This window comes from Citrobacter sp. W9 (genome assembly GCF_026719375.1).
Lineage (GTDB): Bacteria > Pseudomonadota > Gammaproteobacteria > Enterobacterales > Enterobacteriaceae > Citrobacter > Citrobacter werkmanii.
Genome location: NZ_JAPPTE010000001.1, coordinates 749,065 through 979,750 on the forward strand (window position 1 = coordinate 749,065; position 230,686 = coordinate 979,750).

Consider the following 230,686-nt stretch of genomic DNA (forward strand, 5'->3'; position numbering starts at 1 on the left):
TGATTCTTGGCGTGGTAGGAATCATCGGATTTATCGCGTGGTATCTGATGGCGCGAACAGAAAAACAACGGATTCGCGATATCCAACGTGCAAGACGCGGCTGAAAAAACTAAAATCTGCCAACCTGTCTATACGGCGCCGCTGTGGTGGCTGCGCCGTTTTCATGGAAGACGACGCGTTGGGATTTTTTAAGAAATCATCCACATCACATGCTCGCTTAAACGTCCCTGCGTTGGTGCAGGTGGCGGCGCTGGCTATTATCATGATCCGCTGTCTCGATCTGTTGATGATTTTTAATACGCTAGGGTTGCGCGGAACCAGCGAATTTATTCATCGCAGCGTGCAGACCTGGAATTTGACGCTGGTGTTTCTGGGCAGCCTGGCGCTGCTGTTTATTGAAATCTACTGCGCATTTTCGCTGGTGAAAGGACGTAACTGGGCGCGTTGGGTTTATCTGTTGACCCAGATTATCGCCAGCGTTTATCTGTGGGCGGCCTCGTTGGGTTATGGTTATCCGGAACTGTTCAGCATTGCGGGAGAGTCCAGACGTGAGATCCTGCGTACGCTGGTGATGCAAAAGTTGCCGGATATGCTGGTGTTGCTGCTACTGTTTGTTCCCGCGTCCAGTCGGCGGTTCTTCCGTTTGCAGTAAATGTGGTCGGTGTTGTTTGTAGGCCGGATAAGGCGTTTACGCCGCCATCCGGCACCGACGCCGCACAATTGCCTGATGGCGACCCTAACGCGTCTTATCAGGCCTACGAAAGCTCAGGCCTGATATGCATCCCGAATGATTTTACGTATATAATCTCCGCCCTCGATCACGTAAAGGTTTTTGTATGCAGTGCGCACTCTATGACGCCGGTCGCTGTCGTTCCTGTCAGTGGATTGAACAGCCGGTTTCCCACCAACTCACCGCCAAAATGGCCGATTTACGCCAACTGCTTGCTGAACATGCGGTGGCGGAGTGGCGCGCGCCGGTCAGCGGCCCGGAACGCGCTTTTCGCAACAAAGCCAAAATGGTGGTCAGCGGCAGCGTGGAAAAACCACTGCTTGGGATGCTGCATCGTGACGGTACGCCGGAGGATTTGTGTGATTGTCCGCTCTATCCTGCGTCTTTTTCGCCCGTATTTGCCGCGCTCAAACCGTTTATCGCCCGTGCGGGGTTAACGCCCTATAATGTGGTGCGTAAACGCGGGGAGCTTAAATATCTGCTGTTAACGGAAAGCCGGTTTGATGGCGGTATGATGCTGCGCTTTGTCCTGCGTTCAGACGCCAAACTGGCGCAGTTGCGTGCAGCGTTACCGTGGTTGCAGGAACGGTTGCCACAGTTAAAAGTGATCACTGTGAATATTCAACCGGTGCATATGGCGATTATGGAAGGGGAGACAGAAATCTTCCTCACCGAACAACAGGCGCTGGCGGAACGCTTTAATGATGTGCCGCTGTGGATACGTCCGCAGAGCTTTTTCCAGACCAACCCAGTGGTGGCGGGACATTTATATGCCACCGCACGCGACTGGGTGCGCCAGCTTCCGGTTAATCATATGTGGGATCTGTTTTGCGGCGTAGGAGGGTTTGGTCTGCATTGCGCCACGCCGCAGATGAAACTGACAGGTATTGAAATCGCGCCAGAGGCGATTACCTGTGCGAAACAGTCGGCGCAGGAGCTTGGGTTGCAAAATCTGCGTTTTCAGGCGCTGGATTCGACTCAGTTTGCTATCGCCCAGGGCGAAGTACCCGATCTGGTTTTGGTGAACCCACCGCGTCGCGGGATTGGCAAACCGCTGTGCGATTTTCTTTCCCGCATGGCGCCACGTTTTATTGTCTATTCAAGCTGCAATGCGCAAACTATGGCGAAGGATATTCACGAGTTGCCAGGGTATCGCATTGACCGCGTTCAGCTTTTCGACATGTTCCCACATACCGCGCATTACGAAGTGTTAACGCTGCTCAGTCGACACTAACCCCATGCCTGATGGCGCTTCGCTTATCAGGCCTACGAGGAGGGGCATGACTGTAGGCCGGATAAGGCGCTTGCGCCGCATCCGGCAAATACAATATACGAAAAAAAAGCCCGTACTTGCGTACGAGCTCTTCTTAAAATATGGCGGTGAGGGGGGGATTGACTCGCTTTGCTCGCCCTGCGGGCAGATTCCTCACAGGCTCGTCATCTGTCCAGCTGGCTGCGCCAGCAGTCGAACCCCGGTCGGGGCTTCTCATCCCCCCGCAGGCGTGCAATATGCGAAAAAAAAGCCCGTACTTGCGCACGAGCTCTTCTTAAAATATGGCGGTGAGGGGGGGATTCGAACCCCCGATACGTTGCCGTATACACACTTTCCAGGCGTGCTCCTTCAGCCACTCGGACACCTCACCATATTGTATTGCTGCCTGACCGCTTGGGGGGCAACGGGGCGCTACTATAGGGAGTTGCGCTAAAACGGTCAAGCAGAATTTACATGTTCACTGTTGTTTGGTTACGCAGTGTACATATTCCTCCGCCCGGACTGGCGCGGAGGATATAATTAACGCTGAGAGTCCAGTTTTTCGCCGTTGGTCACGACTTCCTGGGCTTTGCTGTAGCTTTCTATCAGCAACTGATACGCCGGGAAGACTTTGGTATACACTTCAGCCCATTCAGCGGCGTCTTCACGGTTCCATGTCCCCTGAATTTCAGAAGCGACGGCAGCGGTATCCATCGGCACGACGCCAGCCTGAACCACGCGTGCCAGGGTAATTTCCTGAGCCATTTTGCTGTAGGTGCCGGAGGCGTCGATTACCGCGAAGACCTTATAACCTTCAGCCACTGCGCTGATGGCCGGGAAAGCCATGCAGACGCTGGTGATCGTACCGGCGATAATCAGCGTCTTACGACCTGTTGCTTTTACCGCTTTAACGAAGTCTTCGTTATCCCAGGCGTTGATTTCGCCTTTACGCGCCACGTATTGGGCGTGGGGCGCATTGGCATGGATCTCAGGGATCAGCGGGCCATTAGGTCCCTGCGGTACAGACGCCGTGGTAATCACCGGCATTTTCGCCAGGGCGGCCATTTTAGCCAGCGCAGCAGCACGCGCACGCAGCTCTGGCATTGGCATATCGCCGACGGTCTGGAAAAGCCCGCTCTGATGGTCGATAAGCAGCATGACGGAATCATTCACATCGATGACCGGACGTGAACCATTAAAGTTTGCAGGACTGGACATATTCTTCTCCTTCGATTCAGATTTGGCCAAAACGGCCGGAGTTAAAATCGCGTACGGCTTCAGCGATTTCTTGTTTCGTGTTCATGACAAACGGGCCGTAACCTACAATTGGCTCGTTCAACGGTTCGCCAGACAGCAGCAGCACGATGGCATCGCTGGTGGCTTCAATGTGCAGCGTTTTCCCCTGCTGGCTTAGCACCACCAGTTGCGCTTCGCTGGCTGGCGTGGTGCCGTTTACGGTGATATTGCCTTTCAATACCACCAGTGCGGTGCTCCATCCTTCAGGCTGAGACAACGCGATCTGATGATTACGTTGCAGTCGCATATCCCAGACGTTCAGCGGTGAAAAGGTATGTGCAGGTCCTTTGGTTTCCTCGTAGCTACCCGCAATAACGCGAACGCTTCCTGCTTCATCAGGCAGAGCAACCGTTGGGATAACATCGCTGGTGATGCTCTGATAACCCGGCGTGGCCATTTTGTCTTTTGCCGGCAGGTTGACCCACAGCTGTACCATTTCCAGTTCGCCGCCCCGACGGGTAAATTCCGGTGAATGGAACTCTTCGTGCAAAATTCCTGCACCTGCGGTCATCCACTGCACGTCGCCGGGACCGATAATGCCGCCGCGACCGGTTGAATCACGATGTTCAACTTCACCGCTGTAAACGATGGTCACCGTTTCAAAACCACGGTGAGGGTGTTCGCCGACGCCGCGCTTTTCGTTACCCGGTGTGAACGTATGCGGACCGGCGTAATCCAGCAGCAGGAATGGACTTAACTGCTCTGCATGAGACTGGTAAGAGAACATTGAGCGAACCGGAAATCCATCGCCAACCCAGTGCGGGCGAGGTGCGGTGTAGACGCCTGTTACTTGTTTCATTTGTGTCTCCTCAGTGGCGTTATCTTGATGTGAATAAGCTTATATTCATGACAGCGAATTGAGTAGTCGCTAAAATGGTCTTCACTGTCTCATTAATAGGACAATAAAATGACAAAGCCAGATCTCAATGATTTTGCCTGGTTTGTACATGTCGTAGAGGAAGGTGGGTTCGCCGCGGCGGGGCGTGCGCTTGATGAACCGAAATCAAAACTGAGCCGACGTATTGCGCAACTTGAAGAGAGGTTGGGGGTTCGACTTATTCAGCGAACCACCCGGCAGTTTAACGTGACTGAAGTCGGACAAACCTTTTACGAGCACTGTAAGGCGATGCTGGTGGAAGCGCAGGCGGCGCAGGATGCCATTGCGGCTTTACAGGTTGAGCCGCGTGGCGTTGTGAAGCTGACTTGTCCGGTCACCTTGTTGCATGTGCATATTGGGCCAATGCTTGCCCGATTTATGGCGCGTTATCCCGATATATCCGTGCAGCTTGAGGCGACGAACCGTCGCGTTGATGTTATCGGTGAAGGTCTGGACGTGGCGATTCGCGTCAGACCTCGTCCATTTGAGGATAGCGACCTGGTGATGCGGGTACTTGCAGACAGGGGACACCGGTTATATGCCAGCCCGCGATTAATTGAACAAATGGGCGCGGTTAACTCCCCGGCGGAATTGACCCGTTGGCCGGGCCTGAGTCTGGCATCGGGTAAACATGTGCATCGCTGGGAGTTATTCGGCCCACAGGGCGCACGGGCGGAGGTGCATTTCACGCCGCGAATGATCACCACTGATATGCTGGCGTTACGTGAAGCCGCGATTGCCGGCGTGGGGGTTGTACAACTTCCGCAACTGATGGTGAAAGAGCAATTAGCGGCGGGTGAACTGGTGGCATTGCTCGACGGTTGGGAGCCCAAGCGGGAAATTATTCACGCAGTCTTTCCGTCTCGTCGGGGATTACTGCCCTCGGTACGCGCCCTGGTGGATTTCTTAACAGAAGAATATGCGCGGATGATTGAGGATTAAATACATATCCTCAGCCAATAAAAAAGGCCGGTTAAACCGACCTTTTATTATCTGGACGCCATCATGGTGGCGTGAAAACAATCAGCGACTACGGAAGACAATGCGGCCTTTGCTCAGGTCGTACGGGGTCAGCTCAACAGTCACTTTGTCGCCCGTCAGGATGCGGATATAGTTTTTGCGCATTTTACCGGAGATGTGTGCAGTAACCACGTGACCGTTTTCTAACTCTACGCGGAACATGGTATTAGGTAACGTATCGAGAACGGTACCCTGCATTTCAATATTGTCTTCTTTGGCCATCTAATCCTCTGGGGTATCACTACCGTAATTTGAACCGGCAAGATAATGCCGAAGTTCTTTTAATAAGTAAAGATTTGTGCGTTTAAAACACAGCAAATCGGGTTTGGCGCATTACTCTGACCACCCACGGCAAAGCTGCACGTAAAGCGCAACGTATAAGGGAACGAGGAGATAAACGATAGGCGTTGCCTGGCGCGAACTGTTCCTTAACGGCGGCGGGGTAATGGGCTAAACCAACTCTGCGGCACAATTATAACACCCCGACAAAAAATGTGCCGAAAACATTCACCCCTGAGGCGAAAATAACGTCCTTGGTATCCAGAAATGGCTCGGTAGCCGCTGCTGACGCAGTCTGCTCAGCTGCTCAAGGTACTCCCGTCGCGGGGTTTCGATGGCGCCCAGGGATGCTGTGTGGCTATTTAACACCTGGCAGTCGATTAATTTTCCGCCCTGACGGATAAATTCCGCGCAAAAAACAAGTAGTGCGGTCTTGGACGCATTTTCCTGACGACTGAACATTGATTCGCCACAAAACAGCGTACCTTGCGCTACGCCATACATGCCGCCGACTAATTCATTTTGTCGCCATACTTCAATTGAGTGCGCATGTCCCAGTTCGTGCAGCCGATGGTAAGCGTCCACCACATCGTGTGTGATCCAGGTGCCTTCTTCCCGATCGTTCGCACAGCCTTCAATCACCTGACCGAACGCGTAGTTGAGCGTCACACGATAAGGCGAATTTTTATGAAAGCGTTTCATGCTGCGACTGAGGTGAAAGTTCTCAGGCCAAAGAATGGCGCGCGGATCGGGTGACCACCAGAGAATAGGGTCACCGGGAGAAAACCACGGGAAAATACCGCGCTGGTAGGCCATCAACAGGCGGGCAGGGCTAAGATCGCCTCCCAGCGCCAGTAAACCGTTAGGCTCGCGTAAAGCGCCTTCCGGTGATGGGAAGGCTATAGAATGGCGGGACAGTTGCACCAGGCGCATGACAGTGAAACTCCACTACGCGAGTTTGATCGTTCAATAATAGCTTACAGACGTTGCTTAAACTGGTAATAACGCCCCTGCCTGGCTAACAGATCTGCGTGATTACCTTGCTCAATAATTTGTCCGTTGTCCATCACTATTATTTGATCAAAACGCGACAATCCGCGCAGACGATGTGTGACCATCAGCACGGTTTTATCCCGCATCACATCGCCAATTAATTCAAGCATTTGGCTTTCTGTTGTGGCATCAAGCCCTTCGGTAGGCTCATCCAGCAGCATCAGCGGGGCATCATGCAGCAAGGCGCGGGCGATAGCCAGACGGCGGAGCTCGCCGCCGGAAAGCTGACGACCGCCTTCGCCCAACCAGGCGTTGAGCCCATCGTCTTCAAGCAGTTTTTCCAGACCGACGCGGCGCAGGATCGCGGATAATGCTTCATCGCCGGCGTGCGGAGCTGCCAGCAGCAGGTTATCGCGAAGCGTAGCGCTAAACAGATGTACGCGCTGTGGCACGACGCTGATGATGTGGCGCAACGTGGCTTCATTCAGGGCTGAAAGCGGTCGATCGTTAATCAGGATTTCGCCACTTTGCGGATCCCATGCGCGGGTCAGCAATTGCAGCAACGTTGACTTTCCGCAGCCGGTGCGACCTAAAATAGCGATGTGCTCACCGGGTTTTGCCAGTAAAGAAAGGGTGTCGAGTGCTTTTTGCGTCTGCCCCGGATAGCTGAATGAGACCTCACGCAGGGTAAGAGTGAGCTGCTCAGAAACCGGAGATTCGGTATCCGGGAAGGTGACTTCTGGCTGCTGTTCGGTCAGTTCGGTGATGCGTAATGCAGAGGCGATAACCTGGCCGAGATGCTGAAACGCGCCGGTGACAGGCGCTAATGCCTCAAACGCAGCCAGCGCACAGAAGACAAACAGCGCGATTAGCGCGCCTGGCTGGGTATTTCCGCCCACGTCGCCTGAGGCCATCCATAACATCATAATCACCGCCAGCGCGCCGATTAACAGCATGATCGCCTGCGACAGTGCCGTTAATTCGGACTGACGTCGCTGCGCTTCATGCCACTGCAATTCGGTGGCTTCCATTTGAGCGCGGTAGCGTTCACTGGCGCCGAAGATAGTTAGTTCAGCCTGGCCCTGCAGCCAGGAGGTTACTTGCTGACGATATTGCCCACGCAAATGCGTCAGGTTTTGCCCGGTACTTTTACCGGCCTGATAAAAGAGTGGGGGCAAAATGAATAAGGTCAGCAGCATAATGCCGCCGAGGGTGACAGCCAGCGTGAAATCGAGAACGCTCAGTCCCAGCGTGACCACCATGATAACGACAAACGCCCCCACCAGCGGAGACAGAACGCGTAAATAAAGATGATCGAGCGTGTCGACATCAGCGACGACGCGGTTAAGTAATTCACCTTGTCTATAGCGGGACAGGCCAGCAGGGGAGAGCGGTAGCAGCTTGCTGAAGGTATAAATACGCAGGTGTTGCAGCACTCGGAACGTGGCGTCGTGACTGACCAGGCGCTCGAAATAACGGCCTGCGGTTCGGGTGATTGCCGCACCACGTACGCCCGCGGCGGGGAGCATATAGTTAAAACTGTAAATTCCAGTGACGCCCACCACCGCAGAAGCAGACAGGAACCAACCTGAGAGCGTCAGCAAGCCAATACTGGCCAGCAGCGTAACGATCGCCAGAACGATGCCCAGCGTTAACATCCATTTGTGACGTTTATACAGCGTCAGATAGGGTAGCAAAGCGCGCATTTAGATATCCTCCTGACGATGAGCCAGTAGTGTTGCAAAAGCACCGTCGGCTGCGCTAAGTTCAGCCCAGCTACCTTGTTCAACGATCTGACCATCCTGCATGACCCAGATAGCGTCCCAGTCGGCAAGATCTTCAAGCTGGTGCGTCACCATCAGCGTGGTCTGGCGGCGCGATGCTGCGTTCAATGCCTGCATCACGCGTTGTTCACTGTGGGCATCAAGGCTGGCTGCGGGTTCGTCCAGCAGAAGCAACTGACACGGATTAAGTAACGCGCGCGCCACGGCCACGCGCTGCGCTTGACCAACAGAAAGTCGGGCCGCCTGATCGCCGACTGGCGTATCTACGCCCTGCGGCAGCAGCGGTAAAAACTCGCTCACCCAGGCGCTGTCGAGTGCGGCCTGAAGCTGTTCTTCACTGGCATCGGGCCGTGCCAGCAGTACGTTTTCGCGTAACGTGGCGGCAGGAAGCTGCGGGTTTTGCCCAACCCACGATAGCTGTTTGCGCCAGGAATCAGGCGACAGGTCGCGTAGTTCAAAACCGTTAATCCGCAGCGACCCTTGATAAGAAAGAAAGCCGGACAGAACATTCAGCAGCGAACTTTTTCCCGAGCCGCTACGTCCTACCACTACCGCACGTTGACCTGCTGCCAGGGTAAAGTTGAGCGGTCCCGCAAGCACTTTGCCTTCCGGCGAGGTGATGACCAGACCAGCAGCCTCAATTGAAACGGCATCTTTCGTCGCCAGCTCAATCTCACCACGCTCAGGGTGCGCCAGCGGGGTTTCCATAAAGGTTTTCAGACTGTCTGCTGCTCCAACGGCTTGCGCTTTGGCGTGATAAAACGTCCCGAGATCGCGCAGGGGTTGGAAAAACTCTGGTGCCAGAATGAGCGCCAGGAAACCGGACGCCAACGTGACGCCCATACCGTAGTGGCCGAAGTCGAGCTCGCCGAGGTAGGAAAAACCGAAGTAAACCGCGACCAGAGCGATAGACAACGACGTAAAGAACTCGAGGACCCCGGATGACAGGAATGCCAGGCGCAGGACTTCCATCGTGCGCTGGCGGAAATCCTGTGATGCTGCGCGAATACTTTCTGTTTCGGCTTCACCGCGGCCAAATATTCTCAGCGTTTCCATACCCCGGAGGCGATCGAGAAAATGACCGCTTAGTCGGGCAAGCGCCTGAAAGTTGCGGCGGTTAGCGTCGGCTGCGCCCATACCGACCATCGCCATAAACAGAGGGATTAGCGGGGCGGTTCCGAGCAGAACAAGAGCGGCTACCCAGTTTGACGGAAAAACGGCCGCCACAATCAACAGGGGAACGCATACGGCCAGCGCCATTTGCGGCAGATAACGCGCATAGTAGTCATGCATATCGTCAATCTGCTCGAGGATCAGGGTCGCCCAGCTCCCGGCTGGTTTACCCTGTATCCAGGCCGGACCCGCCTGTTGCAGGCGATCGAGAACCTGGCGACGAATCTCAAAGCGAATATGTTGCCCGGCGTGAAACCCGACGCGTTCGCGCAACCAGACGACCCATGCGCGCAGGATGAAAACCAAAATCAGCACGATGAAAGGGAGCAGAAGCGCTTCCCGGGGGATATTGCCCATGATCATATGGTCCAGAATTCGGGCCATGAGCCAGGCCTGAGCGACAATTAACAGGCCGCTCACGAATCCCAGCAGGCGTGAAATGTTCAGCCATCGTTGGGATATTACACTTTGCTGTTTTAACCAGCGGGTCAGCTCTTTTTGACGGGTTTTATTCATTGCACGCTTAGCAGGTGAGTTATTGGAATTTTTGGGCAGGACAATGTTACAACGAGGCAAAAATAAAGGCGACTTATAGTCGCCTTTTTTACTTTTGTTACTGATTTGTAAAACTTATTTGCAAGCGTCTGCCAGACCGTCGAGATAACGTTCTGCGTCAAGCGCAGCCATACAACCCGTGCCAGCAGAAGTGATCGCCTGGCGATAAATATGGTCCATCACGTCACCCGCTGCGAAGACGCCTGGAATGCTGGTTTGCGTCGCATTGCCGTGAATACCGGACTGAACTTTGATGTAGCCGTTTTCCAGTTCGAGCTGACCGTCGAAAATGGCGGTATTCGGGCTGTGACCGATGGCGACAAACAATCCCGCAACGTCAAGTGATTCAACGTTGTCAGTATTTTGCGTATCGCGCAGACGCAGTCCGGTTACGCCCATTTGATCGCCAGTCACTTCTTCCAGCGTACGGTGCGTATGCAGCACGATGTTGCCGTTTTCCACTTTATCCATCAACCGCTTGATAAGAATTTTCTCAGCACGGAAGCTGTCGCGACGGTGAATCAAATGTACTTCAGACGCGATATTCGCGAGATACAACGCTTCTTCTACAGCGGTATTGCCACCGCCGATCACCGCAACTTTTTGGTTACGGTAGAAGAAACCGTCGCAGGTGGCGCAAGCGGAAACGCCGCGGCCTTTAAATGCTTCCTCTGAAGGCAAGCCCAGGTAGCGTGCGGACGCGCCAGTGGCGATGATCAATGCGTCACAGGTGTATTCACCGCTGTCGCCGGTCAGACGGAAAGGGCGGTTTTGCAGATCAACTTTGCTGATGTGATCAAAAATGATTTCTGTCTCAAATTTGGTCGCATGTTCGTGCATACGTTCCATCAGCAATGGGCCAGTAAGATCGTGCGGATCGCCAGGCCAGTTTTCCACTTCTGTTGTTGTGGTCAACTGACCACCTTTTTCCATACCGGTAATCAGTACCGGTTGCAGGTTAGCGCGTGCAGCGTAGACCGCAGCGGTATATCCCGCAGGGCCTGAGCCCAGAATAAGAAGTTTACTGTGTTTGGTTGCGCCCATGAGATCCCCATAGTTGTTGGCAGGCAATGAGCAGGATTGTAGGGAATTTACAGGCGTAAAAAAAGAGTATGGCGATTTTGTTAACAATATGTGTAATAGCGGAAACCGATGAACGACAGATTGAGTCGTAATACTATAACGATTTCTACTTAAAATCGGTCAGTTATAAGGTGATAAAATGACGAATTTCCATCACTGCGACTGAATAACTGGCATGTTGTACTAAAAATCGATGTTTTGCTTTGACAATCCCCTGCTGTTTTGCGAAAACATTCAAGGAAGAAAAAAACTGTGTCATGTATGTGCTGCATAATCATGCATGTAGATACCATGTTTACCGTGTTAGCGAAATCTACGCATGGTGTGGACAGATGCCATTCGTGATGTCGATAGCCGCCGACAGGCAACGGTCTTCTCACCATAAACCCAGACATTGCAAGCCGTAAATCCCTCTGGGCTGCGGTTTATTTTGATGGGGAGCGACTCTGAACAGTGATGTTAGTAGAGTCAGGCAGGAGTAGGGAAGGAATACAGAGAGACAATAATAATGGTAGATAGTAAGAAGCGCCCTGGCAAAGATCTCGACCGTATTGATCGTAACATTCTTAATGAGCTGCAAAAGGATGGGCGTATTTCTAACGTCGAGCTTTCTAAACGTGTGGGACTTTCACCGACGCCCTGCCTTGAGCGTGTGCGTCGGTTGGAAAGGCAGGGTTTCATTCAGGGCTATACAGCGCTGTTAAACCCACATTATCTGGATGCATCACTTCTGGTTTTTGTTGAGATAACTCTGAATCGTGGCGCCCCGGATGTGTTTGAACAATTTAACTCTGCAGTACAAAAACTTGAAGAAATTCAAGAGTGTCATTTAGTTTCCGGTGATTTCGACTATTTGCTGAAAACACGCGTACCGGATATGTCAGCATACCGTAAGCTGCTGGGGGAAACCCTGCTGCGTCTGCCTGGCGTAAATGACACACGTACTTATGTAGTAATGGAAGAAGTCAAACAGAGCAATCGTCTGGTAATTAAGACGCGCTAACACGGAACAGGTGCAAAATCGACGCAGTTTGATTACACTCCTGTTAATCCATACAGCAACAGTGCCGGGGCAACCCGGTGCTGTTGTCCGTTTTAGCATCGGGCAGGAAAAGCCTGAAACCTGGAGAGCCGTTTTTGAGCCAGGAATACACTGAAGACAAAGACGTCACATTGACGAAGTTAAGCAGCGGGCGCCGACTTCTGGAAGCGCTACTGATCCTTATTGCCCTTTTTGCCGTCTGGTTGATGGCTGCCTTACTCAGCTTTAACCCTTCGGATCCCAGTTGGTCGCAAACCGCATGGCATGAACCTATCCATAACCTGGGAGGCATTCCCGGTGCATGGCTGGCGGACACGCTGTTCTTTATTTTTGGCGTCATGGCCTACACCATTCCGGTCATTATTGTCGGCGGCTGCTGGTTTGCCTGGCGACACCAGGCCAGCGACGAATACGTCGATTATTTTGCTGTTTCATTGCGCATTATTGGCGTTCTGGCCCTGATCCTCACCTCCTGCGGGCTGGCCGCAATTAACGCCGATGACATCTGGTATTTCGCCTCAGGCGGGGTGATTGGCAGCCTGCTCAGCACTACGCTGCAGCCATTACTGCACAGTAGCGGCGGTACGCTTACGCTTTTGTGCATCTGGGCTGCGGGATTAACGCTGTTTACCGGCTGGTCATGGGTGAGCATTGCGGAAAAACTGGGTGGCTGGTTACTTAATATCCTGACGTTTGCCAGCAACCGTACCCGCCGCGACGATACCTGGGTCGATGACGAAGAATATGAAGATGAAGAAGAGTTTGTCGACGCCGCTGATGGTAAACCCCATGAATCGCGTCGGGCTCGAATTCTGCGCGGTGCGTTAGCGCGCCGTAAACGCCTGGCTGAGAAATTTACCAATCCGCTGGGCCGTCATACTGATGCTGCGCTGTTCTCCGGCAAACGCATGGATGATGAAGACGACATTGAATACAGCGCCCGTGGCGTGGTCGCCGATCCGAACGATGTGCTGTTTTCCGGTAATCGGGCAACATTGCCTGAATACGACGAACTCGATCCACTGCTGAACGGTCATTCGGTGACAGAGCCGGTAGCTGCCGCAGCAGCAGCCACAACGGCATCTCAGGCCTGGAGCGCGCCGGTTGATCCGCTGTTGCAAACGTCGCCAGTTACCAGCACCGTTATGGAACAATCGACGCCAGCCGTTGCCTGGCAATCCGCGCCTGGCCCGCAAACCGGTGGTGCGGTGATTGCGCCTGCGCCTGAAGGTTATCCGCAGTTAGCCGAATATGCTCAGCCTGCGGTGCAGCAGCCGTATGAGCCATGGCAACAGCCGGTTGCACGGGAGAATCCTCAGCCGGAATATTACGCACCGCAAACGTCTGAACCGGTGTATGCGCAACCCGCCGCGCCGCAGCCGCAGGAATTCACCGCGCAGCAAAACTGGCAGCAGGAACCTGTTTATCAGCCGGAGCCTGAGCCGCAACCGGTCTATCAGCAGGAGCCTGGCTTCCAACAACCTTCCGCGTTCCAGCAACCGGTGGTTGAACAACCTTCTGTAGTGGAACCTGAGCCAGTTGTTGAGGAGACGAAACCCTCTCGTCCACCGCTCTACTATTTTGAAGAAGTCGAAGAGAAACGAGCGCGCGAGCGTGAGCAGTTGGCCGCCTGGTATCAGCCTATTCCAGAACCCGCTCAGGAGCCTGAGCGTGTTAAGCCGTCTATGCCATCTATGCCGACGGCTGCCTCCATTCCGCCCGTTGAGTCTGTTGCTGCCGTTGCGCCGCTGGCTGCCGGGGTGAAAAGCGCCGCTTCTGGGGCAAGTGCCGCTGCCGCAGCACCTGTGTTTAGCCTTGCGGGTAGCGGTGCGCCGCGTCCGCAGGTGAAAGAAGGGATTGGCCCGCAACTGCCGCGCCCGAATCGTGTGCGCGTGCCTACTCGTCGGGAGTTAGCATCGTATGGCATAAAACTGCCGTCACAGCGTATGGCTGAAGAGAAAGCTCGCGAAGAGCAGCTTGATACCAATGCGTACAGCGATGATGAAATTGATGCAATGCAGCAGGATGAGCTGGCACGTCAGTTTGCCCAGTCTCAGCAGCACCGTTATGGCGATGATTATCAGGACGATACCCATCAGACTGATGACGAAGATTTGGCCGCAGAAGCGGAACTGGCTCGCCAGTTTGCCTCGTCCCAGCAGCAGCGCTATTCCGGCGAACAGCCTGCCGGGGCCAATCCGTTCTCGCTTGATGACTTTGAATTTTCGCCAATGAAAACGCTGGTGGATGACGGTCCGCATGAGCCGCTGTTTACGCCAGGCGTGATGCCAGAGCCTGCGCCGCAGCACCAGGAACCAGTCGCACCGCAGCAGCATTATCAGCAGCCGGCACAGCCTGCCGCACCGCAGCAGCATTACCAGCAGCCGGCACAGCCTGTCGCTCCGCAGCAGCATTACCAGCAGCCAGCACAGCCTGTTACACCGCCGCCGCAGGATAGCCTGATCCATCCACTCTTGATGCGTAACGGCGACAGCCGTCCGGTTCAACGTCCGAGTACGCCGCTGCCATCGTTAGATCTGCTCACGCCGCCGCCGAGTGAAGTTGAGCCGATTGATACTTTTGCACTGGAACAAATGGCGCGTCTGGTTGAAGCGCGTCTGGCGGACTTCCGTATTAAAGCTGATGTAGTGAACTACTCTCCAGGGCCGGTCATTACCCGTTTTGAACTAAACCTGGCACCAGGGGTTAAAGCGGCGCGCATTTCCAACCTGTCACGAGATCTGGCGCGTTCGTTGTCGACCGCTGCGGTCCGCGTGGTCGAGGTCATTCCTGGCAAACCGTATGTCGGACTGGAATTACCGAATAAAAAACGTCAAACCGTTTATCTGCGCGAAGTGTTAGATAACGCGAAATTCCGTGATAACTCGTCCCCGTTGACTGTGGTGCTGGGTAAAGATATTGCGGGCGAACCGGTTGTTGCCGATCTGGCGAAAATGCCGCACCTGCTGGTGGCAGGGACTACCGGTTCCGGTAAGTCTGTTGGGGTGAACGCCATGATCCTCAGCATGCTGTATAAGGCGCAGCCAGAAGACGTTCGCTTTATCATGATTGACCCTAAAATGCTGGAGCTGTCGGTTTATGAAGGCATTCCGCATCTGCTGACTGAAGTTGTGACCGACATGAAAGATGCTGCCAACGCTTTGCGCTGGAGCGTCAATGAAATGGAACGTCGCTACAAACTGATGTCGGCGCTCGGCGTACGTAACCTTGCCGGTTATAACGAGAAAATCGCCGAAGCAGCTCGTATGGGACGTCCGATCCCTGACCCGTACTGGAAGCCGGGCGACAGCATGGACGTTCAGCATCCAGTGCTGGAAAAACTGCCGTATATCGTTGTTCTGGTGGATGAATTCGCCGATCTGATGATGACCGTAGGTAAGAAAGTGGAAGAACTGATTGCACGTCTGGCGCAAAAAGCGCGTGCGGCAGGGATCCACCTGGTGCTGGCAACCCAGCGACCATCCGTTGACGTCATTACCGGTCTGATTAAAGCGAATATCCCGACGCGTATTGCCTTTACCGTGTCCAGCAAAATTGACTCGCGTACTATCCTTGATCAGGGCGGCGCGGAATCGCTGCTGGGGATGGGCGATATGCTCTATTCGGCGCCGAACTCGACGATTCCTGTGCGTGTACACGGTGCCTTTGTTCGTGACGAAGAAGTTCATGCGGTGGTTCAGGACTGGAAAGCGCGCGGGCGCCCGCAATATGTTGATGGCATTACCTCAGACAGCGAAAGCGAAGGTGGCGCTGGCGGCTTTGATGGTGGCGAAGAGTTAGATCCGTTGTTCGATCAGGCGGTGAACTTTGTTACCCAAAAACGCAAAGCTTCCATCTCCGGTGTTCAACGACAGTTCCGTATCGGCTACAACCGAGCGGCGCGCATCATCGAACAGATGGAAGCGCAGGGAATTGTCAGTGAGCAAGGGCATAATGGTAATCGTGAAGTGTTGGCTCCGCCGCCCTTCGATTGATTGCAAAGTTAAGTAATTCAGTATTATCTACTTTCCTCATGCTGTTTTTTGGCCTGAAATGGATAGCAGAGGGATCTCCCCGTTGGGAGTGACGTATTTTGAGGAATAACGATGAAAAGAATCGCAATCACCTGTGCATTACTGTCGAGCTTTGTAGTGAGCAGCGTCTGGGCTGATGCTGCCAGCGACCTGAAAAGCCGCCTGGATAAAGTCAGTAGCTTCCATGCCAGCTTTACGCAAAAGGTTACGGACGGTAGCGGTGCGGCAGTGCAGGAGGGGCAGGGTGATTTATGGGTTAAACGTCCTAATCTGTTTAACTGGCACATGACGCAGCCTGACGAGAGCATCCTGGTCTCCGATGGTAAAACGCTGTGGTTCTTTAACCCGTTTGTTGAACAAGCTACTGCAACCTGGCTGAAAGACGCCACCGGCAACACGCCGTTCATGTTGATTGCGCGTAACCAGGCCAGCGACTGGCAGCAGTACAACATTAAGCAAAACGGCGATGATTTCGTGCTGACGCCGAAAACCAGCAACGGTAACCTGAAACAGTTTACGATCAATGTTGGGCGTGACGGGACGATCCATCAGTTTAGCGCCGTTGAGCAAGACGATCAGCGCAGCAGCTATCAACTGAAATCGCAGCAGAATGGCGCGATTGAACCATCTAAATTCACCTTTACCCCGCCACAAGGTGTAACGGTTGACGATCAACGTAAGTAGAGGCGTGTGAGTGAGCAATCTGTCGCTCGACTTTTCTGATAATACCTTTCAGCCACTGGCCGCGCGTATGCGGCCAGAAAATTTAGCGCAGTATATCGGCCAGCAGCATCTGCTGGCTACCGGTAAGCCTTTGCCCCGCGCCATTGAGGCCGGGCACCTGCACTCTATGATTTTATGGGGACCGCCGGGAACGGGTAAAACCACCCTTGCTGAAGTTATTGCCCGTTACGCTAACGCCGATGTTGAACGAATTTCGGCGGTCACCTCTGGCGTAAAAGAAATTCGTGAAGCGATTGAGCGTGCGCGTCAGAACCGTAACGCTGGCCGACGCACAATACTGTTTGTGGACGAAGTCCATCGATTTAATAAAAGCCAGCAGGATGCGTTTTTACCGCATATTGAAGACGGTACAATTACGTTTATTGGCGCTACCACCGAAAACCCCTCGTTTGAATTGAATTCGGCGCTGCTGTCGCGGGCACGCGTTTATTTGCTGAAATCGTTAACCACCGACGATATTGAACAGGTGCTTGACCAGGCGATGTCAGACAAAGCGCGTGGCTATGGCGATCAGGATATTGTTCTGCCACAAGAGACGCGTCGGGCGATTGCTGAACTGGTTAATGGTGATGCGCGGCGGGCGCTGAATACGCTGGAAATGATGGCCGATATGGCCGAAGTTGATGATTCCGGCAAGCGCGTATTGAAAGCGGAATTACTGACCGAAATTGCCGGTGAACGCAGCGCGCGCTTTGATAATAAAGGCGATCGCTTTTACGATCTCATCTCCGCCTTACACAAGTCGGTACGTGGTAGCGCGCCGGATGCGGCGCTCTACTGGTATGCGCGAATCATTACCGCTGGTGGCGATCCGCTGTACGTTGCCCGTCGCTGCCTGGCGATTGCCTCTGAAGATGTGGGCAACGCAGATCCTCGTGCTATGCAGGTGGCGATTTCCGCGTGGGATTGTTTCACTCGCGTGGGACCCGCGGAAGGCGAGCGGGCAATCGCTCAGGCGATCGTCTATCTGGCCTGTGCGCCGAAGAGTAACGCGGTTTACACCGCCTTTAAAGCCGCGCTGGCCGACGCCCGTGAACGTCCGGATTACGACGTTCCCGTTCACCTGCGCAATGCGCCGACTAAGCTGATGAAAGAGATGGGCTACGGTCAGGAGTATCGTTACGCGCATGATGAACCAAATGCCTATGCCGCCGGAGAAGAGTACTTCCCCCAGGAAATGGCACAAACGCGCTATTATCGCCCCACAAACAGAGGTCTTGAAGGCAAGATTGGCGAAAAGCTCGCCTGGCTCGCCGGACAGGATCAAAATAGCCCTATAAAACGCTACCGTTAGTGTTATCGTTGCGGTAATGTTGTCTCTGTATCCCTGTGACCGCAGGCTGTGGTCACTTTTCCCATTTTAATTCGATAAGCACAGGATAAGCATGCTCGATCCCAATCTGCTGCGTAATGAGCCAGACGCAGTCGCAGAAAAACTGGCAAGCCGGGGCTTTAAGCTGGATGTAGATAAGCTGCGCGCTCTTGAAGAGCGTCGTAAAGTTCTGCAGGTACAAACTGAAAACCTGCAGGCAGAGCGTAACTCTCGATCGAAATCCATTGGCCAGGCAAAAGCGCGCGGGGAAGATATCGAGTCTTTACGTCTGGAAGTGAACAAACTGGGCGAAGAGCTGGATGCCGCGAAAGCTGAACTTGATACCTTACAGGCCGAGATCCGCGACATTGCGCTGACCATTCCTAACCTGCCAGCGGATGAAGTTCCGGTGGGTAAAGATGAAAATGACAACGTCGAAGTCAGCCGCTGGGGTACACCGCGTGAGTTTGATTTCGAAGTGCGCGATCATGTTACCCTGGGTGAAATGCACACGGGTCTTGATTTCGCCGCTGCGGTGAAGCTTACCGGCTCTCGTTTCGTGGTCATGAAAGGGCAGATCGCACGTATGCATCGTGCGCTGTCTCAGTTCATGCTGGATCTGCATACCGAACAGCATGGTTACAGCGAAAACTATGTTCCGTATCTGGTTAACCATGACACGCTGTACGGTACCGGGCAACTGCCGAAATTCGCTGGCGATCTGTTCCATACCCGTCCGCTGGACGAAGAAGCTGACAGCAGCAACTACGCGCTGATCCCAACGGCCGAAGTTCCGCTGACTAACCTGGTGCGTGACGAAATCATTGACGAAGATGCGCTGCCGATCAAAATGACCGCGCATACGCCGTGCTTCCGTTCTGAAGCAGGCTCTTACGGTCGTGATACCCGTGGTCTGATCCGTATGCACCAGTTCGATAAAGTTGAGATGGTGCAGATTGTTCGTCCTGAAGATTCAATGGACGCACTGGAAGAGATGACCGGCCACGCCGAGAAGGTTCTTCAACTGCTGGGTCTGCCGTACCGTAAGATCATTTTGTGCACAGGCGACATGGGCTTCGGCGCATGCAAAACCTACGATCTGGAAGTGTGGATCCCAGCGCAGAATACCTATCGCGAAATCTCATCCTGCTCCAACGTGTGGGATTTCCAGGCGCGTCGCATGCAAGCGCGTTGCCGCAGCAAATCCGACAAAAAGACCCGTCTGGTGCATACCCTGAACGGTTCCGGTCTGGCAGTTGGACGTACGCTGGTGGCGGTAATGGAAAACTATCAGCAGGCAGATGGCCGCATTCAGGTTCCGGAAGTATTACGTCCGTACATGAATGGCCTGGAATTCATCGGCTAACCTATCTTTCTATGCTAAAAAGCGCCTCAGGGCGCTTTTTTTATGCCCGTTTGACGTCGGACAATAACCCTTACCTACATAGGAGTAATACTGCCTTCGAATGAAAGTCAGTATCTACCAGTCTGTATAGTGATACTAGCGATATATAAAAATATATACAACGATTATTTATTTTTTGTTTATTGTGAGCAGCAGAGTGAGCCCCTATGAAAACTAAGATCCCCGATGCCGTGCTGGCAGCTGAGGTTAGTCGCCGCGGTTTGGTAAAAACGACGGCGATAGGCGGGCTGGCGGTGGCCAGTAGCGCGTTTACCCTGCCATTTACCCGTATTGCAAACGCTGCAGAAGCCATTAATCCCACGCAGCGCAATGAGAAAGTCATCTGGAGCGCGTGTACGGTGAACTGCGGTAGCCGCTGTCCACTGCGGATGCATGTGGTAGATGGTGAAATAAAATATGTCGAAACCGACAACACAGGTGATGATAACTATGACGGCCTGCACCAGGTGCGTGCTTGTCTGCGTGGTCGCTCCATGCGTCGTCGCGTTTATAATCCCGATCGTCTGAAATACCCGATGAAACGTGTTGGTAAGCGCGGCGAAGGTAAATTTGAGCGCATCAGTTGGGATGAGGCGTACGAGATTATTGCCAGCAACATGCAGCGTCTGATTAAAGACTATGGTAACGAATCTATCTATCTGAACTACGGCACCGGCACGCTGGGTGGCACCCTGACACGCTCCTGGCCGCCGGGTAAAACCCTGGTGGCACGTCTGATGAACTGCTGTGGTGGGTACCTGAATCACTACGGGGACTACTCTTCGGCACAAATCGCTGCCGGGTTGAACTACACCTACGGCGGCTGGGCCGACGGTAACAGCCCGTCCGATATAGAAAACAGCAAGCTGGTGGTGCTGTTCGGTAATAACCCTGGTGAAACCCGTATGAGCGGGGGCGGGGTAACCTACTACCTTGAACAGGCGCGCCAGAAATCCAATGCCCGGATGATTATTATCGATCCCCGATATACCGACACCGGCGCGGGGCGTGAAGATGAATGGATCCCGATCCGTCCTGGTACAGATGCGGCGCTGGTTAATGGTCTGGCGTATGTTCTGATCACCGAAAACCTGGTGGACCAGGCGTTCCTCGACAAATACTGCGTGGGTTACGACGAGAAAACCTTACCGGCCGACGCGCCGAAGAATGGCCACTATAAGGCGTATATTCTTGGGCAGGGGACAGACGGTATTGCCAAGACCCCGGAATGGGCGGCGCAGATTACCGGTATTCCCGCTGACCGTATCATCAAACTGGCGCGTGAAATTGGCAGCGCTAAACCGGCATACATCAGCCAGGGTTGGGGGCCGCAGCGTCATGCTAACGGTGAAATAGCGACCCGCGCTATTTCTATGCTGGCCATTCTGACCGGTAATGTTGGTATCAACGGCGGCAACAGCGGTGCGCGTGAGGGGTCATACAGTCTGCCGTTTGAGCGTATGCCTACGCTGGAAAACCCTGTTGAAACCAGCATCTCAATGTTTATGTGGACGGACGCTATTGAGCGTGGCCCGGAGATGACGGCGCTGCGTGACGGCGTTCGCGGCAAAGATAAGCTTGATGTTCCGATTAAAATGATCTGGAACTATGCTGGTAACTGCCTGATTAACCAGCACTCTGATATTAACCGTACGCACGAAATCCTGCAGGATGAGAAAAAGTGCGAGATGATCGTGGTCATCGACTGCCATATGACCTCCTCGGCGAAATATGCGGATATTTTGCTGCCAGACTGTACCGCTTCCGAACAGATGGACTTCGCGCTGGATGCGTCCTGCGGAAACATGTCCTATGTGATTTTCACCGATCAGGCGATCAAACCACGTTTCGAATGCAAGACTATCTACCAGATGACCAGCGAGCTGGCGAAACGCCTTGGCGTCGAGCAGCAGTTTACCGAAGGTCGTACTCAGGAAGAGTGGATGCGTCATCTGTATGAGCAGTCGCGTAAAGCCATTCCTGAACTGCCTGGGTTTGAAGAGTTCCGCAAACAAGGCATCTTTAAGCAGCGAGATCCTGAAGGGCACCACGTGGCGTACAAAGCGTTCCGTGAGGATCCCAAAGCCAATCCGCTCACCACGCCGTCGGGTAAGATCGAAATTTATTCGCAGCAGCTTGCCGAGATCGCGGCAACCTGGGAACTGCCGGAAGGGGATGTGATCGATCCATTGCCGATTTATACCCCTGGCTTTGAAAGTTTAGACGATCCGCTGGTAGAGAAATTCCCGCTGCAACTGACCGGCTTCCACTACAAATCTCGCGTTCACTCGACCTATGGCAACGTAGATGTTCTGAAAGCATCCTGCCGCCAGGAAATGTGGATCAATCCGTTGGATGCGCAGCGACGTGGCATTAACAACGGCGACAAGGTACGCATCTTTAACGATCGTGGCGAGGTGCATATCGAAGCGAAAGTGACGCCGCGTATGATGCCCGGCGTGGTGGCATTAGGCGAAGGGGCCTGGTACGAGCCGGACACGAAGCGTGTGGATCAGGGCGGCTGTATTAACGTCCTGACGACTCAGCGTCCTTCTCCTCTCGCGAAGGGGAATCCGTCACATACGAACCTTGTTCAGGTTGAAAAGGTGTAAGGAGTAACCGATGACAACCCAGTATGGATTTTTTATTGATTCCAGCCGTTGCACCGGTTGCAAAACCTGCGAACTGGCCTGCAAAGACTTCAAAAATTTAACCCCGGATGTCAGTTTCCGCCGCATTTACGAGTACGCGGGTGGCGACTGGCAAGAAGACAATGGCGTCTGGCATCAAAACGTCTTTGCCTATTACCTCTCTATTGCCTGTAACCACTGTGAAGACCCGGCCTGCACCAAGGTGTGTCCGAGCGGCGCGATGCACAAACGTGAAGATGGCTTTGTCGTCGTGGATGAAGATGTGTGCATTGGCTGTCGGTATTGCCACATGGCCTGTCCTTACGGTGCGCCCCAGTACAATGCTGAAAAAGGACATATGACCAAATGCGATGGCTGCCATGAGCGCGTCGCTGAAGGTAAGAAACCTATCTGCGTTGAGTCCTGCCCACTGCGAGCGCTGGATTTCGGTCCGATTGACGAACTGCGCAAAAAACACGGTACTCTGGCCGCGGTTGCGCCACTACCGGGCGCGCACTTCACCAAACCGAGCATTGTTATCAAACCTAACGCCAATAGCCGCCCGACCGGGGATACCACGGGTTATCTGGCCAATCCGAAGGAGGTGTAAGATGGGAAGTGGATGGCATGAATGGCCGCTGATGATCTTCACGGTCTTCGGACAGTGTGTGGTTGGTGGCTTTATCGTTCTGGCGTTGGCGTTAATGAAAGGGGACTTACGTCCTGAATCACAGCAGCGGGTAATCGCCTGCATGTTCGGGCTGTGGGTACTGATGGGTATTGGCTTTATTGCTTCTATGCTCCATCTGGGCTCGCCGATGCGTGCCTTTAACTCGCTCAATCGCGTAGGCGCTTCTGCGCTGAGCAATGAAATCGCCAGTGGTTCAGTGTTCTTTGCCATTGGCGGCATCGGCTGGCTGCTGGCGATGTTGAAAAAAATGCCGCCCGCACTACGCAATCTGTGGTTAGTTGTCACCATGGTGCTGGGCGTCGTTTTTGTCTGGATGATGGTACGTGTGTATAACACCATTGATACCGTGCCGACCTGGTACAGCGTCTGGACGCCGCTGGGTTTCTTCCTGACGCTGTTTATGGGCGGTCCGCTGCTGGGATATCTGCTATTGAGAATTGCCGGTATTGACGGTTGGGCGATGCGTCTGCTGCCTGCCATTTCGGTTCTTGCTCTGGTCATAAGCGCCATTATGTCTGTAATGCAGGGGGCCGAACTGGCGACGATCCACAGTTCGATTCAACAGGCGTCTGCGCTGGTTCCGGATTATGGCTCACTGATGGCCTGGCGGATCGTGGCACTGGCGTTAGCGTTGTGCTGCTGGATTGTACCGCAAGTCAAAGGTTACCAACCCGCAATACCACTGCTTTCCGTCGCGTTTATTCTGTTGATAGTCGGCGAGCTGATTGGTCGTGGCGTGTTCTATGGCCTGCATATGACTGTCGGTATGGCGGTTGCAAGCTAATTCATAATATGCCGGATGGCGGCTCGTGCCTTCTCCGGCCTACAGATCCGTAGGCCTTAACGCGCGCGCCATCAGGCATTATGTTACGCCAGGTTATTCCCCGGTTTTTTATTTCTGTTTCGTTAACGTGTCGTAGCTGGTCATCAGATTGCGATAATCCGGAATGTGATTAGAGAACAACGTCGCCAGCCCTTCGATATCGTTACGCCAGTCACGGTGTAGTTCACACGCGACGCCGAACCATGTCATCAATTGCGCGCCAGCCTGCGACATCCGATCCCATGCTGAATGGCGGGTGATTTCGTTAAATGTACCTGAAGCATCAGTGACGACAAAAACGTCAAACCCTTCTTCTATCGCGGAGAGCGCAGGGAAGGCGACACAAACTTCCGTCACGACCCCAGCAATGATCAACTGCTTTTTACCAGTCGCTTTCACCGCCTTCACAAAATCTTCGTTATCCCACGCGTTGATGTTTCCCGGGCGAGCAATATAAGGCGCATCGGGGAATTGAGCTTTTAGTTCCGGTACCAGCGGTCCGTTCGGTCCTGTTTCAAAACTGGTGGTCAGAATAGTCGGGAGCTTGAAGTATTTTGCCAGATCACCCAGGGCAAGCACGTTATTCTTGAATTTATCGGGATCGATATCCCGAACCAGAGAGAGCAAGCCAGCCTGATGATCGACCAGCAATACTGCCGCATTATCTTTATCAAGTCTTACGTAAGGTTTAGTCATGATATTTCTCCTGTTCGGCATCGGTGCGGGAAATTTGATGAGTTTAAGTCTGGAGAAAGAACGGTATCCGAACTGGAAATATAAATAAGAACTGACTGTTCTATTTCGAAGACAATACCGCTCTGCATCTCGCATAGAGTTTAGTAAGAAATAAAAGTAAGGGGAGTCCATGAAATTTTTCGACTGAACGTAACGTGAGATTTTTGTTTTAGATCAATAAAAACAAGAAGATGTGTTTTTGTATTTTTTATCTATTCACATTAAGAATCAGTAATACAAATCGATCGTCAGAAAAGCGCCTCAGCCCTTTGATTACGCCGATTGACAATGTTTTTGGCAGTGGCATGATGCGCATGAAATTTGAACTTCCTCACGGTTTTTATTCATGTCCATCTATACCCGTCCCGTCATGCTTCTGCTGTGCGGGCTGCTTCTGTTGACTCTGGCGATCGCCGTGTTAAACACGCTCGTCCCGCTTTGGCTCGCCCATGAAAATCTGCCAACCTGGCAGGTCGGTATGGTGAGCTCGTCCTACTTTACCGGTAATTTGGTAGGGACGTTGCTGACCGGGTATTTAATTAAACGCCTTGGATTTAACCGCAGCTATTACATCGCCTCGTTTATTTTTGCCGCGGGCTGTGTTGGGCTGGGGGTTATGGTTGGATTCTGGAGCTGGATGAGCTGGCGCTTTATTGCCGGCGTTGGCTGCGCCATGATTTGGGTGGTAGTGGAAAGTGCGCTGATGTGCAGCGGGACTTCGCGCAATCGCGGACGTTTGCTTGCCGCCTATATGATGATCTATTACGTGGGGACGTTCTTAGGACAATTGCTGGTCAGTAAGGTATCAACAGAATTGATGAACGTGCTGCCGTGGGTGACGGGAACCATCCTGGCTGGCGTTCTACCGCTGCTCTTTGCGCGCATCGCCAATCAGCAGGGTGATGAACAGCACTCAACCCCTATTGTATCGATGCTGAAGCTGCGACAGGCGCGTCTGGGCGTTAATGGCTGCATTATTTCCGGGATTGTGCTGGGCTCTTTGTACGGCCTGATGCCGCTGTATCTGAACCATCAGGGAGTAAGCAATGCCAGCATTGGTTTCTGGATGGCGGTTCTGGTTAGCGCCGGTATTCTGGGGCAATGGCCGATTGGCCGCCTGGCGGACAAGCTGGGACGCCTGCTGGTCTTACGCGTCCAGGTGTTTGTGGTGATCGTCGGAAGTATTGCTATGCTGAATCAGGCGGCGATGGCCCCTGCATTATTTATGTTGGGTGCGGCAGGTTTTACTCTCTATCCGGTCGCGATGGCCTGGGCCTGTGAAAAGGTGGAACATCATCAACTGGTCGCCATGAATCAGGCTTTGCTATTAAGCTATACCGTTGGCAGTCTGCTTGGCCCTTCGTTTACCGCAATGCTGATGCAGAATTACTCAGATAGCTTGCTGTTTATCATGATTGCCAGCGTATCGTTTATTTATCTACTGATGCTGCGGCGCAAGACGGGCCATACGCCCAATTCTATCGCGCATATTTGACCTGTTTTAACAGAATGCGAACAGGTGTACTTGTTGGCTGGGATTGATTTTCCCGCTGCTGGCGAGAAGAGGGCGTTAAGAAGGCATGAGGTGGGTAACTGGTTTGTTACCCACCTTAAGACTTAATACATCACTTTATGACCATACTGCTCAAGGATGCCTTTCACTCGCTCCATGGTCTCTTTCTTCGGCGGCTTCACACCATCGAGTTTGTACTCTTCGCCCATCGCTACCCATTTGTGTTTGCCCAGTTCGTGGTAAGGTAGCAGCTCGATTTTTTCAACGTTGCCCATATCGCGGGTAAATTCGCCCAGACGGTGCGCGGAGTCGTCATCGTCAGACCAGCCTGGCACTACCACGTAACGGATCCACACTTTAATGTCTTTGTTCGACAGGTAACGAGCAAATTCCAGCGTGCGATGGTTAGACACGCCGACCAGATTCTGGTGGATTTCGTCGTTCATCTGTTTGAGATCGAGCATCACCAGGTCGGTGACTTCCAGCAGTTCATCAATTACCGGATCGTAGCGGCGAACAAAACCGTTGGTGTCCAGGCAGGTGTGAATGCCTTCTTTTTTACAGGCGCGGAACCAGTCACGTACGAACTCAGCCTGCAGGATGGCTTCGCCACCGGATGCCGTCACGCCACCGCCGGAGGCGTTCATAAAGTGGCGATAAGTCACCACCTCTTTCATTAATTCGTCGACAGTGACTTCTTTACCGCCGTGCGTATCCCATGTGTCACGGTTATGGCAATACAGGCAGCGCATCAGGCAGCCCTGGAAGAAGGTAATAAAACGGATGCCCGGGCCGTCTACAGTGCCACAGGATTCAAAGGAGTGAATGCGACCAATAACTGACATTGCGGTGTTTCTCCAGATGTGGCCCATCCGGGGCCTGTGTTAGTGCACAGTTATTAACTGTGTCGAGTCTGTTTTGGCTGCTATCCATAAGTATAGATAGCTGACAAAGCAGGCTATTAAAAAGGCCCCACTTACGTGGAGCCTTTATTGTACGCTTTTTAAAGTACGATTTCAGTCAAAACCAATTACATGGTCTGAGTGAAGGTACGAGTAATAACGTCCTGCTGCTGTTCTTTAGTCAGGGAGTTAAAACGTACAGCGTAGCCAGAAACGCGGATGGTCAGCTGCGGATATTTTTCCGGATGTTCCATCGCATCCAGCAGCATTTCACGGTTCATGACGTTCACGTTCAGGTGCTGACCACCTTCGATGGACGCTTCGTGGTGGAAGTAACCATCCATCAGACCAGCCAGGTTAGTCTTACGAACTTCGTCGTCTTTACCCAGTGCGTTCGGAACGATAGAGAAGGTATAAGAGATACCATCTTTAGCGTAAGCAAACGGCAGTTTAGCTACGGAGGTCAGAGAGGCAACAGCACCTTTCTGGTCACGACCGTGCATTGGGTTAGCACCCGGTCCGAACGGCGCGCCAGCACGACGACCGTCTGGGGTGTTACCCGTTTTCTTACCATAAACCACGTTAGAGGTGATGGTCAGAACAGACTGAGTCGGGATAGCGTTACGGTAAGTAGTCAGTTTCTGAATTTTCTTCATGAAACGTTCTACCAGGTCAACCGCCATGTCATCTACACGAGAGTCGTTGTTACCAAACTGCGGGTATTCGCCTTCGATTTCGAAGTCGATAGCCAGACCGTCTTCGTCACGAATCGGTTTAACTTTCGCATATTTGATTGCAGACAGGGAGTCAGCAGCAACGGACAGACCAGCGATACCACACGCCATGGTGCGGATAACGTCACGGTCGTGCAGCGCCATCAGAGAGGCTTCGTAGCTGTACTTGTCGTGCATGTAGTGGATAACGTTCAGCGCGGTGACGTACTGCTTCGCCAGCCAGTCCATGAAGTGATCCATGCGGTCCATCACTTCGTCGAAGTTCAGAACGTCGCCTTTGATCGGTTCAGATTTAGGACCAACCTGCATTTTCAGTTTTTCATCAACGCCGCCGTTGATTGCGTACAGCATGGTTTTCGCCAGGTTTGCACGCGCACCGAAGAACTGCATTTGTTTACCAACAACCATCGGGCTTACGCAGCAAGCGATAGCGTAGTCGTCGTTGTTGAAGTCCGGACGCATCAGGTCATCGTTCTCGTACTGCAGAGAAGAGGTGTCGATGGACACTTTAGCGGCGAATTTCTTGAAGTTCAGAGGCAGTTTTTCAGACCACAGAACGGTGATGTTCGGCTCCGGAGAAGGACCCATGGTGTACAGGGTGTTCAGGAAGCGGAAGCTGTTTTTGGTAACCAGAGTACGGCCATCAACGCCCATACCACCGATAGATTCAGTTGCCCAAATCGGGTCACCGGAGAACAGTTCATCATATTCCGGAGTACGCAGGAAGCGAACCATACGCAGTTTCATGACCAGGTGGTCAATCATTTCCTGAGCGTCTTGTTCAGTGATTTTGCCTGCTTTGATATCACGTTCGATGTATGCATCCAGGAAGGTGGATACGCGACCGAAGGACATTGCTGCGCCGTTCTGAGATTTAACCGCGGCCAGGTAGCCGAAGTAAGTCCACTGGATAGCTTCCTGAGCGTTGGTAGCCGGACCAGAGATATCGCAGCCATATTTCGCTGCCATTTCTTTGATCTGACCCAGCGCGCGGTGCTGTTCAGCGATTTCTTCACGCAGACGGATAGTCGCTTCCAGGTTTACGCCGTTTTCCAGGTCAGACTGCAGGGAAACAAACTGCGCGTATTTGTCTTTCATCAGGAAGTCGATACCGTACAGCGCAACGCGACGGTAGTCACCGATGATACGGCCACGGCCATACGCATCTGGCAGACCAGTCAGAACACCGGATTTACGGCAGTTCAGAATGTCTTTGGTATAAACATCGAATACGCCCTGGTTGTGGGTTTTACGGTATTCGGTGAAGATTTTTTTCAGCATCGGGTCCAGTTCGCGATTGTACGCTTTGCAGGAACCTTCAACCATTTTGATGCCGCCGAACGGAATGATCGCACGTTTCAGCGGAGCTTCAGTCTGCAGACCAACAATTTTCTCCAGCGCTTTGTTGATGTAACCAGCGTCGTGAGAAGTGATGGTAGAAGCAACGGAGGTGTCAAAGTCAACAGGCGCGTGAGTGCGGTTTTCCTGTTTAACGCCTTCCATTACGCTGTCCCACAGCTTGGTGGTCGCGTCAGTAGCGCCAGCCAGGAAGGACTCGTCACCCTCATACGGAGTGTAGTTTTTCTGAATGAAGTCACGTACGTTTACTTCATTCTGCCAGTCACCTTTGGTAAAACCTTCCCAGGCTGTGGCTAACTTTTCATTAAGCTCGGACATGTAACACCTACCTTCTTAAGTGGATTTTTTATTTACTGCGTGTAATGGGCATCAACAGATTAATGATGATCGTTACCACGCAGGTAAATGACCCAGTATGTCAACCCGACCAACAAACCGCCGCCGATAATATTACCGATCGTAACCGGAATCAGGTTATCGGTGATGAAATTCATCACGGTCAGGTGAGAAAAATTCTCCGGAGAAGAACCGACAGCGGTCCAAAATTCCGGGGTGGCGAAATCGCGTATTACAATACCCATAGGGATCATAAACATGTTTGCGATACTGTGCTCAAAACCGCTGGCAACAAACATTGCGACCGGTAATACCATGATAAACGCTTTGTCCATCAGGCTGCGACCTGAGTAGCTCATCCATACGGCCAGACACACCATCAGGTTAGCCAGGATACCGAGGCTCACCGCTTCAACAAAAGTATGGTGTACTTTGTGGTCGGCTGTTTGCAGGACGTTGAGTCCCCACGCGCCGTTGGCGGTCATATACTCGCCGGAAAGCCACATAAGTAACACGAAGATCAGGGCGCCAATCAGGTTGCCGACATAAACGTTAAGCCAGTTTTTAGCCAACTGTCCCCAGGTAATACGACCACTGGCTTTAGCAACAACAATCAGTACAGTTGAAGTGAAGAGGTCTGCACCGCAGATAACACAAAGGATCAGCCCCAGGGAAAAGCAGATACCACCTATTAATTTTGCCATGCCGAAGGGCATAGTACCGGTACCGGTTGTGGCGGTGATATAGAAAACAAAGGCAATTGAAATGAATACACCGGCAGTAATTGCCAGATAGAACGTCTTAAGCGGATGTTTCGTTGCTTTATAGACGCCTGCTTCTTCGGCAACTTTGGCCATTGCAGCAGGAAGTAAAAGATCAAAAGGGTTGTCAGCTTTCACACTAACTCTCTCTTTATTAAGTCGGCGACGAGATACTAACAAAGCATTATAGATGAGAATTTGATATAGATCATATCTCGCCTGGCTTATAGGCCCGCAAGACGCATGGTTTTTATGCAAATGCGGAGTAACTTATTGATTATCCATGTAAAAATAAATTTTAAAAATTATAAAGTGAGTTGAATTTTTTCTTTCAGCCTCCTGCTGGACAGTTAATTAATATGGAGTAATTGAGATAAAAAGCCACATTAATAAGCTAATTTTTTTAATATCAACTACTAATATTTAACCTTGCTTTTACATTTATTTTTTGATTTGACCAAAATAAAAAACAGGGCGCTTAAAGCGCCCCGTAATATAGCCCAGACAATACATTTAGCCTACTTAACGCAGGCTGTTTGGTACTATTTTGACCAGTGCGCCGCTTTCGCGCGCTGCAGTTTTTCATAGGCTTTCAGCAGAGACTGATGCGCCGGGAACGCGTGCAGATCGCTGTCTACTGGCTGAAGACCATAAAATGCGGCTTCACCACTCAATGCCGCACTTGCCGCTTCAACCGCATCGGCGCCGTACATGCGGACAAACGCGTTCAGATATTGCAGCGGCTGACGCTCCTCTTCCTGCGACAATAGCAGCAGCGTTTGCAGGCAACGGTAGTAGTTTGCACGTTCAGCGCTAAACACGGAGGCGTTGAATTCCATCGTCCATTCTGTCCATACCAGCGCTTGCTCCAGGTCACCGCCGGCCAGCGCCAGCATTACTTTGAGCTCGCCAATGCGCAGGGTATACCAACCGTTATCCGCACCGGTCGCCAGACCAAGCAGTTCGCGTACGCGGGTGAAGTCGTCAAAACCTTCTTCATCCAGTTGTTCGAGCAGATTGAGATAGTCTTCTTTATCCCACTCACTGCCTGGCAGAGAGAGGATCGTTTCGCGCAGATGCGTACCCATTGCGTTGTTGGCTAACCACAGATCTTCAGCCGGGTAGATGTCAGACATCCCCGGAACGATAATGCGGCAGGCGTATACCCCCAGATGTTCGTAGTCGGCGATATACACTTCTTTATCTTCTGCGTTGAAGATGGCCATCAGGGTGGTGAACTCTTCTTCCGTAGTGCCGGAGAAATTCCAGTCAACGAACGGATAATCAGCATCCTGCTTGAACAGATCCCAGGAGATCAGACCGCTGGAATCAATGAAGTGGGTTTCAAGGTTAGTGTGTTCAGCCACTTCTTCATCGTCGAAGGTTGGCGGGGTGAAGACATCAAGATCTTTCAGACCACGACCCTGCAGCAGTTCGGTAACGGTACGCTCCAGCGCAACGCCGAAATCCGGGTGCGCGCCGAAGGACGCAAAGCAGGTACCGTTGGCCGGGTTGAACAGGACAACGCAAATCACTGGGTATTTGCCGCCCAGCGAGCCATCGTAGGCGAAAATCGGGAAACCTTCCGCTTCCAGTGTGGCGATGGACTCCACTACCGCCGGGTAACGCGCCATCACCTCGGCCGGGATTTCCGGTAGGCTGATGCTTTCCGCGATAATGCGGTTCTTCACATAACGTTCAAAGACTTCAGACAGGCCCTGAACGCGCGCTTCGTTAGGCGTGTTACCCGCAGACATACCGTTAGAAACGTACAGATTGCCGATAATATTCATCGGAATATAGACAGTCTGGTTATCAGACTGACGGGTAAACGGCAGGCCGCAGACGCCACGATCTTCATTTCCGGATTGCAGGTCGATAAGCATGCTTCCGGTCAATTCATTTTCTGGATCGTAAAACGCGCGCAGACGCGCATCCAGCAGACCTTCCGGCACGTCATCGTCTTCCGTCAGCGGGAACCATTTTTCGTTCGGATAATGCACGAACGGGCCGTTTGCGATGGTTTCGCCCAGCCAGAAATCCGCAAAGAAGTAGTTCGTAGACAGACGCTCAAAATATTCGCCCAGCGCGGAGGCCAGCGCCGCTTTTTTCGTCGCACCTTTACCGTTGGTAAAGCACAGCGCGCATTCTTTGTCGCGAATATGCACAGACCAAACGTTAGGCACAGGGTTCAACCAGGAGGCTTCTTCAATCTGAAAACCAAGGTCGAGTAATTTTTGCTGGAAGCGAGCGATGGAGTCTTCCAGAGCGGCATCTTTGCCGGGAATAAATGTTTGCGTCATGAAAATCACTTTTGTCGTACGGAAAGCGCGCAATGATACGGGTTTTCAATGAACGGCGCTATCGCCGCCGGAGCCCAGGCGTAAATAAAACTATTGGCTATGCTTTCACACAGTCAACAATGTTAAGAGCACAAAATGAAAGCATTCGATTTACAGCGTATGGCACTGGATAAGGTGCCAATGGAGTTTCTTGGCGAGGTTGCGCTGCGTAGTCTCTATACCTTTATATTGGTTTTTCTGTTTTTAAAGCTTACAGGGCGGCGTGGCGTACGGCAGATGTCGCTTTTTGAAGTGCTGATTATTCTTACGCTGGGCTCAGCGGCGGGCGATGTGGCGTTTTATGACGATGTGCCGATGATTCCGGTGCTGGTGGTTTTTATTACCCTGGCGCTGCTTTATCGTCTTGTCATGTGGCTGATGTCACACAGCGAAAAGCTGGAAGATCTACTGGAAGGTAAGCCAGTGGTCATCATTGAAGACGGTGAATTGTCATGGTCAAAGCTTAATCGCGCCAATATGACGGAATTCGAATTCTTTATGGAGCTGCGTTTGAACGGCGTAGAGCAACTGGGGCAGGTGAAACTCGCTATTCTGGAGACGAATGGGCAGATCAGCGTTTACTTCTTTGCCGATGAAGACGTAAAACCGGGACTCAGCATTCTGCCTAAACATTGTACACAGCGATTTAAGGTGGTGCCTGAAACAGGCGACTATGCATGTGTACGGTGTAGTGAAGTGGTGCAAATGAGCGCGGGGGATCATCAATTATGTCCGCGCTGCGCAAATCCAGAATGGTCGAAGGCCAGTCGGGCAAAACGGGTCACCTGACAGCGAAAATCTCGGTTTTTACCCGTCAATCCGATAGATTCTGTTGTGTGACCTATGACTCATTTTTACCCCGCTCAGTTTTACCCATTGCGGCGCGTGTCACTGAATGATAAAACCGATATCCACAGGAATAACTTATGCCCAATGTCTGTCACAGGATTATCGTCAATGACAGGATGTTGATTGGATAACAACACAACGTGGTGAGGGGAAATGGCTCAGGTCTTCAATTTTAGTTCAGGTCCGGCAATGCTACCGGCGGAAGTACTTAAACTGGCTCAACAGGATCTTCGCGACTGGAACGGTCTTGGCACGTCGGTCATGGAAATTAGCCACCGGGGCAAAGAGTTTATCCAGGTGGCAGAGGAAGCAGAGCAGGATTTTCGCGATCTCCTCAGCATCCCCTCTAACTATAAAGTGTTGTTCTGTCATGGCGGTGGCCGTGGGCAATTCGCCGGTATCCCGTTAAATATTCTCGGTGATAAAACGACAGCGGATTACGTCGATGCCGGTTACTGGGCCGCCAGTGCGATTAAAGAAGCGAAAAAGTACTGCACGCCAAACGTTATCGATGCCAAAGTCACCGTTGACGGTCTGCGCGCTGTTAAGCCAATGAGCGAATGGCAGCTTTCTGACAACGCCGCGTACCTGCACTATTGCCCGAATGAAACCATCGATGGCATTGCGATTGATGAAACGCCGAACTTTGCCAGCAATGTGGTGGTTACGGCGGATCTCTCTTCTACTATCCTCTCCGCGCCGCTTGATGTTAGCCGCTATGGCGTAATCTATGCCGGGGCGCAGAAAAACATTGGTCCCGCCGGACTGACGATTGTTATTGTACGCGAAGATCTGCTGGGTAAAGCGCATGTTTCATGCCCGTCAATCCTTGACTATACCGTGCTGAATGACAACGACTCCATGTTCAACACGCCGCCAACCTTTGCCTGGTATCTGTCTGGCCTGGTCTTTAAGTGGCTCAAAGAGCAGGGCGGTGTTAATGCGATGAATAAAATTAACCAGCAAAAAGCAGAGCTGTTGTATGGCGTGATCGACAACAGCGACTTCTATCGTAACGATGTCGCGAAGTCGAACCGTTCACGTATGAACGTCCCGTTCCAACTGGCTGACAGCGCCCTGGATAAACTCTTCCTGGAGGAGTCTTTCGCTGCGGGTCTGCATGCGCTGAAAGGGCACCGTGTGGTCGGCGGTATGCGTGCGTCTATCTATAATGCGATGCCGCTCGAAGGCGTAAAAGCACTGACCGATTTCATGGTCGATTTCGAACGCCGCCGCGGTTAATCTGCTGTACTTTCATCCCCACAGTCCGCCTGTGGGTTTTTTATATCTGTTTTGAGAGTTGAGTTTCATGGAATCCCTGACGTTACAACCCATTGCGCGGGTGGATGGCACCATCAATCTGCCTGGATCCAAAAGTGTTTCTAACCGCGCTTTGCTGCTGGCCGCATTAGCAAATGGCACCACTGTCCTGACCAACCTGCTGGACAGCGACGATGTCCGTCATATGCTCAATGCACTCAATGCGTTAGGGATTAGCTATACCCTTTCCGCCGATCGCACCCGCTGCGAGATTATCGGCAACGGCGGCGCATTACATGCCGAAAGGGCAGTGGAACTGTTTCTTGGCAATGCCGGAACCGCAATGCGTCCGCTGGCCGCTGCGCTGTGCCTTGGCAGCAATGACATCGTGTTGACAGGCGAGCCGCGCATGAAGGAGCGCCCGATTGGCCATCTGGTTGATGCGCTGCGCCAGGGGGGAGCCAACATTGAGTACCTGGAACAGGAAAACTATCCGCCGCTTCGTTTGCGCGGTGGTTTTAGCGGCGGTCAGGTTGAGGTGGACGGCAGCGTATCCAGCCAGTTCCTCACTGCGCTACTGATGACTGCACCGCTGGCGCCGCAGGATACGACGATCGCCATTAAAGGCGAGCTGGTATCTAAACCTTATATTGATATCACCCTGAATCTGATGAAGACGTTTGGTGTTGAAATTGAGAATCAGAACTACCAGCGCTTTGTCGTGCAGGGGCAGCAGCAGTATCAGTCTCCGGGCGCCTATCTGGTTGAGGGCGATGCTTCTTCTGCTTCATACTTCCTCGCGGCGGGCGCCATTAAAGGCGGCACGGTTAAAGTCACCGGGATTGGCCGCAACAGTATGCAGGGCGATATTCGCTTTGCTGATGTACTGGAGAAAATGGGCGCGACCATTACCTGGGGTGATGATTTTATTGCCTGTACTCACGGCGAACTGAACGCAGTGGATATGGATATGAACCATATTCCCGACGCGGCGATGACTATTGCCACGGCCGCGCTGTTTGCTAAAGGCACCACGACCCTACGCAACATCTACAACTGGCGCGTCAAAGAGACCGACCGTCTGTTTGCGATGGCGACGGAATTACGCAAAGTGGGCGCGGAAGTTGAAGAGGGGCATGACTTCATCCGCATCACACCACCAGCGACGCTGAAGTTTGCGGATATCGCAACCTATAACGATCACCGTATGGCGATGTGTTTCTCGCTGGTGGCGCTGTCTGATACCCCTGTGACCATTCTTGACCCCAAATGTACCGCCAAAACTTTCCCGGATTATTTCGAACAGTTGGCGCGTATTAGTACACCTGCCTGATTTTATTGCCGCACTACCCAGTGCGGCACATTCTGCCATCTCCGATTGTCTATTTCTTCTACACTCAGCTTCAATGATTCTGCATTTTTCACACAAAGATAACGATCGTTGTCGTTGGCGCGTATAATGCGCGGCGTTCACGTTAACGTATGCCCGTTTAAGGAGAAAAAGATGACGGCAATTGCCCCGGTTATTACCATTGATGGCCCAAGCGGTGCAGGTAAAGGCACCTTGTGCAAGGCAATGGCGGAAGCATTGCAGTGGCATCTGTTAGATTCAGGCGCGATCTATCGCGTACTGGCGCTCGCAGCGTTACATCACCATGTCGATGTCACCTCTGAAGATGCTCTGGTACCGCTTGCCTCACACCTGGATGTGCGTTTTATCTCAACGGACGGCAACCTGGAAGTCATTCTGGAAGGTGAAGATGTTAGTGGCGAAATCCGCACTCAGGAAGTGGCGAATGCCGCATCCCAGGTGGCTGCTTTTCCCCGCGTGCGCGAAGCGCTTTTACGTCGTCAACGCGCGTTTCGCGAAGCGCCTGGCCTGATTGCCGACGGACGCGATATGGGAACCGTCGTGTTCCCGGATGCGCCGGTGAAAATTTTTCTGGACGCCTCCTCGCACGAACGTGCGCATAGACGTATGCTACAGTTGCAGGAGAAGGGCTTTAGTGTTAACTTTGAACGCCTTTTGGCCGAGATCGAGGAACGCGATTACCGCGATCGTAACCGTGCTGTAGCGCCGCTGGTTCCCGCTGCTGATGCTTTAGTTTTGGATTCAACCCGATTAAGCATTGAGCAAGTGATTGAAAAAGCGTTACAATATGCGCGCCAAAAACTGGCACTCGCTTAAGTGCGACCGAATTTGCAGTACCCCCGTTGCAATGGACTGACAGCGGGTATGTTAAACAACCCCATCCGGCATGGAGCCAGGTGGACGTTAAATATGAAACCTGAAGATTAAACATGACTGAATCTTTTGCTCAACTGTTTGAAGAATCCTTAAAAGAAATCGAAACCCGTCCGGGTTCCATCGTTCGTGGTGTTGTTGTTGCTATCGACAAAGACGTAGTACTGGTTGACGCTGGTCTGAAATCTGAGTCCGCCATTCCGGCAGAGCAGTTCAAAAACGCCCAGGGCGAGCTGGAAATCCAGGTTGGTGACGAAGTTGACGTTGCTCTGGATGCAGTAGAAGACGGCTTCGGTGAAACCCTGCTGTCCCGTGAGAAAGCTAAACGTCACGAAGCTTGGATCACGCTGGAAAAAGCTTACGAAGAAGCTGCAACCGTTACTGGTGTTATCAATGGCAAAGTCAAGGGTGGCTTCACTGTTGAGCTGAATGGTATTCGCGCGTTCCTGCCGGGTTCCCTGGTAGACGTTCGTCCGGTCCGCGACACGCTGCACCTGGAAGGCAAAGAGCTTGAGTTCAAAGTCATCAAGCTGGATCAGAAGCGTAACAACGTTGTTGTTTCCCGTCGTGCCGTTATCGAATCCGAAAACAGCGCAGAACGCGATCAGCTGCTGGAAAACCTGCAGGAAGGCATGGAAGTTAAAGGTATCGTTAAGAACCTCACTGACTACGGTGCATTCGTTGATCTGGGTGGCGTTGACGGCCTGCTGCACATCACCGACATGGCATGGAAACGCGTTAAGCATCCGAGCGAAATCGTAAACGTTGGCGACGAAATCACTGTTAAAGTGCTGAAGTTCGACCGCGAGCGTACTCGTGTATCTCTGGGCCTGAAACAGCTGGGCGAAGATCCATGGGTAGCTATCGCTAAGCGTTATCCGGAAGGTACCAAACTGACTGGTCGCGTGACCAACCTGACCGACTACGGCTGCTTCGTTGAAATCGAAGAAGGCGTTGAAGGCCTGGTTCACGTTTCCGAAATGGATTGGACCAACAAAAACATCCACCCGTCCAAAGTTGTTAACGTTGGCGATGTAGTGGAAGTTATGGTTCTGGATATCGACGAAGAACGTCGTCGTATCTCCCTGGGTCTGAAGCAGTGCAAAAACAACCCATGGCAGCAGTTCGCGGAAACCCACAACAAGGGCGACCGTGTTGAAGGTAAAATCAAGTCTATCACTGACTTCGGTATCTTCATCGGCCTGGACGGCGGCATCGACGGCCTGGTTCACCTGTCTGACATCTCCTGGAACGTTGCAGGCGAAGAAGCAGTTCGTGAATACAAAAAAGGCGACGAAATCGCAGCAGTTGTTCTGCAGGTTGACGCAGAGCGTGAGCGTATCTCTCTGGGCGTTAAACAGCTCGCAGAAGATCCGTTCAACAACTGGGTTGCACTGAACAAGAAAGGCGCAATCGTAAACGGTAAAGTCACTGCAGTTGACGCTAAAGGCGCAACCGTAGAACTGGCTGACGGCGTTGAAGGTTACCTGCGCGCTTCTGAAGCTTCCCGTGACCGCGTTGAAGATGCAACTCTGGTTCTGAGCGTAGGCGACGACGTTGAAGCTAAATTCACCGGCGTTGATCGTAAGAACCGTGCAATCAGCCTGTCTGTTCGTGCTAAAGACGAAGCTGATGAGAAAGATGCAATCGCAACTGTTAACAAACAGGAAGATGCAAACTTCTCTAACAACGCAATGGCTGAAGCTTTCAAAGCAGCTAAAGGCGAGTAATATCAAGTTCTCTAAATCCTTTGTGCCGTTAACAGCACAAAGGGTGACGAGTAGCTTGACAGATTACAGGATTCGTCCTGTAATCAATGACAAAGGGCGGCTACGGCCGCCCTTAATCAATGCAGCAGCTAATTATGCCTTTAAGGAACCGGAGGAATCATGACCAAGTCAGAATTGATTGAAAGACTTGCAACCCAGCAACCTCATATTCCCGCGAAAGCGGTTGAAGATGCAGTAAAAGAGATGCTGGAACATATGGCCTCGACTCTTGCGCAGGGCGAGCGTATTGAAATCCGCGGTTTCGGCAGCTTCTCTTTGCATTACCGCGCACCTCGCACCGGACGTAATCCGAAGACCGGCGATAAAGTGGATCTGGAAGGGAAATACGTTCCGCACTTTAAACCAGGTAAAGAACTGCGCGATCGCGCCAATATTTACGGTTAAGTTTTTAGCGAGACTTAACGCCGAGGAAAGCACCTGCATGGGTGCTTTTTTCATTTCTGCAGGCCCATACTGGAATCCCCATCCCAATTAATTCGCATGTTACATCCGCCGCCAAAGATCAGCGGAACGCGTGCCGTATAACAGTAAATTGTCGCCAGACAACCGTTGAGTATTACTACACACTCCCCGCAACAGGGAGGTATTGATGAAAATAACAACGGTGAGTACGTGTGCATTGTGCGGCATTCTTCCTCTGATGCTATTACCCGCGCTACCTGAGATGCTGAGCATCAGCGTTGTATTTTGTCTGGCATGTCTGCTCTGCCTTTTTCCCCACAAACATATGCGTTTCGCCGGGTTGACCCTGCTGTTTTTTCTTTGGGGAATAATGGCGGCGAAAGATGCACTTTGGGCGGGTAATACGCTTCCTGCTAAAAACCAGCAGGCAATTGTGCGCATAACCGGAACCGACAATATGACCACGCACTATGGTCAGATCACGCACCTGCAGGGGCGGCGAATCTTTCCTGCGCAAGGAATTGTGCTGTATGGGCAGTACCTGCCCGGCGACGTTTGCGCGGGCCAGACATGGGCGATGACGCTGAAAGTTCGCGCCGTACACGGTCAATTAAATGAGGGAGGGTTTGACAGTCAACGTTATGCGTTAGCACAGCATCAGCCGCTGACGGGACGGTTCTTACAGGCTTCAGTCATTGCGCCACACTGTAGTTTACGTTCGCGATATCTTGCCTCGCTGAAAATGGCACTTGCCAACTATCCCTGGCAGCAGGTCATACTGGGGCTGGGAATGGGAGAGCGCTTGTCCGTGTCACAAGAGGTAAAAGCCATTATGCGTGATACCGGCACGGCGCATTTGATGGCTATCTCCGGGCTGCATATTGCGTTTGCCGCACTTTTGGCGGGAGGACTGATTCGCGGTGGACAATTTTTTATGCCAACCAGATGGATTTGCTGGCAGGTTCCATTGATTGGCGGGATTATCTGCGCGACATTTTATGCATGGTTAACGGGGCTTCAGCCTCCTGCATTGCGCACGATTGTCGCGCTGATGGTCTGGGGGGCGCTGAAGCTAAGCGGCAGGCAGTGGAGCGGATGGTCGGTCTGGGTCTGTTGCCTCGCAGCCATCGTGGTGGTGGATCCTCTCGCTATTCTGTCACAAAGTCTGTGGTTGTCTGCTTTTGCCGTCGCGGCGCTGATATTCTGGTATCAGTGGGTACCTTTACCTGCCTGGTCGCTCTCTCGCATTGGACGCGTACTGCTGGCGCTCGCTCATCTGCAACTGGGTATCACGATTCTGCTTTTGCCTGTGCAAATTTCGATGTTTCACGGCATAAGTCTGACTTCATTGGTGGCTAATATATTTGCCGTACCGCTGGTCACGTTTATTTCCGTACCGCTGATACTAGCCGGCATGCTCGTACATTTAACCGCTCTGGGAGGGCTGGAGTCGGGACTGTGGTATTTAGCCGATCGGTCTCTGGCGCTGTTATTTGGGGGACTTAATGCTCTGCCCCAAGGCTGGATTAACATAGATGCCCGCTGGCAATGGCTTGCATTGGCACCTGGGCTGATGCTCATCGCATGGCGACTGAATGCCTGGCGTACTCTACCGATGCTTTGTTTCACGGCGCTATTTTTGCTGAGTGAACCGCTCTGGCGAGCGCCACGCACGGACGCATGGCAAGTGCATATGCTGGACGTCGGGCAGGGACTGGCGATGGTGATCGCCCGCAATGGAAAAGCGATTCTTTATGATACGGGTCTGGCATGGCCTGAGGGCGATAGCGCGCAGCAACTGATCATTCCCTGGTTACGCTGGCACAACCTCGAGCCTGAAGGGGTTATTTTAAGTCACGAGCATATGGATCATCGGGGAGGGTTGCGCTCGCTGCAACAAGCATGGCTATTCTTATGGATAAGAAGCCCACTGGGCTGGAAAGGTCATCTCCCGTGTTTTCGCGGGGAACGCTGGCAATGGCAAGGATTAACGTTCAGTGCGCATTGGCCGGTGCGCGGAAATACAGCGCAAGGGAATAACCAATCCTGCGTGGTTAAAGTCGATGACGGACATCAGAGTATTCTTCTGACCGGGGATATTGAGTCTCCCGCTGAACAAAAAATGCTAAGTCACTACTGGTCGCATCTGCAGGCTACTGTTATGCAGGTTCCACACCATGGCAGCAATACATCATCATCACTGGCGTTGATTCAGCGAGTTGGCGGACAGGCGGCATTAGCCTCGGCATCCCGTTATAATGCCTGGCGACTGCCTTCCTGGAAGGTGAAGCGGCGCTATCGGCAACAAGATTATCAATGGCTGGATACGCCACATCAGGGGCAGATTACGCTGGATTTTTACCCGAAAACCTGGCAAATACGCAGCATGCGGGATCAGATTTTACCCCGTTGGTATCATCAGTGGTTTGGCGTGTCGGAGGATAACGGGTAGAATATGCGGCTATTCTAACAAATGCTGGTTTTTTGAATGCATAACGATAAAGATCTCTCTACGTGGCAGACGTTTCGCCGACTATGGCCAACCATAGCGCCTTTTAAATCGGGTCTGATCGTGGCGGGTATAGCGTTAATCCTTAACGCGGCCAGCGATACCTTCATGTTATCGCTCCTTAAGCCATTACTGGATGATGGTTTTGGTAAAACTGACCGCTCGGTGCTGTTGTGGATGCCGCTGGTGGTCATTGGGCTGATGATAGTTCGTGGCTTAACCAGCTATGTCTCCAGCTACTGTATCTCATGGGTGTCAGGCAAAGTGGTTATGACCATGCGCCGCCGCCTGTTTGGTCACATGATGGGCATGCCAGTCTCCTTTTTTGATAAACAGTCTACAGGTACGTTGCTGTCACGTATTACCTATGATTCAGAACAGGTTGCGTCATCGTCTTCCGGCGCGCTGATCACCGTGGTACGTGAAGGGGCGTCAATTATTGGCCTGTTCATCATGATGTTCTATTACAGCTGGCAGCTGTCATTGATCCTGATAGTACTGGCGCCAATTGTGTCAGTGGCGATTCGTGTGGTTTCTAAGCGCTTTCGTAGCATCAGTAAAAATATGCAAAACACCATGGGGCAGGTTACGACCAGTGCGGAGCAGATGCTGAAAGGCCACAAAGAAGTTCTGATTTTTGGTGGTCAGGAAGTCGAAACCAAACGCTTTGATAAAGTCAGCAACAAGATGCGTTTACAGGGGATGAAAATGGTTTCCGCCTCTTCTATCTCCGATCCTATCATCCAGTTGATTGCGTCTCTGGCTCTGGCCTTCGTGTTATATGCAGCCAGTTTCCCAAGCGTCATGGAAAACCTGACGGCAGGGACCATTACCGTTGTCTTCTCGTCAATGATCGCGCTGATGCGTCCGTTGAAATCGTTGACTAACGTCAACGCGCAGTTCCAGCGTGGTATGGCGGCATGCCAGACCTTATTTACGATTCTGGATAGCGAACAGGAGAAAGACGAAGGTAAACGTGTTATCGAACGCGCTACCGGCGATCTGGAATTCCGCAATGTGACCTTTACTTATCCAGGACGTGAAGCCCCTGCGCTGCGTAACATCAACCTGAATATTCCGGCGGGCAAAACTGTCGCTCTGGTGGGGCGTTCGGGTTCAGGTAAATCCACCATCGCCAGCCTGATCACGCGCTTCTACGATATCGATGAAGGGCAGATTCTGATGGACGGACACGATCTGCGCGAATATACCCTCGCATCCCTGCGCGATCAGGTTGCTTTGGTTTCGCAGAATGTGCACCTGTTTAACGATACGGTTGCCAATAACATCGCCTACGCGCGTACCGATTTATACAGTCGCGAACAGATCGAAAAAGCGGCGCAGATGGCCTATGCCATGGATTTCATCAATAAGATGGATAATGGTCTGGATACGGTGATTGGCGAAAATGGCGTACTGCTTTCCGGTGGACAGCGCCAACGTATCGCTATCGCCCGTGCCTTACTGCGTGACAGTCCGATCCTGATCCTTGATGAAGCTACGTCGGCTCTCGATACTGAATCCGAACGCGCGATTCAGGCGGCACTGGATGAGCTACAGAAAAACCGTACTTCTCTGGTCATTGCACACCGTCTTTCTACCATTGAACAGGCGGATGAAATCATCGTGGTGGAAGACGGGGTGATTGTTGAGCGCGGAACCCATAACGAGCTGATTGAGCAACGCGGCGTGTATGCGCAATTACACAAAATGCAATTTGGTCAATGATCGCACGTATCTGGTCTGGTGAATCGCCGCTGTGGCGCTTATTACTTCCACTCTCCTGGCTGTATGGCCTGGTGAGTGGGGGGATCCGCTTATGCTACAAACTTGGGCTCAAGCGCGCATGGCGCGCGCCGGTACCAGTGGTCGTAGTGGGAAACCTTACCGCAGGCGGGAACGGTAAAACGCCGGTGGTGATTTGGCTGGTTGAACGACTACAGCAACGTGGTATCCGCGTAGGCGTGGTTTCTCGTGGTTATGGCGGAAAAGCCGCGGCTTACCCGCTGTTGCTGACAACGGATACCACGACTGCAGAAGCGGGTGATGAACCTGTGCTCATCTACCAGCGTACCGGCGTGCCTGTAGCGGTCTCTCCGAACAGAGCGGATGCGGTAAAAGCTATTTTGGCGCATCATGATGTGCAGATTATTGTGACGGACGATGGTCTGCAGCACTATCGTCTGGCGCGAGATGTTGAAATCGTGGTGATTGACGGCGAGCGTCGGTTTGGCAATGGCTGGTGGCTTCCTGCCGGTCCAATGCGGGAACGCGCAGGTCGGCTTAAGTCGGTGGATGCGACAATCGTTAACGGCGGCAGTCCACAGCCGGGGGAGATCCCCATGCGACTTGAACCAGGGCTGGCCGTTAATTTACGCACAGGTGAACGCCGTGATGTGGCACAGCTAACCAATATTGTCGCCATGGCGGGTATTGGTCATCCGCCACGTTTTTTTGCCACGCTTGAAGCGTGTGGCGTCAAACCGCAAAAATGTATTGCGCTGGCAGATCATCAATCTCTGACCTACAGTGACGTCAGTGCGTTTTCAGACGCAGGGCAAACGCTGGTGATGACGGAAAAAGATGCGGTTAAATGCCGCGCATTTGCTGATGATAACTGGTGGTATTTACCTGTGGACGCACATTTGTCAGGCGAACGGCCTGATGTGTTGCTGGATAGCTTAATCTCGCTGACTCGCTAACGGATTCAAGCTGCGGCAGCGAATCATTTATGAGGTCATAAATGTCGTTGCCGCACCTTTCTCTGACGGATGCTCGTCATCTTCACCTTGCCGCTCAAGGTCTGCTGAAAAAAACACGCCGCCGGGCATCTCCTGCCGATATTCTTGTCACCATTTCGCGCATGTCTTTATTGCAAATCGATACCATCAATATTGTGGCGCGCAGTCCTTACCTAGTGCTGTTCAGTCGTTTAGGGGATTATTCCCCGCAATGGCTGGATGACTCGCTACGGCAGGGTGAACTGATGGAGTACTGGGCGCACGAGGCCTGCTTTATGCCGCGCAGTGACTTTATGCTGATACGCCACCGCATGCTGGCGCCGGAGAAAATGGGCTGGAAATATAAAGCGGCGTGGATGGCAGAACATGCCCATGAGATTGAGAAGTTACTCCAGCATATCCATCATAATGGGCCGGTACGCTCAGCCGATTTTGAACATCCCCGTAAGGGGGCTAACGGTTGGTGGGAATGGAAGCCGCATAAGCGACACCTTGAAGGACTGTTTACTGCCGGGAAAGTCATGGTGGTGGAGCGGCGTAATTTCCAGCGAGTCTATGATTTAACCCATCGCGTCATGCCGCATTGGGATGATGAACGTGACAGGCTTTCACAAGAGGAAGCCGAAATTGTCATGCTGGACAACAGCGCCCGTAGTCTGGGGATTTTTCGCGAACAGTGGTTGGCAGACTACTATCGTTTGAAGCGTTCGGGATTAAAAAACTGGTGTGATGTGCGCAAGGAACAGCAACAAATTATTCCGGTCGACGTTGAAGGGCTGGGAACCCTGTGGTTGCATAGCGATCTTCAACCGCTGCTTGAGCAGGCATTGGCGGGTAAATTAACAGCAACGCATAGCACGGTTTTATCGCCGTTTGATCCGGTGGTCTGGGATCGTAAACGGGCAGAGCAGCTATTCGATTTTAGCTATCGGCTGGAATGTTATACGCCAGCAGAGAAACGACAATACGGTTATTTTGTCCTGCCTTTACTGCATCATGGCCAGTTAGTGGGGCGGATGGATGCCAAAATGCACCGTAAAACAGGTGTACTGGAGGTGATTTCGCTATGGTTACAGGATGGGGTCAAACCTGGCGTTACTCTGCAAAAAGGGTTATTCCAGGCGATTGATGATTTTGCCCGCTGGCAGCAGGCAACGCGCGTGACGCTGGGGCGCTGCCCTGAAGGTATATTTGCTGGCGTACGTCATGGTTGGGAAATAGCCCCAGCCCGTTAAGCGATTATGTTAATATTTACGGATTCACAATCCGGTCCATCTGGAGGAACTATGGATCATCGTCTGCTTGAAATCATTGCCTGCCCGGTATGCAATGGCAAACTCTGGTTTAACCAGGAAAAACAGGAACTAATTTGTAAACCGGATAACCTTGCTTTCCCACTGCGTGATGGCATTCCCGTTTTACTGGAAACCGAAGCTCGCGTTCTGACTGCGGATGAGAGTAAATCATGAGTTTTGTGGTCATTATTCCTGCGCGTTATGCGTCCACCCGTTTGCCGGGCAAGCCGCTGCTGGATATCAACGGCAAGCCGATGATCGTGCATGTGCTGGAGCGTGCGCGTGAATCTGGCGCTGAGCGCATTATCGTTGCCACCGATCATGAAGATGTCGCTCGTGCGGTAGAAGCGGTGGGAGGGGAAGTTTGCATGACCCGGGCCGATCACCAGTCTGGTACCGAGCGTCTGGCGGAAGTCGTCGAGAAATGTGGCTTTAGCGATGATACCGTTATTGTGAACGTTCAGGGTGATGAGCCGATGATCCCAGCGGTCATTATTCGTCAGGTGGCCGAAAATCTGGCGCAACGCCAGGTTGGCATGGCGACCCTTGCGGCTCCCATTCATAGTGCGGAAGAAGCATTTAATCCGAATGCGGTTAAAGTCGTTCTGGACAGCGAAGGCTATGCGCTCTATTTTTCGCGCGCAACGATTCCCTGGGATCGCGACCGTTTTGCCAAAAGCCTGGAAACGGTAGGCGATACCTTCCTGCGTCACCTCGGTATTTACGGTTATCGCGCCGGTTTTATTCGCCGCTATGTTAACTGGCAGCCCAGCCCGCTTGAGCATATTGAAATGCTGGAGCAACTGCGTGTGCTGTGGTACGGCGAAAAAATTCACGTGGCCGTCGCTAAAGAAGTACCGGGTACAGGCGTAGACACTGCTGAGGATCTTGAGCGCGTTCGCGCTGAAATGCGTTAGTTTTTCTCATGGCACTCCACCCATAATACCGCCTATTTTTGGGAGGAGTGTCGTATCGTTACGTTTTCCCTGTGCTTTTCTTTTCATCAATTGATCTCATCCGGGTGACATCTGTCTGCGCGACGCTCATTATGAAAGCAGTAGCTTTTATGAGGGCAATCTGAAATGGAACAGTTGCGTGCCGAACTCAGCCATCTGCTGGGTGAAAAACTCAGTCGTATTGAATGCGTGAATGAAAAAGTGGATACCGCCCTGTGGTCACTGTACGACAGTCAGGGTAATCCGATGCCGCTGATGGCGAGAAGTTTCACCACGCCGGGGATGGCGCAGCAGCTGGCATGGAAAACCTCCATGCTGGCGCGTAGTGGCACGGTACGTATGCCGGTCATTTATGGCGTCTTAACGCATGAGGAGCATCCCGGTCCTGATGTGCTCCTGCTTGAGCGTTTACGTGGCGTGCCGGTGGAAGCGCCTGCCCGAACGCCCGAGCGCTGGGAACATTTAAAAGATCAAATCGTAGAAGGTTTGCTGTCATGGCATCGGCAGGACAGCCGCGGCTGCGTGGGAGCGGTGGATAACACGCAAGAGAACATCTGGCCGTCCTGGTATCGCCAGCGTGTCGAGGTATTGTGGAGCACGTTGAATCAGTTCAACAATACTGGGCTGACGATGCAGGACAAGCGGATTCTGTTCCGCACCCGTGAATGTTTACCCGACTTATTTGCCGGATTTAATGATAACTGCGTGCTGATCCACGGCAATTTCAGTTTACGCAGCATGCTCAAAGATGCTCGTAGCGATCAGCTCCTGGCGATGGTGGGACCGGGCTTGATGCTATGGGCGCCAAGAGAATATGAATTGTTCCGCTTAATGGATAATGCGCTGGCGGAAAGCCTGCTTTGGCAATATCTGCAACGCGCGCCAGTGGCGGAGTCATTCATCTGGCGGCGCTGGTTGTATGTGTTATGGGATGAGGTGGCACAACTGGTCAATACCGGACGCTTTAATCGTTCCAACTTTGATCTGGCGACAAAATCCCTGCTGCCGTGGCTCGCCTGATCAACACGTGAACACCGTATCCGGCCTGGAATTCTGCGCTGACCCGTAGGCCTGATAAGACGCGATAGTGTCGCCATCAGGCAATATTTCGGTCAATGTTCAGCTCCCTTCAGCCACTGCCAGATGCGCCCCAGCGTTTCGTATCCGGCACGATCGCTGTGCATCAGCCAGACCGGCGAGGGAATTGCCCGCTCCCATGGATTAAGCGGGGAATCAATCGCTAACTGATTGGCAGGTGCTGGCAGCGGATGTAGCCCGGCCTGCTGGAAGAAAATCATGGCACGCGGTAAGTGCGATGCGGAGGTCACCAGCAGAAACGGCGCGTTGCCGATGGTCTGCTTTACTGCCGCTGCTTCTTCTTCAGTATCTTTGGGTTGATCCAGCGTGATGATGTCACCCGCCGGCACCCCCAGCGACTTTGCTACGCGGGCGCCAGCTTCCGCGGTACTAACGTTATTCGTTTTTGCGGCGGCACCGGTAAAGATAAGCTTCGACCCTGGATTCGCGCGCCATAGGCGAATACCTTCATTCAGGCGCGGAAGGCTATTGTTAATCAGGTTTGAACTCGGCGCCCACTGAGGGTTCCAGGTATATCCCCCGCCCAGCACCACAATGTATTCCACTTTTTGCGTATCCTGCCAGGTGGGATAGCTGTCCTCAATGGGCTTCAGCAGACTGTCGGCGACGGGTTGTAAACTCAGGAGTAATAGCGCCAGCCAACTCAGGCTGATACACACTTTCCCTGTTTTTTGAAAGCGGCTAAACCAGACCAGCGCCAGGCCAATACCCATCATTGTTAGCATCAGCGGAAGCGGCAGCATCATACCGCCAATCACTTTCTTCAGCGTAAAAAGCATCCTTTTTGGTTCCTTTTTTAACCATACAGCAGGGGATCTGCAGGGATATTACACCAGGAAGGTTCATTCTCGGCGCGGGTGTGACAAAATAGCGGTTTTACTTAGTCACCCTAAAGCCAGTATGTGGAGAGCCCGATGCGGGATCGCAATTTTGATGACATTGCAGAAAAGTTTTCCCGTAACATTTACGGCACCACCAAAGGCCAATTAAGACAGGCTATTCTTTGGCAGGATTTGGATCGATTATTGGCGACATTCGGCGAGCAACAATTGCATATTCTGGATGCCGGCGGCGGTGAAGGGCAAACGGCCATCAAGATGGCGGAACGTGGGCACTTCGTGACATTATGCGATCTGTCAGGCGAAATGATCGCCCGTGCGCGACAGGCGGCAGAGGCAAAAGGTGTGAGCGGAAACATGCATTTCATACAATGCGCCGCTCAGGACGTTACTGCGCATTTGGAAACCCCGGTTGATCTGATATTGTTTCATGCTGTGCTGGAATGGGTGACGGATCCCGTCAGCGTGTTGCAGACGCTGTGGTCAGTATTGCGTCCCGGCGGCGCGCTGTCGTTAATGTTCTACAATGCTAACGGTCTGTTGATGCATAACATGGTCGCAGGGAACTTTGACTATGTGCAGGTGGGGATGCCGAAACGTAAAAAGCGTACGCTTTCACCGGACTACCCACGCGATCCGGGGCAGGTTTACCAGTGGCTGGAACAGATCGGTTGGCAGATAACAAGTAAAACGGGCGTCCGAGTGTTTCATGACTATCTGCGGGATAAGCATAAACAACATGACGACTATGAAATGTTACTTGAGTTAGAAACGCGCTATTGCCGCCAGGAACCGTATATCAGCCTTGGGCGCTATATTCATGTCACCGCGATTAAAAGTCCGGCCCGAGCCGCAGATGCAAGGATAACCTATGAGTGAATTTTCCCAGACAGTCCCCGAACTGGTTGCCTGGGCCAGAAAAAATGACTTCTCCATCTCTCTGCCGGTAGACAGACTTTCGTTCCTGCTGGCGGTCGCCACTCTGAACGGCGAGCGACTTGACGGCGAGATGAGTGAAGGTGAGCTGGTGGATGCGTTCCGCCATGTGAGTGATGCGTTTGAGCAAACCAGCGAAACCATTGGCGTACGTGCTAACAACGCGATTAACGATATGGTGCGTCAACGTCTGCTGAACCGCTTTACCAGCGAGCAGGCGGAAGGCAATGCCATATATCGTTTAACGCCGCTCGGGATTGGCATCACGGATTACTACATACGTCAGCGCGAATTCTCTACGCTGCGTCTTTCAATGCAACTGTCGATTGTTGCAGGCGAACTGAAGCGCGCGGCGGATGCGGCAGCGGAAGGCGGCGATGAGTTCCACTGGCATCGCAATGTTTACGCGCCATTGAAATATTCGGTGGCGGAGATTTTCGACAGTATCGATCTCACCCAGCGCATCATGGATGAACAGCAGCAGCAGGTGAAAGACGATATCGCGCAGTTGCTGAACAAAGACTGGCGGGCGGCGATTTCCAGCTGTGAACTGCTGCTTTCTGAAACTTCCGGGACGCTGCGCGAACTGCAGGATACGTTGGAAGCGGCGGGGGATAAGCTACAGGCAAACCTGCTACGAATCCAGGATGCCACGATGGCGCATGACGATTTGCATTTTGTCGACAGACTGGTGTTTGACTTACAAAGTAAGCTCGACCGTATTATCAGTTGGGGCCAGCAGTCTATTGATTTGTGGATCGGTTACGATCGCCATGTGCATAAGTTTATCCGTACCGCGATTGATATGGATAAAAACCGCGTCTTTGCCCAGCGTTTGCGCCAGTCCGTGCAGACTTATTTTGACGATCCATGGGCGCTGACTTATGCCAACGCCGACCGTCTGCTGGATATGCGTGATGAAGAGATGGTCCTGCGTGACGAAGAGGTCACCGGTGAGCTTCCGACAGATCTGGAATATGAAGAATTTAACGAGATCCGTGAGCAACTGGCGGCGATCATCGAAGAACAGTTGGCTATCTACAAATCCAGACAAACGCCACTGGATCTCGGTTTGGTAGTGCGCGAGTATCTGGCGCAATATCCACGTGCGCGTCACTTCGACGTCGCGCGTATTGTTATCGATCAGGCGGTACGTCTTGGCGTAGCGCAAGCAGATTTCACCGGACTGCCAGCCAAATGGCAGCCGATTAATGATTACGGAGCCAAGGTACAGGCGCATGTCATTGACAAATATTGAACAAGTGATGCCGGTAAAGCTGGCGCAGGCGCTGGCGAATCCGTTATTTCCGGCGCTGGATAGCGCCTTACGTTCGGGCCGACATATCGGCCTGGATGAACTGGATAATCATGCCTTCCTGATGGATTTTCAGGAATATTTTGAAGAATTTTACAGCCGCTATAACGTGGAACTGATCCGCGCGCCGGAAGGATTCTTCTACCTTCGTCCGCGTTCAACGACGCTCATTCCGCGTTCGGTTCTGTCCGAACTGGACATGATGGTGGGTAAAATTCTTTGCTATCTCTATCTCAGCCCGGAACGCCTGGCGAATGAAGGGATTTTTACCCAGCAAGAGTTATACGACGAGTTGTTGACGCTGGCGGATGAAGCGAAACTGCTGAAGCTGGTGAACAATCGTTCAACCGGTTCGGACGTTGACCGTCAAAAGTTACAGGAAAAGGTACGTTCTTCGCTAAACCGTCTGCGTCGCTTAGGCATGGTGTGGTTTCTGGGTCACGACAGCAGCAAATTCCGTATTACGGAATCGGTCTTCCGCTTTGGCGCGGACGTACGCACCGGTGACGATCCGCGTGAAGCCCAGCGTCGCTTAATTCGTGATGGCGAAGCGATGCCGGTCGAGAACCGCCTGCAGCTTAACGATGAGCCCGAAGAGAATCAGCCGGACAGTGGAGAAGAAGAATAATGATTGAACGCGGTAAATTTCGCTCACTTACGCTGATTAACTGGAATGGCTTTTTTGCCCGTACGTTCGACCTGGATGAATTGGTCACCACGCTGTCCGGTGGTAACGGTGCGGGTAAATCCACGACCATGGCGGCATTTGTTACGGCGCTCATCCCGGATTTAACCCTGCTGCATTTCCGTAATACCACCGAAGCTGGTGCGACCAGCGGTTCACGTGACAAAGGTCTGCACGGTAAGCTGAAGGCGGGGGTCTGTTACTCAATGCTCGACGTCCTCAACTCCCGCCATCAGCGCGTGGTTGTCGGCGTTCGTCTGCAACAGGTTGCCGGTCGCGATCGTAAAGTAGATATCAAGCCGTTTGCCATTCAGGGGCTGCCGATGTCGGTGCAGCCCACTCAGTTGGTTACGGAAACGCTGAACGAACGCCAGGCGCGCGTCCTGTCTCTCCCTGAGCTGAAAGAGAAGCTTGATGAGATGGAAGGCGTGCAGTTTAAGCAGTTCAACTCGATAACGGATTATCACTCGCTGATGTTCGATCTGGGCATCATTGCCCGTCGTCTGCGCTCTGCGTCCGATCGTAGTAAATTCTATCGTCTGATTGAAGCCTCGCTGTATGGCGGTATCTCCAGCGCTATTACTCGCTCGCTGCGTGATTACCTGCTGCCAGAAAACAGCGGCGTACGCAAAGCGTTCCAGGATATGGAAGCCGCGCTGCGTGAAAACCGCATGACCCTGGAAGCGATTCGCGTAACTCAGTCTGACCGCGATCTGTTTAAGCATTTGATCAGCGAAGCGACCAACTACGTGGCAGCGGATTATATGCGCCATGCCAACGAGCGCCGTATTCATCTGGATAAAGCGCTGGAATATCGTCGTGAACTGCATACCTCACGCAAGCAGTTGGCTGCTGAGCAGTATAAGCACGTGGATATGGCGCGCGAACTGGGCGAGCACAACGGCGCGGAAGGCGATCTGGAAGCTGATTACCAGGCGGCGAGCGATCACCTCAATCTGGTGCAAACCGCGCTGCGTCAGCAGGAAAAAATTGAACGCTATGAAGCGGATCTCGAGGAATTACAGATCCGTCTCGAAGAACAAAATGAGGTCGTCGCGGAAGCCGTTGACCGCCAGGATGAAAACGAAGCCCGCGCGGAAGCCGCTGAGCTGGAAGTGGATGAGCTGAAAAGTCAGCTTGCCGATTATCAGCAGGCGCTGGATGTCCAGCAAACGCGAGCTATCCAGTATACCCAGGCGATTCAGGCGTTAAGCCGGGCCAAAGAGTTGTGCCACTTACCGGATCTGACAGCCGACAGCGCTGCCGAATGGCTGGAAACCTTCCAGGCCAAAGAGCAGGAAGCCACAGAAAAACTGTTGACGCTGGAACAAAAAATGAGCGTGGCGCAAACCGCGCACAGCCAGTTCGAACAGGCTTATCAGTTGGTGGCGGCGATTAACGGCCCACTGGCGCGTGGTGAGGCCTGGAGCGTGGCGCGTGAACTGCTGCGGGAAGGCGTTGAGCAGCGTCACCTGGCGGAACAGGTTCAGCCGTTGCGTATGCGTCTTAGCGAACTGGAGCAGCGTCTGCGCGAGCAGCAGGACGCCGAGCGGCTGCTGGCTGAATTCTGCAAACGCCAGGGCAAACAGTTCGATATCGATGAACTGGAAGCGCTGCATCAGGAGCTGGAAGCGCGCATCGCCGCCTTGTCGGACAGCGTATCGTCAGCCAGTGAACAGCGAATGACGCTGCGTCAGGAACAGGAACAACTGCAGTCGCGTATCCAGCATTTGATGAAACGCGCGCCGGTCTGGCTGGCCGCGCAAAATAGCCTGAATCAACTTAGCGAACAATGCGGCGAAGAGTTTACCTCCAGCCAGGACGTGACCGAGTATTTGCAGCAATTGCTGGAGCGCGAGCGTGAAGCCATTGTTGAGCGCGATGAAGTTGGCGCGCGCAAAAACGCGGTTGATGAAGAAATTGAACGTTTAAGTCAGCCGGGCGGGGCGGAAGATCAGCGTCTGAACGCGTTGGCGGAACGCTTCGGCGGCGTGCTGCTGTCTGAAATTTATGACGACGTTAGCCTTGAAGATGCGCCGTACTTCTCCGCGCTGTACGGTCCGTCGCGCCATGCTATCGTGGTGCCGGATCTGTCGCTGATTACCGAACAGCTTGAAGGACTGACGGATTGTCCGGAAGATCTCTATTTTATCGAAGGGGATCCGCAGTCGTTTGATGACAGCGTTTTCAGCGTTGATGAGCTGGAAAAAGCGGTGGTGGTGAAAACCGCCGAACGTCAGTGGCGTTATTCCCGCTTCCCAACGGTGCCGATTTTTGGCCGCGCCGCGCGCGAAAGCCGTATCGAAACCCTGCATGCCGAGCGTGAAGGGCTGTCTGAACGTTTCGCCACGCTCTCTTTTGACGTCCAGAAAACCCAGCGTCTGCATCAGGCGTTCAGCCGCTTTATCGGCAGCCATTTGTCGGTGGCGTTTGAAGCCGATCCAGAAGCGGAGATTCGTCAGTTGAACAGCCGCCGCGTTGAGCTGGAGCGTGCGCTGACCAATCATGAAAATGATAACCAGCAAAGCCGTATGCAGTTTGAACAGGCGAAAGAGGGGGTTTCTGCGCTGAACCGCCTGCTGCCGCGTTTAAATCTGCTGGCCGATGAAACGCTTGCCGATCGCGTGGACGAAATTCGTGAGCGTCTGGATGAAGCTCAGGAAGCGGCGCGTTTTGTGCAGCAGCACGGCAATCAGTTAGCCAAACTGGAACCGATGGTTTCGGTTCTGCAAAATGACCCTGAGCAGTTTGAACAACTGAAGGAAGATTACGCCTATTCCCAGCAGATGCAGCGTGATGCGCGTCAGCAGGCGTTTGCGCTGACAGAGGTCGTACAACGTCGGGCGCACTTTAGCTATTCCGATTCAGCCGAAATGCTGAGCGGCAACAGCGATCTGAACGAAAAACTGCGCCAACGCCTGGAACAGGCGGAAGCTGAACGTACCCGAGCTCGTGAAGCGCTGCGCAGCCACGCCGCGCAGTTAAGCCAGTACAACCAGGTCATGGCGTCGCTGAAAAGCTCCTATGACACTAAAAAAGAACTGCTCAACGATTTACAACGTGAACTGCAGGATATCGGCGTTCGTGCTGACAGCGGTGCGGAAGAGCGTGCCCGTATTCGTCGGGATGAACTGCACGCGCAGCTCAGTAACAACCGTGCGCGCCGTAACCAGCTGGAAAAAGCGCTGACCTTCTGCGAAGCGGAGATGGACAACCTGACCCGCAAACTGCGCAAACTGGAACGCGATTATTTTGAGATGCGCGAACAGGTAGTCATGGCGAAAGCCGGCTGGTGTGCCGTGATGCGCATGGTGAAAGACAACGGTGTTGAACGCCGTCTGCACCGTCGCGAGCTGGCATATCTTTCTGGTGATGAACTGCGTTCGATGTCGGATAAGGCGCTCGGTGCGCTGCGTCTGGCGGTGGCGGATAACGAACACCTGCGTGATGTGTTGCGCATGTCTGAAGATCCGAAGCGCCCGGAGCGTAAAATTCAGTTCTTTGTCGCGGTTTATCAGCATCTGCGTGAACGTATTCGTCAGGATATTATTCGTACCGACGATCCGGTGGAAGCGATTGAACAGATGGAGATCGAACTGAGCCGTCTGACGGAAGAATTAACCTCGCGTGAACAGAAGCTGGCGATCAGCTCCCGCAGCGTGGCAAACATCATTCGTAAGACGATTCAGCGCGAACAAAACCGTATTCGTATGCTGAACCAGGGGCTGCAAAACGTGTCGTTTGGCCAGGTCAACAGTGTACGTCTGAATGTCAATGTGCGTGAAACGCATGCCACCTTGCTGGACGTACTTTCCGAGCAGCATGAACAGCACCAGGATCTGTTTAACAGCAACCGTCTGACCTTCTCTGAAGCACTGGCGAAGCTGTATCAGCGACTGAATCCGCAGATTGATATGGGGCAACGCACGCCGCAAACCATTGGTGAAGAGCTGCTGGACTACCGTAACTATCTGGAAATGGAAGTCGAGGTTAACCGTGGATCTGACGGTTGGCTGCGTGCTGAATCTGGCGCACTGTCCACCGGTGAAGCGATCGGGACCGGGATGTCTATTCTGGTGATGGTTGTGCAAAGCTGGGAAGACGAAGGTCGCAGACTGCGTGGGAAAGATATCTCGCCATGCCGACTGTTGTTCCTTGATGAAGCCGCACGACTTGATGCCCGCTCCATCGCGACCCTGTTTGAACTGTGCGAGCGTTTGCAGATGCAACTGATTATCGCGGCACCGGAAAACATCAGCCCGGAGAAAGGCACCACCTACAAACTGGTGCGTAAAGTCTTCCAGAACACCGAGCACGTTCACGTGGTGGGGCTACGCGGGTTTGCCCCGCAGTTACCTGAACCACTGCCGGGAACTGAAGACGCTTCCTCACAGGCAAGCTAACGAAGAAGGCGGCTAAATAGCCGCCTTCTGCTTTTCTGAAAAGCACGTAATGCCTGGTGTGATTTCTTTAGACTTCTTTACATTAGGTTAGGCAAAAACTATTTGATGTTTATATACTAAAGGTAAGCCTAACGCATCGCAGGCTTGCTCGTCATACTTCAGCGTGTATTGGCGTTTTACAGGTCCGACCCCAACTAACTTAGGGGGAATGCATACGGCCTGGCTATTCAAAGTATGATAAAGAAAACAGGGGGCAAGGGATGTTGCTTAATAAAATGTGTGGTCGTCGGCTCTCGGCAATCAGTTTGTGCCTGGCCGTAACATTCGCTCCACTGTTCAATGCGCAGGCCGATGAGCCTGAAATGATCCCTGGCGATAGCTCAGCGTCCGTCAGTGAACAGCCTACGGCGTTATCGCAACCGCAGGTTCAATCTTCCGCCACTGCTATTATGGCGGGTATTCAACCGCTGCCAGAGGGCATGTCTGTCGATAAGGCGCGCGCCGACTTACAATCTCAACTTCCAGCGGGCTTCACGCCGGTATACATGAGTCAGTTGGAGCTGCTGTACGCTGCGCGCGATATGAAACCGATGTGGGAAAATCGTGATGCGGTAAAAGCATTTCAGCAACAGTTAGCCGAGGTGGCGATTGCTGGTTTCCAGCCGCAATTTACCACTTGGGTCGCATTGCTGACTGATCCGGCGGTAACCGGTCAGGCGCGAGACATCGTACTTTCTGATGCCCTGATGGGATATCTGCACTTTATCGCGAATATTCCTGTCAAAGGTAATCGCTGGCTCTACAGTAACAAGCCCTATGCGCTGGCAACTCCGCCGATTTCCGTGATCAACCAATGGCAGGTGGCGCTGGATAATGGCCAGCTGACGTCGTTTATTGCCAGCCTTGCGCCTCAGCATCCGCAGTATGCAGCCATGCATGAATCGTTGCTAAAACTGGTGAGCGATACGCGTCCCTGGCCGCAGTTAACCAGTACCGCGACGCTGCGTCCTGGCGAGTGGAGTAACGACATCCCCGCGTTGCGTGAAATTTTACGCCGTACCGGGATGCTCGAATCAGTCGTCAGTACGGCAGCTAAAGAAGGGCGTAGCGCTTACGGCAGTGAACTGGTCGAGGCGGTGAAGCGGTTTCAGACCTGGCAGGGGCTGGGGGCTGATGGCGCAATTGGACCCGCGACACGTGACTGGCTGAACGTAACGCCCGCGCAGCGTGCGGGGGTGCTGGCGTTGAATATTCAGCGTTTGCGCCTGCTGCCGAGTGACTTATCTACCGGTATCATGGTCAATATTCCTGCCTACTCGCTGGTCTATTACCAGAACGGTAATCAGGTGCTGGCCTCCCGCGTCATCGTCGGGCGTCCCGATCGTAAAACGCCGATGATGAGCAGTGCGCTGAATAATGTGGTCGTGAACCCGCCGTGGAACGTCCCGCCGACGCTGGCACGAAAAGATATTCTGCCTAAGTTGTGGAATGATCCGGGATACCTTGAGCGTCACGGCTATACCGTAATGCGCGGCTGGAATAGCAAAGAGACAATAGATCCGTGGCAGGTTGACTGGGCGACCATCACCGCATCCAATCTGCCGTTCCGCTTCCAGCAGGCGCCGGGCGCGCGTAACTCACTCGGACGTTATAAATTTAATATGCCGAGTTCAGATGCTATTTATTTGCACGATACGCCGAATCACAATCTGTTCCAGAAAGATACGCGGGCGCTTAGTTCAGGCTGCGTGCGTGTGAATAAGGCATCTGAGCTGGCGAATATGCTGTTACAGGATGCGGGATGGAATGATTCGCGCATCTCGGACGCCCTGAAGCAAGGGGATACACGGTACGTGAATATTCGCCAGAATATTCCGGTCAATCTCTACTACCTGACCGCGTTTGTGGGAGCGGATGGTCGGACGCAGTATCGTACAGATATTTACAATTACGATCTGACAGCGCGATCCAGCGCACAAATTGTGTCAAAAGCCGAACAATTAATCAGATAAATGAAGCAGTTCGAGGAAAATGATTGTCGTAAGTTATGTCGGAAACGGGGCAAAATGGCTGTAAGCCCCGTATTTCCTGGGGTTGGGAGCCTTGACGTAGACTACTTAGCCAGATAAGGTTTCCCGCGTGCGCTAGAGCATACATACGATAACATTGACCTTGTAGATCTTAATACCATGGACAAATTTGACGCTAATCGCCGCAAACTGCTGGCGCTTGGTGGCATTGCCCTCGGCGCTGCCATCCTGCCTACGCCCGCGTTTGCCACACTCTCTACCCCACGTCCGCGTATCTTGACTCTGAATAACCTGCATACCGGTGAGTCAATAAAAGCAGAGTTTTTTGATGGCAGGGGCTATATTCAGGACGAATTAGCAAAACTTAACCACTTTTTCCGTGATTTTCGGGCCAATAAAGTGAAATCCATTGACCCGGGATTGTTTGACCAACTCTTCCGTCTGCAGGGCCTGCTGGGCACGCGTAAACCCGTACAGCTGATCTCTGGCTATCGCTCAATCGATACCAATAATGAACTCCGTGCGCGCAGCCGTGGTGTCGCTAAGAAAAGCTACCACACGAAAGGCCAGGCTATGGATTTCCATATTGAAGGCATCGCATTAAGTAATATTCGCAAAGCTGCGTTATCTATGCGCGCAGGTGGTGTAGGATACTACCCCAGCAGTAACTTTGTGCATATTGACACCGGACCTGCACGGCACTGGTGATCCGTAAGCTTAATGAAACAGGAGCTGTATGAACTATCGTATTATTCCGGTCACTGCATTTGCCCAGAACTGCTCGTTAATCTGGTGTGAGCAGACTCGTCTGGCCGCGCTGGTCGATCCCGGCGGCGATGCCGGGAAAATCAAACAGGAAGTGGATGCCAGCGGTCTGACGCTTATGCAGATCCTGCTCACTCATGGTCATCTTGACCACGTTGGGGCGGCGGCTGAACTGGCACAGCATTATGGTGTCCCGGTTATTGGCCCGGAAAAAGAAGATGAGTTCTGGCTACAGGGGCTGCCTGCTCAGAGCAGGATGTTTGGCCTGGGAGATTGTGAGCCGCTGACGCCCGATCGCTGGTTGAATGAAGGCGACCGGATAAGCGTGGGCAATGTGACGTTACACGTACTGCATTGTCCGGGCCACACGCCGGGGCATGTGGTCTTCTTTGATGAGCAGTCAAAATTACTGATTTCGGGTGACGTGATTTTCAAAGGCGGCGTAGGACGCAGCGACTTCCCGCGCGGCGATCACAGCCAATTGATTGATTCAATTAAACGTAAACTGTTGCCGTTGGGCGATGACGTGACGTTTATTCCGGGCCACGGTCCACTTTCTACGCTGGGTCACGAACGGTTGCATAACCCGTTCCTGCAGGATGAAATGCCTGTCTGGTAAAAGCGCAGATAAATAAAAAGGCCGCGATTGCGGCCTTTTTTTGTGCGCTATTGATTACAGTACTGCGACAATCGCTTCGCACAGCGGCGCCATGTTATCTGGCGTCATTCCGGCTACGTTTACACGTCCGGAAGCGACGGCATAGACACCAAACTCTTCACGCAGACGCAGAACCTGTTCTTTAGTCAGGCCGCTGAATGAGAACATGCCGTTCTGTTTGATGATAAAGCTGAAGTCGCGGCTTGCACCTTTCTCCTGCAGCGTATTCACGAACAGTAAACGCATGCGCTGAATGCGTTGGCGCATATCAGTCAGCTCTTGTTCCCAGATGGCGCGCAGCGCGTCGTTGCTCAGAATCGTAGCGACTACGGATGCGCCGTGTGCCGGCGGGTTGGAATAGTTAGCACGAATGGCTGATTTCATCTGGCTAAACGCGCGGTCAACGGTTTCAGCATCGGCTGCAACCAGCGTACAGGCGCCTACGCGCTCATTGTACAGACCAAAGTTCTTGGAGTAGGAGCTGGCGACGATCAGCTCTTTGTGCAGCGCCGCGAATGCGCGCAGACCTTCCGCATCTTCTTCCAGACCACGGGCAAAACCCTGGTAGGCGAAGTCAAACAGCGGCAACCAACCTTTATCGACGGAAAGCTGAGCCAGCGTTTGCCACTGCTCCAGTGTTGGATCGATACCGGTTGGGTTATGGCAGCAGCCGTGGAATAACACCACGTCGCCGGCCTGCGCTTCGCTGAGGCTTGCCAGCATCGCATCAAAGTCTAAAGAGTGGTTTGCCGCATCGTAATAATTGTATTCACGAACTTCCAGACCGGCAGAGTTAAAGACGCTCTTATGGTTCGGCCAGCTTGGATTGCTCACCCAAACGCGTTTAGCCGAGGTGTTTTTTGCCAGGAAATCAGCTGCTACACGCAGTGCGCCAGTACCACCAGGGGTCTGTGCTGTACGTGCGCGTTTGTCGTTGATAAGCGAACTCTCTTTACCAAACAGTAATTCCTGAGTGCAGCGACCAAACTCTGGAATACCGTCAATGCCAAGGTAGTTTTTGGTGGTTTCATTTTCCAGTATATATTGCTCGGCTTTTTTAACGCTGGTCAGTACCGGCGTTTTGCCTGTCTCATCTTTATATACACCGATCCCGAGGTTTATTTTTCCTGGGCGGTCATCGGCACGAAACAAATCAGCCAGACCCAAAATAGGGTCGGCAGGAGCGGCGGTAATGTTCTCAAACATGACGAGGTTCCATAGTGATTACAGAAGGGAAGTCCGCTATCAGGTTAACGGTAGATTTACAAAATGCCAACCGTTACTGACGAAAAGCTGAGGTGTTTTTTTAAGACGCAAGAATCCGCTAGCAGAGATAAAAAAACAGGACCGAAGTCCTGTTTTTTAGGCATTTAACAAAGAGGTCTGCTATTAGAACTGGTAAACGATACCTACTGCGACGGTGTCGTCAGAGCCTACGCCCAGTTTGTTGTCAGAATCGATCTGGTTGATGATGTAATCAACATAGGTGGACATGTTTTTGTTGAAGTAGTAAGTCGCACCCACTTCGAAGTAGTTCACCAGATCTACGTCACCGATACCTTCAATGTCCTTACCTTTAGATTTGGTATAGGCGAGGGACGGACGCAGGCCGAAGTCGAACTGATACTGGGCAACCAACAGCACGTCTTCAGTTTTGTTGGCATAACCGTTAGCGATACGGGTAGCGTTGTGGGTTTCGCTGTAGTTCGCCGCCAGGTAGATGTTGTTCGCATCGTACTTAACGCCGGTCGCCCACTGCTCAGCTTTGTCGCCATGGCCGCGCAGAGCCGGGTTTTGTTGAGCATCGGTACGGTCAGCCGCACCGTAAGCACCTACGATACCGAAGCCGTCGAATTCGTAGCTGATAGAACCGCCAACGCCATCACCGTTAGAGCGACGAACGTCATCACGCTCATTTTTGCCCAGGTACTGAACGGCGAAGTTCAGGCCTTCAACCAGACCGAAGAAGTTGGAGTTACGGTAGGTTGCGAGACCGCCGTTACGCTGGGAGAAGAACTGGTCAGAAGCAGCGGTATCACCACCGAATTCTGGCAGCATATCGGTGTAACCCAGCGCATCGTATACGACGCCGTAGTTACGACCGTAGTCGAAGGATCCCGCGTCGCCGAATTTCAGACCAGCGAACGCCAGACGGGTTTTGTTGCCTTTCTGGGCATCGTCACCGCCTTCTGGGTTATTGCCGCTGAACTAGTATTCCCACTGGCCGTAACCGGTCAGTTGGTCGTTAATCTGAGTTTCCCCTTTGAAACCAAGACGGGCATAGGTCTGATCGCCGTTAGGCGCGTAGGCGTTATCACCGTTGTTCTTGGAAAAATAGTGCAGACCCACGGCTTTACCGTAAATGTCTACTTTGTTGCCATCTTTGTTATAAACTTCTGCAGCGTTAGCTGCCCCGGCTACCAGCAGAGCAGGGATAACCACTGCCAGAATATTGCGCTTCATCATTATTTATTACCCTCATCGGTTTTTATATGACACCTGCCACTGCCGCCAATAAATTCCGTCAATAAAAATTTACGGAACTATTGATGAGAGTTTGGTGTCTTTATGTGTCTGACAGGCATCTTTCCATTCAAACTATCGTTTCGCTACTCTCAAAGTGCTACAAATATAAAGATTTGGTTTCAAAAAGAAAAAATGTGTAACAAAATGTTATTTTTGTGCAACTTTGTGAACAACTTCAAACTTCAGATGTCTCTGCGCTAAAAATCACCCCTGTTATTTCTATTTATATGATTTTCTTATATTTAATTTTGCTAAGACCGCTTTTTCTTCGCGATGACTAAAAGAACTGATTTAACTGAAGGTGATTTATGGACATCTGGACAGCCATGTGAAAGGTTAAAAAATGTACTATTTAATCAGAAAATGCTAATCCACAATAAAACTGCTGGTTATTTTTTGTTCGAATGTGTTGCTGTGAAATATTACGTAACAGGAAGAGGGGAGGCGAAGGGTTGTATTTAACGTGTTATGGGGATCCCTGTAACGTGGCGCGGTTACAAAAAAGGCCAGCAATGAATGCTGGCCTTTGGATTAAAAATTCAGCTTTAGAAGCTGGCGTTACGCGGAGTACGCGGGAACGGAATGACATCACGGACGTTCTGCACGCCAGTAACGTAGGCAATCAGACGCTCGAAGCCTAAGCCGAAGCCGGAATGCGGAACGGTACCGTAGCGGCGCAGGTCGCGATACCACCAGTAATCTTCTTTATTCAGACCCATCTCCAGCATACGGGCATCCAGCACGTCCAGACGCTCTTCACGCTGAGAACCACCGATGATTTCACCGATTCCCGGAGCCAGTACGTCCATTGCCGCAACGGTTTTACCGTCTTCGTTAAGGCGCATATAAAACGCTTTGATATCTTTCGGGTAGTTTTTAACCACGACCGGCGCTTTAAAGTGCTCTTCAGCAAGATAACGTTCGTGCTCGGAAGAGAGATCCACACCCCAGTAAACCGGGTTTTCAAACTGTTTGCCGCATTTTTCGAGAATGCTTACCGCGTCGGTGTAGTCCACCTGCGCGAAGTCGGCGTCAATGAAACGTTCCAGGCGTGAAATCGCGTCTTTGTCGACGCGTTCAGCGAAGAATTTCATATCATCCGCACGCTCTGCCAGTACGGCCTTGAAAGCATACTTCAGCATGGCTTCAGCGAGGCCAGCCACGTCGTCCAGGTTAGCGAAAGCCACTTCTGGCTCCAGCATCCAGAACTCCGCCAGGTGACGGCTGGTGTTAGAGTTTTCTGCACGGAACGTCGGGCCAAAGGTATAAATTTTGGACAGGGCGCAGGCGTAGGTTTCGCCGTTCAACTGACCAGAAACGGTCAGGAAGGCTTCTTTACCGAAGAAGTCCTTATCGAAGTCGACTTTTCCCTGATCGTTACGCGGCAGGTTTTCCAGATCCAGCGTAGAAACACGGAACATCTCACCAGCGCCTTCCGTATCGGAAGCGGTGATCAGCGGCGTGGATACCCAAAAGAAACCCTGCTCGTGGAAGAAGCGATGCAGCGCTTGCGCCAGCGTATGACGTACACGCGCTACCGCACCAATCATGTTGGTACGCGGACGCATGTGCGCCACTTCACGCAGATACTCAATGCTGTGACGCTTGGCCGCCATCGGGTAGGTGTCAGGATCTTCAACCCAGCCCGCGACTTCAACCTCAGTGGCCTGAATTTCAAAGCTCTGTCCCTGTCCAGGCGACGCAACGACTTTACCCGTTACGATAACTGAACAGCCCGTTGTCAGGCGCAATACGTCCTGATTGTAATTGGGCAGAGAATTATTGATGACGGCCTGTACAGGATCAAAGCAGGAACCGTCATAAACGGCGAGGAAGGAGATGCCAGCTTTTGAATCTCGGCGGGTACGTACCCATCCGCGCACGGTGACTTCGCTGTCAACGGCTACGCGGCCCTGGAGTACGTCGGCTACAGGCACAACGCTCATAATATTCTCTCTGTTAATAGTCGGATATATAAACACATGTCCACCCGTAATGGGGGGATACCTATGTTACCTGGCATCTGCAATCAGACAAGCAGAATTCGTTGCTGGAGTGAAAGATTTCGGAAATAAACGCGAAAAGGGAGCCGATGCGGCTCCCTGTGAAGATTAACTGGCTTTTTTAATATGCGGCAAATCGAAAGCTTTGCGCAACGCACGAACAAACGCTTTATCGTGGCAGATGGTTTTACCGGGGCTATCAGATAACTTCGCTACCGGTTTGCCGTTACATTCCACCAGCTTGATAACAATATTGAGCGGCTTAACCTGCGGAATATCACACGTTAGCCGTGTACCAATGCCAAAACTCAACTGTACGCGAGAAGAGAAGTGGCGGTAGAGCTCAATTGCTTTTTTCAGATCGAGGTTATCGGAGAACACCAGCGTTTTGCTCAGCGGATCAATCCCCAGTTTTTCATAGTGGGCAATGGCTTTTTCACCCCATTCAACCGGATCGCCAGAGTCGTGACGTAAGCCCTGGTAACGGGTCGCAAATTCAACGCCAAAGTCGCGTAAAAACGCATCCATGGTGATGCAGTCCGTCAGCGCAATCCCGAGTTGATCAGGATATTCATTTAACCATGCGGCCAGCGCAACGCGCTGGCTGGTAGCAAGCTCCGGGCTGATTTGCTGATGAGCCTGGAACCACTCATGCGCTTGCGTACCCATCGGGGTTAATGACAGACGACGGGCGAGATCGTAGTTGCTGGTGCCGACAAACCAGGATTCTTGCTGCAGGCGTTTAACAATGGCCTGCTGTACTTCGCGTGAAAAACGGCGGCGCGTACCGAAATCCATCAGATGGAAGCGGGACATATCGACATCTTTCGTTAAAGCAGAGAATTCGACTAGTTTGCTTTCCAGCTCATGGAGAGCCTGTGGGACGCCTGATTCGGGCGAACGGTAACGGTGCACCAGTTCGCTGATAACCGCCAGCAGCGGGACTTCCCACATGATCACTTCACGCCATGGACCGGTTAAGCGGATGTTCAGCTTACCGTTATCGTTGGTGACGCACACCTGTTCCGGGTTATAGCGGAAATCACGTAACCAGGCGAGGTAATCAGCTTTAAAGAAAGGCAGGTCGGAGAGCCACTGATACTCGTCCTCCTGCAGTCGCAGGTGCTGCATGGCATTCACCTGCTCACGAATAGCATCGGCATAAATACCGAGCAGGTCATCGCCACGGCAACGAAATTCAGCCGCTACTTGTACATCATAGTAGTGGTGAAAAACGGCTTGCTGCATATGCAACTTATAAGCGTCTGTATCCAGCAGCGAGTGCAGAACAGGAGAAGCGAATTGTGTCATAGGTGCGCAGTAGCATCCTCTCACGGGAGCGTTTAGTACAATAAACAACTAAGAAAACCGCTGGAGTATACCCTGTTTAGCGATTTATTGAACCCCGATCACACCATAAGCTGTCTTTCTGGTCGAGGGCAATTCGTGCCGCGTGTTATGAAAATGTAGCAAAAAGGGTGTTTGTGCCTGAAAAGATGAACATTCTGCGTAGCGCGATTTACGCAACAGGAATAGACTGAAGCCGAGACTCTACCAAAGATGCTAAAGGTTTTTTTATGACACAACAGCCACAAGCCAAATACCGTCACGACTATCGTGCGCCGGATTACCAGATTACTGATATTGACTTGACCTTTGACCTGGATGCTGAAAAAACCGTGGTCACCGCCGTGAGCCAGGCTGTCCGTCATGGTGCGTCCAGTGCGCCGCTGCGCCTGGATGGCGAAGATCTGACCCTGGTGTCAATCCACGTGAACGACGAGCCGTGGACAGAGTATAAAGAAGAAGAGGGCGCTCTGGTCATCAGTCAGTTGCCGGAACGTTTTACGCTGCGTATCGTGAATGAAATTAGCCCGGCGGCCAATACCGCGCTGGAAGGACTGTATAAGTCTGGCGATGCGCTGTGCACCCAGTGTGAGGCAGAAGGGTTCCGCCATATTACCTGGTATCTCGACAGACCCGATGTTCTGGCGCGTTTTACCACCAAAATTATCGCCGATAAAACCCAATATCCGTTCCTGCTCTCTAACGGCAACCGCGTGGCGCAGGGTGAACTGGAAAACGGTCGTCACTGGGTGCAGTGGCAGGATCCGTTCCCGAAACCGTGCTATCTGTTTGCGCTGGTAGCCGGTGATTTCGACGTCCTGCGTGACACCTTTACCACCCGCTCAGGACGTGAAGTGGCGCTGGAACTGTATGTCGATCGCGGCAATCTGGACCGTGCGCCGTGGGCAATGACCTCGCTGAAAAACTCCATGAAATGGGATGAGGAGCGTTTCGGCCTTGAGTATGACCTCGACATCTATATGATTGTCGCCGTCGACTTCTTCAATATGGGTGCGATGGAGAATAAAGGTCTGAACATCTTTAACTCCAAATATGTGCTGGCCCGCACCGATACGGCCACCGACAAAGACTATCTTGATATTGAACGCGTTATTGGTCACGAATATTTCCATAACTGGACCGGCAACCGTGTGACCTGTCGCGACTGGTTCCAGTTGAGCCTGAAAGAAGGTTTAACCGTGTTCCGCGATCAGGAGTTCAGTTCCGATCTCGGCTCACGTGCGGTAAACCGTATCAGCAATGTACGTACCATGCGCGGCCTGCAGTTTGCCGAAGACGCCAGCCCGATGGCGCACCCGATCCGCCCGGATATGGTCATCGAAATGAACAACTTCTATACCCTGACCGTGTATGAAAAGGGCGCTGAAGTCATTCGTATGATCCACACTCTGCTGGGTGAGACTAACTTCCAGAAAGGGATGCAGCTGTACTTTGAGCGTCATGACGGCAGCGCTGCTACCTGTGATGATTTCGTGCAGGCGATGGAAGATGCGTCCAATGTCGATCTCTCTCATTTCCGCCGCTGGTACAGTCAGTCCGGTACGCCGATTCTGACCGTGCGTGATGACTACAATCCGTCAACGGAACAATACACGCTGACTATCAGCCAGCGTACGCCAGCCACGCCGGATCAGGCCGAGAAACAACCGCTGCATATTCCTTTCGCCCTCGAGTTGTATGACAACGAAGGGAAAGTGATCCCGCTACAAAAAGGCGGGCATCCGGTGAATGCTGTGCTCAACGTGACCCAGGCAGAACAGACGTTTGTCTTTGATAACGTGTACTTCCAGCCGGTTCCGGCACTGCTGTGCGAATTCTCCGCACCGGTAAAACTGGAATACAAATGGAGCGATCAGCAACTGACCTTCCTGATGCGTCATGCGCGTAACGATTTCTCTCGTTGGGATGCGGCGCAAAGTCTGCTGGCGACCTATATTAAGCTCAACGTTGCCCGTCATCAGCAGGGCCAGCCGTTGTCGCTGCCGGTACATGTGGCCGATGCTTTCCGCGCGATTTTGCTCGATGAGAAAATCGATCCGGCGCTGGCGGCAGAGATCCTGACGTTGCCTTCGGTAAATGAAATCGCCGAACTGTTCGATATCATCGATCCGGTCGCGATAACGGAAGTTCGCGAAGCATTGACCCGCACGCTGGCGGCTGAGCTGGCGGATGAATTCCTCGCTATCTATAACGCTAATCATCTTGACGAGTACCGCGTTGAGCATGCTGATATTGGTAAGCGTACGCTGCGCAATGCCTGCCTGCGCTTCCTGGCCTTTGGCGAAACCCATCTGGCTGACACGTTGGTTAGTAAGCAGTACCGCGAAGCGAACAATATGACTGACGCCCTGGCGGCGCTGTCCGCTGCGGTGGCGGCGCAACTGCCATGCCGTGACGCATTGATGCAGGAGTATGACGATAAATGGCATCATGACGGTCTGGTAATGGATAAATGGTTTATCCTGCAATCCACCAGCCCGGCGAGAAACGTGCTGGAAACGGTACGCGGTCTGCTGAAGCATCGTTCCTTCAGTATGAGTAACCCGAACCGTATTCGTTCCCTGATTGGTGCTTTTGCGGGCAGCAACCCGGCGGCTTTCCATGCGGAAGATGGCAGCGGCTATCAGTTCCTGGTCGATATGCTGACTGAGCTGAACAGCCGCAATCCGCAGGTGGCGTCACGTCTGATTGAGCCGTTGATTCGTTTGAAACGTTATGATGCCAAACGTCAGGCGAAGATGCGTGCGGCGCTGGAACAGTTGAAAGGCCTCGAGAATCTCTCCGGCGATCTGTTCGAGAAGATTGACAAAGCGTTAGCCTGATAATATTGCCGGATGGATCCGGCCTACCATTCACGCGTAGGCCGGATAAGCGGTAGCGCCATCCGGCGTTTTTAACCCTGCTTGCGTAGCTGAACTTCATTTTCGCCACGCTTCATAACCCGGTTCAACACTTCCGCTTCCAGCTCGGCTAACCGCACCGATCCCAAACGGCGGGGGCGCTGAATATCCACCGTCAGATCCAGCCCGATTTTACCCTCTTCGATCAATAGCACGCGGTCTGCCATCGCGACGGCCTCACTGACATCGTGCGTCACTAGCAGCACCGTAAAGCCGTGGTCCTGCCATAGCGAGACGATCAGATCCTGCATCTCAAGACGGGTTAACGCATCCAGCGCGCCGAGCGGTTCATCCAGTAACAGCAGGCCAGGGCGGTGAATTAATGCCCGCGCCAGGGCCACGCGCTGTTTTTGGCCGCCAGACAGGGCGGCAGGCCACTCCTGTGCCCGGTTTTCGAGGCCAACAGCGGCCAACGCATTACGGGCCGCATCGCGCCATTGACCTTTCAGCCCCAGACCAACGTTATCGATAACCGTTTTCCATGGCAGCAGGCGCGCATCCTGAAACATCATGCGCGTATCATCCTGAATCTCTGCCAGCGGGGTAGTTCCGGCAAGTAATGCGCCTGAAGTGGGCGATTCCAGCCCAGCCAGCAGGCGCAGCAAGGTGCTTTTGCCACCGCCACTGCGGCCCACTACGGCAACAAATTGCCCTGCCGGAATATGCAGATCTAATTGATTCAGCACTGTATTGGCGGCGTATTGTTTGGTCACGGCGCTCAGCAAAAGCGGCGTACCCTGATTCAAGCGAGCGGTATTCATACAGTAGCCTCCTTCACATGGTAAGCCGGGTTCCAGCGCAGCCAGACTCGCTCCAGCAGTTGGGCGCTGACATCGGCAAGTTTGCCGAGCAGGGCGTAGAGAATGATGGCCACTACCACCACGTCGGTTTGCAGAAATTCTCGCGCATTCATCGCCAGATAACCAATGCCGGCATTGGCGGAAATGGTTTCCGCAACGATCAACGTCAGCCACATCAGTCCGAGAGCAAAACGTACGCCAACCATAATCGAGGGCAGGGCGCCGGGGAGGATCACATGGATAAACAGTGAAAAGCCGGACAATCCATAGCTGCGCGCCATCTCCACCAGGCCGCGATCGATATTGCGGATCCCGTGCCAGGTGTTGATGTAAATCGGGAACAGTGTGCCCAAGGCGACGAGAAAGATCTTCGCCGATTCATCAATGCCGAACCACAAAATCACCAGCGGGATCAGCGCCAGATGGGGAACGTTGCGCAGCATCTGTATCGACGTATCCAGCAGGCGTTCCCCCCAGCGTGAAAGACCGCTGATGAGTCCCAGCGTCAAACCCAACGATCCACCGATCGAGAATCCGATCAGCGCGCGCCAGGAACTGATCGCCAGATGCTGCCAAAGCTCGCCACTGGCGGAAAGTGTCCAGAAGGCTTCGACAACGCCTTCCGGGGAGGGCAGGATGCGGGTGGATAGCCAGCCCATTGACGAGGCTATCTGCCAGAGCGCCACCAGACCTACCGGCAAAAACCAGGGGGCGAGGCGCAATAGCCACCTGTTTTTCGGTGTTGTCATCAGCGTGCTCCTTAGCTTTGCGCGACCTTACGGGGAATAAATTCGTTAGCCACCGCTTCGCCTTGTTGGTGCAGACGCTGTGGCTGTGGAATTTCAGGTATCGAAACATCCAGATGCGGGAACAGTAGCTCGCCAACTTTGTACGCCTCTTCCAGATGCGGATACCCCGACAGCACAAAGCTGTCGATACCCAGCGCGGCGTACTCGTTTATGCGCGCCGCGACGGTAGGACCGTCGCCGACCAGCGCGGTTCCGGCGCCGCCACGCACCAGCCCAACGCCTGCCCACAGGTTCGGGCTTATTTCCAGTTTGTCGCGTTTACCGTTGTGCAGCGCGGCCATCCGCTGTTGGCCAACCGAATCTGTTCTTGAGAAGGCGGCCTGGGCTTTGGCAATCGTGTCGTCATCAAGATGCGAAATCAGACGCTCCGCTGCCTGCCACGCCTCATCCGTCGTCTCCCGCACGATCACATGCAAACGAATACCAAAGCGGATCTTGCGTCCAAGCGCTGCTGCTTTGGCTCGCACTTGCTCAATCTTCTCTTTCACCTGTTCAGGCGGTTCGCCCCAGGTCAGATAGAGATCAACCTGCTCGGCAGCCAGGTCTTGCGCGACATCGGAAGAACCGCCGAAATAAAGCGGCGGCCAGGGTTGTTGTACGGGAGGAAAAAACAGCTTCGCGCCGCGGACGTGCATATGTTTGCCGTTGAAATCCACCGTTTCCCCCTGTAACAGCCGACGCCAGATCTGGGTGAATTCAGCAGAAGCTTCATAGCGCTCGGTGTGATCAAGAAACACGCCGTCGCCAGCCAGCTCCTGCGGATCGCTGCCGGTCACCAGGTTAAACAGCGCCCGGCCGTTAGAGAGTCTGTCGAGCGTTGCAGCCTGGCGTGCGGCAACCGTTGGCGAGGTTACGCTTGGACGCAGCGCGACCAAAAACTTGAGCCGCTGAGTAACAGGGATCATGGAGGCGGCTACCAGCCAGGCATCTTCACAGGAGCGACCGGTTGGGATCAAAACGCCGGTAAATCCCAGGCGATCGGCAGCCTGCGCGATTTGCTGCAGATAACTGTGATCGACCGGACGCGAGCCTTCTTCCGTCCCCAGATAGTGGCCATCCCCGTGGGTGGGTAAAAACCAGAACATGTTCAGACTCATAATTTAGCTCCTGTCTGCTGAGTGGGTTGCCAGATACGCTGGCGAATATCGATTTTTTTCGGCACCAGACGATTGTCATAAAACAGATCGGCGGTTTGTTGTTGCAGGGCGGCAACCGAGGCGCTGACGGGCGAGATGGTCGTTGGCGGCCGGTGATCAAGATAAGACGCAATCACCGGCTCTGGCAGCCCCATAGTTTTGGCCAGCAGGGTAATACTTTGCTGGCGCTGGCTGAGGGTTAACGCATCAGCCTGGCTAAAGGTATCCAGCACGCCAAGAACAAACGCGCCATTTTTCTCGGCATAAGGACGCGCGGCGAGATAAAAGGAGCCGGTCTGTTTGAGGTCTGAGCCGTCTTTCAGCACGCGCACATCACCCTGCAGCAACGCGGCGGAATAGTAAGGATCCCAGATAGCCCACGCATCAACGTTACCTTGCTGGAAGGCTGCTCTGGCATCTGCGGGTGTCAGATATGTTGGTTGAATATCGGTAAATTTCAGCCCGGCCTGTTGTAAGGCTCGCAGCAGTAAATTGTGGGCGCTGGAACCTTTCTGGAAAGCGACTTTATGTCCTTTGAGCTGCGCAACGCTCTGGATCGGGCTGTTTTTGGGCACCAGAATCACTTCGGCTTTTGGTTTGGGCGGCTCGACGCCAACGTAAACCAGATCGGCTCCGGCGGCCTGGGCGAAAATCGGTGGAATGTCACCGGTACTGCCGAGATCGATACTGCCAATATTGAGTGCTTCCAGCATTTGCGGCCCTGCCGGAAACTCAATCCACGAGATTTTGGTCTGTGGGTAGCGTTTCTCCAGTAACTGATGGCTTTTTGCCAGCACCATACTGACGCTTCCTTTCTGGTAGCCTATGCGCAGCGCGTCTGGTGCAGACTCTGCGGCATGGACGAGCGTTGAAAGTGACAGCAATCCGGTCAACGCCAACCACGGCGTGTGACGCTTGAGCAGATTAAGCATGGGCGGCACCTCGCAGAGCATTCAATTGAGGAAGTTGGACATCACGACGATGCAACGCCAGCCAGAAGGTGTCGAGCGCATTGTCCAGACGCAGTTGCAGGTTGGGCGTAAACTGCGGTTTATGCTGATAATCAATGACCTGTGAATCATCAGCAAAAACACCGTGCAGGATTTCCTGGGCTTTTAACGCGCTCAGCACCGGCTTAAGCGCGTAATCAACGGCCAGTAAATGCGCCACGGTACCGCCTGTTGCCAACGGCAAAACCACTTTGCCTTCCAGTGCGCGTTCGGGAAGCAGATCGAGCAACGTTTTCAACGCTCCGGAGTAAGCTGCTTTGTAGACCGGCGTTGCAACAATCAATCCGTCGGCGTCGTGCAGTTGTTCGACAAAGGTTTTCAGCGCCGGGCTGTCGAAGCGCGCATAGATCAGGTCTTCTGGGGCAAAGTTGTGCAGATTCCAGTGACAGACTTCAACATCCTGGTCGTTCAGTTTTTCCCGGGCGTATTCCAGTAAGGCGCTGGAGCGAGAGGGGAAGCGTGGGCTTCCCGCCAGAGTAATGACGCGCATAATTTCAATCTCCACTTATAACTAATTGTTCGCTTTTATTTAACATTGATAACAATTTGTGCAGTCTGGCAGAGAGATTTTGTTTATCGAAATGATTTATACGGGATAGAAAAGTTGAAAAATGAATAAAACGGCAGAAGCAGGAAAACGATTGCTATTTATTGCCGCAGGTCAATTCCCTTTTTGCTCGCGATCGCACATAATACGCCCCCGGTTTGCACACCGGGAATCCAGGAGAGTTCATGTACTACCCCTTCGTTCGTAAAGCCCTTTTCCAGCTCGATCCTGAGCGCGCTCATGAATTGACATTCCAGCAGTTACGTCGCATTACCGGCACGCCGCTCGAAGCGCTTGTCCGCCAGAAAGTACCCGCAAAACCGGTTACCTGTATGGGGCTGACGTTTAAAAATCCGCTCGGGCTTGCTGCCGGACTGGATAAAGACGGGGAGTGCATTGATGCGCTCGGTGCAATGGGATTCGGTTCAATTGAAATTGGTACCGTGACGCCACGCCCTCAGCCCGGGAACGATAAACCACGTCTGTTCCGTCTGGTGGATGCGGAAGGTTTGATCAACCGCATGGGATTCAATAACCTGGGTGTTGATAACCTGGTAGAGAACGTTAAGAAATCACATTTTGACGGCATTCTCGGCATTAATATTGGTAAGAATAAAGATACTCCGGTAGAAAACGGCAAAGATGACTATCTGATTTGTATGGAAAAAGTCTATGCTTATGCCGGTTATATCGCGATTAATATCTCTTCACCGAATACGCCGGGATTACGCACGCTGCAATACGGTGAAGCGCTGGATGATCTGCTGACGGCAATTAAAAATAAGCAAAACGATCTGCAAGCGATCCACCATAAATATGTTCCGGTGGCCGTAAAGATCGCGCCGGATCTTTCCGTCGAAGAACTGATCCAGGTTGCCGACAGTTTAGTTCGGCATAATATTGATGGTGTAATTGCAACTAACACCACTCTCGATCGTTCTCTCGTACAGGGAATGAAAAATTGCGATCAAATGGGGGGACTGAGCGGTCGTCCGTTACAATTAAAAAGTACAGAAATTATTCGCCAGTTGTCTCAGGAATTAAATGGTCAGTTGCCGATTATTGGCGTTGGCGGTATTGACTCAGTGATTGCCGCGCGCGAGAAAATAGCCGCCGGCGCTACCCTGGTACAGATTTATTCGGGCTTTATTTTTAAAGGCCCGCCGTTGATTAAAGAAATCGTCACCAATATCTGAATGCTACCTTAATCACAATCCAGGGCTTTATTTCTAGCCCTGGTTGTTTTATATTCCTTTACTGTTGCTTATTTAAACATTCTGAGCTTTTATTATTAGGGCAATAAACGAAGCGGCAAAAGGATACTGTCGTAACGGCGATGATTAAGGAAAGGAGAGAAACTGATGCGAATTAAACCCGACGATAACTGGCGCTGGTATTATGATGAAGAGCACGATCGTATGATGCTCGATTTAGCCAATGGTATGTTATTCCGTTCGCGTTTTGCTCGTAAAATGCTCACGCCTGATGCCTTTACTCCTTCCGGATTTTGCGTTGATGACGCCGCGCTTTATTTTTCCTTTGAAGAAAAATGCCGCTACCTGGATTTAGCGAAAGAACAAAAAGCGGAACTGGTGCTCAATGCGCTGGTGGCTATTCGTTATCTTAAGCCGCAGATGCCAAAAAGTTGGCACTTTGTCGCCCACGGCATTAACTGGACGCCAGTGCCAGGGGACGCTGCCTGTGTCGATTTAAGCGATACCGATGAACAGGTAAACCTGTTAGTGGTTGAGCCGGGTGAAAACGCCGCGCTTTGTCTGCTGGCGCAACCGGGCGTGGTGATTGCCGGACGCACCATGCAGCTTGGCGACGCAATTAAAATCATGAATGACAGACTGAAACCGCAGACAATGGTTGACAGTTTCAGCCTTGAGCAGGCGGTTTAACTTTCCAGCCTGATTGCCGTTTTGGGCACACAACTGCAGCACAGAATTGTCCCGTCATCTCCAATCGCTGATTTTTTCAGCGGGCTCACTTCGCCTTCTACCAACCGAATTCGACAGCATCCGCAAATTCCCGCCCGACATGAGTAGGGAACCCGGATACCCTGGTTTTCCAGCTGTTCAAGCAATACCTGCTGATTATTTCCGCGAAAGGTCTGTCCCTGCCACTCGATAAGCACCGTGGCATCGGGTTGTTGCACCGGGGCAGTATCATCGGTTTCTGCCGCGCCATATACTCTGGCCGTACCAGTGGACAGAATTTCAACCTCGTCGCCGACGCGAATCACGCCACTGTTACGCGCAATGAGATTCTGACCAAAATCGACATCGCCGTTATCCGTCGCAGTGCGAAAGCTTTGCAGCGTGGCCAGCGGTTCGCCGGACGGATGCTTCTGACCTTTCTCAGGGCTGACGGTGGTGAAAATGCAGCGGCTACAAGGTTTAGCCACGTCAAAAATAACCTCGCCAATGCGGATCACTTTCCAGGTATCTTCTTCCCAGGCGGCAGCGCCTGAAACCACCAGATTGGGGCGAAACTGCTCCATTTTTACGCTTGCCGGGCAGCGCTGCTGCAAATCGCGCAATGACGCTTCGTTAGTTAAAAGGTAGGGATAACCATCGGCAAAGGATAAAGGAACATCATCGCGGCGCTTCACCCGGCGCGTCAGCTGCGGACCAACCCAGCGAAGCTGCACGTCACGGGAGAAAAAACCGCTCAGCCACTGGTTGATAGCCGCTGGCGCAATACGCGCGGTAAAATGGTTGCCCCACACTTCCGTCGGCGCATCCTGCAGGGCGAAGTCGGCAAATCGCACAAGCGCGCTGCTACCGTCTGGCGCCGTAAGATGCAATCCATCGTGGAAAGGGGAAGGGGTAAAACGCACCATCTGTGGGAACTGTCGGGCGGTAATGAACGTCCCGTCGGGTTCGGTAATCATAAATATGCGATCAAAGGCGAGACCACTAACGTCTGCCAGAGCGTGGGTAAGCCCAATACCGCGCATTGATTTAACCGGATGAATAAAAAGTCGGGTTAACGTGACCACTGTACAGCCCCTCGAGCGAAAATAAGCCTTCAACTTTATGACATACCGCCCATATTAGCTATAATGCGCAGCAATTTTCTCGGAGTAAAAGTGACATTATGAATTCTCTGTTTGCCAGTACGGCCCGCGGGCTGGAAGAGCTGTTAAAAACTGAACTGGAAAACCTTGGCGCGCTGGAGTGTCAGGTCGTTCAGGGTGGGGTCCATTTTAAGGGCGACACGCGGCTTGTTTACCAGAGCCTGATGTGGAGCCGCCTGGCCTCGCGCATTATCCTGCCGATGGGAGAGTGCAAGGTCTACAGCGATCTTGATCTGTACCTCGGTGTTCAGGCAATCGACTGGACAGAGATATTTAATCCGGGCGCTACATTTGCGGTGCATTTTAGCGGCCTGAACGAAACCATTCGTAATAGTCAGTACGGGGCGCTGAAGGTAAAGGATGCGATTGTCGACGCCTTTACCCGTAAAAATCTGCCGCGTCCGAATGTGGATCGTGAATCTCCGGATCTGCGCATTAACGTGTGGCTGAATAAAGATACCGCCAGTATTGCGCTCGATCTGAGCGGTGATGGCCTGCATCAGCGTGGGTATCGCGATCGCGCAGGTCAGGCGCCGATTAAAGAAACGCTGGCTGCCGCCATTGTGATGCGTTCAGGTTGGCAACCGGGCACGCCGTTACTCGATCCGATGTGTGGCTCCGGTACACTGCTGATTGAAGCGGCGATGTGGGCAACCGATCGTGCGCCTGGTCTGCACCGTGGTTATTGGGGCTTTAGCGGTTGGGCGCAGCACGATGACGCTGTGTGGCAAGAGGTTAAAGCCGAAGCGCAGGTGCGCGCGCGTAAGGGTCTTGCAGACTACACCTCGCACTTCTATGGATCTGACAGCGATGCTCGCGTAATTGAAAAAGCACGCAGTAACGCCCGTCGCGCCGGAATTGCCGATCTGATGACGTTTGAAGTTAAAGATGTCGCCAAACTGAGCAACCCGTTACCGAAAGGACCGTACGGGACGGTTATCAGCAACCCGCCGTACGGCGAACGTCTGGATAGTGAACCGGCGCTGATTGCCCTGCACAGCCTGCTGGGGCGCACAATGAAAAACCAGTTTGGCGGCTGGAATCTGTCCCTGTTTAGCGCCTCGCCGGATTTGCTCAGCAGCCTGCAATTACGTGCTGATAAGCAGTTTAAAGCGAAAAATGGTCCGCTGGATTGCGTGCAGAAGAACTATCACGTTGCAGAAACCACCGCCGACAGTAAGCCTGCCACGGTCGCGGAAGATTATGCCAACCGCCTGCGTAAGAATCTTAAGAAGCTGGAAAAATGGGCGCGTCAGGAAGGTATTGAATGCTATCGCCTGTACGATGCCGACCTGCCGGAATACAACGTGGCGGTAGATCGCTACGGTGATTGGGTCGTGGTGCAGGAATACGCGCCGCCAAAAACGGTCGATGCGCAGAAAGCGCGTCAACGCCTGTTCGACATCATTGCCGCTACGCTCTCGGTACTTGAGATTGCCCCGAATAAACTGGTGCTGAAAACCCGTGAACGTCAAAAAGGCAAGAACCAGTATCAGAAGATGAATGAGAAGGGTGAATTCATTGAGGTAAGCGAGTACAACGCTCGTCTGTGGGTGAACCTGACTGACTATCTTGATACCGGTTTGTTCCTCGATCACCGCATTGCGCGTCGCATGCTGGGTCAGATGAGTAAAGGTAAGGATTTCCTCAATCTGTTCTCCTACACCGGTAGCGCCAGCGTTCATGCCGGACTGGGCGGCGCGCGGAGCACCACGACGGTTGATATGTCGCGTACCTACCTGGAATGGGCGGAACGCAACCTGCGTTTGAACGGCCTGAGTGGTCGCGCTCACCGTTTAATTCAGGCTGATTGTCTGGGCTGGCTGCGCGATGCCAATGAACAGTTCGATCTGATTTTCATCGATCCGCCAACGTTCTCTAACTCTAAACGCATGGAAGATTCGTTTGATGTGCAGCGCGATCATCTGGCGCTGATGAAAGATCTGAAACGTCTGTTACGTAAAGACGGGACGATCATGTTCTCCAACAACAAACGTGGATTCCGTATGGATCTCGAGGGTCTGGCTGAGCTGGGATTGAAAGCACAAGAAATTACCCAAAAAACGCTTTCCCAGGACTTTGCCCGTAACCGTCAGATCCACAATTGCTGGTTGATTACCGCAGCCTGAAAGGATAAGTAAATGTCATTGATCAGTATGCATGGTGCATGGCTGTCGTTCAGCGATGCGCCCCTTCTTGATAATGCGGAACTGCATATCGAGGATAACGAACGCGTCTGTCTGGTAGGCCGTAACGGCGCGGGCAAATCGACGCTGATGAAGATCCTGAACCGTGAACAGGGTCTTGACGATGGGCGTATTATTTATGAGCAGGATCTGGTCGTCGCGCGTCTGCAACAGGATCCGCCGCGTAACGTCGAGGGCAGCGTGTATGACTTCGTTGCCGAAGGTATTGAGGAACAGGCTGAATACCTGAAGCGGTATCATGATATTTCGCGCCTTGTCATGACCGATCCCAGCGACAGAAATCTGAATGAGATGGCGCGGGTTCAGGAAATGCTCGATCACCACAATCTGTGGCAGCTCGAAAGTCGCATTAATGAAGTGTTGGCGCAACTGGGGCTGGATCCTAACGCCGCGCTTTCGTCGCTGTCTGGTGGTTGGCTGCGTAAAGCGGCGCTGGGCCGCGCGTTGGTGAGTAATCCGCGCGTATTGCTGCTCGATGAACCGACGAACCATCTGGACATTGAAACAATCGACTGGCTGGAAGGGTTCCTGAAATCCTTCAACGGGACAATCATTTTCATTTCCCACGACCGTTCATTTATTCGCAACATGGCGACGCGTATTGTTGATCTTGACCGCGGCAAACTGGTGACCTATCCGGGGAACTACGATCAGTATCTGCTGGAGAAAGAAGAAGCGCTGCGGGTAGAAGAGTTACAAAACGCGGAGTTTGATCGCAAGCTGGCGCAGGAAGAGGTTTGGATCCGCCAGGGTATCAAAGCGCGTCGTACCCGTAACGAAGGCCGTGTGCGCGCCCTGAAAGCGATGCGTCGCGAGCGCGGGGAACGTCGCGAAGTGATGGGCACGGCGAAGATGCAGGTTGAAGAGGCGAGCCGTTCGGGCAAGATTGTCTTCGAAATGGAGAATGTGGATTATCAGGTTGATGGTAAGCAACTGGTAAAAGATTTCTCTGCACAGGTGCAGCGCAGCGACAAAATTGCGTTAATTGGCCCTAACGGTTGCGGCAAGACGACGCTGCTCAAACTGATGCTAGGCCAACTGCAGGCTGACAGTGGACGTATTCATGTTGGGACCAAGCTGGAAGTGGCTTATTTCGATCAGCACCGGGCTGAACTGGATCCGGATAAAACCGTGATGGACAATCTGGCCGAAGGTAAACAAGAGGTGATGGTCAACGGTAAACCCCGCCATGTGCTGGGCTACCTGCAGGACTTCCTGTTCCACCCGAAACGGGCGATGACGCCAGTACGCGCGCTCTCCGGTGGGGAACGAAATCGTCTGTTGCTGGCGCGTTTGTTCCTGAAACCCAGTAATCTTTTAATTCTCGATGAACCAACGAACGATCTTGACGTCGAAACGCTGGAACTGCTTGAAGAGCTGATTGACAGCTATCAGGGCACCGTACTGCTGGTGAGCCACGACCGTCAGTTTGTGGATAATACCGTTACGGAATGTTGGATCTTCGAGGGCGGTGGTAAAATTGGTCGTTATGTCGGCGGTTACCATGACGCGCGCAGCCAGCAATCGCAGCATGTGGCGTTTAAACAGCCCGTTGTGAAAAAAACAGAGGAAGCTGTTGCTCCTAAAGCAGAAATTGTCAAACGTGGCACGAGCAAACTAAGCTATAAACTGCAGCGCGAACTGGAGCAGCTCCCCGCATTGCTTGAAGAACTGGAAGCTAAGCTGGAAACATTACAAGCTCAGGTTGCTGACGCCGCTTTTTTCAGTCAGCCGCACGAGCAAACGCAACAAGTTTTAGCTAATCTGAACGAAGCGGAACAAGAACTTGAGCAAGCCTTTGAGCGCTGGGAGTATCTTGAATCTTTGAAGAATGGCGCATAATTTAAAGGAGCACATATGTGCGAACATCACCATGCCGCGAAGCATATTTTGTGTTCGCAGTGTGACATGCTGGTGGCGTTACCGCGCCTTGAGCATGGTCAGAAAGCGGCATGTCCACGATGTGGCACTACGTTAACGGTTGAGTGGGACGCGCCGAGGCAGCGTCCTACTGCCTATGTTTTAGCAGCGCTGTTCATGCTGCTTTTATCAAACCTCTTCCCTTTTGTGAATATGAACGTCGCAGGGGTAAGCAGCGAAGTGACGTTGCTGGAAATCCCCAGCGTGCTCTTCTCTGAAGATTACGCCAGCCTCGGCACGTTTTTTTTATTATTCGTCCAGTTGGTTCCCGCGTTTTGTTTACTGACTATTCTGCTGCTGGTGAACCGTGCTGAAATGCCTGGCTGGCTAAAGGCCAGGCTTGCGCGCGTCCTGTTCCAGTTGAAAAGCTGGGGGATGGCTGAAATCTTCCTCGCCGGAGTGCTGGTCAGTTTCGTTAAGCTGATGGCTTATGGTGATATCGGCGTGGGCAGCAGTTTCATCCCATGGTGCTTCTTTTGTGTACTACAGCTACGGGCGTTTCAGTGCGTTGACCGCCGTTGGCTGTGGGATGATATTGCGCCAATGCCTGTCATTAACCAGGAATTAAAGCCAGGCGTGCCCGGCATCCGGCAGGGGTTGCGTTCTTGTTCCTGCTGCACCGCGATTCTTCCCGCTGACGAACGGGTGTGCCCGCGCTGCGAGACGAAAGGCTACGTGCGTCGCAAAAACAGTCTGCAATGGACGATGGCGTTATTGTTCACGTCAATCATGCTCTATCTTCCTGCCAACATCCTGCCGATCATGATTACCGATTTGCTCGGATCCAAGTTGCCGTCAACGATTCTTGAAGGCGTGGTTTTGATTTGGAGCGAGGGCTCTTATCCGGTGGCGGCGGTTATCTTTATCGCCAGTATTATGGTGCCGACGTTGAAAATGATTGCCATTGCCTGGCTATGTTGGGATGCCAAGGGGCACGGCAAACGTGACAGTGAACGTATGCACTTGATTTATGAAGTGGTGGAATTTGTCGGTCGCTGGTCAATGATCGACGTTTTTGTGATTGCGGTACTCTCTGCGCTGGTGCGCATGGGAGGGTTAATGAACATTTATCCTGCAATGGGTGCTTTGATGTTTGCTTTAGTCGTCATTATGACAATGTTTTCTGCGATGACATTTGATCCGCGTCTGTCGTGGGACCGTGAACCAGAACCAGATCATGAGGAGTCCTGACAGCATGGAATCTAAAAGTGGGGAAGCCAAAGTGCAGAAGGTGAAAAACTGGTCGCCCGTGTGGATATTCCCGATCGTTACTGCGCTTATTGGCGCATGGGTCCTATTTTATCATTACAGCCATCAGGGGCCGGAAGTCACGCTGATTACCACCAATGCTGAAGGGATTGAAGGCGGCAAAACGACGATTAAAAGCCGCAGCGTGGATGTCGGCATCGTCGAGAGCGCGACTCTGACGGATGATTTGACCCATGTGGAGATTAAAGCTCGTCTTAACTCTGGAATGGAAAAGCTGCTGCATAAAGACTCTGTTTTTTGGGTGGTGAAGCCGCAGGTTGGTCGTGAAGGTATCAGCGGCCTGGGCACGCTATTGTCCGGGGCATATATTGAACTGCAGCCCGGCAATAAAGGGAATAAGCTGGAAAATTACCAACTACTGGATTCACCGCCGCTGGCACCGCCAGATGCGAAAGGGATCCGCGTGATACTGGACAGTAAAAAAGCCGGGCAGTTAAGCCCCGGCGATCCGGTATTGTTCCGTGGATATCGTGTGGGGTCGGTTGAGACCAGCACCTTCGATGCGCAAAAGCGTACTATCAGCTACCAGCTTTTCATTAATGCGCCTAACGATCGTCTGGTGACCAGCAATGTGCGTTTCTGGAAAGACAGTGGGATCGCCGTGGATCTTACCTCCGCAGGTATGCGTGTGGAAATGGGATCGCTCTCCACGTTGTTTGGCGGTGGCGTAAGTTTTGATGTGCCAGAAGGTTTAGAACAAGGTGAGCCGGTTGGGCAACAGTCCGCGTTTAATCTTTATGACGATCAAAAAAGTATTCAGGATTCCCTGTATACCGATCATATTGACTACCTGATGTTCTTTAAGGATTCGATTCGTGGCCTGCAGCCAGGCGCGCCACTGGAATTCCGCGGCATTCGTCTGGGGACGGTGAGTAAAGTACCTTTCTTCTCACCGAACATGCGTCAGGTATTTAACAATGATTACCGCATTCCGGTGTTGGTACGCATCGAGCCTGAGCGCCTGAAAGCACAGCTGGGCGAGGACACTGATGTTGGCGCTCATCTGGAGCAATTGCTCAAACGCGGATTACGCGCATCGCTGAAAACCGGGAATCTGGTGACCGGCGCGCTGTATGTCGATCTCGACTTCTACCCGAAAGAACCACCGATTAGTGGTGTACGAGAATTTAATGGTTATCAGATTATCCCGACGGTGAGTGGCGGTTTAGCGCAGATCCAGCAGCGCCTGATGGAAGCGCTGGATAAGATTAATAATCTGCCGTTGAACCCGATGATTGAGCAGGCGACCAATACGTTGTCAGAAAGCCAGCGTACGATGAAGCATCTGCAAACCACGCTGGATAATATGAATAAGATAACATCCAGCCAGTCAATGCAGGATCTTCCGGCGGATATGCAAAATACGTTGCGTGAACTTAATCGTAGCATGCAGGGCTTCCAGCCGGGTTCGGCAGCCTACAACAAGATGGTGGCGGATATGCAGCGTCTTGATCAGGTACTGCGCGAACTGCAACCGGTACTGAAAACGTTGAACGATAAGAGCAATGCGCTGGTATTTGAAGCGAAGGACAAAAAAGATCCAGAGCCGAAGAGGGCGAAACAATGAAAAAGTGGCTAGTGGTGATGATGGCGGTCTGGCTGACGTCATGCAGCTCCAGCGGAGAAAATAAAAGCTATTACCAGCTTCCTATCGCGCAAGGGGGCGTCCAAAGCTCCGCCAACCAGGGTAACCGGCTGCTGTGGGTTGAGCAGATTGCGGTGCCGGACTATCTGGCGGGTAATGGAGTGGTTTACCAGACCAGCGATGTGCAATATGTGATAGCGAATAATAATCTCTGGGCCAGTCCTTTAGATCAGCAATTGCGCAATACGCTGGTGACGAACCTCAGTATGCAATTACCTGGCTGGGTTGTCGCTTCGCAGCCGCTGGGAAGCACACAGGACACGCTGAACGTCACTGTAACCGGCTTCCACGGTAGGTACGATGGGAAGGTTATCGTGAGCGGAGAATGGTTACTGAATCACCAGGGGCAGTTGATCAAGCGTCCGTTCCACATCGAAGCAGTGCAGACCAGGGACGGCTACGATGAGATGGTGAAGGTTCTCGCCAACGCCTGGAGTCAGGAAGCGACGGCCATAGCTCAAGAGCTGAAACGCATCCCTTAAGCTTAAATAATTGTAAATTATGCCGCCCCTGGTTCACCGCCCGGGGCGGTTTTTTTTTATTTTTTAGCCGCGGAGATAACTGTTCTGTCTGATTTTTTTTGTACAAATGATTTCGCGGGTAGCTCACAAATATGACACTGGCGTGAATTTTGCGCATTGACGAGCCTGATGTTTAGGGGTATTCGTTTAGTGTGATTGCACACTTAGTAATCACTGTTTTCTTTTCCACCAGAACTAAAGATGAGGGAAACGAGGCATGAAGAGACAAAAACGAGATCGCCTGGAACGGGCACATCAACGTGGATATCAGGCCGGCATTGCCGGACGCTCAAAAGAAATGTGTCCCTATCAGGCGCTGAATCAGAGATCATACTGGCTGGGAGGCTGGCGAGAAGCCATGGGGGATAGGGTTTTAATGGCCTGATTCTGTCTCTTTAGATAAAAGAAACCTCCGCAGAGCGGAGGTTTCGCCTTTTTGCAGACCGGATAAGGCGCTTACGCTGTCATCCGACAACGACGCAACGCCTGATCTCTGCGATTAGAACGCGGAAGTGTCCTGGAAAAGACCCACTTTCAGATCGTTTGCGGTGTAGATCAGACGACCATCAACCAGCACTTCGCCATCAGCCAGGCCCATGATCAGGCGACGGTTAACGATGCGTTTGAAGTGAATGCGGTAAGTGACTTTCTTCGCAGTCGGCAGAACCTGACCGGTGAATTTCACTTCGCCTACGCCCAGCGCGCGGCCTTTACCTTCGCCGCCCAGCCAGCCGAGATAGAATCCAACCAGCTGCCACATGGCATCCAGACCCAGGCAGCCTGGCATCACCGGATCGCCGATGAAGTGGCATCCGAAGAACCACAGGTCCGGGTTAATATCCAGTTCAGCTTCAACATAACCTTTGTCAAAGTTGCCACCGGTTTCGGTCATCTTAATGACACGGTCCATCATCAGCATGCTTGGTGCAGGCAGTTGCGGGCCTTTTGCGCCAAACAGCTCACCGCGACCAGAGGCAAGAAGGTCTTCTTTTGTATAGGATTCGCGTTTATCTACCATGTTCTCTGTAAGCCTTATTTTATTGAAGCACGCAGGATAGCTAACACGTGTACGCTGAACAAGTCCGATCAGTTCGGAATAATCCAGTTCAGCCAACGTAGCGGCCATGGAAAACGGTGACGGCCTTCCTGTTGCGTTGCTGTCGCAATACGTTCCTGGATGGTTTGCATCAGCGTTGTCTGGCCTTCGCCATCCCACACCAGATTTAGTAATAGCGGCAATGCATCGGTTACATCGTCCACCGCCCAGATAGTGAATTTTTCTTCTTCTATGGCCTGTAGCAGGGCCGGTTGCAGGCTCAGGTGTCTGACATTAGCTGATGGAATGATAACGCCCTGAGTACCTGTCAGCTCACGCTGCTGGCAGATGGCGAAGAAACCTTCAATTTTCTCGTTAAGACCGCCGACAGGTTGCGCCCGACCAAATTGATCGACAGAACCCGTAATGGCGATGCTTTGATTCACAGGGACGTCGGCGAGGGCGCTAATCAATGCGCACAATTCCGCCATGGACGCGCTGTCACCATCAACTTCGCTGTATGATTGTTCAAAGGTCAGCGAGGCCGAGAAGGGAATTTGCTGCTCAAGCTGGAGTTCAGACATCAGGAACGCCTGCATAATCATCATCCCCTTGGCATGAATATTTCCTCCCAGCTCGGCTTTGCGCTCAATATCTGTGAATTCGCCATCGCCAATATGCACCACGCAGCTGATACGTGATGGTTCTCCAAACGCGCGAGGATGACCCGGAAACTCAATGACCGACAGGGCGTTGATCTGACCAATTCGCTCGCCTTCCGTTTCAATAAGGATTTGCTCTTGCAGGATCTCATCCTGCATACGTTCGGCCAGGAATCCTTCTCGCCATTCGCGCTGCGCCAGCATCAGGCTGAACTGTTCCGCTGTGCAGGTTTCGCTCTCGCATAGCGGGGCCACTTCTTTGAACTGTCGGATGATCCACAAGGGGTTAAGCGGCAACGTATCCTGTTCGCCGGTATAGCGCACAGCTTCGCGGATTAGAACCTGCCAGGCATCAGGCGCGGGGTAGGGCAAATTGTTGCGCGTGGCGGTATGCGTTACCCATTGACACCACTGTGTCATGGCTTCGGCATCGACTATCTGCAGGTTGTCTTCAAATTCGCTGTAGATGGCCTGCTCAGCCAGTTCTGGCTCCATGTCCTGAAAATCTGCCAGTGATTCACGCTCCCCGACTAAAATCACTTTCAGTTTAAGCGGCATAGGCGGAACGGAAACGGGCAATGGGCGAGACTCATCAAAAGCTACCCAGTCAAAGCGCTCGTGGCTGACAATGGCTTTCAGACGCATCCACAACAGCGGTTGGGCCAGCAGAGTGCGTAATGAGATAACCAACACCCCACCATTCGCCTGATGTACCAGACCTGGTTGCAGGGAAATATCGCCATTGAACTGACGCAGGCAGCCAAATAGTTGCTCGGCTTCAACCCAGTCAGCGTTGACCACCTGAGTTAGCGTCGCAAAATTGTCTTCTGCTTTTTCCGCTGTACGATAGCGGATAGTGTGACCAGAGATATCATAATGACCCCCAGTCAGGCGTCCTGCGTCCGTGTGCAGTGTATGTGCAGCAGTTGCAATAAGGTTAAGGTATTCAAGCTCTTCCGGTGCTTTTACCAGCATGAACGAGGACGTCGTCCAGTGCTGCAGAAGCTGCTCTAGCGCGAATTGTAAACGTGGCTGAGTATCACTAAGTAAGGTATCGGTGTCGTCAGTGACGTGCGGCTGTGCAAATACTTCCTGATAACTGTCGGTATCAGGAACCAGATCACGCCATGCAAGTTTCGTAATGGTCAAAGTTGATGTTTTTTAGTCTGTTGTTAAAAACGAGATTATACCGTAACCCTCATCACTACACACCTGGAAAGCACTGCGAAACGGAAGTGATGACGCGCGGCAGTTCACAGGCTGGATATTCTTTTCTTCAGTTGCTCAAAAAGCTGATATTCTGATAAGAGTTACACGGTAACATTGAGATCGCAATGAAATATCAACAACTTGAAAATCTTGAAAGCGGCTGGAAGTGGAAGTACCTGGTGAAGAAGCATCGTGAGGGGGAATTAATAACCCGTTACGTAGAGGCCAGCGCTGCCGAAGAAGCCGTTGATTTATTGCTAACCCTCGAAAATGAACCGGTTCGGGTCAATACCTGGATTGAAGAACACATGAACCCTGCGCTACTCAATCGTATGAAACAGACCATACGGGCGAGGCGCAAGCGGCATTTTAATGCTGAGCATCAGCATACACGAAAGAAATCTATCGATCTGGAATTCATGGTTTGGCAACGCTTAGCAGGCCTTGCCCAGCGGCGCGGTAAAACGCTTTCTGAAACCATTGTGCAACTGATTGAAGATGCGGAGCATAAAGAGAAGTACGCAAATAAAATGTCGACATTAAAACAGGATTTACAGGCACTGCTGGGAAAAGAGTAGTGGCAGGGTGGTTTAATGGGTGACGTAGTAGTGTGCTTTGATTAAAACACAGATGAAAAAAAACCCCGCGATGCGGGGTTTTTTTATAAGACGATAACTTAAGCCTGAGGCTGAGTTACAACGTCTTTGATACCTTTAACTTCGATCTCAACACGACGATCCGGAGCCAGGCAGTCGATCAGTGCAGCGCGAGCTTTCACGTTGTCACAGGTGTTGCCAGTAACCGGGTTAGATTCGCCCATGCCACGTGCAGAGATTTTGTCAGAAGGAATACCTTTAGAGATCAGGTAATCAACAACGGACTGAGCACGTTTCTCGGACAGACCCTGGTTGTAAGCGTCAGAACCGATGCGGTCAGTAAAGCCCAGAACCACTACGGAACCGTCTTTCGGATCCAGGTTGCTCAGCTGGCTGTACATCTGGTCCAGAGCCTGCTGGCCTTCTGGTTTCAGAGTTGCTTTGTTGAAGTTGAACAGAACGTCAGACTTCAGAGTGAAGTGCTTGGTCTGTACTTCTGGAGCCGGAGCTGGAGCAACAACTACTGGAGCTGCTTCTTCCTGCTGGCCGAAACGGTAAGAAACACCAACGCTTAACAGACCGTTATCCGGACGACCGCCAACGGTGTTCGCGTCACCGATGTTGTTGGTCCACTGGTATTCCAGACGGGTAGCGATTTCAGGAGTAATTGCATACTCTACGCCACCAGCGAATACTGGGGATACACCAGTGTCGTGGTCTTTGAAGCCGGTGTTGTTTTTAGCGTCTGCACGCCAAACCATACCACCCAGACGGGTATAAACGTCCAGATCGTCAGTGATTGGGTAACCCAGTTTAGCGGTCAGCTGAACGCCCTGAGCTTTGAAAGCGCCGTTGTTGTGAGTCTGGTCAGTGTAGCCTTTGTACGGCATACGGCCTAACCAGTCATAACCCATTTCGAAACCAACGTACGGGTTAACCTGATAACCACCGAACGCACCAGCACCCAGTTGGCTTTCGTGGGTAGGGCCGGCGTTGTTGATCTGGTTGTTGCCAATATCATGGTACTGAGACCAGCCCAGTTTAGCACCAGCGTACCAGGTGTTATCTTTCGGAGCGGCCTGCGCCACGGTAGCGAAACCAGCCAGTGCCACTGCAATTGCGATAGCTGTCTTTTTCATTTTTTGCGCCTCGTTATCATCCAAAATTCGCCATGAATATCTCCGAAGAGAGATAACACGGTTAAATCCTTCACCCGGGGACCAGTTCAATAGTTACTCTACCGATATCTGCGGCTTACGCCGAGCACCCCTGGCGATGTAAAGTCTACAACGTAGTTGAAAACTTACAAGTGTGAAGTCCGTCAGGCATATGAAAAAAAAAGGCTTGTATACATAATATTTAACATTTATTGATGTCTAAATGCACTGGAGATTTCCTGAAAACCGCTTGAGACAGGCGTTCGCACGAAAAACGCGTTAAAGCTCAAAGGCAAATTGAAGCATGAAAAAAAATTCCAGGATAAATCCTAATTTTACTCAATGATACAAATTCGAGTGAATTTTTAGCCCGGAATGCTGTCTCCCCGCAAGTGACTGTGCGCGAACAGGACGCATGATAAATCCCATAGCATTTCCTTCTTCAGCCGCTTTAACCAGTTCAGCGTGTTCGTCTTCCGTTAACTCTTCTCCCAGCCAGCCGATAACGACGCTGTAATTACCTGTGCGCAGCGCACGGATCATCGATTCCAGCGTATTGCAGGGGGAGAGTTGGCGAATCTGCATCACTTTTGTCAATGGAAGCCCGGCCGACTGTACCCACTCCCGACTTAATTTTTGCTGAGGCGTCAGCCACAGCTGCCAGCGTGATTGCTGCCCTAACTGCTGCAGCAGGGGAAGCAGCAGTAGTTGCGTCATCATGGGCTGGTCCTCGCGATAGACCACTTCACTGATAAGCCCAGCGGTTGCGTTCTCTGATGAAACGCGCGCAATGTTGCTTGATGTGGAAGAGAACGACGAAGAACGATTTGCATAGCCTGAAGTGTACATAATCAATCCAGCCCTGTGAGTTACTGTATGGATATACAGTAACCCTGCTATCAACAAAGATCAACCTTATTTTCGGAAACAGGTTCGCAATTTTTAGTCGTAGTTAGGGGAAAAATAAAATTCATCTTGCCCCGTGCGAATAAGTTGCCTATTTTCGTCATTAACGGATCTGTTATTGAAAATCATTTGCTTACGTTATGATTTAAAAGGATTTTTATGAAAGAACTTTCTTATGCAAAGATCTATAAATCACAAGAATATCTGGCGTCTCTGGGAACAATTCACTATCGCTCATTATTTGGCAGCTACAGTTTGACGGTTGGGGATACGGTCTTTGCTATGGTCGCCAGCGGTGAGTTATATCTTCGGGCCTGCGAACAGAGCGTACAGTACTGTGCAAAAAATTCGCCTGTCTGGCTGACATTTATAAAGCGCGGGCGTCCGGTGGTACTCAACTACTATCAGGTGAATGATGCGCTGTGGCAAAACCAGCAGCAGTTGGTGTCGTTATCGCGGTACTCATTGGATGCTGCTGTTAAGGAAAAACAGAGTCGCTTTGCTCAACATCGTCTGCGGGAACTACCAAATATGACGTTTCATCTGGAGACCCTGCTAAATGAAGCAGGAATTAAAGATGAGGGAACATTGCGAACGTTGGGCGCCCAAATGTGCTGGCTGAAACTGCGGCAAAATAATCCAGCCCTGACGGTAAAAATACTTTATGCCCTTGAAGGCGCGGTCGGTGGCGTGCATGAAGCTGCGCTCCCGGCGGTCCGTCGCCAGGAGCTGGTGGAGTGGGTCAGTTCCCTTACGCCGAAGCCGGGGTATTAGAAGGCAGCACGGCAATTTGCTGTTGTAATCGCCGGATTTCCGGTAGCAGGGCGATCAATAGCCCAACCTGCTGTATAACAAGCGGTTCTTTACTATCCGGACGTGGCTCAAGATGCTGAATTCGATGCTTCAGCCCCTCCAGCGCCTGGTAGACGCGCTGTTCGTCTGCGGGTTGATAGTGAAGCGCGTCATCAACATAGCAGACGGCATCATCCAGTAATGCCAGAACTTCCGGGTTGGTTAACTGTTCGCGGTGTGCGCCAAGGGCGGAAATGTAACTGGTAAACGTATGATTGAGGCACAGCAAGCGAAATGCTGTTTCTCGCGTTTGGGCCGTGACATCCGGTTCACTCGACATGTTCGACACCACGGAGGCAAGCTCTGCATCACGATTGTGCGCGTCACGACGGGCGATACGGTATGCCATACGATTATCACGACCCTGATGATATTGTTCGAGAATAGCATCGAGGTAACGACAGTTTGCGTCAGTGGCCCGCTCAATGACACGCGGCAGGTTACGAAAACGCCAGTCAGGCCAGATGAAACTCACGGCAGCCCATGCGATGGCACACCCTATCAGCGTATCGATAACGCGCGGCAGCGCAACTTCGAAACCTTCACCGAGCAGATTAAAGCACAGCAGTACCAGCAGCGTGATAAACATCGTGGCGTGCGCATACTGGACGTTGCGAAAGGCAAAAAACAGTACGCCAGTGATCACCAAAAGTATTAACTGACCTTCCAGAGAGGGAACGAACCACAGGATAGGTAAACCAATGGCGATTCCTACCAATGTACCGATAATCCTTAGCGCCAGGCGATGTCGGGTGGCGTTGTAGTTTGGCTGACAGACAAACAGACTGGTCAGCAGGATCCAGTATCCGTGGTTCATCCCGGTAATCTGGATGATGGCATAGCCGACACAAAGCACCAGCGACATGCGTACTGCATGGCGAAACAGGGCTGACTCAGGCGTAAAATTACGGCTCAGACGTAACCAGATATCGCTGAACCCATGGGGACTGTCATCGGCAAGCTGATTTTCAGACTCATTACGCGAGAGTACCTGAGCCTGTTCTGACTCGATGGTGGCCAGTTGGGCGTCGATAGCTCGCAGGTTTGAGAGTAAAAATCCCAGCGTGTTGAGCAGGTCTGCAGGCGCACCGCTCGCACGCATACGCTCCAGGGCGGCATCTATATGCGTGAAGACGCGCTCAAAGTGCGGATCGTGCTGGTAAGGCGTGCGTAATAAAATACAGCGGGACAACTGGGTGCAGGCTTGCCCCTGCATCGACATCAAGCGCTGGAAGCGAAACATCACGTCGCTGTGACGGAAATGGTCGCGTAGCGTTTGATACTGAATATGGGAGGAGCTGGCGCGTTCGTGAATATCCTGCGCTACAAAATAGTAATGTAGCGTGCGACGCGTTCCGCGCTGACCGCGGTCGCCGCGCAGGCGAGTCAGTAACGATACCTTTGTCTGGTTTAGCGTCGCCATCAATTGCCCATTAGCGAGGGCCAAATCATACAACGGCGCCTGGCTTTCATCTTCAATGTCGGGATCAAAAAGGCGTGATTTCAGCTCCAGGTAGTGCGCTAACTGTTCGTAGCTACGCGCCAGATTGTCCTGCAGTGGGCGGATGGGGAACAGAAGATGTCCGGTCAGCGTCAGAAGGTTGTACCAGATAGCGCCAGCGAGCAACAGGATCGGCTGCTGATACCACTGATCGTAAAGCGACGTTCCCAGCATGGTATAAATGGCAATCAACAACGCCCCAAAGGCGATGGTTGCATAGCGCTGGCCCAAGCCCCCCAGCAGAATGAAGCCGCTGGTGGAAAGCGTTAACCCAATGGCAAACAGCCATGGCCATGGGAAGAGCAGTTCTACGGAAGCCGAGGCAATAAAAAAGCAGATCAACGTAATGATCAAATTGCGCAGTCGGCCAGCGAGGCGATCGTCCAGATCGGTCAGCGCGGCAGCGACCATACCCAGCGTGAGCGGGATGGTCAGCTTAACATCGCCCAGCCACCAGGGTAGCGCTGTTGTGCCACAAAGCGCGATAAAAATTCTGACGTAGTACAGCCAGGTGCTGTTCCAGGTATAGCGTTTAAGCAGCGGACTTAACATAAAGGCCATCAGTCCTGATTATTCAAAGCGACGGCGCGCATTGGCTTCACGCGCAGCGCGGGCAACTTCGACTGAAACCACCCGACGCCCCACCGGCCAGAGCGCAATAGCGGCAATTTTAAAGTTCGCAATGCCCACCGGAATACCAATAATCGAAATGCACTGGGCAATGCCGGAGACAATGTGCATCAGGCACAGCCACCAACCGAAGAAAATCAGCCAGAAAATATTGAGCAATGTGCCACCGGTATTAAGAAGCACATTTTTCCCTGCCGGATTAAGTTCATCGACATGAATCGCTTCGTTGCCATAGGGAAATAGCGAGAGTCGGGTTATTTCCCAGCATGACCGGGTCAAGGGTAAAGTAAAAATAAGCACAATACTGACCAGCGTAGCCAATAACCAGGCTAAGGTGGTGGCGAACCCACCTAGCACAAAATTTAAAATATTCAGAACAGTACGCATAAACCCTCGATTAACTCTGGTTTTCTGTGAATTCGGCAATTGTAACGTTTTTTTGGGCTGGAGCACGTTTTCTCTGGCGGTTACACTGATATGCAAACCTCTTCGTGTGGATCCGCTTGAGTCTTATGGAACTGAAAGCAACTTCTCTTGGAAAACGTCTGGCGCAACACCCTTACGATCGGGCCGTTATTCTCAATGCCGGGATTAAAGTTTCCGGCGATCGTCACGAGTATCTTATTCCCTTCAACCAGTTATTGGCTATTCATTGCAAACGCGGCCTGGTGTGGGGAGAGCTGGAGTTCGTGCTTCCGGATGATAAGGTGGTACGGCTTCACGGCACAGAATGGGCGGAAACCCAACGCTTCCATCACCATTTAAATACGCTCTGGCAGCAGTGGAGCCAGGAAATGAGTGAGGTGGCTGCTGGAGTGTTACAGCAACAACTGGATGCGATTGCGGCCCGGACAAGTGAAAATAAATGGCTGACACGTAGCCAAACCTCAGGATTGCAACAGCAGATCCTCCGTGCCTTTGCGGCGTTGCCGCTACCGCTGAAGCGGCTGGAAGAATTTGAAAATTGTCGTGAAGCGTTACGCCAATGCCAGGCATGGTTGCAGGATATTGAGGCCTGTCGTTTACAGCACAATCAGGCCTATACCGATGCAATGCTGGCAGAGCATGCCGAGTTTTTCCAGCACATTGAATCTTCGCCGCTGAACCCTGCCCAGGCGCGCGCGGTGGTGAATGGTGAGCAAGCCTTATTGGTACTTGCCGGGGCGGGAAGCGGCAAAACATCGGTTCTGGTTGCCCGTGCGGGCTGGCTGTTGGCGCGAGGCGAGGCGGCGGCAGAACAAATTCTGTTGCTGGCGTTCGGTCGTAAAGCGGCTCAGGAGATGGATGACCGCATCCGTGAACGTCTGCATACGGATGAGGTCACCGCGCGGACGTTTCATTCACTGGCGCTGCATATCATTTCGCAGGGCAGCAAAAAAGTCCCGACAGTTAGCAAGCTGGAAAATGACGCCGTTGCGCGCAGCAAACTCTTCATTACTACCTGGCGTCAGCAGTGCAGCGAGAAAAAAGCGCAGGCCAAAGGTTGGCGACAATGGTTAGAAGAAGAGATGCAGTGGCCCGTACCCGAAGGTAACTTCTGGGACGACGAAAAGTTACAGCGGCGTTTGGCCTCCCGGCTCGATCGCTGGGTTAGCCTGATGCGTATGCATGGCGGAGCGCAGGCGGAGATGATTGCCAATGCTCCGGAGGAGATCCGCGACCTGTTCAGTAAACGCATAAAGCTCATGGCGCCCCTGCTCAAAGCCTGGAAGAGCGCCCTGAAGGACGAGAATGCCGTCGATTTTTCCGGGTTAATCCATCAGGCCATTGTTATTCTGGAAAAAGGGCGGTTTATCAGTCCCTGGAAGCATATTCTGGTCGATGAATTTCAGGATATTTCTCCTCAGCGTGCCGCCTTGTTGGCCGCGCTACGCAAGCAAAACTCGCAGACTACGCTGTTTGCCGTAGGCGATGACTGGCAGGCCATTTACCGGTTTAGCGGGGCGCAACTTTCGCTGACCACGGCATTCCAGCAAAACTTTGGCGAGGGCGATCGCTGTAATCTGGATACGACTTACCGTTTCAATAGCCGTATTGGTGAAGTCGCAAATCAGTTTATTCAGCAGAATCCCCATCAGCTTACGAAACCGCTCAACAGCCTGATGACAGGGGATAAAAAAGCCGTCACCTTGCTTGATGAAAACCAGTTGGATCTGTTGCTGGATAAACTGTCGGGTTTTGTGAAAACAGAAGAGAGAATTCTGGTCCTGGCGCGATACCATCATCTGAAACCGGCCAGTCTGGAGAAAGCGGCTACCCGCTGGCCTAAGCTACAGCTGGATTTTATGACTATCCATGCCAGTAAAGGACAGCAAGCGGACTACGTTATTGTCGTCGGTCTTCATGAGGGTAATGATGGCTTTCCTGCGCCAGCCCGCGAGTCGATTATGGAAGAGGCGCTGCTCCCGGCGGTTGAAGATTTTCCGGATGCCGAAGAGCGAAGGTTGCTGTATGTGGCACTAACGCGCGCACGTCACCGGGTGTGGTTGCTGTTCAATAAAGAAACACCATCGTGTTTTGTTGATGAGCTTAAGCGACTGGATGTCTCGGTGACGAGGAAACCCTGAAACGCAGGCGGTAGTTGCCGCCTGCCTGGGCATTATTTGAGGCGTTCTGCCAGATAACGGGCGTAATCCGGGATCAGTATGTCCGTCTCATCGTTGAAGTTTGGCGACTGGATAATAAAATCTGCCGTCGACACGTTGGTGGCGACCGGAATGTTCCAGACTGTGGCAAGGCGCAGCAGGGCTTTGACATCAGGATCGTGGGGAACGGCGTTGAGCGGATCCCAGAAGAAGATCAGCACATCTATTTTCCCTTCTGAAATCAGCGCGCCCACCTGCTGATCACCCCCCATTGGACCGCTCAGCATTGCGTTGACGTCCATTCCTGTCGCGCGTTGAATTAAGTTTCCTGTTGTTCCCGTGGCATACAGAACGTGTTTTTCCAGTAACGGCTGGTGGCGTTCCACCCAGCTCATCAACATATTTTTACAGTGATCGTGTGCCACCAGCGCAATATGCTTACGCGCTGGCAATGTGCGAGTCGTTAATTCCATAGTACAGCTCCCAAGTTAACCTTGTTACAGAGTACTGGAAGCACTTGACGCTGCAAGAGAAAGACAAAAAAAATGCGTCTGTGAACATAAATGTCATGAAGAAGGCTGTTTCTGGGCCCATTGCAGAAAGTTACTTCGCGTTTGGGCGTCGGCCTGCTCAAACCAAAATTTTAATCGTTGCTCGGTCAGCGTTTGCGACTGAGGCGGCACCCGATCCAGTTCAGATACCCCAGAAAGCAGCGAGCTGTCGTCGGCCATCATGGTGGCGAATTGTGGCAATGACGCATGTTTAGCCGCTTTGTTATAGCGCTCAGTTTCCATTTCATAATCCACGATTTTCGCCGTGGAGGTGATTGACAGAATATCCAGCTTAACGGGGATGGGCATGGCGTCCCCATCCAGCAGTTCCACACGCGGTGCATCATCGAAATGTGATGCGTCCCGCTCATTGTTCAGACGCGGAAGGTGAAAATTAACCTGGCTGACGAGCTGGGTATCAAAGCTGATAACCAGCGGAGGGGAAATATACAGACGTTCTTCGTGGCTGGACAGGCGAAGGGTTTTTTCTACGCGAAATACAAGCTGGTGCCGACCATTTTCCAGCTCAATACTGTCGGCGCCACGCAGTAATGAGCTGGAGACTTTTTTTCCATCCAGCACCAGAAGATCAATTTCACTCGACAGACGCAAAGAGGTGGCAAAAACAGTTACCGGCAAACACAGAGCAATCAAGGCTGTCATAATGCCGGCTTTCATAGGTTTCTCCTGTCCAGAAAATATCTGCATCAGATGTATCTAATTTTTTCACTGGTCACGTTTACTAACATATAGACATATTTTTGAGTTTAGCTCTCATGCGCCAGTATGGGATGAATGGTTGCAAGGCCAGGTTTGTCGTACACTTTGTTAAACAGCCTGGAGGAAGACGATGAAAGAGACCGATATTGCTGGCATTTTGACATCTACCCGAACGATTGCACTGGTTGGTGCAAGCGATAAGCCCGATCGTCCAAGCTATCGGGTAATGAAGTATTTACTCGATCAGGGCTATCACGTTATCCCCGTTTCGCCAAAAGTTGCCGGGAAAACGCTGTTGGGGCAGCAGGGGTACGCGACGCTGGCGGATGTGCCGGAGAAAGTGGATATGGTGGATGTCTTTCGTAATTCTGAAGCGGCGTGGGGCGTTGCTCAGGAGGCTATCGCCATCGGTGCGAAGACCTTATGGATGCAGCTTGGCGTAATTAACGAGCAGGCAGCCGTACTGGCACGTGACGCGGGGCTGGCGGTGGTCATGGATCGCTGTCCGGCGATTGAGATCCCGCGGCTGGGACTGGCGAAGTAAGGTTGTGTTGTTGCCTTAGGCACGTTGCTCATCCGGCCCGTGTTGCTGGCCGGATGAGCAACATAAACCCGATAAGCGAATTGCCATCGGGCTTGTGTTCGCATCAATTACGCAGACGCGGAGCCTGAAGCTGTTTACGGATTGTTCGCGCCAGTTCATCCATCGACGGTTGCTCCGGATGTTCTTCCTGTAGCTCGCCACTCAGCTGTGCTTCGGCCAGATACGTATGCACCGGCAGACCATTATCGTCTTCCATCACCACGTGATACCAGGGAGCGGCGCGAAGTTCGTCGTTAACCGCCAGCTCATCGGCTGACGGTTCATCAAGCGAATATTCCGGGTCGATATCCACGACCACTCCGAGGTAACCTAACAGGGAATGGCGGACCTGCTGGCCGATACCGAATTTGCTGGCAATCATAGTCACCTCCCGGGAAATAGATACCCTCTATGTAAGGGTAATATTCCACTTTTCAAGTTACATGATGCGACAGGCAAACCCTTTCAGATACAGCCCTTCCGGGTAGGTAGCGATCACCGGGTGATCGGCGGCCTGACGGAACTGCTCTATAAATTGTACATCACGACCAGCATCTATTGCGGCATCAGCGATGATTTTCTGAAATAAATCGGTGGTCATCAGTCCGGAGCAGGAGAATGTCAGCAATACGCCGCCGGGGTTGAGCAACTGAATAGCCAGCATATTGATGTCCTTATAGCCGCGACAGGCGCCCATTAACTGGCTTTTGTTTTCGACGAACTTCGGCGGATCCATCACAATGACATCAAATTTCTCACCGCGATCGCGATAAGCGCGCAGCAGTTTGAATACGTCATCACGCACAAATTCGGCTTTGCTCAGATCCAGCTTGTTCAGTTCTACGTTCTGGCGGGCAATATCAAGCGCTTCCTGAGAGGTATCGACGCTGACCACCTGACGGCATCCGCCCATTAATGCCGAGACCGCAAAGCCGCCGGTATAAGAGAAACAGTTCAGAACCCGTTGATTTTCTACATAACGGCGCGTGGCCAGACGGCTGTCGCGTTGATCAAGGTAATAACCGGTTTTGTGACCGTGCTGAATATCAACCAGCAGCTTCATCCCGTGCTCTTCGATAGGCAGCAGGGCTGGCGGCAATTCGCCCGTTACTGGCCCTTGGGTCAGCTCCATACCTTCTTTTTTACGCACGGCCACGTCGCTACGGTCATAAATAGCGCAGTCCGGGAACACAATTTGCAGGGCGCTAATCAGCGCGGCGCGTTGAAATTCAGCACCGGCGCTGAGCAGTTGCAATACCAGAAAGTTGGCAAAGCGGTCAATGGTGATGCCCGGCAGACCATCGGACTCTCCTGCGATCAGACGATAGCTGTTCAGCCCGTCTTTTTTCGCCAGCCAGTCGCGCCATGTTTGCGCCTGTTGCAGACGACGGGTGAAGAAATCAATATCGATGGATTCAGACTTGTCGAATGTCCAGACGCGGGCACGGATCTGCGACGCAGGTGAGTACGCGCCGCGTGCTAGCCATTTACCCTGATGGTCAACAATATCGATGGTTTCACCGAGGTTGGCTTTACCTTCCATACGTGCGACAGCACCGGAAAATACCCACGGATGGCGGCGAAGTAATGATTTATCGCGCCCTTTGGCTAACACTAAACGAGGATAATGTGGAATTGTAGATTCAGTCATGCGGAGCAACCTCTCACAAACAGTGACGCGGGCTGGAGTAAAGTACCAACCTGAAACCATTAAAATAAAATGGCGCGTAGAGTAGCACAGATGATGAGGTCAATCATCAGCGTATGGCGCTGGGCGTTTCGGCACAAAACGCTATCACAGAGGCACAGTTTCTTTTATACCCACCGTTTACATTGCTATTTCTTAATCAGAAAAAGGAAATGTAATGAAAGCTGTCTACTCTCTGGCTACCGCCGCTATTGTCGCGTTGAGTTTTGATGCCTCTGCCGCCTCGACATTTCGCCTCACCAGCGCCGATATACCCGCTAACCTGCAATTAACGCAAAAACAAGTGTTTAAGGGGTTTGGCTGCAGTGGCGACAATATTTCCCCGCAGCTGAGCTGGCAAAATCCGCCAGTTGATGCCAAAAGCTTTGCCATTACGCTGTTTGATCCTGATGCGCCAACGGGAAGCGGCTGGTGGCACTGGACCATCGTAAATATTCCGGCTCAGGTCCACACGCTTCCTGGCGGAGCCAGCATGGATAAGTTACCCGCTGGAGCAGTTCAGGGACGCAATGATTTCGGTTATGCTGGATTCGGCGGCGCCTGTCCACCACCGGGCGATAAACCTCATCGCTATCAGTTTACCGTGTGGGCGTTAAATACCGACGCGTTGCCAATTGACAGTAACGCCAGCGGTGCGCTGGTCGGTTTTATGCTGAACAGCCACGTGATCGCCAAAGCGGAATTAACCGCCACTTACGCAAGAAAATAAAGAGGATAAACTGGTGCAGGATGTCCATTTTCGCCATAACAACCTTACCACCGCCGAGGTGCGTTCCGGCCATCTGCACCGCCTGCACCAGGTTAAACTGTTTTCTGCTGCTATTTGCCATATTACGCAGGGAAGTAAGGTCATTATTCAGGATGACAATCGTCTGGTTGCAGGGCCGGGTGAGCTGATTATCATCCCGGCGAATACGCCTCTGGAGATTATTAATCAGCCGGAGCAGGGAGTATTTCGTTCGGATTTGCTGTTGCTGTCGGCGAGCATCATTAGCACGTTTAAAAATAACTGGGTCAAGGATTTCCCTCCGGCAAAATTGACGTCGCTATGCACGCCCATGAGTAACGGACTGGCATTTATGTGGGAAAGCCTGCTGGACGCTGTACGCCAGGACTTACCTGCAAAATTGCAGGAGCATCAGGCGATGGGATTATTGCTGGCGCTACTGCATGATGGTGTGGCGGGGCCTCTGCTTATCGAGCGACGGTTTAATCTGACTGAACAGGTGCGACAACTTATTATGTTATCCCCTGCTAAGCTATGGACAGCTCAGGAGATTGCCGGTCACTTGTCCATCGGTACTTCAACATTACGCCGACGATTACAGATGGAATCGCAGAGTTACCGGCAGATAGTCGAAGAGGTGCGCATGTCCTGCGCGCTCTCTCAACTACAATCGACCACGCTGCCGATTGGCGAAATTGCGTTACGCTGTGGCTATCTGTCAGGCTCACGATTTACCGCAAGATTCCGCCAGCATTACGGATGCCTGCCGAAACAGGTGCGCTAAGGCCTTGTAACTGTTCCTTCATTTATGTTGATTAGGAGAACCGCAATGTCGAAAGTCTGCATAATCGCCTGGGTCTATGGTCGGGTTCAGGGGGTAGGATTTCGCTACACCACGCAACATGAAGCGCAACGACTGGGATTGACCGGATACGCTAAAAATATGGATGATGGCAGCGTAGAGGTTGTCGCCTGCGGCGAAAGCGAACGGGTTGAACAGCTAATGAAGTGGTTAAAAGCCGGAGGGCCGAGCAGCGCCAGGGTAGAACGGGTTCTCAGTGAACCACACCGCCCTGGCGACGAGCTAAAGGGATTTAGTATCCGCTATTAAATACATTTGACCGGTTTCGGCAGGCCGGCAATTTTAGTCGCCTGCTTGGCCGGACCTTTTGGGAACAGACGGTAAAGATAACGGCTGTTGCCTTTCTCTTCGCCAAACTTGTTGGCCATCGCTTTTACCAGCATGCGGATAGCGGGGGAAGTATTAAACTCCAGATAAAACTCGCGTACGAAACGCACCACTTCCCAGTGTTCAGGGGAGAGGTCGATACCTTCGTTTTCGGCGATTTTCTCCGCCAGCGGCTCGCTCCACAGCGTGGTATCTTTCAGATAGCCTTCGCTATCGGTCTCAATTTCCTGGCCTGCAAAAATGAACATAGTGCTCTGTCGATAAAGTAAAAACCGCCCCTAGTCTAGCAAATAAGGGGCGGCGTGAGAAACCTTGCCCTACAGAAGAAGCTGTAGCAGATTGTTGGCATTAAGCTTCTTCAGCGCGTTACATTTATACGTCGATACCTGCTTTTCGCTAATCTGCGTCATATGTGCAACATGTTTTACCGATTGTCCGTTAACCAGCCTGTCGAGAACATTGAACTCCATGCCTGTCAGACAACAGTTCAGGCTGCGTACCCGACGCGGCTCTTTAGCAAACATATACGGCGCATCCACGACGGCAAGTCGGTCATCAATGATATACAAGGTCAGCGTGGTAAAACGCTTTCGCAAATGCGTTGCCAGTGCCCAGCCTTTTTCATTGCACACCAGATAAACGGTTCCCTCCCAGCACCTGGCCTCCAGTTGCAGCAGAATGTCGACCAGTGCCAGATGCGTTCTCGTGACGGAAAAGCGGCAACGTACAACGAGGGTGTCGCAGGCCAGCAGCGAACGACGCCACTTTACCGTGCCGCACTTCACCTGAGTCGGCGCGTTACGACGCAGAAGGGCATAGCGCAACCCTTCGGCATAAAAACGATTATTATCAAGAATGACGTAATTCACGGCGGCCTCTTTATAACGTACTGGGCGTGTAAATAATGCGTAGCGTACCGGTGTAATCCCCGGCATTTTTGCTGCTGGCGGCAAAGGCAGGCGTTTTCAGGATAATAGGGGCGGGTACGCACAGTACGCCCTCGCGCCCGCCGGGCAGCACGACCTGACGCAGATACTGTGGATCGTTGGTGCCTTGCCAGACCACGGTTTTACCGTTAGCGACAGTTTCGGTTGCGCCAGTGATGGGATTGGTGACAAAGACCTGATAGTCGAGACGATCCCGCGCATCGGTCTGACTTCCGCCACGTCGCCGGATTGAAAACGCGCCTTCGGTACGGCCTGAAGCGTTGAGCTCGTTGTCCTCAAACCGCAGATAAGTGCGAGTGCTGGTACTGTTTTTTCCGTCGTACAAGCACATATCCAGCGTGTTTTCCCCCTGGATCTCGCTGCCGCCGGGCCGCCCCGGGAAGTTGGTCAGGTTGAGGTTAACGATAGGCGTTGAGTGTGGAAATGCGGGCAGATAAATCTGCTGATTACCCGGATCGACCACCTCAATGCGAATATTTGCCTGCCAGTTGGCGATGGTGAGATAGCCAGGACATCCGACATTCACGTCATTGAAGTTCCCGCTACAGTCGGCGCTCTCCCATTGACGCAGGTTCTGCTTCAGGGTGGCGGTCCAGATGCCCGGTAGGGTGAGCTTATCCAGTTCGCTTTTCACAATATAGAAATCGAAGTAGGGTTCTCTGTTCCAGGCTGCAATAGTAGTTGTCCCCCCCGCGACAAAACTGGCAAAGGTAAAGACTTTGTTACTGATAAACAGGTAGTGATCGCCATACACCTTGATATCTACCGTTTTGCGGGTAAGGGCATGTGTAAAACGTAAATTGATGGCATAAGGCGCGGCCAGGTTCGCCGAGAACCACACCGGGGCGGTCATACAGGCGCCATAGGTGGTATCGGTACGGGATAAGCAGGTCAGGGTATTGCGTCCCCACTTTTGCGGATCGGCGGCATCATAGCCGCCTGATTCATGAAGCCAGATATCGAAACGCGCGGGTGGTGCCATGCGATCGTAGCTTATACCGACGCTGGAGTTTCTTCCGGCCGGGGCGCCCGCCAGCGTCTGGCCAGCCCACAGGAGCAGGAAAAGTAAAATAATAAGGCTTTTGTTCACATCATTTCCCTTTAGTGAGGTTGTCTGCGTTCATGGCAGTCGGGCCGGTCGGCACGCTACGTCCGGCGAGCATTAGCTGCGCCTGTTGCTGGACCGTATCCGGCAGGGCAGAGAAGGTTAATTCCCGGCAAGGGATCGACCCGACATAACGCACGACGTCGCGCATACTCTTCACGTTTAGCGCGCACTGATAAAACTGCTGCTGACGCACCAGGTAGAGGTTATGCAACAGAGCGTCGCTTTGGGCGCTAAACCCGCCGTTGCCAAGGTCGCTCCAGCCGTTTACGTTCAGGGGCACGCCGCCAATAAACGGCGAATGTTGTTCGTCGGTTAACTGGCCGAGCCATGTATAGCTTGCGGTGGTTTGCACGTGCCGACGGAGCAGTTTGCCTGGCACCATAAACAATGTTCTGCTGCCGGAACCTTGTGTGATTTCACTGCTGGCACCTCGGGAGACATCCAGCGATTCGTTAATCGTCAACGTCGTCTGCTGATAGCCAGGCACGGCGAAGAGGGCGCGGCTATTGCCTGGGATATCTGCGCTGCCGCCGTTATCCAGCGACACAGCGACGCGCGGATCCTGGGAATCTTCCGGCGTGGCAACGTTAACCGCGATGGCTGAAGCAGGGCGTCCGTCGCTCCAACGGCCCAGCCACAGGCCAGAGCGAGATAGCGCGAGCGTTGAACTGTAATTGCCGCTGCTGCTCAACGTATGACGCCCATCCTGACGATCCCAGGCGTCGCTGACGGTCAGACTACCGTTGCCATAGCGTCCGCCCTGGCGCGTATAGGCAGAGGCATTGAGCGAATCGCTGTTAATGCCTGACGCGCTCAGTCCATACTCATTTTCACCACGTGCATCGGCATACCAGTTGTGCGCCACGTTGTAGCTCAGCTGGTTTTTTTCATGCTGCTGGTGCTGCCACGTCGCGCCCAGCGAGGTATAACTCGTCGCATCGCCCTGACGGTTATGCGCCATTGACAGGCTTACGCTCAGGTAGCCGCCTTTATCCCTACCTGCGCGGGAGTCATCGTTTCGCATGAAAAGGTTAATGCTGCTGTTGATGTTCAGGCCGCGAGCGTTGAAAGCTGTACTTAAGCCGCCCTGCCAGGCCCGCGTGCGCGAGCGGGTCATATAAACCGACTCCCATGGCAAGCCCGCATCGTGGCGATCGTCGCTGTCCGGGAGTTCCCGACGAGCAACGTAACGTCCTTCGTTGCGGTTATCTGAATACCCCAGACTCGCGTACCAGGTGCCGACAGGGACGGAGAACATGACCGACAGGCTTCGGTAACAGCCATTCACGGCGTCAAACCCTGCGCTTCGGGTATTGCAGTTTTCTGCTGATAACGCGTTGCGATAGAAGCTCAGTGAAAAACCGTCGTTATAGCTGATTTGCTGAATATTGCCGCGTTGACCTTCGCTGCCGTATAGGTAGCTAAAGCGGGTACTTAGCACGCCATCGATCGGGCCGGTGTTGAAACCACGGCTCCAGTCGAGCGCATTTTCCAGAAAACGCTGGTTTTTTTTTATTGTTGCGCCGCTGGTCAGCGCCAGCGTTGGAGTGACGGGCAGGCGGATGCCCGCTTGCGCGACCGCGCTGCGTTTGTCGTTTTGATCGTTATTGTCAGTTTCGCCTGCCTGCAGGAACCACTCGACGCGATCGAAAGGTGTAATGCCGGTTCGGGTAAACGGTACCTGCTCGGTGCGCGTCAGCCGGTTATTTTCATAGACGGACAACGTCACGGTATAGCTCCCGTCCGGGAACGAACGGGTGTCCAGGGTTTGCGCCCCGGCATTCAGATAAAAACTGGCCAGCAGTTGATTACCCCGGCGGGCGTCGATACGCGCATCATGAGAAAGCAATACGGTGATAGGCGTACCCTTTGACTGCTGAACCGGATTGATCCATGCCCTTGTTGAGCCTGTGCGCAAGCCGCGAATTTTACCCAGCGGCAGTTGGCTGAGATTGATATTCCCGCCGGCATTGCTGAACAGATCGCGAGTGTCCATCTCGCCCAACTGAACATAGTATTGGCGCCAGATATCCTGACGAAACCAGGCATTGTTGACGGTTATCTCCTGTTGCTGCTGGTGCTTCGAACGTTGCCCCATCCAGGTCCAGTCGAGGTTAAAGTAGCCGTCCTGGGTGAGTGCCAGCGCGCCATTGCCCTGAACGGTGGCTGACTGGTAATCCCTGTCGGCAACAAAATTGATATTCTGCTGATGGATTAACGCATTCTCGGTGTCCTGCGTGGGCTGATACCACTGGCTTTCAGTGGTTTGTTTAGGCAGAAATTTCTTGTCGAAAAAAAGATTAATACGGGCGTTATTTTCATCATAGATAATGGCCGCGCGCTGGGTATCAAGGTAATCGCACCCCGTTGCGGAGCCATTGCTGCTGCATGCCAGATTGCCGTTACGGGCCAGTGGAACGGCCAGGGCTGCAGACACGGTGGCAATGAGGGCAGGATCGTCATTAAACTGCCGTTTGATGGCCGTGACCACGGTTTCAGGCGCGACAAAACTTACTGTTTCAAGCGTGATATCCGTTTCAAAAAGGCCAAGCGACTCGCCATAGAGATTGACTTCTGTCCACAGGCGCTGTGTTTTCGCCAGATCTTCAAAACCTGCCGGGACGGCCATCTCTGCGCAGGCGAGTTGGATGGATGCGGGTAACAAAGCAACTAAGAGGAGAGTATTTCTGTGAAACGCCATGACCGAGCCTCGACATCATCCTGACGTCAGAGGGTGGGCACCCTCTGACGTTATTCCTTAGGTACTGTGGTGTTACGCACCGCCTTCCGTGGTTGTCGCCTGCGTCAGCATCAGGCTGACAACGCCGCTGTACTGACCGGTTTTCAGAATGCCTTTGGTGGTTTGCGAAATGGTCAGTGGCAGTACTGCGGAACCGTTTTCAATGCTGCCAGGGAACAGTTCAGTTCCGGTAAATTCAGCATCGGTGGTAGACAGTGTTTTATCACCCAGAATGACCGTCATCGGTACAATCTGGTCACCATCCGTGTTGGTGAGTTTTGCCGCACTAACGAGGCGCACTTTGACGTTGCTGGTGGCGGAGTTAGACCACACCTTGGTGTTAAGACGGTAGCTTTCCAGACCACGACCAGGCAGGTACTGCATGTCGATGCTGGCCGGCAGCGGCGTGTTATCGGCCTGGGTCATATCCAACTGTGAGTCAACGCTGGCGTTAACGGTAATATCTTTTTGAATTGCCAGCGCGCTAAAGGACGAGGTCATCGCGGCAACGATCATCAGAGGTTTAATATACTTACGCATTGATATCTCCATATTTACAAATGAGCACCTTGGCTCTTTCAACGAACTACGTGGGTTTTTACTGTGATGTCGTGTTATTGCACGACGGGTAAGTCAGCTTCTTCAGCGGTTTTATTTACCCAGTTGAAGTAGCGGAATTTATATTTCTGGCCATGGCTCATTGTGAGTGTTTTTAATTTCCGTTCAGTGTCCGGATAAATCGTCGCGTCTTCTTTTATCCATTTACACGATGAATTTGCATCACAAATACCAATCTCTCTGAGCGGTACACGCAGCGTGCCATTGTTTTTTAACGTCCCGCGGCGAGGGTCGAACGACAGTGAAATTACGTTTTCTTCTGGAGCAATATGGACCAGTGCGCCCCAAATCACGTTGACGCCCAATGTTGCCATCGCGGCAGGGCTTTCAGCCTTGCCCGGAATAATGCTGTCAGGTTGTTTTACCCCTTCAAAATAGACGCGCCAGGTGGTCTCTTTTTTCGGAGGCATAAGCGATACCAGACGAACTACGCGCATCGCGCCGGCCGCGAGGGCAAATTTTTCGGGCGTAACCACCACGCCATCTTCTTTCCATGACGCCACATCAATTTCTTTTTCCTGAGCCGTGCCGGGATTAAGAATTTTCTTTTGCCTCACCCGAATGAACTGAATATCATCCGTTTTTGAAGCCACCTTAATTTGCGCCGCACCGGAACTGTCTACATTCAGTTCCATGGGATACACGCTCATATTGGCCATTGTCATTTCTGAGAAAAATGGCAATGACAGCGCGGCGACATAAAAGGCGGTTGTCATGCTCACTCTTTTTTTCTGTTTCACAATCAGTCTGCCTGCTCTGAGTTTAAAGGCGGCGCGTTAACACCAGGACACCGTCTGCTTTCGTATCGCTTCAGGGCAGGGAAACTTTAACCAGAACAGCGGTTTGTGAAAATTTGTATTAGTTAACTCGTTATATACAGTTTTTTATCCTGCTTTTTTGGCTTTAAGGTTGTATAGTTAAGCGAAAATACCGCGGCCAAGGATGGGAAGAAAATTCCTTCTGATGAAAAAACAAGCAGATCAGGAGGTGGTTTTCATGTCGATGTACCAGGGAATAAAAAGCATGCGGTTACAGCCGAGAATAAAAGATGTTTTTTATATGCAATAATTCGTTGTTATTTGATCCTGAAGCACATGCAATAAGCCTTGTTGGACAACCTGAGACTGTATTAACACTTTCGGCGCCAGCCGTTCGTCTTTTACAGGAATTTATTAAACACCGAGGACGCGACCTGAGCCGGGAGGAATTGATCACTCGCGTATGGGAAGAGTTTGGCTTTACGCCATCCGGAAATAATCTTAATAAAGCGGTAAGCGAACTGCGTAAAAGCTTCCTGTCTCTGGGAGAGGGGCACGAATTTATCGTCACTGTCCCGCGCTATGGATTCCGTTTTGATGCCGATGTGATTTTTCAGCCTGGTGAGAACATTCAAGCCGCTGAGCCGCAATCCCCTTCCATGCAACCAGACATACAGCCCCGGCGCACTTATCTGAAAAGGTGGTTGATTATAGCGACATTGATCGTCGCAGCGTTGGGGGCGGGCATTTACCTTAGCCGTCCGCAGGAGATAACCGTTCCGGCGAAATTAAAGCAGGTCGAGGAAAAAATCGCACGTTGTAGTGTCTGGATTATCAACGATCATGGACGACCGTTAGTGCTCTCGAAATTAGCTGAGCGACTGGAGGCCAATAACGTGGCTTGTGAGCGCGAGGAGTACGATATTTATTATTTCAGCGCTCGTTTTTCGCTCGCCACCGCCGATGAAATGTTCATCGGTGCCTGCCCGGTCAGTAAAACCAGCCTGTGCAAGACTATTCGCTATAAAAGTGGGGCCGAAAAATGAAAATAAGGCTTCTTTTTGGATTGGGCGGTGCTGTGGTTGGCGGCGCGCTGGCGCTGTTTTACTATTGCGGCGCGGTCGGCAAAAGCGATGTGCTGGCCTGCAGCACTGAATTTAACTTTACGCGCAATGAGGGAAAAACAAGTGAAGTGAAGGTCAATACCATTGCCCAGTTCTATTTTCATCGGGACGGTACAGGCTTGACCACCTACAAAGGTGCAACAAGAGCTGGGGGGCAAAATTTGATTATTGACAGGGATGTAGACTTTACGTGGGAGCGGCGGGACGATGACAACGTCATTGTATTGAGTTACACCAAAACCTGGCGTCGACACAATGACAACACCCCCGATGCCCAGTGGGGAAGCTTTGCCTGGCCGACCGCTCGCTACTACCTGACGATTTCTGAACTTTCACCCGCCGTGTGGCTGATTCAGGACCGGCGTTATCCTACCTATATCTGCCGGAGTGAATAAGGTATAAAAAAAGAGAATGCCAATGGCATTCTCTTTTTTCGTATCAGTGATGCTGCTTAATCGCGGCTGGCGAAGCCCAGAATGCTCAGCAGGCTGACGAAGATATTGTACAGCGAAACGTACAGGCTAACAGTGGCGCGGATGTAGTTGGTTTCACCGCCACGGATGATATTGCTGGTTTCAAACAGGATTGCGCCTGAAGAAATCAGAATAAACACCGCGCTGATCGCCAGATGCAGTGCCGGCAGTTGCAGGAAGATATTCGCAACCATACCGATCAGCACAACCACGATACCTGCCATCAGCATCCCGCCGAGGAAGGACATATCTTTCCGTGTGGTCAGCACATACGCAGAGCAACTGAAGAAGACCAGCGCCGTACCACCCAGCGCCATGCCGATAACGTCACCCATCCCTGCAGACAGGTAGGTATTCAGAATTGGCCCCAGAATGTAGCCCAGGAAGCCGGTAAAAGCGAAAGCTGACAGAATACCAACGGGTTTATCCGCCGTTTTGTAGGTCAGGAACATCAGACCATACATACCCACCAGCGTCAGGATCAGTCCCGGAGAAGGCAGCATCAGCACCGTACTGGCGGTCGCGGTGATCGCCGAAAACGCCAGCGTCAGGCTGAGCAGGAAATAGGTGTTGCGCAGCACCTTATGTGTGCTGAGTAGCGATGTACGATCGCGCGAAGAACTAATAATACGATCCATGAGTCACTCTCTTATGACAGATGTAATTAATGATGAAGGATAATGAAATCAAGGGGAATGACACAGCGGTTTTACCCATCTTTACGCAGTTTAACCCGCCAGGCTTAAGCATATTATTTCAGCAAAAGCTCCCGAATCAGATGTTAGCACTGTATGTGTAAAAATGCCTGTTAGATATCGGCCAGGTTACTGAAAAATATTGCGTAATTCCCGTTTCTCTCTGACAGTGACAGCGGTGTCATCATAAACAGAGCAATAAGGTAAAGGGAATGACTCAAGATAAAACGAAGAGATTTACATTTACGCTGTTGGCTGTCTGTTTGATGTCGGTAAACGGCGCGGCGAGGGCGGCAAATGTTCCGGCAGGAACAGTACTTGCAGAAAAACAGGAACTGGTCAGAAACAACGGCAGCGAACCGGCGTCGTTGGATCCGCATAAAGTCGAAAGCAACGTGGAGTTTAATTTAATCAGCGATATGTTCGACGGACTGGTAGCGGTTAAGCCGGATGGGTCTATTGAACCCCGTCTTGCCGCCTCCTGGGAGAATAAAGGTAACACCGTCTGGACCTTTCATTTACGTCCGGGCATAACCTGGTCGGATGGATCGGCTATCACCGCACAGGATGTCGTCTGGAGCTGGCAGCGCCTGGTCTCGCCGCAAACGGCTTCACCATATGCCTCGTATCTGGGCAATATGCACGTGGCGAACGCGGTCGATATTGCTCAGGGTAACAAAGATCCCGCTACGCTAGGGGTCAAGGCCCTGGATGATACCACGCTGGAAATTACCTTAACGCAACCGACAGCGGCATTTTTGGCGATGCTGGCGCACCCGTCGTTGGTCCCGCTCGATAAAGTGCTGATTGGCCGTTTTGGCGATAAGTGGACCCGCCCAGAGCATATTGTCAGCAGCGGAGCGTACAAATTATCGCAGTGGGTGGTCAATGAGCGCATCGTTGCCGAGCGTAACCCGCATTACTGGGACGATCGGCACACGGTCATTAATAAAGTCACTTACCTGCCTATTAGTTCAGAGTCTGCTGACGTGAACCGCTATAAGGCGGGTGAGATTGACATTGTGTATAGCGTACCGGTCAATCAGTTTGCACAGTTGAAAAAGACCATGGGCGATGAACTCCATGTCTCGCCTCAGCTTTCAACCTATTACTATCAGTTCAATACGACCAGAGCGCCCTTTAATGACCCGCGCGTGCGTCGGGCGCTGAATATGGCGTTGGATAAAGACATCATTGCGCAAAAGGTGATGGGCCAGGGGCAACGTGCGGCGTGGGTTATCAGCCAGCCTGAAATAGGTGGGGTACAACTGCATGCGCCAGAGTATGCGTCGTGGCCACTCGACAAACGCATTGCTGAAGCTAAAAAACTGCTCACGGAGGCCGGGTATGGTCCTGACCATCCGCTGAGCTTAAATCTGCTCTACAACACCTTCGAAACGCACCAGCGTATTGCGATTGCCGCATCGTCAATGTGGAAGAAAAATCTTGGCGTTGAGGTGAAGCTGCAAAATCAGGAATGGAAAACCATGCTGGATACTATGCACACCGGTAATTTTGACATTGTGCGCTATGCGTGGATAGCCGACTATGACGATGCCTCTAGTTTCCTCAATATTTTCCGCACCGGGGACAGTGAGAATACCACCGGGTACAGTAGCCCCGCCTTTGATGAAGCGATGCATAATGCAGCGAAAGCAAGTTCACTGGAAGAGCGAGGTAAAGACTACCAGCAGGCTGAAGATCTGTTAGGTGAGGATGTACCTGCTATTCCGATTTATCACTATGTTCGCACTCATCTGGTGAAGCCGTGGGTAGGAGGATTTGCGCCGGATAACCGCGGAAATTACTACACCAAAGATATGTACATCAAAAAACATTAAGCGTGGTAGCCGCTATTTGTGCTGAATAAATGGCCAATTTGTTTTTATTTCAGTCGATTAACACTATTTTGGCTGTTTTTCAGGCAAACGAACACATTGGTACTTTACAGGTCCGTTCGGGATGTTTATAGTGCGCCTCATTGGAAGCGTGGCCGAGCGGTTGAAGGCACCGGTCTTGAAAACCGGCGACCCGAAAGGGTTCTAGAGTTCGAATCTCTACGCTTCCGCCAAACATGAAAAGGGGTTACCGAAAGGTAACCCCTTTTTGCTTATAAGGGAAATGCGAAAACTGTTACTGTGAGAGTTGGTAATGTTACGTCGCCTGGAATTGGTAACTGAAGGGCCTAACCGAGTAACCATCATACTTACCACTTCAGCCCAGGCGAGCTCTGGGTAACTTCTTTTTCGCTGGATATGATTGCTGCTGACTCTTCGAAAATAAAGCCCTCAACATTAAGTGTGAGGGCTGGTAATAATTAATTGTTATATTTTCCTAAAAACACGATGGCGTTATTGTCCGAAATGAATAATGTATAATATTCATTTGATGATACCGGCTTAATACCTTTTTTTATCATATCAGATAGTCTATTTTTGTTTTCTTGCTCATCCCCATAACCATGAAGGGTTTGCGTGAACCCTTTGTTGACCAATTGATATGACGCTAAAAACTCAGTGGCGGGAAAAACGAAATAGCCTATAAGTGGTTTATTATCTATTAATAATTTTGCTCTTTCATTTTTATTCAATTGGCCTACAGTACCAATGGAAGCGATGTCTTTATGAGTGGCAATGTCTTGCGCAATCATGTTAAAAACAAAATCTTCATATTCTTGTTGTGACTTCATAGCGTTGCTTAATTGAGCGCTAAAAGCAAGCGAAGCAATGACTGGGATCAGTGCAGCGTATTTAAAACGAGGAGCGAAACGCATAATCGGTATAGCAATTATAACCAGTATAACTGAAAACGAGACTAAAGTACGGGGAAGTACTGGTGCGTCCTGAAGTAATAATGTTGGTCCCATAAGTGAAATAATGAATATTAAAAAGGAGATAGCGCCATACAAAATAAATGTTGCTATTTGCTTAATATTAGTACGGTAAGCAATGAGCATAAACACGCAACTGATAAGTATTGGGATTGCGAAGTAAATGTAAACCGGGTGATAGAGATAAGAAAGAACCATTTCTTTTAAGGCAATTAATGTTTTGGCCAGATGCTCCAATCCACTCTGGTCTGGATGTATTAATTCTGCTCGAGAGTTATTTTTGGGCGAAAAGAAAAGCATATAGATAAGAAAAAATGATATGAATAAAATTGTTTTCTTGCATAAGAAAAATATCGATTCCTTGATCTTTATATCTTTTTTTGTTGCGATGATGATTACATCAATTGCAAGCAAGCCAATAAAAATATTGGCACATGGTTGATATAAGGTTAAAGATAATACGCCAGTTACTAATTTTGTTGCAATCTCTATCCTCTGGTTTTTATTTTTATAGGTATATGCAATCACCGCAAGGAAAAAGGCAATCGACATTCCGAGACTATCATATCTGTACGCAATATTCTGCAAAATGAATGGATTGAATATTAAAAGTGCTGCCACCATGTTTGCGTTCGAAATGTCTGATTTAAACAGGTGCTTACTGAGCGCAAGCGAAGATGCACCTAAGAAAATACATGATGCGAGCATTGTATAAGGAAACAGGTCAAGGTTATAGTGCCCACTGGCAGAAAAAAACCTTGTTAAAATATCTGCAAAAGGTCGACCTAAACCACGCCAGCCGTAATATCCAGTTATAGATCTATCTAAGTCATCTCTATAATATATGCCTGCCTGGATTAAGGGATAGATAAACAACAGGGCTAATCCTGAGTAAATAAACAATGCTTTTTTATCGTATCTGGAGAACATTTTAAATCCTGTCTTGTTTTTTAACTATATAGCGTGGCCGTTGTTTGGTTTCGATGTAGATTCTACCTATGTACTCACCGAGCACACCGATACCAATTAACTGAATCCCACCCAGGAAAAGGATTGAAACAATAATAGATGGGTATCCCGCAACCGGATTTCCCCAAAAAATCTTGTCTATAATCATCCATGCACCGAACAAGAAGGATACGGCGGCTACAAAAAAACCAATGTAGGTCCATATCCGCAATGGAAACGTTGAAAAACTGGTAATACCCTCCAGGGCAAGATTCCACAATTTCCAGCCATTAAATTTTGATTTACCAGCAATGCGTCCTGCTCGTGTGTACTCAACAACATCAATACTGCCACCGACCCAGCTAAGCACACCTTTCATAAAGAGATTACGTTCCGGCATAAGTTTGATGTTATCAACTACATCGCGGGACATAAGTCTAAAGTCACCAACGTTTTCTTCGATCTTCGGATCGCTTATTTTATTGTGTAATTTATAGAACCACTCAGCGGTTTTACGCTTCAGTTTTCCATCCGTGGAGCGGTCTGCACGCTTAGCCAGCACAATATCTGCGCCCGCAAGCCACTTATCGACCATCAATGGAATTATTTCGATTGGATCCTGTAGGTCAACATCGATCGGAATAACTGCTTCACCAGAGGAACGCTCAAGGCCTGCAAAAATTGCTGGTTCTTTTCCAAAGTTGCGCGTAAATGAAATGGGGACGACGAGCTTATCAGATACGGCGAGAGCATTAATGATGGATTCTGTAGCGTCTTTGCTACCGTCGTTGATAAACACAATTTCGACATCATATTTTTTTAGTTCTTCATGCCCACGCACCGTGTTGTAGAAAATAGGTATAGTATCTTCTTCATTGAACACCGGCACAATCAGAGAGATTTTCATTTCGGATCCCTAAAAACAATGAACCTTGAGTATAAGAAGCCACATACCAGGCTGATACAGGAGAACTCTATCAACGTTATGAGAGGGGAAATGTTGTAGTGATCGGATACCTGACCAGAGATAAAGCTCAGTAGCCCCATAAATCCAACAAATAGCACATACCCTCGGCTGGTGGCTTTTGCACTAAATGTAAATTTTGCGTTGGCAAAAAATGAAAATGTCACAGCTATCAAAAACGCCACCACGTTGCTCACGGCCTGGTCATTTTTCATGATGTATACCATGATGCCGAACACCGCCCAATGTAATGCCGTGTTTACAATCCCTACGGAAATGTAGCGTGAAAGTAGCTTTATCATAATTAAGAAAGGTCTAATAGAAAGTGTGCGAGTTTAACATTGATGCAAAACGAGATCGACACCTCGACTTTGACCTTTCGCAGAGGCTTGTTTTGTGATACCTCCGAGCGACTGTGCCGGGGGCGCGGTTTTCCGCTGAGCCACAAGACTGCAACACTAACTCTCAGAAATGAGAGGCCGATCCTCTGAGCAGGACTTTTGTCCTCAATCCCCTGCAAACGTCTGGTTACAATCCCTGCATATTTTCAATACCCATAATTCAGGAATTGTTATGACTGCACATATTAATGCTAAACCGGGTGATTTTGCGCCAACTGTGATTATGCCGGGCGATCCGCTACGCGCGAAATTTATTGCCGAAAACTATTTAATGGATTACCGCGAAGTTACCAATGTGCGCAATATGTTGGGCTATACCGGTCTTTATTTTGGACAACCCGTTTCGGTAATGGGGCACGGAATGGGCATTCCTTCAATGACGCTTTATGCCCATGAACTGGTACATGATTTTGGCGTGCAGAGAATTATTCGCATCGGTAGCATGGGGGCGACACAACATCATGTCAAAATGCGCGATATTATCCTTGCCGTCGCTGCCGGAACGGATTCCGTTACAAATTTAAAACGTAGCGCGGGCTACGCAATGGCGACGTCTGCGCATTTTCCACTATTACAGCAGGCGTGGACGTTGGCACAAAAGGCCGGAATCGATATTAAGGTCGGTAACGTCTTCAGTGGCGATCTTTATTATGACCCTGACGAAAATTTAATTCCGGCACTGGAAAACTTCGGTGTACTGGGGGTGGATATGGAAGTGGCAGGACTCTATGCCCTGGCGCATCAGTTTAGTATTGAAGCACTGGCTATTTTAACCGTATCCGATCATTGCCTGACAGGAGAAGAAACGACGGCAGAAGAACGACAGTTAACCTTTAAAAATATGATTGAGCTGGCGCTAAATACTGCCGTTACGGCTTAGCCCTGACTTCTAATTGAACCAATCAGAGATGGCATTATATGAAGAATAAAATAGCACTTACGCTGATTAGTTTTCTGGCAAATTTTATAATGGCAGGGTTTGCCAGTCAGTTCGGCATGCTGATTGAACCGATTGCAGTACGCTACAGTGCCGATGTAAATACTGTCGCCTCGATATTTTCGTTACTCAATGGCGGAGCATTAGCCGGGACTATCGCCGCCTTTTTCCTGATAGAAAAAATTGGTGTGAAGCGTATGACGCTCATTATCTACTCGATAGTGTTCCTCTGCGCGCTGGCGATGCACGTAAGCCCCGGCTTATGGCCGGTGATGGTCGCCATGGCCTTAGTGGGATTCTGTGGGGGGATTGGCCTGTGCGTGGCGGGAACGATCGTGGTTTCGGTTTGGCAGGATCGCATTCAGAGCACAATGCTGGTGGTACAGGATGCCACCTTTAACGTCGCGGGCGTGGTTTTTCCGCTGATCACTACCTTTGCCCTGACGCATAATATGTCGTGGAGTTATAGCTACCTTAGCGTTGGCATAGTGGCCTTACTCACGCTGGGAGTTGTGATGCTAACCCGCTTCAATGCCTGTGAAACGGCTCCTGAGGCGGATCGCACAGACGCAGTGAAATCAGAGTGGAATCCTGGGATTATTAGCGGCGGTATAGGTCTGTTTTTAGGCATGCTGGCGCTGTACACCTTCCTCACCTGGGCACCGTTATTTGTGAAGAACAAGTTTGGTATTCCGTTTGAAGAGGCCGGGAATATTATTACCCAATACTGGGGGGCTGCGCTGGTGGGGGCGTTAGTCTCTACCGTGATTGTTGCCCGGGTGAAGATCCATTATTTCCTGCTCAGTATTATTCTGCTGGCGTGTGTGATTACCACCATTATCGTTACCAAAGAACAGATCTCTGGGCTTGATTATCTTGCCTACAGTTATGGGTTTGTCTGTGCGGCATTGTATAACTCCTTTATTGCTTATGGTGTTTCTTTTGTGAAGCGCGCGAGTAGTCAGAACGTTTCATATATTTTAATTAGTGGTAGTGCCGGGGCCATGTTTAGTCCGGCGATCAGCGCCCTGATGGAAAAAACGATGGGACTGCAGAAAATTATGTATGCAATACCGGTGTTGTATTTAATTATCTTCGTCATGCTGATGGGGACACTCAAACTCAAACGTAAATAAATACAGTAATAACGCTTACCTCCTTAATTAGATAGCCAGCCGCCACACCCTTTATCGGGTGGGGCGACTCACAACCTTACTCAAAGGAATTGAAAATGCTGAAGAAAAATATATCAATGCTTAAAAAAACAGTTCTGGGTACTGTATTTGCTATCAGCTGCACGCAAGCCCTTGCGGCTGATTATACTGATGGCAATATTCGCAAAAATGATTTTAACTGGATGCAATTGAATTTAATGCAAAGTGTGGATGCGAAAGTACCGTATGGTATTCGTAATGACACCTATCTGGAACTGGAGTTCGGTGCACGTTCCGGGATTATCGACCTGTATGGTTATGTCGATTTTTTTGATATTTTAGACAGCAAGCAGGACGACCGTCACGGTGGCGATAACTTCTTCGCCAAGATTTCCCCGCGGTTTTCCCTGGATGCTATTTTTAATAAAGATTTATCCGTGGGGCCGTTTAACGAATTCTATATCGCGACGGTGAATAACATTGGCGATCGGGAATTGTTTGAACATTACGTTGGTTTAGGTACGGATGTTAAGGTTCCATGGTTTGGTATGATGGGAATGAACATCTATGCACACTACGTTCGTGAAAACTACGGCGCGGATAACGAAGGTAAGTGGGATGGTTACATGTTCTCGACCAACTGGTCGACGCCGTTCTATACCTTCGCCAACGGCAGTTATCTCAATTATCAGGGATACTTTGACTATCAGTTTGCCGCTAACAAGATAGCTAACCAGCCGCTATACAGTAATAACGCGATTGAATGGTATAACGGCATTTACTGGCATTCAGAGCACTACGCGGTAGGTTATGGATTGAAGTATTTCCGCAATATGGCATTGATGGAAAACCATGGTGGAGCAGGGCGCACCACCGGTCTTGGTCACTATTTCAATCTCACCTATAAGTTCTGATAGCGACCCGACGGCACACCAACACTCAGAATGGTTGGTGTGTCAGTCAATGATGTCGTTGCCGAGAAATTGGCGTAAACCTTCCAGATCCTTAATTTCCAGACCTTGTTTCGTGCGCGTTACCAGCCCGGCATCCGTCAACGCTTTTACCGCCCGTCGATATACCCTGTCGGTGGTGCCGAATCGCTCCGCTTCCTGATATTTTTTATGAAAACCATCCATCGGTTGCTTGTTCTGATGCTGGCGATACAGGTCGTACGCGACGTTGTGTACGATCGGGTAGAGCATCCGGTGCAGGAAAATTTCTAACATATCCTGATAGTCAACGGCCATCGCGCTGGCGAAAAATATCGCCAGTCTGGGGTGTTGGTTCAGCGCCTCTTCCAGGCGTTCACAGCTACACACCGCTACGGTCAGCGGCTCTTCGGCTACGATATCCAGTTGGCAGCGGTAACCGGTAAAAAACTCCATTTCTCCAAACAGTTGCTCATCACATTCCATTGCGCCCAGTTGAAAACGACGCCCATTCTCAGCGCTGTAGCGCAAAGAAATTCTGCCCGACTGCACCATAATCAGCCGATCAACAATTTGTCCCTGGCGATAGAGATATTCATCTTCCTGGATAATCTGGGTTTCAGAGAGCAACTCCAGGAATATTTTCTCGATTAAGGCATCATCCTGCTGCCAGATATTGTGAAAACGACCTTTGGTAAGGGGTTTTAGCTGCATGGCCTAACGTCTTATGGTTTGAGATATTTCTTGTTCTGACTGTATGCCATCTGTTGAGTAATGTCATTAAACGTGAGCAGGGCCAGCGCGATGCTGACCCCGACGCACTACGGATGGCTGATAAAGCGAGACAGGCGTTGGCGCAACACGCGGTTTTCCTGACGCAACTGCGCGTTCTCTTCTAACAATGTCAGCGCAACGGCGATTCCCGGCCAGTCAAGCTCCAGCTCCTGGCGCAGGCGCATTGCGCGTCGCATTACGGTCAGGGCATGATCGTCAAAGGTCTCGTCTTCATGGGGTTCAATCATCCCTAAGCCGACAATCTCATGCAGTTCCTCTTCTGATACACCGGTGTACAGACAAAATTCGGTAATGCTAAAGGTGACAGTGACGTTAGCCATTATGCTTTCCCCCACTCTTTGCGCGGATCAAAGGTCTTTTGTGCATCTGCCAGCTGTTGCCACAGGGTGGCTGTGTTGTCGTCAGGTTTCGGCGGCATCACGATTTTGATCACCGCGTACAAATCGCCGGTATGTTTTTTACTCACCAGACCTTTGCCTTTAATGCGTAACCGCTGCCCGGCCTGACTGCCCGCAGGGATGGTTAACAGGATGCTTTCTTTCAGCGTAGGTACGGTCACTTTCGCGCCCAAAGCAGCTTCCCACGGCGCTACGGGAACGACAACTTCCAGATCCTGATTGACGATATCAAACAGTGGGTGCGGTGCGATATGAATCACCAACCACAAATCACCATTCGGCCCTCCGTTTTCACCAGGGGTACCCTGGCCTTTCAAACGGATACGCTGACCGTTGCCCACGCCTGCCGGGATTTTCACGTTCAGTGTTTTGGGAATTTCTCGTTCAACCATGCCGAAGGCATTGTAAACCGGCAGGTTGTAACTGATAGTGCGGCTGTGCTCAGTGAGCGTTTCTTCAAGGAATACGGCAACTTCAATTTCAATATCGTGTCCGCGGCTGGCATGGCGCTGTCGCGTGTGGTGTGCATGCTGACCAAAAATGGAGGAGAAAATATCGTCGAAATCTTCGGCGCTGTAGTTTTGATTCTCTCCTTGCTGGAATTGACGGTTGAACTGAGGGTCGTTGCGGTGCTGCCACAACTGGTCGTACTCGGCGCGTCGCTGTTCATCACTCAGTACTTCCCAGGCTTCAGCGACCTCTTTGAACCGGGCCTCTGCGTCAGGCTCTTTGCTGACATCAGGATGGTATTTACGGGCGAGTCGACGATAGGCGGTCTTGATTGTCTTGAGATCGTCTGTCGGTTTCACGCCCATAATGGCGTAATAATCCTTTAATTCCATAGCGTTCTCTCGTGTAAATCAACACTTGCAGAAGGTGAACCCTGACAAAAGGTGTCACCGCTAAGTTTAGGGTAATCCTGATAACGGCGAATGCCAACCGGGAAGAAAGGATATCGGTATAAACGATGCTGGCGTCGCACCACCAACAGCGCGTTGCAAGGTGGTGGCGTCTGTTGTGTGGTGCGAATAGTCGGATTAGCGAAATATCAGGATTTGGTCATCAGGAAGCGGACCGTATCTGCATAGTTCTGTACGAAAGAATTAAGGTCATCTGATTTCAGTCCCTTCGGATTGATCATATATTTACCGTTAATAAAAATGGCAGGCACACCTTTTAAATCCACCGCTTTAGCCATTTCCTGTTGTTTGGCGGTGAGTGATTTCACGGCAAAGCTATTCCACGCGGCATCATAATCGCTGGCGCTAACGCCGGCGTTGATAAATACGTTACGAATATCGTCTGCTGTCTTAATCGTTTGTTTTTTCTGCACGGCATCAAAAAGCAATGGTTTCACTTTGTCCTCCACGTTCAGGAGAATGGCGACGGACCAGGCATGCGTCATGTCTTGCCCCAAAGGGCCTAAAAAATCGACGTGATACTCGGTGAGTTTGACATCAGCAGGCAGAACTTTTTTCACGTTATCAGTCACTTTAAACACTTCATCATATTGATAGCATGAAGGGCAGTAAAACGAGAAAAACTTCAGCGCCGCCGGTGCTGTAGTGACGGGTTTTTCCAGTGAAATAAATTCTTTGCCGTCGGTAAATGTTGCCGCCTGAGCGCTAACTGTGAAAAGTAATCCAATCAGGGGTAATAAATATTTTTTCATTTCCATATACTCTAAATAACATTTATTAAACATGTTGTTCTTGAAATGAACGGGTGTCCATTACGTTACGCTATAATACGATACTCACATTGAAAATGTGCTGAACCTTACTTTCATTTACGCATCAATACATGGCAGTACATTCGACGTGTCTTTTTTGTGCTGGTGTTAAATATTACCGGGTACCCTTTGTAAATGATGAATAATAACTGGTGTAACATTTTAAGGGGGTATTTAATCCGCAATGTTATATTGTAATAAGTAATGCTGAAAATATGATGAATAATCATTTCACATATAGCGTTTTTATTGCGCGAGGGCGTGTATGACCTTCAAATAACAGGACATAACTTTACAGCGCAAAGGTTGCTAAAACCTGGCGAGTGGTTAAGATAACCCGCATCAATCAGTGAGGGTAGAATGGCGAAACGTCAACGGCTGGGATGGTGGTTCCTCTGTCTGGCATGTGTTGTGGTGATGGTTTGCACCGCGCAACGCATGGCGGGCCTGCATGCGTTGCAGATGAACACCGTTGCCACCAGCGTTGTCACAAGCGAACAAGCGCAACCTGATGAGGCTGCCCCGGTTACCCCTTGTGAACTGAGCGCGAAGTCGTTACTGGCTGCGCCGCCGGTACTGTTTGAGGGCATTATTCTGGCGTTGTGTCTGCTGCTGTCGCTACTGGCGCCAGTGCGGGCGTTTCGTTTACCTTTTTTCCCACCGCGAGCCATCTCGCCGCCCACTCTCAGGGTACATCTCCGATTTTGCGTCTTCCGTGAATGACAGAACAGCCGTTGCTGACTGTTAGATAATTATTCACGGAGAAAAACTATGATGACTGTTTTCAGGCAGGCGCTGCTCTGTCTGTTATTACTCTGGCTGCCCGTATCCTGGGCGGCTGACCCCGGCTGGCTACGTTCACCCGATAACGATCACGCCAGCGTGCGATTACGCGCCGATACCTCAGCCGCCGGTGAAACCCGTCTGCTGCTGGATGTTAAACTGGAAGATGGCTGGAAAACCTACTGGCGTTCGCCGGGGGAGGGGGGCGTTGCGCCGTCTATCGCCTGGAAGGGCGAAATGCCGACGGTCGACTGGTTCTGGCCAACCCCTGCGCGTTTTGAGGTCGCCAATATCACCACCCAGGGGTATCACGATCGGGTGACGTTCCCGATGATGGTGCGCGGCAGATCGCCCGCCACGCTTAGCGGCGTGTTGACACTATCTACCTGTAGCAACGTTTGCCTGTTGACGGATTTTCCTTTTTCCGTGACGCCCACCGCCGAGGATCCGACTTTTGCGCATGACTATGCTCAGGCGATGGGGCAGATCCCGCTCGCCAGTGGCCTGACTGATTCTCTTCATGCCGGGGCGCGCGCTGGAGAACTGGTCGTTGAGGCGCAGCGCGCCGGAGGCTGGACTGCGCCTGGGCTGTATCTGGATACCGTAGATGATGCGGATTTTGGTATGCCGCAAATCCAGGTTGACGGGGAAACGCTACGCGCCACGGTACCTGTCCATGATGGCTGGGGGGAAGGCGCGCCGGATCTGCGCGGTAAGTCGGTCACGCTGGTTTTGGCTGATAATGGCGTGGCGCAGGAAAGCCGTCTTGCGATTGGCGAAGCGCCAGCCATCGATAACGCTTCGCTTCCGCTGTGGCAGGTGGCGCTAATGGCGTTACTGGGCGGGTTGATTCTCAACCTGATGCCCTGCGTGTTACCGGTGCTGGGTATGAAGCTGGGTTCGATTTTACTGGTTGAGGAAAAAAGCCGCCGCCAGATTCGCCGTCAATTCCTCGCATCGGTAGCCGGAATACTGGTCTCCTTTATGGCGCTGGCGCTATTGATGACGGTACTGCGGTTAACCAATCAGGCGCTTGGCTGGGGGATCCAGTTCCAGAATCCGTGGTTCATCGGTGTCATGGTACTGGTGATGCTGACGTTCAGCGCCAGCCTGTTCGGGTGGTTTGAGTTCCGCTTGCCTTCAGCGATGACCACCACGCTGGCGACTCATGGCGGCAACGGCCTGGCGGGACATTTCTGGCAAGGCGCATTTGCGACCCTGCTCGCCACGCCATGCAGCGCCCCGTTTCTGGGCACGGCGGTGGCGGTGGCGCTGACGGCCTCATTGCCGACGCTGTGGGGACTGTTTATCGCGCTAGGTCTGGGGATGAGCCTGCCGTGGCTGCTGGTGGCCCTGCGTCCCGGTCTGGCGCTGCGCCTGCCGCGACCGGGGCGCTGGATGAATATCCTGCGGCGTCTGCTCGGCGTGATGATGCTGGGTTCGGCTATCTGGCTGGCGACATTGCTGCTCCCGCATTTAGGGCTGGCAGGGCAAAGTAGCGCTAAAGAGAGCGTGAACTGGCAGCCACTTAGCGAGCAGGCGATTGAAGAGGCGCTGGCGCAACACAAGCGTGTGTTTATTGACGTCACGGCGGACTGGTGTATTACCTGTAAGGTAAATAAATACAACGTCTTGCATAAAGATGACGTCCAGGCCGCGCTGCAGCAGCCGGATGTTGTGGCGCTGCGCGGCGACTGGACGCTCCCTTCTGAAGCCATCACCGAATTTTTGAAAAAACGCGGCCAGGTTGCTGTGCCGTATAACCAAATTTATGGCCCCGGTCTGCCGGAAGGTCAGGCGTTGCCAACGTTGTTAACCCGCGATGCGGTACTGCAAATGTTGAATGATGCTAAAGGAGTCACCCCATGAAGATGATGATTGTTCTGTTGTTAAGCCTGTTTTCCGCCGTCAGCGTGGCGAAAGAGCCTGCGCCATTTACCCCGGAGCAGGAAAAACAAATCGAAGCGCTTATTCAGGAAGCCCTGTTTAACGATCCCAACAGCCCACGAATTGGTGCAAAGCAGGCGAAACTGACGCTGATAAACTTTACCGATTACAACTGTCCATACTGCAAACAGCTCGATCCGATGCTGGAGAAAATTGTGCAGAAATACCCTGACGTGGCGGTGGTCATTAAACCGCTGCCATTTAAAGGGAAAAGTTCGGAACTGGCGGCGCGGACCGTGCTGACCACCTGGCATCAGCATCCGCAACAGTTTCTGGCGCTGCATGAAAAGCTGATGCAGAAGAAGGGCTATCATACTGACGTGAGTATCAAGCAGGCCCAGGAAAAAGCGGGTGCCACTCCGGTGACGCTGGACGCGCAAAGCGCTGAAACCCTGAGTACGAATCTGCAACTGGCGCGACTGGTCGGGGTGCAAGGTACTCCTGCAACGATTATTGGCGATGAACTCATTCCGGGCGCAGTACCATGGGAAACGCTTGAGGACGTCGTAAAAGAAAAACTGGCGGCAGCCAATGGTCAGTAAACTGCGCCGCTGGCTGCGCGAAGGGCTGATCTTACTGGCGTTGTTGGCCGGTGTGATGTTGCTGATGGATGCCTGGCGTGCCCCGCAGCTCCCTGCCTCTTTTGACAGCACACCTTTACAAACGCTGGATGGTGAAACCGTCACGCTGGCGGCGCTGAGTCAACACGAGCCAGTATTGCTCTATTTCTGGGCCAGCTGGTGCGGCGTGTGTCGCTTCACGACGCCGGAAGTCGCCAGGCTGCGTTCGCAAGGGGAAAACGTGATGACCATTGCGCTACGCTCCGGTAATGAAGCTGAGGTATCCCGCTGGCTGTCGCGAAAAGGCGTGGACTTTCCGGTCATCAATGATGCAAACGGGGCAATTTCCCGCAGTTGGGCAATCAGCGTCACGCCCACGCTGGTGGTAATGTCGCAAGGCCGGGTGGTGTCTACAACCAGCGGCTGGACCAGCTACTGGGGCATGAAGCTTCGGTTGTGGTGGGCGAAAACGTTCTGATATTCGTGCCGGGGAAACCCGGCATTTTTTTATGCTGCCGCCGCTAAAACGGGAGGACATATTTCGTTGTCTGGCGAAGCAAGCAGAGTGATTGATGTTCAGAATGAGTCACCTTCTCTTTGCAGGAAAGTGCAATATGACGAGTTCTGTAGCGTTTGGACCTTCTCTGGTAATGATGATTGCCGCCACATTTGTCCTCGCCGGCATGGTGAAAGGGGTCACCGGTATGGGGTTACCCACCGTGGCGATGGGGATCCTCGGATCGCTTATTTCGCCGGTTGCCGCGGCGGCAATGCTGCTCTTACCCTCGCTTATTAGTAATTTGTTTCAGTTTGGCGGCGGCGGTAATACACGCAGATTGCTCAAACGGCTGTGGCCAATGCTGTTGACGGTAGTGGTGGCGACCCTGCTTGCCAGCGCCTGGATTACCGGCGGCGACACGGCCCGTACCCAGTTTGCGCTCGGCGTAGCGCTGGTGGCTTACGCCATCTGGACGTTGGCGGGTAAGACGATCGCGGTGGCCGCGCACCGTGAAAAACCATACTCCCTTGTTGTTGGATTCGTTACCGGCTTGCTGACCGGCGGAACCGGCGTATTTGTGATGCCTGCGGTGCCCTGGATCCAATCCCTGGGTTTTGAGAAAGATGAACTGGTGCAGGCGCTGGGGATCTCTTTCACATTTTCAACGCTGGCGCTGGCGCTCGGACTGTGGTGGCACAATGCGCTGCCCGCACAGTCGCTGAGCTTATCGGCGTTGGCCATTGTGCCTGCGCTGATTGGTCAGTGGATGGGGACTCGTGTGCGACGGGTTATATCTCCGCTGGTGTTTAAACGCTGTTTTCTGTTGTGTTTGCTTGGACTGGGTGTGGAGATGATGGTGCGTGCGGCGTGACCCTTCGGTGACTTTAGCGCGTTTTCATGGCATCGTTAATTCAGATATTTAGCGCCAACGAGGTCACTATGGTATCCGTGATGTTAAAGGAAGAAGAGGGCGAGCTGGAGTCGCGCATGGCGCTCACTGCGGCAGTCATGGCCGATAAATCGCGCTCGCGTATGCTGTGTGCGCTGATGGATGGCCGCGCCTGGACCGCGACCGAACTTAGCGCCGTAGCGGATGTGTCTGCTTCGACTGCCAGCGCGCATCTGGCGCGTTTGTGCGAACAACATTTTGTGGTGGCGCTCGCTCAGGGAAGGCATCGTTATTTTCGCCTCGCAAGCGCGGAGATTGCTGAACTGCTGGAACGACTGATGGGGGTGGCGTGGGCGACATCTCCCCCTCGAAAAATCACCACGCCCCTAAGTTTGCGGCATGCCCGCACCTGCTACGACCATCTGGCCGGAGAAGTGGCGGTGAGACTGTTTGATACGTTCGTTTCCCGTCAGTGGTTAACGCCGGATGGTGAAACGCTAACTGAACTCGGGCAGGAAAAACTGACGGAAATGGGGATCGTCCTCTTTACCGGCTCGTCACGGCGGAAATTAGCCTGCGGTTGTCTGGACTGGAGTGAGCGACGTTACCATCCTGGCGGCGTGCTTGGCGCAACGCTGTTACGTTGGTTTACCGAACAAAAGTGGATTAAAACGCAGACCGGTAGTCGCCATGTCACCTTTACCCCACCAGGGATCCGCAAACTCAATAGCGAGTTCGGTATTAAAACAACACGGTAGATGCCCTGTTTTGCGAAAGCGTTCCCGGAAAAATGTCCTGTTTCTGTCACACTCTGTTGTGATTGATAACAACAAGAGGTCGTAGGGATGAATAAATCGTTAATCGCCGCAGTCGTGGCAGGGGCTGTATTAGTGTCAGGCGCCGCGTACGCGCAGACCGCGCCGGAAGGCTACCAGCTTCAGCAAGTATTGATGATGAGTCGGCATAACTTACGTGCACCTTTAGCCAATAACGGCAGCGTTCTTGAGCAGTCCACGCCTAAACAATGGCCGGAATGGGATGTTCCTGGCGGGCAACTCACCACCAAAGGCGGCGTGCTGGAAGTCTATATGGGTCACTACATGCGTGAGTGGCTGGCAGAGCAAGGGATGGTAAAAACGGGCGAATGTCCGGCTCCGGACACGGTCTATACCTATGCGAATAGCCTACAGCGTACGGTTGCTACGGCGCAGTTCTTTGTCACCGGCGCATTCCCGGGGTGCGATGTTCCAGTTCATCATCAGGAAAAAATGGGCACTATGGATCCCACCTTTAACCCGGTGATCACCGATGATTCTGCCGCCTTCAGCCAGCAGGCTGTCCAGGCGATGGAAAAAGAGCGCAGCAAAATGCAGCTCAGCGACAGCTATCAATTGCTTGAGCAAATGACAGACTACAAAGACTCGCCATCCTGCAAAGAAAAACAGCAGTGTTCCCTGACCGACGCCAAAGATACGTTTAGCGCCAAATACCAGCAGGAGCCGGGGGTGTCAGGACCATTAAAGGTGGGGAACTCGCTGGTCGATGCTTTCACGCTGCAATATTACGAAGGATTCCCGATGGACCAGGTCGCCTGGGGGGAAATTAAGTCCGATCAACAGTGGAAGGTGCTGTCGAAGCTGAAAAATGGCTATCAGGACAGCCTGTTCACCTCGCCGGAAGTGGCACAGAACGTCGCCAAACCGCTGGTGAAATATATTGATAATGCGCTGGTCACCGAACGCATGAAAGCACCGAAAATAACCGTGCTGGTGGGGCATGACTCAAACATTGCTTCGCTGCTCACCGCGCTGGATTTCAAACCGTATCAGCTTCACGACCAGAACGAGCGTACGCCGATCGGCGGGAAGATTGTCTTCCAGCGCTGGCATGACAGCAAGGCGAATCGTGATCTGATGAAAATCGAATATGTCTATCAAAGCTCGCAGCAGTTGCGTAATGCGGATGTCCTGACGCTGAAATCCCCGGCGCAGCGTGTGACGCTGGAGCTGAAAGGGTGTCCGGTAGATGCGAACGGCTTCTGCCCAATCGATAAGTTCGATAGCGTGTTGAATGAGGCGGCGAAGTAAAAGAAAAACTCCCCCGTGCGAGCGGGGGAGTCAGAGCGCTAGACGTTTTTGCGTTCGATAGTCTGTTCACCCCAAAAGAGCGAATCTTTGTCTGTTTTCTCAAAGGCTTTGATGAGCACCTCATCGCTACCTTCTTCCCAAATTTTTTCCGCCAGTTTCTCGTCATAATGCGCGACTTCAAAAATGGCTTCGGCTATTTCCGGCGATGTATTGCGCAGACTTGCCCATTCACCGACGTGATGGGCTTTCGCTTCTTGAGTTGGCATTCGAATCCTCCTGTTGAAGATTAGCCGTTGAGTTTTACTGCCAGACCTGCGACATATTCACCCTGATAGCGGGCGATAGACAACTCTTCCTGACTTGGCTGACGGGAGCCGTCGCCTCCGGCGATAGTGGTTGCGCCGTAAGGCGTACCGCCGCGAACCTGTGAGACATCAAACAGCTCTTGCGCTGCGTAGCCGATCGGCACAATCACCATCCCATGATGGGCAAGCGTCGTCCAGGTTGAGGTAATGGTTTGTTCCTGACCGCCGCCGGTCCCCGTTGAGCTGAATACGCTGGCGAGTTTGCCGTACAGCGCGCCGGAAGCCCACAGCCCGCCGGTCTGGTCAAGGAAAGTACGCATCTGGCCGGACATATTGCCAAAGCGTGTGGGGGTACCAAAAATGATGGCGTCGTAATCAGCCAGTTCTTGCGGGGTGGCGACTGGTGCATTTTGTGTTTTACCGCCCGCCTTGAGGAAAATCTCAGGCTGCATGGTTTCCGGTACACGCTTAATGATGACTTCCGCGCCGTCTACCTTATTCGCGCCTTCTGCAACTGCATGGGCCATAGTTTCAATGTGTCCGTACATGGAATAATAAAGCACCAGAACTTTTGCCATTTTACACTACTCCTCGAGTTAACCGTGTCCGTAGCGATTCGCTACCTACCTATAAAGATATGACGTACTGTCAGGAGTGCAAATTTCACAAACACTTCTTTGATTTATAACAATTTTTATAACATCCTCTTTTGTTGCAAAATGATACATATTTAACCGTGCGAAATTTGGTAGTCATAAGAAAGGCTTATTGATTTCTTCTTGTTATTATTTTGATCATGCAGCGGATCCTGTTGCAGGATATTACAGTTTGCTGGTCAACAGGCCGGTCTTCGCTAAGCTTAATTCCACGCAGTGAAAACAAGGGCCTCGCCCAGACGCTGCGTTGAGGTATCACTCCTCAGTACCTATGCAATATGATGTCTAATCAATGACGGAGGTCAGTAATGGCAAACCATCGAGGCGGTTCCGGTAACTTTGCGGAAGACCGCGAAAGAGCATCAGAAGCAGGTCGAAAAGGTGGCCAGCACAGCGGGGGCAACTTCAAGAATGACCCGCAACGCGCTTCAGAAGCAGGCAAGAAAGGGGGCAAAAATAGCCACGGCAACAATAAATCGTAATTATTGCATTGCCTGTTAGTTATGTCGTGACGGTCTCGTGTTTCATCTTAGCCGTCACGAAGCCACCGCCGCCGGGATCATCCGGCGGTTTTTTTTGTCAGCAAGGTTGAACTGTAACAAAACGCAACGCAGACTAATGACATTCTGTTAATCGGGTGTCTCATGTCTTTACTTTCTCGTTATTCCTTTTCGGTTAAACCTCAGGAGGCGATCCTCATTGTGATCACCATGTTCTGGGGTGGAACGTTTTTGGCGGTGCAATATGCCGTTACTCTGAGCGGGCCCTTTTTCTTTGTCGGTGTGCGTTTTGCTACTGCCGCGCTGGCCGTTGCGCTTCTGTCGTGGCGAACGCTGCATAAGCTGACCTGGCTGGAGTTTAAAGCTGGCGTGGCGATCGGCATTGCGATAGCGCTGGGCTATAGCCTGCAAACCTGGGGCTTGCAGTTTATTCCCAGCAGTAAATCGGCGTTTATTACCGCGATGTACGTACCGCTGGTGCCGCTGTTGCAATGGCTGTGCCTGGGGCGTATGCCTGGCCTGATGCCGTGTGTCGGGATTGTACTGGCCTTTATCGGGTTGATTTTTCTTGCCGGGCCGGGGGGAAATTTACTGGCGCTGGGTGAAGGTGAGTGGATCACGCTCGCGGGCGCGGTGGCGATTGCGGCAGAAATTATTTTGATTAGCGCGTGGGCGGGAAAAGTAGATGTGCGTCGGGTAACGGTGGTGCAACTGGCAACCGCTTCTGTGGCGGCGTTTATTGCCATGGCCCCGGCAGGAGAGGCTGTACCGCCGATGTCGACAGGATTGCTGGTGGTCGCGCTGGGATTAGGAATATTTAGCGCGATTATTCAGGTCACCATGAACTGGGCGCAGCGCAGCGTTTCGCCGACGCGGGCGACGGTCATCTACACCGGAGAGCCGGTGTGGGCGGGGATCTTTGGTCGTCTGGCGGGTGAACGCCTACCGCTACTGGCTTTGTTAGGCGCGGCATTCATTATTGTTGGCGTGCTGGTCAGCGAACTGAAGTTCAAGAAGAAAAAAGCGCAGCCGCAGGCGGCGCCTCCTGAATCGCTTTAATTTAACCATTCACCGTGTGATTTGGTATGCTGACGCCCTCACAAGAAGGAGAGGGCGCATGGTCCAACGCGCAGAGAAAAAAAACGGTAAACGCTCGCAGGCCGTCAGTGCAAAACGTCAGGCTATTTTAACCGCGGCATTAAATATCTTCTCCCAATATGGGATCCATGGTACGCGTCTGGAACAGGTGGCAGAGCAGGCGGGGGTGTCAAAAACGAATCTGCTCTATTACTACCCGTCAAAAGAGGTGCTCTATATTGCCGTTTTACGGCAAATCCTCGACATCTGGCTGGCACCGCTAAAGGCGTTTCGCGAAGACTTTGCGCCGCTGGTGGCCATTAAAGAATATATTCGCCTGAAGCTGGAAGTGTCGCGCGATTACCCGCAGGCTTCCCGGTTATTCTGCATGGAGATGCTGGCGGGCGCGCCATTGTTGATGGCTGAATTAACGGGCGATCTTAAAACGCTGATTGATGAGAAATCCGCGTTGATTGCCGGATGGGTCAGCAGTGGGAAACTGGCTCCTGTCGATCCGCACCATCTGATTTTCATGATTTGGGCTTCAACACAGCATTATGCAGACTTTGCCCCACAGGTAGAGGCGGTAACGGGCGCAACGCTGCGTGATGAAGCCTTTTTTAACCAGACCGTTGAGAGCGTACAGCGGATGATTATCGAAGGGATCCGCGTGCGTTAGCTGGCAGGCGGTAGCGGACAGCTTAAATCGCCTTCTTCACACTGTAAAAGCGAGGCGAGAAACGCTTCGCGCTCGTTGGTCTTATCCGTTAAACACTGGCTGGAAATCATCGCCTGGGCGCTTCCGCCTTCGGTACCGGAACTGATTAACGCGCAGTCTGCATCGCGCAGGGTTATCCACGAAGTTTGCGCTTTTTTCAGTAAATCGCGCTGGGTCGGGGCGGCGCGCTTCAGCGCATTCTGATACGTTTCATTAAGTTTGGCGTCGGCCGCTTTAAACTGCTCTGCCGCACAGGTGTTCATTTCAGCTTGATTATTCGCGTTGACGCAGTCATCTGCCAGCGCCTGGCCGCTCAGCAGCAGCGCTGCACATGTCAGTAAAATTCGTTTCATGTTTCCCTCTGACTTTATAAAAAAGGCCCCGTTACCGGAGCCTTAATTAACCACAACCTTAGCCGATTGTCATCAGGCTGGCGTTGCCTCCGGCGGCGGCGGTATTGACGCTCAGGGAGCGTTCAATATACAGCCTTTCAAGCAGGATATTGCTTTCGCCGCGGGCAAAGCCCTGAACCGACACAATCGCTCCTTCACGGGCCGCCACCGCTTCACACAGCGCGCGAAGCTGATCGGAATCGCCATGGAAAATCACGGCATCAAACGGCTGCGTGGCGATGTTGTCCGCTTTGGCAAACTGAATCCGCCCGGAGACTGCAATTGGCAGACGTTTTGCCAGTTCACGATGGAACGCATCATCCGGCCACAGGATCAAGCTTCCCACCGAAGTCACAGCGGCAACCTGCACCAGCGCATCCTGCTCGTCATCAGCGATACACAGTACGCGCTCGCGCGGTAACAGCGTCCAGGTATTGCGCTCGCCGGTTGGTCCTGGCAGCAGACGTTGCGTTCCGGCCTGCGCCAGTTCACCAAACTGCTGGCAAAGCGCACGCAGCGACGGACGATCGGCGGCCCATTCGGTGAGGGCTTCCAGCGGTTGCACGAGAGCCGCTTTGAGCTGCGCATCGACAGGATAGTCTGCATCCTGACGGGCAAGCGTAATGCCCAGCGCATTCTCCGGGCGGTTAGCCAGCAGGCGGTACAGGTACAGCGGTCCACCTGCTTTTGGTCCGGTTCCTGACAAGCCTTCGCCACCGAATGGCTGCACCCCGACAACGGCGCCAACCATATTACGGTTAACGTACAGGTTCCCCACATGTGCAGATCCCGTGACCTGAGCGATGGCTTCATCAATACGGGTGTGGACGCCCAGCGTCAGGCCATAGCCGGAGGCATTAATTTGTTCAATCAGGCTGCCCAGATTGTTACGGGTGTAACGCACGACATGCAGTACCGGACCGAACACCTCTTTTTGTAATTCATCGAAGCTTTCCAGCTCGATAAGCGTCGGAGCGATAAAGGTACCGGTTTGCCATTCCCGCGCATCGTCACTGTTCTCACGCACGGCCTGGAATACCGGACGTCCTTTGGCGCGCATGGCCTGAATATGGCGCTCAATATTGGCTTTGGCTTCTTCATCGATAACCGGCCCAATATCGGTAGTCAGGCGACCCGGATTACCCATGCGGCATTCCGCCATCGCCCCGCGCAGCATTTTCAGCGTGTGGTCGGCAATATCATCCTGCAGACACAGGACGCGCAGCGCGGAGCAGCGCTGTCCGGCACTGTCAAAAGCAGAAGCCAACACGTCTACCACCACCTGTTCCGTTAACGCTGAGGAGTCGACGATCATCGCGTTCATGCCACCGGTTTCGGCGATAAGTGGGATTGGACGGCCCTGAGCATCAAGGCGGGTCGCGATATTGCGTTGCAACAGCGTGGCGACTTCCGTCGAGCCGGTAAACATCACGCCGCGTACGCGCTCATCGGAAGTGAGCTGCGCCCCGACGGTTTCGCCCTGGCCTGGCAACAGTTGTACCACGCCTGGCGGTACGCCCGCTTCGAGTAAAATAGCGATACCCTGGGCGGCAATCAGCGGGGTTTGTTCCGCTGGTTTTGCCAGTACGCTGTTGCCTGCGGCCAGCGCGGCGGCAATCTGTCCGCTGAAAATGGCCAGCGGGAAGTTCCACGGGCTGATACAAACTACCGGGCCTAACGGACGATGGGTTTCATTATCGAAGTCATCGCGTACCTGGCCTGCATAATAGTGCAAGAAGTCTACCGCTTCGCGCACTTCTGCAATGGCGTTGCTGAAGGTTTTACCCGCTTCGCGTACCAGAATGCCAATTAATTGCTGCATCTGGCCTTCCAACAGAACGGCAGCGCGATGCAAAATAGCGGCGCGCTCTTGTGGCGGCGTCGCAAACCAGATTGGCGCATTATTAACGGCGTTTTGTAATGCCTGTTCCACTTCGCTATGAGTCGCTTCACGCACGTAGCCGACAATGTCTTTTGGCTCGGCCGGGTTAACGACCGGCGTCATTTCACCGTCAGCAACCGGCTGCTCGAGAATCGGTTTGGCATGCCATTTTTGCAGCGCGCTATTGAGCAGGGCAGAGGACAGCGAGGCCAGACGATGTTCGTTAGCCAAATCCAGTCCGCCTGAGTTTTCCCGGCCTTTACCGTACAGGTCGCGCGGCAGGGGAATCTTCGGATGCGGTAAACCTGTCTGGCCTTCCTGTTGCGCCAGTTTTTCCACAGCTTCGACCGGATCGGCAACCAGTTCGTCCAGCGGCAAGGTGGTGTCAGCAATGCGGTTGACAAACGAGGTGTTGGCGCCGTTTTCCAGCAGACGACGCACCAGGTACGCCAGCAGGGTTTCGTGTGTACCTACCGGTGCATAAATACGGCATGGACGGTTCAGTTTGCCATCCGCGACTTTGCCCGTAACCTGCTCGTACAGGGGTTCGCCCATACCGTGCAGGCACTGGAACTCATACTGACCAGGATAATAGTTTTGCCCCGCTAACTGATAAATCGCCGCCAGCGTGTGGGCGTTATGGGTGGCGAACTGCGGGTAGATCAGATTCGGTACGGCCAGCAGTTTTTTCGCACAGGCCAGATAGGAAACGTCGGTATACACCTTACGGGTATAAACCGGATAGCCTTCCAGACCGTCCATTTGCGCACGTTTGATTTCGCTATCCCAGTATGCGCCTTTAACCAGACGGATCATCAGGCGGCGGCGACTGCGGGTAGCGAGATCGATCAGATAGTCGATAACAAATGGGCAGCGCTTCTGGTAGGCCTGGATAACAAAGCCGATACCGTTCCAGCCCGCCAGTTCGGGTTCGAAGCACAGTTTTTCCAGCAGATCGAGGGAGATCTCCAGTCGGTCAGCCTCTTCGGCGTCGATATTAATACCGATGTCGTACTGACGGGCCAGCAGTGTCAACGATTTCAGGCGCGGATAGAGTTCATCCATCACGCGGTCATATTGCGCGCGGCTATAGCGCGGGTGCAGCGCCGACAGCTTAATAGAGATACCGGGCCCTTCATAAATGCCGCGTCCATTAGACGCTTTACCAATGGCGTGGATCGCCTGCTGGTAAGAAACCAGATAAGCCTGAGCATCAGCGGCGGTTAGCGCCGCTTCGCCCAGCATGTCGTAGGAGTAGCGGAAACCTTTTTCTTCCAGTTTACGTGCGTTAGCCAGCGCTTCGGCGATGGTTTCTCCGGTGACGAACTGTTCGCCCATCAGGCGCATCGCCATGTCGACGCCTTTACGCACTAAAGGTTCGCCGCTCTTGCCGATAATACGGTTGAGCGAGCGGGAGAGGCTGGCTTCGTTATGCGTAGAAACCAGACGACCGGTAAACAACAGTCCCCAGGTCGCCGCGTTAACGAACAGAGACGGGCTACGCCCAATGTGCGACTGCCAGTTACCGTTGCTGATTTTGTCGCGGATCAACGCATCGCGGGTTGCCTTATCGGGAATACGCAGCAGGGCTTCGGCCAGACACATCAGCGCCACGCCTTCCTGCGAAGAAAGGGAGAACTCCTGCAATAAACCTTGTACCATTCCGGCGCGACCGCTGGCGGTCTTCTGGTTACGCAGTTTGTCGGCCAGATCGTACGCCAGCTTATGCGCCTGCTCGGCGATGGGTTGCGGCAGACGTGCCTGCTCCATCAGCATTGGCACGGCGTCGGTTTCGGCGCGGCGGTACGCGGCGGTGATTGCCGCACGGGAAACGGACTGCGGCAGAATTTGTTCGGCAAATTCCAGGAAAGGCTGATGCGTTTCATTCTGCGGCGTGGTTGACTCCTCGCCCTCATTCGCCGCGCCTGCCAGCAGTGCCGGCAGTTCAGGAAGCGCATCGTCGTTTTCCAGTCTTTCAAGATAATTAAAGATGGCTTGTTTAATCAGCCAATGCGGTGTGCGATCGATTCGTGATGCGGCTGTTTTAATACGCTCGCGAGTGGCGTCATCCAGCTTAACCCCCATCGTGGTGGTTCCCATGCCGTTTACTCCTGTTGTACTGAAATACGGGTCTGATAGTTACCGAGAAATATCCACTATGTTGCAACTTTGTGCAACTGTGTTAAATGTGACGTGGTTTGCAAGCTTGAAAATGAATGAAATGTTAATAAAGTTGGTGTTCGTGACAGGGCGAATAAAAATTACGGAATCTTTTTCTCTGCGGTAGTTAACACTTTTCAAAGGTGCAACCAAGAAAAGTGTGAGAGAGTGCAACCTACAGAAAAATGCTATCTACTCTGGATCAATTTTGATGTAAATGGTGTGTTAAATCGATTGTGAATGACCATCGCTTCCGGCAGGATACGGTCGCCTGGTAAACATAGATATCTTTGCCACGTTCCGGCAGGGTAATAAAACGGCAAGCCACGGCATTGCTGATACATAATTTTGGAGAGTTTTGATGGCTATTAGCACACCGATGTTAGTGACATTCTGTGTCTATATTTTCGGCATGATATTGATAGGGTTTATTGCATGGCGTTCAACCAAAAACTTTGACGATTACATTCTGGGTGGACGCAGTTTGGGTCCATTCGTGACCGCGTTATCCGCTGGCGCATCCGATATGAGTGGCTGGTTGCTGATGGGGCTGCCAGGCGCAATTTTCCTGTCGGGGATTTCAGAAAGCTGGATCGCCATTGGCCTTATTTTGGGCGCATGGATCAACTGGAAGCTGGTGGCCGGACGTTTACGCGTACACACCGAATACAATAACAATGCGCTGACGTTACCGGATTACTTTACCGGTCGCTTTGAAGATAAAAGCCGCATTCTGCGGATTATCTCCGCGCTGGTTATTCTGCTGTTTTTCACCATCTATTGTGCTTCAGGGATTGTGGCAGGGGCGCGTCTGTTTGAAAGCACCTTTGGCATGAGCTACGAAACAGCACTGTGGGCGGGGGCGGCTGCGACGATCATTTATACCTTTATCGGTGGTTTTCTGGCGGTAAGCTGGACTGATACCGTTCAGGCCAGCCTGATGATCTTTGCTCTGATCCTGACACCGGTCATGGTCATTATCGGCGTGGGGGGATTCGATGATTCGCTGGAAGTGATTAAACAAAAGAGCATTGAGAACGTAGACATGTTCAAAGGGCTGAATTTTGTTGCCATCATTTCTCTGATGGGCTGGGGCCTGGGCTACTTTGGCCAGCCGCATATTCTGGCGCGCTTTATGGCGGCAGATTCTCACCATAGTATTGTGCATGCACGTCGTATTAGCATGACCTGGATGATCCTGTGTCTGGGCGGCGCAGTTGCCGTTGGTTTCTTCGGTATCGCTTACTTTAATAACAACCCGTCGCTGGCAGGTGCCGTTAACCAGAACGCTGAACGTGTGTTTATTGAACTGGCGCAAATCCTGTTCAACCCGTGGATTGCCGGTATTCTGCTGTCTGCGATCCTCGCGGCGGTGATGTCGACCCTGAGCTGCCAGTTGCTGGTGTGTTCCAGCGCAATCACCGAAGATTTGTACAAAGCGTTCCTGCGTAAAAATGCCAGCCAGAAAGAGCTGGTGTGGATTGGTCGTATCATGGTGCTGGTTGTGGCCCTGGTGTCCATCGCGCTGGCGGCCAACCCGGAGAACCGTGTGCTGGGTCTGGTAAGCTACGCCTGGGCAGGCTTTGGCGCGGCGTTTGGTCCGGTGGTTCTGTTCTCGGTAATGTGGTCGCGCATGACCCGCAACGGCGCGCTGGCAGGGATGATCATCGGCGCGGTGACGGTAATCGTCTGGAAGCAGTTTGCCTGGCTGGGTCTGTATGAAATCATCCCTGGCTTTATTTTCGGCAGCATCGGTATTGTCGTCTTTAGTCTGTTGGGTAAAGCGCCATCAACCGCAATGCAGCAACGTTTTGCCGAGGCTGACGCGCATTATCACTCCGCGCCGCCGTCTCGTTTACAGGCAGAATAATCTACCTTTGTCCTCAGGCCCGCCGCGTGCGCAATACTGTTCGGTTAAGCATGTATGGAGAACGTTTTACCCTGAATTAGTTTCCGTTCACCTTATGTGCATTGCTTCTCTGATATCGCTATACCTGTGAACGTGCAAGGGAGGCTCACCGCCGCCTCCCTTGCATCCCAGGCTCCCGGCGGGAAAATCGTCGCTGCGCGAGCTATTCGTCTTATGCCGTCTGCCTGTCGGGTCGGGGCCGAGTCTGCGTCCCTGCAGGCCGTCCCCTCTGTCCGCATCCCTGCGGACAGACCCGGTCAGCCGTCAACGCCTCATCGATTTTCAGCCGGACCGGGGTCATCGCTTCAACGCTCTGACTTTCAGTAAAATCTTTTTTGCTGTTCAACATATTCAAATAAAAACACAGGGGGTCAGGTGTGGCTGGTCCGGCTGAAAATTGCCGACGTGTTTCCGTAAGGCCGGGAGAGCCAGCATGGATGCTGGCTCAGGGCGCGCTTTGCAGGGACGCTACCTCGCGCCCGGCCCGGTCGCCTGGAGGAATAAACGGAGGGGACCGCGGAGCGGCAATTTTCCCGCCGGGAGCCGGGATTGTAAAGGGCGTGGCGGAGAACGCCCTTTACACGTTCACAGGAATCGGTGTTTCAGAGAAACGATGTACATGAGGTGAACGGAATCCTTTCTCTGAAATAGCATGTTCATTACCTTCGCGAATACAGGTTGATGCTTTCTGATATAGAGGCGTTAACTTAATGACATTGACGCATGTGGGGGGCTTTTATTACCTACGCTGCAAGCTCGCTATAACCATTACCTGCCTAACCTTTTACATTCAGTCATCATTCTCAAAACATTCTGCTTGAGTTTTTCCTTTCTGTAATGATAATCACTATCACTGTAATTTACTTTTCTTTGCATCAATTGACTGAGAATAACGTTTAAGGGTTCTTCGCATGTTTGTTCCATTTCTAATTATGTTGCGCGAAGGGTTAGAGGCCGCGCTGATTGTCAGCCTGATTGCCAGCTACCTGAAACGGACTCAGCGTGGCCGTTGGATTGGTGTGATGTGGATTGGTGTGCTGCTGGCGGCGGCGTTATGCCTGGCGTTAGGGATTTTCATCAACGAAACCACCGGGGAATTTCCGCAAAAAGAGCAGGAGCTGTTCGAAGGCATCGTGGCGGTCATTGCTGTGGTGATCCTCACCTGGATGGTGTTCTGGATGCGTAAAGTTTCACGTAACGTCAAAGTCCAGCTTGAACAGGCTGTCGATAACGCGTTACAGCGCGGCAACCATCACGGCTGGGCACTGGTGATGATGGTCTTTTTTGCTGTCGCCCGCGAGGGGCTGGAGTCGGTGTTCTTCCTGCTGGCGGCGTTTCAGCAGGATGTCGGCATCTGGCCGCCGCTGGGCGCGATGCTGGGGCTGGCCACCGCGGTGGTACTGGGTTACCTGATTTACCTCGGCGGTATTCGTCTCAATCTCGGGGCATTCTTCAAGTGGACCAGTATGTTCATTTTGCTGGTGGCCGCCGGACTTGCCGCTGGAGCCATCCGCGCCTTCCACGAAGCCGGGTTATGGAATCATTTTCAGGATGTGGCGTTTGACATAAGCAGCGTACTTTCGACGCACTCGCTGTTTGGCACGTTGATGGAAGGAATCTTCGGCTATCAGGAGGCGCCAAGCGTGAGTGAAGTGGCTGTCTGGTTTATCTACCTGATTCCGGCATTCATTATTTTTGCGCTACCGCCGCGTTCAGGCACTACGGCATCGCGTACCGCACCTTAAAAACAACGCGATGCGGAATACTTTTTAGTTACAACATACTTATTCAAAGGACCAGGTTATGACGTTTCATTTTCGCCGTAGTGCGCTGCAGTTGGGTATTGCCACGCTGTTTGCATCCGTTTTTTCTGCACAAGCCGCCGATATTCCGCAGGTGAAAGTCACGGTTAACGATAAACAGTGTGAGCCGATGACGATCACGGTTAACGCCGGGAAAACGCAGTTCATCATCCAGAACCACAGCCAGAAAGCGCTGGAGTGGGAGATCCTCAAAGGCGTTATGGTGGTTGAAGAGCGCGAAAACATTGCGCCGGGCTTTAGCCAGAAAATGACGGCCAACCTGCAGCCTGGCGAATATGATATGACCTGTGGTTTGTTGACCAACCCGAAAGGCAAACTGATTGTAAAAGGAAGCGCTACAGCGGATGCCGCGCACAGTGATGCTCTGTTGAGTCTGGGCGGCGCGATTACCGAGTACAAAGCCTACGTGACGGCAGAAACCGCGCAACTGGTAGCGGGCACCAAAGCCTTCACCGATGCGATTAAAGCCGGCGATGTGGAAAAAGCAAAATCCCTGTATGCGCCAACGCGTCAGCACTACGAGCGTATTGAACCGATTGCCGAACTGTTCTCCGATCTCGATGGCAGTATTGATGCGCGGGAAGATGATTACGAACAAAAAGCTGCCGATCCGAAATTTACCGGCTTCCACCGTCTGGAAAAAGCGCTGTTCGGTGACAATACCACCAAAGGGATGGACAAGTATGCCGACCAGTTAAACCACGATGTCCTTGACCTGCAAACGCGTATTAGCGAGCTGGCCTTCCCACCGTCTAAAGTGGTAGGTGGCGCGGCAGGGCTGATCGAAGAAGTCGCAGCCAGCAAAATCAGTGGGGAAGAAGATCGCTACAGCCATACCGATCTGTGGGATTTCCAGGCCAACGTTGATGGCGCGCAGAAAATTGTCGATCTCCTGCGTCCTCAGTTACAAAAATCCAATGCTGAACTGTTAGCGAAGGTGGATGCGAACTTCAAAAAAGTCGATACCATTCTGAGCAAGTACCGTACTAAAGACGGTTTTGAAACCTATGACAAACTGACCGATGCCGATCGCAATGCGCTGAAAGGGCCAATCACGACGCTGGCGGAAGACTTGTCTCAATTACGCGGTGTTCTGGGTCTGGATTAAGCACTATGCAGCAAGATAATGAAAACGGCGTGAGCGAACCGTCACGCCGACGTTTGTTGAAAGGGATGGGCGCTTTGGGTGGCGCGCTGGCGTTGGCCGGCGGATGCCCGGTTGCCCATGCGCAAAAACTGCAAAGCGCGCCGGGAACGTTGTCTCCTGATGCGCGCAGTGAAGTGCAGCCGTTTTATGGCCAACATCAGGCGGGGATCCTGACGCCGCAGCAGGCATCCATGATGCTGGTGGCGTTCGATGTTCTCGCCAGCGATAAGGCCGATCTTGAACGTCTGTTCCGGTTGCTAACCCGTCGTTTTGCGTTTCTGACTACCGGTGGGCCTGCGCCGGATACGCCGAATCCGCGGTTACCGCCGATGGATTCCGGTATCCTTGGCGCATACATCGCACCAGACAATTTGACGATCACGTTGTCGGTCGGATCCTCGCTGTTTGACGAGCGCTATGGTCTGACACCGCAGATGCCGAAAAAGCTGCAAAAAATGACGCGCTTCCCGAATGATTCTCTGGATGCAGCGCTGTGCCATGGCGATCTGCTGTTGCAGATTTGCGCCAACACGCAGGACACCGTCATCCACGCGCTGCGCGATATCATCAAACATACGCCCGATCTGCTCAGCGTTCGCTGGAAACGTGAAGGATTTATTTCCGATCACGCCGCGCGCAGTAAAGGGAAAGAGACTCCGGTCAACTTACTTGGCTTTAAGGACGGTACCGCGAACCCGGACGCTACAGATGCGAAGCTGATGCAAAACGTGGTGTGGGTTACGGACGGGCAGGGCGAACCTGCGTGGGCGCAAGGCGGCAGCTATCAGGCCGTGCGGCTCATTCAGTTCCGCGTGGAGTTTTGGGATCGCACGCCGCTGAAAGAACAGCAAACGATTTTTGGTCGCGATAAACACACCGGTGCGCCGCTGGGTATGCAGCATGAGCACGATGTGCCTGACTATGCCAGCGATCCAGAAGGTGAGGTGATTGCGCTCGACAGCCATATCCGTCTGGCAAACCCGCGTACGAAGGAGACCGAGTCCAGCCTGATGATGCGTCGCGGTTATAGTTATTCGCTCGGCGTGACCAATTCCGGTCAACTTGATATGGGACTGTTGTTCGTCTGCTATCAGCACGATCTGGAAAAAGGTTTTCTGACGGTGCAGAAACGCCTGAACGGTGAAGCGCTTGAGGAGTATGTCAAACCAATTGGTGGCGGTTACTTCTTTGCGTTGCCGGGTGTCAAAACCGCAGATCATTATCTCGGACAGAGTCTGCTCGAAGCTTGATATCTATGCCCCGCAGCGCGGCGGGGCTTTTACTGACATCTTCATGAATGAACGAATTATTTTTTATGATCGGTCTGTGAATGAAATAATTTTGTCATCTTTCTGCAAGAGACTGTCTGTAGCGACAAGTCAAAATCAAGTTAATGGCAAGTAAAAATATTGTTGCATTAGCGAAAGATTATGATGTACTTATAAGTAACAGCGGTAGTTCCCGGCGGTGATAGTTGTTCACTATGGAGATCGCGAATGGAAAAGTCCTGTACTGGACATGTTTTTCACAGTAACAGCAGTACCTTACGCGGACGTTTCTCTTCCGGTAGCCACTTCGTCACCGCTAAATCTCTCCCCCTTTCACTTTTTATCCTTGTAACTGACGCCCTGTACGGTGCGCGTAGCCGTGGGTGGCGTCTTATCCAAAAGCAAGCAATGGCTTACAAGGAAGCCAACCCTCAGATGTTCGTGCGCATAATCGTGCCGCTAACGGCGCGTGTGATGTATACCTACAACTCAAGGTGCTATCCATGGGAAGACAAAAAGCAGTGATCAAAGCTCGTCGCGAAGCAAAACGGGTGCTGAGGCGGGACTCGCGTAGCCATAAGCAACGTGAAGATGAATCGGTCACCTCGCTTGTGCAGATGGGCGGCGTAGAAGCGATCGGAATGGCGCGTGATAGTCGCGATGCCACGCCAATCACGGCGCGAAATGAGGCTCAGGCGCACTACCTGAATGCTATCGAGAGTAAACAGCTGATCTTCGCCACCGGTGAAGCCGGGTGTGGTAAAACCTGGATCAGCGCGGCAAAAGCAGCAGAGGCGCTGATCCACAAAGATGTGGACAGGATTATTGTAACCCGTCCGGTTCTGCAAGCTGATGAAGATCTCGGCTTCTTACCTGGAGATGTTTCCGAGAAGTTCGCTCCCTATTTCCGCCCGGTGTATGACGTGCTGGTGAAACGTCTGGGAGCCTCCTTCATGCAATATTGCCTGCGACCTGAGATTGGTAAGGTGGAAATCGCGCCGTTCGCCTATATGCGTGGACGAACATTTGAAAATGCCGTGGTCATTCTTGACGAGGCTCAGAATGTTACTGCTGCGCAAATGAAGATGTTTTTGACTCGCCTCGGGGAAAATGTGACGGTGATTGTGAATGGGGATGTAACCCAGTGCGATCTACCCGCCCACGTTCGCTCAGGGCTAAGCGATGCGCTGGCCCGTTTCGAAGAAGATGAAATGGTTGGGATCGTTCGTTTCAATAAAGATGATTGCGTTCGCTCGGCGCTCTGTCAGCGAACGCTCAACGCTTACAACTGATGAGTACGCCGTCTTCAAGGCCCGGGAAACCGGGCTTTGTTTTTGCGGTATTACAGAATATCTTTTAAGGCGGCAGCCGTCATGGTCGCTTCAAATGGGATCAACTCAACTTTCGCGACGCCAGCCTGCTGGAAGGGATCCTGACTCAGATAGTGTTCTAATTTCTCAGCGTCATCACATTTTGCCAATATCACACCACCGGAACGTGGAATTTTGCGGCCTGATGCCAGGAATAAACCTTCCGCATAGCCTTTTTGCAGCCAATCCACGTGGGCAGGAAGTAGGCTATCGACGTCTTTCAACGGTTTTATATAGGTTAAAACAACAACATAAATAACACACATTTTATTGTCCCTGCTTTTTGAAAGTGTATTAACGTAGCATATAACCAGGGAGAGAAAAGATTAATATCAGCACTGTCCTTCCTAAGTTTTAATATTAAAAATGCATATGCAGCATTTATGTCTGTTAATTGTACACTTGTAGGGTGCGGATGGGTTGGTATGGTTGATGGCTGGCGAAAAAATGGCGGCTATCGCTTAATTGGCGAGTTATTATTAATAATCATGAAACATTCGTGATGAGATAAATATTACGATAATGTTCCAGATCATGAGCGTTTTATATTTTTTAACATATTTGGCAAACTGAAACGCATACTTTCGCTATACTGTAGATCCTTGAATACGCTGCGCTCCCGAACTGGATCCGCCTTCTAATGCTTGAATTAAAAAATATTGCGTGCCTGCGGGATGAACGTCTGCTCTTTTGCCGCCTATCATGTTCTATTCAGCCCGGCGAAGTTGTCCAAATATCGGGGCCTAATGGGGCAGGAAAAACCTCTTTATTACAGCTACTAACCGGATTATCAACGCCGAGCGAAGGGCAGATTTTGTGGCAGGGAAAACCGCTGCATCGGATGCGTGACGACTGGCATCGTCAACTGTTGTGGCTTGGCCATCAGGTTGGCGTAAAAGGGGGGCTGACGGCGGAGGAAAATTTGCGTTTTTATCACCCGCAGGCGTCGCTTGAGACGCGCTGGCAAGCGCTGGAGCAGGTCGGACTGGTCGGTTTTGAAGATGTGGCTGTGGCTCAGCTTTCTGCCGGGCAGCAGCGGCGCGTAGCGCTGGCCAGGCTGTGGCTCAGCCGCGCAATGTTCTGGATTTTAGATGAACCTTTTACTGCGCTGGACGTGGCTGGCGTGCAAAAACTGACCACACGACTGGAGCAGCATGTCGTCCATGGCGGCGCAGTTATTCTGACAACCCATCAACCTTTACGGCCTCTCTGCGTCCCGTTGCGCACGATTACGCTCAATGAGTATGAGGCGGCTGTGGCATGATCACGCAGATTTTCTGGCGCGACTTGCGTCTTGCCTTTCGTAACTGTGCCGAAATTATCAACCCGCTGTGGTTTTTCCTGATTATCGTCACGCTGTTTCCACTCAGTATTGGCCCGGAGCCGCAGTTGCTGCGGCAAATTGCCCCCGGCATCGTCTGGGTAGCAGCGCTACTCTCCTCGCTGCTAGCAATGGATCGGCTGTTTCGTGATGACTGGCTGGACGGTTCGTTGCAGCAGATGATGCTAATGCCAGTCCCGCTTTCGCTGGTGGTGCTGGCGAAAGTCGCCGCGCACTGGGTGGTTTCCGGGCTACCGCTGTTAATCATTTCGCCGCTTATCGCCACGCTGTTCGGCCTCTCCGTTGCGGAGTGGCAAGTGCTGGCGCTTACGCTATTGTTGGGTACGCCCACGCTCAGTTTTATTGGCGCGATTGGCGTCGGACTGACCGTCGGATTGCGGCGCGGCGGCGTATTGCTCAGCCTGCTGGTGCTGCCGCTGATGATCCCTTTATTAATTTTTGCAACCGCCGCTGTGGGCGCGGCGCAGATGCTGCTGCCGGTTGACGGCTATCTGGCGATTCTCGGGGCCTTCCTGGCAGGAAGCGCCACCTTAAGTCCGTTCGCCACTGCGGCAGCGTTACGAATCAGCGTGCAATAACTTCCGTCATCTCCGGGAATATGAGGCAAAGAAAAAATGTGGAAAGCGTTACACCAACTCGCCATTCCAGAGCGGTTGTATAAGGTCTGCGGGCGATTTATTCCGGCAATGGCTCTCCTGAGCGCGCTGTTTCTGGTGGTGGGCTGCATCTGGGGCTTTGTCTACGCCCCAGCGGATTATCAGCAGGGCGAAAGCTATCGCATCATGTATCTGCATGTGCCCGCGGCTATCTGGTCGATGGGGATTTATGGCTCGATGGCGGTGACCGCCTTTGTGGGCCTGATTTGGCAAATGAAAATGGCGGACAACGCGGTGATTGCGATGGCGCTTCCCGGCGCTGTCTATACTTTCATCGCGCTGGTCACCGGTTCGGCCTGGGGCAAACCAATGTGGGGAACCTGGTGGGTGTGGGATGCGCGTCTGACCTCCGAGCTGGTGCTGCTGTTCTTATATGTCGGCGTGATTGGCTTGTATCACGCCTTTGACGACCGCCGCCTGGCCGGGCGCGCCGCCGGGATCCTCGTTCTGGTCGGGGTAGTCAATTTGCCGATTATTCATTTTTCCGTTGAATGGTGGAACACCCTGCATCAGGGGTCGACCAATATGCAGAAAACCATCGATCCATCTATGCGTATGCCGTTGCGTTTAACGATTTTCGGCTTCTTATTCCTTTTTATTACTCTGACATTAATGCGTATGCGTAATTTGATTCTGCTGCAGGAACGTCGTCGCCCATGGGTGGCGCAGCTGGTTTCCGGGCGCAAGAGCGAGGTTAATTCATGACCAGCGCTTTCCACTCCTGGAGTGATTTCTGGCAGATGGGCGGCTACGCCTTTTATGTCTGGCTGGCGGTTGCCGTGACGGCGCTCTCGCTGCTGGTTGTGGTCTGGCATGCCTGCTGGCAGCGCAGGGCGCTGCTGGCTGACGTACAGCGTCAAATGGCGCGCGAGCGCCGGATGCAGGCGGCGCGTAAAAAAGGAGAGGCGTTGTGAATCCGCGTCGTAAGGTACGACTCTGGCTTGCCTGTAGCGTGTTGGGAGGACTGGCGCTGACGGTCGGACTGGTGATGTATGCGCTCAGCGCAAATATCGATCTCTTCTATACGCCGGGGGAAATCATTTACGGCAAGCGGGAAAATGGCCAGAAGCCGGAACCGGGACAGCGCCTGCGCATTGGCGGCATGGTGATGCCCGGCAGCGTGAAGCGTGACGATAAAACGCTGGATGTGACCTTTAAGCTCTACGATGCGCGCGGCGTGGTAGAGGTGAGCTATACGGGGATCCTGCCAGCGCTGTTCAGAGAAGGGCAGGGAGTGGTGGCACAAGGAACACTGCAAGACGGTACCCATATTCGCGCCAAAGAGGTGCTGGCGAAACACGATGAAAACTATACCCCTCCGGAGATTAAAGAGGCGATGGATGAAAATCATCACCCTGCCGGGAATCAACAAGGAGCCGCGCAATGATCCCTGAAATTGGGCATTTTCTGCTGTGCCTGGCGCTGGGTATTTCCTGCCTGCTCGGGCTGTATCCGACCTGGGGCGCGATGCGCCAGGATACGCGGATGATGGCGCTGGCGAAACCGCTGTCGTTCGCCATGTTTGCGGCGATCCTCGGGTCATTCCTGATACTGGTTTATGCTTTTGTGGTGAATGATTTCACCGTTCAGTATGTCGCCAGCAACTCGAATACGCTGCTGCCGGTATGGTATCGCGTGGCGGCTACCTGGGGGGCGCACGAAGGGTCGCTGCTGCTGTGGGTGCTACTGATGAGCGGCTGGACCTTTGCAGTGGCGGCGCTTAGCCGCAACATTCCCCTGGAAGCATCTTCCCGCGTGCTGGCGGTGATGGGGATGATCTCCTTCTGCTTCCTGGTGTTCATCCTGCTGACCTCGAACCCGTTTGTTCGCACGCTGCCGGACTTCCCGATTGAGGGCCGCGATCTGAATCCGATGCTGCAGGATATTGGACTGATTTTTCATCCACCGATGCTGTACATGGGGTACGTGGGTTTTTCCGTCGCCTTTGCTTTTGCCATCGCCTCGTTAATGACCGGGCGTCTGGACAGCGCCTGGGCGCGCTGGTCGCGTCCGTGGACGCTGGCGGCGTGGAGCTTCCTGACGGTGGGCATTGTGTTGGGTTCTGCCTGGGCATACTACGAGCTGGGCTGGGGCGGTTGGTGGTTCTGGGATCCGGTCGAAAACGCCTCGCTGATGCCGTGGCTGGCTGGCACGGCGCTGATTCACTCACTGTCAGTAACGGAGAAGCGGGGTAGCTTCAAATCCTGGACCGTGCTGCTGGCAATCCTCGCCTTCTCGCTCTGCCTGCTCGGCACCTTCCTGGTGCGTTCCGGGGTGCTCATCTCTGTACACTCATTCGCCTCTGATCCGACGCGCGGCCTGTTTATTTTGGCGCTGCTGGTGATCACCATCGGCGGCTCGCTGCTGTTGTTTGCCATTAAAGGCGGGAAGGTGCGCTCTCGGGTACGTCATGAGCTGTGGTCGCGCGAGTCGCTGCTGCTGGGGAATAACGTCCTGCTGATCGCCGCGATGTTGGTGGTGCTGTTGGGCACACTACTGCCGCTGATTCATAAATTATTGGGGCTGGGTAGTATCTCAATTGGTGAACCATTCTTTAATTCGCTGTTTATCGTGCTGATGATTCCCTTCTCGCTACTGTTGGGGATTGGGCCGCTGGTGCGCTGGCGGCGCGATGAATTGCATAAGCTGCGTAAGCGGCTGCTGGTTGCGGCGCTGGTGTCGATTGTGCTGGCCGTGGTGCTGCCGTGGCTGATACAGGACCGTATTAAGGCGATGACCGTGCTTGGTCTGCTGATGTCGCTGTGGGCGTTGGTTCTGACAGTGATGGAGGTAGTGGAACGCGCTACCGATCGCCATACCTTCTGGCGCGGGCTAACTCGCCTGGGGCGCAGCCACTGGGGGATGGTGGCTGGGCATGTCGGGCTGGTGGTTACGGTGATTGGCATCGCCTTTAGCCAGAACTATAGCATTGAGCGCGATGTGCGTATGAAGCCGGGCGATAGCGTCGATATTCATCAATATCACTTTGTCTTCCGCGACGTTCAGGACATTACAGGTCCGAACTATTTTGGTGGTGAAGCGGTGATTGACGTCTCGCAGGACGGGCGGCATATCAGCACGCTGCGGGCAGAAAAACGCGTCTACAGCAGCAGCCGGATGGAGATGACCGAGGCCGCCATCGACGGCGGGTTGGTGCGTGATCTGTATGCCGCGCTGGGTGAAGAACTGGATGACGGCAGTTGGGCGGTGCGCCTGTATTACAAACCGTTTGTTCGCTGGATCTGGTTTGGCGGAATGTTAATGGCGCTTGGTGGCGTATTGTGCATTCTGGACCCGCGCTACCGCTTACGTAAATCGCTGCCGGAGAACGCACAATGAACCGCAAAGTCCTTTATCTGCCGCTGGTTATCTTTCTGGTTCTGGTGGCGGCGCTGATGTGGCAACTGCTGCGCAATAGCGACGGCGATGACCCGACGGCGCTGGAGTCGGCGCTGGTTGGCAAACCGCTCCCCGCGTTTCATCTGACGTCGCTGGAGAAGCCTGACGTGATGCTGGACGCGTCCAGTATTATCAACGGTAAGCCGGTGCTGCTTAACGTCTGGGCGACCTGGTGTCCAACTTGCCGCGCGGAGCACCAATACCTGCGTTCCCTCGCGGCGCAGGGTATTCGCATTGTGGGCATTAACTATAAAGACGATCGCCAGAAGGCGCTGGACTGGCTGCAGGAGCTGGGTAATCCGTACGCGCAGGGGGTGTTTGATGGTGACGGTATGCTGGGATTGGATCTCGGTGTCTACGGTGCGCCGGAAACCTTTCTTATCGACGGCAAAGGCATTATTCGCTACCGCCATGCAGGCGATCTGAACGAACAGGTATGGCAGCAGGAAATCCTGCCGTTGTGGAATAAATACAGTCGGGAGGGCAGCGCGTGAGATTTTTGCTAATGACGTTGCTGACGGCGCTGCTATCGTTTCAGGCGCTGGCGGCGATTGACACTTATCCGTTTAAAAATGAGGCTCAGGAGCAACAGTTCCGCCAACTGACCGCGCAACTGCGCTGCCCGAAATGCCAAAACAACAGTATTGCCGACTCCAATTCGATGATTGCCGCCGATATGCGTAAAAAAGTCTGGCAACTGATGGAGGAGGGGCAAAGCAATCAGCAAATTACCGATTATATGGTGGCGCGCTACGGTAACTTCGTCACCTATGAGCCGCCGGTAACGTTGGCGACGCTGATCCTCTGGCTGCTGCCCGCCTGTTTTGTACTGGGCGGCGCGCTGGTCATTTTCCGTTTAAGCCGTCGCCCGCGGGCAGCGCGGGAAACGGAACTTAGTCCGCATGAGCAGGCGCGTTTGCAAGCGCTTCTCGATGAAAACAAAAGGACCCTGAAATGATCGTCGCTTTTCTTATCATGATGATTTTACTGCTGGGGACGGCGGCACTGCTGTTTATTCCTTGGTCAGGCAGACAGCGCGTTGATCGTAAAACGATGAATCATATGATTTTTCGTGCGCGTCTTCAGGAGCTTGATGAAGACATTTCTCCGGTAAATGCGGCTCAGCAACAGCAGTTGGTTGACGATTTACGCTTGAATTTATTGGAAGATTTGCCTGAGTCGCCAAAAACGGATAACAAAAATAGTAGCTATTGGGTGTATATTCTCGGGGTTATTATACTAACCTCTTTATGCGTAGGGGTATTCGTCCGAACGAGTTACGTCCCCCGTGTAATTGAGTGGCAGCAGGTCGTGCAGCAGACGCCGCAACTGATGCAGCGCGTGATGGATCCCCAGGGGAAACCGCTGTCGGAAGAAGAGCTGTTTCGCCTGGCGCTGGGGCTACGTACTCGTCTGCAGCAATATCCGGCAGACCAGCTAAGCTGGACGATGCTCGGTAGGCTACAACTGGTGCTGAATAACCCCGGGGCTGCGTTACAGGCATTTGATAAAGCGCGACAGTTGGCGCCGGGAAATGCGGATGCGCAACTGGGCTATACCGAAGCATTGCTGCACTCTACGGATCCGAATGATAGCCGTGAAGCCCAGCAGTTGCTTGATACGTTGCTTAAAAATAACCATAACGATGTAAGGGTACTCAGCCTTGTGGCGTTTAACGCCTTTGAGCATCAACAATATGATAAAGCGATAGCAGCATGGCAACTGATGCTGAAACTGTTACCGCCGGACGATAGCCAACGAGAGATCATTATTCGTAGTATCGACCGCGCGAAAAAAGAACAAATCGCTACACTGAAATAATCAAAATATATCAACATTTGCGCGAAGGTTTGTTCGATTTGCAATGTGATACCACGCTGAAATTATCGGCTAATCAACCTCTGATGATTAGCCCGCAGAATCAAACTTCCATAAGCATTGTTGGAGTAGAAGATGACGGCAATCGCTATAAATATTTTTATATAGCGATTGTCATGTGGCAAGGACTATTGCGTCTTTATTTTAGGAAAAGGGTTAAATAATAAGATGAGAAAACTTTCACTGGAACGTTCAGGTAGGCGAAAAATTATATTTATCGCCCTGCTGGTTGGGATCATTATTGGTGTCGTGCTGCTGGCGGGTACGGCAACTATCATGCATAAAACCAGCGACACTGAATTCTGCGTGTCGTGTCATACCATGCAACAACCTCTGGCGGAATATCAGGGCAGTGTGCATTTCCAGAACAATAAAGGTATTCGCGCCGAGTGTGCCGATTGCCACGTTCCCCACCAACCGATCGATTATATGCTGACCAAAATTGGCGCCCTGAAAGATGTCTGGGGTGAAATGACCGGCAAAATCGATACCCCAGAAAAATACGAGGCGCATAAGCTCGCGATGGCCCAGAGCGTCTGGGATGGGTTGAAGAAGAACGACTCGGCAACCTGTCGTTCCTGCCACGACTACAAAGCGATGGATATACTGGCGCAAACGCCTGAAGCCCGTAAGCAGCACCCGGTGGCGATCAAAGAGGGCCAAACCTGTATCGATTGTCATAAAGGCGTCGCACACATTCTACCGAACATGAGTGGCCTGGCGGCAGCAGGGGCGAGCGAACTGGCGAATGCGGCAGCGAAAACGCCGGCAACGGCGACCACGTTGTACACCATTCAAACCCAACCGTTCTGGCTCAGTGAGAAAACCGCCGATCATAACGACGGTAACCTGATGGCTTCCACCGAAGTGCAGGTAGTGAAACGTGACGGTGATATGGTACTGGCTGACGTCAAAGGTTGGCAGCAGGATGGCGTCACCGAGGCGTTCTACGCCGCGCGTGGTAAACGCATCATGAGCGCCCTGCTGGGTGAGGAAGCGCGTAAAGCGTTGAAAGTGAACAGCACGGTAACCGATGAAGAGACGAAACAGGTCTGGCATGAAGTCGATCTGCAGGTCTGGCTGCCGGCGAAAAGTCTGATTGGCGATCAACAAAAAATCTGGAGCTACGCTTCCGATCTCATGGCTAACAACTGTACCGGTTGCCACGGTCTTACCGAGTTGAATCGCTTTAATGCCAACCAGTGGATTGGGGTGGTTAAAGGCATGTCCGGTCGTACGTCGCTGACGCAGGAACAGGTTCGTCTTCTGACCCAGTACGTACAAAAACACGCGAGCGACATGCCCGCAGCAGCCGATCAGGACAAAAAATAAGGAGCCATGATGAAAAAGAATAATGACCATGACATGGCGGAGCAGAGCCAGGAAGCAGGTATGAATCTGACTCGTCGCCGTTTTCTGGCAGGTGCCGGAGCTTTAATGGCGGCACCTCTGCTGGCGGGAATGTGGCCACGCTCGGCGCTGGCCGAAGCGATAAGCCAGGCGCTGCCGCAGTTTGTGGCGCTGCGCCAGGCGGAAAGCGGCATTCTGACCGGTGCCCACTGGGGCGCGTTTGAAGCGATCGTCCGCGATGGCAAAATGGTTGACGTTCGCCCAGTGAAAGACGATCCGTATCCGAACGAACTGATTACCATGGCACCCTATCAGGTGTATGCCGAAAACCGCATTAAGTACCCGATGGTGCGTAAAAGCTGGCTGGAAGGCGGCGCGAAAGACTGTAAACCTGAGCTGCGTGGCCGCGATGAGTGGGTGCGCGTGAGCTGGGATAAGGCGCTGCATCTGGTGGCCGGTGAAATCAGCCGTCTGCAGAAAGAGCACGGACCGTCCTCTATCTATGCGGGCTCTTATGGCTGGAAAAGCGTGGGGATGTTCCACAACCCAAGAACGCTACTGCAGCGCATGATGAACCTGGCGGGCGGTTTTGTCGGCTACTCCGGCGACTACTCGACCGGTGCCGCACAGGTAATTATGCCGCATGTAGTGGGCTCTGTTGAGGTTTACGAGCAGCAGACCGCATGGCCGAACGTCATTGAAAACACCGAGCTGGTGGTGATGATTGGCTGTAACCCTATGATCACGCTTAAAAACAGCTGGAACCTGCCGGATCACGTCAGCCAGACTGGTTTTGAAGCGCTGAAGAAAAAAGGCACCCGGATGATCTGTATCGATCCGGTGCACAGCGACAGCGCCCGCATGCTGGGTGCCGAGTGGATTGGCCCGCACAGCTATACCGACTGTGCGCTGATGGCGGGGATTGCCCATACGCTGTTGGTGGAAAAACTGCATAACGCTGACTTCCTGAAAACCTATACCGTCGGCTTCGATAAGTTTGAAGCGTATCTGACCGGTCAGGACGACGGTATTGTGAAAGACGCCAATTGGGCGGCGGACATCAGCGGTGTTGACGCCGAGGTGATCAAACAGCTGGCGCGCGATATGGCAAAACACCGCACCATGATCATGGGCGGCTGGGGCATTCAGCGCCAACATCACGGCGAGCAGGCGCACTGGATGATGGTGACCCTGGCGTCGATGCTGGGGCAGATTGGTCTGCCTGGCGGCGGCTTCGGCTTTAGCTATCACTACTCTTCAGGCGGTAGTCCGACCGCGCGCGGCGGCATTCTCGCCGGGATCTCGGCGGGTAGCCCAACCTCTCCGGCGGCAAAAGACATTACACCGTTCCCGGTAGCGCGTATTGCCGATGCGCTGGCGAACCCTGGCAAGACCATTGATTATAACGGCACGAAAGTGACCTACCCGGATATTAAAATGGTCTACGTGGCGGGGGGGAATACCTTCCACCAACATCAGGATACCAATAACCTGGTCAAAGCCTGGCAGAACCCGGAGACCGTGGTCGTCAACGAACCTTACTGGACGGCAACAGCGAAACATGCTGATATCGTGCTGCCGGTTACCACGACCTATGAACGTAACGATTTGGACATGGGCGGCGACTACTCGCAGCTCTACGTCTTCCCGCTACGCCAGTGTGTGCCGCCGCAGCATGAAGCGAAAAATGACTTTGACGTCTTTGCCGGTATTGCCGAGATCCTCGGCGTACACGACGCCTTTACCGAAGGTAAAGATGAGATGTTATGGTTAAAAGGCATGTATGACGACATGAAAGCCCAGGCGCGTAACGCACGCGTGGCGCTGCCGCCGTTTGATATGTTCTGGGCGTCCAACAACTATATCCGCTTCCCGATTCCGGAAGAGAATAAACAGTGGGTACGCTTCGCTGATTTCCGCGAGAACCCGCTGCTTAATCCACTGGGTACCCCGTCCGGCAAAATCGAAATCTATTCTGATGCCATTGCCAAAATGGGTTACGAGGACTGTAAAGCGATCCCGACCTGGATGCCGCCTCACGAGTGGTATCGCGGGCCGGAAGCAGCGAAATACCCGCTGTCGCTGAATACCGGTCACCCGATTAACCGTCTACACTCTCAGCTCGACAACACGCCGCTACGTAAGAAGTATGCAGTAGCCGACCGTGAGGCTATCTGGATCCATCCGAAGGATGCCAGCGCACGTGGCATTAGTGCGGGCGATCTGGTTCGTGCCTTTAACGATCGCGGGCAGATCCTGGTTGGGGCAGTGATTACCGATAACGTCCGTGAAGGGGTGGTGCGGATCAGCGAAGGGGCGTGGTTTGACCCGGCCGATCCGTCACAGCCTGGTTCGCTGTGCAAGAACGGTAACGTCAACTGCCTGACCTTTGACGTCGGTTCCTCCAGCCTGGCGCAGGGGAACTGCGGGCAGATGTCACAGTTGCAGATCGAGAAATATACCGGACCGGTGCTGCAAAACACCGCGCATAATGTGCCAGTAGGCGCATAATCGACAGCCGGTTATAACGAACGGCCCCTCTTGCCAGTGGTGAGAGGGGCCGTTTCTTTTAATTCTCACTACGCCAGCAGTCGAACCCCGGTCGGGGCTTCTTATCCCCCAGCAGGCGTGCAATATGCGAAGAAGCGGACGTCGCTGATAAGGATCACATAAATCTATCTGCGCCACCAGATGCTTCAATTGTCTGACCGGTAACAAACTGATTACGGTCAGAAAGTAAAAATGCGGTTATTGCTGCAATATCTTCTGGCAATCCAAAACGCCCCACAGGTGTTTTCTCTTTTCCCAGTAATGCCATAACTTCCTCGTCCGTTTTGTCGGCCAGTTCCGGACGGCGATTGCGAACATTAGGCAGCATATTCTGCGCCCAGTTATCCGTTGCTACAGCACCTACACCGACCGCATTAACCAGAATGCCGTCCGGTGCGACGCTCAATGCCAGGCTGCGGGTCAAGTTGTTGATTGCAGCACTCAGGGCGTGCGAAACAGTTAGTTGCGGGTTTGGGTAAATACCTCCAATAGATGAAATATTTACAATACGTCCCCATTTTCGGGCCTGCATGCCGGGAATAACTGCCTTACAAAAGCGTCGCATGGCGGAGAGTTTTGTCTCCGTCATTGACAACCAGTCTTCCTCTGAGGTTGTTAGAAGAGTACCTGTATGTGCTCTTCCTGCATTATTTACAAGTAAATCAATGTGTTGAAAAATATCTTCAGCCTGCTTAACGACCTGTTCTGGTAGCCTCTTGTCTGTCACATCACCGGCAAAAGGCAGAGCCTTCACGCCATATTTATCTTCAATTTTTTGCGCTGCCAGAATTAACTCCGCTTTTTGCCTTGCAACCATGACCAGGTGCACACCATTCGCGGCTAACTCTTCGCAAATACTGAAACCAATTCCAGTTCGTGCGCCCGTTACCAAAGCCACTTTTCCAGCCAGTTTTAAATCCATTTTCAGCTCCTTACATTATGCTAAGTGATTAATAAGGACATTATTAGTAGCAACTTGCTGTTTCAGAAGCTTGTGGCTCAGAATTCAGACGTCTGAAAAAAGCAGCCAAAGAATCGAGAATCGGTACTGCGTATAGTCGCCAACATTGAGTCTAGAACGAGGTGTGAACATGCGTACTGATAACCATGAGCTTTCTTCAGGCAGGATCCTGATGCTGGCAATTATTTGCTGTATTGTTGTCGCTAATATCTATTTTAATCAGTCAGTTCTTAACCTGATTGCAGCCTCCTTCCCCTCAGAATGGAAAGCGGTGTCGTTGATCCCCATGGCTACCCAGTTAGGGTATGCAGCAGGCTTATTCTTGCTGATCCCGCTTGGCGATTATATTGAACGCCAACGCCTTATCCTACGTCAGGCGCAGGTATTGTTTGTGGCACTGCTCGGCATGATGCTATCTCCAACGGCATCGGTACTGGTTTTCTTCTCATTCCTGACAGGTATGGCCGCAACGGTCGCTCAACAGATAGTGCCGCTTGCTGCTTCTCTTTCGGGGAGTACGTCGCGCGGTAAAACAGTGGGTACTGTAATGAGTGGGGTTCTGGCTGGGATTCTGACTGGTCGGGCTATTGGGGGACTTATCGGCCAGTATTTTGACTGGCGAGTAGTCTTCTTATCCGGCGCGACCATGACATTGCTGGCAATTTTTTTCATAGCCCGGATTTTGCCCGTACAATCGTTACCGTCCCAGAAGTTTAACTACCTGGCAGTGCTCCGTACGTTAGGAGAATTATGGAGAAGTGAGCCTCAGGTGCGGATTGCCACACTGACTCAGGCACTGTTATTTGCTTCCTTCAGTGTGCTATGGACGGTACTCCCTTTTTGGTTAGCCTACCGCTACCACTACGGTGCAGGAGTAACTGGTTCCCTGGCAGCACTCGGGTTAATAGGGATCCTGTGCGCACCTTTAGCGGGAAATTTCAGCGATCGCCAGGGGCCTTTCCGAATGGTTATTCTGGGCGTGATACTAATGTTACTTGCCTGGATTGTTTTGTGGGGCTGGGACAGTATGACAGGTATGGTGGTTGGTATTCTGCTGCTGGATGCAGGTGAACAATGTGTACTGATTGCTAATCAACATACCATTTATAATTTGCGTCCCGATGCCAGAAACCGTCTGAATACCCTTTTTATGTGCGTGATGTTTATTGGTGGCGCGTGTGGCTCATTGACCGCCACCTGGTTATGGGAGACGACACACAACTGGACGTTGGTTATTTCTGCTGGTGGCGGACTCGTGGTGCCAGGCATGTTAATCGCTGTCAGACGTAACTATTCATCCCCCCAGACGGGTACATAGCTCCAGCGCATTTTTGACGTCTGTAGCACGCTGAGAACCATCGATATGGCTTAATGCATCCATTAATAACTGTTTTGCCGTCACGCTGTCCCCAGTTTCAGCCTGCAGTCTTGCCAGTGAGCACGCAATGCGCAATTCCCAGCCATAAGCCTGTTGTTTGTGTGCTTTCTCAAGTGCCTGTTCCAGTTGCTTACGCTGAGAGTGCGCTGGTAAATGCATGGAGCACAGACGCATCAGTTCTGGAGTACACCAGTTTTCGTTCGGTTTTTTTTGTGAGAGACCGGAGTCCATTTCTGACAACAAAGGCGAATATTGCCAGTCTAATCCCATTGCTTGTAGTGAGCTAAACAGCTTGGTTTGCCTGACTTCGGGATGGGCGAGCTGCTCAGCCCATCGGAGAAACAACTCACCGTAGGTTTTCCAGAAATAAAGATTATGCTTTTCAGCCAACGTAATAAGCCAGTCAGAGGCCTTTATCACCCAGCGTGGATTGCGATCCAACGCAGCTGTCATGCAGGCACCTTCGGCCAGTGCACAACAAAGCGAGCAGATATGTTGCAAACGAGCGGCTTTTTTCACTGCGCTCCATGCCATCCGTTTAGCAGCCTTATACTCTCCCTGTACCCAGAGCACACGGGATAAAAATGCTTCGCCAGCGGTCTCTTGGTCGAGCCCAAAACGGAAAGAACGACCGGAATCATCAAGAGCAAACCGGTTCAGAGATTGCTGCAGATAATCGCTACCGAGGCTATGCTGACCTAAAAAATGGTAAGATACGCCTACAATTCGCAACCCCGTAGCTATCGCGACGGTATCATCAATCGATCTCGCGAGTGTGCACATAGACTGCGCATGGTGAAGCGATATATCCAGTTTACCGATTCTCAAATAGTACAACCATAACCCGTAATGAGCCTGTAAACGGATCTCGTTGTCGTCGAGTTGATCTGCAAGCATTAGTGCTGTTTGCCAGGCGGAACACGTCTCTGGGATAGGACCTTTTGCCCAGGTTGACGCTTTTCCCGCTGCTGCGCTGAGATTCATTTTCTGACGCAATGTTAAAACCACTTGCGAACGTACTTCACTAAGCAAAGGGGAAATATGACGCTGGCATTCATTATAAAGTGAATATTCAATCCAGAACGGCGTCATAGCTTGTAAGATCTCAAGCCCTTTAACCGGGTCTACCCCCTCAGTTAATGGCTGCTGTAAAACACTGCGTAAATCATTGAGGATGGGGTAATAACGTTCTCGCCACTGATCCGTTGGCAGCCTGTTCCAGTCGAGCTGAGCCTGCTCTGCCTGACGATGGCAATAGTCAGCAAACCGGGATGAAAGTCTTGAGTATTCTCCTTGCTGCCTGAGTTTATCGCAAGCGAACTGACGCAGGGTTTCCAGTAAGCGAAAACGGGTTACGGGTACCTGAGTGCTGACCTGAATCATCGACAGGGAAAGCAATCGTTGCAGATCGTCTACAATCTGCCACCCAGTTTCTTCAGGGGACTGCAAGAATTCAGTAACAGCATTCACTGTGAACATGTCGGTGAAGATCCCCAAAGAGCAGAATAATTTCTGTTCTCGTGGATTAAGTAATTGGTAAGTCCACTCCAGCGTAGTCTTTATTTTTTGATGTCGGGAAACCCGGGCGCTCTGCATATTACTCAGGAGTTGGAAACGATCCTCCAGGCAATGATAAATCTCACTAACGCTCATAATAGGTAAACGGGAGGCTGCAAGTTCAATTGCCAGGGGTAATCCGTCGAGATGGCGACATAGTTCACCTATCAAGGACAATTCACTGTCTGATGGGTGGAAGTCAAAATGCCGATCACGGCCGCGTTCAATAAACAGGCGAACGCTGGGAAATGTCTGTAACAGTTGAACATCTGCCCCCGCTTTTTCAGGAACCTTGAGGGGGGGGAGCCGATATTGTTGCTCGCCCGCGAGCTCGACCGCCACCTGGCTGGTTAGCAGCATTGCGATGTGAGGCGCTGCATTCAGAAGCATGGCAATTATAGGTTTTAATTCGTTAATGACATGCTCACCATTATCAATCATCAACAGACACCGACGTTGGGCAAGCTGATGAGATAAATCATGACTGTTATGAACAGCAGTCAGTGGCAGATGCAGTGCCTGCGAGAAAACAGAGAAAAGGCTGGGGACATCAGTGATGTGCGCCAATTCAGCCACGCAAATGCCATCTGGATATTGCGTCTGAAGAAGGTTAACGACTTCCCAGGCGAGACGAGTCTTACCCACTCCACCAGGACCTGTAATGGTGACTAGTGGATGCTGACGTATTAAGGCGCAGATATCTAGCACGGCCTGGTCACGGCCTAAAATAGATGTAAGAAAAGGGAAAGTAACGGGTGCCAATCTTGTGGGTTCTGAAGACATCATCGGTGGTTTGGATGTGCAATTAAAGCGATATCCAGAACCAAATTCGGTCACCAGTAAATGACGATCGTGACCTAGCACACGACGAATCGCTGAAATCTGCGCCTGGAGATTATTTTCTTCAACGATTTCATTGCCCCATACCTGAGCAAGTAGAGAGTCTTTACTCACTACCTGGCCTTTTGCACTCACCAAAACAACCAGCACATCAAAAGCCCTGCCGGATATTTTTACCGGTTTTCCACGGTGCAGCAGGATTCTCAGTTGAGGCCAAATTTGCCACTCAGCGAAGCGGATTTCATCGGTGGATGTCATGATATTACGCTCTTAAGTTCGACACACCCTATGTCAGACTGTCGCTATTATAAAACCATGGGCATCGTGTGGCATAGTGCGGTTGTTCATTCAGTCTGAAAGCATGGGAATTACTTTCAATTATGGACACTGATCGTGCGTGTAATAGGATGGAAAAGCATCAAAGTGGTAACGTCCGCTCCTGGCTGTGAGCGAGAAACGGAAGTTGGCTACCGAGAATTTGGCGATTCAGATCGTCATCGAACATTCTGTGATATCGCCGTCTTTAGATCACTAGTAAGCATCTCTGCCTGTTTTTCCAAAGCTTCTAACATAAAATCTTTTTTATCTTGTACAGTAACTAGTAAATAGAATGGTTCACTATTTGTACAGGTCAAGCGTGATATTCTAAAGTCATCACGGTGAGGTATTAATGCACGATAATTTCCTTCAGCGATAAACATAAAGCGAGCTTTAGAATTTTCGCTGAGCCACATATACTTATTATTGCAAAAGAAAGTATCGCGCGTGTCATACTCCATGGCAAATCCGAAACCGAATTTAATGATGGAAAACGTCTGTATACTAAATGCAATATATGAAATATAACCAATAAAAAACAATGGAGCGAAAACTGACATTGAATAGCTAATGTCATCATATGGTGTTGCTTTTACTTTTTTTATTTTTGGGGCTATGAATATTAAATAAGCAATGCAAATAAAGTAAATGGTATAATAGAATATAAAAATAAAAAGCAATGCTGAGACTGCCGTCATGAGTTTATTGATTGTGGTATCAAAAGGAATATCAAATATATTGGAGATTAGCGAGCGCGCAAGATAATATGAAATTAATGATACGATTAGCTATGAGTATTTAATTCCTATCTTTACTTTTGTGGCTATGTTTTTTCTTTATTATCGAACGATTGTATGTGAGATGATATAGTGTATATCATACACAATGCCGTCATAAAAACTAACGCACTTAGAATGATGTTGTTGATATAATTAATGACTTTAAAGGAAATACATGTTAATAAGAATAGCAATGCCGAAAATAATGCCGCATCTTGCGTTTTTTTATAATTCTTTCGTAGGCGAACGGCCAGTTGATTGGATGACTTTTTATTCCAATAATTGTGTACAATTAGCCCACTGAGAATAATCATACCCAACCAAATAACAATGGGATATAGAGGCGCTCTCTGAGGCATGATGACGAGCACTGCCATATAGAACAATAGAGAATGAGTGATGCCAAGGTTTAATGAAGAGCGTGTTTTTTTCATCGATGACCTTTTTAATAATTCGTTATTCTATTAGATGCTAAGTTTTTTATAACAGAAGCTAACGACATTAGGAAGGTGAGTTTATGATTGAAGAAAAATTATCCACCTGTTTGAAATCTGTTGTGATTTACAGAATTTGGCCATTTGAAAGTACAATTGAAACTTCCGCTTTTGGCACGGAGCGGTCAGGGAGACAGAGACTCCATTTTGAACGAAGAGCTAGCGGTAGGTGTTATAAACAGAAGTCGGACGACACGATTCGAGAAGCTGACTCAATAGGAAGGCGTAAGCCTAAAGCTGACGGGACCGCCGTATGCGGACCCGTATGGAACGGCGGGAGCAATCCCGCCTCCTACTCGATTGCCACTTCTATTTGTACGAAGATTTATTGTTAATTTTATTCTCAATCCAGGTATCAACTTCCCGTTCAATGAAGGAAACTGCGCGTTTACCCGTTTTGACAGGGCGGGGAAATTCTCCCTGCGCTATCAGGTGGTAAATCCAGGAGCGGCAAAATCCCGTTCGATGTTCAACTTCAGCAAACCGGATAAATTTGTCTGACATAAAAGGCCTCCATCATAGATACCCATAGATGTTGAATGATGGTGGTGCATGAAGGAATGGAAAAATCATTATCAGTGGATAGTAATAAAAGACGTTGAGTACATCGAATGAGTGAGAAGGAAAGCTAAAACCAGTGGTGTCTAGCGGAATAGGCACATTGCTTCGCTGATAATCATGGCGCAGGATATGTGAAGACTGGATATCGATGGTCCAGATGGCACACTTTTTTAGTGTAGGTCCTGACCATGCCTGAACGGATTTGTGCTGAATGGTGAAACGGCCAGCAGGTGATTTTAAAAAGTTAAGTTGAGAAAAACACCGAAAAATAGCGAAATTTAGATGCAAAAAAAGCCCGTTCACACGAGCTTTTTTATGCAGCATCTTATGCAGGACAAAACCAATTTTACGATGTAAGTAATTGATTTTGTATCAAATATGGCGATGAAGGGGATTGAATCGCTTTGCTCGCCCCTTCGGGGCAGCCCGTTCGCGATGCTCCCGGTCTGTCCAGCTGGCTACGCCAGTAGTCGAACCCCGGTCGGGGCTTCTCATCCCCCCGCAGGCGTGCAATATGCAAAAAAAAAGCCCGTACTTGCGTACGAGCTCTTCTTAAAATATGGCGGTGAGGGGGGGATTCGAACCCCCGATACGTTGCCGTATACACACTTTCCAGGCGTGCTCCTTCAGCCACTCGGACACCTCACCATATTGTTGTTCCTGTGCTACCGGAACGGGCGCTAATTTAGGGAAATACCGTCCCGGCGTCAATCAACTTTTTGAAAAAAACGTGCATTTACACAAACTTCAAACAATCTGGAGCTTAAATAAGCGGGAATTGTTTTTTTTGCCAGCATCCTAAAATTTGCTACTCTGATGATCCCTCGAAAAATGATGATAATAAGTGCGAGAAAGTTCCGCATAGCAATGCTCAGGAGACAAAATGGATATAATTTTTTATCACCCAACATTCGAAACAACCTGGTGGATTAATGCGCTGGCAAAAGCAATACCAGGCGCGAACGTCCGTGAGTGGAAAGCGGGTGATAATGCGCATGCTGACTATGCGCTGGTTTGGCATCCGCCGGTTGAAATGCTCGCGGGACGAAAATTAAAAGCCGTATTTGCACTGGGTGCTGGCGTCGATTCCATTCTCAGTAAGCTAAACGCTCACCCGGAAATGTTGGACACCTCGATCCCGCTTTTCCGTCTGGAAGATACGGGTATGGGCCTGCAAATGCAGGAATATGCGGTAAGTCAGGTGTTGCACTGGTTTCGTCGCTTTGATGATTACCAGGCGTTAAAAATTCAGGCGAAATGGCAACCATTGCCAGAGTATACCCGCGATGAGTTCACCATCGGGATCATGGGGGCCGGGGTCCTGGGTGCGAAAGTTGCCGAGAGTTTGCTGTCATGGGGGTTCCCGCTGCGCTGCTGGAGTCGTACGCGTAAATCCTGGCCTGGCGTGGAAAGCTTTGCCGGTACCGAAGAGCTGGGTGCGTTTTTGAGTCAAACTCGCGTGCTTATCAATCTTCTACCCAATACGGCAGAAACCGTGGGCATCATTAACGCTGGTTTACTTAGCCAGTTACAGGATGGCGCTTATGTGCTGAACCTGGCGCGTGGCGTTCATCTCAATGAAGACGATCTTCTGGCATCGCTGGACAGCGGCAAGGTGAAAGGCGCCATGCTGGATGTCTATAGCCGTGAACCGCTGCCGGAAACCAGCCCGCTATGGAAACACCCGCGAGTGGCGATGACACCGCACATCGCCGCTGTTACCCGTCCGCCGGAAGCGGTGGATTATATCTCCCGTACGATTTTGAGTCTGGAAAGTGGCAAAGCCGTTACGGGTCAGGTCGATCGCGTACGGGGATACTAATGCTAACCCGGCAAGTGCCGGGTTTCCGCTAATAAATGGCGGCGATACCTGCTATCCTTGACGGAAAATGACTACAGGAGAGAGTTATGTATCCCGTTGACCTGCATATGCATACCGTCGCCAGCACCCACGCCTACAGCACCTTAAGTGATTACATCGCTGAAGCTCGTCGCAAAGGCATCAAGCTGTTTGCCATTACCGATCATGGACCGGACATGGCGGATGCGCCTCACCATTGGCACTTTATTAATATGCGCATTTGGCCTCGTGTCGTGGACGGCATAGGGATCCTGCGCGGAATTGAAGCGAATATTAAAAATATTGAAGGCGAAATTGACTGTTCAGGTCCGATGTTCACTTCCCTGGATCTGATTATCGCAGGCTTTCATGAGCCGGTTTTTGCGCCACACGATAAAGAGACGAATACGCAGGCGATGATAGCCACTATGGCCAGTGGCAACGTCCATATCATCAGCCACCCGGGTAACCCCAAATATCCCGTCGATATCACTGCGATTGCTCAGGCAGCGGCAAAATACCAGGTTGCGTTGGAAATCAACAACTCTTCGTTTTTGCATTCGCGTAAGGGCAGTGAGGACAATTGCCGCGCTGTTGCTGCGGCTGTGCGTGATGCCGGCGGCTGGGTCGCGTTAGGGTCAGATTCACATACCGCTTTCACCTTAGGAGATTTCGGTGAATGTCGTAAAATACTCGATGATGTGAATTTCCCGGAAGACCGAATTTTAAACGTTACGCCAAAGCGCTTGTTGACGTTTCTGGAATCGCGAGGCATGGAGCCGATCGCGGAATTTGCTGAACTGTAATTGTTACTAACTGGAATATATTAATGAACGAGTTTTCTATCCTGTGTCGTGTACTGGGCTCGCTGTTTTACCGCCAACCGCAGGACCCTTTACTGGTTCCTCTGTTTACCCTGATTAGCGAAGGTAAACTCTCCGCCAACTGGCCGCTGGAACAGGACGAACTGCTGGCTCGTCTGCAGAAGAGCTGCGATATGCCTCAGTTGGCTGCGGATTACAACGCGTTATTTGTGGGAGACGATTGCGCGGTGCCGCCTTATCGCAGCGCCTGGTTAGAAGGGGCTAAAGAATCGGATGTGCGTGCATTCCTTTCTGCCCGGGGAATGCCGTTGGCAGATACGCCGGCAGATCATATTGGCACGCTGTTGCTGGCGGCTTCATGGCTTGAAGACCAGTCTGCGGAAGATGAAAGCGAAGCGCTTGAAACCTTGTTTGTGGACTACCTGTTACCCTGGTGCGGCACGTTTCTGGGCAAAGTTGAAGCGCATGCGAATACGCCATTCTGGCGTACTATTGCGCCCCTGACACGTGATGCGATTGGTGCGATGTGGGACGAATTACAGGAAGAGACAGACGAATAAATGTGATTTAAATCACGCTAAACTGCAACGCAATTTATCAACTTGCATAATTTGTGTGCGCGATCTCATTCCAATGCCGTTTTTCTGCTAAGATGCGCGGCATGAACATACTTCTCTCAATTGCAATCACAACGGGCATTCTCTCCGGGATCTGGGGATGGGTGGCAGTTTCTCTCGGTTTACTCAGCTGGGCTGGGTTTCTGGGCTGCACTGCCTACTTTGCCTGTCCGCAAGGTGGGCTGAAAGGGTTGTGGATCTCGGCGTGTACGCTGCTAAGCGGTGTGGTGTGGGCGTTGGTGATTATTAACGGCAGTGCGCTTGCCCCGCATATGGATATTGTCGGCTATGTCATGACGGGAATTGTCGCGTTTTTGATGTGTATTCAGGCAAAGCAATGGTTGCTTTCATTCGTGCCGGGCACGTTTATTGGGGCTTGTGCAACGTTTGCAGGGCAGGGGGACTGGCGACTGGTCGTGCCATCTTTGGCGCTGGGTCTGCTATTTGGCTATGCGATGAAAAATAGCGGCTTGTGGCTGGCGTCACGCCGTGAAAACAGGATATCGCCAACCCCGACCAGTAAATAAAACAAGCGTGAGGCTTCCCTCACGCTTTTTATGCTGTAATGACCCATCAGGATTCTGGCGGTACCGACATATGGCGGTATTTAACCAGGATGTCATTATCAACTTGTTTCTTATCCTGCAAATCCCACAACCCGCGATCTATTCCGTCATTAATCAGGAAGATAACGCCGGTTTCAATTGCTGACATCAGACAAAGCATAACCGGTTCGTTAGAGGTATAACCAATTTCACCCTCCAACAGACGCTGGTAGTCAATGAAGCGGAACACCCCTGCCTGCACTTCATAAGACAGAATGGTTTTGCTGGTATTCACCGATGAGAGGATCTCACCGGTACTGACGTTAACCACACGCAGGTTTACCGCTATCTGGTCAAGCTGGTATTGCGTATCGGCGCCTATACCGAAATAGCGCGCGCCGACACCACCTGATTTTACGTTGCTTTCATAACCAATAATGGACCCTTCCACCATGACGTTTGCAGCGGTCAGAGACTGGAGCGGGATCCGGTTGTTAATGGCAACCGTACCGTTTTCCTGTGCCGCACGAATGATTTTTCGTTCGTTAAGCAAGTTCTGTAACCCCTGACGTTCCAGCGGGACGAACCAACGAGAATCCTTCAATGCGGTGACGAGCATAGCCGTGGCGCTTTGCGGGACGGCGGTAGAGAAGTTACTTGCCGGGTAAGGCTTAAACTGGCCAGTCTCATCCTGAATGTTGTATACCGACACAAATATCTTACCTGTAGGCATGGGCAGATGCGTCAAATCTTTATAGCTTTGGGCTCGGGGCATTAATGTCGGCTTAGCGGCCTCTTGAGGCGGGGCGGTTAAGCATCCGCTGAGTAAAATTACTGCCACCATGATAAGTAAGCGCTGCATGATATTTTCCTTTCGTGGCTCTCATTTAGAAATCGGTTGACTGGTTTTGTAAACCTGACACTTCAATAGTCGAAGTTCTTCCCGTTTTCCTGTCAGTGACATTCAATTGCAGTTGCCCATCCCGGTTGGCGATATCAACGATAAAGTCACTGGTTACCATCCTCCCCGGCTTACCTGTATTGATATTGGTGAGTAAGCCGCCGAGTATTTGCGACTGAATTGCCTGGGTAAAGTTATCCAGTGCTGTTGGGGTTTCGATCCCGTAGTCGCCAGCGCTCGGATCTTTATATGAGTTTTGCGCCTGAGCGCTATTTAACAAAAAAGAGCCGTTGTTTGGGTTGCCACCAAAGTTAGGGTTGCGGAACTGGAACGTCATGTTTCCGGCCCAACTTAATGGCGAAATTAGCATGAGCAAAACCACTGCATGTTTGACACGCATGAAAGCCTCCGGACAAAATCATGTTTTAGAATTCATCACGCGCTAAATCGCTTGTGCTTAATAGTGTTTGATCTATTTGCCGGCGATTTAATGCTTCCTCAGTTTCTGCCAATGCGAAGACCACTATTTTGTCGAAGTCTCTTTTCGTCGGGAATAAAAAGGTCTGGAAGATAACGTCCTGATTAACCGTTATCGTAATCCAACTTCCCCAACGTGCACTGGGCCTTTCATTAATGGTTAAGTTTCCTGTGTACTTGCTTTCCCACTTGTCACTAAAGGCGCGATAAAAATCATGGCCAATGGAAGAGACAGTGTGGTCAGTTAACAGTCCGGGAACCTCCACCTCTACAGCCGCGTGTAGATTCCCGGCAGCAAAGAACAAATTTGCTGCCACAATCCAGTTCAAATAGCGTTTCATGGCTTTATCGCCTGAGGTTATCATTGGCCCACGAGACCGCCTGCGTACGATTTTTGACAGCTATCTTTTTGAAAAGATTATAAAGATGCGTTTTCACGGTATTTTCACTGATAAACAGCGAACGCGCGATTTCAATATTTGAGGCACCGATACGCAGTTTATTAAGGATCTCTTTTTCACGGTGAGTGAGTAGTGCCGACTCCGTGCTGTTATAACGGTAATTTCCGGAATGCGTGATCAGGTAGCTGGCGAGCTTTTGCGAAAAGTAGCATTCACCGCGCAACACACCTTGCAAGCCGCTGACTACACGTTGTTCATCTTCGGTTGCGTAAAATACACCATTGATATGCGGCCAGTTTTCAATATCCCGATAGGGATAATCATCAGGGGTATTCAACAATAAAGTCTTTATATTGTTGTTTTTTCTGCTTAAATTATCTTGCCAGTAATGGATCAGTTTTTTATCTGCCTCCATCATATCCATTAAAACAATACAGCCGGAGGAAATATCATCCAGAGAACGTTGAATATTATGTAGTTTTCCGGTTAACGCCAGTGATTGCTTTAAATGTTGTAATAACGCAGTTGCCTGCAGAGAAGGTTTAGTGATCAACAATAATGTATGACCATGAATACTATGGACTTCATTAAACATGATGAAACTCCACTTTTTAGTCGCACACCTGACAGCTGCCGCTACTAAAATAGAGGCACCAGAAGTACTGACAGATGTTGCACTGCTGTGTAGAAATAAAATATCGACCCAACGGGGTGAAAATATTAAAACAAATGGACTTCAACTGTTTTCAATCTAGCTATTACAAATCTTAAAGCAAGTGTTAAACATGTTACATAATGTAAATTTATATATTAAAATGTGATTTTTGGGTTTTAATTGAGTTTAGATTTGATAGTAAAGTTGTACATTTCAGCATTATTGCATAGATTTAAAAAATCATACAAATTATGTTATCGCATTGATATTAAATAAATAAATTTATAGTTTGTTAGTTTTACATTCCTAATGAATTCGGATTGTTTCGCCTGGATTTAAGTTGGACAATTTTAGATAGAAAAAAATGATGCTTGTCACGACTTGTACCGATGCCTATCGCAGCACTAAGCTGGCAGGCCCGGAAATCGCGGGAAATGCACTTTTTTGTTACTGCATAGAAATTCACTTGCAGGGTTAAAAAAGAAATAGAACCTGTTGTCGCAGCCGTGTTTTTTACTGTTAATTAATACTTTGGTGTGAATCAGAATATAAAAATACCACTGGCGGGTGAGTTATTTAAAATGTTTCAACGGACATACTCTTCATCGTAACGTGACGTTAACAAATGTAAGTCATGTTAACAACAATTTGAGTGGTAACTAATTTAACTTCATGTACGACCAGGTCCAGGGTGACAACATGAAAAACAAGTTGTTATTTATGATGTTTACAATACTGGGTGTGCCTGGGATTGCATCCGCAACAAGTTATGATTTAGCTAATTCAGAATATAACTTTGCGGTAAATGAATTAAGTAAGTCTTCATTTAATCAGGCAGCCATTATTGGTCAGGTTGGCACTGCGAACAGTGCAAATACTCGTCAGGGGGGCTCGAAGCTATTGTCGGTCATTTCGCAAGAAGGTTCTGGTAACCGGGCGAAAACGGACCAGACGGGATCATATAACTTTGCATATATTGATCAGGTGGGTAGTTCCAATGATGCGAGTATTAAACAAGGTTCTTATGGTAATACAGCTGTAATTATCCAGAAAGGCTCTGGTAATAAAGCGAATATTACCCAGTATGGTACACAAAAAACAGCAGTTGTGGTGCAGAGACAGTCGCAAATGGCAATTCGCGTAACTCAACGCTAATCCATTATCGACGTTTAAATCAATCCGATGGGGGTTTACCATGAAACTTTTAAAAGTGGCAGCATTCGCAGCAATCGTCGTTTCTGGCAGTGCTCTGGCTGGTGTTGTTCCGCAATGGGGCGGTAATCATCATGGCGGCGGTAGCAACTATGGCCCAGACTCTTCGCTGAGTATCTACCAATATGGTTCAAACAACGCTGCGAATGCTCTGCAAAGCGATGCGCGTAAATCAGATGTCACCATCACCCAACATGGGCGTGGTAATGGCGCGGTCGTAGGCCAGGGGGCTGATGACAGTACTATTAGCCTGAAACAGACTGGCTTCCAGAACAATGCCACCATCGATCAGTGGAATGCAAAAAATGCTGATATTAGCGTGACCCAGTTCGGTGGCCGCAACGGCGCGCTGGTTAATCAGACTGCTTCTGACTCCAATGTGCTGATTCAGCAAGTTGGTTTTGGCAACAATGCAACAGCTAACCAACACTAATTCAGTTTTCTGACTGATAATAAACAGGGCGTGAGCCCTGTTTTTTTTTCGGGAGAATATGATGCATACATTATTACTCATTGCCGCGCTGACAAATCAAATAACATTCAATACGACCCAACAAGGCGATATGTACACCATTATTCCTCAGGTGACGTTAGCCCAACCCTGCGTTTGTGAGGTCCAGGTCCTTGCCGTTCGTAAGGGGGAGGGAGGACAAAGCCAATCGCAGCAGAAAACAAGCCTTTCGGTCCCCGCTAATCGGCCGATTGAACTAACCAAACTGAGCTTTAATATTTCACCGGGGGATTCGGTCAAAATTATCGTTACCGTTTCGGACGGGCAGTCTCTGCATTTGTCACAACAATGGCCTGACTCAGCCAGTCAGCCATAATTTTTGCTGTATTTGCATTAAGGGTGTGGCTGGGAATGCGGCGCTGTTCTATGAATATAGAAACGTACAGCGTTTTTATTTGATCGTAACTCGCAGTGGTGAAGGATCATTCAGATCCCTCAAGGATGACTAATCATTGAGGAACCCTTATGTGCACATTTTTTAAACGTATTTTTAGCGCCAGTTTATGTACGTTATCTCTTTTCACTTTTCCCATAATGGCCCAACAGATCTCGCCCGGCGGCGTTATCCATTTTCGCGGCGCAATAGTTGAAGCGCCCTGCGACGTTAACACCCAACAACAACAGGTCGAATTGTCTTGTATGCGCAATGGCACCACCCGTAATAGTCTCTATAATCATCAACAGGTCACGGCTGCCCCTCAGAATGTGCAGCAAATTGCTACTGTGAAAATGCATTACCTCAATGAACAGAAAAACATGGCGATCCTTAACATTGAATATAAATGAACCATTCTGGCTTAGACATGCAAACTTGTGGTTAAAAAGTGAGATTTCAAGGAAATCCCTGCTGTACACTTGATGAATCGTGTTTTGTCAGGGGGAATTTATGCATTCACGCGTGCATGTGTTACACGGCGATATTACGACGATCGCTGTTGATGTGATCGTCAACGCGGCGAATTCATCGCTACTGGGAGGTGGTGGTGTTGATGGTGCAATCCATCGCGCCGCCGGACCCGCATTGCTGGAGGCCTGCAAACAGGTTATCCAGCAACAGGGAGAATGCCCGACCGGGCATGCCGTTATCACGCTGGCGGGGGCGCTTCCGGCAAAAGCGGTCATTCATACCGTAGGACCTGTCTGGCAAGGTGGAGGGCATCATGAGGCTGAACGTCTTGAAGACGCTTATCTGAACTCGCTGCAATTGGCCTTGGCCAATGGGTATCAATCCATTGCTTTTCCGGCGATCAGTACCGGAGTCTACGGGTATCCCCGCGCCGCAGCGGCAGAAATAGCGGTAAATACGGTGTTAAAATTTATTACCCGTCGTACGCTTCCCGATCAAATATACTTTGTTTGTTTTGACGAAGAAAACGCTCAACTCTACAAGAGACTACTTTCCCGGCAAGGTGACAAGAACACGGACTGATATGACACGACTTGAGCGGGCCATCACGCCACTTTGTGCTAACCACCCAGGAGACTGTGGCATTCTTACGTTGGATGACAGCCTGGATGCCTTTGCTGCTCGCTATCGACTAACAGAAATGGCGGAACGTACACTGGATGTGCAGTACTACATCTGGGAGAACGACATGTCCGGTCTGTTGCTGTTTTCAGTTCTGTTGGCGGCGGCGAAACGTGGAGTGAAGGTTCGCTTGCTGTTGGATGACAACAACACGCCGGGTCTTGATGACACGCTGCGGCTGCTGGATAGCCATCCTAATATAGAAATTCGTCTGTTTAATCCCTTTTCCTTTCGCATCCTGCGCGCCCTGGGCTATTTGACCGATTTTGCCCGGCTAAATCGGCGAATGCACAATAAAAGTTATACCGCTGACGGCGTGGTGACCATCGTGGGCGGGCGTAATATTGGTGATGCCTATTTTGGGGCGGGTGAGCAACCGTTGTTTTCCGATCTGGACGTCATGGCTATTGGTCCCGTTGTCAAAGATGTTGCGGATGATTTTGAGCGTTACTGGCACTGCCGCTCTGTTTCAACGTTACAAAACGTACTTGAGATGTCGGAGTCAGATTCTTCGCAGCGTATCGAGCTGCCTGAATCCTGGTATAACGATGATATTACTCGTCGCTATCTGCATAAGCTGGAAACCAGCCAGTTTATGACCAGCCTCGATCAGCAGTCGCTGCCGCTGATTTGGGCGAAAACGCGTTTGCTGAGTGATGATCCTGTCAAAGGTGAAGGGAAAGCGCCGCGCCATTCGTTATTACCGCAGCGTTTGTTTGATGTGATGGGGGCGCCGGGCGAACGCATTGATATTATTTCCGCCTACTTTGTGCCGACTCGGGCTGGGGTGGCGCAGCTGTTGAGAATGGTAAGGAAAGGCGTCAAGATTGCGATTTTAACCAATTCGCTGGCGGCAAATGATGTGGCTATCGTTCATGCGGGCTATGCGCGATGGCGAAAAAAACTGCTGCGCTACGGGGTAGAATTATACGAACTTAAACCTACCCGCGAACGCGTTTCGGTGGTCCACGATCGCGGATTAACCGGTAATTCAGGTTCCAGCCTGCATGCTAAAACCTTCAGTATTGACGGTCGAAAAGTATTTATCGGCTCGCTTAATTTTGATCCCCGTTCAACGCTGCTTAATACGGAAATGGGGTTTGTGATTGAGAGTGAAGTGCTGGCTGAAGTGATCCATAAACGTTTTATGCAGAGCCAGCGTGACATGGCCTGGCAACTGCGCCTCGACCGCTGGGGTAGAATTAATTGGGTGGATCGCGTTTCCGGCAGCGAACAGGTACTGAAAAAAGAACCCGCCACAGGATTCTGGAAGCGGGTTCTGGTGAAGCTTGCGTCGGTGTTACCCATTGAGTGGCTGCTCTGAACCACGCAATGAGAGAAAAATTAACCAGCGACAGCTTTATTTTTATCTTGCTTAACGGCCGGTTTACCCGAAAAGAGAAACTTCAGCACCGGTATGCGCAAATGGAGTTCGTACAGTATCACCGCAATCCCCACCACAAACAGCAGGCCGCACAAAAAGCCCAGTAGATTCGATGAGATATGCGGTGTGATATACGCGCCAAAAAACAGCGTCAAAGGGTGGTGCACTAAATAGATAAACAGTGACGCGTTGACAAAATAGGTCACGCGGGCCGACTGGAAATTCAGCAAACGGTGGCCAAGCGAAAAGACGACGTTCACCATCCACAGTCCCATGACCATGGTGATGACATATTCGGTTTCATACATCCAGGCATCGCCATTGCCATAACGTTGATTGAGCAGGTAAGCGACAAACGCCAATGCGGCGCCTATCGTGCAGCCACGCGATGACCTGGTAAACAGCGCTTTCAGATTAGGGTTGATAAACGCCAGCGCGCCGAGCATAAAGAAAGGTATATAGAACAGCGTTTGCATAACAATAAAATTAAACATGCCATCGCTGAGAATTGAAGGGTAGAGGATGAAAATCGTCCTTCTGACGGCGGCATAACCGACACCCAATAAAATAAAAATCAGCGTTAATTTGGTCATCGACACAGCAGAGGGGTTAGCACCTTCGCTACGCATCGTCTTATTTTTCATCTGGGTAAATACCCACATGCTTACGGTCGTTAAAACCACCAGAACCAGTAAAAACCACAGATGGGAAATAAGCTCCCATGCCAGCGTGTTGTACTTTTCGTACCCGCTGAGAGTATGCCAGCTGTCTGCTTTGCCCTTCACGTATTGCAGCATGATAAATTGCGGCAGCGTAAGCAATGGAATCGCCGTCAGCATCGGGATTCCCACGCGTTCGACACGCACCTTCCACCACCGCTTTAGCGGATAGCGCAAAAATAACATGTACGAAAAGTAACCCGAAATAACAAAGAAAACCTGCATGCGAAATGCATGGATAAAATCGTTAAAAAGGGTCAACCACCATGACGGCTCTGCGCTGTTCACATGCCATGTATGAGTGGAGTAGATCAAAGAAATATGGAAGGGGATCCCTAACAACATTAGCCAGGCACGGATGGAGTCAAGAAAATATTCACGTGGTGGTGATACAGGGCTCATAGACAGTTACGTATTCTCAGACTTTTCGTCTTATCCCTAAGACGAATAATGGTTACATTCGAGGCCAACCCTACACCAAGTCCAACAACCTGTCTCCAGGATAAGCACGCAAAGTGAAAACAGCAGACAAAGCTGCTTAAAGCATGAGCCAGCGCGCGAACAATACAGGGATTCAGTTGTCGGAATACCCGATTATCCATTAAAATGGATCGGATCAATATAAGCACACAAAGGGGGAAGTGCTTACTAATTATGAAACATAAACTACAAATGATGAAAATGCGTTGGTTGGGTGCAGCAGTCATGTTAACGCTGTACACATCATCGAGCTGGGCGTTCAGCATTGATGATGTTGCAAAACAAGCTCAATCCTTAGCCGGTAAAGGCTATGAGGCGCCAAAAAGTAACTTGCCCTCCGTTTTCCGCGACATGAAATATGCGGATTATCAGCAGATCCAGTTTAATCGCGATAAAGCCTACTGGAGCAATCTCAAGACCCCATTTAAGCTCGAATTCTACCACCAGGGTATGTACTTCGACACGCCGGTCAAAATCAACGAAGTTACCGCCACTGCGGTGAAAAGAATCAAATATAGCCCGGATTACTTTAATTTTGGCGATGTTCAGCATGATAAAGACACGGTAAAAGATCTCGGTTTCGCCGGGTTCAAAGTGCTGTATCCGATCAACAGCAAAGATAAAAACGATGAAATCGTCAGCATGCTCGGGGCCAGCTATTTCCGCGTTCTCGGCGCAGGCCAGGTCTACGGTCTGTCTGCGCGCGGTCTCGCGATCGATACCGCTCTCCCTTCTGGTGAAGAATTTCCCCGCTTCCGTGAGTTTTGGATCGAACGTCCGAAACCGACTGACAAACGTTTAACCATATACGCCTTGCTGGACTCTCCGCGCGCAACCGGAGCGTATCGCTTTGTCATTATTCCGGGTCGCGACACGGTTGTTGATGTTCAGTCCAAAGTTTACCTGCGCGACAAAGTGGGCAAGCTGGGCGTGGCGCCGTTAACCAGTATGTTCCTGTTCGGCCCAAATCAGCCTTCTCCGGCAACGAATTATCGTCCGGAACTGCATGACTCTAATGGTTTGTCTATCCACGCTGGCAACGGCGAATGGATTTGGCGGCCGCTGAACAACCCGAAACATCTCGCGGTGAGCAGCTTTGCCATGGAAAACCCGCAAGGTTTCGGTCTGTTGCAGCGTGGCCGTCAGTTCTCGCGTTTTGAAGATATTGACGATCGTTACGACCTGCGTCCAAGCGCCTGGATCACGCCAAAAGGTGACTGGGGCAAAGGTAAAATTGAGTTAGTTGAAATTCCGACTAACGATGAAACGAACGATAACATCGTTGCGTACTGGACGCCGGATCAACTGCCTGAAGCGGGCAAAGAGATGAACTTCAAGTACTCCCTGACGTTCACGCGTGATGAAGACAAGCTTCATGCGCCGGAAAATGCCTGGGTACAACAGACTCGTCGTTCTACGGGTGATGTTAAACAATCCAATCTGATTCGTCAGCCAGACGGTACTATCGCGTTTGTGGTGGATTTTACCGGTGCAGACATGAAAAAGCTGCCACAGGATACCCCGGTTACCGCACAAACCAGCATTGGCGACAACGGCGAGATCGTTGAAAACACCGTGCGTTACAACCCGGTCACTAAAGGTTGGCGTTTGATGCTGCGCGTGAAGGTGAAAGACGTGAAGAAAACCACTGAAATGCGAGCAGCCCTGGTCAATGCCGATCAGACGTTGAGTGAAACCTGGAGCTACCAGTTACCTGCCAATGAATAAGACTACTGAGTATATTGACGCAATGCCGCTTTCGGATATCGAAAAAGCGGCTCTGCCGAAAACTGACATCCGCGCCGTTCATCAGGCGCTGGATGCCGAGCATCGTACTTACTCGCGCGAAGATGATTCACCGCAGGGTTCTGTGAAAGCTCGTCTTGAGCAAGCATGGCCAGATTCTCTGGCGAAAGAGCAGTTGGTTAAAGACGATGAAGGACGCGATCAGCTTCAGGCAATGCCTAAAGCAACGCGTACCTCGATGTTCCCCGATCCCTGGCGTACCAACCCGGTTGGTCGTTTTTGGGATCGTCTGCGTGGACGTGATGTGACTCCGCGTTATCTTTCGCGTTTGACGAAAGAAGAACAAGAGAGCGAGCAAAAATGGCGTACCGTTGGCACAATCCGCCGCTATACGCTGTTGATCTTAACGCTGGCGCAAACGGTGGTAGCAACCTGGTATATGAAGACGATCCTTCCGTATCAGGGTTGGGCATTCATAAATCCGGTCGACATGATGGGGCAGGACCTGTGGGTCTCCTTTATGCAATTGCTGCCCTATATGCTACAGACCGGGATCCTGATTTTGTTTGCCGTGCTTTTCTGTTGGGTCTCTGCAGGGTTCTGGACTGCGCTGATGGGCTTCCTGCAACTGCTGATTGGGCGAGATAAGTACAGTATCTCCGCCTCAACGGTCGGGGACGAACCACTGAATCCTGAACACCGCACCGCACTGATTATGCCTATCTGTAACGAGGACGTTGACCGCGTATTCGCGGGGCTGCGCGCCACGTGGGAGTCAGTTAAAGCCACGGGCAACGCCGAGCATTTTGATGTTTACATCCTAAGCGACAGTTACAATCCTGATATCTGCGTAGCGGAACAAAAAGCGTGGATGGAACTGATTGCCGAAGTGCAGGGCGAAGGGCAGATTTTCTACCGTCGTCGTCGTCGTCGTGTGAAGCGCAAAAGTGGCAACATCGATGACTTCTGCCGCCGCTGGGGGAATCAGTACAGCTATATGGTGGTGCTGGATGCTGACTCCGTGATGAGCGGCGACTGTCTGAGCGGTCTGGTTCGTCTGATGGAAGCGAATCCTAACGCCGGGATTATCCAGTCTTCACCGAAGGCTTCCGGTATGGATACGCTGTATGCGCGTTGCCAGCAGTTCGCGACCCGTGTTTATGGCCCGTTGTTTACCGCCGGGCTTCACTTCTGGCAGTTGGGTGAATCGCACTACTGGGGGCATAACGCCATCATTCGCGTGAAGCCGTTTATTGAGCACTGTGCGCTTGCGCCGTTACCTGGCGAAGGCTCATTTGCAGGCTCGATCCTCTCCCATGACTTCGTGGAAGCGGCATTAATGCGTCGTGCCGGCTGGGGCGTGTGGATCGCTTACGATCTGCCGGGTTCTTATGAAGAGCTGCCGCCAAACCTGTTGGATGAGCTCAAGCGTGACCGTCGCTGGTGTCATGGCAACCTGATGAACTTCCGTCTGTTCCTGGTTAAGGGGATGCATCCGGTTCACCGCGCGGTGTTCCTGACCGGCGTTATGTCCTATCTGTCAGCGCCGTTGTGGTTCATGTTCCTCGCGTTGTCTACCGCATTGCAGGTAGTCCATGCGTTGACGGAGCCGCAGTACTTCCTGCAACCGCGGCAGCTATTCCCGGTCTGGCCGCAGTGGCGTCCTGAACTGGCGATCGCGCTGTTTGCTTCCACCATGGTGCTGCTGTTCCTGCCGAAGCTGCTGAGTATTTTGCTTATCTGGTGTAAAGGGACGAAAGAGTACGGCGGATTTATTCGCGTCACACTGTCGTTGCTGCTGGAGGTTCTGTTCTCCGTGCTGCTGGCGCCGGTGCGTATGCTGTTCCATACCGTTTTCGTGGTGAGTGCATTCCTCGGTTGGGAAGTGGTGTGGAATTCGCCGCAGCGTGATGACGATTCCACCCCGTGGGGGGAAGCGTTTATGCGTCACGGTTCTCAGCTCTTGCTGGGGCTGGTGTGGGCTGTGGGTATGGCCTGGCTGGATCTGCGTTTTCTGTTCTGGCTGGCGCCGATTGTCTTCTCGCTGATCCTCTCGCCGTTTGTTTCCGTAATTTCCAGTCGTTCTACGGTTGGGTTACGAACCAAACGCTGGAAGCTGTTCCTGATCCCGGAAGAGTACTCTCCGCCGCAGGTGCTGGTGGATACAGATACCTATCTGGTAATGAACCGTAATCGTACGCTGGACGACGGTTTTATGCATGCGGTGTTTAACCCGTCGTTTAACGCGCTGGCTACGGCAATGGCGACTGCTCGCCACCGTGTGAGTAACGTACTTGAGATTGCACGCGACCGTCATGTGGAGCAGGCGCTGAACGAAACGCCGGAGAAACTGAATCGCGATCGTCGCCTTGTGCTGTTAAGCGATCCGGTGACCATGGCGCGTTTGCATTATCGCGTCTGGAATTCACCTGATAAGTATTCTTCGTGGGTGAATTACTATCAGGGCCTGACCCTGAATCCGTTAGCGCTCAGGAAAAAATAAGCGTTCTGTAATGTGAAAATACCGGCCTGGTGCCGGTATTTTTTTATACTGAATAAAAAGAGTCATGGGGTACCAGATGCGAATAGCGGCAGTGGCGATAATGGTCTTGTTCCTGAGCGGATGCGGCAGCATCATTAGCCGGACCATCCCAGGACAAGGGCATGGCAACCAATACTATCCGGGCGTACAGTGGGATGTCCGGGATTCCGCATGGCGCTACGTCACCATCCTCGACCTGCCGTTTTCGCTGGTGTTTGATACGCTGTTGTTACCGCTCGACATTCACCATGGGCCTTACGAGTAGTTATCGTTCATCCCATTCATCAGCTGCGGTCTGACCCTCTTCGGTATCAAGGGGAGGCTCCAGCTGAAATTCACCTTCGTCCCATTCGTGAAGCGTGTTTTCTTCCTGCCACTCCTGACGAATTTCAATCTCATCATAATCACCATCAAAAACGCTTTGCGCCGCTTCACCGCTTAGCATTGGCAGACATTCGCCATCGACATCATCCTCATCGGCAAAGAATTCTGCTTGCCACATAATGTCGCCATCCTGTAGCACGTATTTTTGTACGCTTAGCTGCTGAACACTGGCATCGTCAGCCTCCAGACCTGGGTTATCTGCCAGAAACACTTCACGAGCAGCATCAATAGCCTCTTCCAGCGTGGCATAAAAATACATGTCATTCTTTGCCATAATCTTCTCCTAAGGTGAACAATAAATGGTGATGATTCAATCTATAGACCTCGATCCGCGGAGCGTCAAACCCATTGACTGCAGAGCTAACCTAAATGAATGCCAGCCGTTGGTAGCGACGACAGGGTTTTATGATGACGTCTTCGATTGGTATGGAAAAATTTACAATGCGAGATACTGAAGTTGGCGTAATGGACGACCGCGAATTTGAGAAAAAAAGGTAATGTGTGTGGTTAGCTGTGGCGTAATGAAAATCAAATAAATAAACGATACTGTTATATAAATGAATCTTCAGATTTAATACGTATTTAGTCGAGTTTTTGCTTGCGGTAATGCCCATTGTTCTGATGAGAGGATGTCTAACCTTATCAAAATGAAGGAAAAAATATTTATTAATGTAAAAAAATCACAGAGGTAATTATTGAGAGATACTGAACTCAAGAGGCGGAAAAGTAATGACTAAGTATCCGCCATGTGCAACATCTGTTAATGGTGTTAGGCGTTTTAAAAAAGGACACATAATAATAGATGATTAATACCAAGTGTTATAAATGGATAAAAAATCATTAAATAATAAATGAATAAATATCACTGAAGTTGTACGGCTATATAGATTGCAAATGCTTATGCTTTATTATATAAAATGCCAACTCAAGAATACTCCTAAGGATGTTATGGAAAACAGTAATTCAAATAACAGGAAGTTGATGGCGTTCTATATAACTTGCTTAATCAGCTATATTCTTGGTGGGTTATGTCTTACGCAGTTTAAATTAACAATACAAAGTGTTCCGCAAACAATATATTTGATTATCATAGTAGGTTTATTCTTTTTATATGGAATTATTTTCCTATTTATGTTGTTTCAGTATTTATGCAGAAAAGATCTAACATGTCTCATAGTCTTAGGTATGGCATTTCTTAGCAATAATATTTTCTTTGTGGAAACTATCTATATCGTTCAGGATTTAATCAATGATCACACTTCGATAGAAAAAAGAACTAACGATATCGCTATATTCTATTATTTTCGCCAACTGAGTTTTATTGCTTTATTATTTGTATCCTTGAAATCTTATAAAGCATCTTCGACAATCCTTGAAACCAAAGAAAGAGAACCATGCTATATAGCGGTAGCATTTTTGATCATGTTGGCTATCGCTGTCCTGGCACATAGCCTGGCCAGTTATAACCCGGGCATGACCCTTGAGATTACGAGCCTGAAACCCGACAACATAACCGTACACTGGCATATTGGCTACATTTACTCTCTGATTGTTGCCTGGGGATTGGTTCTACTCTATTTGGTCATTAAAACCAAAACGCATAACATCTTATGGAAAAGTATCGGCTTACTGTGTTGCTCAGGAATATTAACCAATGTGCTGCTATTAAGTTTAGATGAATATAGTATGTATATTTGGTATATCAGCAGAGGGATTGAGGTGATCAGTACCCTTTGTATAATATCGATCTTAATGTATAACACTTTTATCATTCTAAAAAAAGAAACGGATTCGGCTATCAAAGATGCCATGACCAAAATATACAACCGGAAACTGTTCTATAGATCGTTAAAAGCATCGCTAGCGAAAGGCGTGGTTTGCGTAATGGTTTTGGATATCGACAAATTTAAACGCATTAACGATACCTATGGGCATCAGGAGGGGGATCGGGTAATCATTAGTATTGTTGATATAATCAACAAGTCAGTTAGAGATTCGGATATCTTTGCGCGCATCGGCGGCGAGGAGTTTGCGATTCTTCTTAAGTGTAAGGATAAAGATGAAGCTATTGTCGTTGCAGAACGAATCAGAAGAAATGTTGAGCATGGAACGACTATACCTAATGCCTATGATTTAAAAGAAAAGATGACGATCAGTATCGGTGTATATTGTACTAAAGTTGATGATGACTCAGCGGATAAAGTTGTTTCTTATGCGGATGCTGCGCTGTATGACGCCAAAAACTCTGGCAGAAATAAGGTGTGTTACTACTATCATTAAAAGTAAAATGAATACTGCCTGAAAACGCAAAGTTTACTCTTCGGGTTCAGGCAATATATACAAATTATCCAGCGAGCTCGGTACTCCGGCGACGGCGCAGACTATTCCACGAGTAGATCGCGTTAAACAGTACAACCCCCGCGGTCACGCAGAAGACCGCGCGAAAGCCGTAGTTGGCGGATATTGCCGCCCCCATTAATGGTCCCGTTACGTTGCCGATGTCGCGAAATGACTGGTTATAACTGAAAATACGCCCGGCTATTTGGTTGGTTGAGTTATAAACCAGCAGCGTTTGCACCGCCGGGAGCAGAGCGCCGTCGGCAGCACCCAATAAAAAACGCAGAACGCCCAATTGCCAGGGAGTTTGTACAAATGACATCGGGATCAGCAGTAGCACGGAAATAATCAGCGCGACGATTAGAATCTTCTCCGGGCCAATCCGGTCACCGAGTTTGCCAAGCCTTGGGGCACTGATTAACGCTGCTACGCCGGGTACGGAGGCAATCATCCCACTAATGAACGCGATATTACTGACGTTCCCGGCTAACTCCCGCACGTATAACGTCAGGATTGGCGCAATAGAACCGGTCGCCACCTGAATGATTAAGGTAGTGACAAACAGGCTCAGCACCAGTTTGGGGTTTTTTAACGAGGCCACGACTTCGCGTATGTGCAGCATCTCTTTCTTGCTTACCGGCTGAAAACGCTCGCGGATAAAAAATAGCGTCAGGATAAAACAGACCAGCAGTACGCTGGCGGTAATGAAGAACACGGGACGCAATCCATAATGGTCCGCGAGTAGTCCACCTGCCAGCGGCCCTAGCAGTGCGCCGCTGACACCGCCGGTAGAGAGCGTTCCCAGCGCCCAGCCGCTTTTATTGCGTGGAACCTGGGTGGCGATCAACGCATTGGCGTTGGGAATGAAACCGCCGAGCAGACCGAGCAGCGCGCGCAGAACCAGGAACTGCCAGATATTTTGCGCCAGGCCCATCAGTAGCATCACAATAGCCATACCCAACGCGGAACGCAGCAGCATGATTTTTCGCCCTTTGCGGTCGGCAAGGCCACCCCAAAAAGGGGAGGCGATGGCTGAAAACAAAAAGGTGATGCTGAAGACCAGACCTGACCACATGTTCAGGGCGCTATGCCCCGTGACGCCGAGACTCTCGACGTACAAGGGTAAAAAGGGCATGACCAGGCTAAATGCTGCGCCGGTTAAAAAACAACCTATCCAGGCAACGGTGAGGTTGCGTTTCCAGTTTATGGGGGCATCTGAGGGTGACATAACGATCCGCAGTGTGATGCGCTGTATGCGCTATCGATTGAATATAAGTAAGCAGACTAATTATGCGCCCGGTTGATAGTTGCTGCAATGCGGATAGCAGTTAAACCTAAAGCGAGTCAGGAGAGGGTTGCAGCCCACTGGACTGCAACCGGGTTTTAGTACAGGGAAGGGGCGCCTTCAGGACGGGTCTTGAAGCGACGATGCAGCCACATATATTGTTCTGGGGCCATCATGATGCATTGCTCAACGATCTTATTCATCCATGCAGCCGTGGTCTCCGCGTCGTCTAACGGCGGTGAACATTCTGGCGGCAGCATAATCAATTGATACCCTTTCCCGTCGGGCTTACGACGAGGAACAAATGGCACCAGGCAGGCATTCGACATGCGTGAAAGCATCCAGGTCCCGGAGGTCGTGGCGGCCTGTTCAACGGCAAACAGCGGCACAAACACGCTGGCGCGAGGACCGTAGTCATGATCCGGCGCGTACCAGACCACTTCGCCTTTTTTCAACGCTTTAATCATTCCTTTCAGGTCCTTACGATCAAGCATTGATTTATTAGAGCGCATGCGTCCCCAGGTCTGTAACCAGTCGAGCAGCGGGTTGTCATTAGGACGATACACACCGATACCAGGCTCCTGCAGACCAAACTGACGCGCACCCAGTTCCAGGGTCAGGAAGTGCAGACCGACTAACAGGATCCCCCGCTTTTGCGCCTGAACGTCACGGATATGTTCCATCCCGATCACTTCTGTCCAGCGTGAAATGCGCTTATCGGACCAAAACCAGGCCATCCCGGTTTCCATCACGCCCATGCCGACGGACTCGAAGTTCCTGACGACCATCTGCTGGCGTTCCTGTTCACTCATCTGCGGGAAGCACAGCTCCAGATTACGTGAAACGATTTTTGCCCGGCGTTTCATCAAACGTAACGCCAGACGACCTAATGCACAGCCCAACTTATAAAGTACCGGGTAGGGCAACTGCACGATTAACCAAAGGATGCCAATACCCAGCCAGGTTAACCAATAACGTGGATGCAGTAGCGCAGCCGAAAACTTGGGTAAATTCGTCATGTCTATCCTGTCTTCAAACGACCAATTCCCTGTATTGTCGCATTTTTTCGCGCGTATCAAAAATTTGTGACGGGAGAACGGTGATTAAATCGGCAATTGTTGTTGCGTTTTTATCGTGAAGTAAGAAATGTAGCGTAAAATGTGTGGATGTAAATTGGCGATGTTTGCTTTATGATGCCGCCGATTTTCATTTACTCCCTATTTGCAGGATACGTACACCATGCCAGTGTTACACAACCGCATTTCGAACGACGCGCTCAAAGCCAAAATGCTGGCCGAGACTGAGCCGCGCACGACGATCTCGTTTTATAAATATTTCACCATCGATGACCCGCAACATACGCGTGATGCGTTGTACCAACTGTTCACTGCGCTGAATGTGTTCGGGCGTGTATATCTTGCCCATGAAGGCATTAACGCGCAAATCAGCGTGCCGCAAAGCAACGTGGATGCATTCCGCCAACAGCTGTATGCGTTCAATCCCGCACTGGATGGATTACGTCTTAATATCGCCCTGGACGATGACGGGAAATCATTCTGGGTGCTACGCATGAAAGTTCGCGAACGTATTGTGGCGGATGGTATTGATGATCCTGACTTTAACGCCAGCGACGTGGGTGATTACCTGAAGGCGGCAGAAGTGAACGCCATGTTGGACGATCCTGAGGCGGTATTCATTGATATGCGCAACCACTATGAATATGAGGTGGGGCATTTCGAGAACGCGCTTGAGATCCCGGCAGACACATTCCGTGACCAGTTGCCGAAAGCGGTTGAAATGATGCAGGCGCATAAAGATAAAAAAATAGTTATGTACTGCACGGGCGGGATCCGCTGTGAGAAGGCCAGCGCCTGGATGAAACACAACGGATTTAGCAAAGTCTGGCACATTGAGGGGGGGATTATTGAATATGCCCGCAAGGCGCGTGAACAGGGGCTTCCGGTACGTTTCATCGGCAAAAATTTCGTTTTTGATGAGCGTATGGGCGAAAGGATCTCTGAAGATGTTATCGCGCATTGTCATCAGTGCGGAACCGCATGCGACAGCCACACTAATTGTAAAAATGATGGCTGCCATCTGCTGTTTATTCAGTGCCCGGCTTGCGCGCAGAAGTATAAAGGCTGCTGTAGTGAGCTGTGTTGCGAAGAGAGTGAGTTGCCGGAAGAAGAGCAACGACGTCGTCGCGCCGGGCGTGAAAATGGCAACAAAATCTTTAATAAATCCCGCGGTCGTCTGAATACCAAACTGGGTATTCCGGATCCCGCGCAATAAAAATGTTGCCGGATGATGGCTATCGCCTCATCCGGCAACATTTATGCGTTACTTCTGCTGCACACCTTCCACTGAGATAATTAAATCGACTTCCTGTGAAGCAGGGCCGAGATCGGTGGTGATATTGAAGTCTTTGAGTTTAATCTTACCTTGCGCTTCAAAACCGGCGCGCGTACCACCCCATGGATCGCCACCCTGACCGATCAACTTCGCGTCCAGCGTCACTGGTTTGGTGACGCCATTCAGGGTCAGGTTACCGGTGATATCGAGGTCGTTCCCCTCTTTTTTCACGCTGGTGGAGCTAAAGGTCGCCTGCGGGAATTTGGCCACGTTAAGGAAATCCGCGCTACGCAGGTGCTTGTCGCGTTCGGCGTGGTTGGTGTCAACACTGTTGGTGTTGATGGTGACGTTAACCTTATCGGCTGCGGGATTTTTTTCATCAAAGGTGAACGTACCGTCGAAATCTTTAAAGGTGCCGTACAGCCAGCTGTAACCCAGATGCTGAATACGGAAATTAACAAAGGCATGCTGTCCCTCTTTGTCAATTTTGTAATCTGCCGCCATAGCCGATCCGGTCGTGAATAACAGAGAGGCGAGTGTCAATCCCAGCAGGTTTTTTTTCATTTTAAGCTCCATAGTCAGATGACGATTTTCCCAACATGCGATTCAGGGTATCGTCGTTATCGATAAAGTGATGTTTCAGGGCCATAAGCCCATGAAGAAGCGATAAAACCACCACGGTCCATGCCAGCCACAGGTGCAGGCTGCCGGCAAGGTCGGCCTGAGCGCCCGCGTTGGCAAGGGTGGCGGGAATATCAAACCAACCAAATACGCTTATCGCTTTGCCATCTGCGGTCGAGATCAGATAACCGCTGATAACAATCGAAAAGAGCAGGGCGTAGAGCGCAAGGTGACCCATTGCCGCTGCGATGCGGGTTAAGCGGGAATAGCTTGTCAGCGCAGCTGGGGGAGGGGAGAACAACCGCCAGACAACGCGAATGACCAGTCCCATCATGAGCAGGATCCCGATGCTTTTATGCAGTTCAGGGGCCTGGTGATACCAGCCATCGTAATAGCTGAGCGTGACCATCCATAAACCCAACGCAAACATGCCATATACAGCAATCGCCATCAGCCAGTGCAATGCGACAGACACCACGCCATAGCGCTGTGGACTATTAGTGAATTGCATAAGTACACCGTTAGATATTTCAGGAGTAAATGAAAATGGCGCGTAAAAGACATTAATGCAACTAATAAATAACAATGATGATGATATTTATTTTCATATTCAATAAAATTGATTGAATATTGATGTCATCATCAAGGTATTAGAGAGAATGAGCAAAAGGTGGGCATCATTACGCGGTGTTGATAGGGTTTTCTTATTCAGTTTATTGCAATGAAATTTAAGTAAATATCAGTTTTTGTCAATTAGTGTCAGTGCAATCTGGTCAGAAAAACATAATATATATCACATCCATAATTGCCAGCAGCGACCATAAAATAATGTAGAGCATAAGATGCTCACGAATATTATTAACCAGATAGTGAAAGATGCGCCGCATCGATGTTATTCCTGTCATTAAAAATGGCCTCACCACGAGGCCATTAATCATTATCGCGTAAAGCGACTCAGCCTGAATGGCGTCAGGTCAAAGGCTGGCGGTTTGTCCTGCGCAAAGTCCGCGGCTATTTCCCCCAGTACGGAGGCAAACTTAAAGCCATGTCCGCTCAGTCCGGTGATGATCAGGGTATTGTCATGTTCAGGTAGCGTATCAATGATAAAGTCTTCATCCGGCGAATTATCGTAAGTGCAGGATGCACCGTGCAGACAACAGCCAATGCCTGGCAGAACTGTACGCAGGAATGGGAAAGCTTCGGAGCCATCGCTGGCCACAGCGGCAAACGGCTTGCGCTCTTCGGCAGCGTGAATTACCTGTCCGCCGTTGTGCTTACCAATTTTTAGTTCGTCGTTTTCTGCCGGAAAACCGTAGTACTGATCGCCATTTGGTAACTCGCCGGTAAAGGCCGGGAAGTTATTTTTAACGCTATAGCGGCCATCGGCTTGATACCATGCGAACACTTTGCGCACTGGCTGTATCGGCAGTTCCGGTACTAATGCCTGCACCCATGTCCCGGCGCTGACCAGGGCTTTTTTGGCGTGGTAGTCACCGTCGGCGGTTTCTACCGTGACGCCATCTTCACTATGATGAACAGCCGTGACCGGGCATTTAAACAGCTGTGCGCAGCCAGCTTCTTCAGCCAGACGAATCCAGGTTTTAATCGCTAACTCACTACGCAAAAAGCCCGACTCAGCTTCAAACAGACCAATATAATTTTCAGGTACGCGAATCTCGGGCCAGCGAGCCATGATGGCGGCGGCATCAAGATGTTCGACGTTGAGTTGCCACTGTTTCGCGCTTTGCGTTGCGGTAGCTAAGAAAGTTGAATCTGCCGGGCCCAGATTGATAACCCCGGTGCGTACAAAAATCGGTTCTTCATTTTGAGTGGAAAGTTCATCCCACAATGTCTGCGCGCGCAGCACCAGCGGAACGTATTTCTCACCTTCGCCATAAGCATGACGAATTAATCGTGTGTCGCCGTGGTGGCTGCCCTGTTGATGCGGTGGCATATGCGCATCGATCATCAGAACGTTCAGACCGGCGCGAGTGGCATAGTATCCGGCTGCGGCACCCACGGAACCGCTGCCAATAATGATTAAGTCGTATTTCATCCGCTTCTCTCTGCAATCGCGATAGTAGCAGGGTAAATAACTGACCTGGAATATTCAACCGGGAAATAAGAAAGGCACCGTTAAGGTGCCTTTTGATGGTTGGATGTATCAGATTTAATGGCGCTGATACTCATTTACCTGGTAATCGCCGGATTCAATTTTGGCGATTCCTGCTTCTAATATCGAAATAAATTGCCTGGCAACATCAGTGGTTAACCAGAGCGTTTGACCAACTTCAGTCCCATCCGGGTCCGGTCGATTCGGGGTCTGGTAGTGCAAACGCAGCATCAGCGCGTCGTAGCTATCAACGGTGCTGATGTCCCATCCTACAAGCGGATGAGTCTGAATGACTTCATTATTCTTTTCCATCATGCCCCCTAATTCGTGTTACTAGACAACGGTTTTCGAGGTTCAATGCATTTTTTTTCTGAAGCAACTTCAGTATATCAATAAATAAGGGTATTCATTGAAAATTTAAAGAGGGCAGCGCATAAATTTATAGTTTTCAGCGTTATCTGACTAATAAAGCAACATGTCATTCATTTTTTTTTAGCAAGTTGCACAATTATTTTGTTGTTTTGGTTAAAAGATAACCAGGAAATTAATATTAAATTAAATGGCCGCCAAGGGGAGTCTGCATTTTTTTAAAACTGTGTGTAAAAAAAAGCCGGGGCGACCCGGCAAACAAACATCACTGCATATCATTATTTATTCATTGATAAACCAGTCATCCGCGCTTTCCCAGGTCTCCTGCAAGATCTCGCTGATGCGTTCTTTGTCCTCTTTGGTCGCGCCAATTACCGACAGATTGTTAGCTCCGGCATAACGGACGGTAACGTTACCCTCGTTATCCGGAAAATGATGATGAATACGGCGGGAGAGTTCACCTGCCAATGCGTCAATCGCACCGGCAGGCAAAGGTGAAGTTTTGGCAATAGTGACTTCAATACGCATAATAGCCCCCTGTTGAATATACTGTTTATTTATACAGTTATTCAAATCAGTTGGCTACATTTTTTTTAGCTTTTTACTGACCAGCGTACCGTTTCGCCACCCAGGAAAGGCACCAGCGAGTCATCTGCCAGCGTAATGCTCTCCGGGACATGGTGCTCCACGCGTTCAAGCTCAATAAAAGTCTCATTCACCGGCAGACCATAGAATTGCGGACCATTGAGTGAGCAGAAGGCTTCAAAATGGCTCAGTGCATTCATCTCTTCAAATACGGTGGCATAGCTGCCCAGCGCGGTCGGGGCGTTAAAACACCCGGCACAGCCGCAACTGGATTCTTTGCGATGACGGGCATGCGGCGCTGAGTCGGTACCAAGGAATGCACGGCTAAATCCGCTGGCGACCAGCTCACGTAGCGCCTGTTGGTGGACGTTACGTTTAAGGATTGGCAGACAATACAGGTGCGGACGAATGCCGCCGACCAGCATGTGGTTGCGGTTAAACATCAAATGTTGTGGCGTAATGGTGGCGGCGAGAAGCTCGTTACCATCCCGCACATATTCGGCAGCATCTTTAGTGGTGATATGTTCAAATACGACTTTCAGCGCAGTCAACCGCTGACGCAGCGGTTCCATCACCGTCTCAATAAAGCGTGCTTCGCGATCGAAAATATCGATATCCGCATGTGTCACTTCACCATGCACCAATAGCGGCATACCCAATTTTTCCATCCGTTCCAGCACAGGCATGATGGCTTCAATAGAGGTTACGCCATGCGTTGAGTTGGTGGTGGCATTCGCCGGGTAGAGTTTCGCGGCGGTAAACACACCTTCGTTGAAACCTCGCTCCAGCTCATTGGGGTCCAATGTATCCGTTAAATAACAGGTCATTAAGGGCGTGAAGTCGTGTCCGGCAGGTACCGCATCAAGAATGCGTTGGCGATAAGCGATAGCTGCATCAACTGTGGTGACGGGCGGTGCCAGGTTCGGCATGACAATGGCGCGGCCGTAAATTTCGCTGGTATAGGGCACGACAGTTTTTAACATGTCGCCATCGCGAAAGTGAAGATGCCAGTCGTCTGGGCGGCGGATCTTTAAAACCTGGGATGGTGCAGTCATCAATATGCTCCGGCTGAGGATTGTCTTTTTTGCCGGAAACAAAGGATAAGCGGAAACGTTTTCGTTTGCACGAAAAAAAAGGGCGCATCAGCGCCCTCTGGTTTATTAGTCGGTGAATGGGATGATGATTTCGCCCGGTTTCACTTCTATACCTTTCGCCAGTTTTTTCGCCAGCGCTTCACCCTGACTGCTGTCGTCCTGCAGAACATAGGCAGGCTGTTGATTAAAGTAATTACGCAGCGACTGGTTTAAATACGGCATCAGCGTTTGTAGTACCGACTGCATTTTTTCAGGTGTGACGGTCGCGTCCACGACTTCCATCTCTTGCAAGTAAATCGCGCCTTTCTCTTTATTGAAGACCGGTAGCGCTTTAAGTTTCAGCTTCATGGTGGCTTTCTGACTGCCAAACAGGGAATTCATGTCCAGATTGGCATCACCCGTCAGAGTCACTTTATTAGGCTCTTCACGCCCTATCTGACTGGCGAGATTGCTCAGTACGATGTGTGCTTCAGCGACGCCGGGCAAACCGATATCTTTTGAAAAGTTATTATGCTTCGCCAGCGCCTGATTAATCTCTTGCTCGCTAACCGTATATTGCGTGAGTTGATTACAACCAACCAACAGGCCGCCGACAATCAGTGCAGCGGCAAAAAAAAGCTTTTTCATGGGAGTCCTCAACATGATGCATATGGCGTAATCGTGACACAAAGCATCATCGAGTACCAGCGCCCCGGGCACCAGCAGAAAAAACTGAAAAGTGCTCGTGCGCCGGATTAGCTATCAGGCATCGGGTTCCAGCATGCCGCGCGTCGGGCGTTTGTGGCTGAATTGCCAGCCCAAAGCCAGGAAGGTGATGAAGCCGATAATACCGAGCATCATCCATGGCAATTCAGGCTGCGCCAGGGCTTTGCCCATATCAAACAGCCAGCCGCCGCCGACATAACCAATTGCGCCGCCGATGGCGAGCCCAAGTCGGCTGAAGCCCATGTAACTTCCTCGCGCCCGTGCATTGGCCAGCGAGGCGCTCAGGGTTTCACGCGCCGGTTCGGCGATGATCGAGCCGATATAGAAGGTGCAGATCAGCGTGAATAGCTGCTGTAAATTGCCGACCAGACCGATGGGCATCATGCTCAGAGACATCACCAGCAGACCGGCCATCAGGCGATGTTCCAGGCGAAAACGTTTTTCACTCCACCGGGCAATAGGGTAGAGCAGCGTTAACGAGAGGCATGCTTCGATGGCATACATCCATTTCACGGCGGCAGGCGAGCCAGCGATGTCGTTCACCATGATTGGCAGCATTAACATGACCTGTACCGCCAGCATGTAATAACCCGCCAGCGTCAGCACATAGGTGACAAAACGTTTGTCATGCATCACGTGGCCCATCCCTTCACGTACCGGAATTTTTACCGTCGACAATTTCCATGCCGGGAGTAGCCAGGCGTTAAACACCGCGCACAGAACAAACAAAATGGCTCCTGTCGCGCAGACCAGGCGGAAATCGTACTGTAACAGCCAACTGCCAAGTAACGCGCCAACCACGGCGCCTACGCTATCCTGCATCATCAGGATAGAGAAAAAACGCCCGCGCTTTTCCGGGCGGATCAGTTTGACCACCAGCGCCGAACGGGGAGGGTCGAACAGCGTGCCGCCCAGCCCGGAAAGAAAACAGGAAAACCACAGCAGCCAAGGCTCGTGGGCAATACCCATGGTGGCGAACCCGGCGGCGCGCATCAGCATACCGGTGACGATCATCGGTTTTGCGCCGAAACGGTCAGCAATAGCGCCGCCAAAAATACCCAGACCCTGCTGAATAAATTGACGCAATCCTAACGCGATCCCGACCATAACGGCAGCCCAGCCCATTTGGTCGACGAAGCGAATTGAGATCAGCGGGAAAACGACGAAGAAGCCCAGCACGACCAGCATATTATCGATGAGAAGGAAGTATTTACCCAGGTTCCTTGCCTGCGAGACTTGCGACATTTCCCCTCCCGGGAAAAACTCGTCACTCTGGTTAGAGTTTAAAAGATAAGCATCTCCTATTCTGCGGTGTCGTCATCGCTTTTCCCACCCTTGGCGGGACAATATTTTTTTATCAAAAGCCCGTCTTGATAGAGAGTTTTCATCAAAATGTGTGAATAATTCAAAAAATGGCAATTTGCTCTTTTCAAAGGGCATATTTGCACAGGTATAGTATCGCGAATAGCGTATTGAAGACGTTACGGGAAGGAGTAGGTATAGAATGTTTGGCTATCGCAGTAACGTGCCAAAAGTGCGCTTAACCACGGACCGCCTGGTCGTGCGTTTAGTGCACGAGCGTGATGCCTGGCGTCTGGCAGATTATTACGCAGAAAATCGTCATTTCTTAAAACCCTGGGAACCTATTCGCGATGAAAGCCACTGTTATCCCTCCGGCTGGCAGGCGCGTCTGAGTATGATCTCTGAGTTTCATAAACAAGGCACCGCGTATTATTTTGCGCTGCTCGATCCGGAAGAAAAAGAGATTATCGGCGTCGCGAACTTCTCGAACGTGGTGCGGGGATCTTTCCACGCTTGTTATCTCGGTTATTCCATTGCGCAAAAGTGGCAGGGGCAGGGGCTGATGTACGAAGCTTTAACCTCGGCCATTCGTTATATGCAGCGCACGCAGCATATTCACCGCATTATGGCGAACTATATGCCGCACAATAAACGTAGTGGTGACTTGCTGGCGCGACTCGGTTTTGAAAAAGAAGGGTATGCCAAAGATTACCTGCTGATTGACGGGCAGTGGCGCGATCATGTGCTGACGGCGTTGACCACATCAGAATGGACCCCTGGCCGCTAAGTTTCAGGTTAGCCTGAATAATGGAGAAGACGATGAAATACGAATTAACCGCCACCGAAGCACGCGTGATTGGCTGTTTACTGGAAAAACAAGTCACCACGCCGGAACAGTATCCGCTTTCTGTCAATGGCGTCGTCACCGCCTGCAATCAAAAAACGAATCGTGAACCGGTGATGAATCTGTCGGAATCTGAAGTGCAGGATCAGCTTGATAACCTGGTGAAGCGGCATTTTCTGCGTACGGTGAACGGCTTTGGTAATCGCGTCACGAAATATGAGCAGCGTTTCTGCAACTCTGAATTTGGCAATCTGAAACTCAGCGCAGGCGAGGTGGCGCTGGTCACCACGCTGTTGCTGCGCGGCGCGCAAACGCCGGGCGAACTGCGAAGCCGTGCTTCGCGAATGTACGAATTCCGCGATATGGCTGAAGTGGAGTCGACGCTGGAAAAACTGGCGACCCGTGAAGATGGCCCTTATGTGATCCGTCTGGCGCGCGAGCCGGGTAAACGCGAAAGTCGCTATATGCACCTGTTTTGCGGTGATGTTGATGAGCCCATCGCTGCGGCAGATGAACTCCCGGTCGCGTCTGGCGATCTGCAGGCGCGCGTTGAAGCCCTGGAAACAGAAGTCGCGGAACTTAAGCAGCGGCTGGATTCTTTGTTGGCGCACCTGGGAGACTAACGTGAATAAATTACGTATCGGTGTTGTCGGTCTGGGTGGCATTGCGCAAAAAGCTTGGCTGCCCGTACTGGGCAGTTCCGCAGACTGGACGCTGCAAGGCGCGTTTTCACCTTCGCGGGAAAAAGCGCTGCGTGTCTGTGAGACCTGGCGCATACCCTACGTTGACTCCCTGGTGAATCTGGCGAAAACCTGCGACGCGGTTTTCGTCCATTCCAGCACCGCGACGCATTTTGCGGTGGTCAGTGAACTCCTGAATGCCGGGGTCCATGTGTGTGTGGATAAACCGTTGGCGGAAAACCTGCGTGAGGCTGAACAACTGGTCGAGCTGGCCGCGCGGAAAAAACTGACGTTGATGGTCGGCTTTAACCGCCGATTTGCGCCGCTGTATCAGGATCTCAAAGCCATGTTGGGCAACGCAGCGTCTGTGCGTATGGATAAGCATCGTTCGGACAGCGTGGGGCCGCATGACCTGCGTTTCACTCTGCTGGATGACTATCTGCACGTGGTCGATACTGCGTTGTGGTTGGCAGGAGGGAAGGCGCAGTTAAATAGCGGTACTCTGCTGACTAATGACGCTGGCGCGATGCTTTACGCCGAGCACCATTTTTCTGTCGATCAGCTACAGATAACAACCAGTATGCATCGGCGTGCCGGTAGCCAGCGGGAGTGCGTTCAGGCGGTGACCGATGGGGGACTGATTGACGTCACAGATATGCGGGAATGGCGGGAAGAACGCGGGCAAGGTGTCGTACACAAGCCGGTAGCAGGCTGGCAAACGACCTTAGAACAGCGAGGTTTTGCCGGATGTGCGCGGCATTTCATGGAGTGTGTGCAAAATCAGACGGTTCCTCAGACGGCAGGCGAGCAGGCGCTACTGGCCCAGCGTGTTGTCGAAAAGCTATGGCGGGAGGCGATGGCTGAATAACCGCCTGTAACATCTGGCGGTAGTAATTCATTGTAATCCAGGTACTATATGCCAACTCAAAATAACACCTCTTTTCAACCATAGGCTGGCTTGTAGGCCTGATAACACGCTGCGGCGTCGCCATCAGGCACAGTGACATTGCCGGATGGCGATGTTGGTTATACGGGGTTTTGCCTCAGGGTCTGGAATACAACATAGATGAATTTATTAAAGTCGCTGGCAGCCGTCAGCTCGATGACGATGTTTTCACGTGTGCTGGGTTTTGCGCGTGATGCGATTGTCGCCAGAATCTTTGGCGCAGGGATGGCGACCGATGCCTTTTTTGTGGCCTTCAAACTTCCTAACCTGCTACGCCGAATTTTTGCTGAAGGCGCATTTTCTCAGGCGTTTGTGCCTATTCTGGCTGAATACAAAAGTAAGCAGGGTGAGGATGCTACCCGCGTGTTTGTTGCCTATGTTTCAGGGCTGCTGACGCTGGCGCTGGCCGTGGTGACGGTTGCCGGGATGCTGGCTGCGCCGTGGGTGATTTTAGTCACTGCGCCAGGGTTTGCCGACACCGCCGACAAATTTGCCTTGACTACCCAACTGCTGCGGATCACCTTTCCTTATATCCTGCTGATTTCACTGGCCTCGCTGGTCGGCGCAATCCTTAACACCTGGAACCGCTTTTCTATTCCGGCGTTTGCGCCGACCTTTTTGAATATCAGCATGATCGGTTTTGCGCTGTTTGCCGCGCCTTATTTTAATCCTCCGGTACTGGCGCTGGCATGGGCCGTGACCGTTGGCGGCGTGCTGCAACTGGTGTATCAACTGCCGCATCTGAAGAAAATTGGCATGCTGGTGCTGCCGCGCGTGAACTTCCGCGATGCGGGGGCGATGCGCGTCGTCAAGCAAATGGGGCCGGCGATCCTCGGGGTTTCCGTCAGCCAGATTTCACTGATCATCAATACGATTTTCGCCTCATTTCTGGCCTCCGGCTCGGTTTCCTGGATGTATTACGCCGACCGTTTGATGGAGTTCCCGTCCGGCGTCCTTGGCGTGGCGCTGGGGACTATCCTGTTGCCATCGCTATCAAAAAGCTTTTCCAGCGGTAATCATGATGAATATTGTCGTCTGATGGACTGGGGGCTGCGTCTGTGTTTTCTGCTGGCATTACCCAGCGCTGTGGCGTTGGGTATTCTGGCAAAACCGCTGACGGTTTCTTTGTTTCAGTACGGTAAATTTACCGCCTTTGATGCCGCCATGACCCAGCGCGCGCTGGTGGCATACTCGGTCGGTTTGATTGGTTTGATCGTGGTGAAAGTTCTGGCTCCTGGTTTTTACTCGCGCCAGGATATTAAAACGCCGGTGAAAATTGCTATTGTGACGCTGATTATGACTCAGGTGATGAACCTGGCGTTTATCGGCCCGCTGAAGCATGCCGGGCTGTCGCTGTCGATTGGTCTGGCGGCATGTCTGAACGCGTCACTGCTTTACTGGCAGTTGCGTAAACAGAAAATCTTTACCCCGCAACCGGGCTGGGCCTGGTTTCTGGCGCGTCTGGTGATTTCCGTCGTGGTGATGTCAGCGGTCCTGTTCGGGATGCTCTATATCATGCCGGACTGGTCGCAGGGAACGATGTTGTGGCGTTTACTGCGTCTGATGGCCGTCGTGGTGGCTGGGATTGCAGCTTACTTCGCCGCACTTGCTGTGCTGGGCTTTAAAGTGAAAGAGTTTGTGCGCCGGACAGCGTAACCGATAATTGCCGGATGGCGGCGTTACGCCGGATCCGGCCTGCAGAACGCGCTGGCCTGAAAGCTGCGAGCGATCAGGCTGGCATTAAATAGAGAATTTTTTCCCGCCGCGGTGCGCAGCAGAGGTTTGACCGTTTGCGCCATACAGCGCCGGCTCCTGGTGCGGTTTCAGCACTTGAATCGCTTGTTGATTACGCTCAATTTGCCCTTCCAGCAGCCATCCGTTGTGCTGGTTGAGGTCGCGCAAATGCTGCGTTTTTTGAGTGATCGTCTGCCAGCGTTCAGCAATCTCATCGTTGGCGCTGCGCGTGGCGTCATGCTCCAGACGGCGCTGCTGCTCCAGATAATCAAGGGTTGCCAGCAAAGAGCTTTTTTCTTCTGTAATACGCTGTAGCTGGCTGCCGTTGATATATCCGGCGGAAAGCTGCTGCTGCTCAGCATCCATTACCGTTTTCAGGTCATTGAGGACGGTTGTCATCTGATCAAGTATTTCTGACAAACGAGTCATACTTTATTTACTCTGTAAGTAGCTCTGTGCCTCGCGAATGAGCGAGTCAGCAATTTTTCCGGTATCCATTTTCAACTCACCGTTACGGATCGCGGTTTTTAATGCTTCGACGCGTTCCATATTGATGTCATTGGTGCCGGGCTGCATCAGTTTGGCCTGGGCGTCGCTCAGCATGACGCTGGTGCTGGTGGTCGCGGTGGTTTTTTCCTTCCGCGCTTTTTGTACCGGCGCATCGCTGGTTTCACGTGGCTGAACGGTACTGACTGGCTTCAATGGTGAGGTACGATCAATGCTCATTTTGTTTATCCTCATCGAGGGGGTACGCTATAGCGGCCCGCTGTAATCATTGGTTGTTTATCTATCGGCACACGCTAAAAAATCTTTAACCTATTATAGGTTAATAAGAATATTCCCATCAGAATCGACGATGCCGCTCACCACCTGGCCGGAAATCATCCGCACTCGCGCATTCTGTGCGACGGCGGCATTGTTCAGCGCTTTACCTTCGGCATTCACCCGAAAGCCATCGCCATTGGCGATAACCAGTACGCGTTGGCCAGCTTTGATCCGCCAGGCCTGGCGCAACATTGAAAGCTGTATCGGCTGACCGGGAACCAGATCGCGCAGACTCACCGCGTCCTGCACCTGATTCAAATCTAACACGGCGCGCGGCGGCAGTTGGTCCAGCCGGCCTCGCTTTAACGTCACGCTGGTCGGGGTTAGCGCACTGCCCCGGGCGACGGGCGCGGCGGCAACCACGTAGTTTCCCGTGGCCTGCACATTCACCTGCAAATAACGTTTCTCGTTGGCGCAGCGGGCCAGCACGTTCACATTCCCCCACAGTTTCGCGTTGCCTGACACGCTTAATGCGGGTTGCTCGCAACTGGGCAGTAGGTTAGGCGACGTACGGATAGTGACGACCACCTCATCGCTAAATCCGGCCAGACGTTGGGAAAACCATGCCGTCAGCTGTGAATTCAGGTCTTGCGCCAGCGTCATAGGGCTGAACAGCAGTGCTGCCGCAACTATTCCACGTTTAAACGTTTGCATCAAAACCTCGCGCTTTTTCAGGTAGTGGCAGGATTTTACCTGTGTGACGCAGTCATCAACGCAACAAATAGCGACGCATTTTGCGTTTATTCCGGCGATAACGCGCGCGTAATGGGATTTAAGCTGTCGGCTGAATTTTGTCATTTGCGGAGGAGATATGCTCGATAAGCTCGACGCCGCCTTACGTTTTCAACAGGAAGCGCTGAATTTGCGCGCCCAGCGCCAGGAAATATTGGCCGCCAACATTGCCAATGCCGACACGCCGGGGTATCAGGCGCGCGATCTGGATTTCGCCAGTGAATTGAAAAAAGTCATGGTGCGTGGACGGGAACAAACCGGCGGCGTCTCGTTGACGCTGACCTCTGCACAACATATTCCGGCCCAAACCGCTTCTGCTCCCGCTACGGAATTGCTCTATCGCATTCCTGACCAGCCGTCTCTGGATGGTAATACGGTTGATATGGACCGGGAACGTACGCAATTTGCAGACAACAGCCTCAAATATCAAATGGGGCTGACCGCGTTGGGCGGACAAATCAAAGGCATGATGAACGTGCTGCAAGGAGGGAACTAATTCGTGGCGCTGTTAAATATTTTTGATATCGCAGGCTCTGCGCTGACGGCGCAGTCTAAGCGTCTGAACGTGGCGGCCAGCAACATGGCGAATGCGGATAGCGTCACCGGACCCGACGGTCAACCGTATCGCGCCAAGCAGGTTGTTTTTCAGGTTGATGCCGCGCCAGGGGCGGCTACAGGCGGCGTAAAAGTGGCTGACGTTATTGAAAGCCAGGCGCCGGATAAGCTGGTGTATGAGCCGGGTAATCCGCTGGCCGATGCGAACGGCTACGTAAAAATGCCGAATGTGGACGTCGTCGGCGAGATGGTCAACACCATGTCCGCTTCGCGTAGCTACCAGGCAAACGTCGAAGTGCTCAACACCGTGAAAAGCTTGATGCTCAAAACGCTTACGTTAGGCCAGTAAAGGAGACGCACATGTCTGTTGCTGTAACCATGAATGACCCGAGCAATGCAGGCGTTAAAGCCGCTACCGGGAATAGCTCCCTGACGGGCAGTAATGCCGCTGACCTGCAAAGCAGTTTTCTGACGCTGCTGGTCGCACAGTTGAAAAACCAGGACCCAACCAACCCGCTGCAAAACAACGAACTGACCACCCAACTGGCGCAAATTAGCACCGTGAGTGGGATTGAGAAACTGAACACCACGCTGGGGTCTATTTCCGGGCAGATCGACAACAGTCAGTCGCTGCAGGCCAGTACGTTGATTGGTCACGGCGTCATGATCCCCGGCACCACCATCCTGACCGGTAAAGGTACGGAAGAGGGCGCGAAAACCACCACCACGCCGTTTGGCGTTGAGCTGCAGCAGCCGGCAGATAAGGTCACTGCAACGATTACCGATAAAGACGGCAAAGTGATACGCACTATTGATATCGGCGGCTTGAAAGCAGGAGTTCATACCTTTACCTGGGACGGCACCATGACCGATGGCACGGATGCGCCAAGCGGTTCTTATAACGTCTCAATTGCTGCCAGCAATGGCGGAACGCAACTGGTGGCACAGCCGCTTCAGTTTGCGCTGGTGCAGGGTGTTATTCGCAGTAACGGCGGTAATACGCTGGACCTGGGCACCTATGGAACCACCACCCTCGACGAAGTACGGCAAATAATCTAAGCCCTCACACTTATCAGGAGTAAGTCATGGCCTTTTCTCAAGCGGTCAGCGGTCTGAACGCTGCAGCGACCAACCTCGATGTCATTGGTAATAACATCGCCAACTCCGCTACCTACGGTTTTAAATCTGGTACGGCTTCTTTTGCCGATATGTTCGCCGGTTCTAAAGTGGGCCTGGGGGTTAAAGTTGCGGGTATTACTCAGGACTTTACCGATGGTACTACCACCAATACCGGACGCGGACTGGATGTGGCTATCAGCCAGAACGGATTTTTCCGTATGGTAGACAGCAACGGCTCTGTATTCTACAGCCGTAACGGTCAGTTCAAGCTCGATGAAAACCGCAATATCGTTAACATGCAGGGGCTGCAACTGACAGGTTATCCTGCTACCGGTACACCGCCGACAATACAGCAAGGTGCTAACCCGGCACCGATCACTATTCCGAATACGCTGATGGCGGCGAAAACCACGACTACCGCGTCAATGCAGATCAACCTGAACTCCACTGACAAGGTGCCAAGCAAAACGCCGTTTAATCCAAACGATGCGGATTCCTACAACAAAAAAGGCACTGTTACCGTTTTCGATAGTCAGGGTAACGCCCATGACATGAATATTTTTTATGTCAAAAACGCGCAGAGCAACACCTGGGAAATTCACACACAGGATGCCTCAACCGGCGACCCCGCAAAATCAGCCGGGTTTATGCAGTTTAACGAAAATGGTGCGTTTTTAGGGATTAGCGCTACGGCAACCGGTACGCCAGCAGGAACGGATATCAACATCGAAACAGGGCAAATTAACGGTGCAGATACCGCAAAATTCTCCCTGAGCTTCCTGAACTCCATGCAGCAGAACACCGGTGCCAACAACATCGTCGCCACGAATCAGAACGGCTACAAGCCGGGCGATCTGGTGAGCTACCAGATTAACAATGACGGTACCGTGGTCGGTAATTACTCCAACGAACAGCAACAGGTACTGGGCCAGATCGTGCTGGCAAACTTTGCCAACAATGAAGGTCTGGCGTCTCGGGGCGACAACGTCTGGGCGGCTACACAGGCTTCCGGCGTGGCGCTGCTGGGTACCGCAGGCGAAGGTAACTTCGGCAAACTGACCAACGGCGCGCTGGAGGCCTCAAACGTGGATTTGAGTAAAGAACTGGTGAATATGATCGTCGCTCAGCGTAACTATCAGTCGAACGCGCAGACCATCAAAACCCAGGATCAGATCCTCAACACGCTGGTCAACCTGCGCTAAGCGCCTGACGGGATGGCTTAATGGATCACGCAATTTATACCGCTATGGGCGCGGCCAGTCAGACGCTGAATCAACAGGCGGTGACGGCCAGCAACCTGGCAAACGCCTCCACGCCGGGCTTTCGTGCGCAGCTCAATGCGCTGCGTGCGGTTCCCGTTGAAGGTTTGTCTTTGCCGACGCGTACGCTGGTGGTGGCCTCCACGCCGGGGGCCGACATGACGCCGGGCCAGATGGACTATACCTCACGCCCGCTGGACGTGGCGTTGCAACAGGACGGCTGGTTGGCTGTCCAGACCGCAGACGGTAGTGAAGGGTATACCCGTAATGGCGCCATTCAGGTAAGCCCTACGGGTGAACTCACTATTCAGGGGCATCCGGTAATCGGTGAAGCCGGGCCGATAGCCGTACCAGAAGGTTCCGAAGTCACCATTGCGGCTGACGGGACGATCTCGGCGCTTAACCCAGGCGATCCGGCTAATACGGTTGCGCCCGTTGGGCGTCTGAAACTGGTGAAGGCGACGGGGAATGAAGTGCAACGTGGCGACGACGGTATGTTCCGTCTGACTCAGGCCGCACAGGCTACCCGTGGCGCGACGTTACAGGCCGATCCGAGCATCCGCGTTATGTCGGGCGTGCTGGAAGGTAGTAACGTCAAGCCGGTTGCCGCGATGAGCGACATGATTGCCAACGCCCGCCGCTTTGAAATGCAGATGAAGATTATCAGTAGCGTGGATGATAACGCGGGCCGCGCTAACCAACTGCTGTCGATGAGTTAACACAGGACATTTTATGATCAGTTCATTATGGATCGCCAAAACCGGCCTGGATGCGCAGCAAACCAACATGGATGTGATTGCCAACAACCTGGCAAACGTCAGCACCAACGGATTTAAGCGCCAACGTGCGGTGTTTGAAGATCTGTTGTATCAGACGATTCGCCAGCCTGGCGCCCAGTCTTCTGAACAAACCACACTGCCGTCCGGTTTGCAGATTGGTACCGGTGTGCGTCCGGTGGCAACCGAGCGTTTACACAGCCAGGGGAACCTGTCGCAAACCAATAACAGTAAAGATGTAGCGATTAAAGGCCAGGGCTTTTTCCAGGTCATGCTGCCTGATGGTACGTCAGCTTATACCCGTGACGGTTCTTTCCAGGTGGATCAGAACGGTCAGTTAGTGACGGCGGGTGGTTTTCAGGTTCAGCCTGCCATCACCATCCCGGCTAACGCGCTCAGCATCACCATTGGACGTGACGGTATTGTCAGTGTGACCCAGCAGGGTCAGGCTGCGCCTGTTCAGGTCGGGCAGCTTAACCTGACCACCTTTATGAACGACACCGGCCTGGAAAGTATTGGTGAGAATCTGTACACCGAAACGCAGTCATCCGGCGCGCCGAATGAGAGCACGCCGGGGCTGAACGGCGCGGGTCTGCTGTACCAGGGGTATGTTGAAACTTCTAACGTCAACGTGGCGGAAGAGCTGGTAAACATGATCCAGGTTCAGCGCGCTTACGAAATCAACAGTAAAGCGGTATCGACCACCGATCAGATGCTGCAAAAACTGACGCAACTCTAAAGTGGAGTCCGGTGGGGTGAGAACCTCACCGGCACACTGATTTTGAAGATGACCGCAATGCGAAAATACGCGCTTCACCCATACCCAATTTTAGCTCTGCTGGTGGTTTCACTGACAGGGTGCGCCTGGATCCCAGCCACGCCGCTCGTGCAGGGCGCGACATCTGCTCAACCGGTTCCAGGCCCGACGCCGGTGGCGAATGGCTCAATCTTCCAGTCGGCACAGCCGATTAACTACGGTTATCAGCCGCTCTTCGAAGACCGCCGTCCGCGCAATATTGGCGATACGCTGACCATCGTATTGCAGGAAAACGTCAGCGCGAGCAAAAGCTCCTCGGCAAACGCCAGCCGCGACGGCAAGACCAACTTTGGTTTTGATACCGTACCGCGCTACCTGCAAGGGCTGTTTGGTAACGAACGTGCCGACGTAGAAGCCTCCGGTGGGAACACCTTTAACGGTAAAGGCGGCGCGAACGCCAGCAATACTTTCAGCGGTACGTTGACCGTAACGGTCGATCAGGTTCTGGTGAATGGCAATTTACATGTCGTGGGTGAAAAACAGATCGCCATTAATCAGGGCACTGAGTTCATTCGCTTCTCTGGGGTCGTTAACCCGCGCACCATCAGTGGCAGCAACTCCGTACCGTCAACTCAGGTTGCGGATGCGCGTATTGAGTACGTCGGCAACGGCTACATCAATGAAGCGCAAAATATGGGCTGGTTGCAGCGTTTCTTCCTTAACTTATCGCCGATGTAAGCGAGGTACCCGGTGTTTAAATCTCTTGTTGGAATGGTACTGGTACTGGCAACCGCCTTTGCGCATGCCGACCGTATTCGTGACCTGACCAGCGTGCAGGGCGTGCGGGAAAACTCGTTGATAGGTTACGGGCTGGTGGTCGGGCTGGATGGTACCGGTGACCAGACCACACAGACGCCGTTTACGACGCAAACGCTCAATAATATGCTGTCGCAGTTGGGGATCACCGTACCAACCGGCACCAATATGCAGCTGAAAAACGTGGCGGCGGTGATGGTTACCGCGCAGTTTCCAGCTTTTGGTCGCCAGGGGCAAACCATTGACGTGGTGGTCTCTTCCATGGGGAACGCCAAAAGCCTGCGCGGCGGAACGCTGCTGATGACTCCGCTGAAAGGGGTCGATAGCCAGGTATATGCCTTGGCGCAAGGGAATATTCTGGTTGGCGGTGCGGGCGCGGCTGCGGGTGGCAGTAGCGTGCAAGTTAACCAGCTCAATGGCGGACGCATCACCAACGGCGCGACCATCGAACGTGAGTTGCCCAGCCAGTTCGGCGGCGGCAACACTATTAATCTGCAGCTCAATAATGAAGATTTCACTATGGCGCAGCAGATTACCGACACCATTAATCGCACGCGTGGCTTTGGCAGTGCGACGGCGCTGGATGCCCGGACCATACAAGTGCGTGTGCCAAGCGGCAACAGTTCGCAGGTACGCTTCCTTGCCGACATCCAGAATATGGAGGTGAACGTCACGCCGCAGGACGCGAAGGTCATTATCAACTCGCGTACGGGATCTGTAGTCATGAACCGTGAAGTCACGCTGGATAGCTGTGCCGTAGCGCAGGGTAACTTATCGATTACGGTAAACCGCCAGGCAAACGTCAGCCAGCCGGATACGCCGTTTGGCGGCGGACAGACCGTAGTGACGCCACAAACGCAGATCGATCTGCGCCAGAGCGGCGGCTCGCTGCAAAGCGTACGTTCCAGCGCCAATCTGAACAACGTCGTGCGCGCGCTGAATGCGCTGGGGGCGACGCCGATGGATCTGATGTCCATTCTACAATCGATGCAGAGCGCGGGTTGCTTACGCGCCAAACTGGAAATCATCTGATGATTGGCGACAGCAAACTGCTGACCAGCGCCGCCTGGGATGCGCAAGCACTGAACGAACTGAAAGCGAAAGCGGGTCAGGATCCGGCGGCGAATATTCGCCCCGTGGCCCGTCAGGTTGAAGGGATGTTCGTGCAGATGATGCTGAAAAGCATGCGTGAAGCGTTGCCGAAAGATGGTGTGTTTAGCAGCGATTCAACGCGTTTGTATACCAGCATGTATGACCAACAAATTGCGCAGCAGATGACCGCAGGCAAAGGCCTGGGACTGGCTGAAATGATGGTTAAGCAGATGACGCAAGGACAAGCGCAACCTGCTGATGATGCGCCACAGGTGCCGATGAAGTTTCCGCTGGAAACGGTGACCAGCTATCAAAACCAGGCGCTGACGCAACTGGTGCGCAAAGCCATCCCGAGGACGACGGAAAGTAATGATGAGCCGCTGTCGGGCGACAGTAAAGACTTCCTCGCCCAGCTGTCGCTGCCGGCAAAACTGGCGAGTCAGCAAAGCGGCGTTCCGCATCATCTGATTCTGGCGCAGGCGGCGCTGGAGTCCGGATGGGGCCAGCGGCAAATTCGCCGGGAAAACGGCGAACCGAGCTTCAACATTTTTGGCGTGAAGGCTTCGGGAGGCTGGAAGGGACCAACGACCGAAATCACCACCACCGAATATGAAAACGGCGAGGCGAAAAAGGTGAAAGCCAGATTCCGCGTCTATAGCTCTTACCTTGAGGCGCTGTCGGATTATGTCGGGCTGATTTCCCGTAACCCGCGCTATGCGGCGGTAACCGCAGCTGCAACCGCTGAGCAGGGCGCGCAGGCCCTGCAAAATGCCGGTTACGCTACCGACCCTAACTATGCGCGGAAATTAACCAGCATGATCCAGCAGTTGAAATCGATGAGTGAAAAGGTGAGCAAAACCTACAGCACGAACATCGATAATCTCTTTTAAATAGCTCAAGTCTACCGACCTGCTGCCGATAATAACGAGTATTGAAGGATTACAAGGAACCTCCATGTCCAGCTTGATTAATAACGCGATGAGTGGACTCAGCGCAGCGCAGGCCGCGTTGAACACTGCCAGTAATAACATCTCCAGCTATAACGTCGCCGGATATACCCGACAAACGACAATTATGGCGCAAGCGAACAGCACGCTGGGTGCGGGGGGCTGGGTAGGCAATGGCGTCTATGTTTCTGGCGTGCAGCGCGAGTATGACTCGTTTATCACCAATCAGCTGCGGGCAGCGCAAAACCAGAGCAGCGGTCTGACGACCCGTTATGAGCAAATGTCGAAAATCGACAACCTGCTGTCCAGCAAAACCAGTTCGATTTCGACCTCAATGCAGGACTTTTTTACCAGTCTGCAAACGCTGGTCAGTAACGCCGAAGATCCGGCGGCACGCCAGGCGCTGATCGGTAAAGCTGACGGTTTGGTGAATCAGTTTAAAACGACCGATCAGTATCTGCGCGATCAGGATAAGCAGGTTAATACCGCTATCAAAGCCAGCGTCGATCAGATCAACAACTACTCGAAACAAATCGCCAGCCTTAACGACCAGATTTCTCGTCTGACCGGTGTTGGGGCGGGGGCATCCCCTAACGATCTGCTCGATCAGCGCGACCAACTGGTCAGTGAACTGAACCAGCTTGTCGGCGTGGAAGTCAGCGTTCAGGACGGCGGCACTTACAACGTAACCATGGCGAACGGTTATTCATTGGTGCAGGGCAGCAATGCGCGCCAACTGGCGGCAGTGCCTTCCAGTGACGATCCTTCGCGTACAACCGTTGCGTATGTGGATGGCGTTGCCGGAGCGGTTGAGATCCCTGAGAAACTGCTGAATACCGGTTCATTGGGTGGACTGCTCACCTTCCGTTCGCAGGAACTGGATCAAACGCGTAACACGCTGGGCCAACTGGCGCTGGCGTTTGCCGATGCGTTTAACACCCAGCATAAAGAAGGTTTTGATGCTAACGGCGATGCGGGTAAAGATTTCTTTGCTATCGGCAGCCCGTCCGTACTGAGTAACGCTAAAAATACCGGTAAAGCAGAATTAAGTGCTGAGGTTGATGACAGTTCGAAAGTGCAGGCTACCGACTATAAAGTTGTGTTTAGCGGCGGCAAATGGCAGGTGACGCGTCTGGCCGATAACACCACGTTTGAAGCTAAACCTGATGCGAACGGTAAACTGGATATTGATGGTCTGAAGGTAACGGTTAAGGCTAATCCAACCGGCGCTAACGATAACGACAGCTTTATTCTGAAACCCGTGAGCAACGCTATTGTTGATATGAAAGTCATGGTGACAGACGAGTCGAAAATCGCCATGGCGTCAGAGAAAAGCACTGATCCTGCTGCAGATACAGGTGCAAGCGATAACCGTAACGGTCAGAAACTGCTGGATCTGCAAACCAAGGCAACTGTTGGTAATAAAACCTTTAATGACGCTTACGCCACTCTGGTGAGCGACGTGGGCAACAAAACGGCGACGCTGAAAACCAGCAGTACCACGCAAAACAATGTGGTCAAGCAGCTTTATAACCAGCAGCAGTCGATTTCCGGGGTAAACCTCGACGAAGAATACGGTAATTTGCAGCGTTATCAGCAGTATTACCTGGCTAACGCACAGGTATTGCAAACTGCGAATGCGCTGTTTGATGCATTGATTAATATTCGCTAAGGGAGAGGGACACAATGCGTATCAGCACCCAGATGATGTACCAGCAGAATATGCGTGGCATCACTAACTCTCAGGCTGAATGGATGAAGTTCGGCGAGCAGATGTCGACCGGCAAACGCGTGATCAGCCCGTCTGACGATCCGATTGCCGCGTCGCAGGCCGTAGTGCTTTCTCAGGCTCAGGCGCAGAACAGCCAGTACACGCTGGCGCGTACATTCGCGACGCAGAAAGTCTCGCTGGAAGAGAACGTACTGAGCCAGGTAACAACGGCTATTCAGGCTGCGCAGGAGAAAATTGTTTATGCCGGTAACGGTACATTAAGTGATGATGACCGTGCATCGTTGGCCACTGATTTGCAGGGTATCCGCGATCAACTGATGAACCTGGCGAACAGCACCGACGGTAATGGGCGCTACATTTTTGGCGGATATAAAACCGAATCCGCCCCGTTTGCCCAGGCTGATGGTTCCTATAGCGGTGGAACAACAAATGTGACCCAGCAGGTTGATGCTTCCCGTACCATGGTCATTGGTCACACGGGCGACAAAATCTTCGCCAGCCTGACCAGCAACGCCGTACCGGAACCACCGGGTAGCACCCAGGAAAAGAACCTGTTCAAAATGCTGGATAGCGCGATTGCAGAGCTAAAAATTCCTATTGCGGGTGATGATGTGGCTAAGGATAAGGCCGCAGCAGCTATCGATAAAACCAATCGTGGTTTGAAAAACTCACTGAATAACGTGCTTTCCGTTCGCGCAGAATTGGGTACCCAACTGAGTGAACTGAGCTCACTGGATTCACTGGGAGCCGATCGTGCGTTAGGCCAAACCCAACAGATGAGCAACCTGGTGGATGTCGACTGGAATGCGGCGATTTCGTCCTACGTCATGCAACAGGCCGCACTTCAGGCCTCTTATAAAGCATTTACCGATATGCAGGGAATGTCGTTGTTCCAGCTTAATCGGTAATAACTCTTTTTGAACATATCTTGAAACTGGGTATGTTTGTCTGCCCGCTCCCTTAACACCCAGGAGCGGGCATTTTTTTAGGCTACCGTTGTTTTGCTAAGCGACAGATTTCCCGTCAGCCTTATTACCAGCGCAAGCGCACCGCTGATGGTTGCCAGCGTCACCACACCTTCCCAGTTTGCCAGCGCATAGACCTGACTCCCGAGAACGGAACCCAGCGCCATACCAATGAACACCATAGTAAACAGCAGCGCATTCAGACGGCCCCGGGCCTGAGGCTCCAGGCCATAAACCAGGTTCTGGTGGGCAACCAGGCTGGATTGCAATCCGAGATCAAAACCGACCGCCGAAACAGCAATCAGCAGCCACTGCCCCTGTACTGGCAGGGCGGGTAACAAGAACATCAGTGCGAAAGAGACGGTTACCAGCAAAGCACCTAACTGCGTCACTTTTGCTGCGCCCACTTTATCGGCCAGATGACCCGCCAACGGCGCGGCAAGCGCACCGGCGGCTCCCGCGATACCAAACGCGCCCGCCATAGCGCTACCCATGTGATAATGTTCAGATAACATCACCGCCAGCGTGGACCAGAAAGCGCTGAAGGCTATGGACAGAAAGCCCTGTGCCATCGCCGCGCGGCGCAATGCGGGATACCGTTGCCAGAGCTGCGCCATAGAGAGCATCAATGACGGGTAGCTCAGCGTAGAATGGGCCGTAAAACGAGGCAGCGCCTTCCACATAATTACGGTAATCATGGCAATACTGGCGGCGGCAAGTTGGTACATCTCACGCCAGCCAAACGCTTCACCCACCAGTCCGCTAACGGTACGCGAGAGTAAAATCCCCAACAGCAGGCCTGTCATCACCGTGCCCACCGTTTTTCCCTGTTTGCCTTCCGGCGCCAGAATAGCCGCCGCGGGAACGATATCCTGCGCCATTGTTGCCGCCATGCCCATCAACAGGCTCACTATTAGCAGTGAATGTAACTGCCCGGTAAAGCTGCATGCCAGAAGCAGTACGGCAAGAGAGATACTTTTCAGCAGGATTAATGTCCGGCGGTCATAACGATCGCCCAATGGCAATAAAAACAGAATACCCAGCGCGTATCCCGCCTGGGTCAGCGTCGGAACCAGTCCCATGCCGGTGATACTTAAGTTCAGATCCTGACCCATTAAAGGCAGAAGGGGCTGGGCATAGTAGATAGCAGCGACACTGAATCCGGCACCTGATGCCAGAACGAAAATGACCCAACGGGAAAGTGCGGTGTGTGTGTTCACAAATGATTCCTCAATCACAGGATGTGCGGCTATTTTTATCCTTCTGCGGGTGGTGCGGTAGCGAGCGCAGTGGTAAAACAGTTATACGTCAGACGTATGAAGAAACTGGTAATGATAAAAACTGAACGTATAGATAGGGTGGAATTGATGCGCACGTTTGTGCGTATCGTTGAAGCAGGATCGCTTTCGGCAGCGGCAAAACAGATGGGGACAACGCAAGCGACGGTAAGCCGACGGTTGCAATCCCTGGAAACTCTGCTGGGTGTGAAACTGATCATGCGTACCACGCATGCGATGAAATTAACCGACGATGGAGAGCGCGGTTACCAGCACGCCAAAAATATCATCGATGCCTGGCTGGCGCTGGAAGATGGACTTAATGTCACGGAAGATGAACCGGTGGGGACGTTGCGCGTACGGGCGCCGCATGCGTTTGGACAGCAACAGCTCCTTGAGCCGCTGTTGCAGTTTCTTTCGCGCTATCCACAGTTATCGGTGGAGTGGATGCTTAACGACAAAACCGTTGATTTCCTGAGCGATAATATTGATTGCGCGATTCGGGTTGGCGCGGAAGTCGATCCGGCCACGGTTTCCGTTTTACTGGCTGAAGTTCCCCGTAGCATGGTGGCGAGTCCTGTATTGCTGGAGCAATATGGCGAAATTTCGCACCCTGAGCAGTTATCCGCGCTGCCGTGGATTGCAGTGAACACGTTTTTTCAGCATAGCGTTTCGTTGCTACATCAGGCGCGTAATGAACCTGCCACGCTGACTATTTCACCCAGATTAAGTACGGACAGTATTTATGTGGCAAGAAATGCCGCGCTGGCGGGGCTGGGGGTGACGATTGTTTCAAGCTGGATGGTTGAAGAAGATATCGCCAACGGACGTTTAGTTATGCTGCTACCCGAGTGGCGGGCAGCCTCGTTGCCGGTGCATCTGGTTTATCCCTGGGCGCGTTACTATCCGACACGGTTGCGCAAATTTTTAGCGTTAATGAAGGATGTTATGCCGCAATTAACCGGGATGAAACGCGTAGAGCCGATATAAAAAAGCCGACCCTAAGGTCGGCTTTGATGTTGATTATGACTTATTCAACCGGCTGCGGGCGTGTTGCCGGCGCAGTGGCCTGATGCGTGGCACTGTGTCCACCGGCGGCGCCTTTGCCTTCAAAGGCGAATGGCGGGCGCTGCCAGTCGCTATGACGCGGCGCTTCTGGCACATAATCCGGCGCGGGAGCGCGGGTCATCGGCGCAGTCGCATGGCTGTGAAGGTGCTCGGCGTCAACGCTTGTTGCGACAACGTCAGACTTAACGACTTCAGCTTCTACAACCGGCGCAGCAACAACTTCCTGCGGCACAGCGACTTCTTCCACAACAGGTGCTGCTTGCGCGACTTGTGCAACTTCTTCAACCACCTCCGGCCGGGAGACAACGATTTCCGCAGGCTCTTCAGCCGGGGTTTCAGCGACCGGTTGAGCTTCAGCGGCGATCTCTTCAGCTACAGGTGCGTCAGATTCAGCGATAATTTGCGGTTGTTCTTCAACCGGGGTCGCAATGACTTCCGGATGCGTGGTTTCAACAACGGCAATCTGAGGTTCCGCTACAACTTCCTCTGGCTGCACGGCTTCAACCGGCGCAGGAGTGTCCGCAATGTGCTCAACGGCAGCCGCAGCAACCTGAGGCTCTACTGCGACAGAGGCAGTTTGCTCCTGGTGAATTTCCTGCTCGCGTTGTTCTTCAACCTGCTGATCCTGCGGACGAACGACAGGGTAGCTGATCCATACTTTACCGGATGCCAATTCAGGAGAAGCACAGGCGACGGTCAGCGGCATTGGCGACTGAGTCGGATAACGCTCGTCACGATAACGACGACGACGCTGTCCACTTACGCGCAGATGGCGAGGGGAGCGGCGGGAACGACGTGGCATACCGTTGGAGTCACGCGCTTCGCTGTTGTCTTCCTGCTCAGGTGCGACAACGGCTGGCAGATCAACTTTCGCCAGTTCGGTACGCGGAGTCGGTACGGACTGCTCAACGGCTTGAGCGACAACGACCTCAGCTGCCGCAGCGGTAGTTGCCACTTCGGCTTCAACCGCCGTGCTGTCTGTATAACGCACTTTCTGGTTCAACTGACGCTGTTTACGACGGGTCTGAGGCTGACGTACGCGCTCTTCCTGCTCGGTATCCTGCGCTTGTTGTTCAGCCAGGTTCAGCTCTTTAACTTCCTGCTGCGCCTGACGCTTGTCATCGTTGCGGCGACGGTTGCGCTCGCGACGCGGGGTCTGCTGCTCATCACCTGATTTCGCTTTGTCAGCGACATCACTGGATTGCTGGCGATTATCGCGCGCTTCCGCATTTTGCTGCTGGGCCTGACGACGGTTACGACGATTGTCATCGCGATTTTCGCCGTTTTCCGCACGTTCGTTACGGTTATCACGATCGCCACGGTTATCGCGGTTATCACGACGATCGTTACGATCGCGACGATTATTTTGACGTGGTTTACGGCGGTCCTGCTGACGTTCCGTCTTCTCTTCAGCTTTCGGTGCAGGTTGTTCAACCGGCTTCGCTTCTTCGTTACCGCCGAAGATAGACTTCAGTGCGCTGAAGAAACGGCTAATCAAACCAGGCTGAGAGGCTGTTGCTGCGGTGGCGGCAGCAGCTTTAGGCGCAGCGGCTTTAACAGCGGGTTCTTGCACGGTTGGCGCTGGCGGCACGTCTGGCATAGCAAAGGTCGCGAGTGCCGGTTGCTCTGGCTGTTTACGCTCGACATACTCTTGTTCTGACGGCAGTTCCATTGCTTCTTCGTGCAGCTTCGGCAGCAAGTAGCTCAGGGTTGGCGTTTCTTCGCCTTTGCGGACGCGCAGCACGGAATAGTGCGGGGTTTCCATCTGATCGTTTGGCACGATTACACAGCGCACGCCATTCTGACGCGTCTCGATGGCGTTGACCGCAGTACGCTTTTCGTTGAGCAGATAAGAGGCAATCGGCACAGGAACGATAGCGTGAACTTCCTGGGTATTCTCTTTCAGCGCTTCTTCTTCAATCAGACGCAGAATAGACAGCGACAGAGATTCGTTATCACGCACGGTACCGGTGCCGGAGCAGCGCGGGCAGACGTGATGGCTGGACTCACCCAGAGACGGGCTCAGACGCTGGCGGGACATCTCCAGCAGGCCGAAGCGAGAAATATGGCTGATCTGAATACGCGCTCGGTCCTGGCGCACGGCTTCACGCAGGCGGTTTTCAACCGCACGCTGGTGGCGAACCGGCGTCATATCGATAAAGTCGATGACAATCAGGCCGCCGAGGTCGCGCAGACGCAGCTGACGCGCAATTTCATCAGCTGCTTCCAGGTTGGTGTTGAATGCGGTTTCTTCGATGTCGCCGCCGCGGGTCGCGCGTGCGGAGTTGATATCGATAGCGGTAAGGGCTTCAGTGCTGTCGATGACGATGGAGCCGCCGGACGGCAGACGCACTTCGCGCTGGAACGCGGACTCTATCTGAGATTCAATTTGATAGTGGCTGAACAGCGGGATTTCACCGGTGTACAGTTTGATTTTGCTGCTGAAATCCGGACGACCCAGCGCGGCGATGTGCTGACGCGCCATCTCCATGACTTTCGGGTTATCAATGAGGATTTCGCCAATATCCTGACGTAAATAGTCACGGAATGCGCGGACGATGACGTTGCTTTCCTGGTGAATCAGGAACGGAGCAGGGCGGCTGTCGGCGGCTTTTTGAATGGCTTCCCAGTGTTTCAGGCGGAAGCTCAGGTCCCATTGCAGCGCTTCGGCGGATTTGCCGACACCTGCGGTACGCACAATAAGCCCCATACCATCAGGCAGTTCCAGGCTTGCCAGCGCTTCTTTTAATTCGGTGCGGTCATCGCCTTCAATACGACGGGAGATGCCGCCCGCGCGCGGGTTGTTCGGCATCAGAACCAGATAACTACCCGCCAGGCTGATAAAGGTGGTCAGCGCAGCGCCTTTATTGCCGCGTTCTTCTTTATCGATCTGAACAATGACTTCCTGACCTTCGCGCAACACATCTTTAATGTTGGGACGACCATGGGAGTTGTAGTTAGCAGGGAAGTATTCGCGGGCAATTTCTTTTAACGGAAGGAAACCGTGACGTTCAGCGCCGTAATCAACAAAAGCAGCTTCCAGACTCGGTTCAATACGGGTAATTTTCCCTTTATAGATGTTGGCTTTTTTCTGTTCGTGTCCGGGACTTTCGATATCCAGATCGTACAGACGTTGCCCATCTACAAGGGCGACACGCAACTCTTCCTGCTGAGTCGCGTTAATTAACATTCTTTTCATCGTAACTTACTCATTATTCTTACATTGACGACTAAGCTGCGGGCAGAGTAATGCCTTTCCGGGTGTGAACCGATGGCCTCGTGTCTATTCGCGTCGCCAACCTCACGGTTATCGTCAGCTCAAAGAGGCGCAGAGTGTCGGTTGCCTGTATTTCATACGGAAACACAGCGCAATTATCAGGGGAACAGTCTGGGTGTTACTCTCCAGAAAAGCTTCCTTATTACCGGTAAGGACTGCAACCCGCAGCCCGCTAACTGCCTGAAAGATCAATACGTCTTACGCCATTGCTGCGTTGATGATCGGTCGGGCAAAATTGGGTCATTCCGGAAAAGGTCTTGTTTTAACAAGATTCAACACGGAGACAACCTCATTATTCCACTGCTAACCTTGTTATAGCAAGATGACTTTTGCCATTTATCACCCGGTTACTCACAGTTTTTTCACTTCCGCGTAGTGATTGGTTTAATAACCACCAAATCGGTTATGTCAAACTTAAGTAATAGGGTATAGCAGTTAATATAAGCATAGAAAAATGTGTGGCGCGAATCTTGATGGCTATTTAAAATCGGCCCCCATGAAAACAGAGACTCCAGCCGTAAAAACAGTTGCTATCACTGCTGACGAAGCAGGGCAACGCATCGACAACTTTTTACGCACTCAACTTAAGGGTGTGCCGAAAAGTATGATTTATCGCATTTTGCGTAAAGGCGAAGTGCGGGTGAATAAAAAGCGCATTAAACCCGAGTACAAACTCGAAGATGGGGACATCGTGCGTATTCCACCTGTGCGTGTCGCCGAACGTGAAGAAGAGACTATTTCCCCAAATCTGCAGAAGGTTGCGGCGCTGACTGATGTCATTTTATATGAAGATGATCATATTCTGGTGCTTAACAAACCTTCAGGAACGGCCGTACATGGCGGAAGCGGATTAAGCTTCGGTGTTATTGAAGGTTTACGCGCGTTACGTCCGGAAGCGCGTTTCCTCGAACTGGTGCATCGCCTGGACCGCGATACCTCCGGTGTGCTGCTGGTTGCTAAAAAACGCTCAGCCTTACGTTCGTTACATGAACAGCTGCGTGAAAAAGGGATGCAAAAAGACTACCTGGCGCTGGTGAGAGGCCAGTGGCAGTCGCATGTCAAAACCGTGCAGGCGCCGCTGTTGAAGAACATTTTGCAAAGCGGCGAGCGTATCGTGCGGGTGAATCAGGAAGGCAAACCGTCGGAAACACGCTTTAAGGTGGAAGAGCGCTATGCGTTTGCCACGCTTGTGCGCTGTAGCCCGGTCACAGGGCGCACGCACCAGATCCGTGTGCATACCCAATATGCCGGGCATCCGATAGCCTTTGACGATCGCTATGGCGACCGTGAGTTCGATAAACAACTCGCGGATACCGGACTGAACAGGCTGTTCCTTCATGCCGCGGCGTTGAAATTCACCCATCCGGGGACGGGCGAAGTGATGCGTGTTGAAGCGCCAATGGATAAACAGTTGAAGCGCTGCCTTGAGGTGTTACGTAGCAAAGCCTGATGCGCGTTGCTTATCAGGCCTGCAATCGCGTTATGCGCCGTAGGCCTGATAAGACGCATCGCGTCGCCATCAGGTAGATTAACTAGGCGTTCAGCGGGTTCATCTCTTCCCGGCGCAGCATTTGACACAATGCGATCAGCGGCAGGCCGATCAGCGTATTGGGGTCGCGCCCCTCGAGACGCTCAAAGAGAGCAATACCTAACCCCTCACTTTTAAAACTGCCGGCACAATGTAGCGGGCGTTCTTTGCGCAGGTAATCATCAATTTCCGTTTCGCTTAAATGCCGAAAATGAACGTCGAACGGCTCGACCTCAGTTTGTAAATGTCCGGTGGCTGAATTATAAAGCGCCAGTCCGGTGTAAAACGTCACAATATTGCCACGGGCTTTGAGCAATTGTTGGCGCGCATTTTCTTCTGTTAATGGTTTGCCGGTTATTTCACCATCAAGAACACAAATTTGATCGGAGCCAATAATCAGATGCGCTGGATAACGTTGGGCGAGAGATTGCGCTTTTTGTTGCGCCAGTCGCGAGACTAAATGGCGTGGCGCTTCGCCGGGTAACGGCGTTTCATCCACCTCAGGAGCCGCGCATTCAAACGGAATTGCCAGTTTTTCAAGTAAAGCGCGACGCCAGGGAGAGGTCGAGGCAAGTATAAGTTGAGGCATATTTTTCCCCTCGCATATAGCGTATTGATGAGAGCCATTTTAAACTATGGACTTCGTCCTACAAGCTGGCTGTATTGGCTTGTCTTGAGCGATTTTAAGTCGATGACCCGCAATGTGTGCGAATTATTGGCAAAAGGCAACCTCAGGCTGCCTTTTTCTTTGACTATATGACGTTACAAAGTTAATATGCGCGCCCTATGCAAAAGGTAAAATTACCCCTGACTCTTGATCCGGTTCGTACGGCTCAAAAACGCCTCGATTATGAAGGTATCTATACTTCTGATCTGGTTGAGCGCGTCGCCGATTCTGTGGTCAGTGTGGACAGTGATGTGGAATGCTCCATGTCGTTCGCTATCGATAACCAGCGCCTTGCCGTGATAACCGGTGATGCGAAAGTGTCGGTTACGCTCGAATGTCAGCGTTGCGGGAAACCGTTCCCACTTCATGTTCACACAACATATTGTTTTAGTCCTGTCCGTTCTGACGAACAGGCTGAAGCACTCCCGGAAGCGTATGAGCCGATTGAGGTTAACGAATTCGGTGAAATCGATCTGCTTGCAATGGTTGAAGATGAGATTATCCTCTCCTTGCCGGTAGTTCCGGTGCATGATTCTGAACACTGTGAAGTGTCCGAGGCGGACATGGTCTTTGGCGAATTGCCTGATGAAGCGCAAAAACCAAACCCATTTGCCGTATTAGCCAGCTTAAAGCGTAAGTAATTGAGGAGTAAGGTCCATGGCCGTACAACAGAATAAACCAACCCGTTCCAAACGTGGCATGCGTCGTTCTCATGACGCTCTGACCGCAGTCACCAGCCTGTCTGTAGACAAAACTTCTGGTGAACAACACCTGCGTCACCACATCACTGCCGACGGTTTCTACCGTGGCCGTAAGGTAATCGCTAAGTAATCACGCATGACTCAATGGATTTCCCGCTTCGGTGAGAAAGACAGAGAGCGCACGCGTGATGAAGCTTAGTGAGGCTTTCCCCGGGTAACTGGGGAAACACCTAACCGGGCAGCGACGATACCTTGACACATCTAACCCTGGCGTTAGATGTCATGGGGGGAGATTTTGGCCCTACCGTGACAGTGCCTGCAGCATTGCAGGCACTGAATTCTAATTCGCAACTCACACTTCTTTTAGTCGGGGATCCCGATACAATCACGCCATTACTTGCCAAAGCTGACTTCGAACAACGTTCACGTCTGCAGATTGTCCCTGCTCAGTCAGTTATTGCCAGTGATGCCCGGCCCTCGCAGGCTATTCGCGCCAGTCGTGGAAGCTCAATGCGTGTTGCCCTGGAGCTCGTGAAAGAAGGTCGAGCGCAAGCCTGTGTGAGTGCTGGTAATACCGGCGCGCTAATGGGACTTGCGAAGTTATTGCTCAAACCCCTTGAGGGTATTGAGCGTCCTGCGTTGGTGACGGTTTTACCGCATCAGCAAAAGGGCAAAACGGTGGTGCTGGATTTAGGCGCCAACGTGGATTGTGATAGCACGATGTTGGTGCAATTTGCCGTTATGGGTTCCGTGCTGGCAGAAGAAGTCGTTGGGATTGCTAATCCTCGCGTTGCGTTGCTCAACATCGGCGAAGAAGAAACTAAAGGTCTCGACAGTATTCGGGATGCTTCTGCGGTGCTAAAAACAATCCCTTCCATTAACTATATAGGCTATCTTGAAGCCAATGAGTTACTGACTGGCAAAACTGATGTACTGGTCTGTGACGGCTTTACAGGTAATGTCACATTAAAGACGATGGAAGGTGTTGTCAGAATGTTCCTTTCACTGCTGAAATCTCAGGGTGAGGGCAAAAAACGGTCGTGGTGGCTGCTTTTATTAAAACGTTGGTTACAAAAAAGCCTGACAAGGCGATTTAGTCACCTCAACCCCGACCAGTATAATGGCGCCTGTCTGTTAGGATTGCGCGGCACGGTGATTAAGAGTCATGGTGCGGCTAATCAGCGAGCATTTGAGGTCGCGATTGAACAGGCAGTGCAGGCGGTGCAGCGACAAGTTCCTCAGCGAATTGCCGCTCGCCTGGAATCTGTATACCCAGCTGGATTCGAACTGCTGGACGGTGGCGAAAGCGCAAACTCACGACCGCACAGATAATAGCGCGTTTGTGAAAGCTGTCAGCGTACCAGCGTTTTGCTCGTGGCGGTATATAACCAAAAAGTGACTGAGCGTACATGTATACGAAGATTATTGGTACCGGCAGCTATCTGCCTGAACAAGTGCGTACTAACGCCGATTTGGAAAAAATGGTCGAGACATCTGATGAGTGGATCGTCACTCGTACAGGTATCCGTGAACGCCACATTGCAGCGCCAAATGAAACAGTTGCGACGATGGGCTTTGCCGCCGCAAACCGTGCGCTGGAAATGGCGGGCATCGACAAAGACGAAATTGGTCTGATTGTGGTTGCCACCACATCATCCACACACGCATTTCCAAGCGCGGCATGCCAGATCCAAAGTATGCTGGGGATCAAAGGCTGTCCGGCGTTTGACGTTGCGGCCGCTTGTGCCGGTTTTACCTATGCCCTGAGCGTTGCCGATCAGTACGTTAAGTCTGGCGCAGTGAAGCATGCGCTGGTCGTTGGATCTGATGTTCTTGCTCGTACTTGTGATCCGACCGATCGTGGGACGATCATTATCTTTGGTGACGGCGCGGGCGCGGTGGTACTGAGCGCATCCGAAGAGCCGGGTATTCTCTCCACGCATCTACATGCTGATGGTCGTTACGGTGAGCTGTTGACGCTGCCTAACGCCGATCGCGTAAATCCGGATAACCCGATCCACCTGACGATGGCGGGTAACGAAGTATTTAAAGTCGCGGTGACCGAGCTTGCCCACATCGTTGATGAAACGCTGGAAGCCAATAATCTCGACCGTTCTGCGCTGGACTGGCTGGTGCCGCATCAGGCAAACCTGCGCATTATCAGCGCGACAGCGAAAAAGCTGGGCATGTCGATGGATAATGTCGTCGTTACACTGGACAGACATGGCAATACGTCCGCGGCTTCCGTACCGTGCGCACTGGACGAAGCCGTCCGCGACGGGCGTATCAAAGCCGGGCAGTTGGTATTGCTTGAAGCCTTCGGGGGTGGATTCACCTGGGGCTCCGCGCTGGTTCGTTTCTAGTATAAGGATTTTAACATGACGCAATTTGCATTTGTGTTTCCGGGGCAGGGTTCCCAGACCGTTGGGATGTTGTCTGAAATGGCAGCAAGCTACCCAATTGTTGAAGAAACTTTTGCTGAAGCATCAGCTGCGCTGGGCTATGATCTGTGGGCGTTGACTCAGCAAGGTCCGGCAGAAGAACTGAATAAAACCTGGCAGACGCAGCCAGCGCTATTGGCTGCATCTGTCGCGCTGTATCGCGTATGGCAGCAGCAGGGGGGTAAAACACCTGCGCTGATGGCAGGTCATAGCCTGGGCGAATATTCTGCGCTGGTATGTGCGGGTGTAATTGATTTTGCCGATGCCGTCCGTCTGGTTGAACTGCGCGGCAAATTCATGCAGGAAGCCGTACCGGAAGGTACTGGCGGCATGTCTGCGATTATTGGTCTGGACGATGCCTCTATCGCTAAAGCGTGTGAAGAGTCTGCTGAAGGGCAGGTCGTTTCTCCGGTTAACTTCAACTCGCCGGGTCAGGTGGTTATCGCCGGGCATAAAGAAGCCGTAGAACGTGCAGGTGCTGCCTGTAAAGCCGCTGGCGCCAAGCGTGCGCTGCCGTTGCCGGTCAGCGTGCCTTCTCACTGCGCGCTGATGAAGCCTGCCGCTGAGAAACTGGCCGTTGAATTGCAAAAAATCACTTTCAACGCGCCGACTGTTCCAGTTGTGAACAACGTCGACGTGAAGTGTGAAACTACCGCAGACGCGATTCGCGATGCGCTGGTTCGTCAACTGTACAGCCCGGTTCAGTGGACCAAAACCGTTGAATTTATGGCATCTCAGGGCGTAGAGCACCTGTATGAAGTGGGGCCAGGTAAAGTTCTCACCGGTTTGACGAAACGTATTGTTGACACCCTGACCGCTTCGGCACTGAATGAGCCGGCGGCGCTGTCTGCGGCGCTAGAGCAATAAAAGAGGAAGCCCATGAATTTTGAAGGAAAAATCGCGCTGGTAACCGGTGCAAGCCGTGGAATTGGCCGCGCAATTGCTGAAACACTCGTTGCCCGTGGCGCGAAAGTTATCGGGACTGCAACCAGTGAAAGTGGTGCGCAGGCCATTAGCGATTACTTAGGTGCAAATGGTAAAGGTCTGATGTTGAATGTGACCGATCCGGCATCTATCGAATCTGTTCTGGAAAATATTCGCGCAGAATTTGGTGAAGTCGATATTCTGGTCAATAATGCCGGGATTACTCGTGATAACCTGTTAATGCGCATGAAAGATGACGAGTGGAACGATATCATCGAAACCAACCTGTCATCTGTTTTCCGTCTGTCAAAAGCGGTAATGCGAGCTATGATGAAAAAGCGTCATGGGCGTATTATCACTATCGGTTCTGTGGTTGGTACCATGGGAAATGCGGGTCAGGCTAACTACGCTGCGGCGAAAGCAGGTCTGATCGGCTTCAGTAAATCACTGGCGCGCGAAGTTGCGTCCCGTGGTATTACTGTAAACGTTGTTGCTCCGGGCTTTATTGAAACGGACATGACGCGTGCGCTGTCTGATGATCAGCGTGCGGGTATACTGGCGCAGGTTCCTGCGGGTCGCCTTGGTGGCGCTCAGGAAATCGCCAGTGCGGTTGCATTTTTAGCTTCTGACGAAGCAAGTTACATCACAGGTGAGACTTTGCACGTCAACGGCGGGATGTACATGGTTTAACCACGATTGAAAAATATTTGCGTTATTAGGGGGAATGGCCTCAAAATAACGTAAAATCGTGGTAAGACCTGCCGGGATTTAGTTGCAAATTTTTCAACATTTTATACACTACGAAAACCATCGCGAAAGCGAGTTTTGATAGGAAATTTAAGAGTATGAGCACTATCGAAGAACGCGTTAAGAAAATTATCGGCGAACAGCTGGGCGTTAAGCAGGAAGAAGTTACCAACAATGCTTCCTTCGTTGAAGACCTGGGCGCAGATTCTCTTGACACCGTTGAGCTGGTAATGGCTCTGGAAGAAGAGTTTGATACTGAGATTCCGGACGAAGAAGCTGAGAAAATCACTACCGTTCAGGCTGCCATTGATTACATCAACGGCCACCAGGCGTAAGTGAACATCTCCAGGCGGTCATTCGACCGCCTGAGTTTTATCTTTTTATCCCACTTGAATTATTTTCCCTCCCTGGAGGACAACCGTGTCTAAGCGTCGTGTAGTTGTGACCGGACTGGGCATGTTGTCTCCTGTCGGCAATACCGTAGAGTCTACCTGGAAAGCTCTCCTTGCCGGTCAGAGTGGCATCAGCCTGATCGACCATTTCGATACTAGCGCCTATGCAACGAAATTTGCTGGCTTAGTAAAGGATTTTAACTGTGAAGACATTATCTCGCGCAAAGAACAGCGCAAGATGGATGCCTTCATTCAATATGGAATTGTCGCTGGCGTTCAGGCCATGCAGGATTCTGGCCTCGAAATAACGGAAGAGAACGCTCACCGTATTGGCGCCGCTATTGGCTCCGGTATTGGCGGTCTCGGTCTGATCGAAGAAAACCATACCTCTTTGGTAAACGGTGGACCGCGTAAGATCAGCCCGTTCTTCGTTCCGTCGACGATTGTTAACATGGTGGCAGGTCACCTGACCATCATGTACGGCCTGCAAGGGCCAAGCATCTCCATCGCGACCGCCTGTACTTCAGGCGTACATAACATCGGTCATGCCGCACGTATCATTGCATACGGTGATGCAGACGCGATGGTTGCGGGTGGTGCTGAAAAAGCCAGTACACCGCTTGGCGTGGGTGGTTTTGGCGCGGCACGCGCGCTGTCTACGCGTAATGATAACCCGCAAGCGGCAAGCCGCCCGTGGGATAAAGAGCGTGATGGCTTCGTGTTGGGCGACGGCGCAGGCATGGTGGTACTGGAAGAGTACGAGCATGCGAAAGCGCGCGGCGCGAAAATCTATGCTGAAGTCGTTGGTTTTGGCATGAGCAGCGATGCTTACCACATGACGTCACCACCGGAAAACGGTGCAGGCGCTGCGCTGGCAATGGTCAATGCACTACGCGATGCGGCTATCGAAGCGGGTCAGATCGGCTATGTCAACGCGCATGGTACGTCTACGCCTGCAGGCGATAAAGCTGAAACCCAGGCAGTGAAATCTGTCTTTGGCGATGCGGCGAGCCGTGTGATGGTAAGCTCAACCAAATCCATGACCGGTCACCTGTTAGGCGCTGCGGGCGCGGTAGAGTCTATTTTCTCTATCCTGGCGCTGCGCGACCAGGCTATTCCGCCAACCATCAACCTGGATAACCCGGATGAAGGTTGTGACCTGGACTTCGTTCCTCACGAAGCGCGTCAGGTGAGTGGTTTGGAATATACTCTGTGTAACTCCTTCGGCTTCGGTGGTACCAACGGTTCTTTGATCTTTAAAAAGATTTAAGTCTCGTCAGGTGATGCGTTAGCATCGAAATAAAACTGAAAAGGTCCGCTTGTCGGGCCTTTTTTTATTCGGTTTTTCACCCTTGTCCTGTGTTACTCATCCTGCCAAACTAGCGGACCAGATATAAGGAGCCTCCATGTTCTTAATTAATGGCTGCGAGCAAAATCTGCTGGCCGTAAGCGATCGAGCGACCCAATTTGGCGATGGTTGTTTTACTACCGCGCGAATTATCGACGGCGAAATTTGCCTCTTTGCAGCGCATCTTGCGCGTTTACAAGACGCTTGCCAAAAGTTGCTGATCGCTTTTGAACAGTGGTCAGAACTGCAAGATGAAATGAAAATGCTGGCTCAAGGACACGCGCGTGGTGTATTGAAAGTCATTATTAGCCGCGGTAGCGGCGGTCGGGGATACAGCGGCGCAAATTGTCACAACGCCACCCGTATTCTCTCTGTTTCAGCCTGGCCCGAACATTACGATCGTTGGCGCCATGAAGGGATTACGCTGGCGTTAAGCCCAGTGCGTCTGGGGCGTAACCCTATGCTTGCCGGACTTAAGCATCTGAATCGCCTGGAGCAGGTATTGATTCGCTCTCATCTTGAGCAGACGGATGCCGATGAAGCGCTAGTTCTTGACAGCGAGGGATGGGCTACGGAATGCTGTGCGGCTAATTTGTTCTGGCGTAAAGGTAATGTGGTTTACACTCCCCGGTTGGATCAGGCCGGAGTGAACGGCATTATGCGACAATTCTGTATCCGTATGCTGGCACAATCACCGTTCAGTCTTGTCGAAGTGTATGCCGGGTTGGAGGAGATTATGCAAGCCGATGAAATCGTCGTCTGTAACGCATTAATGCCGGTTATTCCCGTGCGTACCTGTGGCGACACGATGTTGTCTTCACGTTTGTTATTCGATTTTTTAGCCCCACTTTGTGAGCACCCGAATTAGTCATGAAAAAACTGTTACTCGTTGTCCTGTTATTGCTGGTTGTGCTGGGCATTGCCGCGGGCGTAGGCATGTGGAAAGTTCGCCATCTGGCGGACAGTAAGTTATTGATTAAAGAAGAGACTATTTTTACGCTGAAAGCGGGTACAGGCCGCCTGGCTCTCGGTGAACAACTGTATGCGGATAAGATTATCAATCGTCCGCGTGTCTTCCAGTGGCTGCTGCGTGTGGAGCCTGACCTGTCGCATTTTAAGGCGGGTACCTATCGCCTGACGCCCGACATGACGGTGCGAGAAATGCTGCTATTGCTGGAAAGCGGTAAAGAGGCCCAGTTCCCGTTACGTCTGGTGGAAGGGATGCGCCTGAGTGATTACCTCAAACAACTGCGCGATGCGCCCTATATCAAACATACGCTGAGCGACGATAACTACGAGACTGTCGCTCAGGCGCTGAAGCTGGAAAACCCGCAGTGGGTGGAAGGTTGGTTCTGGCCCGATACCTGGATGTATACCGCGAATACGACCGACGTAGCACTGCTAAAACGTGCGCATCAAAAGATGGTTAAAGCGGTGGATACCGTCTGGGAAGGGCGCGCTGATGGCTTGCCTTATCAGGATAAAAATCAGCTAGTGACAATGGCCTCGATTATTGAAAAAGAAACTGCGGTTGCCAGCGAGCGCGACCAGGTGGCCTCGGTCTTTATTAACCGCTTACGTATTGGCATGCGTTTACAAACCGATCCGACGGTGATTTACGGCATGGGGACACGGTATAATGGCAAATTGTCGCGTGTGGATTTAGAAACGCCAACCGCCTATAACACCTACACCATCACCGGGCTGCCGCCTGGCCCGATTGCCATGCCGGGAGAGGCCTCATTGCAGGCTGCCGCACATCCGGCAAAAACGCCGTATCTCTATTTCGTGGCAGATGGTAAAGGCGGCCACACATTTAACACCAATCTTGTCAGCCATAACCGGTCAGTACAGGATTACCTGAAAGTGCTTAAGGAAAAAAATGGGCAGTAACTATATCGTCATCGAGGGCCTGGAAGGCGCCGGAAAAACCACTGCGCGTAATGTGGTGGTAGAGACACTTGAGCAACTCGGTATTCGTGACATGGTTTTTACCCGCGAGCCTGGTGGAACGCAGCTCGCTGAGAAACTAAGAAGTCTGGTGCTGGACATTAAGTCGGTAGGCGACGAGGTCATTACCGACAAAGCCGAAGTCCTGATGTTTTACGCCGCGCGCGTGCAGTTGGTCGAAACCGTTATTAAACCTGCGCTGGCGAGAGGTGCATGGGTCATTGGCGATCGTCACGACCTGTCGACCCAGGCGTATCAGGGCGGTGGCCGCGGTATAGATCAAAACATGCTGGCAACGCTGCGTGATGCGGTACTCGGAGATTTTCGTCCGGACCTGACGCTCTATCTGGATGTCACTCCAGAAGTCGGATTGAAGCGTGCGCGTGCGCGTGGCGAACTGGACCGTATTGAACAGGAATCTTTCGATTTCTTTAATCGTACCCGAGCGCGCTATCTTGAACTGGCTGCCAAAGATGCCAGCATTCGTACGATTGACGCTACGCAGCCGCTGGAGGCTGTGATGGCTGATATTCGCAATACCATTACTCAGTGGGTGAAGGAGCAGGGCGCATGAAATGGTTCCCATGGTTACGACCTGATTTTGAAAAACTGGTAGCGAGCTACCAGACGGGTCGTGGTCACCATGCGTTACTGATTCAGGCGTTACCCGGCATGGGCGACGATGCGCTGATTTACGCGCTCAGTCGCTATTTAATGTGTCAGCAGCCGGAAGGACATAAAAGCTGCGGACACTGCCGCGGCTGTCAGCTGATGCAGGCGGGGACCCATCCGGACTACTATTCGCTGCTGCCGGAAAAAGGCAAAAGCACGCTGGGCGTTGATGCGGTACGCGAAGTCAGTGAGAAACTGTACGAGCATTCACGCTTGGGCGGGGCGAAAGTGGTGTGGATCCCGGATGCCGCCCAGTTAACTGATGCCGCCGCTAATGCGTTACTGAAAACGCTGGAAGAGCCTCCGGCGCAGACCTGGTTCTTCCTCGCCAGTCGCGAACCTGCGCGTTTATTGGCCACGCTGCGTAGCCGCTGTCGGTTACATCACCTTGCACCACCGGCAGAGTCATACGCTATCTCCTGGCTTACCCGTGAAGTGACGGCGTCACCGGAAGCATTGTTGAGCGCATTACGTCTGAGTGCGGGGTCGCCTGGCGCGGCATTAACGTTGCTACAGGCTGAAAGCTGGACGCCCCGCACAGATTTCCTCGCCGCGCTGGCGAACACCCTGCAATCAGGCGACTGGTATATCCTGTTAGCGGCGCTCAACCACGATCAGGCTGCCGCTCGTTTACACTGGCTGGCCACGCTGTTGACGGATGCCTTAAAGCGTTCCTATGGGATTTCCCATTTAACCAATCCTGATGCTCAGGATCTCATCTCTTCTATCGCCGAGCGGTTATCCGTCGCCCAGATACAGGCGATACTTGGTGATGTTTGTCATTGTCGTCAGCAGTTGCTGAACGTGACGGGCATAAACCGTGAACTGGTATTAACCGATCTTATTCTCCGTATTGAGCATTACCTGCAACCAGGCACCGTACTGCCTGTTCCTCATCTTTGAGAGAGACATTATGTTTTTAGTCGACTCACACTGCCATCTTGATGGCCTGGATTATCAATCTCTGCATAAGGACGTGGATGACGTGTTGGCGAAAGCGGCCGCACGCGATGTGAAATTTTGTCTTGCCGTCGCGACCACCCTGCCGGGATACCGCAGTATGCGTGAACTGGTTGGCCAACGTGACAACGTGGTTTTCTCCTGCGGTGTGCATCCGTTAAATCAGGATGAAACTTATGATGTTGAAGACCTGCGTCGTTTTGCCGCCGAAGACGGTGTGGTAGCGATGGGAGAAACCGGGCTGGATTATTTTTACACGCCGGAAACGAAGGTGCGCCAGCAGGAATCTTTCATCCACCATATTCAGATTGGCCGCGAATTACAGAAACCGGTTATCGTGCATACCCGTGATGCCCGAGCCGATACATTATCAATTCTGCGCGAAGAAAAGGTGACGGATTGCGGCGGCGTACTACACTGTTTTACAGAGGACAGAGAAACGGCGGGCAAATTGCTGGATCTCGGCTTTTATATCTCGTTTTCCGGCATCGTCACGTTCCGTAATGCTGACCAACTGCGTGATGCTGCCCGTTATGTTCCTCTGGATCGTTTGTTAGTTGAGACGGATTCTCCGTACCTTGCGCCGGTGCCGCATCGTGGAAAAGAGAACCAACCTGCCATGACGCGTGACGTTGCGGAGTATATGGCCGTAGTGAAAGGTGTTGCCGTGGAAGAACTGGCGCAGGCAACCACTGATAACTTTGCCCGCCTGTTTCACATCGATGCTTCTCGCCTGCAATCAGTCCGTTAACTGACTTTTTTTAAAGCTCGTAATTAATAACTAAAGCGAGTAAAGTTCACCGCCACAAAATGGGCGGTGAATAACCACTTAGACACATTCAGAAACTCATTTTATCGGAATGTGCGAATTTTGCGGCCATTCACAACTGAATTGTGATAGCCGTCAAACAAATACAGACTGAATTATTTTACTCTGTGTAATAAATAAAGAGCACTTAGATGCTCTGTCCACGGCGAGGCTCTCCCCCCTTGCCAATGCGTGAGAACGTAGAATACACAAAATCATTCAAGCGGCATCAAGGCGGCAAGTGAGTGAATGACAGGAGCTTACTCGAGTAAGTGACTGGAGTGAATGAGCGCAGCCAACGCTGAGGCGGTTTGAAGGATGAAGTGTATAAGCACAAATACTCAGGAGCACTCCTAATTATGTTTAAGAATGCATTTGCTAACCTGCAAAAGGTCGGTAAATCGCTGATGCTGCCGGTATCCGTACTCCCGATTGCAGGTATCCTGCTGGGTGTCGGTTCCGCTAACTTCAGCTGGCTGCCAGCCGTTGTATCGCACGTAATGGCAGAAGCAGGCGGTTCTGTTTTTGCGAACATGCCGCTGATCTTTGCCATCGGTGTTGCGTTAGGCTTCACCAACAATGACGGCGTATCTGCACTGGCATCCGTTGTTGCCTACGGCATCATGGTTAAAACCATGGCTGTTGTTGCGCCGCTGGTTCTGCATTTACCTGCTGAAGAGATCGCCGCTAAACACCTTGCTGATACGGGTGTTCTCGGGGGGATTATCTCCGGTGCGATTGCAGCGTATATGTTCAACCGTTTCTACCGTATCAAATTGCCTGAGTATCTCGGCTTCTTTGCGGGTAAGCGCTTCGTTCCTATTATTTCTGGTCTGGCTGCCATCTTCACAGGCGTGGTTCTGTCCTTCATTTGGCCGCCGATCGGTACTGCTATTCAGACGTTCTCCCAGTGGGCTGCATACCAGAACCCGGTAGTGGCGTTCGGTATCTATGGCTTCATTGAACGCTGCCTGGTGCCGTTTGGTCTGCACCATATCTGGAACGTTCCTTTCCAGATGCAGATCGGTGAGTACACCAACGCTGCAGGCCAGGTGTTCCACGGCGATATCCCTCGCTATATGGCGGGCGACCCGACTGCGGGCAAACTGTCCGGTGGTTTCCTGTTCAAAATGTACGGTCTGCCAGCTGCCGCTATCGCTATCTGGCACTCTGCTAAACCAGAAAACCGCGCGAAAGTGGGCGGTATTATGATCTCCGCGGCGCTGACCTCGTTCCTGACCGGTATTACCGAGCCGATCGAGTTCTCCTTCATGTTCGTGGCGCCGATCCTGTACATCATCCACGCGATTCTGGCTGGTCTGGCATTCCCGATCTGTATCCTGCTGGGTATGCGTGACGGGACATCGTTCTCTCACGGTCTGATCGACTTTATCGTTCTGTCCGGTAACAGCAGCAAACTGTGGCTGTTCCCGATTGTCGGTATCGGTTATGCGATTGTTTACTACACCATCTTCCGTGTGCTGATCAAAGCGCTGGATCTGAAAACGCCAGGTCGCGAAGATGCGACCGAAGACAGCAAAGCGGGTGCGTCCGGCGAAATGGCTCCGGCTCTGGTTGCTGCATTCGGTGGTAAAGAAAACATCACTAACCTCGATGCGTGCATTACTCGTCTGCGCGTTAGCGTGGCTGACGTTGCCAAAGTGGATCAGGCTGGCCTGAAGAAACTGGGTGCGGCGGGCGTCGTGGTTGCTGGTTCCGGTGTTCAGGCGATCTTCGGTACCAAGTCCGATAACTTGAAAACTGAAATGGATGAGTACATCCGTAACAGCTAAGCAGTAAGACGTTGGGGAGAACTAAGGCAGCCTGCGGGCTGCCTTTTTTAATGCATTAATTGGCCTGAACGCGAATGGGCGCAGTGGCGGCGAACAGCCATGGACGGGCTTCTGCGTTTACGCGTGGGGACAATGTCTCTCTGACCTGCTGGTGGTAATCATCAATCCACTGTTTCTCAGCATCGCTCAGCAGATGCAGTTCCACAAGGTTCAAATCAATCGGCACCAGCGTCAGCGTTGAGAAACGGCAGAAGCCCGGACGGCTGTTGATAATCTCCACCTGATTCTCAATGCGGATCCCATATTGCCCGGCCAGATAATAACCCGGTTCGATGGTGATGATATTGCCCGCCACCAGAGGCCAGGGGTTAACTTTTTTGGCAATGCGATGAGGTTGTTCATGGATAAGCAACTGATGGCCTACGCCGTGCCCGGTACCATGATCAAAATCCAGTCCCAAATCCCACAATGCCCGCCTACTGAAGGCATCCAGTTGATGGCCCTGAGTACCGCTGGGGAACTGCAGTGAAATAAGTGACAAGAAGCCTTTCAACACGGCGGTGTAGTGCAAGCGTCGCTGCGGATCCTGTGGGCCAAATGCCAGGGTGCGCGTCGTATCCGTTGTACCATTATGATACTGACCACCGGAATCATTCAGGTACATGGCCTGCGAGGTAATTGGCGTATTGGTTTTTTCGCTGGAGTGGTAATGACACATCGCCGCATTGCTGGCAGAGGCTGAAATCGTGCTGAAACTCTGCTCGATAAATCCCGGCTGCTGCTGGCGAAACTCCAGCTGTTTAGCCTGTGCTTCCAGTTCGGTGATTGGATTGCCCGCCGCTTCGCGTAAAGGGACCTCATGCGCCAGCCATGCGAGGAAGTTAACCCAGGCTGCGCCATCCTGTTCATGGCATTCCCGATAGCCTGCCAGTTCAATGTCATTTTTGTGCGCTTTCATTAACGTAATAGGGTCGGGGGCCCACAGGACGTGGCCGCCATGTTCTTCTATGGCAAAACGCAATGCCACCGGAGCGTAGTCTTTATCGACCAGAAAGCGCTTCCCATTTGCCAACTGCTGGCAGCGAGCCAGGAAGCTCTCTTGCGGGGCCAGCGTAAGCGTATCCAACAGCGATGCGGGGAGTTGCTGTGTTTTATTACTATCGACAAACCATTCCAGTTCGCCGCTGCGATGGAGCAGGGCAAATGAGAACGGCACCGGAACCATAGCAAGATCCGAACCACGGACATTAAGCAGCCAGGCAATGTTGTCCGGCAGCGTAATCGCCAGCACATCGGCCTGATGTTGAGTGAGTTGCTCCACGACGCGGGCACGTTTCTGTGCGCAGCTCTCACCGCTGATTTCGAGGGGCATTTCGCGAATGATGCCGCAAGGCGCTGCCGGACGATCTAACCATATCTGGTCGAAGGGATCCTGCTCCAGAGGTACCAGCTCGCAGTGGGTAGCCGACAGCGCTTCAAACTGGCTGTTAACCATCAGCAGCGGCTCAAAGCCGATACGTGTACCCGCTGCAACGTGAGACTGCAAATAGTCTGCCAGCGGTTCGTCGTGTAAATGGTGAATTTCAAAATCATCCAGCGAGACTTCATTGCGTACCTGGACCTGATAGCGCCCATCGACAAATATTAATGCGCGGTCGCGCAGGACCAGCGCGAGTCCCGCTGAACCGCTAAAACCAGTCAGCCAGGCCAACTTATTATCATGCGGCGTACAATCTTCACTTTGGTGAGCGTCGGCGCGCGGGACAATCATACCATCCAGCCCCTGCGCTATCAGCAGGTTACGCAGGGCGGAAAGAGGGGTTGAGTTGTGCATAGTTACCTCAGGCCTTAACGGAACGGCGGTTCGTTGAACGTACGTAATTTACGGGAGTGTAGTCGATCGCCTTCGGCGCGAAGACGATCGATAGCCCGGATACCTATTTGCAGATGCTCGGAAATGGCGCCTTCATAAAAACGGTTGGCCTGACCAGGCAGTTTAATCTCGCCGTGCAGCGGTTTGTCGGAAACGCAAAGCAATGTGCCGTAGGGGACGCGGAAGCGGTAGCCCTGGGCGGCGATAGTGGCGCTTTCCATATCGATAGCTACCGCACGGCTGAGGTTAAAGCGCAGCGCAGAGGCGGAGTAACGTAATTCCCAGTTTCGATCGTCGGTGGTGACAACGGTACCGGTACGCAGGCGCTGTTTGACCTCTTCGCCGGGCATGCCGCTGACCTCTTTGGTCGCGTCATACAGCGCGCGTTGCACTTCAGCGATGCTCGGAATCGGAATATCCGGTGGGAGTACAGCATCCAGCACGTGGTCATCACGCAAATAAGCGTGGGCCAGAACATAATCGCCAATTGCCTGACTTTCACGCAGGCCGCCACAGTGCCCAATCATCAGCCAGACATCAGGGCGCAATACGGCGAGATGATCGCAAATAGTTTTGGCGTTAGACGGGCCGACGCCGATATTCACCAGCGTGATCCCCTGACCATCAGCGGTAATTAAATGCCAGGCGGGCATCTGGTGTTTCTTCCAGGCGAGATCGGAGATGGCTTCTTCTGGCGCTTCGGTTTCGGCGGTGATCCAGATCCCGCCCGCGCATGATAGCGCGATATACGGACTGTCCGGGTCGAGGATCTGGCTGCAGCCCCAGCGTACGAACTCATCGACATAGCGGGTGTAGTTGGTGAACAGCACAAAGGGCTGGAAATGTTCAACCGGCGTGCCCGTGTAATGACGCAGTCGCGCCAGCGAAAAATCCACGCGTCGGGCATCGAAGTGAGACAGCGGAGAAAATTCCGCCGGATGAAAAATCCCGTCCGCCGTTTCGTCACCAATCTGCGACAATTCAGTGGTGGGGAAATGACGCGTTAATCCGGCGCTCATCGAGCGATCCAACGTCAGTTCTGAACCGTCAATCACATAGGGATAGGGGATTTCATGCTGCGATGGCTCAACGGAGATATGCGCATCATAATCCTGATACAGCAGCGTGAGCTGTTCTTCAAGATAAGGACGAAAGAGCGACGGACGGGTAATGGTGGTGGTATAGCAACCCGCATGGGTAAAACGGCCATAGGCGCGCGTTTTTGGCGGATTAGTGGCGCTGCCATCCCAGGTGACACGAAGTGACGGGTAGACAAAAAGATCGTTCTGGCGGGCGATTATGTCAGGGAGCGTCCCTGTTTCAATATACTTACCAATGGCGCTACGCAGTGATTTAACCGACTGTTCGTACAGCGCGTCCAGTTTATCCAGTGCCTGAGCCGGGGTCAGGCTGGCGCCCTTATTGTTCATGTCTGTCTCCTTGTTCCACAGATATACCGCTCTCCCGATAGTATGTCACAGGAATGTGAAACAAAAGTCAGACGTTAAGGAAGATGGTGCGAAGACCGGATGGCCCTCGCACCGGGGGTTTAACCGTGCTGCTTATCCCGCATCAACAGCGCGGTAGTGGCGGAGATAAGACAACCCGCCACCAGATAAATAGCTACGCTGTGCCAGTCTCCGCCTGAAAATGTTACCAGTGCCGCCGCAATAAAGGGGGTAAAACCGCCGCCAACCACGCTGGCCACCTGATAACCAACGCCTGCGCCGCTATAGCGATAGCTTGCGCCAAATAAACCGGTAAACATAGGCTGCTGCACGCAGACCACCATATCGTGTGCAATGTTGGCCAGCATAATCGCGAAGAACACGATCCAAAAAATAGACTGGGCCTCCAGCGCCATAAAGAATGGGAAGGCGCTTAGCGTCCCGACCAGTGCCCCGGTAATGTAGACGCGACGACGACCAAAGCGGTCGGCAAGCCACGCAAAGCAGGGGATGGTCAGACAGCTCAGCCCGCCGACCAGCAATCCGATATTCAGAAACAGCTCGCGTGGCAGGCCGAGGTTTTGTGTCGAGTAGTTAAGAGCAAATGCGGTGACGATATACATCGTCAGCAGTTCACACAGGCGCAGGGCGATAATTTTTAAGAATGCGCCCGGATGTCGGATTAAAGCCTCAATGACCGGAAGCCGCTTTTTCTCGGGCTGTGGCGCCTGTTGCTGCTGTTCGAACTCGGCCGATTCATCCATTCTGTTACGCATCCACAACGCGCCTAATACCAGCACGATGCTGAACAAGAACGGAAGACGCCAGCCCCAACTGAGGAACTGCTCATCGGTAGTTTGAGAGCTAATCAGCGAGACCAGGCCGGTAGAAAGCAGCAGACCGACGCCGTACCCGACCTGTACACCGCTGCTATAAAAGGCTTTTTTATTTTTCGGCGCGCTTTCGACGGAGAGCAACGCGGCTCCGCCCCATTCACCGCCCACGGCGAAGCCCTGAATGGCGCGCAGCGTCACCAGTAGAACAGGGGCCCACCAGCCAATGGTGTCAAAGGAAGGAATAATGCCAATCAGCGCCGTGGCGATCCCCATCATCCAGACGGTGAGCATCAGCATACGTTTACGCCCAAGACGATCGCCGAAGTGGCCGAAGATGACCCCGCCTAGCGGGCGGAACAGAAATCCGACGCCAAAGGTAGCGAAGGCGGCAAGTGTTCCCATCGCCGGACTGACCTGCGGAAAGAACTCGCGGTTAAAGACTAACGCAGCGGTGATGCCATAGAGCAGAAAATCATACCAGTCGACCACGGCGCCCGCGAAGCTACCAAGCGCAGCGCGTCGGGCACGGTTGAGCGAAGAGGCGTCCTGTTGGGGACCCGTGGAGGTGAGGGTGGAATCCATAGTTATCCTGTCTGTACTGTCTTTTAATTATTAGTATTTGAGTTGGGTTACACACATTGCAGCCGATAGATTACCGGACGTTATGAGATTACCGCGACAGGCATGAAGAGGAAACGATTATATCCCTCGCAGAGGGCAACATGAATAATTAGACGAATGAGAAAATTGAAAAGCAAAAAGCCTGCTCGAAAGCAGGCTTTTCTGAATTTGGCTCCTCTGACTGGACTCGAACCAGTGACATACGGATTAACAGTCCGCCGTTCTACCGACTGAACTACAGAGGAATCGTGTGAACGAGGCGCATATTAGCGAGGGTGATGAGGGTTGTCAAAGGACGAAATACAATTGTGCGTTCGTTTGCTGACAAAATCAGCAAAGCGGCGAACTTTCCGCCTTTTTATGCTTTTGCCCCATTCTGGTGCGTATCTACCTTTTCCAGGGCAGCCACAGTCATCTGTATAAGCGTACAAAAAATGTCGTTCTTCACTTTGCTCCTTACCTGACGCGGCGTCAGCGTAAAACGCCGCTGCAGACGAAACTGGCAAGTATCTTGCAATCCTGATTCACATGACTGCCAGCACGGGTTCTGGTATTCCGACAGGAGGCAAAATGAACTTCAGACGACTGAAATATTTCGTAAAAATCGTCGATATTGGTAGCCTGACCCAGGCAGCGGAAGTGTTGCACATCGCGCAACCCGCGCTGAGCCAGCAGGTCGCCACGCTGGAAGGCGAACTGGATCAGCAATTGCTGATTCGTACCAAGCGCGGCGTCACGCCCACAGAAGCGGGGAAAGTGCTGTATACCCACGCCCGAACGATTTTACGTCAGTGTGAACAGGCACAACTTGCGGTCAATAATGTTGGTCAGACTCTGAGTGGTCAGGTTTCTATTGGCCTGGCACCGGGTACGGCGGCATCATCCATCACTATGCCACTGTTACAAACAGTACGTGCCGAAC

The 230,686-nt window shown here is 51.9% G+C and carries 210 protein-coding genes, 4 tRNA genes, 1 other RNA gene and 2 pseudogenes (2 of these 217 running past the window's edge); 131 read left to right on the forward strand and 86 right to left on the reverse strand.

What is annotated here, in order from left to right:
* From potI to rlmC, 3 genes and pseudogenes are all read left to right on the forward strand, one after another.
* On the forward strand, positions 1–104 hold the 3' end of the coding sequence (potI, locus tag OOJ59_RS03500; RefSeq protein WP_038639247.1) for a putrescine ABC transporter permease PotI. 742 nt of this gene lie to the left of the window's left edge; only the last 104 of its 846 coding nucleotides appear in the window; its start codon lies off the left edge, out of view; its stop codon occupies positions 102–104.
* 59 nt (positions 105–163) lie between these two features.
* On the forward strand, positions 164–652 hold the full coding sequence (locus OOJ59_RS03505; protein WP_038639250.1) for a YbjO family protein: 489 nt from the start codon (positions 164–166) through the stop codon (positions 650–652).
* Positions 653–818: 166 nt separating this feature from the next.
* A pseudogene (gene rlmC, locus OOJ59_RS03510) lies at positions 819–1,964 on the forward strand (23S rRNA (uracil(747)-C(5))-methyltransferase RlmC); the annotation flags it as partial.
* Between the two features lie 141 nt (positions 1,965–2,105).
* Here the strand turns inward: rlmC and OOJ59_RS03515 are convergent.
* The 4 genes from OOJ59_RS03515 to OOJ59_RS03530 form a co-directional block, all read right to left on the reverse strand.
* Positions 2,106–2,241: non-coding RNA, RtT sRNA (locus OOJ59_RS03515), on the reverse strand.
* Positions 2,242–2,285: 44 nt separating this feature from the next.
* A tRNA-Ser gene (locus OOJ59_RS03520) sits at positions 2,286–2,373 on the reverse strand.
* A 149-nt stretch (positions 2,374–2,522) separates the two neighbouring features.
* The gene (locus tag OOJ59_RS03525) at positions 2,523–3,200 is read right to left on the reverse strand and encodes an isochorismatase family protein (protein ID WP_160956337.1); all 678 of its coding nucleotides are present in this window, start codon (positions 3,198–3,200) and stop codon (positions 2,523–2,525) included.
* Between the two features lie 16 nt (positions 3,201–3,216).
* Entirely contained in the window at positions 3,217–4,077 is an 861-nt protein-coding gene (locus OOJ59_RS03530; RefSeq protein ID WP_160956336.1) for a pirin family protein, read from the reverse strand.
* A 108-nt stretch (positions 4,078–4,185) separates the two neighbouring features.
* Here OOJ59_RS03530 and OOJ59_RS03535 point away from each other — a divergent pair, with 108 nt between their 5' ends.
* Positions 4,186–5,097 (forward strand): LysR family transcriptional regulator, encoded by a 912-nt coding sequence (locus tag OOJ59_RS03535; RefSeq protein WP_160956335.1) that lies wholly within the window; start codon positions 4,186–4,188, stop codon positions 5,095–5,097.
* Between the two features lie 81 nt (positions 5,098–5,178).
* Here OOJ59_RS03535 and infA read toward each other — a convergent pair whose 3' ends face one another.
* From infA to trxB, 5 genes are all read right to left on the reverse strand, one after another.
* Positions 5,179–5,397, reverse strand: a complete 219-nt coding sequence (infA, locus tag OOJ59_RS03540; RefSeq protein ID WP_002211347.1) for a translation initiation factor IF-1 — start codon at positions 5,395–5,397, stop codon at positions 5,179–5,181.
* A gap of 285 nt (positions 5,398–5,682) precedes the next feature.
* Complete coding sequence (gene aat / locus OOJ59_RS03550) at positions 5,683–6,387, reverse strand: leucyl/phenylalanyl-tRNA--protein transferase (protein ID WP_038639268.1); 705 nt, start codon at positions 6,385–6,387, stop codon at positions 5,683–5,685.
* 44 nt (positions 6,388–6,431) lie between these two features.
* Positions 6,432–8,153: a heme ABC transporter ATP-binding protein/permease CydC gene (gene cydC, locus OOJ59_RS03555; protein ID WP_159121945.1), complete on the reverse strand. Its 1,722-nt coding sequence runs from the start codon at positions 8,151–8,153 to the stop codon at positions 6,432–6,434.
* The gene (gene cydD, locus OOJ59_RS03560; RefSeq protein WP_160956334.1) at positions 8,154–9,920 is read right to left on the reverse strand and encodes a heme ABC transporter permease/ATP-binding protein CydD; all 1,767 of its coding nucleotides are present in this window, start codon (positions 9,918–9,920) and stop codon (positions 8,154–8,156) included.
* A gap of 114 nt (positions 9,921–10,034) precedes the next feature.
* Positions 10,035–11,003 carry a thioredoxin-disulfide reductase gene (gene trxB / locus OOJ59_RS03565; protein WP_003831889.1) on the reverse strand — a complete coding sequence of 323 codons (969 nt, stop codon included), beginning with the start codon at positions 11,001–11,003 and terminating at the stop codon, positions 10,035–10,037.
* Between the two features lie 547 nt (positions 11,004–11,550).
* On the opposite strand from trxB, the gene lrp reads away from it, so the two are divergent.
* The 8 genes from lrp to OOJ59_RS03605 all read left to right on the forward strand — a co-directional run bounded on the left by lrp (position 11,551) and on the right by OOJ59_RS03605 (position 23,684).
* The gene (gene lrp / locus OOJ59_RS03570) at positions 11,551–12,045 is read left to right on the forward strand and encodes a leucine-responsive transcriptional regulator Lrp (RefSeq protein WP_002439523.1); all 495 of its coding nucleotides are present in this window, start codon (positions 11,551–11,553) and stop codon (positions 12,043–12,045) included.
* Positions 12,046–12,179: 134 nt separating this feature from the next.
* Entirely contained in the window at positions 12,180–16,079 is a 3,900-nt protein-coding gene (gene ftsK, locus OOJ59_RS03575; protein WP_193156930.1) for a DNA translocase FtsK, read from the forward strand.
* Positions 16,080–16,190: 111 nt separating this feature from the next.
* Positions 16,191–16,802, forward strand: coding sequence for an outer membrane lipoprotein chaperone LolA (gene lolA, locus OOJ59_RS03580; protein WP_085049191.1), 612 nt, complete (start codon positions 16,191–16,193; stop codon positions 16,800–16,802).
* 10 nt (positions 16,803–16,812) lie between these two features.
* Positions 16,813–18,156, forward strand: coding sequence for a replication-associated recombination protein RarA (gene rarA, locus OOJ59_RS03585; RefSeq protein WP_038639284.1), 1,344 nt, complete (start codon positions 16,813–16,815; stop codon positions 18,154–18,156).
* A gap of 91 nt (positions 18,157–18,247) precedes the next feature.
* On the forward strand, positions 18,248–19,540 hold the full coding sequence (serS, locus tag OOJ59_RS03590) for a serine--tRNA ligase (RefSeq protein WP_003836908.1): 1,293 nt from the start codon (positions 18,248–18,250) through the stop codon (positions 19,538–19,540).
* A gap of 206 nt (positions 19,541–19,746) precedes the next feature.
* Positions 19,747–22,191 (forward strand): dimethylsulfoxide reductase subunit A, encoded by a 2,445-nt coding sequence (gene dmsA / locus OOJ59_RS03595; protein WP_160956332.1) that lies wholly within the window; start codon positions 19,747–19,749, stop codon positions 22,189–22,191.
* Between the two features lie 10 nt (positions 22,192–22,201).
* Positions 22,202–22,819, forward strand: coding sequence for a DMSO/selenate family reductase complex B subunit (locus tag OOJ59_RS03600; protein ID WP_038639290.1), 618 nt, complete (start codon positions 22,202–22,204; stop codon positions 22,817–22,819).
* 1 nt (position 22,820) lies between these two features.
* The gene (locus OOJ59_RS03605; RefSeq protein WP_038639293.1) at positions 22,821–23,684 is read left to right on the forward strand and encodes a dimethyl sulfoxide reductase anchor subunit family protein; all 864 of its coding nucleotides are present in this window, start codon (positions 22,821–22,823) and stop codon (positions 23,682–23,684) included.
* A 108-nt stretch (positions 23,685–23,792) separates the two neighbouring features.
* Here the strand turns inward: OOJ59_RS03605 and ycaC are convergent, their stop codons facing one another.
* Complete coding sequence (gene ycaC, locus OOJ59_RS03610) at positions 23,793–24,419, reverse strand: isochorismate family cysteine hydrolase YcaC (RefSeq protein ID WP_016152433.1); 627 nt, start codon at positions 24,417–24,419, stop codon at positions 23,793–23,795.
* A 385-nt stretch (positions 24,420–24,804) separates the two neighbouring features.
* On the opposite strand from ycaC, the gene OOJ59_RS03615 reads away from it, so the two are divergent.
* On the forward strand, positions 24,805–25,953 hold the full coding sequence (locus tag OOJ59_RS03615; RefSeq protein ID WP_268063334.1) for an MFS transporter: 1,149 nt from the start codon (positions 24,805–24,807) through the stop codon (positions 25,951–25,953).
* 122 nt (positions 25,954–26,075) lie between these two features.
* Here the strand turns inward: OOJ59_RS03615 and pflA are convergent, their stop codons facing one another.
* The 4 genes from pflA to ycaO form a co-directional block, all read right to left on the reverse strand.
* Positions 26,076–26,816: a pyruvate formate lyase 1-activating protein gene (gene pflA / locus OOJ59_RS03620; RefSeq protein ID WP_003035751.1), complete on the reverse strand. Its 741-nt coding sequence runs from the start codon at positions 26,814–26,816 to the stop codon at positions 26,076–26,078.
* Between the two features lie 185 nt (positions 26,817–27,001).
* The gene (gene pflB, locus OOJ59_RS03625) at positions 27,002–29,284 is read right to left on the reverse strand and encodes a formate C-acetyltransferase (protein ID WP_006685273.1); all 2,283 of its coding nucleotides are present in this window, start codon (positions 29,282–29,284) and stop codon (positions 27,002–27,004) included.
* Positions 29,285–29,343: 59 nt separating this feature from the next.
* Positions 29,344–30,201: a formate transporter FocA gene (gene focA, locus OOJ59_RS03630; RefSeq protein ID WP_032939923.1), complete on the reverse strand. Its 858-nt coding sequence runs from the start codon at positions 30,199–30,201 to the stop codon at positions 29,344–29,346.
* A 404-nt stretch (positions 30,202–30,605) separates the two neighbouring features.
* Positions 30,606–32,366, reverse strand: a complete 1,761-nt coding sequence (gene ycaO / locus OOJ59_RS03635) for a 30S ribosomal protein S12 methylthiotransferase accessory factor YcaO (protein ID WP_160956270.1) — start codon at positions 32,364–32,366, stop codon at positions 30,606–30,608.
* Positions 32,367–32,501: 135 nt separating this feature from the next.
* Between ycaO and OOJ59_RS03640 the strand changes: the two genes are divergently transcribed.
* The 13 genes from OOJ59_RS03640 (at position 32,502) to OOJ59_RS03700 (ending at position 47,472) form a co-directional block, all read left to right on the forward strand.
* Complete coding sequence (locus OOJ59_RS03640; protein ID WP_038639302.1) at positions 32,502–33,194, forward strand: DUF421 domain-containing protein; 693 nt, start codon at positions 32,502–32,504, stop codon at positions 33,192–33,194.
* A gap of 213 nt (positions 33,195–33,407) precedes the next feature.
* Positions 33,408–34,496 carry a 3-phosphoserine/phosphohydroxythreonine transaminase gene (serC, locus tag OOJ59_RS03645; protein WP_061381866.1) on the forward strand — a complete coding sequence of 363 codons (1,089 nt, stop codon included), beginning with the start codon at positions 33,408–33,410 and terminating at the stop codon, positions 34,494–34,496.
* Between the two features lie 67 nt (positions 34,497–34,563).
* A complete protein-coding gene (aroA, locus tag OOJ59_RS03650) occupies positions 34,564–35,847 on the forward strand; it encodes a 3-phosphoshikimate 1-carboxyvinyltransferase (protein ID WP_085049195.1) in 1,284 nt (427 codons plus the stop codon).
* Between the two features lie 171 nt (positions 35,848–36,018).
* A complete protein-coding gene (gene cmk, locus OOJ59_RS03655) occupies positions 36,019–36,702 on the forward strand; it encodes a (d)CMP kinase (RefSeq protein WP_032939922.1) in 684 nt (227 codons plus the stop codon).
* 113 nt (positions 36,703–36,815) lie between these two features.
* A complete protein-coding gene (rpsA, locus tag OOJ59_RS03660; protein ID WP_003035776.1) occupies positions 36,816–38,489 on the forward strand; it encodes a 30S ribosomal protein S1 in 1,674 nt (557 codons plus the stop codon).
* Between the two features lie 159 nt (positions 38,490–38,648).
* Positions 38,649–38,933, forward strand: a complete 285-nt coding sequence (gene ihfB / locus OOJ59_RS03665; protein WP_003035780.1) for an integration host factor subunit beta — start codon at positions 38,649–38,651, stop codon at positions 38,931–38,933.
* Between the two features lie 205 nt (positions 38,934–39,138).
* Positions 39,139–41,403 carry a ComEC family protein gene (locus OOJ59_RS03670; RefSeq protein ID WP_160956271.1) on the forward strand — a complete coding sequence of 755 codons (2,265 nt, stop codon included), beginning with the start codon at positions 39,139–39,141 and terminating at the stop codon, positions 41,401–41,403.
* 36 nt (positions 41,404–41,439) lie between these two features.
* Positions 41,440–43,188: a lipid A ABC transporter ATP-binding protein/permease MsbA gene (msbA, locus tag OOJ59_RS03675; RefSeq protein ID WP_038639312.1), complete on the forward strand. Its 1,749-nt coding sequence runs from the start codon at positions 41,440–41,442 to the stop codon at positions 43,186–43,188.
* The gene (gene lpxK, locus OOJ59_RS03680) at positions 43,185–44,162 is read left to right on the forward strand and encodes a tetraacyldisaccharide 4'-kinase (RefSeq protein ID WP_038639315.1); all 978 of its coding nucleotides are present in this window, start codon (positions 43,185–43,187) and stop codon (positions 44,160–44,162) included. Before msbA ends, lpxK begins: the two co-directional genes overlap by 4 nt.
* A gap of 41 nt (positions 44,163–44,203) precedes the next feature.
* Entirely contained in the window at positions 44,204–45,436 is a 1,233-nt protein-coding gene (locus OOJ59_RS03685) for a winged helix-turn-helix domain-containing protein (protein WP_160956272.1), read from the forward strand.
* A 51-nt stretch (positions 45,437–45,487) separates the two neighbouring features.
* Positions 45,488–45,670, forward strand: a complete 183-nt coding sequence (gene ycaR / locus OOJ59_RS03690) for a protein YcaR (protein ID WP_038639323.1) — start codon at positions 45,488–45,490, stop codon at positions 45,668–45,670.
* Complete coding sequence (gene kdsB, locus OOJ59_RS03695) at positions 45,667–46,413, forward strand: 3-deoxy-manno-octulosonate cytidylyltransferase (protein WP_038639327.1); 747 nt, start codon at positions 45,667–45,669, stop codon at positions 46,411–46,413. The genes ycaR and kdsB overlap by 4 nt, the downstream gene beginning before the upstream one ends.
* A gap of 165 nt (positions 46,414–46,578) precedes the next feature.
* Positions 46,579–47,472, forward strand: a complete 894-nt coding sequence (locus OOJ59_RS03700; protein WP_038639330.1) for a YcbJ family phosphotransferase — start codon at positions 46,579–46,581, stop codon at positions 47,470–47,472.
* A 92-nt stretch (positions 47,473–47,564) separates the two neighbouring features.
* On the opposite strand, the gene elyC is transcribed toward OOJ59_RS03700, so the two are convergent.
* Positions 47,565–48,329 carry an envelope biogenesis factor ElyC gene (gene elyC, locus OOJ59_RS03705; RefSeq protein ID WP_160956273.1) on the reverse strand — a complete coding sequence of 255 codons (765 nt, stop codon included), beginning with the start codon at positions 48,327–48,329 and terminating at the stop codon, positions 47,565–47,567.
* Positions 48,330–48,464: 135 nt separating this feature from the next.
* Here elyC and cmoM point away from each other — a divergent pair, with 135 nt between their 5' ends.
* From cmoM to OOJ59_RS03740, 7 genes are all read left to right on the forward strand, one after another.
* Positions 48,465–49,268: a tRNA uridine 5-oxyacetic acid(34) methyltransferase CmoM gene (cmoM, locus tag OOJ59_RS03710; protein WP_069323253.1), complete on the forward strand. Its 804-nt coding sequence runs from the start codon at positions 48,465–48,467 to the stop codon at positions 49,266–49,268.
* On the forward strand, positions 49,261–50,583 hold the full coding sequence (gene mukF, locus OOJ59_RS03715; RefSeq protein WP_038639340.1) for a chromosome partition protein MukF: 1,323 nt from the start codon (positions 49,261–49,263) through the stop codon (positions 50,581–50,583). The genes cmoM and mukF overlap by 8 nt, the downstream gene beginning before the upstream one ends.
* Positions 50,564–51,268 carry a chromosome partition protein MukE gene (gene mukE, locus OOJ59_RS03720; RefSeq protein ID WP_038639343.1) on the forward strand — a complete coding sequence of 235 codons (705 nt, stop codon included), beginning with the start codon at positions 50,564–50,566 and terminating at the stop codon, positions 51,266–51,268. The genes mukF and mukE overlap by 20 nt, the downstream gene beginning before the upstream one ends.
* Positions 51,268–55,728 carry a chromosome partition protein MukB gene (gene mukB / locus OOJ59_RS03725; RefSeq protein ID WP_038639346.1) on the forward strand — a complete coding sequence of 1,487 codons (4,461 nt, stop codon included), beginning with the start codon at positions 51,268–51,270 and terminating at the stop codon, positions 55,726–55,728. Before mukE ends, mukB begins: the two co-directional genes overlap by 1 nt.
* A gap of 260 nt (positions 55,729–55,988) precedes the next feature.
* Positions 55,989–57,740 carry a L,D-transpeptidase gene (gene ldtD, locus OOJ59_RS03730; protein WP_085049198.1) on the forward strand — a complete coding sequence of 584 codons (1,752 nt, stop codon included), beginning with the start codon at positions 55,989–55,991 and terminating at the stop codon, positions 57,738–57,740.
* 177 nt (positions 57,741–57,917) lie between these two features.
* The gene (locus OOJ59_RS03735) at positions 57,918–58,466 is read left to right on the forward strand and encodes a YcbK family protein (protein WP_003831948.1); all 549 of its coding nucleotides are present in this window, start codon (positions 57,918–57,920) and stop codon (positions 58,464–58,466) included.
* A gap of 28 nt (positions 58,467–58,494) precedes the next feature.
* On the forward strand, positions 58,495–59,142 hold the full coding sequence (locus OOJ59_RS03740; protein WP_038639351.1) for an MBL fold metallo-hydrolase: 648 nt from the start codon (positions 58,495–58,497) through the stop codon (positions 59,140–59,142).
* A gap of 54 nt (positions 59,143–59,196) precedes the next feature.
* Here the strand turns inward: OOJ59_RS03740 and aspC are convergent, their stop codons facing one another.
* The 4 genes and pseudogenes from aspC to pncB all read right to left on the reverse strand — a co-directional run bounded on the left by aspC (position 59,197) and on the right by pncB (position 65,021).
* Positions 59,197–60,387 carry an aspartate transaminase gene (gene aspC, locus OOJ59_RS03745; protein WP_042309427.1) on the reverse strand — a complete coding sequence of 397 codons (1,191 nt, stop codon included), beginning with the start codon at positions 60,385–60,387 and terminating at the stop codon, positions 59,197–59,199.
* Between the two features lie 183 nt (positions 60,388–60,570).
* Positions 60,571–61,647: pseudogene (ompF, locus tag OOJ59_RS03750) on the reverse strand (porin OmpF).
* Positions 61,648–62,252: 605 nt separating this feature from the next.
* Positions 62,253–63,653 (reverse strand): asparagine--tRNA ligase, encoded by a 1,401-nt coding sequence (gene asnS, locus OOJ59_RS03755; RefSeq protein ID WP_038639361.1) that lies wholly within the window; start codon positions 63,651–63,653, stop codon positions 62,253–62,255.
* Between the two features lie 165 nt (positions 63,654–63,818).
* Positions 63,819–65,021: a nicotinate phosphoribosyltransferase gene (gene pncB, locus OOJ59_RS03760; protein ID WP_193156932.1), complete on the reverse strand. Its 1,203-nt coding sequence runs from the start codon at positions 65,019–65,021 to the stop codon at positions 63,819–63,821.
* Between the two features lie 266 nt (positions 65,022–65,287).
* Between pncB and pepN the strand changes: the two genes are divergently transcribed.
* Positions 65,288–67,900 carry an aminopeptidase N gene (gene pepN / locus OOJ59_RS03765; protein WP_137347932.1) on the forward strand — a complete coding sequence of 871 codons (2,613 nt, stop codon included), beginning with the start codon at positions 65,288–65,290 and terminating at the stop codon, positions 67,898–67,900.
* Positions 67,901–67,971: 71 nt separating this feature from the next.
* Here pepN and ssuB read toward each other — a convergent pair whose 3' ends face one another.
* The 5 genes from ssuB to ssuE are packed head-to-tail and all read right to left on the reverse strand — an operon-like array spanning position 67,972 to position 72,223.
* Positions 67,972–68,739: an aliphatic sulfonates ABC transporter ATP-binding protein gene (gene ssuB / locus OOJ59_RS03770; protein ID WP_085048604.1), complete on the reverse strand. Its 768-nt coding sequence runs from the start codon at positions 68,737–68,739 to the stop codon at positions 67,972–67,974.
* The gene (ssuC, locus tag OOJ59_RS03775; protein WP_038639375.1) at positions 68,736–69,527 is read right to left on the reverse strand and encodes an aliphatic sulfonate ABC transporter permease SsuC; all 792 of its coding nucleotides are present in this window, start codon (positions 69,525–69,527) and stop codon (positions 68,736–68,738) included. The genes ssuB and ssuC overlap by 4 nt, the downstream gene beginning before the upstream one ends.
* 11 nt (positions 69,528–69,538) lie before the next feature.
* On the reverse strand, positions 69,539–70,684 hold the full coding sequence (gene ssuD / locus OOJ59_RS03780) for an FMNH2-dependent alkanesulfonate monooxygenase (RefSeq protein ID WP_038639379.1): 1,146 nt from the start codon (positions 70,682–70,684) through the stop codon (positions 69,539–69,541).
* On the reverse strand, positions 70,681–71,655 hold the full coding sequence (locus OOJ59_RS03785) for a sulfonate ABC transporter substrate-binding protein (RefSeq protein WP_087857549.1): 975 nt from the start codon (positions 71,653–71,655) through the stop codon (positions 70,681–70,683). Before OOJ59_RS03785 ends, ssuD begins: the two co-directional genes overlap by 4 nt.
* A complete protein-coding gene (ssuE, locus tag OOJ59_RS03790; protein WP_038639389.1) occupies positions 71,648–72,223 on the reverse strand; it encodes an NADPH-dependent FMN reductase in 576 nt (191 codons plus the stop codon). Before ssuE ends, OOJ59_RS03785 begins: the two co-directional genes overlap by 8 nt.
* A 242-nt stretch (positions 72,224–72,465) precedes the next feature.
* On the opposite strand from ssuE, the gene pyrD reads away from it, so the two are divergent.
* Positions 72,466–73,476, forward strand: a complete 1,011-nt coding sequence (gene pyrD, locus OOJ59_RS03795) for a quinone-dependent dihydroorotate dehydrogenase (protein ID WP_038639394.1) — start codon at positions 72,466–72,468, stop codon at positions 73,474–73,476.
* A gap of 165 nt (positions 73,477–73,641) precedes the next feature.
* A complete protein-coding gene (zapC, locus tag OOJ59_RS03800; RefSeq protein ID WP_038639397.1) occupies positions 73,642–74,184 on the forward strand; it encodes a cell division protein ZapC in 543 nt (180 codons plus the stop codon).
* Here zapC and OOJ59_RS03805 read toward each other — a convergent pair.
* Complete coding sequence (locus tag OOJ59_RS03805; RefSeq protein WP_160955634.1) at positions 74,181–75,287, reverse strand: YcbX family protein; 1,107 nt, start codon at positions 75,285–75,287, stop codon at positions 74,181–74,183. The two genes, zapC and OOJ59_RS03805, sit on opposite strands and share 4 nt — an antisense overlap.
* Positions 75,288–75,385: 98 nt before the next feature.
* Here OOJ59_RS03805 and rlmKL point away from each other — a divergent pair, with 98 nt between their 5' ends.
* The 6 genes from rlmKL (at position 75,386) to rmf (ending at position 83,312) form a co-directional block, all read left to right on the forward strand.
* Positions 75,386–77,494: a bifunctional 23S rRNA (guanine(2069)-N(7))-methyltransferase RlmK/23S rRNA (guanine(2445)-N(2))-methyltransferase RlmL gene (gene rlmKL / locus OOJ59_RS03810; protein ID WP_085048601.1), complete on the forward strand. Its 2,109-nt coding sequence runs from the start codon at positions 75,386–75,388 to the stop codon at positions 77,492–77,494.
* Between the two features lie 12 nt (positions 77,495–77,506).
* On the forward strand, positions 77,507–79,414 hold the full coding sequence (locus tag OOJ59_RS03815; RefSeq protein ID WP_121528844.1) for an ABC transporter ATP-binding protein: 1,908 nt from the start codon (positions 77,507–77,509) through the stop codon (positions 79,412–79,414).
* A gap of 15 nt (positions 79,415–79,429) precedes the next feature.
* A complete protein-coding gene (gene pqiA, locus OOJ59_RS03820; protein ID WP_038639412.1) occupies positions 79,430–80,683 on the forward strand; it encodes a membrane integrity-associated transporter subunit PqiA in 1,254 nt (417 codons plus the stop codon).
* 4 nt (positions 80,684–80,687) lie between these two features.
* Positions 80,688–82,328 carry an intermembrane transport protein PqiB gene (gene pqiB / locus OOJ59_RS03825; protein WP_038639416.1) on the forward strand — a complete coding sequence of 547 codons (1,641 nt, stop codon included), beginning with the start codon at positions 80,688–80,690 and terminating at the stop codon, positions 82,326–82,328.
* Entirely contained in the window at positions 82,325–82,888 is a 564-nt protein-coding gene (gene pqiC, locus OOJ59_RS03830; protein WP_087857546.1) for a membrane integrity-associated transporter subunit PqiC, read from the forward strand. The genes pqiB and pqiC overlap by 4 nt, the downstream gene beginning before the upstream one ends.
* 256 nt (positions 82,889–83,144) lie before the next feature.
* Positions 83,145–83,312: a ribosome modulation factor gene (gene rmf, locus OOJ59_RS03835; protein ID WP_071888121.1), complete on the forward strand. Its 168-nt coding sequence runs from the start codon at positions 83,145–83,147 to the stop codon at positions 83,310–83,312.
* Between the two features lie 114 nt (positions 83,313–83,426).
* On the opposite strand, the gene fabA is transcribed toward rmf, so the two are convergent.
* Entirely contained in the window at positions 83,427–83,945 is a 519-nt protein-coding gene (gene fabA / locus OOJ59_RS03840; protein WP_003035875.1) for a bifunctional 3-hydroxydecanoyl-ACP dehydratase/trans-2-decenoyl-ACP isomerase, read from the reverse strand.
* A gap of 68 nt (positions 83,946–84,013) precedes the next feature.
* A complete protein-coding gene (locus tag OOJ59_RS03845) occupies positions 84,014–85,774 on the reverse strand; it encodes an AAA family ATPase (RefSeq protein WP_160955637.1) in 1,761 nt (586 codons plus the stop codon).
* A 185-nt stretch (positions 85,775–85,959) separates the two neighbouring features.
* Here OOJ59_RS03845 and matP point away from each other — a divergent pair, with 185 nt between their 5' ends.
* Complete coding sequence (gene matP / locus OOJ59_RS03850; RefSeq protein ID WP_160955638.1) at positions 85,960–86,412, forward strand: macrodomain Ter protein MatP; 453 nt, start codon at positions 85,960–85,962, stop codon at positions 86,410–86,412.
* A 98-nt stretch (positions 86,413–86,510) separates the two neighbouring features.
* Here the strand turns inward: matP and ompA are convergent, their stop codons facing one another.
* Positions 86,511–87,569: a porin OmpA gene (gene ompA / locus OOJ59_RS03855; RefSeq protein WP_038639429.1), complete on the reverse strand. Its 1,059-nt coding sequence runs from the start codon at positions 87,567–87,569 to the stop codon at positions 86,511–86,513.
* 357 nt (positions 87,570–87,926) lie between these two features.
* Entirely contained in the window at positions 87,927–88,436 is a 510-nt protein-coding gene (gene sulA / locus OOJ59_RS03860) for an SOS-induced cell division inhibitor SulA (protein WP_038639432.1), read from the reverse strand.
* Positions 88,437–88,652: 216 nt separating this feature from the next.
* Here sulA and OOJ59_RS03865 point away from each other — a divergent pair, with 216 nt between their 5' ends.
* The gene (locus OOJ59_RS03865; RefSeq protein WP_042314181.1) at positions 88,653–89,267 is read left to right on the forward strand and encodes a TfoX/Sxy family DNA transformation protein; all 615 of its coding nucleotides are present in this window, start codon (positions 88,653–88,655) and stop codon (positions 89,265–89,267) included.
* Here the strand turns inward: OOJ59_RS03865 and yccS are convergent.
* Positions 89,245–91,398, reverse strand: coding sequence for a YccS family putative transporter (gene yccS, locus OOJ59_RS03870; protein ID WP_160955639.1), 2,154 nt, complete (start codon positions 91,396–91,398; stop codon positions 89,245–89,247). The genes OOJ59_RS03865 and yccS overlap by 23 nt on opposite strands.
* An 18-nt stretch (positions 91,399–91,416) precedes the next feature.
* Positions 91,417–91,863, reverse strand: coding sequence for a YccF domain-containing protein (locus OOJ59_RS03875; protein ID WP_038639436.1), 447 nt, complete (start codon positions 91,861–91,863; stop codon positions 91,417–91,419).
* Positions 91,864–91,988: 125 nt separating this feature from the next.
* Between OOJ59_RS03875 and helD the strand changes: the two genes are divergently transcribed.
* On the forward strand, positions 91,989–94,043 hold the full coding sequence (gene helD, locus OOJ59_RS03880; RefSeq protein WP_150344870.1) for a DNA helicase IV: 2,055 nt from the start codon (positions 91,989–91,991) through the stop codon (positions 94,041–94,043).
* Positions 94,044–94,075: 32 nt separating this feature from the next.
* On the opposite strand, the gene mgsA is transcribed toward helD, so the two are convergent.
* Complete coding sequence (mgsA, locus tag OOJ59_RS03885; RefSeq protein WP_038639442.1) at positions 94,076–94,534, reverse strand: methylglyoxal synthase; 459 nt, start codon at positions 94,532–94,534, stop codon at positions 94,076–94,078.
* A 93-nt stretch (positions 94,535–94,627) separates the two neighbouring features.
* On the reverse strand, positions 94,628–95,290 hold the full coding sequence (gene csgI / locus OOJ59_RS03890) for a curli synthesis inhibitor (protein WP_038639445.1): 663 nt from the start codon (positions 95,288–95,290) through the stop codon (positions 94,628–94,630).
* 172 nt (positions 95,291–95,462) lie between these two features.
* Here csgI and OOJ59_RS03895 point away from each other — a divergent pair, with 172 nt between their 5' ends.
* A complete protein-coding gene (locus OOJ59_RS03895) occupies positions 95,463–95,876 on the forward strand; it encodes a CoA-binding protein (protein ID WP_006685217.1) in 414 nt (137 codons plus the stop codon).
* Positions 95,877–95,979: 103 nt separating this feature from the next.
* Here OOJ59_RS03895 and hspQ read toward each other — a convergent pair whose 3' ends face one another.
* Positions 95,980–96,297 (reverse strand): heat shock protein HspQ, encoded by a 318-nt coding sequence (gene hspQ / locus OOJ59_RS03900; RefSeq protein ID WP_038639447.1) that lies wholly within the window; start codon positions 96,295–96,297, stop codon positions 95,980–95,982.
* Positions 96,298–96,354: 57 nt separating this feature from the next.
* Complete coding sequence (rlmI, locus tag OOJ59_RS03905) at positions 96,355–97,566, reverse strand: 23S rRNA (cytosine(1962)-C(5))-methyltransferase RlmI (protein WP_150344872.1); 1,212 nt, start codon at positions 97,564–97,566, stop codon at positions 96,355–96,357.
* A 214-nt stretch (positions 97,567–97,780) separates the two neighbouring features.
* Here rlmI and OOJ59_RS03910 point away from each other — a divergent pair, with 214 nt between their 5' ends.
* From OOJ59_RS03910 to yccX, 3 genes are read left to right on the forward strand one after another with little or no spacing between them, the layout of a single operon-like run.
* On the forward strand, positions 97,781–98,332 hold the full coding sequence (locus tag OOJ59_RS03910) for a YbhB/YbcL family Raf kinase inhibitor-like protein (RefSeq protein WP_160955640.1): 552 nt from the start codon (positions 97,781–97,783) through the stop codon (positions 98,330–98,332).
* Between the two features lie 13 nt (positions 98,333–98,345).
* Positions 98,346–99,134, forward strand: coding sequence for an AraC family transcriptional regulator (locus OOJ59_RS03915; protein ID WP_160955641.1), 789 nt, complete (start codon positions 98,346–98,348; stop codon positions 99,132–99,134).
* Positions 99,135–99,179: 45 nt separating this feature from the next.
* The gene (gene yccX / locus OOJ59_RS03920; RefSeq protein WP_085048613.1) at positions 99,180–99,461 is read left to right on the forward strand and encodes an acylphosphatase; all 282 of its coding nucleotides are present in this window, start codon (positions 99,180–99,182) and stop codon (positions 99,459–99,461) included.
* On the opposite strand, the gene tusE is transcribed toward yccX, so the two are convergent.
* The 6 genes from tusE to OOJ59_RS03950 all read right to left on the reverse strand — a co-directional run bounded on the left by tusE (position 99,458) and on the right by OOJ59_RS03950 (position 105,692).
* A complete protein-coding gene (tusE, locus tag OOJ59_RS03925; RefSeq protein WP_038639458.1) occupies positions 99,458–99,787 on the reverse strand; it encodes a sulfurtransferase TusE in 330 nt (109 codons plus the stop codon). The genes yccX and tusE overlap by 4 nt on opposite strands.
* Before the next feature lie 69 nt (positions 99,788–99,856).
* On the reverse strand, positions 99,857–100,408 hold the full coding sequence (locus OOJ59_RS03930) for a LuxR C-terminal-related transcriptional regulator (RefSeq protein WP_160955642.1): 552 nt from the start codon (positions 100,406–100,408) through the stop codon (positions 99,857–99,859).
* Between the two features lie 10 nt (positions 100,409–100,418).
* Complete coding sequence (locus OOJ59_RS03935; protein WP_160955643.1) at positions 100,419–101,576, reverse strand: CfaE/CblD family pilus tip adhesin; 1,158 nt, start codon at positions 101,574–101,576, stop codon at positions 100,419–100,421.
* 1 nt (position 101,577) lies between these two features.
* Positions 101,578–104,295, reverse strand: a complete 2,718-nt coding sequence (locus OOJ59_RS03940) for a TcfC E-set like domain-containing protein (protein ID WP_160955644.1) — start codon at positions 104,293–104,295, stop codon at positions 101,578–101,580.
* A 72-nt stretch (positions 104,296–104,367) separates the two neighbouring features.
* Positions 104,368–104,874, reverse strand: coding sequence for a CS1 type fimbrial major subunit (locus OOJ59_RS03945; RefSeq protein WP_069323274.1), 507 nt, complete (start codon positions 104,872–104,874; stop codon positions 104,368–104,370).
* A gap of 74 nt (positions 104,875–104,948) precedes the next feature.
* A complete protein-coding gene (locus tag OOJ59_RS03950) occupies positions 104,949–105,692 on the reverse strand; it encodes a fimbrial protein (RefSeq protein ID WP_069323275.1) in 744 nt (247 codons plus the stop codon).
* 308 nt (positions 105,693–106,000) lie between these two features.
* Between OOJ59_RS03950 and OOJ59_RS03955 the strand changes: the two genes are divergently transcribed.
* Both OOJ59_RS03955 and OOJ59_RS03960 read left to right on the forward strand, forming a co-directional pair.
* Complete coding sequence (locus tag OOJ59_RS03955) at positions 106,001–106,756, forward strand: winged helix-turn-helix domain-containing protein (RefSeq protein WP_268063336.1); 756 nt, start codon at positions 106,001–106,003, stop codon at positions 106,754–106,756.
* A complete protein-coding gene (locus OOJ59_RS03960; RefSeq protein WP_268063337.1) occupies positions 106,753–107,229 on the forward strand; it encodes a hypothetical protein in 477 nt (158 codons plus the stop codon). Before OOJ59_RS03955 ends, OOJ59_RS03960 begins: the two co-directional genes overlap by 4 nt.
* A gap of 56 nt (positions 107,230–107,285) precedes the next feature.
* On the opposite strand, the gene yccA is transcribed toward OOJ59_RS03960, so the two are convergent.
* A complete protein-coding gene (yccA, locus tag OOJ59_RS03965; protein WP_003035917.1) occupies positions 107,286–107,945 on the reverse strand; it encodes an FtsH protease modulator YccA in 660 nt (219 codons plus the stop codon).
* A gap of 269 nt (positions 107,946–108,214) precedes the next feature.
* Here yccA and OOJ59_RS03970 point away from each other — a divergent pair, with 269 nt between their 5' ends.
* On the forward strand, positions 108,215–109,843 hold the full coding sequence (locus OOJ59_RS03970) for an ABC transporter substrate-binding protein (protein WP_087857535.1): 1,629 nt from the start codon (positions 108,215–108,217) through the stop codon (positions 109,841–109,843).
* A gap of 142 nt (positions 109,844–109,985) precedes the next feature.
* A tRNA-Ser gene (locus OOJ59_RS03975) sits at positions 109,986–110,073 on the forward strand.
* A 246-nt stretch (positions 110,074–110,319) separates the two neighbouring features.
* Here OOJ59_RS03975 and OOJ59_RS03980 read toward each other — a convergent pair.
* Genes OOJ59_RS03980 through OOJ59_RS03990 form a run of 3 tightly spaced genes read right to left on the reverse strand, consistent with a single transcriptional unit; the run spans position 110,320 to position 113,046 of the window.
* Entirely contained in the window at positions 110,320–111,762 is a 1,443-nt protein-coding gene (locus OOJ59_RS03980; RefSeq protein WP_193157016.1) for a glucosyltransferase domain-containing protein, read from the reverse strand.
* A gap of 1 nt (position 111,763) precedes the next feature.
* Positions 111,764–112,687: a glycosyltransferase family 2 protein gene (locus OOJ59_RS03985; RefSeq protein WP_087857513.1), complete on the reverse strand. Its 924-nt coding sequence runs from the start codon at positions 112,685–112,687 to the stop codon at positions 111,764–111,766.
* Positions 112,684–113,046: a GtrA family protein gene (locus OOJ59_RS03990; RefSeq protein WP_038639494.1), complete on the reverse strand. Its 363-nt coding sequence runs from the start codon at positions 113,044–113,046 to the stop codon at positions 112,684–112,686. The genes OOJ59_RS03985 and OOJ59_RS03990 overlap by 4 nt, the downstream gene beginning before the upstream one ends.
* A gap of 271 nt (positions 113,047–113,317) precedes the next feature.
* Here OOJ59_RS03990 and deoD point away from each other — a divergent pair, with 271 nt between their 5' ends.
* The 3 genes from deoD (at position 113,318) to OOJ59_RS04005 (ending at position 116,150) form a co-directional block, all read left to right on the forward strand.
* Complete coding sequence (gene deoD / locus OOJ59_RS03995; RefSeq protein WP_087857512.1) at positions 113,318–114,025, forward strand: purine-nucleoside phosphorylase; 708 nt, start codon at positions 113,318–113,320, stop codon at positions 114,023–114,025.
* 38 nt (positions 114,026–114,063) lie between these two features.
* The gene (tsgA, locus tag OOJ59_RS04000; RefSeq protein WP_038639500.1) at positions 114,064–115,218 is read left to right on the forward strand and encodes an MFS transporter TsgA; all 1,155 of its coding nucleotides are present in this window, start codon (positions 114,064–114,066) and stop codon (positions 115,216–115,218) included.
* A gap of 95 nt (positions 115,219–115,313) precedes the next feature.
* A complete protein-coding gene (locus OOJ59_RS04005) occupies positions 115,314–116,150 on the forward strand; it encodes a nucleoside-specific channel-forming Tsx family protein (RefSeq protein WP_069323282.1) in 837 nt (278 codons plus the stop codon).
* A 42-nt stretch (positions 116,151–116,192) separates the two neighbouring features.
* On the opposite strand, the gene OOJ59_RS04010 is transcribed toward OOJ59_RS04005, so the two are convergent.
* The 4 genes from OOJ59_RS04010 to dsbA form a co-directional block, all read right to left on the reverse strand.
* Positions 116,193–116,879, reverse strand: a complete 687-nt coding sequence (locus OOJ59_RS04010) for a Crp/Fnr family transcriptional regulator (RefSeq protein WP_038639506.1) — start codon at positions 116,877–116,879, stop codon at positions 116,193–116,195.
* A 107-nt stretch (positions 116,880–116,986) separates the two neighbouring features.
* Positions 116,987–117,280 carry a chaperone modulator CbpM gene (gene cbpM / locus OOJ59_RS04015; protein WP_160955921.1) on the reverse strand — a complete coding sequence of 98 codons (294 nt, stop codon included), beginning with the start codon at positions 117,278–117,280 and terminating at the stop codon, positions 116,987–116,989.
* A complete protein-coding gene (cbpA, locus tag OOJ59_RS04020) occupies positions 117,280–118,200 on the reverse strand; it encodes a curved DNA-binding protein (RefSeq protein WP_085048559.1) in 921 nt (306 codons plus the stop codon). The genes cbpM and cbpA overlap by 1 nt, the downstream gene beginning before the upstream one ends.
* 206 nt (positions 118,201–118,406) lie before the next feature.
* Complete coding sequence (gene dsbA / locus OOJ59_RS04025) at positions 118,407–119,030, reverse strand: thiol:disulfide interchange protein DsbA (protein WP_160955922.1); 624 nt, start codon at positions 119,028–119,030, stop codon at positions 118,407–118,409.
* Between the two features lie 420 nt (positions 119,031–119,450).
* Between dsbA and OOJ59_RS04030 the strand changes: the two genes are divergently transcribed.
* The 7 genes from OOJ59_RS04030 to agp all read left to right on the forward strand — a co-directional run bounded on the left by OOJ59_RS04030 (position 119,451) and on the right by agp (position 125,855).
* On the forward strand, positions 119,451–119,813 hold the full coding sequence (locus OOJ59_RS04030) for a hypothetical protein (protein WP_038639515.1): 363 nt from the start codon (positions 119,451–119,453) through the stop codon (positions 119,811–119,813).
* Positions 119,814–119,861: 48 nt separating this feature from the next.
* Complete coding sequence (locus OOJ59_RS04035) at positions 119,862–121,742, forward strand: protein-disulfide reductase DsbD family protein (RefSeq protein WP_160955923.1); 1,881 nt, start codon at positions 119,862–119,864, stop codon at positions 121,740–121,742.
* Complete coding sequence (locus OOJ59_RS04040; RefSeq protein WP_069323285.1) at positions 121,739–122,362, forward strand: DsbA family protein; 624 nt, start codon at positions 121,739–121,741, stop codon at positions 122,360–122,362. Before OOJ59_RS04035 ends, OOJ59_RS04040 begins: the two co-directional genes overlap by 4 nt.
* Positions 122,352–122,858: a protein disulfide oxidoreductase gene (locus OOJ59_RS04045; protein WP_085048556.1), complete on the forward strand. Its 507-nt coding sequence runs from the start codon at positions 122,352–122,354 to the stop codon at positions 122,856–122,858. The genes OOJ59_RS04040 and OOJ59_RS04045 overlap by 11 nt, the downstream gene beginning before the upstream one ends.
* A gap of 136 nt (positions 122,859–122,994) precedes the next feature.
* A complete protein-coding gene (locus tag OOJ59_RS04050) occupies positions 122,995–123,750 on the forward strand; it encodes a sulfite exporter TauE/SafE family protein (protein WP_087857509.1) in 756 nt (251 codons plus the stop codon).
* Positions 123,751–123,818: 68 nt separating this feature from the next.
* Complete coding sequence (locus OOJ59_RS04055) at positions 123,819–124,526, forward strand: ArsR/SmtB family transcription factor (RefSeq protein ID WP_085048554.1); 708 nt, start codon at positions 123,819–123,821, stop codon at positions 124,524–124,526.
* Between the two features lie 87 nt (positions 124,527–124,613).
* Positions 124,614–125,855, forward strand: a complete 1,242-nt coding sequence (gene agp, locus OOJ59_RS04060; protein ID WP_160955924.1) for a bifunctional glucose-1-phosphatase/inositol phosphatase — start codon at positions 124,614–124,616, stop codon at positions 125,853–125,855.
* A 38-nt stretch (positions 125,856–125,893) separates the two neighbouring features.
* On the opposite strand, the gene OOJ59_RS04065 is transcribed toward agp, so the two are convergent.
* Positions 125,894–126,121, reverse strand: a complete 228-nt coding sequence (locus OOJ59_RS04065; RefSeq protein WP_038639537.1) for a YccJ family protein — start codon at positions 126,119–126,121, stop codon at positions 125,894–125,896.
* A gap of 20 nt (positions 126,122–126,141) precedes the next feature.
* Complete coding sequence (gene wrbA, locus OOJ59_RS04070; RefSeq protein WP_003036019.1) at positions 126,142–126,738, reverse strand: NAD(P)H:quinone oxidoreductase; 597 nt, start codon at positions 126,736–126,738, stop codon at positions 126,142–126,144.
* A 386-nt stretch (positions 126,739–127,124) separates the two neighbouring features.
* Here wrbA and OOJ59_RS04075 point away from each other — a divergent pair, with 386 nt between their 5' ends.
* The 3 genes from OOJ59_RS04075 to rutR all read left to right on the forward strand — a co-directional run bounded on the left by OOJ59_RS04075 (position 127,125) and on the right by rutR (position 129,072).
* Complete coding sequence (locus tag OOJ59_RS04075) at positions 127,125–127,298, forward strand: general stress protein (RefSeq protein ID WP_003036022.1); 174 nt, start codon at positions 127,125–127,127, stop codon at positions 127,296–127,298.
* 162 nt (positions 127,299–127,460) lie between these two features.
* Entirely contained in the window at positions 127,461–128,375 is a 915-nt protein-coding gene (locus OOJ59_RS04080; protein ID WP_110498406.1) for a DMT family transporter, read from the forward strand.
* A gap of 58 nt (positions 128,376–128,433) precedes the next feature.
* A complete protein-coding gene (gene rutR / locus OOJ59_RS04085; RefSeq protein ID WP_038639547.1) occupies positions 128,434–129,072 on the forward strand; it encodes an HTH-type transcriptional regulator RutR in 639 nt (212 codons plus the stop codon).
* Here rutR and OOJ59_RS04090 read toward each other — a convergent pair.
* Together OOJ59_RS04090 and putA are read right to left on the reverse strand one after the other, a co-directional pair.
* Positions 129,069–129,464 (reverse strand): lysozyme inhibitor LprI family protein, encoded by a 396-nt coding sequence (locus tag OOJ59_RS04090; RefSeq protein WP_160955925.1) that lies wholly within the window; start codon positions 129,462–129,464, stop codon positions 129,069–129,071. The genes rutR and OOJ59_RS04090 overlap by 4 nt on opposite strands.
* Before the next feature lie 58 nt (positions 129,465–129,522).
* On the reverse strand, positions 129,523–133,485 hold the full coding sequence (putA, locus tag OOJ59_RS04095) for a trifunctional transcriptional regulator/proline dehydrogenase/L-glutamate gamma-semialdehyde dehydrogenase (RefSeq protein WP_160955926.1): 3,963 nt from the start codon (positions 133,483–133,485) through the stop codon (positions 129,523–129,525).
* A 421-nt stretch (positions 133,486–133,906) separates the two neighbouring features.
* Between putA and putP the strand changes: the two genes are divergently transcribed.
* The 6 genes from putP (at position 133,907) to phoH (ending at position 140,984) form a co-directional block, all read left to right on the forward strand.
* Complete coding sequence (gene putP / locus OOJ59_RS04100) at positions 133,907–135,415, forward strand: sodium/proline symporter PutP (RefSeq protein WP_038639556.1); 1,509 nt, start codon at positions 133,907–133,909, stop codon at positions 135,413–135,415.
* Between the two features lie 950 nt (positions 135,416–136,365).
* Positions 136,366–137,199 (forward strand): iron uptake transporter permease EfeU, encoded by an 834-nt coding sequence (gene efeU, locus OOJ59_RS04105; RefSeq protein WP_160956338.1) that lies wholly within the window; start codon positions 136,366–136,368, stop codon positions 137,197–137,199.
* Between the two features lie 58 nt (positions 137,200–137,257).
* On the forward strand, positions 137,258–138,385 hold the full coding sequence (gene efeO / locus OOJ59_RS04110; RefSeq protein WP_038639562.1) for an iron uptake system protein EfeO: 1,128 nt from the start codon (positions 137,258–137,260) through the stop codon (positions 138,383–138,385).
* Positions 138,386–138,390: 5 nt separating this feature from the next.
* Positions 138,391–139,674 carry an iron uptake transporter deferrochelatase/peroxidase subunit gene (gene efeB / locus OOJ59_RS04115; RefSeq protein WP_268063338.1) on the forward strand — a complete coding sequence of 428 codons (1,284 nt, stop codon included), beginning with the start codon at positions 138,391–138,393 and terminating at the stop codon, positions 139,672–139,674.
* A gap of 246 nt (positions 139,675–139,920) precedes the next feature.
* Entirely contained in the window at positions 139,921–140,217 is a 297-nt protein-coding gene (locus tag OOJ59_RS04120) for a hypothetical protein (RefSeq protein ID WP_170973269.1), read from the forward strand.
* Entirely contained in the window at positions 140,196–140,984 is a 789-nt protein-coding gene (gene phoH, locus OOJ59_RS04125) for a phosphate starvation-inducible protein PhoH (protein WP_006685183.1), read from the forward strand. The genes OOJ59_RS04120 and phoH overlap by 22 nt, the downstream gene beginning before the upstream one ends.
* Positions 140,985–141,034: 50 nt before the next feature.
* On the opposite strand, the gene OOJ59_RS04130 is transcribed toward phoH, so the two are convergent.
* Entirely contained in the window at positions 141,035–141,328 is a 294-nt protein-coding gene (locus OOJ59_RS04130; protein ID WP_137351273.1) for a YciI family protein, read from the reverse strand.
* A 374-nt stretch (positions 141,329–141,702) separates the two neighbouring features.
* On the opposite strand from OOJ59_RS04130, the gene ccmA reads away from it, so the two are divergent.
* The 11 genes from ccmA (at position 141,703) to torA (ending at position 152,198) form a co-directional block, all read left to right on the forward strand.
* Positions 141,703–142,326: a cytochrome c biogenesis heme-transporting ATPase CcmA gene (ccmA, locus tag OOJ59_RS04135; RefSeq protein ID WP_038639573.1), complete on the forward strand. Its 624-nt coding sequence runs from the start codon at positions 141,703–141,705 to the stop codon at positions 142,324–142,326.
* Entirely contained in the window at positions 142,323–142,982 is a 660-nt protein-coding gene (ccmB, locus tag OOJ59_RS04140; RefSeq protein ID WP_069323296.1) for a heme exporter protein CcmB, read from the forward strand. Before ccmA ends, ccmB begins: the two co-directional genes overlap by 4 nt.
* A gap of 36 nt (positions 142,983–143,018) precedes the next feature.
* Positions 143,019–143,765: a heme ABC transporter permease gene (locus tag OOJ59_RS04145; RefSeq protein ID WP_085048544.1), complete on the forward strand. Its 747-nt coding sequence runs from the start codon at positions 143,019–143,021 to the stop codon at positions 143,763–143,765.
* Positions 143,762–143,974 carry a heme exporter protein CcmD gene (gene ccmD, locus OOJ59_RS04150; protein ID WP_085048543.1) on the forward strand — a complete coding sequence of 71 codons (213 nt, stop codon included), beginning with the start codon at positions 143,762–143,764 and terminating at the stop codon, positions 143,972–143,974. The genes OOJ59_RS04145 and ccmD overlap by 4 nt, the downstream gene beginning before the upstream one ends.
* Positions 143,971–144,447 (forward strand): cytochrome c maturation protein CcmE, encoded by a 477-nt coding sequence (ccmE, locus tag OOJ59_RS04155; protein WP_042309391.1) that lies wholly within the window; start codon positions 143,971–143,973, stop codon positions 144,445–144,447. Before ccmD ends, ccmE begins: the two co-directional genes overlap by 4 nt.
* Positions 144,444–146,399: a heme lyase CcmF/NrfE family subunit gene (locus tag OOJ59_RS04160; protein ID WP_160956339.1), complete on the forward strand. Its 1,956-nt coding sequence runs from the start codon at positions 144,444–144,446 to the stop codon at positions 146,397–146,399. The genes ccmE and OOJ59_RS04160 overlap by 4 nt, the downstream gene beginning before the upstream one ends.
* Positions 146,396–146,953 carry a DsbE family thiol:disulfide interchange protein gene (locus OOJ59_RS04165; protein ID WP_085048541.1) on the forward strand — a complete coding sequence of 186 codons (558 nt, stop codon included), beginning with the start codon at positions 146,396–146,398 and terminating at the stop codon, positions 146,951–146,953. The genes OOJ59_RS04160 and OOJ59_RS04165 overlap by 4 nt, the downstream gene beginning before the upstream one ends.
* Positions 146,950–147,417 (forward strand): cytochrome c-type biogenesis protein, encoded by a 468-nt coding sequence (locus OOJ59_RS04170; RefSeq protein WP_077223854.1) that lies wholly within the window; start codon positions 146,950–146,952, stop codon positions 147,415–147,417. The genes OOJ59_RS04165 and OOJ59_RS04170 overlap by 4 nt, the downstream gene beginning before the upstream one ends.
* Positions 147,414–148,280, forward strand: a complete 867-nt coding sequence (gene ccmI, locus OOJ59_RS04175) for a c-type cytochrome biogenesis protein CcmI (protein ID WP_160956340.1) — start codon at positions 147,414–147,416, stop codon at positions 148,278–148,280. Before OOJ59_RS04170 ends, ccmI begins: the two co-directional genes overlap by 4 nt.
* A 225-nt stretch (positions 148,281–148,505) precedes the next feature.
* Positions 148,506–149,669, forward strand: coding sequence for a NapC/NirT family cytochrome c (locus OOJ59_RS04180; protein ID WP_061381814.1), 1,164 nt, complete (start codon positions 148,506–148,508; stop codon positions 149,667–149,669).
* Between the two features lie 9 nt (positions 149,670–149,678).
* Entirely contained in the window at positions 149,679–152,198 is a 2,520-nt protein-coding gene (torA, locus tag OOJ59_RS04185; RefSeq protein ID WP_129695001.1) for a trimethylamine-N-oxide reductase TorA, read from the forward strand.
* A gap of 154 nt (positions 152,199–152,352) precedes the next feature.
* On the opposite strand, the gene OOJ59_RS04190 is transcribed toward torA, so the two are convergent.
* Complete coding sequence (locus tag OOJ59_RS04190; RefSeq protein ID WP_126956275.1) at positions 152,353–153,159, reverse strand: SDR family NAD(P)-dependent oxidoreductase; 807 nt, start codon at positions 153,157–153,159, stop codon at positions 152,353–152,355.
* A 169-nt stretch (positions 153,160–153,328) separates the two neighbouring features.
* On the opposite strand from OOJ59_RS04190, the gene OOJ59_RS04195 reads away from it, so the two are divergent.
* A complete protein-coding gene (locus tag OOJ59_RS04195; RefSeq protein ID WP_160956341.1) occupies positions 153,329–154,516 on the forward strand; it encodes an MFS transporter in 1,188 nt (395 codons plus the stop codon).
* On the opposite strand, the gene OOJ59_RS04200 is transcribed toward OOJ59_RS04195, so the two are convergent.
* The 4 genes from OOJ59_RS04200 to OOJ59_RS04215 form a co-directional block, all read right to left on the reverse strand.
* The gene (locus OOJ59_RS04200; protein WP_160956342.1) at positions 154,493–157,231 is read right to left on the reverse strand and encodes a winged helix-turn-helix domain-containing protein; all 2,739 of its coding nucleotides are present in this window, start codon (positions 157,229–157,231) and stop codon (positions 154,493–154,495) included. The genes OOJ59_RS04195 and OOJ59_RS04200 overlap by 24 nt on opposite strands.
* A gap of 236 nt (positions 157,232–157,467) precedes the next feature.
* The gene (locus tag OOJ59_RS04205) at positions 157,468–157,989 is read right to left on the reverse strand and encodes a hypothetical protein (RefSeq protein WP_226809220.1); all 522 of its coding nucleotides are present in this window, start codon (positions 157,987–157,989) and stop codon (positions 157,468–157,470) included.
* Positions 157,990–158,873: 884 nt separating this feature from the next.
* On the reverse strand, positions 158,874–159,068 hold the full coding sequence (locus tag OOJ59_RS04210; RefSeq protein WP_160956513.1) for a helix-turn-helix transcriptional regulator: 195 nt from the start codon (positions 159,066–159,068) through the stop codon (positions 158,874–158,876).
* A gap of 617 nt (positions 159,069–159,685) precedes the next feature.
* Positions 159,686–159,773, reverse strand: a tRNA-Ser gene (locus OOJ59_RS04215).
* 235 nt (positions 159,774–160,008) lie between these two features.
* Here OOJ59_RS04215 and ghrA point away from each other — a divergent pair.
* The 4 genes from ghrA (at position 160,009) to OOJ59_RS04235 (ending at position 162,933) form a co-directional block, all read left to right on the forward strand.
* On the forward strand, positions 160,009–160,947 hold the full coding sequence (ghrA, locus tag OOJ59_RS04220) for a glyoxylate/hydroxypyruvate reductase GhrA (protein WP_160956516.1): 939 nt from the start codon (positions 160,009–160,011) through the stop codon (positions 160,945–160,947).
* Between the two features lie 86 nt (positions 160,948–161,033).
* Positions 161,034–161,771, forward strand: a complete 738-nt coding sequence (locus OOJ59_RS04225) for a phosphatase (protein WP_038639608.1) — start codon at positions 161,034–161,036, stop codon at positions 161,769–161,771.
* Positions 161,772–161,794: 23 nt separating this feature from the next.
* On the forward strand, positions 161,795–162,349 hold the full coding sequence (locus OOJ59_RS04230; RefSeq protein ID WP_160956515.1) for a TorD/DmsD family molecular chaperone: 555 nt from the start codon (positions 161,795–161,797) through the stop codon (positions 162,347–162,349).
* Between the two features lie 101 nt (positions 162,350–162,450).
* Positions 162,451–162,933, forward strand: coding sequence for a DUF1097 domain-containing protein (locus tag OOJ59_RS04235; RefSeq protein WP_199963936.1), 483 nt, complete (start codon positions 162,451–162,453; stop codon positions 162,931–162,933).
* Between the two features lie 46 nt (positions 162,934–162,979).
* Here OOJ59_RS04235 and csgG read toward each other — a convergent pair whose 3' ends face one another.
* The 4 genes from csgG to csgD are packed head-to-tail and all read right to left on the reverse strand — an operon-like array spanning position 162,980 to position 165,325.
* The gene (csgG, locus tag OOJ59_RS04240; protein ID WP_003036082.1) at positions 162,980–163,813 is read right to left on the reverse strand and encodes a curli production assembly/transport protein CsgG; all 834 of its coding nucleotides are present in this window, start codon (positions 163,811–163,813) and stop codon (positions 162,980–162,982) included.
* Positions 163,814–163,838: 25 nt separating this feature from the next.
* A complete protein-coding gene (gene csgF, locus OOJ59_RS04245; protein ID WP_016152599.1) occupies positions 163,839–164,252 on the reverse strand; it encodes a curli production assembly/transport protein CsgF in 414 nt (137 codons plus the stop codon).
* A 25-nt stretch (positions 164,253–164,277) separates the two neighbouring features.
* Complete coding sequence (gene csgE / locus OOJ59_RS04250) at positions 164,278–164,670, reverse strand: curli production assembly/transport protein CsgE (RefSeq protein WP_038639617.1); 393 nt, start codon at positions 164,668–164,670, stop codon at positions 164,278–164,280.
* Positions 164,671–164,674: 4 nt separating this feature from the next.
* Complete coding sequence (gene csgD, locus OOJ59_RS04255) at positions 164,675–165,325, reverse strand: biofilm master transcriptional regulator CsgD (RefSeq protein WP_069323303.1); 651 nt, start codon at positions 165,323–165,325, stop codon at positions 164,675–164,677.
* Between the two features lie 759 nt (positions 165,326–166,084).
* Here csgD and csgB point away from each other — a divergent pair.
* The 6 genes from csgB to OOJ59_RS04285 all read left to right on the forward strand — a co-directional run bounded on the left by csgB (position 166,085) and on the right by OOJ59_RS04285 (position 169,960).
* Complete coding sequence (gene csgB / locus OOJ59_RS04260) at positions 166,085–166,540, forward strand: curli minor subunit CsgB (protein ID WP_032939898.1); 456 nt, start codon at positions 166,085–166,087, stop codon at positions 166,538–166,540.
* 40 nt (positions 166,541–166,580) lie between these two features.
* Entirely contained in the window at positions 166,581–167,030 is a 450-nt protein-coding gene (gene csgA / locus OOJ59_RS04265; RefSeq protein WP_006685125.1) for a curli major subunit CsgA, read from the forward strand.
* A 61-nt stretch (positions 167,031–167,091) separates the two neighbouring features.
* Positions 167,092–167,424, forward strand: coding sequence for a curli assembly chaperone CsgC (gene csgC / locus OOJ59_RS04270; RefSeq protein WP_160956313.1), 333 nt, complete (start codon positions 167,092–167,094; stop codon positions 167,422–167,424).
* A gap of 149 nt (positions 167,425–167,573) precedes the next feature.
* Positions 167,574–167,894 carry a type 1 fimbrial protein gene (locus tag OOJ59_RS04275; protein WP_085048537.1) on the forward strand — a complete coding sequence of 107 codons (321 nt, stop codon included), beginning with the start codon at positions 167,574–167,576 and terminating at the stop codon, positions 167,892–167,894.
* Positions 167,895–167,994: 100 nt separating this feature from the next.
* Positions 167,995–168,537 (forward strand): O-acetyl-ADP-ribose deacetylase, encoded by a 543-nt coding sequence (gene ymdB / locus OOJ59_RS04280; protein WP_038639630.1) that lies wholly within the window; start codon positions 167,995–167,997, stop codon positions 168,535–168,537.
* Entirely contained in the window at positions 168,470–169,960 is a 1,491-nt protein-coding gene (locus tag OOJ59_RS04285) for a phospholipase D family protein (RefSeq protein WP_370605849.1), read from the forward strand. The genes ymdB and OOJ59_RS04285 overlap by 68 nt, the downstream gene beginning before the upstream one ends.
* 20 nt (positions 169,961–169,980) lie before the next feature.
* Here the strand turns inward: OOJ59_RS04285 and mdoC are convergent, their stop codons facing one another.
* The gene (gene mdoC, locus OOJ59_RS04290) at positions 169,981–171,141 is read right to left on the reverse strand and encodes a glucans biosynthesis protein MdoC (protein WP_069323306.1); all 1,161 of its coding nucleotides are present in this window, start codon (positions 171,139–171,141) and stop codon (positions 169,981–169,983) included.
* Between the two features lie 270 nt (positions 171,142–171,411).
* On the opposite strand from mdoC, the gene mdoG reads away from it, so the two are divergent.
* The 3 genes from mdoG (at position 171,412) to OOJ59_RS04305 (ending at position 175,772) form a co-directional block, all read left to right on the forward strand.
* Complete coding sequence (gene mdoG / locus OOJ59_RS04295) at positions 171,412–172,947, forward strand: glucans biosynthesis protein MdoG (RefSeq protein WP_087857802.1); 1,536 nt, start codon at positions 171,412–171,414, stop codon at positions 172,945–172,947.
* Positions 172,940–175,468 (forward strand): glucans biosynthesis glucosyltransferase MdoH, encoded by a 2,529-nt coding sequence (gene mdoH, locus OOJ59_RS04300; RefSeq protein ID WP_038639642.1) that lies wholly within the window; start codon positions 172,940–172,942, stop codon positions 175,466–175,468. The genes mdoG and mdoH overlap by 8 nt, the downstream gene beginning before the upstream one ends.
* A 76-nt stretch (positions 175,469–175,544) precedes the next feature.
* Entirely contained in the window at positions 175,545–175,772 is a 228-nt protein-coding gene (locus OOJ59_RS04305; RefSeq protein ID WP_160956312.1) for a YceK/YidQ family lipoprotein, read from the forward strand.
* On the opposite strand, the gene OOJ59_RS04310 is transcribed toward OOJ59_RS04305, so the two are convergent.
* The gene (locus OOJ59_RS04310; RefSeq protein WP_038643106.1) at positions 175,773–176,150 is read right to left on the reverse strand and encodes a MysB family protein; all 378 of its coding nucleotides are present in this window, start codon (positions 176,148–176,150) and stop codon (positions 175,773–175,775) included. It abuts the gene before it with no gap.
* 689 nt (positions 176,151–176,839) lie between these two features.
* Here OOJ59_RS04310 and OOJ59_RS04315 point away from each other — a divergent pair.
* Entirely contained in the window at positions 176,840–178,171 is a 1,332-nt protein-coding gene (locus OOJ59_RS04315) for a sensor domain-containing diguanylate cyclase (protein ID WP_137347904.1), read from the forward strand.
* Positions 178,172–178,235: 64 nt separating this feature from the next.
* On the opposite strand, the gene mdtG is transcribed toward OOJ59_RS04315, so the two are convergent.
* Positions 178,236–179,456 (reverse strand): multidrug efflux MFS transporter MdtG, encoded by a 1,221-nt coding sequence (mdtG, locus tag OOJ59_RS04320; RefSeq protein ID WP_160956031.1) that lies wholly within the window; start codon positions 179,454–179,456, stop codon positions 178,236–178,238.
* 155 nt (positions 179,457–179,611) lie between these two features.
* Complete coding sequence (locus tag OOJ59_RS04325; protein WP_038639653.1) at positions 179,612–180,532, reverse strand: Kdo(2)-lipid IV(A) acyltransferase; 921 nt, start codon at positions 180,530–180,532, stop codon at positions 179,612–179,614.
* A 220-nt stretch (positions 180,533–180,752) separates the two neighbouring features.
* Between OOJ59_RS04325 and trhO the strand changes: the two genes are divergently transcribed.
* Positions 180,753–181,805 (forward strand): oxygen-dependent tRNA uridine(34) hydroxylase TrhO, encoded by a 1,053-nt coding sequence (trhO, locus tag OOJ59_RS04330; protein ID WP_085048534.1) that lies wholly within the window; start codon positions 180,753–180,755, stop codon positions 181,803–181,805.
* A 48-nt stretch (positions 181,806–181,853) separates the two neighbouring features.
* On the opposite strand, the gene OOJ59_RS04335 is transcribed toward trhO, so the two are convergent.
* The 9 genes from OOJ59_RS04335 to mdtH form a co-directional block, all read right to left on the reverse strand.
* Positions 181,854–182,429, reverse strand: a complete 576-nt coding sequence (locus OOJ59_RS04335; RefSeq protein ID WP_038639660.1) for a YceI family protein — start codon at positions 182,427–182,429, stop codon at positions 181,854–181,856.
* A 1-nt stretch (position 182,430) separates the two neighbouring features.
* Positions 182,431–182,997, reverse strand: coding sequence for a cytochrome b (locus OOJ59_RS04340; RefSeq protein WP_121528872.1), 567 nt, complete (start codon positions 182,995–182,997; stop codon positions 182,431–182,433).
* Between the two features lie 262 nt (positions 182,998–183,259).
* Complete coding sequence (locus tag OOJ59_RS04345) at positions 183,260–183,373, reverse strand: YceO family protein (RefSeq protein ID WP_003036148.1); 114 nt, start codon at positions 183,371–183,373, stop codon at positions 183,260–183,262.
* Between the two features lie 50 nt (positions 183,374–183,423).
* A complete protein-coding gene (gene solA, locus OOJ59_RS04350) occupies positions 183,424–184,542 on the reverse strand; it encodes an N-methyl-L-tryptophan oxidase (protein ID WP_069323309.1) in 1,119 nt (372 codons plus the stop codon).
* Positions 184,543–184,656: 114 nt separating this feature from the next.
* On the reverse strand, positions 184,657–184,911 hold the full coding sequence (gene bssS, locus OOJ59_RS04355; protein WP_003036154.1) for a biofilm formation regulator BssS: 255 nt from the start codon (positions 184,909–184,911) through the stop codon (positions 184,657–184,659).
* Positions 184,912–185,250: 339 nt separating this feature from the next.
* Entirely contained in the window at positions 185,251–185,496 is a 246-nt protein-coding gene (gene dinI / locus OOJ59_RS04360) for a DNA damage-inducible protein I (protein ID WP_006685106.1), read from the reverse strand.
* A 65-nt stretch (positions 185,497–185,561) separates the two neighbouring features.
* A complete protein-coding gene (gene pyrC / locus OOJ59_RS04365) occupies positions 185,562–186,608 on the reverse strand; it encodes a dihydroorotase (RefSeq protein WP_038639670.1) in 1,047 nt (348 codons plus the stop codon).
* 105 nt (positions 186,609–186,713) lie between these two features.
* Positions 186,714–187,274 (reverse strand): lipoprotein, encoded by a 561-nt coding sequence (locus tag OOJ59_RS04370; RefSeq protein WP_038639673.1) that lies wholly within the window; start codon positions 187,272–187,274, stop codon positions 186,714–186,716.
* Between the two features lie 114 nt (positions 187,275–187,388).
* Positions 187,389–188,597, reverse strand: a complete 1,209-nt coding sequence (gene mdtH / locus OOJ59_RS04375) for a multidrug efflux MFS transporter MdtH (RefSeq protein ID WP_160956030.1) — start codon at positions 188,595–188,597, stop codon at positions 187,389–187,391.
* A 259-nt stretch (positions 188,598–188,856) separates the two neighbouring features.
* Between mdtH and rimJ the strand changes: the two genes are divergently transcribed.
* From rimJ to murJ, 4 genes are all read left to right on the forward strand, one after another.
* Positions 188,857–189,441, forward strand: coding sequence for a ribosomal protein S5-alanine N-acetyltransferase (gene rimJ, locus OOJ59_RS04380; RefSeq protein ID WP_006685101.1), 585 nt, complete (start codon positions 188,857–188,859; stop codon positions 189,439–189,441).
* 32 nt (positions 189,442–189,473) lie between these two features.
* Positions 189,474–190,121, forward strand: coding sequence for a YceH family protein (locus OOJ59_RS04385; RefSeq protein ID WP_137351516.1), 648 nt, complete (start codon positions 189,474–189,476; stop codon positions 190,119–190,121).
* Position 190,122: 1 nt separating this feature from the next.
* Complete coding sequence (locus OOJ59_RS04390) at positions 190,123–191,046, forward strand: Gfo/Idh/MocA family protein (protein ID WP_150344897.1); 924 nt, start codon at positions 190,123–190,125, stop codon at positions 191,044–191,046.
* A 198-nt stretch (positions 191,047–191,244) separates the two neighbouring features.
* A complete protein-coding gene (murJ, locus tag OOJ59_RS04395; RefSeq protein ID WP_038639684.1) occupies positions 191,245–192,780 on the forward strand; it encodes a murein biosynthesis integral membrane protein MurJ in 1,536 nt (511 codons plus the stop codon).
* An 84-nt stretch (positions 192,781–192,864) separates the two neighbouring features.
* Here the strand turns inward: murJ and flgN are convergent, their stop codons facing one another.
* From flgN to flgA, 3 genes are all read right to left on the reverse strand, one after another.
* Positions 192,865–193,287 carry a flagella biosynthesis chaperone FlgN gene (gene flgN, locus OOJ59_RS04400; protein WP_069323314.1) on the reverse strand — a complete coding sequence of 141 codons (423 nt, stop codon included), beginning with the start codon at positions 193,285–193,287 and terminating at the stop codon, positions 192,865–192,867.
* 3 nt (positions 193,288–193,290) lie between these two features.
* Complete coding sequence (flgM, locus tag OOJ59_RS04405) at positions 193,291–193,584, reverse strand: flagellar biosynthesis anti-sigma factor FlgM (protein ID WP_003832153.1); 294 nt, start codon at positions 193,582–193,584, stop codon at positions 193,291–193,293.
* Positions 193,585–193,677: 93 nt separating this feature from the next.
* A complete protein-coding gene (gene flgA / locus OOJ59_RS04410) occupies positions 193,678–194,337 on the reverse strand; it encodes a flagellar basal body P-ring formation chaperone FlgA (protein WP_160956029.1) in 660 nt (219 codons plus the stop codon).
* A gap of 157 nt (positions 194,338–194,494) precedes the next feature.
* Between flgA and flgB the strand changes: the two genes are divergently transcribed.
* From flgB to flgL, 11 genes are all read left to right on the forward strand, one after another.
* Positions 194,495–194,911, forward strand: a complete 417-nt coding sequence (gene flgB / locus OOJ59_RS04415) for a flagellar basal body rod protein FlgB (protein WP_038639692.1) — start codon at positions 194,495–194,497, stop codon at positions 194,909–194,911.
* 3 nt (positions 194,912–194,914) lie between these two features.
* Positions 194,915–195,319 (forward strand): flagellar basal body rod protein FlgC, encoded by a 405-nt coding sequence (flgC, locus tag OOJ59_RS04420; protein ID WP_006685091.1) that lies wholly within the window; start codon positions 194,915–194,917, stop codon positions 195,317–195,319.
* 11 nt (positions 195,320–195,330) lie between these two features.
* A complete protein-coding gene (flgD, locus tag OOJ59_RS04425; RefSeq protein ID WP_038639698.1) occupies positions 195,331–196,029 on the forward strand; it encodes a flagellar hook assembly protein FlgD in 699 nt (232 codons plus the stop codon).
* 26 nt (positions 196,030–196,055) lie between these two features.
* On the forward strand, positions 196,056–197,291 hold the full coding sequence (gene flgE, locus OOJ59_RS04430) for a flagellar hook protein FlgE (protein WP_160956028.1): 1,236 nt from the start codon (positions 196,056–196,058) through the stop codon (positions 197,289–197,291).
* 20 nt (positions 197,292–197,311) lie between these two features.
* Positions 197,312–198,067 carry a flagellar basal body rod protein FlgF gene (locus OOJ59_RS04435; RefSeq protein ID WP_038639704.1) on the forward strand — a complete coding sequence of 252 codons (756 nt, stop codon included), beginning with the start codon at positions 197,312–197,314 and terminating at the stop codon, positions 198,065–198,067.
* 13 nt (positions 198,068–198,080) lie between these two features.
* Positions 198,081–198,863: a flagellar basal-body rod protein FlgG gene (gene flgG / locus OOJ59_RS04440; RefSeq protein WP_006685087.1), complete on the forward strand. Its 783-nt coding sequence runs from the start codon at positions 198,081–198,083 to the stop codon at positions 198,861–198,863.
* Between the two features lie 57 nt (positions 198,864–198,920).
* Positions 198,921–199,619 (forward strand): flagellar basal body L-ring protein FlgH, encoded by a 699-nt coding sequence (gene flgH, locus OOJ59_RS04445; protein ID WP_016152630.1) that lies wholly within the window; start codon positions 198,921–198,923, stop codon positions 199,617–199,619.
* A gap of 33 nt (positions 199,620–199,652) precedes the next feature.
* Positions 199,653–200,729, forward strand: a complete 1,077-nt coding sequence (locus OOJ59_RS04450) for a flagellar basal body P-ring protein FlgI (RefSeq protein ID WP_160956033.1) — start codon at positions 199,653–199,655, stop codon at positions 200,727–200,729.
* A complete protein-coding gene (gene flgJ, locus OOJ59_RS04455; RefSeq protein WP_085048529.1) occupies positions 200,729–201,679 on the forward strand; it encodes a flagellar assembly peptidoglycan hydrolase FlgJ in 951 nt (316 codons plus the stop codon). The genes OOJ59_RS04450 and flgJ overlap by 1 nt, the downstream gene beginning before the upstream one ends.
* 64 nt (positions 201,680–201,743) lie before the next feature.
* Positions 201,744–203,408: a flagellar hook-associated protein FlgK gene (gene flgK, locus OOJ59_RS04460; protein ID WP_069323316.1), complete on the forward strand. Its 1,665-nt coding sequence runs from the start codon at positions 201,744–201,746 to the stop codon at positions 203,406–203,408.
* A 14-nt stretch (positions 203,409–203,422) separates the two neighbouring features.
* Positions 203,423–204,376 (forward strand): flagellar hook-associated protein FlgL, encoded by a 954-nt coding sequence (gene flgL, locus OOJ59_RS04465; RefSeq protein ID WP_038639718.1) that lies wholly within the window; start codon positions 203,423–203,425, stop codon positions 204,374–204,376.
* Positions 204,377–204,453: 77 nt separating this feature from the next.
* Here the strand turns inward: flgL and OOJ59_RS04470 are convergent, their stop codons facing one another.
* A complete protein-coding gene (locus OOJ59_RS04470; RefSeq protein WP_160956027.1) occupies positions 204,454–205,653 on the reverse strand; it encodes an MFS transporter in 1,200 nt (399 codons plus the stop codon).
* A 21-nt stretch (positions 205,654–205,674) separates the two neighbouring features.
* Between OOJ59_RS04470 and OOJ59_RS04475 the strand changes: the two genes are divergently transcribed.
* Positions 205,675–206,700 (forward strand): LysR family transcriptional regulator, encoded by a 1,026-nt coding sequence (locus tag OOJ59_RS04475; protein ID WP_110498363.1) that lies wholly within the window; start codon positions 205,675–205,677, stop codon positions 206,698–206,700.
* A gap of 40 nt (positions 206,701–206,740) precedes the next feature.
* On the opposite strand, the gene rne is transcribed toward OOJ59_RS04475, so the two are convergent.
* On the reverse strand, positions 206,741–209,977 hold the full coding sequence (rne, locus tag OOJ59_RS04480) for a ribonuclease E (RefSeq protein WP_160956026.1): 3,237 nt from the start codon (positions 209,975–209,977) through the stop codon (positions 206,741–206,743).
* A gap of 574 nt (positions 209,978–210,551) precedes the next feature.
* Between rne and rluC the strand changes: the two genes are divergently transcribed.
* Positions 210,552–211,505: a 23S rRNA pseudouridine(955/2504/2580) synthase RluC gene (gene rluC, locus OOJ59_RS04485; protein WP_167371252.1), complete on the forward strand. Its 954-nt coding sequence runs from the start codon at positions 210,552–210,554 to the stop codon at positions 211,503–211,505.
* 82 nt (positions 211,506–211,587) lie between these two features.
* Here rluC and OOJ59_RS04490 read toward each other — a convergent pair whose 3' ends face one another.
* A complete protein-coding gene (locus OOJ59_RS04490; RefSeq protein ID WP_038639734.1) occupies positions 211,588–212,172 on the reverse strand; it encodes a Maf family protein in 585 nt (194 codons plus the stop codon).
* Between the two features lie 197 nt (positions 212,173–212,369).
* Here OOJ59_RS04490 and yceD point away from each other — a divergent pair, with 197 nt between their 5' ends.
* The 14 genes from yceD to ptsG all read left to right on the forward strand — a co-directional run bounded on the left by yceD (position 212,370) and on the right by ptsG (position 224,986).
* The gene (gene yceD, locus OOJ59_RS04495) at positions 212,370–212,891 is read left to right on the forward strand and encodes a 23S rRNA accumulation protein YceD (RefSeq protein ID WP_003036239.1); all 522 of its coding nucleotides are present in this window, start codon (positions 212,370–212,372) and stop codon (positions 212,889–212,891) included.
* 16 nt (positions 212,892–212,907) lie between these two features.
* A complete protein-coding gene (gene rpmF / locus OOJ59_RS04500) occupies positions 212,908–213,081 on the forward strand; it encodes a 50S ribosomal protein L32 (protein WP_003036242.1) in 174 nt (57 codons plus the stop codon).
* Positions 213,082–213,203: 122 nt separating this feature from the next.
* Positions 213,204–214,283 carry a phosphate acyltransferase PlsX gene (plsX, locus tag OOJ59_RS04505; RefSeq protein WP_074458481.1) on the forward strand — a complete coding sequence of 360 codons (1,080 nt, stop codon included), beginning with the start codon at positions 213,204–213,206 and terminating at the stop codon, positions 214,281–214,283.
* A 77-nt stretch (positions 214,284–214,360) separates the two neighbouring features.
* Entirely contained in the window at positions 214,361–215,314 is a 954-nt protein-coding gene (fabH, locus tag OOJ59_RS04510; protein ID WP_160955848.1) for a beta-ketoacyl-ACP synthase III, read from the forward strand.
* Between the two features lie 15 nt (positions 215,315–215,329).
* Entirely contained in the window at positions 215,330–216,259 is a 930-nt protein-coding gene (fabD, locus tag OOJ59_RS04515) for an ACP S-malonyltransferase (RefSeq protein WP_087857783.1), read from the forward strand.
* A gap of 12 nt (positions 216,260–216,271) precedes the next feature.
* The gene (gene fabG, locus OOJ59_RS04520; protein ID WP_006685074.1) at positions 216,272–217,006 is read left to right on the forward strand and encodes a 3-oxoacyl-ACP reductase FabG; all 735 of its coding nucleotides are present in this window, start codon (positions 216,272–216,274) and stop codon (positions 217,004–217,006) included.
* A 155-nt stretch (positions 217,007–217,161) separates the two neighbouring features.
* A complete protein-coding gene (acpP, locus tag OOJ59_RS04525; protein WP_000103754.1) occupies positions 217,162–217,398 on the forward strand; it encodes an acyl carrier protein in 237 nt (78 codons plus the stop codon).
* Positions 217,399–217,483: 85 nt separating this feature from the next.
* Positions 217,484–218,725: a beta-ketoacyl-ACP synthase II gene (gene fabF, locus OOJ59_RS04530; RefSeq protein WP_038639753.1), complete on the forward strand. Its 1,242-nt coding sequence runs from the start codon at positions 217,484–217,486 to the stop codon at positions 218,723–218,725.
* A gap of 136 nt (positions 218,726–218,861) precedes the next feature.
* Complete coding sequence (gene pabC / locus OOJ59_RS04535) at positions 218,862–219,671, forward strand: aminodeoxychorismate lyase (RefSeq protein ID WP_160955849.1); 810 nt, start codon at positions 218,862–218,864, stop codon at positions 219,669–219,671.
* Positions 219,672–219,673: 2 nt separating this feature from the next.
* Entirely contained in the window at positions 219,674–220,696 is a 1,023-nt protein-coding gene (gene yceG / locus OOJ59_RS04540) for a cell division protein YceG (protein ID WP_137351523.1), read from the forward strand.
* Positions 220,686–221,327 (forward strand): dTMP kinase, encoded by a 642-nt coding sequence (tmk, locus tag OOJ59_RS04545; protein WP_038639762.1) that lies wholly within the window; start codon positions 220,686–220,688, stop codon positions 221,325–221,327. The genes yceG and tmk overlap by 11 nt, the downstream gene beginning before the upstream one ends.
* Positions 221,324–222,328 (forward strand): DNA polymerase III subunit delta', encoded by a 1,005-nt coding sequence (holB, locus tag OOJ59_RS04550; RefSeq protein WP_160955850.1) that lies wholly within the window; start codon positions 221,324–221,326, stop codon positions 222,326–222,328. Before tmk ends, holB begins: the two co-directional genes overlap by 4 nt.
* Positions 222,329–222,338: 10 nt before the next feature.
* Positions 222,339–223,136, forward strand: coding sequence for a metal-dependent hydrolase (locus tag OOJ59_RS04555; RefSeq protein WP_038639768.1), 798 nt, complete (start codon positions 222,339–222,341; stop codon positions 223,134–223,136).
* A gap of 416 nt (positions 223,137–223,552) precedes the next feature.
* Positions 223,553–224,986 carry a PTS glucose transporter subunit IIBC gene (ptsG, locus tag OOJ59_RS04560; protein WP_003036277.1) on the forward strand — a complete coding sequence of 478 codons (1,434 nt, stop codon included), beginning with the start codon at positions 223,553–223,555 and terminating at the stop codon, positions 224,984–224,986.
* Between the two features lie 55 nt (positions 224,987–225,041).
* Here the strand turns inward: ptsG and OOJ59_RS04565 are convergent, their stop codons facing one another.
* From OOJ59_RS04565 to OOJ59_RS04580, 4 genes are all read right to left on the reverse strand, one after another.
* Positions 225,042–226,820, reverse strand: coding sequence for an aminopeptidase P family protein (locus tag OOJ59_RS04565; RefSeq protein ID WP_160955851.1), 1,779 nt, complete (start codon positions 226,818–226,820; stop codon positions 225,042–225,044).
* A gap of 14 nt (positions 226,821–226,834) precedes the next feature.
* Positions 226,835–228,289, reverse strand: a complete 1,455-nt coding sequence (locus tag OOJ59_RS04570) for an AMP nucleosidase (RefSeq protein ID WP_160955852.1) — start codon at positions 228,287–228,289, stop codon at positions 226,835–226,837.
* Between the two features lie 119 nt (positions 228,290–228,408).
* Entirely contained in the window at positions 228,409–229,725 is a 1,317-nt protein-coding gene (gene shiA / locus OOJ59_RS04575; protein ID WP_160955853.1) for a shikimate transporter, read from the reverse strand.
* Positions 229,726–229,933: 208 nt separating this feature from the next.
* Positions 229,934–230,009: transfer RNA gene (locus OOJ59_RS04580), tRNA-Asn, on the reverse strand.
* Positions 230,010–230,334: 325 nt separating this feature from the next.
* Between OOJ59_RS04580 and nac the strand changes: the two genes are divergently transcribed.
* Positions 230,335–230,686, forward strand: partial view of a nitrogen assimilation transcriptional regulator NAC gene (nac, locus tag OOJ59_RS04585; RefSeq protein WP_069323332.1) — the start only. It continues 566 nt past the right edge of the window; only the first 352 of its 918 coding nucleotides appear in the window; it begins with the start codon at positions 230,335–230,337; the stop codon falls past the right edge of the window.

Coding starts and splice junctions, on each gene's coding strand:
- OOJ59_RS03505 (WP_038639250.1), top strand. CDS start 164: ATGGAAGACGACGCGTTGGGATTTTTTAAGAAATCATCCACATCACAT.
- OOJ59_RS03525 (WP_160956337.1), bottom strand. CDS start 3,200: ATGTCCAGTCCTGCAAACTTTAATGGTTCACGTCCGGTCATCGATGTG.
- OOJ59_RS03530 (WP_160956336.1), bottom strand. CDS start 4,077: ATGAAACAAGTAACAGGCGTCTACACCGCACCTCGCCCGCACTGGGTT.
- OOJ59_RS03535 (WP_160956335.1), top strand. CDS start 4,186: ATGACAAAGCCAGATCTCAATGATTTTGCCTGGTTTGTACATGTCGTA.
- infA (WP_002211347.1), bottom strand. CDS start 5,397: ATGGCCAAAGAAGACAATATTGAAATGCAGGGTACCGTTCTCGATACG.
- aat (WP_038639268.1), bottom strand. CDS start 6,387: ATGCGCCTGGTGCAACTGTCCCGCCATTCTATAGCCTTCCCATCACCG.
- cydC (WP_159121945.1), bottom strand. CDS start 8,153: ATGCGCGCTTTGCTACCCTATCTGACGCTGTATAAACGTCACAAATGG.
- cydD (WP_160956334.1), bottom strand. CDS start 9,920: ATGAATAAAACCCGTCAAAAAGAGCTGACCCGCTGGTTAAAACAGCAA.
- trxB (WP_003831889.1), bottom strand. CDS start 11,003: ATGGGCGCAACCAAACACAGTAAACTTCTTATTCTGGGCTCAGGCCCT.
- lrp (WP_002439523.1), top strand. CDS start 11,551: ATGGTAGATAGTAAGAAGCGCCCTGGCAAAGATCTCGACCGTATTGAT.
- lolA (WP_085049191.1), top strand. CDS start 16,191: ATGAAAAGAATCGCAATCACCTGTGCATTACTGTCGAGCTTTGTAGTG.
- serS (WP_003836908.1), top strand. CDS start 18,248: ATGCTCGATCCCAATCTGCTGCGTAATGAGCCAGACGCAGTCGCAGAA.
- dmsA (WP_160956332.1), top strand. CDS start 19,747: ATGAAAACTAAGATCCCCGATGCCGTGCTGGCAGCTGAGGTTAGTCGC.
- OOJ59_RS03600 (WP_038639290.1), top strand. CDS start 22,202: ATGACAACCCAGTATGGATTTTTTATTGATTCCAGCCGTTGCACCGGT.
- OOJ59_RS03605 (WP_038639293.1), top strand. CDS start 22,821: ATGGGAAGTGGATGGCATGAATGGCCGCTGATGATCTTCACGGTCTTC.
- ycaC (WP_016152433.1), bottom strand. CDS start 24,419: ATGACTAAACCTTACGTAAGACTTGATAAAGATAATGCGGCAGTATTG.
- OOJ59_RS03615 (WP_268063334.1), top strand. CDS start 24,805: ATGTCCATCTATACCCGTCCCGTCATGCTTCTGCTGTGCGGGCTGCTT.
- pflA (WP_003035751.1), bottom strand. CDS start 26,816: ATGTCAGTTATTGGTCGCATTCACTCCTTTGAATCCTGTGGCACTGTA.
- pflB (WP_006685273.1), bottom strand. CDS start 29,284: ATGTCCGAGCTTAATGAAAAGTTAGCCACAGCCTGGGAAGGTTTTACC.
- ycaO (WP_160956270.1), bottom strand. CDS start 32,366: ATGACGCAAACATTTATTCCCGGCAAAGATGCCGCTCTGGAAGACTCC.
- OOJ59_RS03640 (WP_038639302.1), top strand. CDS start 32,502: ATGAAAGCATTCGATTTACAGCGTATGGCACTGGATAAGGTGCCAATG.
- serC (WP_061381866.1), top strand. CDS start 33,408: ATGGCTCAGGTCTTCAATTTTAGTTCAGGTCCGGCAATGCTACCGGCG.
- aroA (WP_085049195.1), top strand. CDS start 34,564: ATGGAATCCCTGACGTTACAACCCATTGCGCGGGTGGATGGCACCATC.
- cmk (WP_032939922.1), top strand. CDS start 36,019: ATGACGGCAATTGCCCCGGTTATTACCATTGATGGCCCAAGCGGTGCA.
- rpsA (WP_003035776.1), top strand. CDS start 36,816: ATGACTGAATCTTTTGCTCAACTGTTTGAAGAATCCTTAAAAGAAATC.
- ihfB (WP_003035780.1), top strand. CDS start 38,649: ATGACCAAGTCAGAATTGATTGAAAGACTTGCAACCCAGCAACCTCAT.
- OOJ59_RS03670 (WP_160956271.1), top strand. CDS start 39,139: ATGAAAATAACAACGGTGAGTACGTGTGCATTGTGCGGCATTCTTCCT.
- msbA (WP_038639312.1), top strand. CDS start 41,440: ATGCATAACGATAAAGATCTCTCTACGTGGCAGACGTTTCGCCGACTA.
- lpxK (WP_038639315.1), top strand. CDS start 43,185: ATGATCGCACGTATCTGGTCTGGTGAATCGCCGCTGTGGCGCTTATTA.
- OOJ59_RS03685 (WP_160956272.1), top strand. CDS start 44,204: ATGTCGTTGCCGCACCTTTCTCTGACGGATGCTCGTCATCTTCACCTT.
- ycaR (WP_038639323.1), top strand. CDS start 45,488: ATGGATCATCGTCTGCTTGAAATCATTGCCTGCCCGGTATGCAATGGC.
- kdsB (WP_038639327.1), top strand. CDS start 45,667: ATGAGTTTTGTGGTCATTATTCCTGCGCGTTATGCGTCCACCCGTTTG.
- OOJ59_RS03700 (WP_038639330.1), top strand. CDS start 46,579: ATGGAACAGTTGCGTGCCGAACTCAGCCATCTGCTGGGTGAAAAACTC.
- elyC (WP_160956273.1), bottom strand. CDS start 48,329: ATGCTTTTTACGCTGAAGAAAGTGATTGGCGGTATGATGCTGCCGCTT.
- cmoM (WP_069323253.1), top strand. CDS start 48,465: ATGCGGGATCGCAATTTTGATGACATTGCAGAAAAGTTTTCCCGTAAC.
- mukF (WP_038639340.1), top strand. CDS start 49,261: ATGAGTGAATTTTCCCAGACAGTCCCCGAACTGGTTGCCTGGGCCAGA.
- mukE (WP_038639343.1), top strand. CDS start 50,564: ATGTCATTGACAAATATTGAACAAGTGATGCCGGTAAAGCTGGCGCAG.
- mukB (WP_038639346.1), top strand. CDS start 51,268: ATGATTGAACGCGGTAAATTTCGCTCACTTACGCTGATTAACTGGAAT.
- ldtD (WP_085049198.1), top strand. CDS start 55,989: ATGTTGCTTAATAAAATGTGTGGTCGTCGGCTCTCGGCAATCAGTTTG.
- OOJ59_RS03735 (WP_003831948.1), top strand. CDS start 57,918: ATGGACAAATTTGACGCTAATCGCCGCAAACTGCTGGCGCTTGGTGGC.
- OOJ59_RS03740 (WP_038639351.1), top strand. CDS start 58,495: ATGAACTATCGTATTATTCCGGTCACTGCATTTGCCCAGAACTGCTCG.
- aspC (WP_042309427.1), bottom strand. CDS start 60,387: ATGTTTGAGAACATTACCGCCGCTCCTGCCGACCCTATTTTGGGTCTG.
- asnS (WP_038639361.1), bottom strand. CDS start 63,653: ATGAGCGTTGTGCCTGTAGCCGACGTACTCCAGGGCCGCGTAGCCGTT.
- pncB (WP_193156932.1), bottom strand. CDS start 65,021: ATGACACAATTCGCTTCTCCTGTTCTGCACTCGCTGCTGGATACAGAC.
- pepN (WP_137347932.1), top strand. CDS start 65,288: ATGACACAACAGCCACAAGCCAAATACCGTCACGACTATCGTGCGCCG.
- ssuB (WP_085048604.1), bottom strand. CDS start 68,739: ATGAATACCGCTCGCTTGAATCAGGGTACGCCGCTTTTGCTGAGCGCC.
- ssuC (WP_038639375.1), bottom strand. CDS start 69,527: ATGACAACACCGAAAAACAGGTGGCTATTGCGCCTCGCCCCCTGGTTT.
- ssuD (WP_038639379.1), bottom strand. CDS start 70,684: ATGAGTCTGAACATGTTCTGGTTTTTACCCACCCACGGGGATGGCCAC.
- OOJ59_RS03785 (WP_087857549.1), bottom strand. CDS start 71,655: ATGCTTAATCTGCTCAAGCGTCACACGCCGTGGTTGGCGTTGACCGGA.
- ssuE (WP_038639389.1), bottom strand. CDS start 72,223: ATGCGCGTCATTACTCTGGCGGGAAGCCCACGCTTCCCCTCTCGCTCC.
- pyrD (WP_038639394.1), top strand. CDS start 72,466: ATGTACTACCCCTTCGTTCGTAAAGCCCTTTTCCAGCTCGATCCTGAG.
- zapC (WP_038639397.1), top strand. CDS start 73,642: ATGCGAATTAAACCCGACGATAACTGGCGCTGGTATTATGATGAAGAG.
- rlmKL (WP_085048601.1), top strand. CDS start 75,386: ATGAATTCTCTGTTTGCCAGTACGGCCCGCGGGCTGGAAGAGCTGTTA.
- OOJ59_RS03815 (WP_121528844.1), top strand. CDS start 77,507: ATGTCATTGATCAGTATGCATGGTGCATGGCTGTCGTTCAGCGATGCG.
- pqiA (WP_038639412.1), top strand. CDS start 79,430: ATGTGCGAACATCACCATGCCGCGAAGCATATTTTGTGTTCGCAGTGT.
- pqiB (WP_038639416.1), top strand. CDS start 80,688: ATGGAATCTAAAAGTGGGGAAGCCAAAGTGCAGAAGGTGAAAAACTGG.
- pqiC (WP_087857546.1), top strand. CDS start 82,325: ATGAAAAAGTGGCTAGTGGTGATGATGGCGGTCTGGCTGACGTCATGC.
- rmf (WP_071888121.1), top strand. CDS start 83,145: ATGAAGAGACAAAAACGAGATCGCCTGGAACGGGCACATCAACGTGGA.
- fabA (WP_003035875.1), bottom strand. CDS start 83,945: ATGGTAGATAAACGCGAATCCTATACAAAAGAAGACCTTCTTGCCTCT.
- matP (WP_160955638.1), top strand. CDS start 85,960: ATGAAATATCAACAACTTGAAAATCTTGAAAGCGGCTGGAAGTGGAAG.
- ompA (WP_038639429.1), bottom strand. CDS start 87,569: ATGAAAAAGACAGCTATCGCAATTGCAGTGGCACTGGCTGGTTTCGCT.
- sulA (WP_038639432.1), bottom strand. CDS start 88,436: ATGTACACTTCAGGCTATGCAAATCGTTCTTCGTCGTTCTCTTCCACA.
- OOJ59_RS03865 (WP_042314181.1), top strand. CDS start 88,653: ATGAAAGAACTTTCTTATGCAAAGATCTATAAATCACAAGAATATCTG.
- yccS (WP_160955639.1), bottom strand. CDS start 91,398: ATGTTAAGTCCGCTGCTTAAACGCTATACCTGGAACAGCACCTGGCTG.
- OOJ59_RS03875 (WP_038639436.1), bottom strand. CDS start 91,863: ATGCGTACTGTTCTGAATATTTTAAATTTTGTGCTAGGTGGGTTCGCC.
- helD (WP_150344870.1), top strand. CDS start 91,989: ATGGAACTGAAAGCAACTTCTCTTGGAAAACGTCTGGCGCAACACCCT.
- mgsA (WP_038639442.1), bottom strand. CDS start 94,534: ATGGAATTAACGACTCGCACATTGCCAGCGCGTAAGCATATTGCGCTG.
- csgI (WP_038639445.1), bottom strand. CDS start 95,290: ATGAAAGCCGGCATTATGACAGCCTTGATTGCTCTGTGTTTGCCGGTA.
- OOJ59_RS03895 (WP_006685217.1), top strand. CDS start 95,463: ATGAAAGAGACCGATATTGCTGGCATTTTGACATCTACCCGAACGATT.
- hspQ (WP_038639447.1), bottom strand. CDS start 96,297: ATGATTGCCAGCAAATTCGGTATCGGCCAGCAGGTCCGCCATTCCCTG.
- rlmI (WP_150344872.1), bottom strand. CDS start 97,566: ATGACTGAATCTACAATTCCACATTATCCTCGTTTAGTGTTAGCCAAA.
- OOJ59_RS03910 (WP_160955640.1), top strand. CDS start 97,781: ATGAAAGCTGTCTACTCTCTGGCTACCGCCGCTATTGTCGCGTTGAGT.
- yccX (WP_085048613.1), top strand. CDS start 99,180: ATGTCGAAAGTCTGCATAATCGCCTGGGTCTATGGTCGGGTTCAGGGG.
- tusE (WP_038639458.1), bottom strand. CDS start 99,787: ATGTTCATTTTTGCAGGCCAGGAAATTGAGACCGATAGCGAAGGCTAT.
- OOJ59_RS03940 (WP_160955644.1), bottom strand. CDS start 104,295: ATGGCGTTTCACAGAAATACTCTCCTCTTAGTTGCTTTGTTACCCGCA.
- OOJ59_RS03945 (WP_069323274.1), bottom strand. CDS start 104,874: ATGCGTAAGTATATTAAACCTCTGATGATCGTTGCCGCGATGACCTCG.
- OOJ59_RS03955 (WP_268063336.1), top strand. CDS start 106,001: ATGTTTTTTATATGCAATAATTCGTTGTTATTTGATCCTGAAGCACAT.
- OOJ59_RS03960 (WP_268063337.1), top strand. CDS start 106,753: ATGAAAATAAGGCTTCTTTTTGGATTGGGCGGTGCTGTGGTTGGCGGC.
- yccA (WP_003035917.1), bottom strand. CDS start 107,945: ATGGATCGTATTATTAGTTCTTCGCGCGATCGTACATCGCTACTCAGC.
- OOJ59_RS03970 (WP_087857535.1), top strand. CDS start 108,215: ATGACTCAAGATAAAACGAAGAGATTTACATTTACGCTGTTGGCTGTC.
- OOJ59_RS03980 (WP_193157016.1), bottom strand. CDS start 111,762: ATGTTCTCCAGATACGATAAAAAAGCATTGTTTATTTACTCAGGATTA.
- OOJ59_RS03985 (WP_087857513.1), bottom strand. CDS start 112,687: ATGAAAATCTCTCTGATTGTGCCGGTGTTCAATGAAGAAGATACTATA.
- OOJ59_RS03990 (WP_038639494.1), bottom strand. CDS start 113,046: ATGATAAAGCTACTTTCACGCTACATTTCCGTAGGGATTGTAAACACG.
- deoD (WP_087857512.1), top strand. CDS start 113,318: ATGACTGCACATATTAATGCTAAACCGGGTGATTTTGCGCCAACTGTG.
- tsgA (WP_038639500.1), top strand. CDS start 114,064: ATGAAGAATAAAATAGCACTTACGCTGATTAGTTTTCTGGCAAATTTT.
- OOJ59_RS04005 (WP_069323282.1), top strand. CDS start 115,314: ATGCTGAAGAAAAATATATCAATGCTTAAAAAAACAGTTCTGGGTACT.
- OOJ59_RS04010 (WP_038639506.1), bottom strand. CDS start 116,879: ATGCAGCTAAAACCCCTTACCAAAGGTCGTTTTCACAATATCTGGCAG.
- cbpM (WP_160955921.1), bottom strand. CDS start 117,280: ATGGCTAACGTCACTGTCACCTTTAGCATTACCGAATTTTGTCTGTAC.
- cbpA (WP_085048559.1), bottom strand. CDS start 118,200: ATGGAATTAAAGGATTATTACGCCATTATGGGCGTGAAACCGACAGAC.
- dsbA (WP_160955922.1), bottom strand. CDS start 119,030: ATGAAAAAATATTTATTACCCCTGATTGGATTACTTTTCACAGTTAGC.
- OOJ59_RS04030 (WP_038639515.1), top strand. CDS start 119,451: ATGGCGAAACGTCAACGGCTGGGATGGTGGTTCCTCTGTCTGGCATGT.
- OOJ59_RS04035 (WP_160955923.1), top strand. CDS start 119,862: ATGATGACTGTTTTCAGGCAGGCGCTGCTCTGTCTGTTATTACTCTGG.
- OOJ59_RS04040 (WP_069323285.1), top strand. CDS start 121,739: ATGAAGATGATGATTGTTCTGTTGTTAAGCCTGTTTTCCGCCGTCAGC.
- OOJ59_RS04045 (WP_085048556.1), top strand. CDS start 122,352: ATGGTCAGTAAACTGCGCCGCTGGCTGCGCGAAGGGCTGATCTTACTG.
- OOJ59_RS04050 (WP_087857509.1), top strand. CDS start 122,995: ATGACGAGTTCTGTAGCGTTTGGACCTTCTCTGGTAATGATGATTGCC.
- OOJ59_RS04055 (WP_085048554.1), top strand. CDS start 123,819: ATGGTATCCGTGATGTTAAAGGAAGAAGAGGGCGAGCTGGAGTCGCGC.
- agp (WP_160955924.1), top strand. CDS start 124,614: ATGAATAAATCGTTAATCGCCGCAGTCGTGGCAGGGGCTGTATTAGTG.
- OOJ59_RS04065 (WP_038639537.1), bottom strand. CDS start 126,121: ATGCCAACTCAAGAAGCGAAAGCCCATCACGTCGGTGAATGGGCAAGT.
- wrbA (WP_003036019.1), bottom strand. CDS start 126,738: ATGGCAAAAGTTCTGGTGCTTTATTATTCCATGTACGGACACATTGAA.
- OOJ59_RS04075 (WP_003036022.1), top strand. CDS start 127,125: ATGGCAAACCATCGAGGCGGTTCCGGTAACTTTGCGGAAGACCGCGAA.
- OOJ59_RS04080 (WP_110498406.1), top strand. CDS start 127,461: ATGTCTTTACTTTCTCGTTATTCCTTTTCGGTTAAACCTCAGGAGGCG.
- rutR (WP_038639547.1), top strand. CDS start 128,434: ATGGTCCAACGCGCAGAGAAAAAAAACGGTAAACGCTCGCAGGCCGTC.
- OOJ59_RS04090 (WP_160955925.1), bottom strand. CDS start 129,464: ATGAAACGAATTTTACTGACATGTGCAGCGCTGCTGCTGAGCGGCCAG.
- putA (WP_160955926.1), bottom strand. CDS start 133,485: ATGGGAACCACCACGATGGGGGTTAAGCTGGATGACGCCACTCGCGAG.
- putP (WP_038639556.1), top strand. CDS start 133,907: ATGGCTATTAGCACACCGATGTTAGTGACATTCTGTGTCTATATTTTC.
- efeU (WP_160956338.1), top strand. CDS start 136,366: ATGTTTGTTCCATTTCTAATTATGTTGCGCGAAGGGTTAGAGGCCGCG.
- efeO (WP_038639562.1), top strand. CDS start 137,258: ATGACGTTTCATTTTCGCCGTAGTGCGCTGCAGTTGGGTATTGCCACG.
- efeB (WP_268063338.1), top strand. CDS start 138,391: ATGCAGCAAGATAATGAAAACGGCGTGAGCGAACCGTCACGCCGACGT.
- OOJ59_RS04120 (WP_170973269.1), top strand. CDS start 139,921: ATGGAAAAGTCCTGTACTGGACATGTTTTTCACAGTAACAGCAGTACC.
- phoH (WP_006685183.1), top strand. CDS start 140,196: ATGGGAAGACAAAAAGCAGTGATCAAAGCTCGTCGCGAAGCAAAACGG.
- OOJ59_RS04130 (WP_137351273.1), bottom strand. CDS start 141,328: ATGTGTGTTATTTATGTTGTTGTTTTAACCTATATAAAACCGTTGAAA.
- ccmA (WP_038639573.1), top strand. CDS start 141,703: ATGCTTGAATTAAAAAATATTGCGTGCCTGCGGGATGAACGTCTGCTC.
- ccmB (WP_069323296.1), top strand. CDS start 142,323: ATGATCACGCAGATTTTCTGGCGCGACTTGCGTCTTGCCTTTCGTAAC.
- OOJ59_RS04145 (WP_085048544.1), top strand. CDS start 143,019: ATGTGGAAAGCGTTACACCAACTCGCCATTCCAGAGCGGTTGTATAAG.
- ccmD (WP_085048543.1), top strand. CDS start 143,762: ATGACCAGCGCTTTCCACTCCTGGAGTGATTTCTGGCAGATGGGCGGC.
- OOJ59_RS04160 (WP_160956339.1), top strand. CDS start 144,444: ATGATCCCTGAAATTGGGCATTTTCTGCTGTGCCTGGCGCTGGGTATT.
- OOJ59_RS04165 (WP_085048541.1), top strand. CDS start 146,396: ATGAACCGCAAAGTCCTTTATCTGCCGCTGGTTATCTTTCTGGTTCTG.
- ccmI (WP_160956340.1), top strand. CDS start 147,414: ATGATCGTCGCTTTTCTTATCATGATGATTTTACTGCTGGGGACGGCG.
- OOJ59_RS04180 (WP_061381814.1), top strand. CDS start 148,506: ATGAGAAAACTTTCACTGGAACGTTCAGGTAGGCGAAAAATTATATTT.
- torA (WP_129695001.1), top strand. CDS start 149,679: ATGAAAAAGAATAATGACCATGACATGGCGGAGCAGAGCCAGGAAGCA.
- OOJ59_RS04190 (WP_126956275.1), bottom strand. CDS start 153,159: ATGGATTTAAAACTGGCTGGAAAAGTGGCTTTGGTAACGGGCGCACGA.
- OOJ59_RS04195 (WP_160956341.1), top strand. CDS start 153,329: ATGCGTACTGATAACCATGAGCTTTCTTCAGGCAGGATCCTGATGCTG.
- OOJ59_RS04200 (WP_160956342.1), bottom strand. CDS start 157,231: ATGACATCCACCGATGAAATCCGCTTCGCTGAGTGGCAAATTTGGCCT.
- OOJ59_RS04205 (WP_226809220.1), bottom strand. CDS start 157,989: ATGACGGCAGTCTCAGCATTGCTTTTTATTTTTATATTCTATTATACC.
- OOJ59_RS04210 (WP_160956513.1), bottom strand. CDS start 159,068: ATGTCAGACAAATTTATCCGGTTTGCTGAAGTTGAACATCGAACGGGA.
- ghrA (WP_160956516.1), top strand. CDS start 160,009: ATGGATATAATTTTTTATCACCCAACATTCGAAACAACCTGGTGGATT.
- OOJ59_RS04225 (WP_038639608.1), top strand. CDS start 161,034: ATGTATCCCGTTGACCTGCATATGCATACCGTCGCCAGCACCCACGCC.
- OOJ59_RS04230 (WP_160956515.1), top strand. CDS start 161,795: ATGAACGAGTTTTCTATCCTGTGTCGTGTACTGGGCTCGCTGTTTTAC.
- OOJ59_RS04235 (WP_199963936.1), top strand. CDS start 162,451: ATGAACATACTTCTCTCAATTGCAATCACAACGGGCATTCTCTCCGGG.
- csgG (WP_003036082.1), bottom strand. CDS start 163,813: ATGCAGCGCTTACTTATCATGGTGGCAGTAATTTTACTCAGCGGATGC.
- csgF (WP_016152599.1), bottom strand. CDS start 164,252: ATGCGTGTCAAACATGCAGTGGTTTTGCTCATGCTAATTTCGCCATTA.
- csgE (WP_038639617.1), bottom strand. CDS start 164,670: ATGAAACGCTATTTGAACTGGATTGTGGCAGCAAATTTGTTCTTTGCT.
- csgD (WP_069323303.1), bottom strand. CDS start 165,325: ATGTTTAATGAAGTCCATAGTATTCATGGTCATACATTATTGTTGATC.
- csgB (WP_032939898.1), top strand. CDS start 166,085: ATGAAAAACAAGTTGTTATTTATGATGTTTACAATACTGGGTGTGCCT.
- csgA (WP_006685125.1), top strand. CDS start 166,581: ATGAAACTTTTAAAAGTGGCAGCATTCGCAGCAATCGTCGTTTCTGGC.
- csgC (WP_160956313.1), top strand. CDS start 167,092: ATGCATACATTATTACTCATTGCCGCGCTGACAAATCAAATAACATTC.
- OOJ59_RS04275 (WP_085048537.1), top strand. CDS start 167,574: ATGTGCACATTTTTTAAACGTATTTTTAGCGCCAGTTTATGTACGTTA.
- ymdB (WP_038639630.1), top strand. CDS start 167,995: ATGCATTCACGCGTGCATGTGTTACACGGCGATATTACGACGATCGCT.
- mdoC (WP_069323306.1), bottom strand. CDS start 171,141: ATGAGCCCTGTATCACCACCACGTGAATATTTTCTTGACTCCATCCGT.
- mdoG (WP_087857802.1), top strand. CDS start 171,412: ATGATGAAAATGCGTTGGTTGGGTGCAGCAGTCATGTTAACGCTGTAC.
- mdoH (WP_038639642.1), top strand. CDS start 172,940: ATGAATAAGACTACTGAGTATATTGACGCAATGCCGCTTTCGGATATC.
- OOJ59_RS04305 (WP_160956312.1), top strand. CDS start 175,545: ATGCGAATAGCGGCAGTGGCGATAATGGTCTTGTTCCTGAGCGGATGC.
- OOJ59_RS04310 (WP_038643106.1), bottom strand. CDS start 176,150: ATGTATTTTTATGCCACGCTGGAAGAGGCTATTGATGCTGCTCGTGAA.
- OOJ59_RS04315 (WP_137347904.1), top strand. CDS start 176,840: ATGGAAAACAGTAATTCAAATAACAGGAAGTTGATGGCGTTCTATATA.
- mdtG (WP_160956031.1), bottom strand. CDS start 179,456: ATGTCACCCTCAGATGCCCCCATAAACTGGAAACGCAACCTCACCGTT.
- OOJ59_RS04325 (WP_038639653.1), bottom strand. CDS start 180,532: ATGACGAATTTACCCAAGTTTTCGGCTGCGCTACTGCATCCACGTTAT.
- trhO (WP_085048534.1), top strand. CDS start 180,753: ATGCCAGTGTTACACAACCGCATTTCGAACGACGCGCTCAAAGCCAAA.
- OOJ59_RS04335 (WP_038639660.1), bottom strand. CDS start 182,429: ATGAAAAAAAACCTGCTGGGATTGACACTCGCCTCTCTGTTATTCACG.
- OOJ59_RS04340 (WP_121528872.1), bottom strand. CDS start 182,997: ATGCAATTCACTAATAGTCCACAGCGCTATGGCGTGGTGTCTGTCGCA.
- OOJ59_RS04345 (WP_003036148.1), bottom strand. CDS start 183,373: ATGCGGCGCATCTTTCACTATCTGGTTAATAATATTCGTGAGCATCTT.
- solA (WP_069323309.1), bottom strand. CDS start 184,542: ATGAAATACGACTTAATCATTATTGGCAGCGGTTCCGTGGGTGCCGCA.
- bssS (WP_003036154.1), bottom strand. CDS start 184,911: ATGGAAAAGAATAATGAAGTCATTCAGACTCATCCGCTTGTAGGATGG.
- dinI (WP_006685106.1), bottom strand. CDS start 185,496: ATGCGTATTGAAGTCACTATTGCCAAAACTTCACCTTTGCCTGCCGGT.
- pyrC (WP_038639670.1), bottom strand. CDS start 186,608: ATGACTGCACCATCCCAGGTTTTAAAGATCCGCCGCCCAGACGACTGG.
- OOJ59_RS04370 (WP_038639673.1), bottom strand. CDS start 187,274: ATGAAAAAGCTTTTTTTTGCCGCTGCACTGATTGTCGGCGGCCTGTTG.
- mdtH (WP_160956030.1), bottom strand. CDS start 188,597: ATGTCGCAAGTCTCGCAGGCAAGGAACCTGGGTAAATACTTCCTTCTC.
- rimJ (WP_006685101.1), top strand. CDS start 188,857: ATGTTTGGCTATCGCAGTAACGTGCCAAAAGTGCGCTTAACCACGGAC.
- OOJ59_RS04385 (WP_137351516.1), top strand. CDS start 189,474: ATGAAATACGAATTAACCGCCACCGAAGCACGCGTGATTGGCTGTTTA.
- murJ (WP_038639684.1), top strand. CDS start 191,245: ATGAATTTATTAAAGTCGCTGGCAGCCGTCAGCTCGATGACGATGTTT.
- flgN (WP_069323314.1), bottom strand. CDS start 193,287: ATGACTCGTTTGTCAGAAATACTTGATCAGATGACAACCGTCCTCAAT.
- flgM (WP_003832153.1), bottom strand. CDS start 193,584: ATGAGCATTGATCGTACCTCACCATTGAAGCCAGTCAGTACCGTTCAG.
- flgA (WP_160956029.1), bottom strand. CDS start 194,337: ATGCAAACGTTTAAACGTGGAATAGTTGCGGCAGCACTGCTGTTCAGC.
- flgB (WP_038639692.1), top strand. CDS start 194,495: ATGCTCGATAAGCTCGACGCCGCCTTACGTTTTCAACAGGAAGCGCTG.
- flgD (WP_038639698.1), top strand. CDS start 195,331: ATGTCTGTTGCTGTAACCATGAATGACCCGAGCAATGCAGGCGTTAAA.
- flgE (WP_160956028.1), top strand. CDS start 196,056: ATGGCCTTTTCTCAAGCGGTCAGCGGTCTGAACGCTGCAGCGACCAAC.
- OOJ59_RS04435 (WP_038639704.1), top strand. CDS start 197,312: ATGGATCACGCAATTTATACCGCTATGGGCGCGGCCAGTCAGACGCTG.
- flgG (WP_006685087.1), top strand. CDS start 198,081: ATGATCAGTTCATTATGGATCGCCAAAACCGGCCTGGATGCGCAGCAA.
- flgH (WP_016152630.1), top strand. CDS start 198,921: ATGCGAAAATACGCGCTTCACCCATACCCAATTTTAGCTCTGCTGGTG.
- OOJ59_RS04450 (WP_160956033.1), top strand. CDS start 199,653: ATGGTACTGGTACTGGCAACCGCCTTTGCGCATGCCGACCGTATTCGT.
- flgJ (WP_085048529.1), top strand. CDS start 200,729: ATGATTGGCGACAGCAAACTGCTGACCAGCGCCGCCTGGGATGCGCAA.
- flgK (WP_069323316.1), top strand. CDS start 201,744: ATGTCCAGCTTGATTAATAACGCGATGAGTGGACTCAGCGCAGCGCAG.
- flgL (WP_038639718.1), top strand. CDS start 203,423: ATGCGTATCAGCACCCAGATGATGTACCAGCAGAATATGCGTGGCATC.
- OOJ59_RS04475 (WP_110498363.1), top strand. CDS start 205,675: ATGTGCGGCTATTTTTATCCTTCTGCGGGTGGTGCGGTAGCGAGCGCA.
- rne (WP_160956026.1), bottom strand. CDS start 209,977: ATGAAAAGAATGTTAATTAACGCGACTCAGCAGGAAGAGTTGCGTGTC.
- rluC (WP_167371252.1), top strand. CDS start 210,552: ATGAAAACAGAGACTCCAGCCGTAAAAACAGTTGCTATCACTGCTGAC.
- OOJ59_RS04490 (WP_038639734.1), bottom strand. CDS start 212,172: ATGCCTCAACTTATACTTGCCTCGACCTCTCCCTGGCGTCGCGCTTTA.
- yceD (WP_003036239.1), top strand. CDS start 212,370: ATGCAAAAGGTAAAATTACCCCTGACTCTTGATCCGGTTCGTACGGCT.
- rpmF (WP_003036242.1), top strand. CDS start 212,908: ATGGCCGTACAACAGAATAAACCAACCCGTTCCAAACGTGGCATGCGT.
- fabH (WP_160955848.1), top strand. CDS start 214,361: ATGTATACGAAGATTATTGGTACCGGCAGCTATCTGCCTGAACAAGTG.
- fabD (WP_087857783.1), top strand. CDS start 215,330: ATGACGCAATTTGCATTTGTGTTTCCGGGGCAGGGTTCCCAGACCGTT.
- fabG (WP_006685074.1), top strand. CDS start 216,272: ATGAATTTTGAAGGAAAAATCGCGCTGGTAACCGGTGCAAGCCGTGGA.
- acpP (WP_000103754.1), top strand. CDS start 217,162: ATGAGCACTATCGAAGAACGCGTTAAGAAAATTATCGGCGAACAGCTG.
- pabC (WP_160955849.1), top strand. CDS start 218,862: ATGTTCTTAATTAATGGCTGCGAGCAAAATCTGCTGGCCGTAAGCGAT.
- yceG (WP_137351523.1), top strand. CDS start 219,674: ATGAAAAAACTGTTACTCGTTGTCCTGTTATTGCTGGTTGTGCTGGGC.
- tmk (WP_038639762.1), top strand. CDS start 220,686: ATGGGCAGTAACTATATCGTCATCGAGGGCCTGGAAGGCGCCGGAAAA.
- holB (WP_160955850.1), top strand. CDS start 221,324: ATGAAATGGTTCCCATGGTTACGACCTGATTTTGAAAAACTGGTAGCG.
- OOJ59_RS04555 (WP_038639768.1), top strand. CDS start 222,339: ATGTTTTTAGTCGACTCACACTGCCATCTTGATGGCCTGGATTATCAA.
- ptsG (WP_003036277.1), top strand. CDS start 223,553: ATGTTTAAGAATGCATTTGCTAACCTGCAAAAGGTCGGTAAATCGCTG.
- OOJ59_RS04565 (WP_160955851.1), bottom strand. CDS start 226,820: ATGCACAACTCAACCCCTCTTTCCGCCCTGCGTAACCTGCTGATAGCG.
- OOJ59_RS04570 (WP_160955852.1), bottom strand. CDS start 228,289: ATGAACAATAAGGGCGCCAGCCTGACCCCGGCTCAGGCACTGGATAAA.
- shiA (WP_160955853.1), bottom strand. CDS start 229,725: ATGGATTCCACCCTCACCTCCACGGGTCCCCAACAGGACGCCTCTTCG.